Genomic DNA, 169,126 nt, shown 5'->3' with positions numbered 1-169,126 from the left:
CCGGGGGCGGGGGGCGGCGGGTGGGGGGGGGGGGCGGGGGGGGGGGGGGGGTGGGGGGGGGGGGGGGGGGGGGGGGGGGGGGGGGCCCCGGGGGGGGGGGGGGGGGGGGGGGGGGGGGGGGGGCGCCCCCGGGGGGGGGGGGGGGGGGGGGGGGGGCCCCCCAGTCCAGCAGAACTTTGCTCTCTGCGAGGCACTGCCCCACCCCCAACCCCTCCCCTGAAGGGGAGGGGCTAAGAAATTAGAGCCGCAACGCCACCGACCTGGCATGCGCCGGCAACCCCTCAGCCTCCGCCAGCGCCACAGCCGCCGGCCCGATCGCCGCCAACCCCTGCGCACCAAGCTCCAGAAAACTCGTCCGCTTCATGAAATCAAGCACCGACAACCCGCTCGAAAACCGCGCCCGCCGGCCAGTGGGAAGCACATGGTTCGGCCCAGCAACATAATCGCCGATCGCTTCGGGCGTATGCCGTCCCAGGAACACCGACCCGGCATGCCGCACCCGGTCGAACAACGCCTGCGGATCATCACACGCCAGTTCCAGATGCTCGGGCGCCAGCCGGTCCACCAGCGGCAGCGCTTCCTCTAGGCTCGCCGTCACGATGATCGCGCCATTCGCATCCCAAGCCGCCCGCGCGACCTTGGCGGTCGCGAGCGTCCCGATCTGCAGATCCACCTCCTCCGCCACCGCACGCGCGAAGGCGGCGTCGTCGGTAAACAGGATCGACTGGCTGGTCGGGTCATGCTCGCTCTGCGACAGCAGGTCGGCGGCGATCCAGTCCGCGCGGTTCTTGCCGTCCGCGACGACGACGATCTCGGATGGCCCCGCGACCATGTCGATCCCGACCACGCCGTACAATTGCCGCTTAGCCTCCGCGACCCAGGCGTTGCCCGGCCCCGTCACGACATCGACCGCGCCGATCCGCCCGGTGCCATAAGCGAGCGCCGCCACCGCCTGCGCGCCACCGATCCGCCACATCTCGTCGACGCCAGCGACATGCGCGGCAGCGAGCACCAGCGGGTTGACCTCGCCGTTGGGGGTCGGCGTGACCATCACCAGCCGGTCGACGCCAGCGACCTTGGCCGGAATCGCGTTCATCAGCACCGAAGACGGATAGGCCGCGCGCCCGCCGGGAACATACACCCCCGCCGCCGCGACCGCATTCCACCGCGCACCGAGCCGGACGCCCGCGTCGTCGGTCGTGTCGCTGTCGGCGGGCTTCTGCTTCTCGTGATAGCTCCGGATCCGCGCCGCCGCGAGATCGAGCGCATCGCGCAGTTCGGGCGTCAACGCCTCATAGGCGGCGAGCCATTCGGCGCGTTCGATCCGCCAGCCGGTCTCGTTGAGATCGTGGTGGTCGAACTTGCGCGTGAACGCGTGGAGCGCGGCATCGCCCTCGTCGCGCACGCTCGAGACGATCGTGCGGACGTCGCGCGCGACATCGGCGTCGGCCTCGCGGCGTGCGTTGACGAGAGTGTCGAACGCGCGGTCGAAGCCGGGTTCGGAGGTTGAAAGGCGGATCATATCTCACTCCCCTCCCCTTCAGGGGAGGGGTTGGGGGTGGGGCAGTGCAGCAGACATGCCATCGGTAACAGGCTCGGCCCCACCCCAACCCCTCCCCTGAAGGGGAGGGGCTTTAGGTTTAGAAGAACACTCACGCCGCCATCTCCCGCGAAACCGCCCGCCGAAACGCCTCGACCAGCGGCACGATCTGCCCGCGCGTCTTGAACGCGGCGCGATTGACGATCAGCCGGCTGGTGACCTCGCAGATCACCTCCACCTCGACCAACCCGTTCTCCTTAAGCGTCCGCCCCGACGACACCAGATCGACGATCCGCGGCGCCAGCCCCAGCAACGGCGCAAGCTCCATCGCCCCGTTCAACTTGACGCACTCCGCCGACACGCCCCGCGCCGCGAAATGCGCCTCGGTGACGTGCGGATATTTGGTCGCGATACGAACATGGCTCCACCCGCGCGGATCATCATGCGCCGCCAGATCGGCAGGCTCGGCGACTGACAGTCGGCAATGCCCGATCCCGAGATCGACCGGCGCGTACAGTTCGGAATAGTCGAACTCCGCCAGCACGTCCGACCCGACGATCCCCAATTGCGCCGCGCCATGCGCGACGAAGGTCGCGACGTCGAACGCGCGAACACGGATCAGGTCGATCCCCGGGTTGTTGGTGGTGAAACGCAAGGCGCGCGAATCCGGGTCGCTGAACGCGGCTTCGGGAACGATTCCAGCGCGTTCCAGCAAGGGAACCGCTTCGGACAGGATACGCCCCTTGGGGACGGCAATGATGATCGGATCGGCCATATGGTCGGGGCTTTACTTGGGCGGGGGGGTGGGCGCAACAACGCCCGAGAGAGCACCAAACGCCGCGCAAAAAGGATTGGTTCAATGGCTGACGAACAGACCAACCGCGGCGCCTTCCTGATCCAGCAGCATTATTGCGAACGCAACGCCGCGCCGATCTATGCGCGGATGTGCGCGGCGGTGGCGGCAGGCGTCACGCGGGACAGTGCGATCGGCGCGCGGGTGCTCGACTGGCCGGGGGAGCCGACGCGCGACGCGCTGCCGCTGCGGCTGTTCGGCGGGCTGCATGCGCTGGTGCTGGCGGGGCAGGATGCAGGGCTGGCCGAGGTCTATGCGGGGCGCGTCACCGATCCGGGCGCGATCAGCGCAACGCTGGAACGCGTGTTCGCCGACCATGCGGCGGCGTTGCTCCCCTGGCTCGACGGCCCGCCGCAGACCAACGAGCCGGGGCGGTCGGGCGCGCTGATGCTCGGGCTGATCGCTTTGGCGCAGCGACATGGACCGAAGATCGAGCTGATCGAGATCGGGTCGAGCGCGGGGCTCAACCTGTTGATCGACCGCTATCGCTTCGATCTCGGCGGGACGCTGTATGGCCCTGCGGACTCGCCAGTGACGATCCGGCCCGCGTGGACGGGGCCCCCTGCCCCGTCCGTGCCGCTCGACATCGTGTCGGTGCGTGGCTGCGACATCAACCCGATCGACGCGACCGACCCGGCGGTCGCAGCGCGGCTCGCGGCCTATGTCTGGCCCGACACGCCCGAACGGCTCGCGCGCGTGCGGACAGCGATCGCGATGCTCGGCGCGCGCGGAGTCGATCTGGTCCGCGCGGATGCCGCCGACTGGGTCGAGGCACGGCTCGCCGAACCGCAGGCGGCGGGGGTGACGCGGGTGCTGATGCATTCGGTCGTGTGGCAATATCTGCCCGAGCCGGTCGCCGAGCGAATCCGCGCGGCGATGGCGGCGGCGGGCGCGCGCGCGACGGCGGACCGTCCGCTCGGCTGGGTGATGATGGAGCCCGATCGTTCGGTCGGGCACCAGACGATTCGCGCGCGGAGCTGGCCGGGAGACGGCGCGTGGGAAACGCTCGCGACCGCGCATGCGCATGGCGCCTGGGTGGATAGCGGCGGGGGGAATGGAGATGCGCCGTTGGTGGCGTTGCCGGAGGCTGCGAGGGTCGCGGTTTGAGCCTTCCCTTCCTCTGCCTTCTCCCTTCCCCGGCGAAGGCCGGGGCCCAGTCGTGGAACAGCTGGAAGAGAGCGCTGCGCGCGGTAACGAAAACCTTCGCTACTGGGCCCCGGCCTTCGCCGGGGAAGCGTTTTTACTAAGCAAGCCCGCGCCGCCGATTCAGCTATCCCCCAACCACCCCCGGATCGCCGCAACCACAGCCGGCGCATTCTCCCACGGCACGAAATGCCCCGCATCGACCTGCCGCACCGTCAGATCGGGCACCAGCACGTCCAGCCCCTCGAGCTGGCTCGGCAACAACGCCACATCCTTCATCCCCCAGATCACCAGCGTCGGCTGCCGCACCGGCGGGAATGGCGCGTCGAGGAACGCGGGGCGCTCGGGGGTCTCGTCCATCTCAGGCACGATGATCGCGCTCGCGCGATACCAATTGAGCATCGCGGTCAGCGCGCCGGGCTGGCTCCACTGGTCGAGGTAGACCGGCTTCTCCTCCGCGATCTTCGCGGCATCAGCATGCTTGGCGAAACTGCCGTCGAAGAAGGCGGACAAGCCAATCCCCTCGACGTGCTTCTCGATTTCCGGATTGCGGAAGGCGCGGATGTACTGGCTCGCCGCGCGCTGCGCCATGTCGTCGAACAGCGTGCGCTGGAAGACGAACGGGTGCGGCGCGTTGATGATGACGAGGCGGGTGATCCGGTCGGGGTTCTGCAACGCCGCCATCCACGCGATCGCGCCGCCCCAGTCATGGCCCACCAGCGTGAACTGCGCGATCCCGAAATGGTCGGCGAGCGCGAGCAGATCGGCGACGATCTTGTCGGGGGTGTAGTCGCTGACCGCCGCCGGCTTGGACGACCGCGCGAACCCGCGCTGGTCGGGCGCGATGACGAAATGGTCGCGGGCGAGCTCGGGCATCACTTCGCGCCACGTACGGTGCGATTCGGGGAAGCCGTGGAGCAGGATGACCGGCGGCTTGGCCGGGTCGCCCGCGGTGGCGACGTCGAGCGTCACGCCGGTGGGCAGATCGATCCGGTGCAGGTCCTCAGCCACTGTCTCTCTCCCTTTTTTGTTCTTTCTAAGCCCCTCCCCTTCAGGGGAGGGGTTGGGGGTGGGGAAGTGCCTCGCAGAGAGCAAGGCGCTGCTGGACAGCCCCACCCCAACCCCTCCCCTGAAGGGGAGGGGCTTACGCCGTCATCACGGATAGCTAACCGTCTTCGGCACCGCCGGAATCGGGATCCACTCCTTCTCGTCCCCCGGCACCCGCGCGAACTCCCCCGCGGTCCACGCGCGCTTGGCTTCGTCGATCCGGTCGCGGCGCGAGGAAACGAAGTTCCACCACACATGCCGCGGCGTCGTGAACGCCTCGCCCCCGCACAAGGTCACGCGCCCGCCCGATGCCGACCGCAAGGTCGCCGCGATCCCCGGCCGCACCACGTACAGCGTCATCGGTTCGAGCGTCATCCCGTCGAGCGTCGCCTCCCCCATCGCGACATACAGCGCACGCTCGTCGGCGGCTGCGTCAATCGGGACCGAACCGCCTGGATCCAGCATGATATCGGCGTAAATCGTGCTGGCATAGGTCGTAGTCGGTGCCGAAACGCCCCACAAACTGCCCATAACGACGCGTGCTTTCGCCCCCGGCGTCTCAATGACCGGCAGCTTGTCGCGCGGGACGTGCTCGAACGCCGGGTCCATCTCCTCGTCCTTTTCCGGCAGCGCGATCCACGTCTGAATCCCCGACAATTCAGGCCCATGGGCCCGCTCGGCAGTCGGCGAGCGCTCGCTGTGGACGATCCCGCTGCCCGCGGTCATCAGATTGACCGCGCCGGGCTCGATCGTCGCCAGACTCCCGACCGAATCGCGATGGTCGATCGCCCCCGCGAACAGGTAAGTGACTGTAGCAAGGTTGATATGCGGATGCGGCCGGACGTCGATCCCCTCGCCCACGCTCAGCACCGCCGGCCCCATCTGGTCGAAAAAGATGAACGGCCCGACCATCGTCCGCGGCCGCGACGGCAGCGTGCGATGCACCTTGAACCCGCCAAGGTCGTGCGTCACCGGGGTGATCGTCTGGAGGATCAGATCGTCATTGGTCACAGGTCGGTCTCCAGTGCCGTAAGAATGTCGCTGAGATCGCTTGGAAAATAAGGCTCGTCCAGCGCGGCGAGTTCGTCGGCGGTAAACCACCGCCAGCGCGTCATCACCCGCTGTTCGAGCGCGGTGTGCCCGGCGGTATCGATCGCATCCGCGTCGGTCCGCACGTGGAAATAGCGCTCGTCCGCGCTGACCGGCACGCCCTCGATCGTGATGAACTCGACGTCGCGTTGCAGCACTTCCGGCCCCGGCTCGGCGTGGATCCCGGTTTCCTCGATCAGCTCGCGCCGCGCAGCGGTTGCGTAATCCTCGCCCGGATCAAGCGCGCCGCCCGGCGTGCACCAGAACGGCGGGCGGTCATCGGGATCGAAGCGGAATAGCAGCACCCGGTCGGCCGCATCGCGCAACAGGATGCGCGCCGCCGGGCGTAGGGCGCGCGGTCCAGCGGGATCGGTCATTCGCCGTCCAGTTCCGGATAGTGCCGAAAGATGCCCTCGGTCGTGAACGGCAAGCGCCGCTCGCTCTTGAGATAGGCGCGGATGCCGGGGAGGTCGGCCACCCGATCGTGGATTGCGATCACGTTGGGATAATCCTGCTCGATCGCCGCCATGCGTCGGGGGAACATATAGCGTAGCCCCTCAACCACCTGGAACAGCGAGGTATCGGCATAGGTCCAGCGATGATCGATCAGCCAGTCACCGCCATGCGACGTGGCTGCGCGTTCGAAATGGTCGAGGAACTTCGGCATCCGCTCGTCGCGGAATGAATCGGCGGCGGCCAAGGCTGCCGCCTTCTGATCTTCGTAATAGGTCGCCACGTCGACCGGATGGTGGACATTGTGGACCTCGGCCACCAGGTCGCACAGCGTCAACTGGAGCTGGTTGAGCCACAGCCGCTCGGCCATCGTCGACAGACCGATCTGATGGCGGTCGCCCAGATATTGCAGGATGTTGGCAACCTGGCCGATCACCATCCCGTCAAGTTCGAGGTAGGGCGGCGCGAACGATCCGCGCTTGGCGGCGTGCTGCGCCAAGTTGGCGACGAGCGCCTCGACTCCCTCTTCGCGCGCGCAATCGACATAGTCGATCCCCGCCGCCTCCAGCGGCAGGCGGATGAACTCGCCGCGCCCCTGGATACTTGGCCAATACCACAGCCCGTAGCGCACCGTCATTCTCCCGGCGCCGTTGCGCGGATCGCAAGGGCGTGGATGCGATCGCGCAGCAGATCCGCCAGCGCCTGATTGACCAGCCGCTGCCGCTGCACACGGGACACGCCGGCAAAGGCGAGCGCCTCGATCGTCACCGAAAAGTGCGACTCGCCCGTACCATCGTCCCCCATGTGCCCGGCATGCTGCGCGCTGTCATTGCTGACGTCGAGACGCGTCGGGGAAAGCGCTGAATTCAGTCGGTTCTCAATCTCGACGACGAGTGGGATGGCGGGGGCGGCTGTGCTGGAAGGTTCGATCATCGCGCCTATATAGGGCGCTTTTGCATCCTCAGGGAGCCTGCGTGGCGCGCGAATCCGAAAAGAAAGACCGACCCAATGCTCGTTTCCACGGCCGTGTGGAGGGGACCGGACGGCTGTGCTCCTACCCTGGCTGCCCCGAACCGGGCGAATTCCGCGCGCCGCCCGAAGAAGGCCCGGCGAACGGGTTCGAGGGACCGCGCCCCTATCGCTGGTTCTGCCTCGAACATGTCCGCGCGTTCAACGCGCGCTACAACTTCTTCTCCGGCATGAGCCCGGACGAAATTCAGCAACAGCAACGGCCCTTCTCCGGATGGGAGCGCGAAACGCGCGCGTTCGCGCATTCGGGCGCGGACGTGCCGCCGAAATGGGCCGACTTCCACGACCCGCTCGACGCGATCGGCGCGCGCTTCCGCCGCGCGGCGGAGCCACCGCGCAAGGATGGTCGCCCCTTGTCCGAAGCGGACCGGCGGTCGCTCAAGGTGCTCGGCCTCGCGACCGACGTCGACCGGCGCGCATTGCGCGAGCGCTATGCCGAGCTGGTGCGGCGCTATCATCCGGATCGCAACGGCGGCGACCGCAGTTTCGAATCCAAGCTGCAGGAGGTGATCGGCGCCTACACGCAGTTGAAGGGCGCGCCGGCGTTCGCGTGACCGTGGTGCCGGGTCATGCGATCCGCCGAGCTACGACTTCCAGCTGTTCGGCCACCTTGGACCAGCCGTCGGTAAACCCCATCGCCTCATGCTGCGCGCACGCCTCCTCGGTCCAGTGGCGGGCGCCAGCGGAGTAGCGTGTCTTCCCCGCTTCGTCGGCGAATTCCATGAAGCCGACGATGAACGGCCCCGCCGGGATCCACCCCTTGGTGAAGGCATCGGTGAAGACGATTCGCTCCATCGGCACGATCTCGAGGAAAACCCCCTCCTGCGGCATGACCTCGCCCTCGGGCCCGTGCATGATCACCGCAGAGCGACCACCCGGCCGCGCATCCTGCTCGACGATCTCCACGGTCCACGGCGCGGGGCACCACCATTCGGCAAGGTGATCGGTCCAGGCGCGCCAGACCGCCGCGCGCGGCGCGTCGATCAGGCGCGTGATCCGCAGTTCATGCACCGGGGTCGGGGGAAGGGCGCAACTCGACATGGATCATTCCTCATCCGCTCGGAAGTTTCAGTCGCGGTCCGGTGCGCCCAGCGGGAACAGCGCGCGATACGGCCGCGCGTCGTCGACGCACCGCTTGACCGACGCGCGCGCAAGCAGCCGTTCGCGATACCCGTGTACCGTCGGAAACCGCGGCTCGATCGGGTGAACCCAGTCGGCGTAGAACAGCGCCGGGGCACCGGCACAATCCGCCAGCGTAAAGCCATCCCCCGCCGCCCAGGCGCGGCCCGCCAGCCGTTCGTCGAGCCAGGCATAGATCGTGTCGAGCGCGGTGGACACCGCGCCCATGACATCGGGATCGCGCCGCTCACGCGGCAGCATCGCGTCGATCACCGCGCGCTGCATCACCCCCATCACATGATTGTCGAAGATCCGGTCGAGCATCCGCACCTCGATCGCCGTCACCGCGTCGGCGGGTATAAACCGCACGGCTCCGGGATGATGCACGTCGAGATATTCGATGATCGCCGAGGATTCGACCACGGGCACACCTGCATCGACCAATACGGGGAACTTGCCGACCGGCCACACCGCCTTGAGCGCGCGGCCGTTATCCCGCTGATCCGGCCCCAGCGGGCGGAACGTGAAGGCGTGGCATTTTCGTACAGCGGGATCAGCGCCTTCCATGTGTAGGACGAAAACGGGTGACCGTAGAGTTCCAGCGCCATCGCCTATCCCCGCACTGCGGCTTCGATCGCGGCGATGTCGATCTTGCGCATCGTCATCATCGCCTCCATCCCGCGCCGCGCCGCCGCTGGGTCGGGGTTTGCCATCGCCGTCATCAGCGCGCTCGGCGTGATTTGCCACGACAGGCCCCACCGGTCCTTGCACCAGCCACACATGCTCTCGCTGCCGCCGTTATCGACGATCGCGTGCCACAGCCGATCGGTCTCGGCCTGGTCATCGGTATAGACCTGGAACGACACCGCCTCGCTGTGCGGAAAACGCGGGCCGCCATTGAGCCCGAGGAACGCCATGCCGCACACGGTGAACGCCACAGTGATCACCTGCCCCGCCGCGCCATCGGGATAATCCGCGGGGCTGCGATGCACCGAACCGACGTGGCTGTCCGGGAAGGTCGCTGCGTAGAAGGTTGCAGCCTCCTCCGCCGCACCGTCATACCAGATGCAGGCGGCGATCTTCCCGGTCACGCCGGTGCGCCGGCCGCGACCACCCCGAAGACGACCCCGTGCGGATCGGTAGCGACGATGATGCGGTCCCCGTCCGGGACTTCGTGCGGCCCCAGCAGCACCGTCCCGCCGCCGTCGCGCACTGCAGCCGCCGAGGCTTCGATATCGGGTGCGCGAAAGTAGAATTGCCAGCCCAGTGGCTGATCCGGACTTTGACGCGGCATCGTCGCGCCAATCTCGCCGTCACCGGCATGGACGAAGACATAGTCGCCACGACCATCCGGCAGTACCATCTTGTTCGGGTAGCTCCAGCCGAACAACGTGGCGTAGAAGGCGTTGGCCGACGGCTGGTCCGACGTGACCAGTTCATTCCAGTGGCATTTGCCCATGTCGGTGCGGTCGAACGCGGTGCTCGCTTCATCGCTATCGCCGCGCATGATGTAGAAAGGGATTCCCTGCGGATCCGCGACCACCGCCATCCGACCGATGCCAGGAATGCTCCACGCTGGCATCAGGACGGCGCCGCCTGCAGCGGTGATCGCCGCGGCGGTCGCATCGACATCCTCGACTCCGATATAGAACAGCCATTTCGGCGTCGCGCCGCCCGCCGCCATTTCGTCGGTCAGCCGCATAACCCCGCCAACGTTGCCGTTGCCGGTCGCGATCATGCGATAATCCATCCCCGCCGGGGACTCGGCGTCTATCTCCCAGCCAAGCACCGCGTCATAAAAGGTGCGCGAGGCACCCGGATCGGGGCTGACCAGTTCATACCAGATCGGCGTGCCATAGGCGTTTGTCATCGTCGTTCCCCTCCCCAGGTCGATCAGCAGTCGAGCACCACCTGAAAGCCGCCGAAAATCATTCGCGCGCCATCGATCGGCATGTCGGCACTGGTCGGAACCATCCGCGGATCCGCGCGCACTTTTGCCATGCCGGCATCACGCGCCGCCTTGTCGGGCCATTCGATCCACGAGAACACGACCGTCTCGCCGTCGCTCGCCTGAACTGCGCGGCGAAAGTCGGTCTGCTTTCCGTCCGGCACGTCGTCCGCCCACCCTTCCACGACGCGCGTCGCGCCATGGTCCCGGAAGATCGGCGCGATCGCCTCGGCAAAGCGTGCATAGCCAGCGCTGTTGGTTCCCGCCCTGACGGGAATGACGAGGCCATCGACGTAGGTCATGCGATCCTCTCCTGATGCCAGTCGAGTCGAAGCGCGGGTCAGGCCAGTTCCATGGCAGCGTCCGTCGCCGCCTCATCCATCCATACCGGCCCGAAACCGTGGCCGTCGGGATCCTCGACCCCGCGTGAGTACATGAAGCCGTGGTCTTCCGCGCCGTGGACCTCCCGGCCACCAGCGGCGAGCGCACTTGCCGCGAAGGCATCGACCGCTTCACGCGTATCGCACGAGAGTGCAAACAGCGCGGCGCTGGTCGCGGCGACGTCGGCGATCGGTTTCGTGGTCAAAGTACCGTAGAAGTCGTGACGGGCGAGCATGAAGGTGATCGTATCCGACCAGACCATTGCCGCCGCCTGGTCGCCGGAAAAACGCGGATCGCGCGTGCAGCCGATCGCTTCGTAGAAAACGGTCGAACGCCCCACGTCCGCAACCGGAAGGCTGATGAAGATTCCCTTGGCCACGGCGCACTCTCCCCTTTGCGACTCGTCGTTTGCAAAGTCTGCTCCGACTGGGTAGCAAAAACAACCATGAAGTTAGAAAAGATAACCGACAAGCGCTGGTATGGCGACGCCTGCGGAACCGCGCTCGCGCTCGAGTTCCTCGGCGAACGCTGGGCGCTGCTGATCGTGCGGGAGCTCCTGCTCGGCCCGCGCCGTTTCGGCGAGATCCGCGACGGCTTGCCGGGCGTGAGTGCGAACGTCCTGACACAGCGGCTCCAAACGCTCGAAGCCACCGGGGTGCTGACGCGGAAAACCACACCGCCCCCCGCGAATATCCAGGTCTATGCGCTGACGCAGTGGGGCCGCGAAGCCGAACCGATCGTGATGGCACTCGGACGCTGGGCGCTGCGCTCCCCGGCGCATGATCCTTCGCTGCCGTTTTCGCCCGTCTCGCTGATGCTGGCGCTTCGCATGATGCTCCTGCCCGAGCGTACCCACGGCTTCGACGCTACGATCGGGTTTCGCATGGGCAATGACGCTTATGGCGCGCGTGTCGCGAACGGCATGGTGCTGATCGAACGCGGCACGCTCGACCACGCGGATGCCATGCTTTCGGGCAAGCCCAACGCGTTCCTGCCCGCGCTGTTCGGCACCACCCCCTTGCCGGAGGTCGTTGCGCAGGGGCGGGTTGCGGTCAGCGGCGATGTCGCGCTGGCCACGCGTTTCTGCACGTTTTTCGAACTTCCGCCAAAGATCGGATGCAACTGACGGCTCGACTTGGCGCGCCGCAAACGGCTAGGGAGGGCGGACCTTCTGTAAGAGCGCCCCCCTCATGACCGATATCCCCAACACCCAGCCAGACAGCCGCGAGACGACGATCCTCGATGCGCCCGATCGCATGGTGAAAGTCCGCGACCTGTTCGGGATCGATTCGGACATGGAAGTCCCCGCGTTCAGCGAAGCGGACGAGCGCGTTCCCGATCTCGACCCGGCCTATGTGTTCGATGCGCCGACCACGCTCGCGATCTGCGCTGGCTTCGCGCACAATCGCCGCGTGATGGTCCAGGGCTATCACGGCACCGGCAAGTCGACGCACATCGAACAGGTCGCGGCGCGCCTCAAATGGCCGTGCATCCGCATCAACCTCGACGCGCACATCAGCCGCATCGATCTGGTCGGCCGCGACGCGATCGTGCTGCGCGATGGCCAGCAGGTCACCGAATTCCGTGAAGGCCTGCTCCCCTGGGCGCTGCAGACCCCGACCGCGCTGGTGTTCGACGAATATGACGCGGGCCGCCCCGACGTGATGTTCGTGATCCAGCGCGTGCTCGAGACCGAGGGCAAGCTGACCCTGCTCGACCAGAATCGCGTGATCCGCCCCAACCCGTATTTCCGCCTGTTCGCGACCGCCAACACGGTCGGCCTCGGCGACACGTCGGGCCTGTATCATGGCACGCAGCAGATCAACCAGGGCCAGATGGACCGCTGGAACATCGTCGTGACGCTCAACTATCTGCCCGCCGCGGTCGAGGCGCGGATCGTGCTGGCCAAGTCGGGCGAATATGACAAGCCGACCGGCAAGGCCGAGGTCGAGAACATGGTCCGCGTCGCGGATCTCACCCGCCGCGGCTTCATGAACGGCGACATCTCGACCGTGATGAGCCCGCGCACCGTCATCACTTGGGCGCAGAACACGCTGATCTTCGGCGATGTCGGCTTCGCGTTCCGCCTGTCGTTCCTCAACAAGTGCGACGAGACCGAGCGGTCGCTGGTCGCGGAATATTATCAGCGCGTGTTCGGCAAGGACTTGCCCGAGAGCGTCGTCGGCGCGGGCGTGAAGTAAGCCATGCTGCTCGCCCTGCTCCTGCAAGTCGCCGCCACGCCCCCCGTGCCGTGGCTGGTGACGACCAAGGTGGGCGCGGCGAGCACGGCGACCTCGACCTCGGTCTGGTCAGAGGACGGCAAGGCGCGGCTGGTCGTGCGGTGCGATGCCGCCAAGGAAAAGATCGTCTCGATCCAGTTCATCCCGCGCGGCGGCTTCCCCGCGGCGCTACCGCGCCCGGTGTCGATGAACATCGATGACAATGGCTGGCTCGGCGCGAACTGGCAGTTCCCCGGGAGCGGCGCGTTCACCAGCCAGGACGCGATCGTTACCACGCTCGCCGCACAGATCGCGCACGGCAAGGCGATCAAGGTCCGCGTCATCAACCCCGACAATACGCCGGTCGACGCCACATTCGCGGGCCCCGCGACCGATGCGCCGGTCCGCCGGGTGCTCGGTGCCTGTGCGTATGAGATCGGGGTGGTCCCGGCGCGATCCGCGGTGCCTGCGGCCCTGCCCGACGCCAAGCCGACCCCGGCGTCTTCCGACGAGGAATAAGCGATGGAATTCGGCCGTCTCAACCATGTCGGCGTGGCCACGCCGTCGATCGAGAAATCGATTGCCGTCTATCGCGACCTGATGGGCGCGACACGGATCGGGGAACCGTTCGATCTTCCCGCGCAGGGCGTGAAGGTCTGTTTCATCGATACGCTCAACACCCAGATCGAGCTGATCGAACCGTATGACGACAGTTCGCCGATCGCCGGGTTCCTGCGCAAGAACCCCGCGGGCGGGCAGCATCACGTATGTTTCGAGGTTCCCGACATCCACGCCGCGGTCGCCGACCTGAAGGCCAAGGGCGCGACCATCCTTGGCGAACCGCGCATTGGTGCACACGGCACGCCGATCGTCTTCATCCACCCGCGCGACATAGGCGGCGTCCTGGTCGAGCTGATGGAAACGCCGCACGGCACCCACGACTGACGGCTTGTACCGCTTCTCCCCAGTTGGCCGTCCTCCCCATCCGTCATCCTGAACTCGTTTCAGGATCCAGCCCTGCGCGAGTCCCCACCGTGCCTGTCGCGTGATGGATGCTGAAACTAGTTCAGCATGACGGCAGCTGTGGGGGGGGTGGCGATCAAACCTTCGGACTGGAAGCATCATCTCCGCCCCCTCACCCCCACGCTTCCCTTTTGGCCCACCTTCGGCTAAGGGCCGCGCTCCCGTATTTCCGTAACATCGCTAGAGGTTTGTTTGGCCAAGGAAGAACTGCTCGAAATGCGTGGACAGGTGGTGGAGCTTCTCCCCAACGCCATGTTCCGCGTAAAGCTCGAAAACGACCACGAAATTCTCGGCCATACCGCCGGCAAGATGCGCAAGAACCGCATCCGCGTCCTCGTGGGCGACGAAGTGCTGGTTGAATTGACGCCGTACGATCTCACCAAGGGTCGCATCACCTATCGCTTCAAGTGATCGGTCCGCTTCCGCGGGCGCGATCCCCGGGGAAGACGCTGCAATGACCCTCGTTCTCGCCTCCGCCTCGCCGCGCCGCCGCGACCTGCTCGCGCGGCTCGGGGTGACGCCGGGTCGTGTCGCCGCGCCCGATATCGACGAGACCCCGCTCAAGGCGGAACCTGCCCGCATTTACGTCGAGCGGATCGCTGCTGCAAAGGCGCGCGCGGTGGAGCGTGCGCCGGGCGAGGTGATTCTCGCGGGCGACACCACCATTGCGCTCGGACGCCGGATCCTCGGCAAAGCCGACGACGATGCGACGGTACGCAAGATGCTCGCCGCTTTGTCCGGCCGCCGCCACCATTGCCTGACCGCGGTGTGCGTGATCGATTCGACCGGCAAAATGCGCGCCCGCCTGTCGGACACGATCGTGGCGTTCAAGCCGCTCTCCCCTGCCGAGATCGACGCTTATGTCGCGTGCGGCGAGGGGCTGGGCAAGGCGGGGGGCTATGCGATCCAGGGCCGCGCCGAGGCGTTCGTGCGCTTCCTGGCGGGGTCGCATTCGGGCGTGATCGGCCTGCCGCTGTTCGAGACCCGCGCGCTGCTGCTTGCGGCGGGTGTGCCGCTTGGCTGAGTGGCTCCACGAGGCCGGGATCGGCGAAACCCGTGCCGCACTGGTGGTGGACGGCGCGATCGTCGAAGCCCGGATCGAGCTCGATCGCCCCGGCCCGCGACTCGGCGCGGTCTTCCCTGCCCGTCTGATCGAAATCACCGTCAAAGGCCGCGAAGGCCGTGTCGCTTTCGACGGCGGCCAGGCGATGCTGGCGCCGCTTCCCCCCGGCATCACGCAGGGCGCCACGCTGACGGTCGAACTGACCCGCGAGGCGATCCCCGAGGGCAGGCGCACCAAGCTCCCGCGCGTCGCCCCCGCCGAAGGCCCCCCGCGCGACGGCCCCGACCTGCTCGCGCGGATCACCGCGAGCGGCATCCCCGTCCGCACGCTCCACGCGCACGAACCCGATGCGCTCGAGGCGGCGGGCTGGTCCGAGGTGCTCGAGGAAGCGATGACCGGCGACATCGTCTTCCACGGCGCGGTCGGCGGCGCGCTTCGCATGAGTCCGACGCCCGCGATGACGCTGTTCGACGTCGACGGTTACCCCCCACTCGAGCCGCTCGCACTTGCGGCGGCGAAGGCGGTCGCGGCGGCGATCGTTCGGATGGATATCGGCGGATCGATCGGGATCGACTTCCCGACGATCACCGGCAAGGCGGCGCGCGCCGCAGTCGATGCCGCGATCGACGCCGGCTTACCGCAACCGTTCGACCGCACCGCGATGAACGGCTTCGGTTTCGTCCAGATCATCCGCCGCCGCCCGCGCGCCTCACTTCCCGAGCTGCTCCGCGCCGATCCCGCCGCGGCCGAGGCGCGCGCGCTGCTCCGGCGAATCGAGCGCACCCCGCCCCCCGTTCCGGCGAATCACCGTGTCGGCGCGCGCGTTCATGCGGCGCTCGCCGCCAACCCCGACTGGTCCGCTGCGCTGGCGAGGCGCACCGGCGTCACCCCGCACTTCGAGGTCCCCTGATGGCGCGTAACAAACCCTGTCCGCTCTGCGGCAAACCCCTGTCGCAGGCGCACGCCCCCTTCTGCAGCCAGGGCTGTCGCGACCGCGACCTGCTGCAATGGCTGGGCGAAGGCTATGCGATTCCTGTGACGACTCCACCAGGAGATGAAGAAGACGGGCTAGACAGCACGAAATCAGCCGACTAAGAGGCCGCTTCCCAGACGGCCCCAGCGGGGTCGCCCGGTGTGCCCGAGTAGCTCAGTTGGTAGAGCATGCGACTGAAAATCGCAGTGTCGGTGGTTCGAATCCGCCCTCGGGCACCATTCTCCCCTTAGGGAGGCGGTAAGCCAGAAAATTTCCAGATCGCAGCGACTTTGTATGGGCGTGCCGCTCACTCAGAAGCGTGTTTGCGAGAATGAGCGCTGCATTGGATCATATGGAGCGGGACCCACAGACAGATCGCCTACCTTACGAGCGGGTGTACGCCTACGCACGGAAGCGAGCGAGTGCGCGAGCGCTGAGACCATCCCTGTATCGAAACGCGGCTCGTTACCACGGCTGTATTGAGATTATGGTCACGCTAAGAAACGATGCACCTTGGGAAAGGAGATCGGATCCTGCCGTTCTTGATTTGGCGATCGCGAACCAAAGCTTGCGGAGGGGGATAGGAAGAGGTGCACCGACAAACTCACGCCTTTGGATCCCTCCGGCCCGTTACCAGTCCCCAGTTAATTGCCGACTTGTAGCTTCCCTATCATACCGATGGGGGGGGGGGCGGCCTGACTTAGATGGTTGACGCCATCGTGTGCGGTTGCCTGGCGGCGGGGAGAGGAAACTCCAACCCCGCCGACATATTCGCGTTTAGAACCCCAAGTGAAGGCCTGCGGCATAATAGTGCGGACCAGCGTTCCCCTTCAAGCTTAGCTTGGGAGCCAGCGGGAAGGCTACGGTGCCATAAGGACGCACTTCATCGCTGATACGCACACCAGCGCCGAATGTGACACTGGCAGGAACCGTGTACGTCGCTTCGATTCGACCGTACGCCTTAACGGCCGTGTTGTTGCACTTGTCCGTGTCGGCGTACTGACCGTTGGCGCTGTCCCGGCACCGCGAACTTCCGCCGTTCGGGTCAGTAAAGTATCGATCGTTGTCGCCAGCATAAATAAGCGCACCGACAGCCGGCGTGATCTTGAAGCCGCCGAACCCGACCGCGTAACCCAAACCTAGCTCACCGCCCCAATGCCCGTCTGCCCGAGCGCCGTTGGCTTCAACGACCACCTTCGCAGCCGCTGGTGTCGCAACGGCAACCAGAAGCGTCGCGGCAAACGCCGACGTAAGAAACTTTTTCAATGTAACCCCCAGTTTGATGCCTGCCCGAAGGAACGGGCAGAGCGCGGCCACCTAGAGGCATAGTCAATGCATGACAATTGGTTAGGGCCAATGTCGCTCCCGCTATCGGCTAGAGCCTACGCATTGCCAATGTATCCGCACGCCCCGACCGCAACCTAGCGTATCCACAAGTGGCTAGTAGCTGGCGAGCGGAGTTTCCCAAAGTTACGCAGCAATTGCCGCTGCGTATCAACGCTAGACTGAAGGGCAAGGCCGCAAGGACGTAGCTGGCCTTACACCATGGACGGGGGAGAGACGATTTCGTCCTCTCACCATGATGAGAGCGACCTTGCCTCCCGTCCTGCGGGTCAGTAGAGGCGGTATACCGACACGGTACATCCGGTGCCTTGGGGGGTAGACGAAGCCACGGTTTTCTGGGGGTTTCAGGCTCAACATGCCAGTCCGCCCCCGGGCACCATTCTTTTACAGCGCGAATGGACCCCATCCATGACCGAGACCAAGCGAACCGCCTTCATCACCGGCGGGACCGCCGGGATCGGCGCAGCAGCCGTCCATGCTTTCGCCGCCGCCGGATGGCGCGTCGTCACCACCGGGCGTCGCGCGGATCGTCTCGTCAAGCTGACCGAAGCGCTCGGCGCGGACACCGTCCACACGCTTGCCTTCGACATTCGCGACAGGGCCGCGCTGGAAAAAGCGATCGCCGGATTGCCCGCCGATTTCGCCGACATCGACCTGCTCATCAACAACGCCGGTCTCGCGCTCGGTACGTCGCCCGCCAACGAGGCGAAGCTCGACGACTGGCAGACGATGATCGACACCAACATCACCGCGCTGGTCACCGTGACGCGGCTGCTGCTGCCGAGGATCGTCGCGCGCAAGGGTGCGATCATCAACCTGTCGTCGGTTGCGGCGACCTACCCCTATGCCGGCGGCAACGTGTACGGCGGGACCAAGGCGTTCGTGCGCCAGTTCAGCCTGGGTCTCCGCGCCGACCTGCACGGCAAGGGCGTCCGCGTCACCTCGATCGAGCCGGGGATGGTCGAGACCGAATTCACCACCGTCCGCACCGGCGGGGATCAGGCCGCGTCGGACAAGCTGTACGGCGGCGTCAACCCGATGACCGCCGAGGATATCGCCGCCACCATGCTGTGGGTCGCCGAGCAGCCCAAGCATCTCAACATCAACACGCTCGAACTGATGCCGGTCAACCAGTCGTTCGCAGGCTTCGCGGTCGCACGCGAAAGCTGACGCGTTACGCAGGCCGGTTGCGCGCGTCGATCCGGCCACGCGCGGACAGGCTGCGGAAGGTCACCGACCAGCGCGTTTCCGCGATCGGGGCGATGCTATGCTCCCAGTCCCACCGCGCCGCGCCCGACAAATGGTAGATGGATCGCGGCGCCAGCGCTTGCGCCTCGCGACGATAGGTCGCACAGCCATCCCGTTCGCCATCGCGCAGCCGGAACCGCATCGTCGCGGGCGCCCCCAGCGACAGGCCGACGACATGCTCGAACGTCGGGCGGTCGCGATGCCAGCCGATCCCCGCCCCCGGATCGTAGCGAATCAGCAGGGCCTGGACGAGCGCCTCCGGCTCGAGCCTCGCAAACGCCGCCGCGCGCGCTCGGATCGGCAGGAGCATATCGGGCATCGGGTCGGTCGGGGTGAAGCTGCCTTGCTCGAAATCATAATGCCAGCCGAACGACGCGGTCAGGCGCTTGCCGGTCCATTGCTGGAAGCGGAACGGCGTCAGGTCCGCGGCATCGACCATTGCGATCAGCGCCTGTTCCTCACCCGCCGAGAGGAAAGCATCCGCCGCGGTCAGTCCGGGCGGGGATGATTCCCCGAAGAGGTCGATCTGTTGCGGGGTCATGAACACGATATAGGCACCCGCGACTCCGCTCCCAACACGCGCCTGGCCTGTCGATATGCAGATCGTCCGACCGGCTTTGCGACGAACCGCCCAGGAGTCGGGACGGAAACTGCCCCAAGGCGGGATCGAACCGCCCCGATTAAGACATTGCGCCCCATTTATATGGTAAAGCAACGCTATCAACGATGAGGGACAAGTTCCAAACCGTGCAAGATCAATCACTTATGCTATCACGCCGGGCTTTTGCCGGTTCCGCACTGGCCATGCTCGGCGCTTCGACGATCGTTCCGGCGCGCGCACAGGCCCCTGTTTTCGCCGGTCCGCCGACCCCGGCAACGATCCAGCCGCTCGCTTCGACTCGCGTCGTGCGTCCCGAATTACTGCGCCACGCGCTTGCCGCGTTGCAGCGCCACGGGTCGCGAATCCCGCACCATGACCGGATCGCGATCGCCGATTTCTCGCTCTCCTCGGCGCAGCCGCGCTTCTACCTGGTCGACATGGCGAACGGCATGGCGACGACACTGCTCGTCACCCACGGCAGCGGCAGCGACCCGTCGCACACCGGCTATCTCCAGCGCTTCTCGAACAGCGAAGGCTCGAACGCCTCGAGCGAGGGCGCGTTCGTCGCATCGGACTATTATGTCGGCAAGCATGGCCGGTCGCAGCGGCTGATCGGGTTGGACGGCACCAACTACAATGCGTTGCAGCGTGCGCTGGTGGTTCATTCGGCATGGTATGCCGACCCCGACATGGTCCGCACGCACGGCCAACTCGGTCGCAGCCAGGGCTGCTTCGCGGTCAGCGAAGGCGATCTCGACCAGGTCTTCGCCCGGCTCGGCCAGGGCCGGATGATCTACTCCGCCAAAGTCTGAGGCTACGCCAATCGCAGGCATGACAGGAAGTTCATGCCCGCGATGCTGCGCCGTCATGCGCCCGGGCGCAGGGATGGGATCCACCCGTTGTAAAGGGATCCCATGACCAAGCTTATCGCGCCCGCACTCGCCGTCTTCGCTCTGGCGACCAGCACCATCGCCCTCGATACCGCCGCATCGGCCAAGGGCTGCATCCGCGGCGCAGTCGCGGGCGGCGTCGCCGGCCATTACGCACACCACCACGCAATCGCCGGCGCGGCGGCCGGCTGCGCCCTTGCGCACCACCATTACGCAAAGAAGGCCAAGGCCGCCGCAGCGCAACCCGCACGGTAACAGCACGGCCCCTACCGTTTTCCGGCGAAAGCCTGAATCCAGGATTTCGCGCACCGTCAGATGGTGTTCTGCCGGACCCTGGGTTCCGGCTTCCGCCGGAAAACACCGGTTGCAACGCCGTCGCGCGCACCACGCCATCCATCCGAAAGCCCTTCGCGATGCCTGCAACAGTCCCCCGTGTCGGCACGGCACTGCGAATCCTCGCTGCCGCGCTGCTGGCCGTCACGACCGCCCCCGCCATCGCCGCGCCAGCGCCCGGGGGAACCGTGGCGCTGACGTTCGACGATCTTCCCGTGTTCGGCCAGAAGACATCCCCCGCCGACGGTGCCGCGATGACGACGCGGTTGCTCGCCGGGCTCGAGCGCCAGCATTACACCGCCACCGGCTTCGTCAACGAAGCCCAACTCGCCGGTCCCGATCACGCCCAGCGGCTCCGATTGCTGCAACAGTGGCTCGACGCCGGGATGGACCTTGGCAACCACAGCTATTCGCACCTGTCGCTCAACGCGGTCCCGGTCGAGACGTACATCGCCGACGTCGCGCGCGGCGCGCACGACACCGGCGCGCTGCTCGCCGCACGCGGACGGCGTGAGCGCTGGTATCGGTATCCCTATCTTGAGACCGGCAAGACGATCGCGGTCCGCCACCGTTTCGAGAGCTGGCTCGCCGAGCATGGCTATCGCGTCGCCCCCGTGACGATGGAGAGTGCCGACTGGCGCTTCGCCGCCCCCTATGACGATGCAGTCGCGCGCGGCGACCACGCCGAGGCGCAGCGCATCCAATCCGCCTACTTCACTTTCACCCGCCAGATCGTCGCCTGGTATCGTCAGGCGGGGCGCGAACTGCTCGGTCGCGAGCCGGCGTTCGTCTTCCTGCTCCACGCCAGCCATCTCAACGCCGCCAGCATCGACGATCTCGCCGCGATCCTCCACGACCAGCATCTGCGCGTCGTCCCGCTCGACACCGCGATGCGCGACCCCGCCTACCGGATTGCCGATACCTATGTCGGCCCGAACGGCACCGGCTGGCTCGATCGCTGGTCGCTGACCCTCCACCGTTCCCTCCCCTATGCGTCGCTCCCGACCGTGCCCAAGGCGATCATCGCCTATGACGCCCGGCTGGAAGGCGCGACCGATCCTCGAGCCGCAGCGACCTCCTGACCCATGAAGCTCATCCTTCCTTGCCTCGCCCTCCTGCTGGGGGCGGTGTTGGCACCCATGCCTGTCCAGGCGTCATCCCCATGGCCCGCGGGCGTCGCGCTCCCCGCGGGCGAACCGATCGACGAAGCCTATCGCCAGGAATTCGGCACATGCGACCGCGCCGACCGCTTCCACGGTCACAAGGTCCACGGCTGTCGCGACGATCCCAATGCGGTCACCGCGCTCCGCCGCCTGCCGGGCGGTGCGATCGCCTATGTCGCCAAACTCGCGGTCGATCTCGACGGATCGCCGTTCGCGTGCAGCCCGGCGCATGGCGCGATGGACCAATGCCCGACGTCGCTGATGCTCCCCGACGTCAAGGGCCGCGAGACGCCGGTCGATGCCGACAAGATCCCTTATGTCGTCATCCCGTGGGAAGGCCCGCGCGACGAACAGGGCCGCTTCACCCGGATGACCGGGGTCGACGTCGGCGATTTCGGCGTGGTGATCGCGCACGGGCGAACGATTCCGGTGATCGTCGCGGACACCGGCCCGTTCGAGAAACTCGGTGAAGGCTCGCTCGCACTCCACCGCGCGCTCGGCCGCGAACTGTGCGTCGCGCGGAACAGTACGGGCACGTGCCGCCGCGTGATCGAACGGATGGAGAGCATCGGCGGCGACGTCACCACCGTGCTGTTCCCCCACACCGCGCGCAAGGGCCTGACCCCCGCGACGATCGCGCAGGTCGTCCGGACCGAGGCGCTGCGGCACTGGCAGGCGTTGTCGAACCGGGGGTAATGCACCCCGTCCGAAACAATTTCCGTTTTTGTAGTACAACAGCTTGCCGTACCGCACTTCTCATTTAGGATGCGGGCATGATCACGCGGCGCACCCTCATCGGATCTTCCATCGCAACATGGGCGGCAGCGGGAATTCCCGCCCCGTCCTTCGCGGCCCCTGCTACCGGCAGGCTGAAGCAGTCGGTCAGCCGCTGGTGCTACCAGAAGATCCCGCTCGACACGCTGTGCCAAGCCGCGGTGAAGATGGGGCTGCAGGGGATCGATCTGCTCGAACCCGCCGATTATGAGACGCCCCGCAAATACGGCCTGCGCTGTACGATGGGCTATGCCGCCGCCCCGATGACGATCCCCAACGGCCTCAACCGCCGCGAAAACCACGCCGCGATCGAGCAGGCGTTCCGCGTCGGCATCCCGCAGGCGGCCAAGGCAGGCGTCCCCAACGTCATCGCCTTCTCGGGCAATCGCAAGGGCATGTCGGACGAGGAAGGGGCGGCCAACGCGGTCATCGGACTCAACCGCGTCAAGAAGATCGCCGAGGACAATGACGTCACGATCTGCATCGAACTGCTCAACAGCAAGCGCGACCATGCCGATTACATGGCCGATCATACCGCCTGGGGCGTCAAGGTCTGTAAGGAAGTCAACTCGCCGCGGGTCAAGCTGCTGTACGACATCTACCATATGCAGATCATGGAAGGCGACCTGATCGCCACGATCCGCGAGAACATCCAGTGGCTCGGCCATTTCCACACCGGCGGCGTGCCGGGGCGCCACAACCTCGACGGGTCGCAGGAAGTGAACTGGCGCGCGGTCGCGACGAGCGTCGCGGACCTTGGCTTCAAGGGCTATTTCGCCCACGAGTTCATGCCCGAGGGCGATCCGCTGACCGCTTTGGCGGCAGCGGTCAAGACATGTACGGTCTGAGATAACGGGGAAACAACGTGGATTTCGACCGACGACAAGCGCTTACCGGCATCGGACTTACTGCTGCGGTTGTGGCCGTCGCCGGACCCGCCAAGGCCGAAGGATCGGTCGGCGTGCGTCATCAGGTTTTCTTCTGGCTCAAGCGTGCCGGCAATACGGAAGACCGAGCCAAATTGGTGGCCGGCCTGAAAACGCTGGCCGCGATACCGCAAGTGCGCGAACTGCACGTCGGCGTGCCGGCCGGGACCGAACAGCGCGACGTGGTCGATTCCAGTTTCGACGTTTCGGAAGTGATGCTGTTCGACACCATCGCCGATCAGAAAGCCTATCAGGAGCATCCGACGCATCTTGCCTTCGTCAAGGCGTGCTCTTCGCTGTGGCGCAAGGTCGTAGTCTACGACACCGTGCCGGTCTGACCGACGTTCGATCGGACGCAAGGCCATCTCACTCCCCTCCCTGGAAGGGAGGGGTTGGGGGTGGGTTGGCCAGCGGCGAGCGCCACGCTCTCCCCATACGAACCCACCCCCGCCCCCTCCCTTGCAGGGAGGGGAGACGGCAGGGGCCGTTCCAGCGGCAGCAACGGGCAGCCCTGAAGCGTGCCGGCGGAGCCCGTCCCGTGCTCCAGTGCGGGGCAGCAAGATGCCAGGTAGCGGACCTCCACACCGGCTTCTCAGCCCACGACCACCCGCCCCCGCACATCCTCGCGCTACCCCCTCACCATTCCACACCGATCTTCCCGAAATGCCCCGCGCCAACCTCATAGCGGAAGGCGTCCGCAAGCTGCTCCAGCGGGAAGCGGCGGTCGACCACCGGGCGCACGCCGCTCGCGTCGAGCGCTCGGACGAACTCCTGCTGCTCGCGGCGGCTGCCGACGATCAGCCCCTGCAACCGCGCCTGCTTTGACATCAGCGCCGCAGTCGGCACCTCGCCCGCGCCGCCGGTCAGCACGCCGATCAGCGAGATGTGCCCGCCGACGCGAACCGCCGTGATCGACTGCGCGAGCGTCCCCGGCCCGCCGACCTCGACGACGTGATCCACCCCGCGCCCGCCGGTCCAGTCCAGAATCGCGCTGCCCCACTCTGGCGTATCGCGGTAATTGACGCAGTGGTCCGCGCCCAACGTCTTGGCGCGCGCCAGTTTCTCGTCGGACGAAGAGGTGATCGCGACCGTCGCGCCCATCATCTTGGCGATCTGCAACGCCCAGATCGACACGCCGCCCGTGCCGAGCAACAACACGGTGTCCCCCGCCTTGAGCTTGCCGTCGACCACCAGCGCGCGCCACGCGGTCAGCCCCGCAGTGGTAATAGTCGCCGCCTCGACCGCGTCATAGCCCTTGGGGGCGTGCGTGAAGGCGGTCGCGGGCAGCACCACCAGCTCGCGCGCGAAGCCGTCGATCCCGTCGCCCGGCGTACGGCTGAAGTCGCCGATCGTCGGCGTCCCGTCCTGCCAGTCCGGGAAGAAGCAGGAGACGACCATGTCCCCAACCGCATATTCGGTGACACCCTCGCCGACTGCCTCGACCAGCCCCGCACCATCGGCGAGCGGAATCCTGCCCGACGCCTCGCCCATCCGCCCGGTCACGACGCCGAGGTCATGGAAGTTGAGCGAGCTGCCATGTAGCGCCACCCGAATCTCGCCCGCGCCCGGCTGGCCCGGGTCGGCCGTTTCACCCAGCGCCAGCGTATCCAGCGTCATCGGATTGCCCACTGTGATCGTCCGCATCGTAATCTCCTGTTCGGGCCCACTGCCCGGTCTCGCGCGCTCAACGCCCGGCGGCGGCGACCGGCCCCGAAGAAGGATGGCGCGAAAAAGCCCCTCCCCTTTAGGGGAGGGGTTGAGGGTGGGGCAGTCCAGCAGAACAGGTCTCTCTGCGAGGCACTGCCCCACCCCAACCCCTCCCCTAAGGGGGAGGGGCTTAGAAGCGGCAACCCTTAGCGCGGCGGAACATCGGGCGATCGACGGCACGGGCGGATGCGGTGCCCGGTTAAAAAGCGATGAACTCCCCACCTGGTAAGCCGTTGTGCTGCAAACCCCTGACCCGGAAAGCGAAACGCGCATGGCCTTCTCTCCCTCCCCCGTCTGGCTCGTCACCGGTTGCTCGACCGGCTTCGGGCGCGATCTCGCGCAATTGATCATCGATCGCGGCTGGCGGCTGATCGCGACCGCGCGCGATGCCGACCGCGTCGCCGACCTCGCCGCAGCCGCCCCCGACCGAGTCCTCGCGCTCGCGCTCGACGTGACCGATCAGGCGCAGATCGAGAGCGTCGTCGCGGCAGCAGCCGAGAAGTTCGGGCGGATCGACGTGCTCGTCAACAATGCCGGCTATGGCTATCAGAGCACGATCGAGGAAGGCGTGGACGCCGAGATCCGCCAGCAGTTCGATGCGAACGTGTTCGGCCTGTTCGCGATGACGCGCGCGGTGCTGCCGCACATGCGCGCGCAGAAGAGCGGGCATATCATCAACATCACCTCGGTCGCCGGGCTCGTCGGATTCATGGGATCAGGCTATTATGCGGCGTCGAAGCACGCGGTCGAGGGCTTCTCGGATGCGTTGCTCGCCGAGGTCAAGCCGCTCGGGATCGACGTCACCTGTGTCGAGCCGGGGCCGTTCCGCACCGACTGGGCAGGCCGTTCGCTCCAGCAGACGCAAAGCACCATCGCCGATTATGCCGACACCGCTGCCAAGCGCCTTGCCGACACGCGCGGCGGGAGCGGCAAGCAGGCGGGCGACCCCGTCCGCGCGGGCGAAGCGATGATCGCGCTGACGGTCGATCCCAATCCACCGCGCCATCTGGTGCTCGGCAAATGGGGCTATGACGCGGTGACCGACAAGCTCCGCGCGCGTTCTGCCGAGATCGAGGCGCACCGTGACGCCAGCCTCGCCGCGGACTATCCGGACGCCTGATCGCATCTGCATCCCTGCCGGTCCGGACAGGACCGGCGGGATGTAGCGGCGCTCACGCCGTCGTCAGAACGCCCTGGAACACCTGGTCGTCGAGCGCCTGCCCCGCCCCCGTCGCGACGCAGGTCAGCGCGTTCTCGGCCACGATGACGGGCAATCCGGTTGCCTCCGACAGCACCGTGTCGAGCCCGGCGAGCAAGCTGCCGCCGCCCGTCATCACAATTCCGCGATCGAAGATGTCGGCGGCCAGTTCCGGCTCGGTCTTCTCCAGCGCGGACAGCACCGCCTCGATCACCTGCCCGACCAGATCGGCGAGCGCCTGCGCGATCTCCGCCTGGTTGACGGTGATCTCGCTCGGCACGCCGTTGAGCAGGTCGCGCCCGCGGACGCGCATTTCCTGGCCGACGCCATCCTCGGGGATCAGCGCGGTACCGATCGCGAACTTGATCTGCTCGGCGGTGGCTTCACCGATCATCAGATTGTGCTTGCGCCGGATGCTGGAGGCGATCGCATCGTCCATCCGGTCCCCGCCGACGCGCACCGACGTGCTGTACGCCAACCCGCGCAGCGACAGGATCGCGACTTCGGTCGTCCCGCCGCCGATATCGACCACCATCGCGCCGATCGGCTCGGCGACGGGCAAGCCCGCTCCGATCGCGGCCGCCATCGATTCCTCGATCAGGTGAACCTTGCGCGCGCCCGCGTTCATCGTCGCCTGGCGGATCGCGCGGCGTTCGACCGGGGTTGCACCGGAAGGGATGCAGATCACGATCTCGGGGCCGCGCGACAGCCAGTTGCGCCCGCCGTTCACCTTCTCGATGAAATGCTTGATCATCTGTTCGGCGACATCGATGTCCGCGATCACGCCGTCGCGCATCGGGCGGATCGTGCGGATCGCATCGGGAGTCTTGCCCAGCATCAGCTTGGCCTCGGCGCCGATCGCACGGACACGCTGCACCCCGTCCAGCGTCTCGAGCGCGACGACCGAAGGTTCGTTGAGGACGATTCCCTTCTCGCGCAGATATATGACGGTGTTCACGGTGCCGAGATCGATCGCCAGGTCGCTGGAGGAAGGTGACAACAAGCGAGACAGGCGCATGGGCATACAATCTTCAAAAGTCGGGAAGTACAGGCCCCCCGGGGCGAACGGAATGCCTCTGGCCGTGGTCTTCCGCAATCGAGCGGTCAAGCCCGTCTGCGTCAAAACGACCGGTGATGACGCTCCGACGCCATGACCCGAGCACTGGCCGGGACAGACACCATGCTTCGACCACCGCCGCCTTTCATGCGGACGGGCGATCGCAATGCCGGACATCCGGCACGGTACGCCAAGTCTTGGGAGCGAATGCGACCCGCAATTAGCTCCAAACCATCAGGAAACTTGGAATTCAGGTGTGTTAGCATATTGGCACACTAATCGCATGGCGAAGGGGCGCGCCGAACAGGTCGGCGCTTTGATCGCCTGGAGTTTCGTCATGCCCCTGCTGTTTTTCATCGCGATCGCAAGCCTTGCGAGTGCACCACCGCCGCACGCTACCCCCTCCGGCGCCACGCCGTCCGCCATGATGCGGGATCTGCCCACGATCACCGATACCTACCGCGCGCGCTACCAGGCGCGCGGCAATGTCTATTGCATCCGGATCTTCGCGGATCCCGCACCGGCCGAGCCCTACCCGCGCGTCTCCGGCGATACGTGCCAGTCCCGCGCGAAATGGGCGAAGGAGGGTCTCACCATCCGCGATCCCCGGCGCGATGCGGTAGATACGGAAGCAAAGTCTTAAACTTGCCCGCATATCAACCGGCTGCCGCATCCAGCCTGGAAGACAGAGCCGTGCCCCGCCCGCTATCGATCACCGTGTTCGCCCTGATGTTCGGCTTTGCGGTAATCGTGTCGGGCGTCCTCGCGCTTTATGCCGGACGGACGCCGGATTTCGGCTTTCCGATCGCGCCCGAGGCCGCCGCGACGCTGGCGATGCGGATCAAGGCGATCCGCTTCATCGGGATCGCCTTCGCCGTGTCGATGATGCTGCTGGTGGTGTTCGGCAATTCCCCCGCCGCGCGCAACACGCTCGGCTTGCGGTGGATCCTCGGGCTCGGCACCAGCGTCGCCTTCCTGCGCGGCATCGGTGCGATCGCGCCGATGGGGGACGGCGACGTCGCCGCGATCGCGCTGTCGATCATTCAGCTTGGCGTCGAGGGGCTCGCCATCCTCCTCCTCTACGGCGACGATGCGGCCCCCTGGTTCGATCGCTACCGGAACCGCTGAACCGGCAGGACGGCGGCTACCCCTTCGCCGCCTGGATATACCGGCTGACATTCTGCGCGAGCACGTCGAGCGGAACGTTCCCGCCATCAACCACCGCCTGATCGAAGTCGCGCAAGTCGAACCGTCCGCCGAGCGCCGCCTTGGCACGATCGCGTTGCGCGACGATCTCGGTCCGGCCGAGCATGTAGCCGCACGCCTGCCCCGGCCACGCACAATAGCGCTCGACCTCGCTGACCGCGTTGCTGCGCGGCAATCCGGTCGCCGCGATGAATTCGGCGAGCGCCTGGTCGCGCGTCCAGCCCATCGCGTGGATCCCCGTGTCGAGCACCAGCCGCACCGCGCGCCACGACAACCCCATCAGATACCCCAGCCGCCCTGCCGGATCGTCCCGATACATCCCTAGCTCGTCGGCGAGCGTTTCGGCATAGAGCGCCCAGCCTTCGGTATAGGCGTTGAACGCGAGGATCGAGCGGATCAGCGGCAGCTTCTGCGCATATTCCCCCTGCCAGACATGGCCGGGGATCCCCTCGTGGAACACCAGATCGGGGATGGTGACCTTGTTGTGGATCGTCGGATCGCCGAGGTTCACCCAGACTTTCCCCGGGATCGACCCGTCGAGCGACCCCGGCCCGCCGTAAGCCGCGGGTGCGCCGGGTTCCTCCGCCAGCGGCATCCGCCGGATCTCGAGGTTCCCCTTGACCAGCGACCGGAACGCCTGCGGCAGACGCGGACGGATCGCGTCGATCTTGCCCTGCATGTACGCGACGATCTGCGCGCGCCCGGCGTTATCGTTCGAGAACGCGATGTCGGGTCGTTTCTGCAACTCCGCCGAGCGTTCCGCGACCGAGCCCTGCGTCAGACCGAAGTCCTTGAGGATCACGTCCATCTGCGCATGAAGCTCAATCAGCTGCGCCCGCCCGAGCGCATGGATATCGGCGGGCGTGCGCCGCGTCGTCGTGCCGGCGCGCAGTCCCCAAGCATACCACTCCGGGCCATGCGGCCGCGTGCCCAGCCCCGCGGCATCGGTCGCCACAGCACGCTGCGCGCGGATTTCGGCCAACTGGCGGTCGAGCGCCGGACCGATCGCTTCCCGCGCGATCGCGCTGGCGCGCGCAACCCAATCGCCCGGGATCGCACCGCTCTTGCGCGCGAGCGGGCCGATCAGCGGGCCGTCGGCGGCATCCACCGTCGCGCGCGTGCGGGTCAGCCCTGCGATCGTCTTGTCGAGCAGGAACGACGGCGGGACCAGTCCCTTGCCGCGCGCCGCCCGGATCCGGACCGTCTCGCCGTCCAGTTGCGCGGGCATCGCCGCGAGCCGCGCAAGATACGCCTCCGCATCGGCGGCGGTCCGCACCGGCTGATTCCCGTCGAGCAGTTGCGGTACGTCGAGCCAGCTGCCGACATTCTGGATCACGCCGTACGGCGTATTGCGCCAGTTGCCGATCGTGGCGACGCCGTAAGGCAGCGCCATCCCGTCGAGCGCGGTACGAAACGCGCTTTCGGTGACCGCAAGGCTCGTCAGGAGCGAGGCGTCGAGCCCCTGCCGCGACACCCGCGCCAGATCGCGCAGCGCATCCGACAGGAATCGCTGGCGCGCCGCGACGCCATCCGGGGAACGATCATCCAGGCGCCTGCGCAATCCCGCATGCGCGCCGGTGTCGACGCCAAGGCTGGTCGCCTGCGCCGGATCGATTTCGAGCAAACCCCACGCCAACCGATCGAGCAAAGCCGCTGCGGTGGGCGCAGCGGTCGCCCCGATCGCAGGCGCAGCGGCAAGCGCCGCGCCTCCGGCGAATGTGGCAAGCGTATCGCGGCGAGAAAACATGGGCGTGGTCATTCCCGACAGATGCCGGTTGCAACCCCGCAGGTCAAACCACCGACGACGCCCTTAGGCGCCGTCGGTGTCCGGCGTCATCAGAAGTTGGCGGTGAAGCCAATCGCGATGTTGCGGCCCAGGCTGTCATAGCGTGCCGGGATCGTGTTGCTGCGCGCGAGGCTGATGTTGTACGAGTTCGGCAGGATCGGCGGTGCCTTGTCGAGCAGGTTGTTCGAGATCAGCCGCAGGCTGTAGCGCTTCGCGATGTTGAAGGTCAGCGCGAGATCGAAGTAGCTGACCGGCGCGATCCGCGCGAAGGTCGTCTGCGCACGATCCGGCGTGCCGCCGATCGCGGCATCCCCCGAATTGTTCGCATTGGTCAGCGAGCCCACGTAGCGCCAGTTGAACGATGCGTTGAACAGCTGGTTACGCGTCACATAGGTCGTGCGCAGCGTATGGCTCCACTCGGGCAGCAACTGCCCGCACCCGTTGCCGAAATACCCGGCGCAATTACGCTGCGGCTGGACCGGCGAATCCTGACCACCGGCAAAGGTCGTCAGCGAGCCGTTGAAGCTGAAATCCAGCCGCCCGACGGTGCCGAGGCCAAGCGCATATTGCGACTGGAAGTCCCAACCGCGCGCGATCGACGTGTAATAGTTGGTCGTGCCCGCGCGGATGAAGCCGCTCGTCGCGTTCGAGTTGAGCGGCGCATACAGCGTGCCGTTGGCGGCGCGGACGATCCCCGAGCAGAAGAACGGGTCGCCGTTCGAGCGAAGGCAGCCATCGGTATAATAACTGTCGTCATTATAGCCGAGCGAGTTGTTGATCTTGATCCGATACCGATCGACCGAGAAGACCAGCCCCTTCACGAAGCGCGGCTTGAGGATGATCCCGTAGGTCTGGGTATAGGCCGTCTCGGGGTCCGCGGTGAACCCGCCCGAGCGCACCGTGCACTGGCTGTCCGGGCACAGCAGCAACGCGCTGCCATATTGTGCGTCGCTCAGACCCGTCGCGCGACACACTTCGCGTGAGGCAAGCGGCGCGGTCGTGGTGATCGTCCGCCCAGGATTGTTGGGATCGGAAACCTGCCGTGCGACCGGCGCGCAGAAGTCGTTCTGCGATCCGCCCTGGCGCGAATAGCTGATGTTGCTCGCCTGGAACGCCTCGACCACGGTCGGCGCACGCTGCGCCTTGTTGAACGATGCGCGCAGAACGATGTCGCGCACCGGCGAGTACAGCCCCTCGCCCTTCCACGTCGTGAACGTGTCCGGGTTGATGTTGTACTTGGACAAGCGCAGGCCGCCGTTAACCTGGATGAGTTCGGCGAACGGCTTGTGCTGGACGAGCGGGGCCTGGACCTCGACGTTGCCTTCCCAGACATGCTGGCTGCGATCGGAATCGGTCCCGCCGTAATCCGCGCGGAACGCGGCATTGGCGACCGAGAACTGCCGGTCTTCGCGATATTCGACACCCGCGGCGAAGGCGAGGCCGTCCTCGGCGAACGGCGACGCGATGCCGTATTTGCCGAGGTCACCCGTCACGTTCGCCTGCAGGTCGTACAGGATGCCGACGGTCCGCTGCTTCTCGGGATCGACGCCGCCGTAGATATAGTCGACCAGCGACTGGTTGCTGTTCCCGGCGCTGAACGCATCGAACGGAACGCATGCGGGATCGGTGCCGTTGACGGTCGCGGTGCAGGTCGGCGTGCCGTTGACGTTGACGACGTTGAGCGCGTTGTTGATCCGGCCGAAGTTCGGCAGCGTTGCGGGCATCCAGTCCTGCTGGTTGCGCGCATAGACGCCACCGACGTCATAGGTCCACGCTTCGCCGATCTTGCCGCGGACACCGCCGGTCGCCCGGATGCCGGTGTTGACGTAGGTATCGAGCAGATACGGCGCGTTGTCGAAGCGATAGCGGACGTCGATCGGCGCAGTCGCGCCGGTGCCAGCCGCCGCACCGCAGATCGCGGTCGCTTGCGATGCCGACAGGAACGGGTTGTTGCAATTCACCTGATAGGGCGTGGAGCCGTAATTGCTGAACGCGAAGACGCGGGTCGGGACGCGGTTGGTCGACTTGTCGCGGAACCACAAGGCCGAGCCGTAAAGCTCGACTTCAGGCGAAATCTTGAACGAGGTGAACCCGCCCGCATTCACGCGCTCGAACGCGCGCTGATAGGAATAGCCGTCATACGGGTTGGCGGCATTGCCAGCACCGACGCCATAGGGAACGAACGTACGACCGCCCGCCGGGTTGTTGACGAAGCCCTTGCCGCTGTTCACGCCGGACTGCGGCGCGATGTAGCCGCTGGGCGAATAGGTCGAGAGCGTGCAGCTGAGCGGACCGTCCTTCTCGCTCTGGAGCAACTGGCACGCCGAGGTCGAGCGCGAGGCGTATTCGACCAGATCGGCATGCTTGTAATTGACGAAGCCCGAGACCTTGAACCGGTCGTCGAACAGCGACGTACCCGCGGTCAGCGTGATGTCCGCGCGACCGCCGTCGTTGACCAGCCCGGTGTTGATCGGGAAGCCGTTGGCCTGCGCCGTCTGCGTGACGACGTTGGCGCGGTTCTGGTGGTTGTAGAAGTTATAGTTGCCGTCGATCCGCACGCCCTTGAAGTCGGGCTTGATCACGAAGTTGACGACACCCGCGACGGCATCGGACCCGTACACCGAAGATGCACCACCGGTCAGCACGTCGACCCGTTCGATCAGCGATACCGGAACGATACCAGCATCCTGTCCATTTTGCGTGCCGAGGCGCTTGCCGTCGATCAGCACCAGCGTGCGCTCGAACCCGAGACTGCGCAGCTTGATCCGCTGGCGACCGTCCGAGTCCTGGTAATTCTGCTGGCTGTCCGGCGCGATCTGCGGGAGGCGGTTGAGCACTTCCTCGATATTAGTCGGCGACTGCGCCTTGATATCCTGCGCGGTCACCGAGGTGATCGGCGCGGCGGAGGCGATGTTCGGGCGCGTGATCCGCGTGCCCGTGACCATGATGTCGCCATCGCCTGTGGTCGAAACAGGCTGACCGGAAAGGACATTTGCCTTGGTGGCGGTCGAGACGTCGGGATCCGTCGCAGGCTCAGCCGCAGCGGTTGTTGCGGTACCCACGGCAGGGTCGACTTGCTGCGCCCAGGCCGGAGCAGCACACCCAAGGGCGGCACTCATGGCAGTCAGCGAAACGGCATAACGAAACGACATAGATTTCCCCCAAATCAGACCGCCTCGCCCCTGCGAGACCGGATCCCCACTAAAGGTTCCGTCCAATCGTGAATTTGGTCAATACCTATACGATACCGCTACCATCCTTTTTTTGACATTTCGTTACAGTGTGGCATGATTACACCATTCGAATGGTACCGGGGGAATCCATGACAAGTCGACGTACCTTGCTCACCGCGACGACCGGCGCGATCGGCGCGCTGGTCGCGACCAAGGGACTTGCAGCCGCAACGCCCGCGACGTCCGGGGACGCGCTGATCCTGTCGACCTGGGATTTCGGCGCAGCGGCCAACGACGCCGCCTTCGCCAGACTCGCCAAGGGCGGATCGTTGCTCGATGCGGTCGAGGCGGGTGCGATGGTCCCCGAGGCGGACCCCAACAACCATTCGGTCGGCTATAGCGGCTATCCCGATCGCGACGGTCACGTGACGCTCGATGCGGTGATCATGGACGACGCCGGCAACGTCGGTGCGGTCGCAGCACTCGAAAACACGATGCACGCGATTTCAGTCGCGCGGCGCGTGATGGAAAAGACCCCGCACACGCTGCTGGTCGGCGAAGGCGCGACGCGGTTCGCGCAGGCCGAGGGGTTCCCGCAACAATCGCTGCTGACCCCGGAAGCCGAGAAGGCGTGGCGCGACTGGCTCAAGACCGCGAACTATAGCCCGCAAGCCAATAGCGAGAACCGCATCACGCCGACACCCGGCGGCGCGCTCGACCATGATACGATCGGTTTGCTCGCACGCGATCGCAGCGGACGGCTCGCGGGGGCCTGCACGACGTCGGGCATGGCGTTCAAGATGCGCGGTCGCGTCGGCGACTCCCCGCAGGTCGGCAGCGGCCTGTATGTCGAGGCCGGCGTCGGTGGCGCCACCTCGACCGGGCTTGGCGAGGAAGTGACGCGGATCGCGGGGACCGCGCGCGTCGTCGCGTCGATCCGCGCGGGCAAGTCCCCGCAAGCCGCCTGCGAAGAAGCAGTGCGGCACATCGCGCATCTGCGCGGGGACAAGATCCGTGGCGTTCAGGTCGGCTTCCTCGCGCTCGATCCGCGCGGCAACATCGGCGCGTTCTGCCTGTTGCCGGGCTTTACCTATGCAGTGACCGACACGGCGGGGCGCACCGTGGTCCACAAGGGAGCATCACTATTCAAGGCCTGAGCGCTCCCGCCGACTTTACGCGCCGCGCCGGTGCCGCGCTCGAGGTGTGTGTCGAATCCGTCGCCGGGTTGCACGCAGCGGTCGAGGGCGGCGCGGACCGGATCGAACTGTGCGCGGCGCTGTCGGTCGGCGGGCTGACCCCGCCCGCGTCGCTAATCCGTGCCGCCGCCGCCGCACCGCTCCCGGTGCACCTGCTTGCCCGGCCGAGTGCAGGCGGGTTCGTCTATAATGCGGCCGAACAGGCGCTGATCGCGGACGATATCCGAACCGCAGCCGAAGCGGGGCTCGCCGGCGTGGTGATCGGCGCAAGCACCGAGCGCCGCACGCTCGACATGGCACTGCTCGCGCGCTGGATCGCGCTTGCACGCACCCTCGGCGATGCGCGTGGGAAACCCTTGTCGCTCACCCTGCATCGCGCCTTCGATCTGGTCCCCAATCCGATCGACGCGCTCGAGGCGAGCATCGCGCTCGGGTTCGACCGGATCCTGACATCGGGCTGCACCCCGCGCGCGATCGACGGCGCGGCCACGCTCGCGATGCTCCATGCCCGTGCCGACGGCCGGATCATCATCCTGGCCGGGAGCGGGGTCAATGCGGTAACGGCCCCCGATATCCTCGCCACCGGGGTCCGCGAGCTTCATGCCTCGTGCCGAAGCGTTCGCCCCGTGGACGAAGCGTCGCCCGAGCGGCGCTTCGGGTTCGTCGGGCCAGACACCGGGATGACCGATCCGATCCGCGTGAACGACCTGGCGCGCATCACCCATTTGACCGCTTGAGTAGTACCAATATGTGACCTAGAACGGTCGGATATTGAATGGACGGGCCAATGCACGACACCAATCCAGATAAAACAACGCTGATGTTTCAGGAGGCGGCAGAGGCGAATGCCGCGGTCGAGCGCATGCTCGCGGCGAATGCTGCGGCGTTCGTGCAGCTTGGCGAGACGCTGCGGGCGTCGCCACCCTCGGTCGTCGTCACCTGCGCCCGCGGCTCGTCCGATCATGCGGCGACCTATGCCAAATATCTGATCGAAACGCGGATCGGCATCCTGGTCGCGTCCGCCGCGCCGTCGGTTGCCTCGGTCTATGCCGCGCCCGTCGCGCCCGGCAACGCGCTGTGCATCGCGATCTCGCAAAGCGGGCGCAGCCCCGACCTGCTCGCCACGGTCACCGCGCAGAAGACAGCGGGTGCGCATGTCGTCGCGATCGTCAACGACACCACATCCCCGCTCGCCGAGATGGCGGACACGCTGATCGCGCTTTCGGCCGGGGTCGAACGCTCGGTCGCCGCGACCAAGTCCTACATCACGTCGCTCGCCGCCATCGCGGCGCTGGTCGCGGAATGGTCGCAGGACGAATCGCTCGGCACCGCGGTCGCGGCCCTGCCCGCATTGCTCCGTCGATCCTGGGCGTTCGACTGGCAGCCGGTCGGTACCGCGTTGCAGAACGCGAACAACCTGTTCGTCATCGGCCGCGGGCTCGGCCTCGCCGTGGCGCAGGAGGCCGCGCTCAAGCTCAAGGAAACCTGCGGGCTCCATGCCGAGGCGTTCAGTTCGGCGGAAGTCCGGCACGGTCCGATGGCGATCGTCGGTGACGGCTTCCCGATCATCGCCTTCGCAACCTCCGACACTGTCGGCGACGACGTACGCGCGGTCGCCGCGGAATTCGCCGCGCGCGGTGCCCATGTCTGCCTCGCCGATGCCGCGGCTGACGGTGCGACCGCTTCCGCCACCGCAGTCCCTGCGGCAAAGGCGGATCCAGCGATCGAGCCGATCCTGATGATCCAGAGTTTCTACCGCATGGCGGATGCCCTATCGCGGGCGCGTGGCTACGATCCCGACGCACCGAGCCACCTCAGCAAGGTAACCCGCACATTATGACTTCGCTCAGCTTCGTGAACGGCCATATCGTCACCGCGCACGGCGTGCAGCCGGCGGTGACGATCGACGTCGAGAACGGCGGCATCGTTTCGCTCGACGGTCGCGCCGGCGCGAATGCGGTCGATCTCGATGGCGGCTGGCTGATGCCGGGGTTCGTCGACACGCAGGTCAACGGCGGCGGCGGCGTGCTGTTCAACGACGAACTGACCGTCGCGGGCATCGCCGCGATCGGCGACGCGCATCGTCCCTATGGCACGACCAGCTATCTCCCCACGCTGATCAGCGATTCGACCGATGCGATCGCCCGCGCGCTCGATGCCACCGATGCCGCGATCGCGGCGGGCGTGCCGGGCGTGGTCGGCGCGCATATCGAAGGCCCGGTCATCAACGTCGCGCGCAAGGGCATCCACGACCCCAGGCATTTCGGAACGCTCGACGACGCGCTGATGGAGGTGCTGCTCAAGCCGCGCCGCGGCCGCGTGATGGTGACGCTCGCCCCCGAAGTCGCCGCGCTAGACCGGATCTCGGCGCTCGCACGCGCGGGCGTGCTGGTCAGCCTCGGGCATAGCGACGCGACCTATGCGCAGGCGCGCGATGGCTTCGCCGCCGGGATCACCGGCGTCACGCATCTGTTCAACGCGATGTCGCCGCTGGTGCACCGCGCGCCCGGCGTGGTCGGCGCGGCGCTCGACGACCAGCACGTCTATTGCGGGCTGATCGTCGACGGCTTCCATGTCGACGATGCGGTGCTTCGTGTCGCACTGCGCGCGCGTCCGCTCGATCGGATGATGCTGGTGTCGGATGCGATGCCCTGCGTAAACGCGGCGGTGAAGGATTTCGTGCTCCAGGGCCGTCAGATCCTCGTCGAGGGCGGTCGCTGCGTCGGCACCGACGGGACACTGGCAGGCTCCGATCTCGACATGGCGCGTGCGGTCCGTAACACCGTCGCACAGCTCGGCGTTGCGCCGGAGCAAGCGGCGGCAATGGCGGCGACCAATCCGGCTGCCTTCCTTGGCCTGTCGCAAACGCACGGCAGTCTCGCCGTCGGGCAACGCGCGGACTGGGTCGTGCTGGACGCGGGCTTCCACCCGGTATCCACGACGATCGGCGGCACCCGGAGCGAAGGCACGCGGCACGACGCCGGTCCAGCCTGAACGCACGACCGCCCCTACCCACCCCTATTAAGGAGACATCATGGCGCCGATCATTCTGGCCGCACCCCTAGAAGGTTGGGTTACGCCGCTCGAGGCGGTGCCCGATCCGGTGTTCGCAGGTCGGATGATGGGCGACGGGATCGCGATCGACCCGACCGGCGATACGCTCCATGCCCCCTGCGCCGGGCGGATCGTCGGCCTGCAGGCGACGCGCCACGCGGTCACGATCGAGACGGAGAGCGGCGCGAAGATCCTGATCCATCTCGGGATCGATACGGTCGCGCTCGACGGCAAGGGTTTCACCACGCTGGTCGCGGTGGGTGACCAGGTAGCCGCGGGCGATCCGCTGATCCGTTTCGACCTCGATCTGCTCGTGCGCGAGGCGCGCGCCGTCGTCACGCCGATCCTGCTGACCGATGCCACGGGCTTCACGCTCACAGCGTTCGCGCCCCCCGGCGCGATAACCGTCGGCGCCCCGTTGATGACCCTGCACCGCACGGCCCCGCCCCAACAGAAGCAGCAGCAGCAGCAGCCGCAAGAGCCGGAACTCGAATTCGGACGCCATGACGACGACCCCACCATCGTCCGACGCACGCTCCGCATCGATCTGCCCCACGGCATTCACGCCCGCCCCGCCGCCCGGATTGCGGCACTTGCCCGCGAAACCCGCGCCGCCCTCTCGATCGAGAAAGACGGCCGCAGCGCCTCCGCGCGCAGCCTTACCGGTATGCTCGGGCTGGGCATCGCGCTCGGCGATGAGATTGCGGTTGTCGCGCGCGGCGGCGATGCCGATGGCGCGGTCGATGCGCTGGTCACGCTGTTGTCGACCGGGCTCGCCGAAGCGCCCGCCCCCGTCACCCGCGTCGCCGCCGTGGCGGATAGCGCGCCCCTGCCGCCGGGCGCACTTCGCGGTGTCCCCGCGGCCCCCGGGCTTGCGGTCGGACCCGTGCAGCATCACCGCAACAGCGACATCGACGTTCCGCGCGAAGGCCGTGGCATCGCGATCGAACGGGCCGCGTTCGGCGATGCACGCGCCGCGCTCCGCGCCGACCTCATCGAACAATCCGCAACCCAAAAGGGCGCTGCCCGCGAGATCCTCGTCGCACACGAGGGCTTGCTCGACGACCCCGACCTCCACGCCGCGACCGAGGCCGGGATCGCGCGCGGCGAAAGCGCGGCCTATGCGTGGCGCAGCGCGATCCGCGCGCAAGCCGATGCGCTGCGCTCGGGCGGCAACGCCCGCCTCGCCGAACGCGCGGGGGATCTGCTCGATCTCGAACGACGCCTGCTGGCCAAGCTGATTGGAGTAACGAACGAGCGGCATGCCTATCCCGCGGGGACGATCCTGGTCGCCGACGACCTGCTGCCGTCCGACCTGATCGCGATCGCCGACGGTCTTGCAGGGCTGTGCATCGCACGCGGTGGTCCCACGTCGCATGTCGCGATCCTCGCGGCGTCGATGGCCTTGCCCACGCTGGTCGCGGTCGGCGATGCCGCACTGGCGATCCCCGACGGCGCGCGCGTCGTGCTCGACGCCAGCAACGGGATGATCCTCCCTACGCCCGACACGCAACAGCTCGCGCAGGCGGAGGTGGAACAAGCCGTCACCGCACGCAAACGCGCCGACGCTTTGTCGCAGGCCGCGATCGCCTGCCACACTGCGGACGGCACCCGGATCGAAGTGTTCGCCAATCTCGGCGCCGCCGCCGAAGCCGGCCCCGCGGTCGCCAATGGTGCCGAGGGTTGTGGCTTGCTCCGCACCGAATTCCTGTTCCTCGAACGCGACACTGCGCCGACCGTCGCCGAACAGCATCAAGAGTATCAGGCGATCGCCGATGCGCTCGAAGGCCGCCCGCTGATCGTGCGGCTGCTCGATATCGGCGGGGACAAACCCGCACCATATCTTGCGATGGCGGCCGAGGAAAACCCCGCATTGGGGCTGCGCGGCATCCGCGTCGGGCTGGCGCACACCGGCTTGCTCGAGGATCAGCTGCGCGCGATCCTCGCGGTCAAGCCGATCGGCCAGTGCCGCATCATGCTGCCGATGATCTCGCGCGTCGAGGAAGTCCGCAGCGTCCGCCTCGTGCTCGACCGGCTGCGCGACGAACTTGGGATTTCCGCCGCGATCGAACTTGGCATCATGGTCGAGACCCCCGCCGCCGCAGTCACTGCGGACACGCTCGCGCGTGAGGCGGATTTCCTGTCGATCGGCACCAACGACCTGACGCAATATACGCTCGCGATGGATCGCGCCAATCCGGCGGTGGCAAGCGCGCTCGACGGGCTGCATCCCGCGGTGCTCCGCCTGATCGAGCAGACCTGCCGCGGCGGTGCGATGCGCGGTCGCTGGACCGGCGTCTGCGGCAGCCTCGCGTCGGACCCACTCGCGGTGCCGATCCTGCTCGGGCTCGGCGTCACCGAATTGTCCGCGGCCCCCGGTGTCGTGCCGACGATCAAGGCGCGCGTCCGCGAGGTTTCGCTCGATGCGTGCCGCGACCACGCGCGCGAAGCGCTGGCCTGCGCCTCCGCCACCGAAGTCCGTGCACTCGCCCGGCGCTTTGCCTCCAGGGAGATCCCGGCATGAAGACCCTCCTCGCCGGACTCCAGTCGCTTGGCCGCGCGCTGATGCTGCCGATCGCGGTGCTCCCGATCGCGGGGCTGCTGCTGCGGCTCGGCCAGCCCGACCTGCTCGGCATCCCGTTCATGGGCGCGGCGGGTCAGGCGATCTTCGACCATCTCGGGCTGCTGTTCGCGCTCGGCGTCGCGACCGGCTGCGCGCGCGACGGCAATGGCGCGGCGTGTCTCGCCGGGGTCACCTGTTTCCTCGTGACGACCGAGGCGGGCAAGACACTGCTCGTCGTGCCCCCATCCGAACTCTCGGGCTTCACCGGCCCCGCGGTCGACCTCGCCACCGCGGCGTGGAAGGCGAAGGTGATGGCGCGGCTCGACGTGCCGATCGGGATCCTATCGGGGCTCGTCGGTGGTCTTTTCTACAACCGCTTCTCCGCGATGAAGCTGCCCGAATATCTCGCCTTCTTCGGCGGGCGACGCTTCGTGCCGATCGTCAGCGGGCTCGCCGGACTGGTACTCGCCGCGATCATCGGCTTCGCGTTCCAGGGGATCAGCGCAGGGATCGACGCGATCAGCCTCGCCGCCACCGGCGCGGGCGCGACCGGCGTATTCATGTTCGGGCTGCTCAACCGGCTGCTGCTCGTCACCGGGCTGCACCATCTGCTCAACAACATCGCGTGGTTCGTGGTCGGCGACTATCACGGCACGACGGGCGATCTGCGGCGCTTCTTCGCGGGCGACCCGACCGCCGGAAGCTTCATGGCGGGGTTTTTCCCGGTGATGATGTTCGGCCTGCCCGCCGCCTGTCTCGCCATGTATCACGCCGCAAGGCCAGAGCGGCGCAAGGCGGTCGGCGGGATGCTGTTCAGCCTCGCGCTCACCTCGATGCTGACCGGCGTGACCGAGCCGATCGAGTTCAGCTTCATGTTCCTCGCGCCCGTGCTGTTCGGCATCCATGCGGTGCTGACCGGACTGTCGATGGCGGTAATGGACGTGCTCGGCGTCAAGATGGGCTTTGGCTTCTCGGCCGGGCTGTTCGATTACGTTCTCAACTTCGGCAAGGCGACCCGGCCGCTGCTGCTGTTGCCCGTAGGCGCAGTGTATTTCGCGCTCTATTACGGGCTGTTCCGCTTCTTCATCGCGCGGCTCGACCTGCAGACGCCGGGGCGCGAGCCGCTGACCGAGACGCCGGTGGCGGCGGCTCCTGTTGCGGCAGGCGGGCGCGGCCGGGCGTTTACCGATGCGCTCGGCGGCGCGGACAATCTCGCTTCGGTCGGCGCGTGCACGACGCGGTTGCGGCTGGTCGTGCGCGATCAGGCGCTGGTCGATGATGCGGCGCTCAAGGCGCTCGGCGCGCGCGGGATGATCCGCCCGTCGGCGACCGCGCTGCAAGTCGTGCTGGGTCCGGTCGCCGATATCGTCGCGGTCGAGATCCGCGATGCGATGGATGCCGGGGTTGCCGAACCGGTCGCCGCGGTCGCCGCCCCCGCCGTCGTGGAGGAAACACCCGTCGCGACGTTGACCCTGTCACCGGCGCTGGCATCGGCGTTGGGTGGTACGGACAATATCGCAGACAGCACGCAGCATCATGGTCGGCTGCGCGTCACCGTCCGCGATGGCGCGCGCGTGGACGATGCGGCACTGGATGCGCTCGGCGTGAACGACGTCGCACGTCCTGCGCCGGGCGTGCTGCACCTGCTCGGAGACGAGGCGGTGCTGGGTCGTCTGGTAAGCGCGTAACGCCAAACGCCCTCGCGTTGCGCTTGCGCGCGTGACCACGGTTTATCTCCGGCAACCGCAAACGGGGCGACGACGATCGCCGCGCTAGTTAGGCGACTTCATGGCTAACCCTGTCTGGATACCGGCGACGCTGTTGGCAGCGACCTTCCAGGTCGGTCGCAATGCCCTGCAACGCAGCGTGATGACGACATCCGGCCCGTGGGGAGCAACCCTCGTGCGCTTCCTGTTCGGCCTGCCCTTTTCGGTCGTTTTCGTACTGGTGGCGTTGCTGTTCGTGCCGAATGTCGACCTTCATTGGTCGGGTGCGTTCTGGCTTTCGGCATCGGTCGGGGCAGCAAGCCAGATTCTCGCGACCGCCGCGCTGTTGAACGCAATGCATCGTTCCGGCTTCGCGGTCGGCACGGCGCTCCAGCAAAGCTCGCTGCCGCTGGCGGCCCTGCTCGGGCTGGTCATCTATGACGATCGTATCAGCGGCATTGCGTGGCTGGGGGTGGGAATCACGACGGTCGGGCTTGCCGCGCTGAGCTGGCCTTCGCCCCGACAGCTTGGCGCCTCGCTTTCCGGGGCGGCGTTCGGTCTGGCGTCGGGCGTGTTCTTCGGTTTTTCGCTCAACGCTTTTCGACACGCCGCCCTCGCGCTTGACGCGCAGCATCCGATCTTTGCAGCGATCGTCTGCGTCGCGGTGGTGCAGGCGATGCAGACCGCGGCAATGGTCCTGTTCCTGGCATGGCGCGACCCGGCGACGCTTGCCAACGTGCTGCGCGCCTGGCGGCCGTCTTTGGCTGCCGGACTGTGCGGCGCCTGTGCGTCGGTCGGGTGGTTCGTGGCGCTTGCGCTCTCACCGGCTGCGCCCGTCCGCGCGCTCGGCATCATCGAGGCACCGATCGCCGCCATCGCCGGGCACAGGTTCTTCCGCGAGACGGTGAGCGCCCGGCAGATTGTCGCGGGCACCGCGATCATCCTTGGCGTGTTGCTCACCTCCCTTTTCTGAGGGTCGGGCTTGCGACGTTCGGCGGGGTGCGCGACTGAATGCCGGCCGCCTTTGTTTCAAGGCACGGGCAAAACCCGTGTCCCCTAAAGCGCCGACAGCGTCACTGGCCCCATCACTCCGGATGCCGAAGCCACATCCGCTTCCACCAGCAGCACGATCCGCCGTGTTCCCAAGCCGGGCGCGATCCGCGCGTCGATCGGCGCAGGCGCAGCACCCGGCTTGTCCGCAACCCGCACGCCATCGACCCACAGTTCCGCACGCCCGCCGACCGCCGCGAAGCGCAACCGCCCGCCACCAGCACCAACCGCCCGCCACGGCACGATCGACGACCGATAGACGCGCCAGCGCCCGCCCGACCCCGCCGGGGTCGCCGTGCCGCTCGCAACGAACGCCCAGCTGTTATTGTCGCCATCGCTCGGCGCGAGCTCGGGCGACGGACGCGTGTCGAACGGCATCGATCGCCGCCATTGCGCGATGCGTTGCTGCGCGGGCGTCACCGCCACCTGCGGCGGCGGCGCGACCGCAAGCTGGTCGATCGCAAGCCGCGCCGGGGCCAATCCGGGCGCGCGTGCTTCGATGGCGATCCGCCCACGCCCCTCCCCCGCGCGAACGATCACCTGCGCCAACCCGTTGAAAAGCGAACGAGCGCCCGACCCAGCTGCCGACTGTTCGGGCTCGTGGCTATTGGGGTCGCCATTCCCCAACCCGATGATCGCGGCCCCCGTCACTGTGAACTGCACCGGCAAGTTCGCGGTCGGCACATGCCGCCCGCGCGCGTCGACAGCATCGACCGTGGCCGGCTGCGCATCCTCGCCATCCCCCGCCATCACGCTTCGCGCAGGCGTCAGCCGAAGCGCCACCGCCGCGCCCACGGTCTCGTGTGCCGCCCGCGCGACGATCCGCCCGCCGCGGAGCGCGACGACCTCGATCCGCCCAGGCGCATAAGGCACCGTCCAGCTGTTCCCCATCCAGCGATCGACCGCCTGCGTCCCGAGATCGCGCCCGTTGAGCCGCAGCGTCACCTGCTCGGCATTGCTCATCACCAGCACCGTGATCGGCTGGCCCTCGCGACCCGGCCAGCTCCAGTGCGGCGCGAGGCTGACGACGGGTGCATCGTCAACCCAGTGCGCGCGGTGGACGTCGAAGGCGGTCTTGGGGAAACCGCACAGGTCGAGGATCCCGAAAAAGCTCGCGATCGTCGGCCAGGCATAAGGCGTCGGCTCGCCATGATAGTCGAACCCGGTCCACACGAACCCGCCCGCGACGAAGCTGCGCTCGGCGATCTTCTTCCACGTCGCGCGGTGCGTGTCGCCCCAGCTCGCATTCTCGACGTCATAGGAGGAGGCAATGTGCTTCGCCGGATCGCCCGCGAACGCCCCGCGCGTCTCATACGCGCTGGTATCCTCCGAACTCGTCATCGCGCGATTGGGGAACTGCGTGTGGAAGCGGTCGTAATCGTTCTGGTAGTAATTGAACCCGGTGACATCGACCACGTTGGCGACCGTCACCGGATCGAAGAACGACCCGTTGAGCGCGGCGGTGATCGGGCGGCTGTCGTCGAGCTTGCGCACCGCATGCGCCATCCGCCGAACCATCTCCACGCCCGCCTCGGTCGCCTGCATCGGTTCCTCGTTGAACACCGACCACAGGATGACGCTCGGATGGTTGCGGTCACGCCGGATCAGCCATTCGAGCTGCGCGAGATAATCGGGGGCCGGGTTGAACTGGCGGTTCTCGTCCATCACGACGAACCCCATCCGGTCCGCCAGATCGAGCAGTTCGGGCGCGGGCGCGCCGTGCGAACAGCGGATCGCATTGCACCCCATCGCCTTCAGCCGCTCGAGCCGCCAGCGCAGCAACGCATCGGGCACCGCGACGCCGACGCCCGCATGATCCTGATGCAGGCAGACGCCCTTGATCTTCACATGGCCGTCGTTGAGGAAGAACCCCTTCGCCGGATCGAACCGGATCGTGCGAAAACCGATCGCGACGCGGCGTTCGTCCACCACCGCACCATCGCGCCGCACCGTGGCGACGAGCGTGTAGAGCTGCGGCGTCTCGATCGACCACAGTCCGGGCGCCACCACGTCGAGCGTCAGCGTCGCGTCGGCATCCTCCAGCGGCACCACCGCGACAGAGACTTCGCCGCTCGCCACCGTTCGCCCCGCCGGGTCGTGTAAGACCGCCTCGACCGTGACCGAAACCGCCGCGCGATCGACGCTGGTCAGCGTCGCGACGACCGGAACGTGCCAGCGTCCGTCCGCCCCCTGACGCGGGTCGGCATGGAGCCCGTCGCTCGCGATCGCGACCGCCGCGCGCCGGACCAGCCACGCATGGCGGTAGATCCCGGCGCCTTCATACCACCAGCCTTCCATCGCCTGCGCATCGACGCGGATCGCGATGACATTGTCGGCATCACCAAAGCGCGCGAACGGGGTCAGGTCGACCACGACCCCGGTATAGCCTGACCAGCTGTGCGCGGCGATGCTGCCGTTGACCCAGATCGTCGCATTGGTCGCGACCCCGTCGAAGTGCAGCTCGATCTTCTTGGCGCGATCCGCCGGATCGAGCCGCAGCGTGCGCCGGTACCAGCCGATCCCGCGCGGCCGATAGCCTTGCGAGATGTTCGCGGTTTCGACGAACGGCTGCGCCGCCGCCCAGTCATGCGGCAACCGCACCGCCAGCCAGTCGGAATCGTCGAACGCCATCGCGGCGGCGCCCTGCGCATTGCCCGCCTTGACGCTCAGATAGGTCTGCTCGTGGTTGGCGGGCGGCGGCGGGACGACATCGCCCTCATGGAACCGCCAGCCGCGTTCGAGGCGGATGCGCGACGGATCGGTCTCGGGCAGCATCGGCGGCAGCACCCGCGTCGGTGCCGGCATCGGCAGCGCGCCCGCGTCCCCCGTTGCGATCTGCCGTGGGGCGGCGGCGAGACTGCCGCTCGCGGCTCCCGCCGCGCTCGCTGCGGAGGCGAGCAGGAGCTGACGACGGTTCATGATGACACTCCGGGGTAGGGACAGGCGCGCTGGCGATCAGAGATCGGACAGCTCCGCGACGAAATCATAGGCGTCGCCGCGATAATAGGACCGCGTGAATTCCGCCGCGCGCCCGTCTTTCAGGAACCCGCGCCGCTCGATCAGCAAGCCCGGATGCCCCGCGTCGACTCCGAGCATTCGCGCATGTTCCGCCCCGAACGGGATCGCACGGAGCCGCTGGAGCGCGCGAACTGGCCGACTGCCAGCCTTGTCGAGCGCGGTGTAGAGCGATTCCTCGACCGCGCCGATCGCGGGCAGGCAATAGCCCGCGATGGTCGAGAATTCGAGCGCCATCGGCTGTTCGTCGGCAAAGCGGATGCGGTGGAAGCGATACACCGGCGTGCCCGGCGACAGGCCCAGCGACATCGCTTCCTCGGGGTCGACCGTGCCCGTGGTCCGGCTGATCCAGCTGCTCGACGCGGTCTTGCCGCGCGCCGCCATGTCCTCGGAAAAGGACGACAGTTTGGAGAAGCTCTTTTCGACGCGCCCGGTCACGAAGGTCCCCGCGCCGCGCCGCCGCGTCAGCAACCCTTCCTCGACCAGCCCGCCGATCGCTTTCCGCACGGTGATGCGCGAAACATCGTAATCGGTCGCCAGGTCGCGCTCGGCCGGAATCGCGTCGCCCTGCGCGAGCACGTCCTGACCGATCGCATCGCGGATCAGTTGCTGCAGCTGAAGGTACAATGGCGCAGGATTTCCCTCGCGGAACGTCCCGATCTGATGTGTAAAAGCCACTGCCCACCCCTTGTCGAGCGCGCGATGCCCCGCGCCCGCGCGACGTTCGTTGGACGCGAGACTAGTCAATGTTCCGATGGTGATCAATCGGCATAGTCCGCAACCAAATTGGTATGCGGAAACGAGGGTGGCTGCCGGGACTGCCTGACGCACGATCTGCGACGGTCGCTTGCAAGTGGACCTATATTGGTTACACCTCTTAGCAAGACGCGGGAACACTCGACGGGGCGGAGGAATGGGCTTGGCAAGATTTGCGCAGACTATTGGCTGGATGCTGGGTGCGATCGGCGCGATCGGCGTCGCGCCAGTCGCCGAAGCGCAGTCGATGTCGCCGGCCAAGCCCTTGGCGGTGCTGCCTCTTCCCGCGAGTATGGCCGCTAAACCCGGCACGCTCGTCATTTCGTCGGGATCTGCAATCGCCACGCCGCCCGGTGATGCCGAGGCCGCTTCGGCCGCCCGCCTGTTGATCGCGCACGTCATGACGACCCGCGGGATCATGCTGCAAACGGGCAAGAACGATGCGCCGATCCGCTTCGTCCGGGACCGAACCATCACCGGACCGGAAGCGTATCGGCTCGACGTCGACGCGACTGGGATCCGCATCGCCGCCGCGTCCCGCAACGGGTTCGTGTACGGCGCGATGACGCTGGCGCAGATGCTCAGCCCCGATCAGGCGTTCGGCAAGCCAGTGACGGTCGCGGGCGTCACGATCACGGATGCCCCCCGCTTCGCCTGGCGCGGCCTGATGGTCGATGTCGCGCGGCACTTCCAGCCGATGCCGTCGCTGTACAAGATCGTCGACCAGATGGCGGCGGTGAAGCTCAATACGCTCCATCTGCATCTGACCGACGACCAGGGCTGGCGGTTCGAAGTCAAACGCTATCCCAAGCTGACCGAGATCGGCGCGTTCCGGTCGCCGCCGTCCACCGGCGGCCCCGCCCCGACGACCCGGGTCGGCGGTTTCTACACGCAGGTCGAACTCCGCGCGCTGGTGCGCTACGCCGCGGATCGCGGGATCACGATCGTTCCCGAAATCGACCTGCCCGGCCATGCGCAAGCGTTGGTCGCGGCCTATCCCGAACTCGGCGTGCTGGGGGACCGCCCCGCGGTCTCGCACGACTGGGGGATCAACCCGTATCTCCTCAACCCCGGCCCCAAGGGTGTCGCCTTCGTCAAGAACGTGCTCGACGAACTGATCGCCGTCTTCCCCGGCAGCTACGTCCATCTCGGTGGCGACGAGGCGATCAAGGATCAGTGGCAACGCTCGCCGCAGGTGCAGGCGCAAATGGCGTCGCTCGACATCAAGACCGAGAACGCACTGCAAAGCTGGCTGATCGACACGTTCGGCCGCTATCTCGCGAGCAAGGGTCGCCGGCTGATCGGCTGGGACGAGATCCTCGAGGGGGGATTGCCCTCGTCTGCGTCGGTCATGTCGTGGCGCGGCGAGCAGGGCGCGGTCGATGCGGCGAATGCGGGACACGACGTCGTCCTCTCGCCCGACCCGATGCTGTACCTCGACAATCTGCAAAGCGACCGTGCGGACGAGCCGCCGGGGCGGCTCAAAGTCCAGACGCTTGCCGCGATCTACGGCTATGATCCGATGCCCAAGGGGATCGACGCCGCGCACGCCCGACACGTGCTCGGCGCGCAGGCGAATGCGTGGAGCGAGTATCTCGTAACGCCGTACCAGATGCAGCACGCGCTGTTCCCCCGCGCGGCGGCGCTCGCCGAGACGACCTGGTCGCGTGCGCCGCGCGACTTCGCCAGTTTCGCGAACCGGCTGTCGCCGCAGGTCGCGCGCTGGCGGCGGGGCGGGATCGAAGTCGCGGACAGCGCCTTTGCGGTCGGCTACACGCTGCGAGGCACGCGCGGCGACGCACTCCGCACCGGCAAGGCGACGGTCGCGCTGGCGACGCAAGTGCCGGTCGGCACCATCCGCTACACGCTCGACGGTAGCGCGCCGACCCCGCGGTCCGCCGCTTATGCTACCCCGCTGACCGTCGCGCCCGGCGTCACGATCAAAGCCGCCGCGTTCGATGCCGACGGAATCGCCACCGCGAAGGTCCGGGACTTCGCCACGAGCCGCGCCGCCTTGCTATCACGCACGCCGTCCGATCTCGTCGCCTGCCCGGGGCGGTCGTTCGGGTTGCGGATGCCGATGACCGCGGATGCCGAGACCAACGGCCCCGCGGTCAACATCGGCGTGTTCGACACGTGCAGCGTCTATCCTGCCGCCCCGCTCGACGTCGCGGGCGGCTTCACCGTCGACGTCGCACGGATCGCGCGCAACTTCGGGCTCGCGCACGATACTGCGGACGTGCGCCAGCATTTCCGCGTCACGCCTTACGGCGAACTGCTCGTTTCGCTCGGGTGCCGCGACACGAGCGGTCGCGCGGCCGCCAAGGACGCGCCGCCGACCAAGGTGATCGCAAGCTTTCCGCTCCCCGATCCCGCGACCGCGCCGACACGCATGACCTTTTCCGCTACGCTTCCACGAATGACGGGTGACCACGACCTATGCTTCCAATTCACGTCGCCAGCCGAGGGGCCCAATTACGCGCCGCTGTCCGTCCAGCTGACCGAGCGCCGCTGATGCGCCGGGCTTTGCGCAGCACCTTCGTCCTGACGTTGCTCGCCTCGGTCGCCGCGCCGCTTGCTGCCGCGCCGCGTTCGGCGATCAAGCTCGACGACGGCTGGCAGGCGCGGATCGCGCCGTCGGACGGTGCTGCGATCGCCGCGCACCGCCCCGAGGCGCGCTGGTTTCCCGCGCGCGTTCCCGGCAGCATCCAGCAGGATCTGATCGCGCGCCACCGCGTGCCCGACCCGTTCCTCGCCACCAACGAAGCCGCGATCCAGTGGGTCGGGCGGACCGACTGGCAATATCGCCGCACACTCGCGGTGACGCCCGCGATGCTCGCACGCGACCATCTCGATCTGGTGTTCGACGGGCTCGACACCTTCGCGACCGTGACGATCAACGGGCATGCGGTGCTCACCGCCGACAACGCGCATCGTCGCTGGCGGATCGCCGCGAAACCGTTCCTCAAAATCGGCGCGAACGAGATCCTCGTCACCTTCGCCGCGCCGATCAAGACGTTGCAGCCGATGGTGATGGCGCAAAAGGCGTCGCTTCCGGGCGAATATGATTCCGCGTTCGGCGACGAGCCCAAGGGCCGCCAGACCTCGCCCTATATCCGCAAGCCCAAGTATAACTACAGCTGGGATTGGGGCCCGCGCATCCTCAACGTCGGACCGTGGCGCCCGGTGCGGCTCGAGGCGTGGGACAGCGCACGGATCGATACGCTGCGGGTCGAGCAGGATGCGCTGTCCGATGCCGAAGCGCGCTTGCTCGCGAAAACCACGATCCAGGCCGACCGCGCCGGCCCCGCGCAGATCCGCGTCACGCTGACCGGCCCCGGCGGCACCAACCAGACCGTCACGCAAGCCGTCACGCTCGCCGTCGGACCGAACGCGGTATCGCTGCCGATCACGGTCGCGCGCCCGCAACGCTGGCAACCCGTCGGTTACGGCGCGCAGGCCCTGTACCGCGTGTCCGCCGCGCTCGAACAAGACGGAGCCGCGACCGACACTGCGGACCGCCGCATCGGGCTGCGCACGGTCGAGCTGATCCGCGACAATGGCGCGATGGGGTTCCGCGTCAACGGTATCCCGATCTTCGCCAAGGGCGCGAACGTGATCCCGTTCGACAGCTTCCCGACCCGCGTCACGCCCGCGTCGATGCGCCTGCTGGTGACCGCCGCGCGCGACGCCAACATGAACATGCTGCGCATCTGGGGCGGCGGCTATTATCTCGACGACGCCTTTTACGACATGGCGGACGAGATGGGCCTGATGGTGTGGCAGGACTTCATGTTCGGCGGCTCGGTCACCCCGCCCGATGCCGCCTTCCGCAAGAACGTCCAGATCGAGGCGGAGGAACAGGTCGAGCGGCTCGGCACCCATCCCTCGATCGTCCTGTGGGCGGGCGGCAACGAAATTTTGTCGGGCTGGGAAAACTGGAGCGATCGCAAGGCGTTCAAGAAAATCGTCGGCGCGGACGAGCAGGAGCGGATCGGCGTCGGCATGGCGGTACTGTTCGATCGCGTGTTGCGCGATGCGGTGCTGACGCGTTCGCCGGGCACGCCCTATTGGCCGGGCTCGCCGTCGAACGACTATGACGGCCCGGCCGATACCGACAAAGCGGGCGACCGCCATTTCTGGGATGTCTGGTCGGGCTCCAAGCCGGTCGAACGCTATCTCGACGCCTGCCCGCGCTTCATGTCCGAATATGGCTTTCAGGCGATGCCCGACATGGCGACGGTGCGCGGCTTCGCGGGCAACGGCCCGCTCCAGCCGACCAGCCCGGTGCTCAAGGCGCACCAGAAGTTCCTCGCCGGCGAAGGCAATGACCGGCTGTTGCTCTACATGCGCGACCGGCTCGGCGAGCCCAAGGACATCGCCGACTTCGTCTATCTCAGCCAGGTCAACCAGGCCGAGGCGATTGCGCTCGCAGCACTTCACCACCGCTCGTGCCGCCCGGTGACGATGGGGTCGCTCTACTGGCAGCTCAATGACGTCTGGCCGTCGATCTCCTGGTCGAGCATCGATTACGACGGCCGGTGGAAGCTGCTCCATTATGCCGCGCGCCGCTTCTTCGCGCCGCAGGTGATCGTCGCCGAGCATAAGGACACGGCGACCCGGATCGCCTTGGTCTCGGATGCGACCACCCCGATCGCCGCGCGCTGGCGAGTCCGTGCGTTCGTTATGACGGGCAAGCCGCTCGCCGAGCAAGGCGCGGAAACCACGCTCCCCGCGCTCTCCGCAACCGACGTCGCCAAGCTCGACGATGCGACGCTGTTCGCAGGCGCCGACCCCGCGACGAGCTATGCGGTCGCCGAACTGATGATCGGCGATGCGGTCGTCAGCCGCACGATCATCGAACGCGGCGTGCCCAAGACGATGCGCTATCCCGACCCCGGCCTGACCGCGACCTGGTCGGGCGATACGGTGACGGTGCGCGCAACCGCCCTCGCGCGCGCGGTGATGCTCGATTTCGGCAGCATCGGCGCGCATCCGTCCGACGACGGGTTCGATCTGTTGCCCGGCGAGAGCCGCACGATCACCGTCACGTCCAAGGCCACGCCAAAGGCGCTTGCCGCCGCCCTCACCCTCCGTTCGCTGGGATCCCGCCGATGATCTGGTTGTTGCTCGCCGCCGAGGCCGCACAAGTCTCGCCCAACCTCGCCACGATGACCCCCGAACAGAAAGCGGCACAGCTCCAGAGCAGCGCGCCCGCCGACCCCGCCGCAGGTCTCCCCGCCTATGACTGGTGGAGCGAGGGCCTCCACGGCATCGCGCGCAACGGCTATGCGACGGTCTTCCCGCAAGCGATCGGCATGGCCGCGACGTGGGATGCGCCGCTGCTCAAGCGGATCGGCGACGTCGTCGCGACCGAGGCGCGCGCCAAGTTCAATGCGCAGCCGGTGAATGCGGATCGCAAGATCTACGAAGGGCTGACGATCTGGTCGCCCAACATCAACATCTTCCGCGATCCGCGCTGGGGCCGCGGGCAGGAAACCTATGGCGAGGATCCGTATCTGACCGGGCGGCTCGGCGTCGCCTTTGTCACAGGTCTGCAGGGTCCCGACCCCGCGCACCCCAAGGTCATCGCCACGCCCAAGCATTTCGCGGTCCACAGCGGCCCCGAGGCGGGCCGCGACAGCTTCGACGTCGATCCGTCGCCGCAGGATCTGGAAGCGACCTATCTCCCCGCGTTCCGCCTCGCAGTGACCGAGGGCAAGGCGCAGTCGCTGATGTGCGCGTACAACTCGATCCTCGGCGTCCCCGCATGCGCCAACGCGCCGTTGATGATCGATCGGCTGCGGCGCGACTGGGGCTTCAAGGGCTTTACCGTGTCCGATTGCGATGCGGTCGCCAACGTCCACATGTACCACCATTACCGGCTCGATGCCGCGGGTGCCGCCGCGGCTTCGCTCAAGGGCGGGACCGACCTCAACTGCGGCAACACCTATGCCGCGCTGCCCGAGGCCCTGAAGCGCGGGCTGGTCACGCAGCAGGAGATCGACACCGCGCTGCAACGCGCGCTCGACGCCCGCCGCGCGCTCGGCATCGCGTATGGCGCGACCAGCCCGTGGTCGAAGATTTCGCCCAAGGAGATCGGCACGCCCGACCATCACGCGGTCGCGCTGGAGGCGGCGCGCAAGGCGATCGTCCTGCTCAAGAACGACGCCAACCGCTTGCCGCTCAAAGCGGGTACGCGGATCGCGCTGATCGGTGCGGACGCCGATGACGTCGGCGTGCTCCAGGGCAATTACCACGGCACCGCGATCACGCCGGTCACGCCGCTGGAAGGGATCCGTCGCGAATTCGGCGCGGCCAACGTCCGTTATGCGCAAGGCTCGCTGCTCGCCGATGGTTCTGCCGTCCCGATCCCCGAGACCGCACTCCGCTCGAACGGCGCGCCGGGCTTGCAGGCCGAATATTTCGCCACCCCCGGCGCGACCGGCACCCCCGTCGCGACGCGGCGTGAACGCCACATCGACCATGACACCAACCGCGCCGCCCCCGCCCCCGGCTTGGGCGCGCAGTGGAGCGCACGCTGGACCGGCGAGCTCGTGCCGCCGGGGCCGGGTAATTATCGCCTGATCGTCGATGCCCCCGCCTGCTGGAAATATTGCAAGTCGCACGATGCCGCGCGGCTGTGGATCGACGGCAAGCCGCTCTCCGAAGGCGAGATCAAGAAGGGCCGGATCGACGTTCCGTTCACCAGCGATGGCCGCCCAGTCGCGTTCAAGCTAGAGTTCGACCATGTCAGCGACGACGAAGGCGTTCGCTTGCTGTGGCTCCCCCCCGCTGAGCCGCTGATCGCCGAGGCGGTCGCCGCGGCGAACGCGTCCGACGTCGTGGTCGTGTCGGTCGGCCTGTCGCCCGATCTCGAAGGCGAGGCGTTGTCGGTCAGCGTCCCCGGTTTCGTCGGTGGTGACCGCACCGACATCGCGCTGCCATTCGCGCAGCAACGCCTGATCGCGGCGCTCAAGGCTACGGGCAAGCCGCTCGTGCTGGTGCTCACCAGCGGCAGTGCGGTCGCGCTCGACCCCGCCAACGCCGACGCGATTCTCGCCGCCTGGTATCCGGGCGAATCGGGTGGCACCGCGATCGCCGACACGCTCGCCGGGCGCAACAACCCGTCGGGGCGCCTGCCGGTCACTTTCTACGCCAACACGACCGATCTGCCCGCCTTCGTCGATTACGGGATGAAGGAGCGGACCTATCGCTACTTCACCGGCACCCCGACCTGGGGCTTCGGCCACGGCCTGAGCTACACCAGCTACGGCTATACCGCGCCGGTCGCGCGCGTCAGCGTCGCCGCCGGGCAAAGCGCCACGGTGCAGGTCCGCGTCGCCAACACCGGCGGCCGCGATGGTGAGGAGGTCGTCCAGGCGTATCTCGTCCCGACCACCGCCGCCGCAGGGGGCGGGACCACCCCGGTGCTCCAGCGTCAGCTAGTTGGCTTCACCCGCCTCGCGGTGCCGCGCGGCAAGACCCGCACCGCCAGCTTCACGCTCGATCCACGCAGCCTTAGCCTCGTCGCGCGCGACGGCACGCGGACGGTCGAGCCGGGTGCGTATCGCGTCTTCGTCGGCGGCGGTCAGCCCGGCACCGCGCCGGGCACGTGGATCGACCTGACGATCACCGGCACCCGGCAGGAGCTCTCGAAATGATCGTGACACGCCGCGAAGCGATCCTCGGGGGCGTGGCTGGGGCCACGCTCGCCGCAACGCCCGCGCTCGGGGCGACCCCGCTGGCGAGCAAGCGCCCCGCGGTCGGCGCGCGCCGCTTCACCAGCCGCGCGGTCGAGCGCGAGATCGCGCGGGTCTCGGCGAAGATCGGCGATCCCAAGCTGCGCTGGATGTTCGCCAACTGCTATCCGAACACACTCGACACCACCGTTAGACTCAGCACGATCGACGGCGGCCCCGATGCGTTCGTCATCACCGGCGACATCCCGTGCCTGTGGCTGCGCGATTCCTCGGCGCAGATGACCCCCTATCTCCATCTTGCGCGCGCGGATGCGCCGCTGCGGCAGGTCTTCCACGGTCTGATCGCGCGCCAGGCGCGCTCGATCCTGATCGACCCCTATGCCAATGCGTTCATGGAAGATCCGACCGCCAAGACCGACCTGAGCTGGTCGCTGTCCGACAAGACCGACATGAAACCCGGCGTCGCCGAGCGCAAATGGGAGATCGATTCGCTCTGCTACCCGATGCGGCTCGCGCACGGCTATTGGCAGGCGACTCGTGACCGCGCGCCGTTCGATGCGCGCTGGGCCGAAGCCGCGCGGCTGAGCATCGCGACCTTCCGCGTGCAACAGCGCAAAGACGGTCCCGGCCCGTACAGCTTCCTGCGCAAATCGGATCGCAACATCGAGACGATGCCGCTCGACGGCTTTGGCAACCCGTCGCGACCGGTCGGGCTGATCCATTGCGGGTTCCGCCCGTCGGACGATGCGTGCCTCTATCCCTTCCTGATCCCGTCCAACCTGTTCGCGGTCACCGCCTTGCGCGAACTCGCGGTCGTCGCGCAGAGCGCGCGCGGGGACTCGGCGCTTGCGCAGGACGCCACCGCGCTCGCCGACGAAGTCGCGCGTGCGCTGGCCGAACATGGGCGGATGCGGCTGCGCGATGGCAGCGAGGTGTGGGCCTATGAGGTCGACGGCTTCGGCAATGCGATCTTCATGGACGACGCGAACGTCCCCTCGCTGTCGGGGCTCGGCTATCTCGGCTGCGTCCCCGCGAACGACCCGCTGTGGCTGCGCACCCAGGCCGCCGCATGGAGCCCCGCCAACCCCTATTTCTTCCGCGGGAAAGCGGTCGAAGGCATCGGCGGTCCGCATGTCGGCCTGCGTCAGATCTGGCCGATGTCGCTCATCATCCGCGGCCTGTCGAGCGACGACCCAGCGACGATCCGCGCCTGTCTCAAGACCCTGCGCGATACCGACGCGGGCACCGGCTTCATGCACGAAACCTTCGACCAGGACGATCCCGCGCAATTCACCCGCTCGTGGTTCGCCTGGGCCAACGGCCTGTTCGGCGAGCTGATCGTCCGTGTCGCCAATACCCGCCCCGCTTTGCTGGAAGGCACCTTGTGAGCATCGATCGTCGTACCCTGATCGGCAGTTCCGCCATCGCGCTGCTCGCCAGCGCAATGCCGTTGCGCGCCGCCACGCGCCCTGCCGCCACCGCGCCCAATTTGTTCGTCGGCACCGGCGGCGACGGGCATACCTACCCCGGCCCGACCTTGCCGTTCGGCATGGTCCAGCTCGGCCCCGATACCGACGTCACGCGCTGGGATACCTGCTCGGGCTACCACCACGGCGACGGCTCGATCATGGGGTTCAGCCACACCCATCTGTCGGGCACCGGCATCGGCGACATGCTCGACGTGCTGGTCGTGCCGACCACCGGCCCCGTGCAGTTGCTCCCCGGACCGATCGACAATCCCGACGCGGGCTACCGCCAGCGCTATTCGAACGAAGTCGCCGAGCCGGGCTCGTACCGTGTCCAGCTCGAATCGGGGGTGCGCGCCGAACTCACCACGACCGAGCGCACCGGCTGGCATCGCTACACCTTCCCGCGCGGTGCGGGGCATGTGCTGATTGACCTGTCGCACCTCGTCCACGACACCTCCGACAAGGCCCCGCTGATCGACGATGCGACGCTCGCGATCGACGCCGACGGGACGATCACCGGCGGACGCCGCGTGTTCCGCTGGGCGAAGGGCCGCCGCATCCACTTCGCGCTGCAATGCTCGCGCCGTCCCGACCGCGTCACCTTCTATGGCGACGACGATGTCGAGCAGCCCGCCGGCACCCGGCAAGTCGCGGGCAAGCGGCTCAAACTGGCGCTCCACTTCGACGACGCGGGATCGGCACCGCTCCTGCTGCGCTGTGGCATTTCGGGCGTCGACGTCGCGGGCGCACGCGCCAATCTTGCGGCGGAAGCATCGCATTGGGACTTTGACCGCACCTTGCGCGCCGCGCGCAAAAGCTGGGCGGACGCATTGGGCGCGGTGGAGGTCGAGGGCGGCACCACCGACCAGCGCACGATCCTCGCCTCGGCTTTGTATCACGCGCAGCTTGCCCCCACGCTCTTCTCGGACGTCGACGGGCGTTACGTCGGGCTCGACGGCAGGACGCACACAGTCCCGCGCGGCGGGGCCGCCTACAGCAGCTGGTCGCTGTGGGACACGTATCGCGCACTCCATCCGCTGCTCACGCTGATCGCCCCCGTTCGCACTAAGAGCCTGATCGACGACCTGATCCGCCAGACGCAGCAATCCCCTTATGGCCCTTTGGTGTGGCCGCTGCAGGGCAAGGAAACCGGAACGATGATCGGCTGGCACGGCGTCGTCCCGCTTGCCGAGGCCCGCGCCAAGGGCATTCCCGCCGACTACGCCGCCGCCTGGCCCGCAATCGCCAAGCGCAGCTTCGATTTCGCCGCCCCCGACAAGGACAACAGCCTTGGGCGCGACCTGTACGACCGGCTCGGCTATGTCCCTGCCGACAAAGTGTTCGAAAGCGTCAGCCGCACGCAGGAATATGCCTATGACGATTGGGCGTCTGCGCAGATCGCCCGCGCCGCCGGTGCGACGATGGACGCCGATCGCCTGCTCAAGCGCTCGGGCAACTGGCGCAATGTGATCGACCGCGAGACGGGCTTCGCGCGCCCCCGCTTCGCCGACGGCACATGGTGGACGCCCTACGATCCGATCCAGCTCGGCCACATGCCGCGCCCCGGCTGGCGTGACTATACCGAGGCGAACGGCTGGCAGGCGACCTTCCTCAACCAGCACGACATCTATGGCCGGATCGCGCATGTCGGCGGCGACGCGGCGTTCGCCACCAAGCTCGACGCGATGTTCTCCGCGCCCTCGACGCTCCCCGCCAATGCGCCGCCCGATATCTCGGGGATGCTCGGCCAATATGCCCACGGCAACGAACCCGACCAGCATGCCGCATACCTCTACGCCTATGCCGGCCAGCCGTGGAAGACGCAGGCGATGGTCCGGCGGCTGTGCACCGAGATGTATCGCAACGCGCCCGACGGAATCATCGGCAACGACGATTGCGGGCAGATGAGTGCTTGGTTCGTCTTCTCGGCGCTCGGCTTCTACCCGGTCGATCCGGTCGAGGCGGTCTATGTCTTCGGCTCACCTTTGTTCGAGCGCGCGGTCGTGCGCGTCGGCGACCGCCGCACGCTGACGATCCTCGCCCCCGGCAACCGCGCCGATACGCCCTATGTCACTGGGGTCACCTGGAACGGCAAACCCTGGACGAAGAGCTGGATCGACCACGCCACGCTCAGCGCCGGTGGCACGCTCCGCTTCACCATGTCGGCCAAGCCCAACCCCGGCTTCGGCGCGGCACGCGGCGATCGTCCGCCATCCTTCGGCCATTCGGCATGACCCTGGAGACTTCCATGACCAGCTTCTCACGCCGCTCGGTGATCGCTTCCGGCCTCGCTGCCACCGCCGTCCCAGCGATGACGGCCCCCGCGCTCGGCAAGTCCCCTGTCGGCGCGCCCAAGCCTTGGGGTGCGACCCCGTCGCCACGCCAGCTCGCGTGGCACAAGCGCCAGCAATATGCCTTCATCCATTTTTCGATCAACACCTTCACCGATAAGGAATGGGGCTACGGCGACGAGGACCCGAAGCTGTTCGACCCGACCGACTTCTCCCCCGACCAGATCGTCGCGGCGGCCAAGGCGGGCGGGATGACCGGGATCATCCTGACCGCCAAGCATCACGACGGTTTCTGCCTGTGGCCGACGCTGCTGACCGAACGCTGCATCCGCAACACGCCGTACAAGAACGGCAAGGGCGACATCGTCGGCGAGATGGCGGCGGCAACACGTCGCGCCGGGCTCGACTTCGGGCTCTATCTGTCGCCGTGGGACCGGCATCACCCCGACTATGGCCGCCCGGCCTATGTCGATTATTTCCGCAAGCAGATCGTCGAGCTCTGCACCCGCTACGGGACGCTGTTTGAATTCTGGTTCGACGGCGCGAATGGCGGCGACGGCTATTACGGCGGCGCGCGCGAGACGCGGAAGATCGATGCGCCGGCCTATTACGACTGGAAGACCACGATCGCGCTGGTCCACCAGCATCAGCCGATGGCGTGCACGTTCGATCCGCTCGGCGCGGATATCCGCTGGGTCGGGAATGAGGACGGCGTCGCGGGCGACCCGTGCTGGCCGACCATGCCCAACCACCCCTATGTCCAGGCCGAGGGCAATAGCGGCGTGCGCGGCGCGGAATTGTGGTGGCCAGCCGAAACCGACGTGTCGATCCGCCCCGGCTGGTTCTATCACGCGGACGAGGACGGCAAGGTCAAGCTGCCCGACCGGCTGCTCAAGCTGTACGACGAATCGGTCGGGCGCGGCACCAACCTCAATCTCAACCTGCCGCCCGACCGGCGTGGGCGCATTGCCGATACCGACGCGGCGGTGCTCGCCTCGTTCGGCGCGGCGCAGGCGGCGACCTATCGCACCGATCTCGCGCAGGGCGCGGTCGCGCACGCCAGCGCCGAACGCGGCGCGGCCTTCAGTGCGGCGCGCGTGCTCGACGGGCGCGACGACAGTTACTGGTCGACCCCCGATGCCGATCACAATTCCACGCTGACGCTCGACCTGCCGCCGGGGCGCAGCTTCGACCTGATCCGGTTGCGCGAATATCTGCCGCTCGGCCTCCGCGTCACGCGTTTCGCGGTGGATGCCGAAGTGGACGGCGCATGGACGACGCTCGCCGAGCATGAGGCGATCGGGGCACAGCGCATCATCCGCCTGCCGCAACCGATCACCGCGCGGCGGCTGCGCTTGCGCATCCTCGACGCGCCCGCTTGCCCCGCGATCAGCGAGATCGCGCTGTTCCGCCAGGTCGCGCCGGTCAAGGTCGCCCCCAGCACGCGCACCGACCCGACGATCCTGTCGACCGCAGGCTGGCGGATCGTAGCGGCCTCGTCGCCCGGCGCGGAAGCGTTGCTCGATGATGACGCCGCAACCCGCTGGACCATCCCCGCCCCGACGCCCGGCACCCCGTCCAGCGTCACCATCGACATGGGCAAGCTCGTCCGCCTCGCGGGCGTGAACATCACCCCGTCGCGCACGCTCGCCAAGGACGTCTCTCCGCCGCGTGGCTATCGCTGCGAAACCAGCGTCGACGGCAAACGGTGGGAGCCCGCGGGCGCGGGCGAACTCGCCAACATCGCTTATGCGCTGGCGACGCAGCGGCTGCCCTTCGCCAAGGCGCGCGATGCGCGATGGTTGCGGCTCTCGTTCGACGCGACCGCGCTTCCGGCGGCTTCGCTGGCGCTCGCGGGGATCGGCGGGTTCATCGCGGCGGGGTGAGGTGAATTTAGTGGGGGGGCGAGATCGTGACGCCCCCCCACCGTTCGTTTCGAGCGAAGTCGAGAAACCGGGCACAGCGCAGGTTTCTCGACTACGCTCGAAACGAAACGGAAGGTTTGGGGCACCCCCACCCCGTTCGGGCTGAGCGAAGTCGAAGCCCCCTCTCCCCATAGACCGCGGTCCGTTTGGCAAGGGCCCTTTGACTACGCTCAGGGCGAACGGTGGTGGGGGCGCACCGAGTGCAGTGCCCTCAGCGCCGCCCGCCCTTCCCCGGCATGAACGCAAACAGCTGCGTCTTCAGCGACGCCGGTGCACCCGGCTTGAACCAGTTGGTGTCCTGAATGTGGCTCGCGGTCACATAGATGCGCCCGTCCGGCCCTTCCGAAAACGTGTCCGGCCAGCGCAACCGCCGATCGCTCAGCACCGGCTCGACGTGATCGCCCGCCAGCCGCGTGATCGCATTGTCGGTCGGCGAGGTCAGGTACAGCGTCCCCGCCTTGCTCATCCACAGCCCGTCCGCGACATGCGTCTGCGCGACCGTCTTCACGCCCGCAGCCCGCGCCGTCTCCGCGACACCCTCACGCAGCAGCGCGGTGTCGATCGAATACAGCGTTTTTCCGGTCAGCGCCTGATAATAGAGCGTCTTGCCGTCGTTCGAAATCGCGATCCCGTCCGCCGAGAAAGCGGGCTGGCGACCATCGGGGCGCACCAGCGGCTTGCCGTCGGTGGTCACCTTGACGGTCTTGTCGATCTGCGTCGAGACATGTCCGTCGAGCGCACGGAAGCCCTTGCCGCTTTCGAGGTCGATCACGATAATCGCGCCGCGCGTCCCGCTGTCGGTGATATAGCCGGTCTTGCCGTCGGGCGAGAAGCGGATGTCGTTAAGATAGGTCCCCTGCAACGCGACGTCGCCCGGCACCAGGATCGTCTTCACGACGCGATTGGTGGCGAGGTCAATCTTGACCAGCTTGGGCGCGCCTTCGAGGATCTTCTCATTGCCCGGCGCGCCGGGGTCGAGCACCCAGAGATTGCCGTGGCCATCGGGCACGATCGACTGGACGCAGACGAAATATTCGCTGACCGGCAGCTCGGTCGCGCGCGCGTTGCGCCAGCTGTTCCACTTGGCGTCGGGATAGGGCTTGAGCGACCCGTCGGCCATCACTTCGGCGACCGAAATCGGCGCATCGTCGGTCCAGCGCGGGAAGTTGACGAAGCGGCGGCCGTCGGCGGTCACCGCGACGCCCGTCACCTGATGGTCGAACGTCGCCACTTCGCTCAGCGCGTTGGTCGCGGGGCGAGTTTGCGCTTGCGCCACGCCGAACGCGGCGGCGGCGATCAGGCCCGCGGCGGCGATGCCGGCGAGGAGGGGCTTGGTCTTGGACATATAAAAACTCCGGTCATGCGTGTCGGCGAGGGTCTGGGGGTCGCCAGTAAAAAGATGGATGAGGTGTCGCGCCACCGCTTGCGGGTGCTCGCGCTGCGGAAAATGGCCAACGCCTGAAATCCGGATATAGCCGAACGGTCCGGTAAACTTGTCCGGCACGCCCGCGCTGGCGGACGGCGGATTGACGCCATCGGCGTCGCCCTGGATGTAGATCGCGGGCAGTGCGAGCGAGCGCGTCGCCTTGACCTTGTCCTCGAGCCACTGGCTGCGCGGATCGGGCTCGGCCTCGTCCCAGCGCGCGCGATAGCTGTGGAGCGTCACGTCGACCCAGTCCGGATTCTCGAAGGACTGCGCGACGCGATCGAACGTCGCCTCGTCGAACCAGCCGCGCGGTGCCCAATTGACCCAGTGGATATGCGCGAAGCCCTTGGGATCGGCGCGAACCGCCACAGCCCCACGCGCGGTCGCCATGAACCAGTGATACCAGGTCCGCTGCGCCTGTTCGAACGGCGGGGTCGGTGCGCCGCCCATCCGCGGCATCGACGACAGCAGCGCGATCCGCTCGACCCGCTCGGGCCAGCCGATCGCGAGTGCCTCGGCGGTGGTCGATCCCCAGTCATGCCCCGCGACCATGAACCGCTCGATCCCGAGCCCGTCCATCAGCGCGATCGCGTCCATCGCGAGGATCGCGCTGTTGCCGGTGCGTGGCCCGTCGCCCAGCCGCGTTTCCCCGAACCCGCGCAGCGTCGGCACGATCACGCGCAAACCCGCCTCGGCCAGAGCGGGAGCGACCGCGTCCCAGGTCGAGGCGTCATCGGGCCAGCCGTGGATCAGCAGCACCGGCTGGCCGGCGGGGTCGCCGTGCTCGGTGTAGGCAATCGAAAGATGTTCAGTGACGAGGTGCGGCATTGGGCGGGGTGGCCTGTATCGTTGACCACCCCACAACCCGGTCAACCGCAGCGCGTTCCGCCGGGATGACCGAACCCGCGGTCCTCACGCAACCCGTGCCGTGCTCCTGCGCAGGCAGGAGCCCAGGGTCTCACACGCTACAAGCCGTTGTTTTGCTGAACTCTGGACTCCTGCTTTCGCAGGAGCACAGCCCACGCAACCGGCCCCGCGCCTTACGCCTTCGTCACCTGACTGTCCGCCACCAGCGCATCGACCACGCTCGGGTCCGCCAGCGTGGACGTATCCCCCAATGCCCCGGTATCGCCCTCGGCAATCTTGCGGAGGATGCGGCGCATGATCTTGCCCGAGCGCGTCTTGGGCAGGCCGGGTGCGAACTGGATCGCATCGGGCGTCGCGATCGGGCCGATCTCGTGCCGGACCCAGTCGCGCAACGCCTTGCGCAGCGTCTCGTCCGGCTCGACCCCGGCGTTGAGCGTGACATAGGCGTAAATGCCCTGCCCCTTAACGTCGTGCGGGAAGCCGACCACCGCGGCTTCGGCGACATCGGCGTGGAGCACCAGCGCGCTCTCGACCTCGGCGGTGCCCATGCGGTGCCCGGACACGTTGATGACGTCGTCGACTCGACCGGTGATCCACCAATAGCCGTCCGCATCCCTCCGCGCGCCGTCGCCGGTGGTATAGACCCCCGGATACAGGCTGAAATACGCCTCGAAGAAGCGCGCGGGATCACCCCAAAGCCCGCGCATCTGCCCCGGCCAGGACTTCGCGATCACCAGGTTGCCCTCGGCCGCGCCCTCCAGCCGCTGCCCCTCGGCGTCGAGCAACTGCGGATCGACCCCGTAGAACGGCAAGCTCGCCGACCCCGGCTTGGGCGGCGTGCCGGGGAGCGGGGTGATCATGTGGCCGCCGGTCTCGGTCTGCCACCATGTGTCCATCACCGGGCAGCGCCCCTCGCCGACGACGTCGTGATACCAGCGCCACGCCTCGGGGTTGATCGGCTCGCCGACCGACCCGAGCACCTTCAAGGACGCGCGGCTCGTACCGGTAACGAAGGAATCGCCCTCCTTCATCAACGCGCGCAATGCGGTGGGCGCGGTGTAGAGCGTCGTCACCTGATGGCGGTCGACCACTTCCCACATCCGCGCCGCGGTCGGCCAGGTCGGCACGCCCTCGAACATCAGCGTCGTCGCGCCATTGGCGAGCGGACCATAGACGATGTAGCTGTGCCCGGTGACCCAGCCGATGTCCGCAGCGCACCAATAGACCTCGGGCGCGGCATAATCGAACACGGTCGCATGCGTCATCGCCGCCCACAGCAGATAGCCGCCGGTGGTGTGGACGACGCCCTTTGGCTTGCCGGTCGATCCGCTGGTGTAGAGGATGAACAGCGGGTCCTCCGCCGCCATCGGCTCGGGCGGGTAATCGTCGCCGACCGTCGCGACCGCTTCGTCATACCAGACGTCGCGCCCCGCGGTCATCGCGACCTCGGCCCCGCTTGCGCGGACGACGAGGACATGGTCGACCTTGCCCGCGATCTTGAGCGCTTCGTCGACGCACGCCTTGAGCGGCACCGCGCGCCCGCCGCGACGGCCTTCGTCGGCGGTGATGACGATGTGGCTGTCGCAATCCTCGATCCGCCCGGCGAGCGCCTCGGCGGAGAAGCCTGCAAACACCACCGAATGCACCGCGCCGATCCGCGCGCACGCGAGCATCGCGAACGCTGCCTCGGGGATCATCGGCATGTACAGCGTGATCCGGTCGCCCTTCTTCGCGCCCAGCCCCTTCAGCACGTTGGCGAAGCGCGAGACCTCGCGGTGCAGCTCGGCGTAGGTGATCGCGCGCGGTTCGGTCGCGGGATCGTCGCCTTCCCACAGGATCGCGACCTGGTCGCCGCGCGCTTCGAGATGCCGGTCGATGCAATTGACCGAGACGTTGAGCACGCCATCCTCGAACCAGGTGATGCGGAAATCGTCCTTGTCGAACGACCAGTCGCCCGCGCGCGTTGGCGGCGTCATCCATTGCAGCTGTTCGGCGGCATCCAGCCAGAACCCGTCGGGATCGGCCAGAGACTGCGCATGCAGGGCTTCGCGCGCCGCGAGCAGATTGGTGTCGGACATGGGGAGACTCTCCTTTACGATTTTCAGCCGATCCCGTCGTGATCGGCAATATAGCGGTCGAGGGCGCTCGCCGCATTGAGCATGTGCGCGCGCATCCGTCGTGCGGCGGTCTCGCCGTCGCCCTCCGCAATCGCGGTCATCACGCCGTCATGCTCCTCGCGCGAACGGACGATGCGACGGCCCTGCCGCAATTGCGTCCGCCGGAAGGCGTTGAGCCGAGTCCGCGTGGCGATCGCCTGTTCGGCGAGGAAGGCGTTGTGCGTCGCATGATAGAGGGTCTCGTGGAACGCACGGTTGAACGCGTCATAAGCATCGACGTCGTTCGCCTCAACCATCGCCAGCGAGCTTTCGTGCAGCTGGATCAACCGGCTGCGCTCCAGCGGGGTCATCCGGTTGGTGGCGAGCCGAACACACATCGCCTCGATCTCGGCCATCGCCTCGAACATGTCCATGATCCGCTCGGGCGTCAGTCGCGTGACCACCACGCCACGGCGCGGTCGCATCTCCGCCAGCCCGCTCACCGCCAGTTGCCGCAGCGCTTCGCGCACCGGCGTCCGCGATGCGCCGAACCGGTCGGCGAGCTGCTGCTCGTCGAGCTGCGTCCCCGCCTTGAGCGTGCCGCTCGCGATTTCGTCGGTCAGCGCGTTGCGGATGCGCACCGACAGCAAGGTCCGCTCGTCGCTCAGATCCTCGGGCTCGATATCCGCCACGTCACCCTCCCACCGTCGCCCGCACCGCAAGGTACAGGATCGACGGCGCCACGAGACAGCCCAGACCCGTGTGGAAGGTCGCGGTCAAGGCCCCATAAGGCACCAGCCGCCGATCGGTCGCCGCAAGCCCGCCAGAAACCCCGCTCACCGTCCCCATCAACCCGCCGAACACCATCGCGCTGCGCGGATTGTTGAGCCCGATGAAGCGCGCGACCAGCGGCGTGCCGATCATCACCAGCACCGCTTTCAGCACCCCGGTCGCGATCGACAGCGCGATCACCGCCGAACTCGCGCCCAGCGCAGCGCCCGTCACCGGCCCGACGATATAGGTCACCGCGCCCGCGCCGATCGTCGTCATCGACACCGCATCGGTATAGCCGAACGCCGCTGCGACGAGCGCGCCGAACACGAACGGCACCACCGTCCCCAGCCCGAGCGCGATCGCGCCGATCAGCCCGGCTTTCTTCGCCTGCACCACGTCGACCTCAAACGCGGTCGCGACGATCGCGAAGTCGCGCAGCATCGCGCCGCCCATCAGCCCGATCCCGGCGAGCACGGGAATATCCGCGACGCCCTTCTCGCCCCCGGTCCACACGCCGCCGAAGAAGGCCGCGGCAAGCCCGATGATGATTGCGATCGCCGAGCCATGGACTCGCCCCCGCGTCAGATATTTGGAAATTGCGTTGGAGAGCCACATCACCAGCCCGACGACCGCGAAAGCGGTCAGCAAAGCGTTGGCGGTGAACACATGGGTGATCATCTCGCTCATGCCGGATCCCCCGCAGCGACCCGCGCCGCCTCGGCCGCGACCAGGCTTTTCGCCTCGATCTCGTCCATCGTCTCACTGGTGCCACCCAACCGGCTGAGCAACGCAACCAGACCGAAGCACAACAGCAGCGCGCCGACCGCGGCGATGACGACGACCGGGCCGCCTTCCATCGCGGCGACGACATTCTGCTGCGCCGCCATCGCGACGACGATCGGGATGTAAAGCGCGCCCCAGAATTCGACGCCCAGCTTCAGGCCGTGGCTCATCAATCCGCGCTTGCCGAGCCACAGCCGCGCCGCGATCAGCAGGATCATCGCGATCCCGACTCCGCCGACATTGGCCTTCACCCCCAACCCGACCCCGAGCAGATCGCCGAGGTAAACCCCCAGCAACGTGCAGATGGCGAGCAGCGCCACGCCGGAAATGGTCATGCCGCCCACCGCGGTACTCGAGCCGTGGGGCTCAGCGTATGCATCATCACGCGTTGCATCCTTCCGTGTACACCGATCTACCGTCGATACCCCTTACTGTATGCACAGGCTTGCATTAACCGCAATAGCCAATACAAGGATCGCATTCGAAGCAATGTTTGGATACGATCAGGCGATGCGCGACTGGAACAGCAAACAAGCCGCACGGACGGCGCGGATCGAAGCGGGCAGCCGCTTCGCGAAGGGCAAGCTCGTCGCCCCCGCCGACCTGACGTCTTTCCTCGAGGCGATCCTCAACCCCGGCGACCGCGTCTGCCTGGAAGGCGACAATCAGAAACAGGCCGATGTCCTCGCCCGCGCACTCGCGGCGGTCGATCCGGCGCAGGTGCATGACCTGCACATGGTGCAATCGGGCGTCGTCCTCCCCGAACATCTCGACCTGTTCGACAGCGGAATCGCGAAGCGACTCGATTTCTCGTATTCGGGTCCGCAGTCCGCGCGGATCGCCAAAATGCTGTTCGGCGGCAAGATCGAGCTTGGCGCGGTCCACACCTATCTCGAACTGTTCGCGCGATATTTCATCGATCTGACGCCGCAGGTCGCGCTGATCGCGGCGGTCAGCGCGGACCGCGACGGCAATCTCTACACCGGCCCCAATACCGAGGACACGCCGACCGTGGTCGAGGCGACCAGCTTCGGCAACGGCCTCGTCGTCGCGCAGGTCGGCGAGATCGTCGACAAGGTCCCGCGCGTCGACATCCCCGGCGATCAGGTCCATTTCCTCGTCGACGCGGCCAAGCCCTTCTATGTCGAACCGCTGTTCACGCGCGATCCCGCCGCGATCACCGAGACGCAGATCCTCACCGCGATGCTCGCGATCAAGGGGCTGTACCAGCCGTACGGGATCCGCCGACTCAACCACGGGATCGGCTTCAACACCGCGGCGATCGAGCTTCTCTTGCCGACCTACGGCGAACGGCTCGGGCTGAAGGGCAAGGTCTGCACCCATTGGGCGCTCAACCCGCATCCCACGCTGATTCCCGCGATCGAGGCGGGCTGGGTCGAGCAGGTCCATTGCTTCGGGTCGGAAGTCGGGATGGAGGACTACCTCCGCGCACGCCCCGACATCTTCTTCACTGGCCCCGACGGGTCGCTCCGCTCCAACCGCGCCTTCTGCCAGACCGCCGGGCTGTACGCGTGCGACATGTTCATCGGCTCGACGCTCCAGATCGATCTCGCCGGACATAGCTCGACCGTTACGACCAACCGCATCGCCGGGTTCGGCGGCGCGCCCAACATGGGGTCGGACGCACGCGGGCGACGTCATCCGAGCGAACCGTGGCTGCGTGCAGGGGCCGAGGCCGACCCCGACGGCCCCGCCCCGCTGCGCCGAGGCCGCAAGCTCGTCGTCCAGATCGGCGAGACCTTCGGCGACGGCAACACGCCAATGTTCGTCGAGCGGCTCGCCGCGCTCGACCTCGCCGAGAAGCTCGATCTCGATCTCGCGCCGGTGATGGTCTACGGCGACGACGTCACGCACATCGTCACCGAAGAAGGCATCGCCAACCTGTTGCTGTGCCGCACCAGGGACGAGCGCGAACAGGCGATCCGCGGGGTCGCGGGCTATACCGAGGTCGGTCGCGGGCGTGACAAGGCGATGGTCGAGACGCTTCGCGCGCGGAAGATCATCCAGCGCCCGCAGGATCTCGGGATCGATCCGCTCGATGCGGATCGAAGCCTGCTCGCCGCGCATTCGATCAAGGACCTGATGCTCGCATCGGGCGGATTGTACCGGCCACCGAGCCGCTTCCGGAACTGGTAAGGGACAGCGCCGATATGCAAACGCTTCGCTATGACATTGCCGCCCCGCGCGCGGCGGGCGGCACCCGGCCGATCGCGCTCGTGGGCGTCGTCGCCTCGGGCAATCTTGAGGTGCTGCTCGAACGCGGCGGCCCCGCCGACCGCTGCACGATCGAAATCGCGACCACCGCGCAGGGGTTCGACGACCTGTGGGCCGCCGTCACCGCCGATGTCGTCGCCGCGCGCGGCGGCGGGGGCTTGCGGATCGCGATCAACGACGGCGGCGCACGCCCCGACACCGTCGCGCTGCGGCTCGCGCAGGGCATTCGCCTGATCGAGGAGCCCGTCGCATGAGCAGCAATCCCATCCGCCAGAGCTGGTATGAAGCGAGCGCCCGCGCGCGGATCGCCGCGCTGGTCGATCCCGACAGCTTCGCCGAATTCATCGGCCCGGAAGCGCGCGAGACGAGCCCGCATCTCCCGATCTTCGACCTGCCCCGCCAGTTCGACGACGGCATTGCGGTCGGCGCAGCGACGATGGACGGCACGCCGGTGCTCGTCGCCGCACAGGAAGGCCGCTTCATGGGTGGCGCTTTCGGCGAAGTTCACGGCGCGAAACTGACCGGGCTGCTCCGCGCCGCCGCGACGCTGAAACGCGACGTGGTGATCGCCTTCGACACCGGTGGCGTGCGACTGCAGGAGGCCAATGCCGGCGAACTCGCGATTGCCGAGATCATGCGCGCGGTGCTCGACGCGCGCACCGCCGGGGTCCGCGTGATCGGGCTGATCGGCGGGCGCGCGGGATGTTACGGCGGCGGCAGCCTGATCGCGGGCTGCTGCTCGACGCTGGTCATCTCCGAACAGGGGCGATTGAGCGTCTCCGGCCCCGAAGTGATCGAGACCAATCGCGGCGTCGAGGAATTCGACTCCCGCGACCGCGCGCTGGTGTGGCGGACGATGGGGGGCAAGCACCGCTATCTGATCGGCGGGGTCGATGCCTATGTCGACGATGACGTTGCTGCCTTCCGTAGCGCCACGCTCGCCGCGATGACGCGTCCGGCGACGCTCGACCCGTCGGTTCTGGCGGCGGAACAGGCACGGCTCGAAACGCGCCTGGCGCGGTTCGGGGATGCGGTCGACGGGCGCGACGTCTGGACGACGCTCGGCATTACCGATGCCGCCTCGATCCCCGACCTCGCCACCGCCGATTTTCTTGCCGCCGCCACCCACCGGGAGAGCGCCGATGACGCCCGCTGATATCCTGACCTCGCTGTTCCCCGCGGGGCATGACGTAACCACCTCCGGCGCATTGCTCCGCGGCACCGCGCATCTGGACGGGGGCGGCGTGGTGCACGTTCTTGGCATCGTCGACGGCGCCTTTCCCGGCGTCGATGAAGCCGTCGAGGTCGCAGGCGATGTCCTCGCGATCGCCGCCCGCGACGACGCCAGCCCGATCCTGTTCCTGCTCGATTCGGGCAGCCAGCGGATGAGCCGTCGCGACGAGTTGCTGGGCTTGAGCGAAACGCTCGCGCATCTCGCCAAGGCGCTCCACCACGCAAGCAACAGCGGGCATCGCACGATCGCCCTGCTGTACGGTGGCACCGCCGCGGGCGCATTCATCGCGACCGCGCTGGCGTGCGACACGCTGGTCGCGCTCCCCGGCGCGCATCCGGCGGTGATGGACCTGCCCTCGATGGCACGCGTCACCAAGCTGCCGCTCGCGGTGCTCGAGGCCAAGGCGGAAACGACCCCGGTGTTCGCCCCCGGCCTCGACAATATCGTCGCGACCGGCGGCATCGCCGCGGTGTGGGATCCGGATCAGCCGCTGGCGGGTTCGTTCGCCGCTTTGCTCGCCGCGCCCCCCGCCGGGGATTTGCGCGCAACGCTGGGTGCGGAACGCGGCGGCCGCCCCAAGGCCGCCGCCATCGCTGCGGAGGTCGAGCGGCTGGGGCTCGCACATGGCTGATCTTGCGCGCCATACGCTCGTCTACCTCGCATCCGAGACATGGGCACCGCTGATCGCGCCCGATGAGCCTGCCCTCTTGCGCAACTGGGCCGCCGAGGGCCGCCCGACGATCGCGCGTCGCATCCTGTGCGACGATGGCGACGCGATTGCACTGGGCGTCCCGCTCCCGCCCGCGCTTGGCAAGCGCCGCGTTGCGCTGCGCTGCGCGCCCGACGCCGTTGTCCGCACCACGCCGCCGCCGCTACTCCGCGACGCCGCCGCCGCCGCACCGCGTGCATGGCAGATGACGATCGCCGCGCTGTTGCTCTGCGACCCCAAAATGCGCTGTTTCGGCAGTCTGGCGTGGCAGCACTTAACCGGTCTCGACTATCTCACCGACACCTCGGACATCGACTTGATCCTCGAATGTGCCGACCCCGCGACCGCCGATGCGCGAGCCGCGAAGATCGAAAGCGTCGATGCCGCCGCACCGATGCGGATCGATGCCGAACTCGTCGCGCCGGACGGAGCCGCCGTGCAGTGGCGCGAATGGCGGTCCGACGCCGATCAGCTCCTTGCCAAATCCCCCGCCGCCGCGCGGCTCGTGGATCGCACGGCGCTGTTCGCATGACCGCCGCTTGCGCCTCGCCTGCGCCGGATGACTCCGCCGAAGCGATCGGTGCGCTCGCCGCCGATTGCCTGATCCGCGAAGTCGAAACCTGGCCCAAGCCCGGCCTCGTCAGCCATGTCGACAGCGGCGCGCATGACGACATGGACGTCGACACGCTCCGCCGCAGCGCACGCGTGCTCGCTCCCTACTTCGCCGATCTTGCCGCAGCCGGGGCAAATGGCGCGGGGATGGACCGGCTCCGCGCAATCGGCATCGCGGCAGAGGCGTCCATGCGGCGCGAAACCGGCGGCGTGAACACCCACCGCGGCGCGATCTTTGGCCTTGGGTTGCTCGCCGCAGCGGCGGGATTTCGTGCGCGCTACGGCGTCGCCGCCGCGCTTGGCGGGATCGTCATGGCGCGCTGGGGCGCGGCGATCATCGGCGGCCCGGTCGACCTTCACAGCCACGGCAGCATGGTCGCGCGGCGCTACCAGGCGGGTGGCGCACGCGTAGAAGCCGCAGCGGGTTTTCCATCCATCTATGGCGTGGCGCTTCCCGCGCTCGCGGAAGGACGGCGGCTGGCACGCGACGAGGAAGCCGCGCGCGTCCACGCCTGCATGACGCTGATCGCGCAGGTCGAGGACAGCAACCTGCTCTATCGCGGCGGTCCGGCCGGGCTTGCCTACGCGCAACGTGAGGCGCGCGCGTTCCTCGCGGCGGGCGGTGTGGGCGCATCGGACTGGCGTGTGCGCGCGGCGGAAATGCACGACGGCTTCGTTGCCCGACGACTTAGCCCCGGCGGTTGCGCCGACCTGCTCGCGATGGCGCTGTTCGTCGAGGCGATCGGGGGGTGACCCTCGCCTTGCTCTGCTCGGGTCAGGGGCGGCAGGACTCCGCGCTGTTCCGGCTGTTCGAGGGCCGCGCCGCCCCGATCCTCGACGCCGCCTCGGTTACGCTCGGTACCGACATCCACGCCTTCGTCGCGCACGCATCGGAGGCGGACCTCTACGCCAATCGCGCCAGCCAGATCCTGTGCGTGGCGCGCGCGCTGGCGACCGCGGACGCGCTGTTTCCCGATGGCGCACCGCCCGCCACGCTGGTGGCGGGGTATAGCGTCGGCGAAGTCGCCGCCTGGGGGGTCGCGGGCGTCTGGTCCCCGGCGGATACGCTCGCGCTCGTCGATGCGCGCGCACGCGCGATGGACGCGGCGAGCGGTCCCGACGACGGCCTCGGCTATGTCCGCGGATTGTCGCGCGAAACCGTCGCCACGCTGGCTGCAGCGTTCGATTGCGCGGTCGCGATCGTCAACCCGGATCGGCTGATCGTGGTCGGCGGCACCCGCGCTGCGGTGGCTGCACTCTGCACTGCCGCACTCGCGCAGGGGGCGCTCCGTGCGGGCGCGATGCCGGTCCATGTCGCCTCGCACACCCCGCGCCTGACCGACGCCGTCGCGCCGTTCGCACACGCGCTGGCAGAGATCGACCCGCTTCGCCCAAAACTCCGGCTGGTCAGCGCGACCGATCAGGGCATCGTCGGCATCCCCGCACGCGCCACTGCCGGTCTTGCAGCACAGGTCGCGACGACGATCGACTGGGCGGCGCTGCTCGAGGCGCTGGCGGAACGCGATGTCACGCATGTCCTCGAACTCGGGCCGGGATCGGCGCTCGCCGAGATGGCGCGCCCCGTGCTCCCCAATGCGCAAGTCCGCGCGGTCGATGATTTCCGGACGCTGGAAGGCGTGCAGGACTGGCTAGCGCGCTAGCGCGCTTACTTCTTCGGCGTGATTTCCGCGATGACGTCCTTTGCGGTAAAGATCTGCGGGGCGGTCGTCTGGCCGCGCAGCAGCGTCTCGCGGTCCGCCGCCATCTGCACCAGCAACACCGTCTGGTTGACCTGCCGCGGCGTCCAGCGTTCGAGCATCTGATAGGGAACGTCGCCGCCACCGAACCCGCCCGTACTCGGACCGGTCGGGACCGACGGACTGCTCACCCCCGGTGTCCCGCCCGATTGATCCCCCTGACTGCCCGTTCCCGCCGACACCGACCCGCCCGTCAGATTGGGGCCGCCGCGCGACGAAAGGCTGCTCGTCCGGCTCGATTCGACCTGTCGGGTCTGTGTCTCGAGCACCGCGAACAACGGCTGCCCCGCCGCGACGGTCAGTTCCGCCGCGCGCAGGAAGGCGAAGCGCGCGACCTGTTCCGTCGACATGTTCTCGGCCCCGGTGTAGGTCACGCTCATCCGCCCGTCGGCGGCGGGCGCGGCATAATAGCCGACCGCGCCGGGTCCGGCGGCGGCCTGATAGGATGGGCCGGTGGTGGCACAGCCGGATACGCTGAGGGCTACGGCGAACAGGACAAACGCTTTCATCGCATGATCCTTTCTGGCCCGGGCCAAAGGCGGTTGGTCAGCGTATTGCCATGCCGGGCGGTGGCCGTTCCGCCCGGCATCGTGCGCTACATCTGGAAGATCGCGCCGATCACGACGCGGCGGTCGTTGAGGAAGCTGAAGCGGTCGTACATCTGGCCGCTCTGGTCGATATAGGCGCGCGCCTTGCTCTTGGTGTCGAGGATGTTGGCGATCGAGCTGCGGATCTGGACCCGCCCGAGCGTATATTTCAGCGACGCATCGAGGAAGCCCGCCGCGGAATTGTAGATCGGGTTGCCCGTCACATAGTCACGGTAGGTGGTCAGATATTCCGACCGCCAGTTATAGGCGAGACGCGCTTCGAGCCGCTTGTCCTGATAGATCGCGACCGCGTTGGCGATATGCTTGGACTGGCCGAGCAGATCGCTCACGCCCCAGCGGAACACCGTCGTCAGATCGTCGGGAACGCCGTCCCCGTCACTGTCCACGCCATTGCCAGGCGGCGTGGTCGAGGCGTCGATATACGTATAGTTGCCCTGCACGCCGAGATATTTGAGCGGCCCCGGCAGGAAATCGAAGAACTGCTGATAGCCGATCTCGATGCCCTTCACCTTGGCCTTGGCTTGGTTGACCGGGCCATTGTAGATGATCCGCGTCCGCGTCCCGTCCAGCGTCACATCGCCGAGCACGAGGTCGCCGTTGGTGATGATGTTCGACAGGTCCTTGTAGAAGCCCGCGACCGACAGATACCCGCCCTTGAAATACCATTCATACGACAAGTCGAAGCTGTTCGCGGTGGTCGGTTTGAGGAACGGGTTGCCGCGGCTGACCCGGACTTCGCCGACGCGGATACTCTGCGCGCCGCGATCGATGCCGCGGAGCGGATCGTTGATGTCGGTGATCGGCGGGAACGCCGTGCGTTCGGTCGTCACGACATATTCCTGCGACGCGCGCAGGTCCTGCACGTTCGGGCGGCTCAATCCCTTGCTGAAACCGAAGCGGATCAGCATCTCGCGGTTGAGGTTCCACTTGACGTTGAACGACGGCAACCACCGTTCGTCGACCAGATCGACCTTGGTCGGAATCGCCGCCTGCGCCGCATAGGCGATCGATTCCGGCAGGAAATCCGCCGGATCGTCGCGGCTTTCGGCATCGTCGGTACGCGTCCGAACGCCGGTCGTCGGGTCGATCGCCGGCGTCTGGATGTCCGCCACGAATGGCCGGAACGCCCGGAACCCCGATGATGTCAGGTCCGTCCGCACGTAGCGCAGGCCCACGTTGCCGTCGATCGACATGCCATTACCGAAGGCCTGTTTGAAATCGACGCGGAGATACGCGTTCTTGGTCTTCTCGGTGATGTCCGACGTGTCTTCGGGCCGGAACACCGCGCTGCCGAAGCTCGATCCGTCCGCCACCCCGCGCGGCACCCAGCCATAGCGATCGGCGAGTTGCGGCTCGCTGTTGATGTAGTTCCGGAACTTGGTGTAATCCGACAACAGCGATTCATTGACGAAGACGAACGAATTGTTCGTGCCGCCGACGACGCCGCCGCGGAAGAATTTGCTGAAATCGACCGACTGGAAACCGGCTGCCGGATCCTTGAACGTCCCCGCCACGGCGAAGCCGCCGCGACCATCCCATGCGGGCGCGATCGACCCCCAGTTGAGCGCCATTTCCGAATTGACCTGGCTCCGTTCCGAGAAGCGCGCACCGAACTTGATGCTGTCGAACCAGCTCGCCAGCCCGTCGCCGCCCGACACGTCATACGCCAGATCCCCGCGCAGCGCGTAGAGATCCCCTGTACCGACCTGGAAGCGGTCGGCGGCGAACTGCCAGTTGGCGCCGTTCAGATCGCCGCTGTTGGTCGGGTGCGGAATATACACCGCAGGGTTGCCGTTCGCCGCATCGGCGTCTCCGGTGAAGCGGGTCTGGCCCGGATTGAACCGATGCGCCGGGTCAATCACGAAATCGATCGTCGGATGGTCGAGGTTCTGCTTGATGTTCCAGTTGAGGTAGGTGTTCATCCCGCCCCAGATCTCACGCTGCTTCGCGCTGGCCTTGGTATATTGGCCGTCCAGCGTCAGGCTCAGCCGATTGCTCACCTTCCACTTGAAGTTGAGCGTGAAATCCTGCGTGCGCGAGCGCTCCTGCTTGCCGATGCCGAGCGACCCGACCGGTGCGCCGCGCGCCCCGGTCCAGGAATCGGCGTTGTTGGTGACGAACCCCGATTCCATCAGGCCGCCCTTGACCGGAATGAGCGTTTCGCAATCCCCCGGGTTGGCCGGGAAACCGCCCGGGCCGCTGCACATCGGAAGCCCTGCCGAACTGAAATTGGGGTTCAGCTTGATGTTGCTGACCCCCATGGTGGTGCCCGTGTCGTGCTCGGGGAACCATTCCAGCGTGCGCTCGACGCTGTCGATGTCGAGATCGACGCGAATGTACTTCGCGGTCAGCTGCATGCTGTCGTTCTTCCACTGACCGGCAAGGTAGTAGCTCTTGCGGTCGCGGTCGACGTCGTTGGTGCGCATCTGGAACCCCGGCGTCGCACCGATGATCTGCGAAGGATTGACCCCGGTGAACTCGCCCAGCTTGTTCGCGCCGGTCAGCGAGGTTTCGGGGATATTGCCGCTCGCGTCGAGAACGCGCGGCATCGGCGCATTCTGCTGCCACCCGTTGATCCGCGAGTTGAGAATGGACTGCGAGAAGGACCCGATGATGCCGAATTCGCCGATGCCCGTCTTCCAGCGGTTCCCGATGGTTACGCTACCAGCGGGAGACCATTTTTTACGAAGATCCGAATAGGTGGTGTCGAACGCGACGGCGAAGACGCCGGCCTTGCGATCGAACGGCTCGAGCGTGCGCAGGTTGATCGTGCCGCCGATGCCGCCTTCGATCAGATCGGCGCTCTGGTTCTTGTACACGTCGACGCCGCCGACCAGTTCGGGCGGGATGCTCGAGAAGTCGAGCGCACGTCCGCCGTTCGCGCTGAACGCATCGCGGCCGTTGAATTCCGACCGCACGAAGCCGAGACCGCGGACGAGGTTGCCGCGGCCTTCGGGCGACGGGAAATCGGGGCTGGCGCCGCCGGTCGGGAAGCGCGAGATGGTGACGCCCGGAATACGCCCGATCGCTTCCGCGACCGACAGATCCGGCAGCGTCGCGATATCCGACGCACTGATCGAGTCCACGAACGTGCTCGCGCGGCGCTTGATTTCCTTGGCCGAGTTGAGCGCGCCGCGAATACCCGTCACGACGATATCGCTATCACCCGCAGGCAAATTGTTGCGCGGGAGGGTGGCGGTCGGGCTCGCTGAGTCGATCTGCTTATTGTCCTGCAGCGGCACTTCGGTCTGTTCTGGTGGAACGATGTCGGTGCGCGGACGCGACGTCTGCGCCGACGCTACTGCCGGCAAGGAAAGCAGCGTAATTGCCGATGTGGCGAGCAGGATGCTCTTCGCCGAACATGGCATGGCCGTACGCGCAGAAAACCGCATGATGGTATCCCCTCCAAACCGGACTGCTCCGGCAACTCCCAGTTTCCACCCTGTCGGTCCGCTGGTTGTTGGTGCGTGGCCATTTTGGCCATCACACCGCGGATCCCGAGTGAATGGAACTTTTATACTCTGACTTAATCACGCCGCAATGGGGCTTTTGAAATAATTCCGAATCGGCCCGAAAACCGCTCAAAACTGCGCCTTTGACCGTATTCCGAGAACACCAATCATGACAAAATGTTACAGAAATTGAACTCTCGGTATTGGACACGCCCGTGGGCGATGCTACCCCGACTGGGGGAGTAGAGATGCCAGCCAAGCCGTCCGACGGTGCGCGCGCACGCGCATCCGAAATCACCAGCATCTGCATCGTCGGCGGCGGCACCGCCGGCTGGATGACCGCGGCCGCGCTGGCCAACAAGCTCAAGGGCTTGCCCGTCACGATCACGCTGATCGAATCCGCCGAGATCGGCACCGTCGGGGTCGGCGAGGCGACCTTGCCGCACATCCGCGCCTTCAACGTGGCGTTGGGCATCGACGAGGCGGAGTTGATGCGCGCGACCGAGGCGACGTTCAAGCTTGGCATCGAGTTCTGCGACTGGGGCCGAAACGGCGATCGCTACATCCATCCGTTCGGTGATTTCGGCCCGACGATCGATGGCGTTCCCTTCTACCACTATTGGCTGCGGTTGCAGGCGGCGGGTGCCGCCGGGCGGCTGGCCGACTATTCCTTTCCGATCGTCGCGGCCGAACACAGCCGTTTCCAACACCCCTCGCCCGACCTCGATCGCGTCGAGTCGACGTTTGGGTATGCTTATCAGTTCGATGCGTCGCTCTACGCCGCGTTTCTCCGTCGCTACGCCGAAAAGCACGGCGTCGAGCGCCATGAGGGCAAGGTCGTGGACACGGTTCTGGACGGTCAAACCGGCTTTATCGAAACGATCACGCTGGCCGACGAACGTGCCATCACGGCCGATCTGTTCGTTGATTGTTCCGGGTTCCGCGGTCTCCTGATCGAAGGCGCGCTTGCGTCGGGCTATGACGACTGGAGCAACTGGCTGCCGTGCAACCGCGCGGTCGCGGTGCCGACGCAAAGCCGTGGTCCGCTCGGGCCCTTCACCCGCGCGACCGCGCGGACCGCGGGATGGCAATGGCGGATCCCGCTCCAGCACCGCGTCGGCAACGGCCATGTCTATTGCAACAACTTCATCTCGGACGATGACGCCGAACGCCAGCTGGTCGAGAATCTCGACGCGCCGATGCAGGCGACCCCGCGGCGGCTGTCCTTCACCACCGGGCGTCGACGCGATTTCTGGAAACGCAACGTCGTCGCGATCGGGCTGGCGGGCGGCTTCCTCGAACCGCTCGAATCTACCTCGATCCACCTGATCCAGGACGGCATCACCGAATTGCTCGCGCTGTTCCCGGATCGCGGGTTCGATGCCCCGAGCATCGCCGAATACAACCGGCGGATGGGGCTGCACTATGAACGCGTCCGCGATTTCCTGCTGCTCCATTATGTCGCCACCCAGCGTGACGACAGCCCCTTCTGGCGCCATTTCCGTGCGCTGAAGCTGCCCGACAGCCTGCAGCAGAAGATCGACGCGTGGACGACGCGCGGCTACGTCATCCCCTATGAATTCGGCCTGTTCCTGCCACCCAGTTGGGTCGCGGTGATGATGGGACAGAATCTGATGCCGACAGGGCATGATCCGCGCGCCCATGCGATCGGCGAAGCAGCGCTCACCGCGCGCGCCGCCGCGATCCGCGATTCGGTCGCTGGCGCGGTCCGCGCGACCCCCGATCATGCCGACTATATCCGGCGGATGGGCGGCGCGGGCAGCCTCTCGCGCGCGGCGACGGCGGCGTAACCGCGATCGTGTCCGCTTCCGCCAACCGGTCGCCTTCACCGATCGCGCATATTCTCGTTTGCGGGGGCGGCCTTGCCGGCTGGATGACGGTCGCCAGCCTTGCGCGGCAACTTGCCGCGGCGATCCGTATCACCTTCGTCGATATCGGCGGTACGGCGGAGAGCGACCTGTTCTACGGCAACGTCACCGCACCGTCGGCCTATGCGTTCAACCTTGCCGCCGGCGTCGCCGAACCCGCGCTGACGCTCGACAGCGACACTGCCTTTTCGTGGGGGACTCGCTACGATCATTGGGCGGGTGGGAAGCGGTCGTGGACGCAATGTTTCGCGCTGCCGTTCCCGGTCGTCGACGGCGTTCTGCTGCATCAATATCTGGCGGCGGTCGGGATCGACCGGCTCGAGCCGTATCTCGTCGCGGCGATGGCGGCGAAGCGCGGTGCCTTCGCGCATCCGCCGCGCGACCCCGCCAAGGCGGCGCAGCATCCGCTGTCGCGCGCGGACTATGGCTATCAGTTCGATCCCGCCGCCTACGCACGGCTGTTCGAGACCGCAGTCACCGACGCACCAGGCCGGGTCGTTCGCATCGCAGACGCGCTGGCGTCGGTCGAGATCGACGTGGATGCGATCGCGGGGGTCCGGCTGAGCGACGGCCGCGTGCTGAGCGCCGACCTGTACGTCGACTGCAGCGGCCCCGCGGGCGTGCTGCTGTCGCACCTCGTCCCTGAAGGCGAGGCCGGGCGCCGGATCGGCATCGCCGCAAGCGACGCCCCCGCCGCCCGCCCGGGACGTCCGGTTCGTACCGTCACGCCGACGACCTACGGCTGGCGCAGCGACGTGCCCCTGCGCGGTCGAACCCGCCGCGTCACGGTGTACGACCCTGCGGATCGCGACGCGGGGGTCGCTGCGCACGGTCCCGCACCCACGCTTGCCGGCGAGGCCACGCTCCACCGGCGCGATCACGCGTGGGCGGGCAATTGCGTCGGGATCGGCCATGCGGCCTATGTCCTCGAACCGCTCACGCCCGCACCGATGATGCTGGTGGAACGCGATCTGGATCGCCTGTTGTCGCTCATTCCCAACACAGGCAGGATGACGGTCGAGCGCCGGGAATATAACAGTCGTTATCAAGAGGATACGCAGAATGCTGCGCTGTTCGCCTGTGCGATGTTCGCCACGAACGGACTCCCCGACACGCCCTATTGGCGCGCGGCGCAAGGGGAGCCACAGCCCGATGCACTGGCGCGCAAGCTCGAGATGTTCGAGACCCGCGGGCTGCTGGTCGCCTATGATCTCGAACCGTTCCATCCCGAGGACTGGACGATCCTGCATCTCGGCATGGGGCGTCGCCCGACGCGCCACGATCGGCTCGCGGACCGTGCGCAGCCTGCGCAAGTGACCGCATTCCTGGCCAATCTTGAGCGCAGCGTGGCGCAAAGCGTCTCAACCCTGCCCGATTGCGACACGTATCGGCTGCAACTCGAGCAATATCTGCTCCGAAACCGGCGATGATCATGCAGCAATATCTCAAGAATATCGTCATCGTCGGGGGCGGAACCGCAGGCTGGATGACCGCCGCCGCGCTCTCCAGCCTGCTCGAACCCCGCGACGTGACGATCACCGTGGTCGAATCCGACACGATCGGAACGGTCGGCGTCGGCGAGGCGACGATCCCGGATATCCTTGCTTTCAATCAGATGTTGGGGATCAACGAGGCCGAATTCATGGCCGCGACCGACGCGACCTTCAAACTCGGGATCGAATTCGTCGGCTGGGGGCGCGCCGACAGCCGCTATTTCCACCCCTTCGGCCAGCACGGCGCGGACATGCGCGGGATCGATTTCCACCAATATTGGATGCGCAGCCGCCTCGACGGAAACCCTGCGCTGATCGATGCTTACAGCCTGTGCGCGGTCGCCGCGCAGGCCGACCGCTTCGCCCTGCCCGACCCCAATCCGCGGTCGGTCCGGTCGCAACTGCGCTACGCCTATCATTTCGACGCGACCCGCTACGCGCGCTTCCTGCGCCACTATGCCGAGGCGCGCGGCGTGCGCCGGGTCGAAGGAATCGTCCGAAACGTGCGCCAGGCGACCGATGCCGAGGCGATTGCCGGTCTCGATCTGGTCGATGGCCGCGCCGTGGACGGGGACTTCTTCTTCGATTGCACCGGCTTCCGCGCGCTGTTGACCGCGAATACGCTCGGGGTCGGCTATGACGACTGGAGCCACTGGCTTCCCTGCGACCGCGCGCTCGCGGTGCCCAGCGCGCATACCGGCCCGCTTCCCCCTTACACCCGCTCCACCGCGCGCACCGCCGGATGGCAATGGCGGATCCCGACGCAGCGCCGCATCGGCAACGGCCATATCTATTCCAGCGCTTTCCTGTCGGATGATGCCGCGGCGGATATCCTGCTCGCCGGGCTCGAGGGACCGGCCCTTGGCGATCCGCGCCAGCTCCGCTTCACCGCCGGATGTCGGCAGCGGTTCTGGACGGGCAATTGCATCGCGATCGGGCTCGCCGCAGGGTTCCTCGAACCGCTCGAATCGACGTCGATCTATCTGATCCAGGAAGGCATCAGCCGCTTCATCTCGCTATTCCCCGCCGCCCCCATCCCAGACATCGTCCGCACCGAATACAACCGCCACATGCGCACCGAATTCGAACAGGTCCGCGACTTCATCATCCTGCATTATTGCGCGACCGAACGCGACGACAGCGCGTTCTGGAACCACTGCCGCACGATGCCGCTGCCCGACACGCTCAACCACAAGATCGCCCTGTTCCGCGAAACCGGGCGCATCTTCCGCTACGAAGAAGAGCTGTTCGCCCGGCCGAGCTGGGTCGCGGTTATGCTCGGCCAGGGGATCGTACCCTCGACCTGCGACCCGATCGTCGCGACCCTCCCGAGCGGCGACGTCGCGCACAGCCTGATGTCGATGCAGCGCGCGATCCACACGGCGGCAGAGCAGATGCCGACGCATCAACAGTTCGTCGCGCACTATTGCGCGGCGCAGGCGGCGTGACCGGGGTGGAGAACGCGCGCATCCGCAAGGTCGTGATCGTCGGCGGCGGCACCGCCGGATGGATGGCCGCCGCAGCGCTCTCGCGCGTGCTGGCGGGCGGCAACATCGACATCCGCGTGATCGAGTCCGAAGCGATCGGCACGGTCGGTGTCGGCGAGGCGACGATTCCGCATATCCAATATTTCAACCGACTGCTTGGGATCGATGAGAACGACTTCGTCCGGCGCACCGCGGCGACGTTCAAGCTCGGGATCGAATTCGTCGACTGGGGGCGGATCGGCCAGCGCTATATTCATCCCTTCGGCAGCTATGGCCAGGAGATGGAAGGCATTCACTTCCACCACTTCTGGTATCGGCAGTCGCAGGCGGGGGGCGCACTCCCGCTCGATCGCTACAGTATCGGGGTCGGCGCGGCGCGTGCGAGCAAGTTCCAGCGGCCCGATCCGTCGCTCGTCAACTCGCCACTCGCGACGATCGCTTATGCGTTCCAGTTCGATGCTGCGCTCTATGCGCGCTATCTGCGCGAACTGGCGGAAGCGGCGGGCGCGCAGCGGACCGAGGGCAGGATCGTCGATGTCCGGCTCGACGCCGAGACCGGGCATGTCGATACCTTGCTGCTGGAAGATGGAAGCGCCGTCGCAGGCGACCTGTTCATCGATTGCTCCGGCTTCCGGGGGCTGCTGATCGAGGGTGCGCTTGGCACCGGCTATGACGACTGGAGCCACTATCTGCCATGCGACCGTGCGGTGGCGCGCGCGTGCGAGCGCGTCGGCGACCCGCTGTCCTACACGCGCGCGACCGCCAAGGCGGCGGGGTGGCAATGGCGAATCCCGCTCCAGTCGCGGACCGGCAACGGCTACGTCTATTGCTCGGACCACATCGACGATGCGGAGGCGTTGCGCACGCTCGACGCAGGGCTCGACGGCAAGCCCGTCACCGATCCGAACTTCCTGCGGTTTACGGCGGGCGTCCGGCGCAAGGCCTGGAACAGAAACGTCGTTTCGCTGGGCCTTGCATCCGGGTTTCTCGAGCCGCTCGAGTCCACATCGATCCATCTGATCCAGTCGGGGATCGCACGGTTGCTCACCAACTTCCCCGACAGAAACTTCAACGCGCCCGACATTGATTACTACAACCGCCGCACGCGCCTGGAATACGAACAGATCCGCGACTTCCTGATCCTCCATTACAAGGCGACCGAGCGCGACGACACTGCGTTCTGGGATCGCTGCCGGACGATGCCGATCCCCGCCTCGCTGGAGGAGCGGATCGCTATTTTCCGGGAGAATGCGCGGCTGTACCGGCATGACAACGAATTGTTCAGCGAGACGAGTTGGCTTGCCGTGCTCCACGGCCAAAACATCGTGCCCAAAAGCCATCATCCGATCGCAGATTTCCTATCGGAAGACGAATTGGCCGCTCGGATGACGCGGATCGCTGCGGCGATGGACGGCAGCGTCGCGCGGATGCCGAGCCATCAGGCCTTCATCGACCATTATTGCGCGATCGACCGCCGGTAAGACTCTTCGTACCGCGTCAGCGGCGCAGTTCGTCCATCAGATACTGTTTGACCGCCGCAACCCGCTCGGGCGTCATGTCGCCAAGCGCGCCGCGCCCGCCTGCCGGAAGATGCGCAACCGCATCATGCGCTTGACCGAATACGTAGTGATCGAACCACGCGTGCCAGATATCACGCTCGCGTTTGGGCAGATCGCGGATCGTCATGATCGCATGCATCAGCGTCTTGAACGGCGAGCCCGGCCAGGCCCGCTCGCCGACGTTCCACCAGTAATTGACCAGCACATTCACCGCATCCAGCGCCTCGACCTGATGCCACCACATGTACGGCACATAGACCGCATCCCCCGGTTCCAGGTCGGCTTCCTCCGCCGTCGCCATCGCCTCGGCATAGCGTGGGTAACGCTCCAGATCGGGCGCGCGCAGATCGACCATGCTCACCGGCGGCCCCGCGAAGGTAAAGTCGAACGGGCCGACATACAGGTTGCGCACCTGCTCCGGCGGGAAGAACGTGAAGCAGCGCCGCCCGCCGACGACCACCGCGATGTTTTCCGACATGTCGAAATGCGTCGAGACCGTCGCGCGATTGCCGATCCATAGCCGCGGACTCGCGCCCTCCCCGACGATGTCGGTGGCGTTGTCGCGGGCAAAGGTGGGGCAGTTCTCCGCCACCGGGATCGCCCCCGCATAAAAGGCAGGCGGCTCCGCTTCCTCTCGCACGCTTAGCAACACGTCGAGCAGTTCGCCGATCGGCGCGATGCGTTGCTGATAGTTCAGGCCGCGCAAATCGTCGCGATACCAGAATCGCCCCTTGATCTGTGGCGGCCCAAGGAACGCGGGCACCGGTTTGCCAAGGTCCGCGGCCCGGATGTGGTCGCACAGTGCTTCCGGCGACTGCAGCGACGCCTGCACCGCCGGCCAGTCCTTCGCCAACCCGCGCAGGATCGCGGGCCGGCGCAACGGGACGATTTCCGACCGGAACCGTGCACGGTCGACACCGTGCCACTCTCGCACTTTGAAAAAGCCGTCTGTCATGCGCGCTCATGTTTCGAGCAAAAGCTGCAAAACATCAATCGCTACGGTGACGGGGCGGTCCGGACGTCGCAGCCTGTTCGATCCGCGCCCCCCCTGCGGTCAGGACGCCACCCGAATATCGTACACATTTCCCCGGATGCGTATTGCCAAGCCGTAAAAAGAATGAAACATTCCAGATCAAGCAACGGAGTAAGTAGATCTTTTAAACTATATAGATGTGGGCGTTATACACCTAGATGGCGATGACCATCGGGATGTGGAGACGATGTCTAGAGGGCAACCATAATGGGGGGCCATCTATGAGAATCTCGACAGGTATATCACGTATCGCTCTGGCGATTTCGTTGCCAATTGCTGCACAACCGGTTTTTGCGCAAGTTACCTTGCAACCCGTCTCTGCCGTCGCTCCAACCGACCCGGACGACGCCGGGCAAGCGGACGAGTCCATCATCGTTACTGGTACGCGCACGACGGGGATGCGTGCCGCCGACAGTCCGGCACCGATCCAGTTGCTCGGTTCGGAAGCGCTACAGCGCACGGGCTCGCCCGATCTGCTGACCAGCCTCGCGCAGAACCTTCCGTCGATCCAGGCGCAGGCTTTTGGCAGTGATCTTCAGGCGCACAACCTCCAGCTGAAGCTGCGCGGCCTCAGCCCGAACCATACGCTCATCCTGGTCAACGGAAAACGCCGCCACGGCACCGCAAACGTCTCGGTTGCTGGCGGTCCGTACGGCGGCAGCGCGGCGCCCGACATCAGCTTCATCGTGCCCGATTCGATCGATCACGTCGAAGTCCTGCAAGACGGCGCCGCCGCACAATATGGCACCGATGCGATCGCAGGCGTGATCAACTTCATCCAGAAAAAGACCGATCACGGGATCAGCGCCAACGCGACGGGCGGCCAATATTACGACGAGGGAGGGGAAACCTACGCCATCGGTGCCAACATCGGCCTGGCACCATTCGACGGTGCCTTTCTCAACATTTCCGCACAGAAAAAGCGCAAGGGGTTCAGCTTCCGCGGCGATATCAACCCGCAAGCGGTCAACCTGCTGCAGAAATACCCGGAGATCGGCAAATTGCCGGGGTACCCCTACACCAACCGGATCATCGGCGACCCGAAGATCGATCAGACTGTCGTCAACTACAATGCCGGATACGAGATCGGCGGCTTCGAACTCTACAGCTCTGGCAGCTATGGCCACAAGACGGCGACGGCTTACGAAAACACGCGTCCGCCGACGACCGTGGTCAGCGGCGCCGGCACCAAGGCCGCGGGCGGTGTTGCGGGCGTGCCCTTCTACCCCGGAGGCTTCCAACCGCAGGAGAATATCCAGGAAACGGATTATTCCTTTACCGGCGGCATCAAGGGCAGCATCGGCAAGATCGGCTTCGACCTCGCCTCCACCTACGGAAAGGATTTCGTCGAGGTCAACGTCCTCAATTCGGCGAACGCGCAGCTGTATCGCGATACCGGCTTCACGCCGACGAACTTCCACAATGGGGACTTCTTCGCAACGCAGTGGAGCAATACGCTCGACCTGACGCACGAACTCGACATCGGGCTGTCCGCCCCGGTCAATATCGCGGGCGGGTTGGAATTCCGGCACGAAACCTACGGCATCAAGGAGGGCGATCCGGCGTCTTATTATGGCGGCGGCGCGCAATCCTTCTTCGGCTACAGTCCAAACGACGCGGGCACGTACAAGCGCGACAACTTCTCCCAATATCTCGACGTCAGTGCCCGCCCGGTGGTCGACCTGCTGGTCGATGCGGCAGTCCGTCACGAACATTACAGCGACTTCGGCGACACCACGGTCTTCAAGCTGACCAGCCGCTACGATTTCTCCAAGGCGTTCGCGCTGCGCGGCACGGTCAGTACGGGGTTCCGCGCCCCGACTCTCGCCGAAGGCGGCTATTCGGGGATCAATGTCGGGCCAAGCTCGGTCAGCGGGGTTCTTCCACCGGCATCGGAGGCAGCCGGTGCATTAGGCTTTGGCGGCCTGAAGCCCGAAAAGTCGACCAACTTCAGCGTTGGCATGGTGTTCAATCCGGTTCGCCGCCTGACGCTGACGATCGATGCGTATCAAATCACGATCCGCGACCGCATCATGATCTCGTCGAGCTTCAGCGGCTTCACCGGCAACCGCTGCCCTGCGGGCTATGCCGGCAGCAACGCTGGCGCCTGTCTTCCGTACGACGACGATCGCTACAAGATCTACAATCAGTTGGCGGTGCTGGGAGCGGTCAACGGCGCGCTCGGGGGCAGTACCAGCATTGGGTCGCTCGCCGATGCCACGAGCATTCCCAGCTACGTCCTGTTCGATGGCGCAAACCGCGCCACCGACGGCAGCGTCGCAGTGCAGAGCTTCGTCAACGGCGTGAAGATGCGGACCCGCGGCGTCGATCTTATGGCCAATTACTCCGCTGGGCTGGGCAGCATGGGGGATGTCGACCTGACCTTCACCGCCAATTACAATGCGAACAAGGTATTGAGCATCAATGCCCTGCCCTCTGCCTTATACTCCAGCACGGCCAACCCGGGCCTGACTGGATTGATCGACACGGGTAGCGTCGTCGAACTGGAACATAGCACGCCGCGGTTCCGGGGGACGTTCAACGCCTTCTGGTCGTGGAACAAGTTCAGCATCAATGCGCGCGAAAGCTTCTACTCCGAGGTCTATTCGTTAGAGACAGCACGCAGCGGTCCGGACGCGGGCAAGTTGATCAAGGTACCGGTCAAGAGCGCATTCCTCACCGACCTCGAAATTGGCTACCAGATCTTTGCTCCGCTTAAGATATCGATCGGGGCGAACAATCTGTTCAACCAGTATCCGACGGAGCGGTCCAAGGAGTTCATCCGCAACGCGCAGTTGACCAACGGAGAGCGCGGATATTCTACCAGCAAGTATCCGACCATATCGCCTTACGGCATCAACGGCGGCTATTACTACGCACGCCTGAACTTCAAGCTTTGATCATGGCGGACAGGCGTCTGGGGCGACGCCTGTCCGCCTTTGTATGCGTCAACGACAATCAACAAGGGGTGTCTGATGAACGACTTGGATATGGGTATGGCGTTGAGTGGCCAGACCCGGCGTTATTTTCTTGAGAAGCTGGCAAAAGCCGGCGGTACGGCGATGTTGCTTGCGGGCATGGATGCACTTGGCTTCGGCATCGGCTCGGCCATGGCGGCCCCGCCGTCGCTCGCCGGAACGCCCAAAAAGAACCGAGTCATCGTGCTCGGGGCAGGCAATGCCGGCCTCGCCTCCGCGTATGAACTCACCAAGGCGGGCTATGCCGTGACCGTTGTGGAGGCGCGCGCCTTCGCGGGTGGCCGCGCACAGACCGCGCGCAAGGGATTTCAACTGACCGAACTCGGTGGCCAGCCGCAGACGTGCGACTTCGACGAAGGGCTGTACGTCAACATCGGCCCGTGGCGGATCCCCTATCATCACCATTCGACACTGCATTACACCAAACTGTTCAACGTGCCGCTCGAGCTGTTCAACAACGACAATGACGCCAGTTTCCTCTACATGGAGAAGGCGCCCGGGCCGCTGGGCGGCAAGCCGATCCGCAAGGGCCAGGTCGCGGCTGACTTGCTCGGCTACACGTCGGAAATTCTCGCCAAGCTGTCGCAACAGGGGGCTCTGGATGCGCAGATGAGCGGCGCCGACAAGGAACGCTTCATCGAGTTCCTGGTGAGCTTCGGGTATCTGTCCAAGAAGGACTTCAATTATACCGGCACGGCAGGGCGCGGCTTTCTCGTCGAGCCTGGCGCCGGGATCAATCCGGGCCCGGGCAAGCCCTCTTCGCCGTACGCCATCACCGATGTCCTTAACAGCGGCATGGGCAAGCTGCTTCACAGCGTCTCCGACTGGGAACAGCAACGCACGATGTTCCAGCCGGTGCAGGGGATGGAGCAGATCCCCAAGGCGATCGCACGCCACCTGCCCGACGGAATGATTCGTTTCTCGACCGAGGTGCAACGCATCCGGCAGAACGGCAACGGCGTCACGATCGACGTTGTCAAGGAAGGGCAGGCCGAAACGCTTACTGCCGACTGGTGTATCTGCACGATTCCCCTGTCGGTGCTGAAGACGATCGACCACGGCCTGTCCCCGCGCTTCAAGACCGCCATGGAAAAGAGCAGCTATGCGCTCGTCGGCAAGATGGGGTTGCAGATGAAACGGCGCTTCTGGGAAGAGGATCATTCGATCTACGGCGGCCATGTCTATTGCGACAATCCCGAGATCAACAGCATCTCGCTGCCCTCGACCGGCTGGCAGAGCCAGAAGGGCGTCCTGCTCGGCTATTACAATTTCGGCGCGGCTGCGGCGAAGGTGTCGGGTAGGTCCGCCGCCGATCGCGTGGCGACCGCGGTGGATTACGGGCAGAAGATTTTCCCGGCCTATAAGGAAAGCTTCGAGACCGGGTTTTCGGTCGCGTGGCACCGGGTGAAGTACAACCTTGGCGGTTGGGGCGTATGGAGCGAGGATGCACGCGCGACGGCCTATCCGGTCCTGACCGAACCGGATGACCGCATCTACCTTGCCGGCGAACATCTGAGCTATCTTGGCGGCTGGCAGGCGGGCGCATTCGAATCCGCATGGCAGCAGGTCGAGCGCCTCCATGCGCGCGCGATGAAGGGGTGAGCGCGATGCGGTACACGATCCCTGTCGCCTTTGCCGCCGCCACGCTGGCGGTGGCTGGCTTCGCCCAGACCACCCACACCCCGCCACTGGCGAGTGGGGCATCCCCGGCACCGTCCGCGCTGCAAACCTTCACCGACAATTGCGCCGCCTGTCACCAACCCGACGGCAAGGGAATCCGCGGGGCATTCCCGGCGCTTGCGGGCAGCACGCTGGTTACCGGCAAGCCTGCGGGCGCGATCCTTGTCGTCCTCAACGGTCGCGGCGGCATGCCCGCGTTCAAGGGGGATCTGACCAACGCACAGATCGCGACGGCGCTGACCTTCGTGCGGACGTCCTGGGGCAATGCGGCAACGCCAGTCACCCCTGCCCAGGTGGCTGCACTCCGCACGGGCGACGCACCGGACCCATCGAGCAAGAAACCGATCCAGGCCAATTGATCCGTTGAAGGAAACCATTCGTATGAAGCTCATCATCGCGACCGCAGTGGCGGCCCTCACCCTCGCCTCCACCGCCCACGCAGCCCCCGCGCAGGTCGATCGCATCGTCAGCCCCGGCCCCGACGGCAAGCCCGGCATGATCCTCAAGGGCGTGATCGTGCCGGCGGGACATGAGACTTTCTATCTGTCGGGCCAGCTGGCGGACCCGATCGACCCTGCGAAGAAAGCAGTGGTCGATGACTTCGGCGACACCAAGACCCAGACCGTCAGTGTCCTCACCAAGATCGAGGCGCTGCTCAAGTCCAAGGGCTATGCGATGGCCGACGTTATCAAGATGCAGGCGTTCCTCGCGGCCGACCCGAAACTCGGCAAGATCGATTTTGCGGGATTCAACGCAGGCTTCCAGACGTTCTTCGGCTCGGCCGCGAACCCCAACACGGTTGCGCGATCGACCTTCCAAGTCGCCAATCTCGTCGCCCCGATGTATCTGGTCGAACTGGAAGTGACCGCGGTCAAACTGCCGAAAAAGTAGCTCAGCGCAGGATCTGCATCAGCGTCGGCAAATCCAGGATCGGGGTGAACTGGAAACCGATGTCCCCATCGCGCGCCCACCGAACAAAGCCGGCGCGCGGTGCGATCCGGTCGATGATCAGCGACGCGGCGGTGTCGATCCGCGGTGCGCCCGCGCCACGCAACCGGGCGCCGCCTGCGCTGAGATCGACCAGTTCGACCGCGACCGTCGATCCACCGATCCGCAACTGCGCCAGCCGATCGGTCGCGAAGCGCGGCGCACGGGCACAATAGCCCTGACGTGTCCCGCGATCCGAGATCGCGGCAAGATCCTGCGGGCTATCGAACGCCAGCCCGACGAGATGCTCCCGATTCCACACCACACGCGCCGAGCACGGCCCGAGCCCGCGCATTTCGAAGACGAGCTGTTGCCCGATCACCGGCACCGTCAGCGTCTCGATCTTGGCCCCGCGTGTGGAAAGGTCGCGGACGAAGCAGAACATCTCGCAATCGCCAAGGATCAGCTTGCCGGTCGCCAGAACACGTCGGTAACGCTCATCCTCGCGGCGCTCGATCAACCGGTGCGGTGGGACGATGGGAGCCATGTAGGTCATCGGATCTTTACCCTGTAGCGGATCTGGAAGGAGCCGTTGGTTGTGAAGGTCGTAACCGGTTTGACCCGGATCGCACGGACCCGCGCGTCGTAGCCGTCGGCATCGGGGGTCGGCACGTAGGTCCAGCTCGTGCCGTCGAAGAAGTCGATGCAGTCGGTCGTGCTGGCATAGGACGTGAAACCGCACGTCAGCCCGCTGCCCAGCAATCCGAGCCCGAGCAGACTGCCGTCGAGGAACTCGACCGGCCCCTTCCCCGCCGCCGCAAGATCCGCGACCCGCAGCATGACGCGCGTCGGCAACACGTCCTCGACACTGATATTGCGCACCGGGGTCAGCAGATTACCGGTCGGGTTGGTAAACAGAACACGATAATCGACCGTCGCCCCCGGGAGCGCCTTAGGCGCGGCAAGGTTGACCTGATCCGCGACGACGAGCGCGTTCTTGGTCACGGTCAGTGGATCCGCCCTGCCCGCCTGCGGAAGCACCGTGATCCCCAGCCCCGCCACCACAAGGATTGCCCGCCACATCACTTCGCGCCCCCGAAGATCGTGCGGCCGGCACGCCCGAGCGACCATTGGTCGAACTTGAGCCGCGCGGTGACGTACGCGCCCGACCGGGTGTAGCGATCCGCCTCGAAGTCGCGGTCGCGATAACCCGTGATGTTGTAACCGACCGAGATCCACACGTTCTGCGCAGGCGATACGCCGGCGGACGGGCCGCCGCTGAACGCCACACTGCCGCGGCCCCAGGCGTGCTGCACCGAACCCTGCACTCCGATGTCGAACCGCCGACCGACATCGCGGCGCAGATCGAAGCCGATCACGTCGATATAGCCAGTGTAATCATCGTCGCCGAACGATCCCCGCACCCACTTTGCGCCATAATAGACCGTTGCCTCGAACCCATGACCCGCGCCTTCCGGCCCGGTGCGGTAATTGACCGCGACGTTGTTGATCAGCCGCAGCGTCGACTGAAAGCCGCCGCCAAACGCGGGCACGCCGATGACGTTGGTGCCGGTGATCCCGGCATCGGCCTGTTCGTTGCGAACCTGCAGACGTTCGAGCAGCGACCAGCGGCTGTCCTGCGGACGCAGCGCGAGCGCGAGGTCGGCGGTACCGAAGGCGGCGCGCGCGCCACGTGTGTCGGTCAGGTCCGAATAGCGCACGCTTGCCGCCAGCGTCCGACCCTGGCCGAGCGAGCGCAGCGCGTCGGTGTTGAGCGTCCAGCGATTGCTCTGGTCCGACCGGCGATATTCGACGCGGCCGTTCCACGACCAGCGCTCGGCGCGATATCCCGCACCGATCGTCGCCGCGACATAATCGCCGTCATTGCCGTACTGCCCGGCGATCGGGGTGTTTGCGGTGCTCGCGAAAGCGTTGACCAGAGCGCCGGTCGGCACCCGCCCACGCAGCGTGCTGTTAGCGTCGAGCGTCAGGTCCATGTTCCAGCGCTTGCCGAACTTGATCGACTGGTTGAGGCCATATTGCGCATAGGTCCGCTGGCCGTTCTCGCCGCCGGTCGACGCGGTGTTGCCGACCGGGAGCTCTGCCTGGCTTGCCGCTTGCTGGTTGAGCGTACTCATCAGCTTGGCACCCGACCAGGGGGCGACGTCAAACCCGACGCGTGCGGTGTTTGCGGTGAAATCGCGGCCTTGCGAAATCTCATAGCCCGCGAGCAGGCGAATGCCCTCGCGCAGGCGCAGCGCGGCGGTGAGTTGCTGGCGCAGCGGGAAGTCGACGCTTTCCTTGTCGCCGCCCGGGGCCACCTGCGCCTGCGCACCGATCACCAGCTTGCCGTCGAACAGGTCCTGCGTCCCGCCGAGCGTCAGCAGCCGCGAATGCCGTGCCTGCCCGTCGATCCCGCGGTCATCCGCATAGGTACCGCCGACGAACAGCGTGCCGTGCGTCCGGCGATATTCGAGCCGCGTCTCGGCAGCGGTGCGTGCGCCAGGGGCGTCGAGCTGCGCCGCGGTCCACGCGGTCAGCGTCATCGCAAGCTTGTCAGCGAGTGCGACGCGCCCGTCGATCCCGAACTTGCGTGTTCCCGCCTCGACGACGTTCTGCTGCCCCAGGCCGAACCTGCGATCCTGGCTGCGGCCGTAAACCAGCACGTCGGCGCGGCGGATATGCACTTCGCCCTCGGCGAGCCACGCGCGACCGCTGCCAATCCCGAGCCTGCCGCCGGTTGCGACTTCGCCGCGGATTTCGCTGTTGGCGGTCGGCTTGGCCTTGAGGTCGATCCCAGCGACGGTGCCATTGCCCGCGGTTTCGTCGCGGAGCACGCTCGCGCCGAGCTGCGCGCGGCCCTTGGCCAGCCGGATCGCCGCGCGGCCTCCGGTTGCGAGCTGGCGGGTGCGGCCTTCCGTCTCATAATCCACGACGATGAACACCGGGTTGTTCGCGCCGTCGCGCCCCAGCACGGGCTCACGGAAGCGGATCGTGCCCGCGCTCGCGTCGATGTCGTAATCGATGTGGCGGGTCATCTGCTTGGCCGACAGGATCAACTCGGGCCGGATCCGGTCGCGAGTCTCGAGCCGGAGCTTGTCGCTGTTGGGGACGATGTCGCGCCCCGACAGGCGGTACGGGCCGGACAGGCCGTTGCCCTGGATTTCGTCGCGCGCATACAGTTGATCGGTGTTCGCCGCGAACGCGCTGAACAGGATGCGATTGCCCTGATATTCGGCCTTCAGGCCGTTAAGCGTGCGGCTGTAGCGCGTGAGCTGCGTGTCGGTCAGCCCGGTCTCGAAATCGCCGAGCATTGCGTAGAGGTTGCGGCGTTCCAGTCGCAGGTACAGCTTGCGCTGGGTCGCGGCGTCATAGCCCTGCTGCGAGCCGTCGCCATAGACGGTGTAATAGCGATCCGGGTCGATCGTGCCGAGCAGTCCGCGGCTCCGGTCGATCGTGCGGTCGCTGTCATAGGCGATCGTCGCGAGCCACGAGCCCTTGATCCGCCCCTTGGCATAGAAAGCGAGCTGCCCGTCGCTGACGACCCCGCCGCGCATCCCGCGCGGAAGCGTGCGGCTGTGCGTCTTGAGCGTGTCGTAGCCGAGCGTCCCCGCCCCGAAGCCGACCACCATCCAGTCACGCGCCGCGCCCGCCAGCCAGGCGCGGATGTCACTGGTGTGGGTCTGCTCCTTTTCAGCCAGCGTAACCGAAACATGCACCGCCCCCGCCTGCGTCGTGGGTTCGAGCGCGATAAACGCCAGGCCGTCGTCGCCGGTCACGCGCGCGGTCGCGGCAGCGCGGCCACGGCCTTCGAGCGGGCGCTGCTGCGCGAGTTCAACGTCGATCGCGGCGCTATAGGGCTGGTCGACTGTGAACGGCACCAGTGTGCCGTCGCGCACCGGGCGGCCGTCGCGATCGGTCACGCGCACCGCGATCAGCGGCCGCGTGAGCCCGTCCGCAACCAGTCGGCTCTGCTCGGCGGCATAGGTCGCGCGGATCGCCGCAGTCGACGAATGGACCGTGCGCTCCAGCGTGGTGACGAGCCGCCCCGAGTCATCGAGCACGCGCGCCGCGATCCGGTTGTCGCCGTCCTTGAGCCCGATCCCCGACCAGCGCGACACCGCGACGGTCTTGTCGGGGCTGGTCTCGGTCGTGTCGAAATTAAGGACTTCGGCGAGCGTCCCGTTGACGCTCAGAGCGACGCGCTGGCCGGGCAGATGCTTGATCGCGACGCGCGTTACCGGCGCGCGCGGGTTGGTGTCCGCGGTCGGGAACAGGATCTCGGTCCCCGGGGTCTGGCCAGTCACCCAGTCGCGGTCGCCCGCCGCGACGCTGTCGCTCGCCACCGTGATCGGGAGCACATCGGCGGCGGCGGCCTTCGCGCCGGTCGGGCGGAGCTGGAAATCGACGCGCTTGAGCAATCCGCCCTCGGCCTCGACGAAGCGCGAGATCGCGCTCCCGGCGGTGCGCGTGTCGCTGTCGCAGGCGACGGGCTCGTGCGAGGCTGGCAGGCTGTTGGTGTCGATCTGGACGACATGCCTGCCCGGGCGGATGCCCTCGACGTGATAATAGCCGTCCTTGTCTGTGACGACGAAGGTGCCGTCCTCGAGTACCAGGCGGATGCCGCGAATGCCGATACGCCCGCTGTCGGGATCCCCGCATCCGCCCTCGGTCACGCGCCCGATCAACGTAAAGCCACTGGTAAACAGCAACGGCGTGATCCGCACCGAAGCGGCAGCCTCGTTGCTCGTCGCGCCGGCACTGCCGGACGCGAGGACCCGGTTGAGCGCCTCTCCGGTGGGTGCGCCCGGCGCGATCGAAACGACGTAGCGGATGTCGACGCGCTGCCCGACGGGGATCGGCGGGACCGTGAAGTCGAGCGTGCGACCATCGGCGGCAGGCACGGCCTCGCTTGCGCCGCGCGTCGACCCGCGTTCGTAGCGCAGGCCGGGGGGTAGGATATCAGTCAGGTGGACGTTGCGCGCGGTGTCGGTGCCACGGTTGGTCACGCTCACCAGATATTGCACGAAATCCCCCGGCGACGCCTCGCGCACCGAGGCGGTCTTGGCGAGCAGCAGCTTGCTAGCCCCGGCGCGGTCGAGCGGAATGTCGGAATAGAAGGGGTTGGGCGTGTCGATCGTAAAGCGTTTGCCGAACGAGGCGTCGTTGAGGATGAACGGCACGCCCGAGGGGTCGCGCAAGGCGGTCAGGTCTGTCAGCGACCGCGTCGTCGGCGCAGTATAATCGCCCGGGGGCACGATCCGCAGGTGGAACACGCCCGGCGCGACGAACGGGAAGCGATAATTCCCCTGCGGAAAATCATAGACACGCCCGCTGGCGTCGGTTGTCTGCCCACCGCTGATGACGGTCGACGGATACCGGCTGACCCCGTCGTCGCCAAACACCTCTGCAGGCTGGTTATTGTCGTCGAGCAGCGAGACGATCGCGCCATCGACCAGCGCACCCGTGCCCGAATCAAATACATAGCCTGCCGGGTCAACCAGGATCGACGCGGTGGACGGCAGGCTGAACTCATCCTCGGTGAACGACAGCGTGAAGTTTGCGCCGCGCCCGCGCGTCACGTCGCATGCCGCGGTTTCGTCGGTGCCGCCACCGCGTTCGGGGACCCCGCCCGCGAACACGCCGGTGTCGACGCCAGTCTCAAGCAGATCGATCTCGCCTCGCGTGGTCGATGTCGTAACCGCGATATGCGAAGTCTCGCGGACTTTGGGGTCGCGGTTCCCACCCACATTATCGAGCACCAGGATCAACGGCGAGGTCACGTCGATCGCAGCCACTTTCGGCGCACTCGCCAAGGTCGCAGCGTCGATTGATGCGGGCGTGAATTTGATTGGGTTCGTCTCGCACTTCAGCCCGGTCAACTGATACCCCACGGGCAACAGGCGGAAACTGAGCGTCGTCGGGCGCTTGGTGCGGGTGACGTCGAGCGTCACGGTATTGGAGGAAACCGATTGTCGGCCGCTCGAGGCATCGAAGCCGAGCGTCGCCGTATTGGCAATGCGCGCCACCTCCGCCGCAACGCCGGGGGCCGCCGTCATGGAGACGGCGGCGGCAAGCCCGACGAGGGCGCCAAGATGCGCGATATGCCTGAATCTGGACATGGCGGGGCGTTCCCCGGCGCGCGGGTTTCGCGCGCCGGAGGGACACTTCTCCTGTAGTGGTGGGCGCGAGGGCGGCTAGTTGATCGTCACCTTGAACGCGACCGCAGTCACCCCGCCGCCGCCGACGGTGCCGAGGATGGCGTTCATGTTGCGGTTGGTGCTGTTGAACGACGCGGTGACGCCGTCGGTCTCGGTCGCGTCGTCGGCATCGTCATCTTCGGTCGAGCCGAGCAGCACGCAACTTCCGCCCGGCGCGCCGATCGTGATCGAGCCGGGCACATAGGTGGTGTTCGCGGGGACCACGTCGTTCAGTTGGACGCCGTTTGCCGATGCAGTAAGCGTGGCGTTGCGGACGAGCAGGCAATATTGCACCGTCGCGCCGGGCAGCGACTTGGGGTTGAGCGTGTTCACGCCGTCCGACAGGACAAGCGCGGACTTCGTTACCGTCAGCGCGACGTTGCGCGTGCCGATCTCATACGATGCATAGGCACGACCCTGGCCGTTGCGCGGCAGATCGACGCCGATCCCGTCATTGTCATCGTCGGCGAAAACAATGTCGACCGTATTGTCGGCGTTGGCGAGATTGAGGTCGGTCGGCAACAGTATCTCACCACGCGTGTTGGCCTGTCCGCCCGCCGCCGCGATCACCTGCAGGTTGACGTTCGCCTGGCTCAGTGTTCCCGAACCGGGGACGTTGCCGACGATAAACACCGCAATCGACGCGTCCGGCGCGAGTTCATCGATATAGGCCCTGGTATCGACGCCAGGATCATAGACGCCATTGTTGTTCGAATCGACGAACACCCGAAGGTTGCCCATGTCGAAATCGTCGATTCCGGTCACCAGCCCGTCGGCGATCAACGACTGGCCCGGATCGAGGAAGAAATCCTGGATGCCGTTGGTCGTGTTGGTCACCTTGAACTTGGTGACGGCATCGGTCTGGCCAAGATTGACCTGCGTCTTGGTCCCGCCCTGATCGGCGATGACGGTGAAGTTGACCTTGCGATCGACCACGAAGGTCGCCGTCGTTGAATTGGTCGTCTGGGCGGTGCCGTTGACGGTATAGGTTACCGACGCGGTGTTGCTAATGCTTGTGCCCGCCGTCGTATTCTGCGCGGCGGTCTGCGCCTGTGCGGTCCCGATGCTGGCGACGGCGGCCGATCCCGTCAGCAGCAAGGTTCGAACCCTGTTCCGAAACATGTTATATACTCCCTGGTTACACGGTGTTTTCTGGTGATGGTCGATCATCGCAGGACGGCATCGAAGGCGAGTTGGCCCTGCGCACCGGCCGTGATCGGACGCTCGAGCCGCCACCGGACGTGGGTGACATCGTTCGGGGTCGCGGCGCGCGTCGTGCCGGTGGCGGTGGCGACGCGCAGGCTCGCAAGCGGCCCATAAGTCTTGCCGTCGACCGAGAGGTCGGGCGCGGCGGAGGTGGCGGCGGGCGCACGATATGCGATCCCCTTGGGAACCGGGTTATCGAGCACGACATTGCCGATCGGCTGCGTGCCGGTGTTGCGATAGGCCAGCACGAAGGTGACGCGATCGCCGGGGACGATCCGGCGCGCCGGCACGAGCGCGACGCGGACCGTGCCGTCTGCGGCGCGCGTCTTCTGTTCGGTCAGGACGCGCGATTCGACCTGCAACGGTCCCGCCGCGAGCGCGGGGGAAGCGTGGATCGCTGCGGCCACGACGACCACGCATAGGCATTTGTACATCGGTATGTTCCTCACTGTATTTTCACGCTGAACTGGATGCTGCGGCTGCCCGCTGTCGCGACGTCGCCGAGCGCGACGCGGATAGCAGTGGTGGTCGCGCTGCCGGCGTCGTCGTTGCTCGCGTCGGACAGCACTGCATCGTCGAGCCGCAAGCTGCCGGGGACATAAGCGGTGCCCGTCGGGACTGGGTCGTCGATCACCACGCCCCGCGTCGCACCGGGGAAGCTCGCGACGAGCCGGTACGTCACGATCGCGCCGGGGATGGCGCGCGCGCTGCCATCCGGCGCGAGTACGCTTTGCGTTTTGGCGAGCGTGGGGACGCCAGTGGTCAAGGCAAGCTGCGTCGTCGCAGTCGCGGTCGCCCCGGTTGAACCGACGACGGCATCGCCGCCCCCGTCGCCGCCATTCGGGTAAGCCGTTCCCGCGGCACCGCTGCCGGTGCGCGCGGTGGCAACTGCCGTGATGGCGGTCGCCGCCGTGACCTGCGCGCCGTCGAGCAGCGCGAACACGCGGATCGTCTGACCGAGCGCGAGCGGCACCGCAGCGCCCGGTGCAAGCGTCTGGTCGGTCGCGGCGGAATAGACTCCGTCGCCGTCGCTATCGATTGCGAGACGGTCGAGCGAGAGCCCGGCCGTGCCGCTGCCGATGGTGACGAGATAGTCTTCCTGCCCATTGCCGGTATTGGTCAGGACGAAGCCTATCGCCACGGTCTCGCCGTTCCGCGCCGTTGCCGTCGCCCGGTCGGCCGCGATCGTCACGTCGAGGATTTCGGCGGTGGTCAACGTGACGGTGTTGGACGCGAGCGCCTCCACACCGCCATCGGTGGTGCGGGTCATCGTGGCGGTGTTGGCGATCGGCGTGCCCGCCGGTGTCGCGGCGATCGCAGGCGACGCAGCGAACAAGGCGACAGCCGCGGTGATGCAACGCGACCCCTTGCGCCCAATCCCACCGTTGCTGCCATTCCCTGCTTGCACGCTTGTTACCCACCGTTGCGATGAAGCCACTCAAGCCGGGTGGGGTTAACGGGATGCTACTTGTGGATGATGGCCATATCGATCTGCGACCAAAGTCTAAGGGGTTGGAGTGGTTTGGTATTCCTTTCGATCACGATGCCGTGTCCGGACAGGCCCAAGCTTTCGTCAGCCGGTAAGGGTTTAATAAACGCCGCGCGCGTGCGCTGCCCGGGCGAGCGCGTAGATCGCGACGCGTGCTTCGCGACGCGCGGCCTCGCACATCGTCCCATCGCCTTCCGATACCGCCAGCCAACTTTGACCGAGGCGCGCGAACCCCAGGGTTCCGGCAATCCCGGCGACCCGATGCGCAGCACTTCGATCCAGGGCAGTATCCATCACGGCGACCGCATCCACCAGTTGCATCTGGAAGCGCCCGGCGAGTGCGTCGATCTCGCTCGCCCCGAACACCTCGGCAAGGCGGGTGATGCCCGCCAGCAATCCGACCGGGCTCCACGCCACGATCGCCGCCGTGACAGCGGCCAAATCAGCAAGGTCCGGCAACACAGCATCGATCAAGCTGTCGTGATCGGTCGTCATGGGTGCGGATGCCAATACAGGAACAAGCCTTGCCGGCGGAGACAACCTGCGGACGGCCTCGATGACCGGGGACGGGCTGCCCTGCAACGTCAGATCGACGACCACGAGATCGGGCAGGTGCCGTGCGTGCGCAAGCGCCTCCCCTATAGTGTCGGCACAGTATACGATATGTCCGAGCGTGGACAGTTCCGCCATGATCGACGTCAGCCCCGACATCGGTTCGAAGACGCCCAGAATAGTGAAACCGCGTTCGGAAATTTGCGAGGCTCCCGCTCGAAACCGTTGATCTTGATACAGGACTTTCATACGCATGTAGCCCCAGACGGCACAAGCTGCGCAGAAACGAGACATCATCCGGGAGGCGCGCTACAGAATGACGGCAGGACATGTACTGATCGCGGATGATCATCCACTGACGCGCGAAGGGCTGATCCTGGCGGTCAAGCTCGCGATCCCCGGTGTTGTGATCGATACGGCGGGTTCGATCGATGAAGCCGATCGCGTGATTGCACTTCGCCGCAAAGGCTACCGTCTCGTTCTGCTGGACTTCGTACTCCCCGATTCTCGCGGATTTTCGGGCCTTTTGCGATTACAGCACGTGCTCGGCCAGACCCCGATCGCCTTCGTTTCGTCCATCCGCGATCCGTCAGTGATCGAGGCAGCACAGGTGCTCGGCGCGGTCGGGTTTCTATCGAAGAGCTGGCCGCTCGATCAGCTTACCGCCGGCCTTCGCGACATCATCGTCGGCAAATCGGTCTTCCCGTCGATCGACAAGAGCCATTGGCCCACCCATTCGGCGCGCGACTTGCTCGCGACGCTGTCGGGGGCGCAACTGAAGGTCATGCTCGCACTAGCGGACGGACGGTTGAACAAGCAGATCGCAGGCGACCTCGGTATTACCGAAGCGACCGTGAAGGCCCACATGTCCGCGATCTTCCGCAAGCTCGGCGTCACTAACCGTGCGCAGGCATTGCTGGCGATGCAGCCACTGCTTGGCACGGCGGCGGCAGCGGACAAACCATGACCGCGCGGTGGCCTTCGTTGCTACGACAGGAGCCGGCGGTTGAGCGTTATTGTGTGTTCGAGAAGCGACGCCTCAGTTGCCTTGAGGAAATTTCACCAAGCGAATTTTTCGTGTGATAACGCACTTTACGCGTTTCCCGCAGTCTGCGTTTAGTCGCGCGCCTCGCGTATTGCCTCCAACTCTGCCAGGCGCTTGGGATCGTCAGCCGCCAGTTGTTCTTCGAGGTAGTAGTGATAGGGAATATCCCGCACCAAATGTTCCGCTACGCCTGAAAATTCAGGAGCGATGATCGCGAACGCATCAATCACTTCGCGCAAGAATGCCTTATCCAACGCTTGAAGGTCCGCGCCCAGCATTTCCATCATTTGGACAGCCTCGTCAGGATCGAGCGTGTCGTCATCCGTGAGGTCAAGAAAAAGTGAGAAATGAGCGATGATGCGCGCGACCTGAATAGCAATCATGGTTCCACCATCCTCGCCCTGATATTGCCGACCTTTAGTTTCTTCAGTAGCCTCCTGGCTGCGACTAGCTGCTTCTTGTCGGGAACCTCCCACACAGCATTAAGATTATGCTGTGATAAAACCTCGGACTGCCGAAATGTTTGCGCTTTCGCCCGCGGCATCGAACAGACGGACCGTTTCCTGTCGATCAGGGTATCGCCTTGCACACCGTCGAATTTGACTGATCGCTTCGAGCCGTCCAGAAGGGTTCGTGTCAACGTTGGTACTAGGCCGGGCCGTGCGCCCGTGGCGGTGGCGTTATAGGCTTTCCAAGGCTTTTCAGACACAAAGGTCTCCTTTACCTAGCCGATCTGCGACGGTTCCTAGGACACGAGCGCTTGAAGCGCGCGCAATTGGCGCAAGGTGGGAAATTTGTTGCGTTGCCACAAGTACCGCAGTCAACCCGATATTGCCCCTGATCGATCCGGCAGCACGCCCCAAGATCTCGCGGCGACGCTTGCTTAATCGCATCAACCCACCGCGATATAGATCAGTGTTAGCGTGTTTCTCCGTTGCAAGAACCGAGTTGATCGTTCCGGCAATCCGGCAATGGTGACGGTCGGCCATATCCCGGTCCGCAGCCAACTCAAAAAGCTCGTCGTCACTCGACATCGAATATGTGAATCCTGCCGCCCCCGCTTTTTGTGCGGCGAGGACAACTGTATATAGTTTGCCAAAAATCCAATATCTTCAAATGTTTACGGTTTGGATACAGTTACCACTTCAAGTATTTAAAGCTTTTATAAATAATATTACCTTACAGCAACGGTTATATGGCGATAATACTATTCATGGATGAGCATTTATTATGCCTAATCAACCAGCGTGTCATTATACATCAGTCCAGTACCCCGTCCTCAGGTGGCCAGGGTGGATAGACGATCGGCTTTTCGCCAAAACGCCGTTGAACCGCACGCGCGCGACGCTCGACGACATCCTCGTCGGGATCAATCTCTTCAGGATAGATATACACAACCTCAAACCTGCCGTCGCGATACAGATACTCCAACTCCATCCAACGTTCATCGCCCTCCTGGGCTTCCCACAGTTCAAGCAGCGCAAAAGGCAGTCGCCTGTTTATTGGCCGACGATACAGGATTTGATTGCCCAGTTCCTTGAAGATTGATTCTCCGACCATGTTGTCATCGAGCTGAGCATAAAGCAGTGTGGGTTCTAATGGATATGCGCGGTCTGCCGCCAACAATTGTCCAATCTCGTCGAGCAGAGCATTGACCTCATCATTTGCCACGATTTCTCTCCGATTGTCTGTTGGGGAATTTCGCACTCTTCTCTTTACCGTCGACTCTCCACCACACATCGATCACCGATGGGCGCACTGATCCGCCATCGAATTGCGGAACGATTCTGACCGTCACGGTTCGCCCGGTGCGCTTGTCTCTCGCCCATTCATCCTCGAGCACACGATAACCGCCGCGATTGAAATTGGCATTCTGCGCGAAGTGATTGAACGCCTCGGTTGGCCCATTGAATCGCGCAGCGACATAATGGCCACCATCATCCGTAGGCTTCCGTTCGACACCGCCCGCCTGCGCCTGCGCCGTGCGGGACCGCACCTGCTTGCCGGCCAGTACAAGTGCACCGGAAACGTTGCGCGTTCGCCCTTTGTCATCGATCTGATATTCGTAACCGTTGCGAACTTCGCTATGCATTTGCGGCGCGCTATTGGAAAAGCCGGACCGTTCTTCAAGGCGTGTCTTTGATTCTGCTGTTTGCTGCTTGCCGGCTGCTATGGTGCTGTCTGACACCTGCAGCTGTTTTTCAGGATCATTAATCCAGGGTTCGCGCGATGAAGCCCCGCCACCGCCGAAGCGACCGCCACCACCACCTGTGAATCCCGCACCAGTCGAGCCATTCTTGAGGTTGGGGTTTGGCTTGGCAGTTCTCGGCGATGTCGCCGCTGGACGTGAAATCTTGCTTTGGGAATTGGGCCCCGGAACTGCGCGTGGCTTATGGCGATCTTCCGGAGTTCGAGATTGCGGTGCCCCTGCCGATCGTGCCGCAAGACTGCCGCCGCTGCCGGACCTTCCGCCGCTAGAAGCCCCATTCCCATCGCTCCGCCCGTAAGCGCGCCCCGAACCCGCGAACGTAAAACGACCATCTGCCGGATCATGCCAAGGGTTGAATTTGACTTCCACGCCGCCGGAAGGGGTGACGGTCGGCCATCTCCCGGTCCGTAACCAAACCGAAAAAGCGCGTCGTCGCTCGGTATCTGATATCTGAATCATGCCGCCCCCGCTGTCTCTGCGGCGAGAACATCTGAGCAACATTTTCCAACAAGTCAAGACAGCAAAATGCCAGCATACATTGCGTGCTGAAGCTAGTGCCGTAGTCTAAAGACTGGCGTCCCATATTGGACAAATACAGGCACTTGGATCATTGGAATATTACTATATTACGCCGGACGATCAAAGAGCGTCTTTGTTGACAGGATAACACGGCGCGATTGATCGCAACTCCAGCTTTACGCTTCGTTTTGGAGTTTACGCCTTTGCATCCCGTATGGCCTCTAACTCGGCCAGCCTTGCCGGGTCATCAGAGGCAAGAGCTTCTTCAAGATAGAAGCCGTACGGCAAGTCCCGTACCAATTCCTGCGCTTTACCGCTGTATTCCACGGCAATTATCGGAAACGCGTCGACGAGTTTCCTCAGGAAGGGTTTGTCCATCGCTTCCAGCTGGCTACCAAGAACCTCCATCACCCCGCAGGCCTCGTCGGGATCAACGAGATCGTCGTCCGACAACTCACAAAAGATGACAAAATTAGCAATGATCCGCGCGACCTGAGCAGCTATCATAATTTTATTACCCTGACACCAATGTTCGTAACGTTCCTTTTCTTTAGAAGCTGGAGAGCTTTGACCCTTTGGACGGGTGTGGGAACTTCCCAAAATCCAATCATATTGTGTTGCGCCAAAACATCCGCTTGGCGCGACACCTGCGCTCGGGCACGTGGCATATTCCTGATACTTGACTTTCGATCGATAACATAATACTCAAATACTCCATCAAACTTAACTAATCTGATCGAGCCATCCGCCATCGTTCGGGCAAATGCCGGCGCATAGCCTACCTGCGCACCAGTTGCTGCGTCGTTGTATGCCTTCCAGGGCGCCACGCTATTAGAGTGTTCTTTAGCCCAATGTACTTTCAGTGGTTTATAAACAGTCTCCGACGCTATCGCACCTGCTGAGCGCAACGCGGAGACTTTGGATATCACCGCTCCGGGGACTGCTGCCACCACAACATTGCCAGCGACGAGACCCGTTGACCTCCCCCAATCGCGCACCGAGGCATTCGTAAGCGCAGTCGCTGCACGCGCGATGTGGACGGTCGTTGGCGTAGCATCGGCCACGAGCGCCGCGTCGATCGTACGCGCAACTGCGATCCCGACATTCTGGACAGTTGTGATAGGATTGGTCGTGAGTATGGAGTACACACCTGTTACTGTACCCGCGCCGACGCGGTACAGACCCTCGCCGACGCCTTCGGCGAATTCTGCAACCGGATTTGGCGGATCGATCCGTCGCGATGCCGCGGCTATCGACTCAGGCTCAGCCGTTGAGCGACTTTGCGGAGTTTCGCTAACTCGTGTCGGTTTTTCGGAAGATGGAGTTTCCCTGCGCGGCATCTTCGCGCCGCGCGATTCCGCACCAGACTGCCCGCGATGACCCGTGTTTGGTGAACGGTCGCTGGTGCGGCGCTTTGGTTTCTGCGCGGCACCGCCATGGTAATGCCCTGAACCAACAAAGGTGAACCGACCGTCGGTGGGATCATGCCAATGATTGAATTTGAACTCGACGACGTCCGGGTTCGAGATGCGTGGCAGTCTGCCTGTTCGCAACACCGAGAAAACGCTGTCTGTCGCTCGTGATTTGCAGACTGTATCATGCCGCCTCGCCCCATCGATACGACGAGAACATTTGAGCAACATTTTCCAACATGTCAAGATTAACGCCATGGCACCCCTATCGGATACCATAGATCGTCCTGTACGAGATGGAGTAGTCTAAAGACTGGTGCCCGGAAGAGGACTCGAACCTCCACGACCTTGCGATCGCCAGCACCTGAAGCTGGTGCGTCTACCAATTCCGCCATCCGGGCACTGGGTAGGTGGCGGGCCTTAGGGGAGCGTCGTTGGTCTTGTCAACACGCACGATGCTAGGCAGAGGACAGATCGACATTCGAGAAGGCGCTTTCGATGAACAACAAGCTGGTGACTTTGATCGGCGGCGGGGGTTTCCTCGGCCGCTATGTGGCGCAGGCGCTGCTGGAACGTGGTGCGCGCGTGCGGATTGCGCAGCGCGATCCGCGGCAGGCGTTTTTCCTCAAGACGCAGGGTGGGCTTGGCCAGACGCAATTCGTCGCAGTCGACATCACCAAGCCCGAATCGATCGCCCGCGCGGTTGCCGACGCGGATGCGGTGGTGAACCTCGTCGGGATCCTTGCCGGCGATTTTCAGAAAATTCAGGTCGATGGCGCGCGAATCGTCGCTGAGGCTGCGGCGCATGCCGGGGTGGCGACGCTCGTCCACATGTCCGCGATCGGCGCGGATAGCGCGTCTGATTCGGCTTATGGCCGCTCGAAGGGCGAAGGCGAGGCCACGGTCCGCGCAGCTTTCCCGGCTGCGACGATCCTGCGTCCCTCGATCGTGTTCGGGCGGGAGGACCAGTTCCTTAACCGCTTCGCCGCGATGATCGGCAGCGCACCGATCGTTCCGGTGCTGCGGACCGGCACCAAGTTCCAGCCGGTTTATGTCGGCGATGTCGCACAGGCCGTCGTGCAGGCGATCGACGAGCCCACGATCGCCGCGGGCAAAACGTTCGAACTCGGCGGACCCGACACGATCACGATGGGCGCGCTGGTGCGCTGGATTGCCAAGACGACCGGGCACAACCGTCGGATCGTCGATGTGCCGGATGTGATCGGCGCGGCGATCGCGGGGCTCGGGTTCCTGCCCGGCGCACCGATCACCAAGGACCAGTGGCGGATGCTGGCGCATGACAATGTCGTGGCCCACGGCGCGAATGGTCTTGAGGCGCTCAGCATCACGCCCACGCCGCTCGACGCGGTCGCACCGAACTGGCTCGTGCGGTATCGCAAGGGCGGTCGCTTCTCGACGCCCGCCGCGGCCTGAAGCACGCGCGGCGATCAGCGGAGGTCATCGCACTCAGGGGAACTGACCCGGGGAGCGGCAGAAGGGAACTTACGTGAACGAGATCATCAGCATCATCCTGCTCGGCATCGTCGAGGGGGTCACCGAGTTCTTGCCCGTCTCCTCGACCGGCCATCTCATTTTGGCGACCAAGCTGCTCGGTTATGACGCCGCGCGCTGGGGTGCGTTCAACGTCATCATCCAGCTGGGTGCCATCCTCGCGATCGTTGCGCTTTACTGGCGGACGTTCTGGGCGGTCGGCATGGGTGTCATCAAGCGCGAACCCAAGTCGCTGCTGTTCGTCCGCAACCTGCTGGTCGCCTTCATTCCCGCAGCCGTGATTGGCTTGACGATCCACAAGCAGATCGAGGCGTTGCTTGGCAATGCCGAGGTGGTGGCGATCGCGCTGATCGTCGGTGGGCTTGCGATCATCGCGGTCGAGCGTCTTGCGCCCAAAAGCGACATCGTCGGGGTCGCCGACATTCCACTGCCAAAGGTGATCGGGATCGGCTTCCTGCAGTGCCTGGCGATGGTCCCCGGCGTCAGTCGCTCGGGTGCCACGATCCTCGGCGCGCTCGCGCTCGGGGTCGAGCGGCGGACCGCGGCGGAATTTAGCTTCTTCCTCGCGATTCCGACGATGCTGGGGGCAACCGCGCTCGAGCTGGTCAAGAACCGCCATGAGATGATGAGCGGCGAGGGCGTCGGGCTTGGCGCGATCGCATTGGGGTTCGCAGTGTCGTTTGTCGTCGCCTTGCTCGTGGTGAAGTGGTTCATCGGCGTGGTGACGCGCTATGGATTCGTTCCCTTTGCGGTGTACCGTATCATCGCTGGCGCGATTGCCCTGGCTTGGCTCTCGACGCTATAGGTCCACATCGGTACCTTTAAGCGTCTAGTCCGTGCTTTCCAACCGACCCCGAACACCCACTACCGTTTTATAGGTCAATGTCGCTGCCATATATGCCACTTTTGCGGTGACAGCGACATAATAGTACGATATGCGCCGCCTTCTCGAAAGGATGGGTGCATGGCCGACTCTTTGCTGCTCAAGTTTGTAGATCGCGATCAGGCCTATCCGGCCAAGCGCGACCCTGAACTGCGTGCTGAGGATTTTCAGGAGATCGCGGATCGCTATGCGGTCCCCGATGCCGAGCAACAGGCCGGGCGCTGCTCGCAATGCGGCGTGCCCTATTGCTCGGTGCATTGCCCGCTTCACAATCACATCCCCGACTGGCTCCGCCTGACCGCCGAGGGGCGGCTGCGTGAAGCCTATGAGCTGAGCAACGCCACCTCGACCATGCCCGAGATCTGCGGCCGGATCTGCCCGCAGGACCGGCTGTGCGAAGGCAATTGCGTGATCGAATTCTCCGGCCACGGCGCGGTGACGATCGGCGCGGTCGAGAAGTTCATCACCGACACCGCCTGGGAAGAAGGCTGGGTCGAGCCGTTGGTGGTCGGCCCCGCACGCGGGCAGTCGGTCGGCGTGATCGGTGCTGGCCCCGCTGGCCTGTCCGCGGCGGAATATCTCCGCGGCAACGGCTATGAGGTCCACGTCTACGATCGCTACGACCGTGCGGGCGGATTGCTGACCTACGGCATCCCCGGCTTCAAGCTCGAGAAGCCCGTCGTCACGCGCCGCGTCGAGCGGCTCAAGGCGGGCGGGATCGTGTTCCACGAGAGCTTCGAGGTCGGTCGCGATGCGACGCTCGACGAGCTCCGCCAGCGTCATGACGCGCTGCTGATCGCGACCGGCGTCTACAAGGCGCGCGCGATCAAGGCCCCCGGCGTCGAGCGTGTCGGCGTGGTCGATGCGCTCGACTTCCTCACCGCCTCCAATCGCAAGAATTTCGGCGATGCCGTCCCCGCGTATGACGACGGCAGCCTCAACGCGGCGGGCAAGCATGTCGTCGTGATCGGCGGCGGCGATACCGCGATGGACTGCGTGCGCACCGCGATCCGTCAGGACGCCGCGTCGGTGAAGTGCCTCTACCGCCGCGACCGCGCCAACATGCCGGGCTCGCAACGCGAAGTGAGCAACGCCGAGGAAGAAGGCGTCGAGTTCGTCTGGCTCTCCGCGCCCGAAAGCTTCGTCGGCGAAGACCGCGTGTCTGGCGTCAAGGCGAGCGCGATGCGGCTCGGCGCGCCCGATGCGAGCGGTCGGCGCGCACCCGAGATCGATCCCGAGGGCGGGTTCGATCTGCAGGCCGATCTCGTCATCAAGGCGCTCGGCTTCGACGCCGAGGATCTGCCGCGGCTGTTCGATGCGCCCGAGCTTGGCGTGACGCGCTGGGGCACGGTGCTGGTCGACAACAAAACGCTGATGACCTCGCTCGACGGCGTGTTCGCGGCGGGCGACATCGTGCGCGGCGCGTCGCTGGTGGTGTGGGCGATCCGCGACGGAGGCGACGTTGCGGCGACCATGCATAACTTTCTGAAGGCGAAGGCGCGCACCGCGAAGGTTGCGGCGTGAGATACGTCTGTGTCGTCGCGGGCGCGCTGGCCCTGGTCGGGCCATCGGCCTTCGCACAGGGCGTGCCGACATCCGTTGCTCAAACTGCCGCACAACCCGGCGCGCCGACGGATCCCGCCCGGCTGGCAGTAGCGCGCCGCGTCGCTGCACGGCTCCTGCCCCCCGGCGTCTACAAGCAACTCATGTCAGGCTCGATGGACGCGATCATGGGAAGCGTGGGCGGTGCCATGAAAGCCATGCCGCTCGGCCAGATCGCGCAAATGGGCGGGATGAAGGTCGAGGATGCGCAGAAACTCGACAAGATCGATCTCACGCAGATCATGGCAATCTACGACCCGCGGTGGGAAGAGCGTCAGCAACTCATGATGCACGCGATGCTCGGGGCGATGGGCGACTTCTTCACGACGATGGAGCCCGAGCTTCGCGACGGGATGGCGCATGCCTATGCCAATCGTTTCTCGCTCGCCGAGTTGACCGATCTGGATCGTTATTTCGGAACGCCCACCGGGGCGAAATATGCGGCGACCGTCACAACGATCATGACCGATCCTGCGGTCATGAATACGATGAGGGACATGATGCCCAGGATGATGCAGCAAATGCCGCATTTCATGGAGGCGGCCACGAAAGCGACCGCCGCGCTGCCACCGCCGCGACGGATGGAAGACCTGACCCCGGCTGAGAAAGCGCGCCTTGCGAAGGCGATGGGTACCGAAGAGAACAAGCTGCAAGACCCCAAGGGCACATCATGACCAACATGGACTCCGAACGCCTCCGCCTCGCCGAACACGGCATGTATCGCCCCGAATTCGAGGGCGACGCGTGCGGCGTCGGTCTCGTCGCCGCGGCCGATGGCACGCCGTCGCGCCGCGTCGTGCAATCCGCGATCGATGCGCTGAAGGCGGTGTGGCACCGCGGCGCGGTCGATGCCGATGGCAAGACCGGCGATGGCGCGGGCCTGCACATCGATCTCCCGCTCAAGTTCTTCGACGATGCGGTCGCCGCCTCGGGCCATCGCCAGATGCCCAATCGCCTCGCCGTCGGCATGATCTTCCTGCCGCGCACCGATCTCGGCGCGCAGGAGGCGTGCCGCACGATCGTCGAAAGCGCGATCATCGAGGAAGGCTATACCATCTACGGCTGGCGCCAGGTGCCGGTCGACGTGTCGGTGATCGGCCAGAAGGCGCAGGCGACTCGCCCCGAGATCGAGCAGATCATGATCGCGGGCCCCCTGCCCGACCAACAGACCGCCGCCGAGTTCGAGAAGAACCTCTACCTCGTCCGCCGCCGGATCGAGAAGCGCGTGATCGCGGCGCAGATCCAGGGCTTCTACGTCTGCTCGCTGTCGTGCCGGTCGATCATCTACAAGGGTCTGTTCCTCGCGGAATCGCTGTCGGTATTCTACCCCGATCTGCGCGACCCGCGGTTCGAGAGCCGCGTCGCAATCTTCCATCAGCGCTATTCGACCAACACCTTCCCGCAATGGTGGCTGGCGCAGCCGTTCCGCTGCCTCGCGCACAATGGCGAGATCAACACGATCCGTGGCAACAAGAACTGGATGCTCAGCCACGAGATCAAGATGGCGAGCCTGTCGTTCGGCGATCAGTCGGAGGACATCAAGCCGGTGATCCCGGCGGGCGCATCCGACACCGCAGCACTCGACGCGGTGTTCGAGGCGATCTGCCGCTCGGGCCGCGATGCCCCCACCGCCAAGCTGATGCTGGTGCCCGAGGCGATGGCGGATTCGATCGACATGCCCGCCGATCATCTGTCGATGTACCAGTATCTCGCGTCGGTGATGGAGCCGTGGGACGGCCCCGCCGCGCTCGCGATGACCGATGGCCGCTGGGCGGTCGCGGGGATGGACCGCAATGCGCTCCGGCCGCTGCGCTATGTCCGCACGGTCGACGGGATCGTCATCGTCGGGTCTGAAAGCGGGATGGTCGTGGTGCCTGAATCGACGATCATCGAGAAGGGCCGGCTCGGGCCGGGCCAGATGCTCGCGATCGATCTCGACGAGGGCGTGCTGTACCATGACCGCGCGATCAAGGACCAGATCGCGGGCGAGGCGGATTACGCCGCGATGATCGGCGCGTTCAAGCGGATCGAGGCGCTGCCGCAGCCTGCCGAGGACGCGATCATGCGCTTCGATCGCGCCGACCTCACGCGCCGTCAGGTCGCGGCGGGGCAGACGCTCGAGGACATGGAGTTGATCCTGTCGCCGATGGTCGAGGGTGCGAAGGAAGCGATCGGCTCGATGGGCGACGATACGCCGCTCGCGGTCATCTCGGACAAGCCGCGACTGATCAGCCAGTTCTTCCGGCAGAATTTCAGCCAGGTCACCAACCCGCCGATCGACCCGTTGCGCGAACGCCATGTGATGTCGCTCAAGACGCGCTTCGGCAATCTCGCCAACATCCTCGATACCGAGGATCGGCGCGACGGCGTGCTGGTGCTCCAGTCGCCGGTGCTGGACGGCACCGCTTGGGCGCAGCTCAAGGCGCATTTCGGTGCCCAGGCGGCGGAGATCGACTGCACCTTCGAGGCAGGCGGCGGGCCGGAGACGCTTCGTGCCGCGATCGCCCGCATCCGTGCCGAAGCGGTGACGGCGGTGCGCCAGGGCAAGAGCGAACTGTTCCTGACCGACATGGCGATCGGCGTCGACCGGATCGGCATCGCGGGCGTGCTCGCGGCGGCGGCGGTGCATACGCACCTCGTCCGCATGGGGCTGCGCTCCTATGCCAGCATCAACATCCAGACCGCCGAATGCCTCGACACGCATTATTATGCGGTGCTGATCGGCGTCGGCGCGACCACCGTCCACGCCTATCTGGCCGAAGCGTCGATCGCGGATCGCCAGGCGCGCGGGCTGTTCGGCGAGCTGACCCTTGCCGAATGTCTCACACGGCACCGTACCGCGGTCGACGAAGGTTTGCTCAAGATCATGTCGAAGATGGGGATCGCGGTGATCTCCAGCTATCGCGGCGGCTATAACTTCGAGGCGGTCGGCCTCAGCCGTGCGCTCGTCAACGATCTGTTCCCGGGGATGCCCGCGAAGATCTCGGGCGAAGGCTATGCCTCGCTCCATCTCAACGCGCAGCTTCGCCACGACAAGGCGTTCGACGAGGGCGTCGCCACGCTCCCGATCGGCGGCTTCTATCGCCAGCGCCACACCGGGGAGACGCACGCTTACTCGGCGCAGCTGATGCATCTGCTGCAGAATTCGGTCGCGAACGACAGCTATTCGACCTACCTGCAATTCGCGCGCGGGGTGGAGGCGCTGCCCCCGGTCTATCTGCGTGATTTGCTTCAGTTCAAATATCCTGACGAGGGCATCCCGGTCGACCAGGTCGAGGCGATCACCGAGATTCGCAAGCGCTTCGTGACGCCGGGCATGTCGCTCGGCGCGCTCAGCCCCGAGGCGCATGAGACGCTCGCGATCGCGATGAACCGGATCGGCGCGAAGGCGGTGTCGGGCGAAGGCGGCGAAGATCGCACACGCTATCAACCCTACGCCAATGGCGACAATGCCAACTCAGGCGTGAAGCAGATCGCCAGCGGACGATTTGGCGTTACAGCAGAGTACCTTAACGCCTGCGAGGAGATCGAGATCAAGGTCGCGCAGGGGGCCAAGCCCGGCGAGGGCGGGCAGCTCCCCGGCTTCAAGGTGACCGAGTTCATCGCCAAGCTGCGCCATGCGACGCCGGGCGTGACGCTCATCTCGCCGCCGCCGCATCACGATATCTATTCGATCGAGGATCTTGCGCAGCTCATCTACGACTGCAAGCAGATCAACCCGACTGCGCGCGTGTGTGTCAAGCTCGTCTCGTCCGCCGGGATCGGCACGGTCGCGGCGGGCGTGGCCAAGGCGCATGCCGACGTCATCCTGATCGCAGGGCATGTCGGCGGCACCGGGGCCTCCCCGCAGACCAGCATCAAATATGCCGGCACGCCGTGGGAAATGGGGCTGTCCGAGGTCAACCAGACGCTGACGCTCAACGGCCTGCGCGGGCGGATCAAGCTGCGCACCGATGGCGGCCTCAAGACCGGGCGCGATATCGTCATCGCGGCGATCCTCGGCGCCGAGGAATTCGGGATCGGCACGCTGTCGCTCGTCGCAATGGGGTGCATCATGGTGCGGCAGTGCCATTCGAACACTTGCCCGGTCGGCGTCTGCACGCAGGACCAGAAGCTGCGCGACAAGTTCACCGGTACGCCGGAAAAGGTCATCAATCTCATGACCTTCATCGCCGAGGAAGTCCGCGACATCCTGGCACGGCTGGGGTTCCGCAGCCTCGACGAAGTGATCGGCCGGACCGAGCTTCTCCGCCAGGTCAGCCGTGGTGCGGAGCATCTCGACGATCTCGATCTCAACCCGATCCTCGCCAAGGTCGATGCGCCCGACGACCAGCGCCGCTTCAGCCTGACCGGTCGGCGCAACGAAGTCCCCGACAGCCTGGACGCGCAGATCATCAAGGATGCGGGCGCGGTGTTCAGCCGGCGCGAGAAGATGCAGTTGACCTATTCGGTCCGCAACACGCACCGCGCAGTCGGCACACGGTTGTCGAGCGAGATCACGCGGACCTTCGGCATGTCGGCGCTGGCGGACGGGCACGTCCATGTCCGGTTGCGCGGGTCTGCGGGGCAGAGCCTCGGTGCGTTCCTGTGCAAGGGGATCACACTCGAAGTATTTGGCGACGCAAACGATTATGTCGGCAAGGGTCTGTCGGGGGGCATCATCGCGGTGCGCCCGGTGGTGAGTTCGCCGCTCGCGTCGCAGGATAATACGATCGTCGGCAACACCGTGCTCTACGGCGCAACCTCGGGCAGCCTCTATGCGGCTGGCCAGGCGGGCGAACGCTTCGCCGTCCGCAACTCGGGCGCGAACGTCGTGGTCGAGGGCTGTGGGGCGAACGGGTGCGAGTATATGACCGGCGGGACCGCGGTGGTGCTCGGCCCGGTCGGCGCGAACTTCGGCGCTGGGATGACCGGCGGGATGGCGTTCATCTACGACGCCGACGGCAGCTTCGCGCGGCGTGCCAACCCGGACAGCATCACGTGGAACCGGCTGTCGTCGCTGCATTGGGAAGCGGTGTTGCTTGGCATGATCCGCGCGCATCATGCTGCAACCGATAGCAAATGGTCGGGTGCGCTGCTCGATGACTGGGGCCGCGTGGTGGATCGGTTCTGGCAGGTGGTGCCGAAGGAAATGCTGACTCGGCTTTCGCATCCACTCGACGATCGGGTGGAGCAGGTGGCGGCGGAGTAAGGCGGCTTCTTGCGTTGGTTCTGTCGTCCTCCCGCGAAAGCCGGAATCCAAGGTTTTGCAAAACAACGTCTGCTGACGTTTGCGACCCTGGACTCCCGCCTTCGCGGGAGCACGAGCCGGCCAACCAATCGACGCGCGCCCTAAAAGCTGCTATAAGCGCCGCCTGACCACACACCAAAAGGTACGCTATGCGCCTGTATCTCCTGGGTTTGTTCGCCCTCACCGCCGCCACCCCGGCGTTCGCGCGGGAGCCTGCTCCCCGCCCCGCGCCGCAGATCGATGCGGCACAGGTCGGCGCGCTGCTGTCGAATCCGCTGATCCAGGAAGGGCTTGCCGCGGTCGTCGACCAATATGCCGCGGCCTTGCTCCAGACTCGCGTGGGGCCGGTTGCGAAACTGGCAGGTCCGGACACAGGCATCCGTCAGGAGGACACGCTGGGTGACGTGATCGGGCGGCAGGACCCGCAGTATGCGGACCATATCCATAAGGGTGCAAAGGGCGCGATAGCCGCGACCGGGCAGGCCGCGAAGGATATTGCCAGCATGTCCGCCGAGCTCCAGCGCACCGCAGAACGGCTTCGTACTGTGCTGGGAAGCACCAATCTGGGTCTAGATTCGGCACGTAATTAGCGCGCGCGCGACGGGTTTTACGCCATTCGCGCCAAGTTTCGCGCTGCTTTTGCACCACGCTTTCCCGGCGAAGGCCGGGACCCAGTGGCGATGGCCGGAGTAACGTAGCGCAGCCGATTTTCTCCTCCGTTGCGCTCCTGAGCCCCGGCCTTTGCCGGGGAAGGTTGGAGGAGTGTTCAGGAGGCGGTCCAGCGCCGCATCATCCCGCTTCGTCGGTCGCCCGACCGATAATTCCTGCGCGCCATCTTCCCCCTGCGCCGCACACCTCCTACCACCACGGGCATGTGGCAACTTTACCAATTCCCGCTCTGCCCGTTCTCCCGCAAGGTCCGGCTCCTGCTCGGCGAAAAGGGCATCGGCTATGAACTCGTCCGCGAAAGCCCGTGGGATCGGCGGGACGAATTCCTCGACATGAACCCGGCGGGGCAAGTTCCTGTGCTGGCGGACCAGACGCGCGGGATCCTGCTGATGGATTCCATGGCGATCTGCGAATATCTCGAGGAAACGGTCGAGAAGGCCGCGATGATCAACGGAACCGCGACCAGCCGCGCGGAAATTCGCCGCCTCGTCGCGTGGTTCGACACGCAGTTCTTCGCCGATATCGTCGCGCCGCTGCTGCACGAGCGGATGGAAAAGCGCCTCGTGACGAAGGAGCCGCCCGATTCGAAGCGGCTTCGCGACGCGATGAAGGCGGCGGTCCGCCATCTCGATTACACCGATTATCTGCTCGACCATCACAACTGGATGGCGGGCGCGACGATGAGCCTTGCCGATCTTGCCGCCGCGGCGCAGATTTCGGTCGCGGACTATCTCGGCGGGATCGACTGGAAGAATCACGAACAGACCGCGAAATGGTATCGCGGGTTCAAGAGCCGCCCGAGCTTCCGCCCGTTGCTGTCCGAACGGATGGAGGGAATCATGGCGCCGAAACATTATGACGATGTCGACTTCTGAGCCTTCTCCCCGGATCGACTTCGGGGATTTCCTGAAGGTCGACATTCGCGTCGGCACGATCGTCGAGGCGCTCCCCTTCCCGCAAGCGCGCAAGCCCGCCTACCGGCTGGTGATCGACTTCGGGCCCGAGATCGGCACCCGCCGCTCCTCGGCGCAGATCACGGTGCATTATACGCTGGACGAGCTGGTCGGGCGGCAGGTCGCGGCGGTCGTCAATTTCCCGCCGCGCCAGATCGGGCCGGTGATGTCCGAAGTGCTGACGCTCGGCTTCCCGGACGAAGCGGGCGAAGTCGTGTTGATCGCGCCGGACCAGCCCGTCCCGAACGGCAGTCGTCTATTCTGACAGCCTGCGTTCCGCACGCTGCGTCTGCCACACGATCAACCCGAGCAGCGGCAGCGCGATGTCGAGATAGAACGCGAAGCCGAACCACGCATTCCAGCCCCAGAACAGATTGGGGAGCGTCTCGAGCTTGCCGGTCAGGAACAGGTCGAGGAAGTTCCGCGTCCACACCGGCACCGCCATCGTCTCCGCCGCGAAGATGTCGGTGCTGGCGATGATCAGGTTGATGACGATCGACACCGCCAGCAGTGCAGCCGCCGCATACCGCGCCCGATCGCTGGAAAGCGATGCCCAGAACGGTGCGAGCCCGAGGCCAAGGAACGCGATCGCCGGAACCGAATGCCGAGGCCCCACCGAGGCCCCACCGTCCCAGTAGAAATAGGACGCATTGACCGACACGACGATCGCGACCACCGCCACCGCGAGCCAGCCGAGATCGCGCGTAGCGGGACGGCGGATCATGCGGGCCAACCCGACGCCGCCGACGATTAGCACGGGCGACACCCACAACAGTCCGCGTCGCAACCCGAACACGATCCCCCACATCGCTACCGGCTTGGGATAGGTCAGTCCGAACAGCCCCTGGTTCATCCCGTCGAAACCGACGACACCCTGATATCCCAGCATGAACGGCGTGCCGAAGGCGATCATGTTATACGCCACTACCGGCACGATCGCCGCCCCCGCACAGATCACCGTAATGCCATAGATCCGGCCACGAACCCGCGCCACGGCACTGCGCGTGCGCCACAGCGCCCAAACGCCGATCGCGATGCCGCTGAGCGCCGCCTGAAACTCGACCGCCACCGCCCAGCCGAGCGCAAGCCCCGCCAGTACCGGATAGCGCCAACGCGTGAACGCGCGTGGCCCCGACGTCCCGCGCCAGATCGCCCAGGTCGCAATCACCAGCAGCGCCGCCACCGGCGCATGACCGAACAGGCTGGTCGACCAGCCCCACACGATCGACCCCAGTGCATATCCCAGCGCGGCGAACAGCCCCGCCGCGGGACTGCCGGTAATCCCCGTCCCGAGATCGAGCAACAGCACGGCCGCACATGCAGTGAGCAGCGCGACGCTGGACGCAACGACTGCGGCAAGGCGGATACCAAGGAACTTCATCAGTCGTGGATTGGCGATGTCGATGACCTGATCGCTAGCCTTCGCACCGGACAAGCGGTCGGCTGCCCAGACGGCGGGGACCGCCATCAGCGTCATGCCGGGGGCCTTGTCCATATAGTAATGGCGTGCGCTACCCTCGCCGAACTGCGCCTTGTCGATCGTCAGCGACTGGTAGCGATCGATCCGCGCGTCGCCCTGCTCGACCAGCGCAAGCGCCGCGAACAACCGCGTCGCGTTATTGGGGTTGAACGCATAGGAGCCGAACCAGACGCACGACAGCCAGACCAGCGCGAACAGCATGGCAGCGACCGCAGGCGGGCCGAGGACCGCATCTGGCCGCGACATTCGGTTGTCTGCGGTCATCCTAAAACGCGGGTCAGCACCGATCCGCTTTCGCTACGCTATTCGAGCGCCCGGTCGACCGCGCGCTGGTCCTTCTTGGCGGCCTGCCGCTCGCGCTTATACTGTTGCCCGCGCTGCGCCAGGCACCCCATCGAGCCACCCGCACCGACCGTCGAGCAACTGCCAATACCCTCGACTCCGACCTTGTCGTTCGCTTCTGCCTTGGCCGCCCAGCTCTGATTCTCGGGCGTCACTTCCAGTTCGCGCAATTCCTTGGGGATGCGGAACTGCTCGCCCGGGGCACGCCGCACGCACACGACGATCTCGTTGCCGTTGGTGTCGGTCGGGCATTTCTGGTTGCCGTAGATCGTCATCGTCGGGGTCGGCACGTTCTGCGCGGCAAGCGGTGCCGACACGAACAAGCCGGAAGCTGCCGCCGCCAGTGCAGCGGCAGTGATCGTCAGCCGGGGGAACAAGGAACGGGTCATCAAGTCTCTCCGTCAAATACGCTTGGCTGTCGCGATCGCGACCTTGCAGCCGAGCCGGATCAGCCCGCTCAACACCGGATAGCCGACTGCGCTTTCGGCACCCGCGGCCAGCGCGGTTTCGCGGTGCTCGACCTCTTCGGCCTGGAAGTCGCGAATCGCGTCGGTCAGCTCTGGATCGCTGTCGCCCAAGGCGACGAGCTGATCCTCATAATGCTTGTCGATCTCGGTTTCGACCGCAGCGGTACACGCCATCGCAGCTTCGGGGCTGATCGCCGCGGTCACCGCACCCAGCGCGAAGCCCGCGACGTTCCAGATCGGCTCGAGCAAAGTCGGGCGAACCCCGCGCCGCGCCATCATCGCATCGAAGAACGCGCGGTGGCGCTCCTCCTGATTGGCCATGCCCGCAATCGCACGCGCCGCCGGGCTGCGATCGCCGAGCACCGCCAATTGCCCTGCGTAGATCCGCGTCGCGCCGAATTCCCCGGCCTGATCGACCCGGATCATCGATCGGCTCGCGCGGCGCGCATCGCCCGGTTTCCAGCTCATGCTCATTTCCTCCGCAATGCCCAGAAGATGGCGATTGCCCCGGCGATCGAAAAGACCGCGTTGAACCCGGCGAGCGAAATGCCGCCCAACGTCCATTGCGCGACGTCACACCGCACGATCGGCGCCTTCATGATCGATTCAAGCGTGACGGGGCCGGTCATCGTCGAGGTGCATTCGGTGAAACCCTGCCACCAGTGATATTCGACGCCGGCATGAAACACGCCGATCGCGCCGCTGACCAGCACCGCGACCGCGGCGAGCGCGACGAGCAGGCGCTGCGTCCCCCGCCCCGGCACGACGAACGCGAGCACCGCGAGGACGAGCGCGACGATATGCGGATAGCGCTGGAACCAGCACAATTCGCACGGATACAGCCCGCCGATATATTGCGACGCGAGCGCGCCGCCGAGCAGTGCCCCGGGCACGATCAGCGCCAGCAGGCGCGCGAGCGGAAAGCGATCGGTTGTCATGTTATTTGGAGGCCGTCGCCGACCGCGGCGCCACGGTGCCGAGACGACCGATCGTCTGGAGCGCGTAGCTCATCTGGAAATCCTCGATGCCCTTGGCCTTCAGCTGTTCGGGCGTTGCCGCGAAGCGTGGGTCGGTCTTGGTGTCTTCCTCGATCGCGGCATTGTCCGCCTTGACCTCATTGATCAGATGGCGGCGCAAATCGTCCTCGCGGAATACGGGGCGCGACTTGTAGTCGGGATCGGAAATCTGTGGCACCGCGATGTCGGGTTCGATCCCGCCTTCCTGCACAGATCGACCCGACGGCGTATAATAACGCGAGGTCGTCAGCCGCAGCGCGGCGTTCGCGCCGAGGTCGATCACGGTCTGCACCGAGCCCTTGCCGAACGAGCGTTCGCCCATGACGAGCGCGCGGTGATGATCCTGCAACGCACCCGCGACGATTTCCGATGCCGAGGCCGTGCCCGCGTTGGTCAGCACGACGATCGGTACCCCGTGCGTAAGGTCGCCCTTCACATAGCTTTCGGCATAGAAGGGTTCGATATCCGCCTTGTCGCGGCCGCGCTGCGACACAATCTCGCCGCTGCTCAGGAAATTGTCGGCAACCGCGATCGATTCGTCGCGCAAGCCGCCGCCATTGTCGCGCAAGTCGATGATATAGCCGAGCGGATCACGCCCGAGCTGCTTCTGGATGCCCTTGATCGCGGCGGTGACCGCGTCGCCGGTATGTTCGGAGAACGTGTTGATGTTGATGACGCCGACGCCGTCCTTGACGCTCCACTTGACCGGCTTCTGCACGATCTTCTCGCGGATCAGCGCGACCACCATCGGCTTGTCGCGGCCCGGACGCAGCAGGGTGAGGCTCACCTTCGACCCCGGCGGCCCACGCATTTGCGTGATCGCCTCGTCGAGCGACTGGCCGAAGATCAGCTTGCCGTCGATATGCGTGATGTAATCGCCCGACTTGATCCCGGCACGCCCGCCCGGCGTGTCTTCCTGCGGCGCGATGACCTTGATTGCGCCATCCTGCATCGTCACCGTCAGACCAAGCCCGCCGTAGCTGCCGAGCGTCTGGATCCGCAGATTGTCGTAATCGAGCCCGGTTTCATAGGCGCTATGCGGATCGAGCGCCGCGAGCATCCCGTCGATCGCGCCCTTCACCAGCGTCTTGTCGTCGACCTTGTCGACATATTCTGCCTTCACGCGATTGTAGACGTCGAGAAACACCGACATCTCGCGGTAGGTGCCGGTATCGATTGCAGCCATCGCACTGGTCCCCACCGGCACGATCGCCAGCACTGCCGCGATCGCGGTAGCTTGCAGCAGGGACGTTGAGAAACGCGACATTGGCGGAATACTCGAGCGGCAGGAGGGCAGATCGTACCCTAGCCGGGTTTATGGGTTCATCAAAGCACATGGCGCATGAACGCAAGCGGAACAAGGCGGTGCGGTGATCATCCCAGCAGCGGGGTGAAATCGATCGCGCGGTCGCGCCGCCGCAGCTCCACCGTGACGCGCGGCGACTCCGCCGCGGGGCCCGCCTCGGGGGTTGTCCCGATCGGGCTTCCCTGGCCTATGCGCTGCCCGACCGAGAGCGGCGTCGCCCCCAGCCCGAAGACAAGCGAGGTCCATCCCCCGCCATGATCGAGGATGACGATCGTGCCATAGCCGCGAAACGGACCCGCGAACGCGACGCGCCCGGCCGCCGGGGCGACGACCGCGGCACCGCTGCCGGGTGCGAACGTCATCCCGCGCGACCGTACGCCCGCGTCAGAGAGTTCGCCGAAGCCGGTCACGAGTTTGCCCGTCGTCGGCAAGCGATATGGCGCGCCGTCCGGCCAGCGGGGTATGGCCGTCGTTCCGGTGATCCCCGCGCGCGCCGGACGAGGATCAGGCGCCGGCAGGGCTGCCAACGCCCGTTCCGTGGCAGACTGGGAGTCGGCCTGATCCATCAAGTCGACGATCTCGCGTGCGGATTCCCCCAGCGCAATCGCGCGATCCGATTCGAACAATGCATCGCGTCCCAGCGACCGCGCGCGCAGACGGTGTGCCAGTTCGAGACGGTTGAGCGCGAGGCGCTGTCCCTCCAGCCGCGACCGGCTCTCGGCGAGCGCCCGCCCCGCCAGTGCGCTCTGCGCTTGAAGGTGCCGCGCGCGCGCTAGCTCCTTGCGGACGCGTTGGGTTCGCGCCCGCAGCACCGGCAATGCTCCAGCAAGCACCGCGCGAACATGGACCAGATCGTCGAGCGATCCGGGCTGCACCACACTCAGCACCGCAGGGCGGCGCGCCAGCGACTGCAACGCCGCAAGCAGACGCGCGACGGGACGTTGCTGCGCGGCCAGTTGGGCGCGTTGCGCTGCCATCAAACCGGCGACGATCGAAACCTGCGCCTGGCTCGCAACGATATCGGCTTCCGCCTGCTCGATCCGCGCGGCCACCGCCGCTTCACGCGCGAGCGCCTGTCGCGCCTGATCCCGCTCCACGTTCGCACGCTGCTCAAGCGCCGCCGACCGTTCGGCCGCCGCGCGCGAGTCCGCCCTAGCCCGTGACAATTGCGTGCGCCGATCAAGCGACGGTTGCGCAGGCGCCATGCTCGTCGCGCACAACGATCCTGCCGCGACCAGCGTCAGCAGCGTGCGTGCGCGCATTCAGCCTTCACGGTGGTACGGATGGTTGGCGAGGATACTGGTTGCGCGCCACAATTGCTCCGCGAGCATCGCGCGTGCGAGCAAGTGCGGCCAGGTCGCCCGGCCGAAACTCAACAGCAGGTCCGCCTCCGCCCGCGCGGCATCGTCGAAACCGTCCGCCGCCCCGATCAGGAAGCGGACTTCGCGTACGCCGGAATCACGCCATTTCTCGAGCGTGCCGGCAATCTCGCGCGAAGGGAGCACAACACCTGTCTCGTCGAGCAGCACGATCCGCGTGCCCGGATCGACCACGGGCATCTTGCCCCCGGTGTCGGGCAACTCGGTCAGCTTGTACGGCCAGTTCAGTCGTTTGACATAGCGATCGACCAGTTCGGACTCGGGCCCACGCCCGATCCGCCCGCGCGCAACGATATGCAGCAGCATTGGTCCCCACCTGTCCGTCCGCCCGCGCCGGGGCGCGGACGGATCGCCTTATGCTTCGCCGCCGAACGGGTCGGGCGTGGCGGGCGGGGTCGGCGCATCGCCAAAGGCCCACATCCGCTCGAGATTGTAGAAGCTGCGAACCTCGGGGCGGAACAGATGGACGATCACGTCGCCTGCATCGATCAACACCCAATCAGCGGTCGGCAGGCCCTCGATCCGGGTCGACCGGCGGAGTTCGCCCTTGATCTTCTCGGACAGTTTCTGCGCCATCGACGCGACCTGACGAGTCGAGCGACCGCTTGCGATCACCATATAGTCCGCGATCGTCGATTTGCCCGCGAGCGGAATCGAGATGGTATCGACCGCCTGATCGTCGTCGAGCGACGCGAGCACGAGCCGATGCAGCGCCTCGACCTCATCGGGTTCGGACGCGCGATACACAGGAGAAGATGAAGCCAAGGCGATTCCTATTCTATAGGGGAAGTGACAGCATCTGGCAGGAAATGCCGCTGCCAGGCGGGGTCTGCAGCACGAAGCTGCGTCGCGGAGCGCGGGTCGGGGCGGAAGCGCAACAGCACGAGGGCCGGCAATCTCCACTGCGTCCAGTTCTTCGCCTGGTGTGCGGGCCGACGAGCGCGCCGCAACCAACCCATCGCGGGAGCCGCGAGAGCATCGCTGTCATACCCCGGACGCGCGATTACCGCAATCGGAACCTCACGCGCGATTCTGCGCCACCCTTTCCACTGGTCGAACTGCGCGAGATTGTCCGCCCCCATCAGCCAGATGAAGTGCTTCTTGGGGTAAAGGCGGCGCAATTTGGTGACGGTATCGACGGTGTAGCGTGTTCCCAGGCGCTGTTCGATCGTGCTGACGCGGATCGGTGCGCGGCGGGCCATCCGCGTCGCAGACGCAACGCGCGCGGCGAACGGTGCCATGTCGCTGCGGGTCTGCTTGAGCGGGTTGCCCGGCGAGACCAGCCACCATACTTCGTCCAGGCCAAGCGCCTTGATCGCGGCAAGGCTGATCGCGCGGTGCCCAGCATGCGCGGGATTGAAAGACCCGCCGAGGATGCCGATGCGAGTCATTCGAACGTCCAGTTCTCGCGTCCATGACGGATGCGAAGGATCTGGATCCGGTCATCAAGCACCCGGTAGATCAGGATATAGGGCGACGCGGGGATCCGCCATTTTCGCGCGTCCTCGCGCCGCAGGACGGGTCCTGCGCGCGGCATGGTTCCAAGGAAGGCCGCAGCCGCCTGAATCCGATCCGCCATGCGCTCGGCTGCGTCATTCGAATATGCCGACCAGTAATCGTCGATATCGTACAGATCCGCGATGGCGGTTCCGGTCCACTCGATCCTGTTCACCGCAGGATCAAGCGACGCCGCGCTGTTGCCTGCGCGTCTTGAGATCCTCGAAGACCTGATCCTGGCCGGTCAATTCGCCACGATCCGCCGAATCGATGCCAGCCTGAACGAACGCCTCAAATTCCGCTTCCGCTTCGACCGTCCGCCGAATGGCCTCCGCCGCAAACCAGGCGCGGCTACGCCCCTGCGCCGCGGCGATACGGTCGACAGATGCGAGTGTCTCCGCGTCGAGCCGCGTCGTGATGACCGATGTCTTGCTCATGCATCAAATGTATACAAGCGGTGCAGACGGTCAACCCCGCACCTGGCCGGTGCCGTAGCCAACCCATTTGTACGTCGTCAGTCCTTCCAGTGCGACCGGACCACGGGCGTGCAGCCGCCCGGTCGCGATGCCGATCTCCGCGCCGAGCCCGAACTCGCCGCCATCGGCGAATTGAGTCGAGGCGTTCCACAGCACGATCGCACTGTCGACCCGTGTAAGGAAACGGTCGGCAATCGCCGAGTCCGAGGCGATGATTGCGTCAGTATGGTGCGACCCGTGACGCGCAATGTGGGCGATCGCGCCGTCCACCCCGTCGACCAGCGCGGCCGAGGCGATGGCATCGAGATATTCCGTATCCCAATCGGCGTCGCTCGCGTGCGGCAAATCGGGAAAGTGCCGCGCCAATGTGGCATCGACGCGGACCTCGCACCCGGCGTCGGACAAGGCTGCGACCAGCGCCGAAGCCTGCGGATAATCGCGGTCGATCAGCAGCGTCTCCATCGCGCCACACACACCGGTGCGGCGAAGCTTCGCGTCGCGGACGATCGCCTGTGCCATCGCCGGATCGGCGGAGGCATCGACATAGACGTGGTTGATCCCGTCAAGATGCGCGAGCACCGGTACGCGCGCCTCCGCCTGGACGCGCGCGACGAGGCCCTTGCCGCCGCGCGGGATGATCAGATCGATCGCCGCGCCGCCGCTCGATCCGTCCGCAGTGAGCATCGCGCCGACCGCAGCGCGATCGATGGTCGGCACGAGTTGGGCTGCGTCGGCGGGGACACCGTGCGCGACGAAGCCATCGATCAGCGCGGCGTGGATCGCGCGGTTGCTCTCGATCGCCTCCGACCCGCCGCGCAGGATCACGGCGTTGCCCGCCATCACGCCGAGCGCCGCCGCGTCGGCGGTGACGTTGGGCCGGCTTTCGTAGATGATCCCGATCACCCCGATGGGCACGCGAACACGGCGCAGCACCAGCCCGTTGGGGCGCACCCGCTCATCGATCAACGCGCCGACGGGGTCGGACAGGCTTGCGACCGCGGCAACGCCGTCTGCCATCGCACGCACGCGCGCGCCGTCGAGCCGCAGACGATCGAGCAACGCGCCGGAAAGCCCGGCGGCGGTTGCCTTGGCCATATCCACCGCATTGGCGGCGACGATCGCCCCTTCGGCCGCGCGCAACGCATCCGCCGCGGCGCGCAGCGCACTCGCCTTCGTCGCGGTCGGCAAGGTGGCCAGCGTTCGTGCGGCGGCGCGCGCGGTCTGCGTCAGGTCGGCAACAAGGGCGGTTGCATCGGTCATTACGGGCTCGCTATCATGACCCCGGGGATTGCGGCAAAGCCTATCTGCGCCGCGCATCGGGGGAAAAGCGCATGAGCGAGCTGTCGGCGGCGGGGGATGCAGCGACGGGGGTACTCGTGGCGCAGGCGATCGACCCCTATGGGGATCGGGCGGCTCAAGGGCATACGACCGCCGGCTTGTGTCTGAATTGCGGGACGCGGCTTTCGGGCGATTTCTGTTACCGATGCGGCCAGGCAGCGCATGTCCATCGCACGCTGGCCTCGATCGGGCATGACCTGTTGCACGGCGTCTTCCATTTCGAGGGCAAGATCTGGCGAACGCTCCCCATGCTGTTCACCCGCCCCGGCGCGCTGACCCGGCGCTATATTGCGGGCGAACGCGTACGGTTCGTGTCGCCGCTGGCGCTGTTCCTGTTCTCGGTGTTCCTGATGGTCGCGACGTTCGAAACGGTGGGCGGCCCGATTGGCGGCACCAGTGTGGCCGAACGTCAGGGCGCGAAAATGACGCCTGCAAAGCTGCAATCCGAAATCGACGACACCCAGGTCCGGATCGCCGCGCTCGAGCAACGCCGCAATCAGGCGGGTAACACCGCCGAAATCGCAATCGAACTGAAGGCATTGCGCAAGACCGCGGAGGGGCTGCAATCGGCCAAGGCGCTGACCCGCGGCGATTTCAGCAAACCGATCACCGTGGGCGACATCAACACCGGCAGCGCGGTGCTGGATGAACGGATCGCGCACGCCTTCGCCGAACCCAAGCTGTTCCTCTACAAGCTGCAATCGACCGCATATAAGTTCAGCTGGGCGCTGATTCCGATCTCGCTGCCGTTCATCTGGCTGCTGTTCGCGTTCCGACGCGATGTCGGACCGTATGATCACGCGATTTTCGCGATCTACTCGTTGTCGGCGATGACGATGGGGACGGTGTTCCTCACGATCCTGCTCGCGATTGGGGTTCCCGGCAAACTGATCGCGACGATCTTCGTGCTGGGACCACCGCTGCACATGTATCGTCAGCTCAAGGGCGCGTATCGGCTCAGCCGGTTGGGCGCAGCGTGGCGGACGGTGGCGCTGGTGTGCTCGGCGTATCTGGCGGGCTTGCTGTTCTTCGTCGGGGTGCTGGGGATGATCGCCGAATAGGCGCGACAGCTATCGGTAAAATGTTGGCCACAGGATGGTCAGCGGGGACGTGAGAATAGTCGCGTCGCGTCAACAGCAAGCCATCTCATGACGGTGCCCGACACGAAAAAGGCGCCGTCCCGGTCGGGACGACGCCTTGTTCCGAACTCCTGTGCGGGTCAGGCCCCGGCTGGTGCCGGGCTACCGAACGGGCCACCACCCTTGGGGCGGCGCGTCTTGGGGATCGACGTGCCCGCGCCGGGAACGGTCGGGCTTTTCGGCCCATCATCCCGCGACATGCTGCCGTCCGCGATCAGCGACTTGATCTCGTCGCCCGAGAGCGTCTCATATTCGAGCAACGCCCCTGCGAGCAGGTGCAACTGATCGATATGATGCGTCAGCAGATGCTTGGCGCGGTCGAGGCCACCCTGGACGATCGTTTTGATCTCGTCGTCGATCAGTTGCGCGGTCTGGTTCGACATGCGAACCGGCTGCGAACTGGAATAGCCGAGGAACGACTCGCCTTCCGGCTGGGCATATTCGACCGGACCGACCTTGTCCGACATGCCCCATTTGGTGACCATGTCGCGAGCCAGACCCGTCGCATATTGGATGTCCGAAGACGCCCCTGACGAAACCTTGTCGTACCCGAAGATCACTTCCTCGGCGACACGACCGCCCATGGCGACCGCAAGGTTCGCGTACATCTTGTCGCGGTGATAGCTGTAGGAGTCCCGCTCCGGCAGACGCATCACCATACCCAGCGCGCGGCCGCGCGGGATGATCGTCGCCTTGTGGATCGGGTCCGATGCCGCCTCGTGGATCGAAACAATCGCATGGCCGGCCTCGTGATAGGCGGTCATCCGCTTCTCGTCCTCGGTCATCACCATCGAGCGCCGTTCGGCACCCATCATGACCTTGTCCTTGGCTTCCTCGAACTCGGCCATGGCAACCAGACGCTTGCCCTTGCGTGCAGCCGTCAGCGCCGCCTCGTTGACGAGGTTTGCGAGATCGGCACCCGAGAAGCCTGGCGTACCGCGCGCAATGACGCGTGCGTCGACGTCGGGGGCCAGCGGCACCTTCTTCATATGCACTTCGACGATCTTGATGCGACCCTCGATGTCGGGCCGAGGCACAACGACCTGACGATCGAACCGGCCCGGACGCAGCAGCGCAGGGTCGAGCACGTCGGGACGGTTGGTCGCGGCGATGATGATGATGCCTTCGTTCGCCTCGAACCCATCCATTTCAACCAGCAGCTGGTTGAGCGTCTGCTCGCGCTCGTCATTGCCGTTGCCGAGTCCGGCACCGCGATGGCGGCCGACAGCATCGATTTCGTCGATGAAGACGATGCACGGCGCGGACTTCTTGGCCTGCTCGAACATGTCGCGGACACGGCTTGCACCGACACCGACGAACATTTCGACAAAGTCCGAACCCGAGATGGTGAAGAACGGAACACCTGCTTCACCGGCAATCGCACGGGCAAGCAACGTCTTGCCGGTACCGGGTGAGCCAACCAGCAACGCGCCCTTGGGGATCTTGCCGCCGAGACGCGCGAACTTGGTCGGGTCCTTGAGGAACTCGACGATCTCCTCCAGTTCCTCACGGGCCTCGTCAATGCCAGCGACATCGGCGAAGGTGACCTTGCCTTCCTTCTGCGTGAGCATCTTTGCGCGGCTCTTGCCAAAACCCATCGCGCCCGAGCCACTGTTCTTCTGCATCTGGCGAAGCACGAAGTAGCCAAGCCCCAGGAACAGGAAGAACGGCAGCGACTGCATCAACAGGATCTGCCAGATCGGCGCGCCATCTTCAGGCTTGGCGCTGATCACTACGCCCTTTTCGCGCAGGCGGTCGGTCAGACGCGGGTCCTGCGGGGCAAAGGTGCGGAATTTGGTGTTGTCGGTATAGGTGCCGGTAACGACCTCGCCCGCGATATTGACGTCGCGCACCGTGCCGCCCTCGACCTTGTCGAGGAAGGCAGAGTAGGCGATCTGATTCGCACCGGTCGTCGCGGTCCGCGTGTCGATCAACGTTACGAAGAGCGCGAGTGCTACCAGGATACCGACCCAGATAAGCAGCGACTTCATCCAGGGGTTCGGCCCTTCGGGCGGCTTTTCGTTATCGTTCATGGGTGGGTCGTACCTTTCTCGAACCCTGAAGATAAGCACAGAAGGATTAATGGCAATGGAACGTCACAGGGGAATCGTCGATCAGCGTGATCGGCGCGGCGGTTCTGTGTCGAATCGCCACATTCCGGCGTCTGAAGACCCCATCACGCCGCCTTGCGTTGCCGAAATGCCGGCCTGAAGCGCGGTCAGCAATGGCTCGATGTTGCTCGAATGATCGAACGCGGGCCGGGTGATTCGCGCGGACTGGCGAATATCGAGAATGGCCTTGCGCACCAGCATCCGCTGCACCGCGCGCGGCAAGTCCGCGATGCGCAGCTTGATACCCTCCGAACCGACCGGGACGAGCCGCTCGCTCCACAGCCATTCGGCGATCTCTTCGAGCGCCGCATGGGCTTCGCCTACGTGCTGCGCAGTGCGGGCAAGCCCCACCGGGTCGAGCCACGGCGTTTCCGCAAGCAAGCGCCGAACCCGGACGCGTTCGAACTGCTGGTCGGCGTTGCTCGGGTCATCGACGAACGGCACGTCGGCGGAAACCACCACCGCGCGAAGATCGGCGCGTCGCCATCCGAGCAGGGGCCGAACGATCGCAAACCCAATGGGGGTCTCTTCCCCTTGAAACGCAATTCGGTGAGACCGAATACCGGCCAGCCCCGCCGGACCGCTCCCGCGGACCGCACGCATCAGCACCGTCTCGGCCTGATCCTCGACATGATGCGCAGTCGCCAGCGCAACCGCCCCCATCTCGGCGACCCAGCGTCCGAGCAGATCGTAGCGCAGCGTGCGCGCCGTCTCCTGAATTCTGCTGCGGCCGATCGCATCGCGCAACACCAGTGTTTGGTGCGGCACGCCCGCGGCGGCACACCAGCGTGCCACCATCACCGCTTCGTCGACCGCCGCCGGGCGCAAGCCATGATCGACCGTCGCGGCACGGATCTGTCCCGGAAACGCGGCCGTCGCCAACGCAAGCATCGCCATGCTGTCGGGTCCGCCCGACACGGCGAGCGCGAGCGATGCGCCTTGCGGCAACCGCTCGCCCAACGTCTGCGTGAGATCCACGCCGAACCGCGCAATCAGCGCGGGATCAAGCCCCGGAACGGGGCGCGTCATCTCACGAACAGTTCGATGCCGCGCGCCCCTTGGCGACGCCGGCCTTCATGCGCGCGTCGGCGTCGACCTTGGCGCCATAGGTCCGTTGAAGCTCGGTATAGACCTTGCACACCTGCGCCGCGGGTTTGTCGAGTTTCACCAGCGCCTGCGCGAGGTAGAACAGGCTCTCGGGTGCGCGGTCGCCGTCCGGCCAGTTCTTGTAGCTATCGTAAAAGGCGAGGCTGGCGAGCGATGGCTTGTCGTCATCGAGATACGACCGGCCCAGCAGGTTTTGCGCGTAGCTTGCGCGCTTGTGCTTAGGGTATTTGCTGACGACGGTTTTGAACTGCGTCTCGGCCTGAGCATATTGCTTGGCCGTCCACAGCCGGTAACCGTAGAGATAGGTATCCTCGACGGGATCGCCGGTCTCGGGCCGCTCGACGCTGGTCGTGGCTGGGGCGTTCGTTACTGCAGGCGCTCCGCGCGTGGGATCGCCCATCGTCGGGGCCTCCAGCGTACCGCCGCCACGCCCCGGCCCGACACCGCCCGATGCCGACCGCGCCGGAGCGGGCCGATCGGCGGGACGCTCCATCGCCGGCTGATCGGCGGGCGAATCGCCGAATCCGTCGGACGAGGTGGTCGGGGGCGGGGCGGCGGCGCGTGCCGCGGCTGCGTCCGCTTCCAGCGTCTTCAGACGCCCCTCGAGCACATCGACCCGGTGCTGATTGGTTTCGATCTCGCCCGTCATCTGGCGAAGCTGCGATTCGAGTGAGTCGACGCGCGCAGTGAGGTCCGCCACCGGGCTTGCGGCAGGCGTCCCGGGGATCACGGTCTGCGGCTGTGCCGCGACATTGTCGGGTTCGACATAGGCGTTGCCACCCGGGAACACCTTGCGCTGGACTGCGCGCATTTCGCTCTCGAGCCGCCCGACGCGGCCTTCAACGTTGGACTGGGCAACCGCGGGTGTGCTGCCAAGCGCGGACGCCGCGAGCAGGATCGGAACGATTGGAAAACGGCGCATCATGCACCCCCCGGTGCGAGGTAAGGACAAATCACGGCGATCGCTTCAGGCATCACGGCGTGGGACGATTGCTGCCGCCAGCGGCGCCAGGTTCAGGCGAGGTCGGCGCGGCGATATTGAGCGCATTAGCTGTAGCGGGGGCCGGACGCTGATCGCCTTGCGATGTCGCGGCGGCATCGGTGGGGGTGGCCGCAGGCTGTCCACGCGCGATCAGCGCAGCGGGGTCGACCTTGACGTCCTTGATTGCACGCTTGCCGTCGCCCAGCGGTGCAATCGGCTGCCCGCCGACCGTGACGCGCAGCTTGTCGGGACGTCCCACGTTGATCATCGGGCCGACCGCATCCTCGGGAACGGTGTACGCCTCACCCGGCGCGAGAGTCCCGATGTAGAGCGTCTTGTTCGCCGAATCGTACACCTTCAGCCACACCTCGTCGGTTGCGGTCAGCACGACCGGGCCGTCCTTCGGCGTCGGGATCGGTGCGCTCGCGGGCGGGGCAACCGGAACCGTGCTGGCCACCGGCGCCGTACCGGCGGGGATAGTTTCCTCGCTCCGGAACAGGCCAGTGCCATACCACAATCCGGCACCGATCAGCAGGATCACCGCCGCAAGCATGGCGCCGAACGCGAGCCCGCGGGTCGGGCCACGCGATGGCTCGACGATTTCATACGCCTGATATTCGACCCGGCGCGGGGTGCTTGGTTTGTCGACCGCCCCGCGAATGTCGCGTCCGATCGACACTTCGTCGACGCCGACCGCGCGGGCATAGGCCTTCGCAAAACCGACCGAATAGGTGATCGACGGCAAGGCCGCGAAATTGGATTCCTCGATCGCCTCGAGCTGACGCACGGGAATACGCGTCCGCGCAGCCACTTCGGCGAGCGAAAGCCCCATTGCGTCGCGCGCGTCGCGCAGCCGCTCCCCTGCTGTCTTTGGGAACAGCGTCGCCTCTTCAGGCGGTGTCGGATCGGTCATGCAGTCCTCCGGTCGAACGGTTGCGCCCCAGGTGCGTCCGGCCCTCGCCCCCGTGTCTCACAAAGCGAGCGGGACAAGTCAACGCCTTGCGCGTCCGCTACGCGTGCTTCACGCCAGTTCGACGCCGTGTTGCCGTGCCCATTCCGCCAGCGCGCCGCGCATGTCGCGCGGGGGCGCCTTGAGCAATGTCGCCATATATTCCGTCAGCGCCGCACGATCGAGCGTGCGAACCATCGCCTTGATCGGACCCACCGCGGCGGGAGTGATCGACAGCCGTTCGATCCCCAGCCCGATCAGCGCCATCGCCTCCAGTGGCCGTCCGCCCATCTCGCCGCACACGGTCAACTGCACCCCGGCCGCACGGGTCGGTTCGACCAGCTTGACGAGAAAGCGCAGGATCGCCCCGCTCAGCCAATCGTAGCGCTCGGCAAGCTTCGGGTTTGCACGATCGGCGGCGAACAGGAATTGGGTCAGGTCGTTGGTGCCGACCGACAGGAACGATATGTTGGGGAGCAACAGATCAAGCTGTTCCGCAAGCGCCGGGACCTCGAGCATCGCGCCGTAGCGGATTTCGGACGGCAGCTTCTTGTTGCGCGCAGACAGCCAGTCACGCTGCGCCTCGAACAAGGCGCGCGCCTCGTCGAACTCCCACGGCTCGCTCACCATCGGGAACATCACGTTGAGCGTCCGCCCCGCCGCCGCCTCGAGCAAGGCGCGTGCCTGGGCCTTCATCAGCCCGCCGCGTTCGAGCGCGAGCCGGAGCGCACGCCAGCCCATCGCCGGGTTTTCTTCATCGGCGTCGGTCTTGTTGAGATAGGGCAGCGCCTTGTCCCCGCCGATATCGACGGTGCGGAACACCACCGGACGGTCTCCGGCGGCCTCCAGCACATCGCGGTACAGGCGCTGCTGGCGTTCGCGGGATGGCAGCGTCGCCGAAACGAGGAACTGGAATTCGGTGCGGAACAACCCGATCCCGTCCGCGCCGGTCATGTCGAGCGCGGCGACATCGTCGCGTAGCCCGGCGTTGACCATCAGCGTCAAGCGGTGGCCGTCCTTTGTGACCGGGGCAACATTCTTGAGTGACGCAAACACCGCGCGGCGTTTCTGGCGGACTTGAAGCGCCGTATCGAACGCTTCCTCCATCGCGGACGACGGCCGCGCGAAGACGTTGCCTGCGGTTACGTCGAGCAAAAGCATGTCCCCTTCCCCGACCAGCCGCCGGATATCACGCACCCGGCCGAGCACCGGAACCCCCATCGCCCGCGCGACGATCGTGACATGCGCGGTGAGTGAGCCCTCCTCGAGGATCACGCCCTTCAGCCGGCGACGGTCATATTCGAGCAGTTCGGCTGGCCCCAAGTTGCGCGCGATCAGGATCGTGTCCTGCCGCAGCCCCATTTGCGCGGCGGTGCCCATCTGCCCCGACACGATCCGCAGCAGCCGGTTCGACAGATCCTCGAGATCGTGCATCCGGTCCGCGAGCAACGGGTCGTCGATCTGCCGCATCCGCATCCGCGTGCGTTGCTGGACGCGCTCGATCGCAGCCTCGGCGGTCAGGCCGCTGTCGATCGCCTCGTTGATGCGACGGCTCCAGCCCTCGTCATAGGCAAACATCTTGTAGGTCTCGAGCACTTCCTCATGCTCGCCGCCGCCACCGAATTCGGCCTGACTGGCGAGCCGCTCGATCTGGTCGCGCATCTTGTCGAATGCGGCATAGACGCGGTGGCGCTCGGCCTCGGCATCCTCGGCGACAGTGTGCTCGACGTGGACGCGTGGCTGGTGGAACACCGCGCACCCGCTCGCCATGCCGTCGACGAGCTTCAGCCCGGCAATCCGCATCGGCGCGGTCGATTGCGGACGCATCGTCGCGGCACCGCTTGCGTCGACCAGCTCAGCATTGGCGATCAGTTCGCTTAGCACCATCGCGACGGTCTGCAGCGCCTCGATCTCGACATCGGCGTAACGGCGTGATTCGACATGCTGGACGCACAACACCCCGACCGCGCGTTCGCGCCGGATGATCGGCACGCCCGCGAAGCTATGGAAGCGATCCTCGCCTGTTTCGGGGCGATAGGCGAAATCAGGATGCGACGCGGCTTCGTCGAGATTGAGCGTCTCGACCTGTTCGGCGATCGTCCCGACCAGCCCCTCGCCCAGCGCCATCTTGGTAACATGCACCGCTTCCTGCGCGAGACCGCGGGTCGCGAACAGTTCGAGCACGCCTTCGCGCAACAGGTAGATCGAGCAGACCTCGCTCGCCATCGCTTCGCCGACGATCCCGACGACCGCGTTGAGCTTTGATTGCGCAGGCGTTCGCGACGCCATCACATCATGAAGACGGACGAGAATTTCGCGGGCGGAGGCGGCAGCAGATGGCATGCTATGGCGCTAACAGATTGCTTGGCTGCGTTCCATCTTGCGGCGCACAACGAAATGTTGCCGGCAACTCAGCTTTCGAACAGGCTTTCCTGGCTTCCGGCGGGCGGATTGAGTCCGAGATGTTTCCACCCGCCTGCATTCAGGCACCGCCCGCGCGCGGTGCGCGCGATCAACCCGAGCTGGATCAGATATGGCTCGATCACTTCCTCGACCGTATCGCGCGGTTCGCTGAGGCCAGCCGCGAGCGTTTCGACACCGACCGGTCCACCGCGATAAATGTCCGCGATCATCATCAGGTAGCGCCGGTCCATCGCGTCGAGCCCGAGCTTGTCGACCTCGAGCCGGTTGAGCGCACGGTCGGCCTCGGTCGCATCGACGCTTTCCCGTCCGGCGGCATGCGCGAAATCGCGAACGCGGCGAAGGAGACGACCGGCGATCCGTGGCGTCCCGCGCGAGCGGCGCGCGACTTCGGTCGCACCCTCGGGCGTAATCGCCAGCCCGAGCAGCCCCGCCGCGCGCGTCACGACCCGCGTCAATTCCTCGACCGTGTAGAAGGACAGCCGCACCGGGATGCCGAAACGGTCGCGCAGTGGCGTAGTGAGCAGCCCCTGCCGCGTCGTCGCGCCAACCAAAGTAAAGCGCGGAAGGTCGATCCGGACGCTGCGCGCACTCGGCCCCTCGCCGATCATCAGGTCGAGCGCGCGGTCCTCCATTGCAGGATACAGCACTTCCTCGACCGCAGGCTGCAAGCGGTGGATCTCGTCGATGAACAGCACGTCGCCATCCTCGAGATTGGTGAGCAATGCCGCGAGATCGCCGGACTTGGCGATCACCGGCCCCGATGTCGCGCGGAAGCCGACGCCCATTTCACGCGCGATGATCTGCGCGAGCGTGGTCTTGCCGAGCCCCGGCGGCCCGAAGAACAGCACATGGTCGAGCGCATCACCCCGCGCACGCGCCGCCGCGATGAAGACGCGCAGATTCTCGCGCGCGGCCTTTTGCCCGACGAAATCGTCGAGCGACTTGGGGCGCAGCGCGGCATCGACGTCCTCGGGCGTGCGGGTAGCATTGAGGATGCGGTCTTCGGTCATCGTGTCGCGATAGCGCGCGGTGGCTGGGCGGGGCAAGGCGCAGCGGGTAAGGTGTGACGATGGCTGACCTTCCCGATCTGTATCTCATCGCCGACATGGCCCCCGATCTGGTTGCGGCGCTTGAGCAGCGCTTCACGGTGCATCGAGGCGATCCGCCCGCCACGACGCGCGCGATCTGCGGCGGCGGGAGCAGTGTCGTCGACGCCGCGCTGATCGAGCGGTTGCCGGCGTTGGAGATCATCGCGATCAACGGCGTTGGTTATGACGGGGTTGATCTCGACGCCGCAAAGGCACGTGGAATTCGCGTGACCAACACCCCCGACGTGCTGACCGATGACGTCGCCGATCTTGCGATCGGTCTGTGGCTCGCGGTCGAGCGGCGGATCGCCGCGAACGACACCATAGTGCGCGGCGGCGGCTGGAATGTCCCACTCGCCCGCCGCGCGAGCGGGCGGAAGATCGGGATTTTCGGGCTGGGCCGGATCGGGCAGGCGATCGCACGCCGCGCAGAATCCTTTGGCGGCGACGTGCTCTACACTGCGCGGAGCGAGAAGCCGGTCGCGTGGCCGTTCGTGCCCGATATCGCAGCGTTGGCGGACGTGTGCGACGTGCTGATCCTCGCCGCCCCCGGTGGCGCGGACACGCGCGAGATCGTCGATGCTGCAGTGCTCAAGAAGCTTGGTCCGGGCGGTGTGTTGATCAACGTCGCACGCGGCAGCCTGGTCGATCAGCTCGCTCTGGTCGCCGCGCTTGTTTCGGGCGACATTGCTGGTGCCGGGATCGATGTCTTCGCCGACGAGCCGGAGGTGCCCGATCTCCTCAAGACCATGTCGCAAGTGGTATTATCGCCGCATCAGGGCAGCGCCACGGTCGAGACGCGCGGCGCGATGGCGGCGCTGGTGCTCGCCAATCTCGACGCGCATCTTGCCGGTAAGCCGTTGCCGAGTGCTGTGCTTTAGCCAGGGGCAGTCATGGCAACAGTAACGCCTTGGCGTTTTGGGCATGGTGAATAACCCGCACGATCAGCACCCGGTCGCCATTCACCTGGTACAAGATTTTGTGCCGACGGTGCAGCAGACACCGGACGCCTTTTGGCAGATCGGATCGCTGAGCACCCGCGAACGGCCTCTCGCGCAACAGCGCAAAGGCACCCTTGAAACCGCGGAAATAGATATCGGCGACGTTCCCGCCAAATTCGACGATACTGTAGCGACGGATCTCGACGAGATCGGCACGCGCTGCGGCGGTCAGCCGCAGGTCAGCCATTGCTGGCGGGATGCTCGCCGATAATCTGTTCGATCACATCCTCGGGCTCAGCATCGACAATGCCAGACGCTAACCCCTCCTCGACAAGTGCCCGCAGCCAGTGCGTATCGTCGCCAGCCTGCTCCTGATCGCGGCGTACGAGATCGCGCAGATAGTCCCCTGCATCAGCGTAGCGACCCTCGGCCAGTCGCGTTTCGACCCACTGGCTCAGCGCCGGGGGCATTGCGAGAGAGATGGAGTTCATATCGGAAAGATACGCCTTCGCTGCGTCGAGTCCAGCCGTGCCGCTACTTCGCCGCCTTGCGCAGCGCCAGCCGGACCAGCGCGTCGAGCGTGGCACCCGGGCCGAGTTCCTCCTCCGCCGCCGCGACTGCGCTGCTCGCCTCCGCGGGACGGAAGCCGAGATTGAGCAGCGCCGATACCGCGTCCGCGCCTGCGCCGACCGGGGCGACCATCCCGCTCCCGCCGCTGCCGAGCGCGATGCCGCCGGTCTTGTCCTTGAGTTCGCGGACGATCCGTTCGGCGAGCTTGGGGCCGACGCCGTTGGCGCGCGCGACCATCGCCTTGTCCTGGGCGGCGATCGCGCGGACGAGGTCGGTCGGTTCGAGCGCCGACAGGATCGCGAGCGCAACCCGCGCGCCGACGCCCTGGACGCCGGTCAGCAGGCGAAACCAGTCGCGTTCCGAGGCACTTGCGAAGCCGACGAGGCGGATGAAATCCTCGGCGACGAGCATCTCGGTGTGGAGCATCACCGGCTCGCCGACCGGGCCGATTGCCGAGAGCGTGCGCGAGGAGGCCCCGACGAGGTAGCCGACCCCGCCGACGTCGATCACCGCATGATCGAAATCGGTCGCGCTGAGGACGCCGCGTAAGTGAGCAATCATCGCACTGGCGCCAAACGAGGCATTAGCGTAAGTCCTTGTAAACAGTGCAATTAATCAGCCGGCTCGATATCCACCAATCGCGTGGCGGCGGGTACGGATGCGTACCCGGAACGGGCGGCGCTGGGAAAGCGAAATCAGGGAATGCGCCGCGCGCTCGCCATATGGTGCGCGTGGCAGATTGCGACCGCGAGCGCATCCGCCGCATCCGCGCCGTGGATCTTCACGCCCGGAAGGAGCCGCGAAACCATCGCATGAACCTGCGCTTTGTCCGCGTTTCCGACACCGACGACCGCCTTTTTGACCAGGGTTGCGGCATATTCTCCCACTTCCAGCCCGACTCGTGCACCCGCGCACAGCACGACGCCGCGCGCCTGGCCGAGTTTGAGCGTGCTTTGCGGGTTGGAATTGACGAACACTTCCTCGACCGCGCAGGCGTCGGGCTGGTGATCGACGATCAGCGCGGCGAGCATTGCGTCGAGATGCGCGAGCCGGCGTGGGAGCGGGGCGGCGGTGTCGGTCTTGAGGCGGCCATTGGCGACGTGGCTCAGGCGGTTGCCTTCGGCTCGGATCAGGCCCCAGCCGGTGGTGCCTAGGCCTGGGTCCAGGCCGAGGATCAGCATTTCTGGCTGGGCGAAGGGGGTTTCACGCAAAGGCGCGAAGCCGCGAAGGAAGAAGGTGTTAAGACTGTCATTGGTTTGGCCGGGTTGAGGAAGGGGTTCTCGCACGAAGGCACGAAGGCACGAAGATTGAAGGCAGGGAGGTGATTTGCCCGGCGTGCCGGGAGACATAAACTTCTTCTCTTCGTGGCTTTGCGGCTTTGCGTGATGACTCCTTACTTGAGCCCTTCTCGGTGAGACACTGCCCCACCCCAACCCCTCCCCTGAAGGGGAGGGGCTTTTAGGGAAGGGTTAGCCGAGCTTTTCGAGGATCGCGTCGGACACTTCGTAATTGCCCCAGACCGTCTGCACGTCGTCATCATCGTCGAGCACGTCGATCAGCTTGAACAGCGTCGCGGCATCGTCCTCGCCTACTTCGACCATCGTCTGCGGACGCCACGCGAGCTTCGCACCCTCGGGCTCGCCGAGCACCGGGGTCAGCGCGGTCACGACTTCGTGGAGCGATTCGTTCGAGGTCCAGATCTCGTGACCCTCGTCGCTCGACTGGACGTCCTCGGCCCCTGCTTCCAGCGCCGCCTCGAACACCTTCTCGGAATCGCCAGCCGACGCCGGATAGGAAATCAGCCCCATCCGGTCGAACGCATGGCTGACCGAGCCCGACGCGCCGAGATTGCCGCCGTTCTTGGCCATGCCGGTGCGGACGTTGGTCGCGGTGCGGTTGCGGTTGTCGGTGAGCGCTTCGATGATCAGCGAGACACCGCCGGGACCGAAGCCCTCATAGCGGATTTCCTCGTAATTCTCGGTATCGCCCTTCGATGCCTTGTCGACCGCGCGCTGGATGTTGTCCTTGGGCATCGACTGCGCCTTGGCGGCGTTGATCGCCATGCGCAGGCGCGGGTTCATGTCCGGATCGGGCAGGCCCATCTTCGCCGCGACGGTGATTTCGCGGCTGAGCTTGGAGAACATGCCCGAGCGCTTCTTATCCTGCGCGCCCTTGCGGTACATGATGTTCTTGTATTTGGAATGGCCTGCCATGGGTCTCTCTGCTTTGCCTGCGCGTCATCCCGGCGCTTGGCCGGGATCCGTCCTCTGCCCCGTCGCATACCGTCCGGGGCGAAGTGGATGCTGGAACAAGTCCGGCATGACGGCAAGAGTGTAGGTCGGTCGGCGCTTACGCCAGGCCGAGCGCCTGCTTGTAGGTCTCGAGCAGCATTTCCGCCTCGTCGCGGTGATGCTTTTCCATCTTGCGCAGGCGCACGATGGTGCGGATCGTCTTGACGTCGAACCCGGTCGACTTGGCTTCGCCGTAGACATCCTTGATGTCGTCAGCGATGCCCTTTTTCTCTTCCTCGAGCCGCTCGATGCGCTCGATAAGAAGGCGTAGCTGGTCGGCGGCGATGGTCTCGCTCATGAAAAGTCCCCTGCAAACAGATCGTGGACCATCCGTCCCGAACAGGGGCCGGGCGGCGTCGAAGCGTATCGGGGGTGCCGCGCCATATCAGCGGGCACTTTGCGATACGCCGGGTCGACACGCTCGGTGGCGGTTCAGGGCGAATGGCGGTGGACGCGGGCCTTACCCATCCGCGCGCCCCGCGTCACCCCCCTAGCCCGCCACGGCTCATGCATTCTTGGCGACGCTGTCCTTCATCCGCTGCAATTGCTCAGGCGTCGCGTCGCCCTGGTGGTGCGTCTTCCACTCGGAATACGGCATGCCGTAGATCGTCTCGCGTGCCGCATCCTTGTCGAGCGTGCCGTGCGATGCTTCCTGCACCCAATCCGACAGGCAGTTGCGGCAGAAGCCGGCCAGACCCATCAGGTCGACGTTCTGGGCATCGTCGCGGTGGCGCAGATGCCGTACAAGCCGGCGGAACGCATCGGCCGCCACCGAATCGTCTAGGTCATTCAAATCGGTCATCGATGCGCTCCAAAGGTTGATCGTGCGGAGATAGGGGTTAGAGCGGCACGCGCAACGCCACTCCCCAGGGCAAGGACATTCCATGACAAAGGCCATCAGCCCCCGCGCGCGCAAAGTCCGCATTCTCGCGACGCTCGGTCCCGCAAGCAATTCTCCCGAAATGATCGCCACGCTGTTCGAGGCGGGCGCCGACGCCTTCCGCGTCAACATGAGCCACGGCGACCAGCAGTCGAAGGTCGCGGTGATCCAGGCGATCCGCGCGCTTGAGAAGACCTACAACCGGCCCTCGACGATCCTGGCGGATCTGCAGGGGCCGAAACTGCGCGTCGGCAAGTTCGAGGGCGGACGCGTCGAACTCGTCACCGGCAGCAGCTTCACGCTCGACCGCGATTCGACACCCGGCGACGCGACTCGCGTCGAGCTGCCCCACCGCGAGATCTTCGAGGCGATCGAGCCCGGCGCGCGCCTGCTGCTCGACGACGGCAAGCTCGTGCTGCGCGTGACCAGCCACACCGAGACGACGATCGTCACCGACGTCATCGTCGGCGGCGCGCTGTCGAACAACAAGGGGCTCAACGTCCCCGACGTCGTGCTGCCGATGGCCGCACTGACCGAGAAGGATCGCAGCGATCTCGCCTTCGCGGTCGACCAGGGCGTCGACTGGATCGCGCTCAGCTTCGTCCAGCGGCCCGAGGATCTGGCCGAGGCGCGCAAGCTGATCGGCGGCAAGACCGCGCTGCTTGCCAAGATCGAGAAGCCCTCGGCGATCGATCGGCTCGAGGAAATCGTCGAGGCATGTGACGGCGTGATGGTCGCGCGCGGCGATCTCGGCGTCGAACTGCCGCCGGAGAGCGTCCCGCCGCTTCAGAAGCGAATCATCGAAGTCTCGCGCCGGCTCGGCCGTCCGGTGGTGGTCGCGACGCAGATGCTCGAGTCGATGATTTCGTCGCCATCGCCGACTCGCGCCGAAGTGTCCGACGTCGCGACCGCGATCTATGACGGTGCGGATGCGATCATGCTGTCGGCGGAAAGCGCCGCGGGCGCATGGCCGACCGAATCGGTCGCGATGATGAATGCGATCGGCGAAGCGGTCGAAAAGGACCCCACGCATGGCGACCGGATCCACTTCACGCAGATCCATTCGGACCCGACCACGGCGGACGCCTTGTCGGAAGCCGCCAAGAACATCGCGCATACCGTCGATGCCGCGGCGATCATCTGCTTCACCGCCTCGGGTTCGACCGCGCGTCGTGTCGCACGCGAGCGGCCGGGCGTGCCGCTGATGGTGCTCACCCCCAACATCGAGACCGCACGGCGTGCGGGTCTGTTGTGGGGCGCCTATGCGGTCCACACCAAGGACGTCGATTCGTTCGAGGCGATGGTCGCCAAGGCCAAGCGGATGGCGCTGCGCCACCGGATCGCCAAGGCGGGGGACCGCCTGATCATCATCGCGGGCGTACCGTTCAAGACGCCGGGATCGACCAACGTGCTCCACGTGGTGCGGATCGTCGGCGACGAGCTGAAGGATTACGGCTGATTTTGGTAACCCCGGGCTTGTCCCGGGGTTCACCCTTGAGCGCGCTGATTCGCCGCGCTCGTGCTCCTGCGCAGGCAGGAGCCCAGAGTTGCGACGCGCCACGCCTGTAACCCTGGGCTCCTGCATGCGCAGGAGCACGACGTTTCAGATCAACTGAGAATTCCGTGGTTCACCAGATCGGCGCGTAGCGTCTCGGCATCGGTGAACAGCACAGCGGGCATACCGACGCTTTGCGCACCGGCGACATTGTCTTCGCGATCGTCGACGAACAATGCGTCCTCTGCCGCCAGTCCGAACCGATCGAGCGCGAGGCGGTAGATTGCGGCATCGGGCTTGGTCAGCAACTCGTCGCCCGACACCACGATATCGGCAAAGCGATCGAACAGCTCCGCCTCGCGATCGCGGAACGGCGGCCAGAACTCGGCGGAAAAGTTGGTGATCGCGTACAGCGGCACCCCCGCCGCCTCGATGTCGAGGACAAGCGCGTGCATCCCCGGAAGCATGCCCCCGAGTTGCTCGACGAACCTTGGACCCCATGCAGCGATCAGATGGGCATGATCCGGATGCGCGGCTGCAAGCTCCGCCGAGGTTTCGGCGAAGGGGCGGCCAGCGTCATGCTGGAAGTGCCAGTCCTTGGTCGCGACATCCCGCAGAAACGCATCGAGCGCCCGATCATCATCGATCAGGCGCTCATAGAGGAACCGCGGGTTCCAGTCGTACAGGACGTTGCCGACGTCGAAGACGACGGCACGCGTCCGGGCACGCATCGGGTGATTAACCCTGGCGCGCCTTGAAGCGACGGTTGGTCTTGTTGATGACGTACGTGCGCCCACGACGACGGATCACGCGGTTATCGCGATGACGACCCTTGAGCGACTTCAGGGAATTGCGGATCTTCATGATCGATTCGCTTTGCAAATTCTGGAATGTGGAAAAGAGGCGCTCGCATATGGGCCGCGGGAAGCTTAGTCAAGATCGGGTTGCCGCGGAACCCCAACCGGGCATCGAAGCGTTACCTCATCGCAACAAGTTCTCTTAAAGGCGCAAGCGCATGAAAATCGGTTTGGGATTGGCATTGGTGGCGGCCTCTTCGCTCACGGCGTGCGCAACGACGCCGCGGAGTGGCCCGGTGGAAGTGACCCGCTTCCATCTCGGCGCTCCGCTCGAGACGGGGACGATTGCGGTCGAGCCGATGCAGCGCGGGACGGTCGGGCGCTATGGCACCTATGGCTCCAACGTCGGCGTCGAACCATCGCCGCAGAACCCGCAGCAGCGGGTCCCGATCGAGACCGGGCTCGAGTTCCAGAATTACGCGAATGCGGTGCAGGACGAAGCGCTGCGGCATGGCTTCACGACCGCCAGCACGCCGATGTCGTCGCAATATCTCGCGGTCGTCGGCTATAGCCGGCAGTTCCGCGAGACCACGCCACAGAGCAGCGGCGTACAGGTCGGCCTTGGCGGCGGCGGCGGTGGTGGCGGGTATCGCGGCGGCGGGCTGGGGCTCGGCGGCGGGATCTCCTTCCCGATCGGACGACCCAAGTATCGCGCCATTGCGCTGACCGACATGCAGGTACAGATCCGCCGCCGCAGCGACCAGACGATCATCTGGGAAGGCCGCGCGCAGACCAGCGCGGACGAGCGGGCACGCGATGCACAGCCCGACGCGGTCGCGCGGAAATTGGCGGCGGCGCTGTTCCAGGGCTTCCCCGGGGAATCGGGGCGCACTATCACGGTGAAATGATCGCCCTCACCAACACCATCGCCATCAACGCCGCATTCGATAGCGGCAACATCCAGCTGGTCGGGATCGAAGCGGGGGGCAGCCATGCCGCCCGCATCGATCTCAACATCGAGCATGACCGCCAGTCGGATTTCTACCAGTGGTTCCACTTCCGCGCCTCGGGCGTGAAGGGCACAACCTGTACCTTCCGCATCCTCAATGCCGGCGGCTCGGCCTATCCGTTCGGCTGGCCGGGCTACAAGGTGCGCGTCAGCACCGACCGGATCCACTGGCGGATGATCCCGACGCGCTATGTCGACGGGGTGCTCGAATTCGAATGGACCGGGACCGGCGACCTTGCGTGGTTCGCTTATTTCCAGCCCTATACGATGGAGCGCCACGACGATCTGGTCGCGCGCATCGCGCTCGCGCCGGGGGTGACGCATCACGAACTCGGGCAGACGCTGGATGGGCGCGCGATCGACTGCCTTGCGATCGGCACGGGGGCGAAGCCGGTGTGGTTCTATGCGCGGCAGCATCCGGGTGAGAGCATGGCCGAATGGTTCATGGAGGGGCTACTCGAACGGCTGACCGACCCGGCTGCCCAGGGCGTGGCTGCGCTGCTGGAGCAGGCGACCTTCTACTGCGTGCCCAACATGAACCCCGACGGGTCGTTCCGCGGGCATCTGCGCACCAACGCGGCGGGGGTGAACCTCAACCGCGAGTGGCTCACCCCGACGGCGGAGAAGAGCCCCGAGGTGCTGTGCGTGCTGGCGGCGATGGACCGCACCGGCGTGGACTTCGCGATGGACGTGCACGGCGACGAGGCGATCCCGGCGAACTTCTTCGCCGGGTTCGAGGGGATCCCGTCGTGGACCGAGACGCAGGGTGCGAAATATACCGATTTCGGGAAGCGGCTCGAGGCGGTGACGCCCGATTTCCAGACCGCCAAGGGCTATGACAAGGCGGCACCGGGCCGCGCGAACCTGTCGATGTCGACCAACCAGGTGGCGGAGCGGTTTGGCGCCGTATCGATGACGCTCGAGATGCCGTTCAAGGATCATGATCCCAACCCCGACGCCGAATTCGGCTGGTCGGGCGAGCGGTCCAAGACATTGGCGCATGCGTGCCTCGACGTGCTGGCCGGGATGATCGACGAGATCTGAGCCACGCTCTCCCCGTTCGTTTTGAGCGACGTCGAGAAACAGCCCTCGCGCCCGCGGTCGATCAGCCCGTTGCCGGAAGCAAGGCGGCGGCGGTCGGCTGTTCGGGCGTTGCGAACGGACCATGAGCGACGGGCAGCAGCGTGCTGCGCGCATCATCCTTGAAATCGCGCACGATCAGTTCCTTGCCGAGCCTCAGCCGTGGACCCGGCGCGGCAGGGGAGGACTGAACGACTTTGTACAGCCCACCGACGGCAAGGTCCGAGGCTTGCGCCCCGGCGACGGCAAAGCTGTTGTAATAAGCGATCAGCGGAAGAATGCCGTCCGGATCCAGACGGTTGGCCCTGGCGATGAACCGCCTGGCCTCCTCAAGCCGAAGCGGACGCTCTCCGGCGGGCGCACGCCCGGCCAATCCGGCAAGCGCCGTGCCCTTCCACACGAGCGCGCGCGTATCGGTCGGGGCCTGCGCGATCACGCGGTCGGCGGCGGCGAGACATGGATCCGGATTGTCACTGCGGCATTCGGCTTCGGCCAGCAGCAACTGGTTTTCGATCAGGTCGGGAAATCGGGTCGCATTGCCGCGCAGCCGCGCGAGCCAGGCTGCACGCCGGGCAAGCGCCGTCGAACGGTCGCGGCCTTCCTCCTCAGGGACTTCGATCCGCGCGCCCAGTTCGAGCCGGCCCCGGATGAGCCCCGCCTCCGCGCGCGTCAGCCGGAGGACGGTCGGGGCCGGCGTGCGCGCGACCGGGAAGGTCATCCGCTCGGCCTGCACCGCGCGGCCCCGGTAGGCGTTGACGGCGCGCTGGAGCTCGACCGGACTGCCCAGGGCATCGGCGGCGGTTTTCAAGTCTGCACCCCCCGCCAGGGCGCTGAGGTACTTTTGCAACCGCGGCTTCCACGTGTCCGAGAAATACAGCAGGTGCACCAGCCGCCACGCCTGATAGGGCGTCCAGATGCGTCCCTTGCCTGAGAGATAGCGGCCATCCAGGATATTCCTCACCGGATAGTCGCCGTACTGCTTCATCACCTGGAAAAAGCCGGTCGGAAGCTGGCCATATTCGACGAAATCCTTGTCGGCGACCATCGTCGCGAACATCTCCCCGAACCCCTGCAGGAACCAGCGCGGGTAGGCCGCGGGGAAATAGGTCATCAGGTAATTCTGGGCAAAGCCTGCGTAGAGGCGCGAGTCGGCCGACTGGCAGAAGGCGATCTCGTTAACCGGAAGAAGGGCAACGATCCCGCCCCAGCTCTCCGATCCATCGGGATTGGATGTGGGCGCAAAGCTTACGCTCACCAACCCCGTATCGCCGTCGCTTTGACAATCCCGGCGCGACGGACGGCCGATGGACGGCTGAAGGACCAGGTTCGAGCCCGCTTGCGTCGCCGCGAGAACTGGCCCCTCCTCCCGGGGGTCGTAGTAAATGGTTTTGGAGAAAGGCGTCGGAAAGGGGCCATATTGCCAGCGCAGGTCGGTCAGCCGAAGCTGCTCGAACTCTGCGGCAGCCCCGATCATCGTCACCGCGATCTTGATCGTTTCGTCGGGCTTATCCACCCGCCCGGTCAGGGCCGACAGCAGGAAGTGCAGCTTCTCGAGGTTGTGCGCGGTATCCCGCAAAGCCTTCTCGTCGTCCTGGCTGAACACCACGACGTGCGGCGTTTCCGCCATGCGCCAGTTGCTCATCTCGACTTTGGTCTTGGGAATTCGGGTACCCGTGACCGTGATGGTCAGATCCCCATTCTTCACCGGCGCAGTCAGTTGCGCCTGCGCCGGGAGGCTAAAGATCATACCGACGATGACAAGCCACCACCGCATCCTGTGAAGCTCCACGTTCCGCAAAGGCCTTCAAGGCAACATTAAGCGCCCGATTGGGCCAAAAATCGAGTCCTTAATGGTATACCCTCGTTGCAGACTGGCTGATGGCGACATTCACTTGGAAGCGCAGCCTGTATAGTAGCTAGTTTTAGTTACCGTGTGGCACAGTTTGCGGCAGCAAGGCGGCCGCGGTTGGCTGTTCCGGCGTGGCGAACGGACCATAAGCGACGGGCAACAGCGTGCTGCGAGCATCATCCTTGAAATCGCGCCCGATCAGTTCTTGCCCGAGCTTCAGCCGTGGACCGGGCGCGGCGGGGGATGACTGAACGACCTTGTAGAGCCCGCCCACGGCAAGGTCCGACGCTTGCCCTCCGTCAGCGGCGAAGCTGTTGTAATAAGCGATAAGCGGAAGGATTCCCTCCGAATCCGCGCGGTTGGCTTTGGCGATCAAACCTCTGGCTTGCTCCAGCCGAGGCTGACGCTCGACGATGGGCGCGCGCCCAGCCAATGCGGCAAGCGCCGTGCCCTTCCAAACGAGCGCGCGCGTGTCCGTTGGTGCCTGTGCCATCACCCGATCGGCGGCGGCGAGACAGTCTTCGGGATTGCCGCTGCGACATTCGGCCTCGGCCAACAGCAACTGGTTTTCGATCAGGTCGGGGAAGCGGCTCGCATTGCCGCGAAGCCGGGTAATCCAGGCCGAGCGTCGGGCAAGCGCCGTCGAACGGTCGCGGCCCTCTTCGGCAGGCACATCGATCCGCGCGCCAAGCTCGAGCCGCCCCCGGATCAGACCCGCCTCCGCCCGCGTCAGACGGCGGACGGTCGGGGCCGGGGTGCGCGCGACCGGAAAGGTCATCCGCTCGGCCTGCACCGCGCGGCCCCGGTAGGCGTTGACGGCGCGCTGGAGCTCGGCCGGACTGCCCAACGCGCTTGCGGCGCTTTCCGGGTAGGCCCCGTTCGCCACGGCGTCGAGATAGGTCCGCAAACGCGGCTTCAACGTGTCCGAAAAATACAGGAGATGGACCAGCCGCCACGCGTGATAGGGGGTCCAGGCCCGCCCCTCGCCCGAGAGATAGCGGCCGCTCAGGATATCCGTTACCGGATAATCGCCGTAATGCTCCATGACTTTGAAAAAACCGGGTGGGAGCTGGCCGTATTCCACATAGTCGTCGCTAGCGACCATCGTGGCGAATATTTCCCCAAAGCCCTGCAGGAACCAGCGCGGGTATGCCGCGGGGGAATAGGTCATCAGGTAATTCTGCGCGAAGCCGGCGTAGAGCCGGGAATCGGCGGTCTGGCAGAAGGCAATCTCGTTCTTCGTAAGCTGAGGGGCGATGTCTGCTGTTGTTGGATCGAGGCTGGGGACACGACCGGGAACGGTGCTACCACCCGTGAAGCTGAATACGACGAATTGATCGGCGGGATAGCCGCCGTCATCGCGAAAGCAATTGCGGTTCGTTGGACGGCCGTCCGATGGCTGGAGAACGACATTTACCCCGATCCCGGTGGTTGCAAGCACCGACCCTTCTTCGCGCGGATCGTAATAGACTGTCTTTGCGAACGCCTGCGGAAACGGCCCATATTGCCAGCGGAGGTCGGTCAACCGAAGCTGCTCGAACGTCGCCACATCGCCAATCATCGTGACGGCGAGCTTGATCGTCTCGTCCGGCGCGTCCACCCGTCCGGTCAGCGCCGAGAGCAGGAAGTGGAGCTTTTCGAGATTGTGCGCGGTACGGCGCAAATCCTTCTCGTCGTTTCCGCTGAACACGACGACATGCGGCGTTTCCGCCATGCGCCAGTTGCTCATCTCGACCTTGGTCTTGGGGATACGGGTGCCCGTGACCGTGATGGACAGATCCCCATTCTTCACCGGCGCGGTCAGTTGCGCGTGGGCCGGGAGGGTGACGACCATGCCGACGACGAAAAGCCACCACCGCATCATTTGAAGCCCTCCCATCAGCCAAAGCCTTCGGGTCGACATCAAGCGCGCGATCGCGCCCGAAATCGAGTCATTTCGACGCAAAGGTCGTCGCTCCAGACCCACCGAAGGCGACGTTTGCACACACCGAAACCGTCCGCACCCCCAACCCCGAGGTTGATCGCGCCCGCCCCAGACGATACCCCGGCGCGCAACTGGGTCCCCGGCCGTCCGTCGGGGAAGGAGACCATCGCACATGCCAACGCTCGTCCTGATCCGCCACGGCCAGTCCAGCTGGAACCTCGAGAATCGTTTCACCGGCTGGTGGGACGTCGACGTCACCGAAAAGGGAATCGAGGAAGCCCGCGCGGCAGGGCGATTGATGGCGGAGAAGGGGCTCGATTTCGACCAGTGCTTCACCTCGCTCCAGACCCGCGCGATCAAGACGCTCAATCTGGCTCTTGAGGAAATGCACCGGCTGTGGCTGCCGGTGGAGAAGGACTGGCGGCTCAACGAGCGGCATTATGGCGGGCTGACCGGGCTCAACAAGGCGGAGACCGCGGAGAAGCACGGCGAGGCGCAGGTGCATATCTGGCGGCGCAGCTTCGACGTGCCGCCGCCGCCGATGGAGGCAGGCAGCGCCTATGACATGACGCAGGACCGGCGCTACGCGGGGATCGAAATCCCCGCGACCGAAAGCCTCAAGGATACGATCGCGCGTGTGCTGCCGTATTGGGAGTCGCGGATCGTGCCGGCGTTGAAGGACGGGCAGCGCGTGCTGATCTCTGCGCACGGCAATTCGCTGCGCGCTTTGGTCAAGCATCTGTCGAATATTCCCGACGACGAGATCACCACGCTCGAGATCCCGACCGGCCAGCCGATCGTCTATGAGCTCGACGATGCGCTGAACGCGACCGACCGCTATTATCTGAACGAACGCTAAGGCGGGAGCCGTCACCCTGGCACGAGGCTGGGTGACGGCGGTACGCGATACTCGGTACGCTTTACTGTGGAACACATTCTGTCGTCCGGGCACGAAGCCCAAATCCACCAGCAGCATTACGCCAACGCTACTATTACCCGCCGATGGTGGATGCCCGGGGGGGAGGCAGCCGTCACGACGTGTTACGCGGAATGTATTCGGTACAAACTCGCCAACGACGCGGCAGAGCCTCGTGCCGTCAATACGCGCCATACACTCCCAACGGGTGAGAGGACCGGCGATACATTCGACCGGAGGCTTTGACGGACGCCGCTACTAAACACGTATCGGCTGAGTAATGGCGTAACTCGCGTGACCGCGAGTGGTTCCCTCGCGCTATCCGCTGACGGACGATACGGACGGTTGCTCTTCGCGCAGGCCGCCGCTACCTCCGGGCGATGGAACCCTCGGTCGGCATCATCATGGGCAGCACCTCCGATTGGGAGACGATGCACCACGCGGCGGATCTCCTTGAGGAACTGGGCATTTCGCACGAGGCCAAGGTCGTCTCGGCACATCGTACCCCCAAGCGGCTGTACGATTATGCCGACAGTGCGGCAGGCCGCGGGATCAAGATCATCATTGCGGGCGCAGGCGGTGCGGCGCATCTTCCGGGCATGGCGGCGGCGCTGACGCATCTGCCGGTGCTCGGCGTGCCGGTCGAGAGCAAGGCGCTCAAGGGCGTCGACAGCCTCTACTCGATCGTCCAGATGCCCGCGGGAATCCCTGTGGGCACGCTCGCGATCGGCAAGGCGGGCGCAAAGAACGCGGCATTGCTCGCGGCGGCGATCCTGGCGCTGTCGGACGCGGATTTGAGCGTTCGATTGCAGGCGTGGCGCGCGGCGCAGACCGATGGCGTGGCGACCGACCCTGCATGAAGCACGACGGGCAGCCCCTCACTCCTTCCCTCCCGGAAAGGGAGGGGTTGGGGGTGGGTCGGCCTAGGGCAGGCGTCCGGCCGAACAACGGACCCACCCACCCCCGGCCCCTCTCTTCCAGGGCGGGGAGACCCGCTACTATGCCCCCCCCTCACCCGACGGACCCACGCGCATGACCCCCCTCCCCCCCGGATCGACCATCGGCATCCTCGGCGGCGGGCAGCTCGGGCGGATGCTCGCGGTGGCCGCGGCGCAACTCGGCTATCACGTCCGCATCCTCGCGCCCGACGAGGAAGCGGTCGCCGCACAGACCGCGTCGAGCTTTACCCGCGCGGATTATCACAGCCGGATCGTGCTCGATGAATTCGCTGCCGCGGCGGATGTCGTGACCTATGAATTCGAGAATATCGCGCTCGATCCGGTGCGCTATCTTGCGGCGAAGGTGCCGGTCCACCCCGCGCCCGCCGCGCTTGGCATCGCGCAGGATCGTGCCGCGGAAAAGGCGTTCGTCGGCGAAATCGGCGGCCGCACTGCGCCCTGGGCCAAGGTCGAGACGCTCGCCGAGCTGGAAGCCGCGGTCGCGGAGATCGGTTGCCCCGCGATCCTCAAGACGCTGCGCATGGGCTATGACGGCAAGGGGCAGGTGCGGATCGCCAGCCCCGATGCGGTTGCCGACGCGTGGGACGCGATCGGCGGACGGCCCGCGGTGCTCGAAGGGTTCGTGACGTTCAGCCACGAATTCTCGATCCTGCTGGTGCGCCGCGCCGACGGGCAGATGGTCAGCTATCCGCCGCCGTGGAACGAGCATGTCGACGGCATCCTCGCGCGCTCGACATTGCCTGCGCCACCAGAGATCGCTTCGCAATGGGGCGAGGCGGCGGCGCTGGCGGGGCGGATCGCGGACCGGCTCGACTATGTCGGCGTGCTCGCGTGCGAGTTCTTCGCCTCACCCGATGGCCCGGTATTCAACGAAATGGCGCCGCGCGTGCACAATTCGGGACATTGGACGATCGAGGGCGCGGTGTGTTCGCAGTTCGAGAACCACATCCGCGCGATCTGCGGGCTGCCGCTGGGGGATACCGCGCTGACTGCGCCGAGCGTGGCGATGGAGAATCTGATCGGGCATGACGCCGATCGCTGGGCGGAAATCCTCGCCGAGCCGGGGGCGCATCTGCACCTGTACGGCAAGGAAACGCGGCCCGGGCGCAAGATGGGGCATGTGACCCGGCTGGGGCGGTAAACTTTTTCTCCCTCTCCCCGCAAGCGGGGAGAGGGAGAAGAAGAAACGGCCCGCGCTCCCGAAGGAGCGCAGGCCGTCATTCGTACCGAAAAACGAAAGGCGTTACGCCTGGCGCGTGCCCGTCATCGGGAAGCTGCCGAACGCACCTGCGCCGACCGAACCCGTCAGCGTGTCGCCTTCGGCGGTCGCGCTGCAGTCGAGGCTCATCGGCATCGGGACGGTGATCGACATCGTCCACTTGATCGTGTCGCCCTCGACCGTGCCGTCCTTGATGTCGACCGCGCCCATCGCGCCGACCTGGCTTCCGGTCCAGCTGTTGCCGTCGGTCTTGACGGTCAGCACTGCCTTCTGGTCGCCCAGCGGCGACTTGACGATCGTATCCCAGCTTCCATCGACAGCAGCCATCGTATCTCTCCTGAATCAGCTCAACGCACGTCCGCTACGGACGCCGCGGGGACCACCTCGACCGGTAGCCCGATGCTGTCAAGCTGGCCGCGGACCTTGCTGGCATCGCCCACCACGACCCAGATGAACTTCGACGGGTCGAGCGCCTTGCGTGCCGCAGCGTCAAGTTCGGCTGCGGTCATCGCGCGATATTTTTGCGGGAGGGTCGCGAAATAGTCGTCCGGGCGGCGATAGAGCTCGTTCGACTGCATTGCCCCCAGCACCGCGCCCGAGGTCTCGAAATTGCCGGGGAGCGAACGGACGGAGTCGGTGATCGTCCGGTCGAACTCGGCCGGGGTGATCCCCTTGGTGGTGAGGAACGCCTTGATGTCGCCCTGCAGCGCCTTGATCGAATCCCCGGTGCGGTCCGCCTGGACGGGGGCCGACAGGACATACGGTGTTTGATACTCCGCACGCCGGAAGCCGCCGTTGACGCCGTAGGACCAGTGCTTGTCCTCGCGCAGATCCATGTTGATCCGCGACGTGAAGTCGCCGCCGAGCGTATCGTTCGCGGTGGTGACACCCAGCAGATCATCCGTCCCGACCAGCGCGGTCGGGGCCGCACCGACGATCAGCGACTGCGGCGAATCCGGACGATCGATCAGGACGATCCGCGGCGTTGCAGGCGCGGCGGCGACGGTGAAGTCCTTGGTCCCGCGCGTACCCGTCGGCGTCCAGTCGCCGAAGCGTGCGTCGAGCGCAGCCTTGATCTCGGCGAGCGGTCGATCGCTGACGACGAAGATCTTCGCCGTATCGGGGCGGATCCAGCGGTGCTGGAACGCGATCAGGTCGTCGCGGCCAAGCGTTGCCACGGCCTTTGCGTCGCCACTGCCGATCGCCTTGGCATAAGGCGAGGCGGCACCGTAGATCAGCTTTGGATAGACCCGCGCCGCGAGCCCTTGCGGGCTCGTCAGTTCCGCCGCGATCCGCGACAGTTGCTGGTTCTTGAGACGTGCGACTTCGGCGGGATCGAACTTCGGGTTGCGGACGATGTCGGCGAACAGCTCGGTCGAAGCGGCAAGGTTCGCGCTCGGCGTGAACATCGAGAGGAAGGTGCGATCCGCGCTCGACCCGGCGGAAACGTTCGCGCCCAGCCGCTCCTTCGCCTCGGCCAGCGCGATCGAGTCGCGCGTGGTCGTGCCTTCGCTCATCATCGCGAGCGTCAGTTGCTGCGTGCCGAGCTTGCCCGGCACGTCCGCCGCGACGCCCGCATCGAAGCTCATCACCGCCTGGGTGATCGGCACCGCGTTGCGATAGGCATAGATCAGCTCGATCCCGTTGCGCAGCTTGGCGCGCTCGATCTTCGGGTAGACCAGCTCGCCGAGCGTGCCGACCGCGGGCAGGCCGCCGCGCGTGCCCTTGACCACCGGTTCGGGCGCGGTGACGACCTTGGCGGGCGGTGTCGATTCGACATAGGCATCGCGCGCACCGGGAACGACCGTGAGGCCGTACACCGGACGCGACAGCCACTTGGCGGTTGCCGCCTTGACCTTGGCGGGCGTTTCCGCGGCGAGCGTGGCGAGTTGTTTCTTGTAAAACCCAGGATCGTCCGAATAGAGCGCGCCCTGCGCGAGCGCGACCGCCTTGCCGCCGAAGCCGCCGGTCGATTCAAGCCCGGCAATCGTGCGCGCGGCGTCGCGCGTCGCGACCCGCTGCACCTCGTCCGCGGTCGGCCCTTTGGCGATGAACTCGGCGATGATCTCGTCGAGCCGCTTGGCGACCAGCGCGGGATCGACACCGGGGCGGACGTCCGCGCTGATCGTGAACATGCCGACCTGCGAGAAGGACTCATTGCTCGCCGACACCGAGACCGCGAGCTTTTCCTTGCGGACCAGCGCATTGTCGAGCCGGCTGCTCGACAAGCCGCCGAGCGCCCCCGCCGCGACATCGAGCGCGACCGAGTCGGTGTCGTTCAACCCCGGCACCGCCCACATCCGGTGGATCCGCGTGTTGGCGACGCGGTCCTTCATCGTCTCGAACTTGGCGACCGGGAGCGACGGCACGGGTGCGGCGGGCGCATCACTCTGCGGGCCCCGCGGGATCGCACCGAAATATTTCGTGACGAGCGTCTTGGCTTTCGCCGCATCCACATCGCCCGACAGCACCAGCACCGCATTGTTGGGGCCATAATGCCCGCGGAACCAATTCTTGACGTCCTCGACGCTGGCGGAGTCGAGATCGGCCATCGAGCCGATCGTCGAATGGCCATAGGGGTGCGACGCGGGGAACAGCGTCTCGACCTGCTTGTACTCGACCAGACCGTAGGGCTGATTGTCGCCCTGCCGTTTCTCGTTCTGGACGACGCCGCGCTGCTCATCGACCACTGCGGGGGTCAGCGCGCCGAGCAGATAGCCCATGCGGTCGCTCTCCAGAAACAGCGTGCGCTCGAGCGCGGCGGCGGGGACGGTCTCGAAATAGTTGGTGCGATCAAAATAGGTCGTGCCGTTGAGGTCGGTCGCGCCGATCGCCTTGGTGTAATCGAAATAATCGCCCGGCGCATTTTCACTGCCGTTGAACATGAGATGTTCGAACAGATGCGCGAAGCCGGTCTTGCCCTTTGGCTCGAACTTGGAGCCGACATTGTACCACACACTGACCGCCACGACCGGCGCCTTGCGGTCGGTGTTGACGATGACGCGCAGGCCGTTGGGGAGGCGGAACTCGCTGTAGGGAATGTCGACCTGGCGGACGAGATCCGCGACCGGGGCGGGCTTGGGAAGAGTGGTCTGCGCGAAAGCGGGCGTGGCGAACGTCGCCAGCGCAACGCCGGAGAGCGCGATAAGCTTGACGGTCATGCTGATGTGTTCCCCGGAATAAACGGTCTGGGCAGACCACTGTGCTATCCGGGTATAGCAATGGGGTTTGGCGTTGCAATCGGCCTTGCGCAGGGTCGGCATCGGCGATGCCTGATCGCCGAACGGATCAGTCCAGCGCGAAGCGGCCGATTGCAGGCATGTCATTCCGCACCTCGGCCGAGGCGTCCTTCGAGTCGACCAGCGATACGGCCACCTTGGGAAACAAGATCCGCGCCGGATTGCCGACTGCGGTCGCGCCCTAGCGCCGCGACACCATACTGTCGGCATAAACGTTGAACTATGTCGACGGCTTATGGCCGATACACCCGCTCCACGTTGCGCCGCAGATCCTCGCGCCAGAACAACACCGGTTTCAGCCGATGCGCCGCGAACAACGGCGCCTGGTCCGCATAATGCGGTGACTCCGGTCGTGTCGTCGCAGCACCGAACGGCTGGATCGAGCGCGATTCTACCCGACCCGCCTTGTCCCACGTCATCAGCATGATGAAGCTGTCGCCATGATTGACGACGAGCCGGCCATCGGGGGCTTCGGTCCACGTCGACGCCGCGCGCAGCACGTCGGGCGCGCCGTCGAGCGGTAGGTCGACTTTGCCATGCCGCAGCCGCAACACTGTGCCGAGCGGGGGATCGAGCGTGCCAAAATGCGTCTGGAGATACGCCGCCGCCTTCGCCAGCGCATCGCGCGGATCGAGTTCGGGGCGGCGCTGGTAATGCCATTTCTGCCCGGTCCGCAGCAGGATCGCGGCGAGCGCCTGCCCGCCGTGATGGCCGTCAAAATTCCAGTTCCAGCCGCGTAGCACGTCCAGTGCGGCGCGCAGTTGCGGATCGCCGCGCGGGTCGATCGCGGCGATGTCGCGATACCACCGCGCTGCCCAGCTGTAGTGGCTGATCCCGGTGTCGAACTTGATCCTGAGCAGGTCCGCTTCGCCAATCCGCGGGGTCTGACCCATCAGTTCGAGCGCGCGGGTGCCGCGGTTGGTGGTGTCGGTTTCGATCCCGAGCAGCGGGCTGTAATCCTGCGGGCGCAGTTCCGACCCCTGCCCCGCCGCCTGATACGGCGTGTTGTTAGCGTTGATGAGGAATCCCGACGCGGGGTTCACGTTGCGCGGCACCTGCGCGAATGGCACCGTCCCCGGCATCAGCGCGCGCGACGTGTCGCCGGGCAGCAGATGCTGGTAATCATAGCCTGGCCGCCGGTTGGGGAAGCTCGCGTTATAGACATAGGCGATGGTCCCGCGCGCATCGCCGTAGAGGAAGTTGGTCGCTGGAACCCCCTGGATCGCGAGCGCCTGCTGCCATTCGCCGAAATTGCGCGCGCGCGTCAGGCGATAATATTCCTCGATCATGCGGAGCTGGTCCGCGCCCGCATAGCGGATCGCAAAGGCACCGCTCTTGTTAACGATCACCGGCCCCTGCACGGCCCGGTACACCATCTTGGGGATCGGCAGCACGAACGGCCCGACCCGCACGCCGAGCCATACGCGTTGCGCCTCCAGCGGCCGCCACGCGCCGTCGAAGCGATAGCGGGTATGGTCGGCATCGGTGACGAGTTTGTAGACATCGGTCAGGTCGGGGCGGTTGACCGTGTTGGTCCAGCCGAGATGCTCGTTATGCCCCATCACCGGGAACGGCACGCCGGGGAAGGTCGCGCCCGAGAAGTGCCAGCCGGTCCCTGATTGGACCGACAGCTCGTACCAGGCGACTGGCCCCTTCCACGGCTGGTGCGCATTAGAGAGCACGCGCGTTGCGCCGTCGGTCGATCGCCCGGGCGCAACGACGAACGCGTTCGAGCCGTTGGGCATCCGCTCGCCGGTTGCGGGCAGCGTGGCAGGATCGGGCGCGTCGGGGGTAGCCCCGGCGCTTTCGCGCGGAAGCGGCCGGTCGCCTGACAATGCGCCCAGCACGGCATCCAGCCCGAAGAAGAAGGGCGTGCGCAGGACGAAGCCGGTCGCGATGTCCTCGCCGTTTACCGGGAACAGCCGCGCCAGTCGCACCTCCCCCGGATGCCGTCGCGCAAAGGCGTTGAGCCCGGTCGCATAGGCATCGAGCAAGGCGCGGACATCGGCGGGTTGCTTGCGATAATCGCGATGTGCCGTCGCCCGCGCGCCGAGCAGCGCGAGCGTGTAATCGACCTTCGCCCCGTCCGCCCCGGTCATCGCGCCGAGCCGCCCGCGCGCCATCGCCACGGCTTCCTGCAGCGTCGCGAAATCGTCCTCGGCATGCGCATAGGCGACGCCATACGCGACGTCCGGGTCGGTCTTGCCGAAGATGTGCGGTACACCGAACCGGTCGCGTGCGATGACGCTGTCATAGCGGTGTGCGGTTGGAGGCGTGCCGCTGGTCGCCGCGATCGGTTCCCACAGTGCAAGGCCAGCGGCAGTGACGACCAGCAGCCCGGCGAGCCCAAGCCCGAGTGTTCGCAGCATCCATTCCCCCTGTGGCTCTGGTCTTGGCCAGCTCCAACGCTATCTTGGCCTACGGGGCGGATTTGTCACGCAATCCGTAGTCTCACGACTTGTGTTGTATATTTGCAACACCATATCGGCGCGAAAGCAACTGTGAGGGTGGTGAATGAACATCGAGAAATTTACCGATCGCGCCAAGGGTTTCCTGCAATCGGCCCAGACCGTCGCGATCCGCATGAGCCATCAGCGGATCGCGCCCGAGCATATCCTGAAAGCGCTGCTCGAGGACGAGCAGGGCATGGCGTCCGGGCTGATCAGCGCGGCGGGCGGCGATGCGAAGCGCGCGGCGAGCGAGACCGATCTGCTGCTGGCGAAGATCCCGGCGGTATCGGGCAGCGGCGCGCAACAAACGCCGGGGCTCGACAATGACGCGGTGCGCGCGCTCGATCAGGCCGAGCAGATCGCGACCAAATCGGGCGACAGCTTCGTCACGGTCGAGCGGCTGCTCGTCGCGCTCGCTTTGTCGCTCAATACGGCAGCGGGCAAGGCGCTCAAGACCGCGGGCGTCGCGCCCGAGGCGCTCAACGCCGCGATCGAAAAGGTGCGCAACGGCCGCGTCGCAGACAGTGCGGGCGCAGAGGACAAGTTCGACGCCTTGAAGAAGTTCGCGCGCGACCTGACGCAGGCGGCGCGCGACGGCAAGCTCGACCCCGTCATCGGCCGCGACGAGGAGATCCGCCGCACGATCCAGATCCTTGCGCGCCGCACCAAGAACAACCCTGTGCTGATCGGCGAACCCGGCGTCGGCAAGACCGCGATCGCCGAGGGGCTCGCGTTGCGCATCGCCAATGGCGATGTCCCGGACACGCTCAAGGACCGCAAGCTGATGTCGCTCGACATGGGCTCGCTGATCGCGGGTGCCAAATATCGCGGCGAGTTCGAGGAGCGGTTGAAAGGCGTGCTCGACGAGGTGAAGGCCGCCGAGGGCGACATCGTCCTGTTCATCGACGAGATGCACCAGCTGATCGGCGCGGGCAAATCCGAGGGCGCGATGGATGCGGGAAACCTGCTGAAACCGGCGCTCGCGCGCGGCGAGTTGCACTGCGTCGGCGCGACCACACTCGATGAATATCGCAAATATGTCGAGAAGGACGCAGCGCTCCAGCGCCGCTTTCAGCCGGTGTTCGTGGGGGAGCCGACCGTCCCCGACACGATCTCGATCCTGCGCGGACTGAAGGAGAAGTACGAGCTCCACCACGGCGTGCGGATCACCGATGCGGCAATCGTCGCGGCGGCGACCTTGTCCAACCGCTACATCACCGACCGCTTCCTCCCCGACAAGGCGATCGACCTGATGGACGAGGCCGCGTCGCGCATCCGCATGGAGGTCGAGAGCAAGCCCGAGGAAATCGAGATCCTCGACCGGCGGATCATCCAGCTCAAGATCGAGCGCGAGGCGTTGAAGCGCGAGAGCGACGAAGCCTCGCGCGACCGGTTGGTCAAGCTCGACGGCGAACTCGCCAATCTCGAGCAGCAGTCGAGCGAGCTGACGACGCGCTGGCAGGGCGAGAAGGACAAGATCTCCGCCGAGGCGAAGCTCAAAGAGCAGATCGACGCCGCGCGGCTCGAACTCGAGCAGGCGCAGCGTGCGGGTGATCTGGCGAAGGCGGGCGAGCTGTCCTACGGGCGCATCCCCGACCTCCAGCGCCAGTTGGATGCCGCGGCGGGCGCGACCAAGGGCGCGATGCTGCGCGAGGAAGTGACGGGCGAGGACATCGCAGGCGTCGTCGCGCGCTGGACCGGGATTCCGGTCGAGCGGATGCTCGAGGGCGAGCGCGACAAGCTGCTCGCAATGGAAGCGACGATCGGCAAGCGCGTGATCGGCCAGCAGAACGCGATCCGCGCCGTCTCGACCGCGGTCCGGCGCGCGCGTGCGGGCCTACAGGATCCCAACCGGCCGCTGGGGTCGTTCCTGTTCCTCGGGCCGACGGGCGTGGGCAAGACCGAGCTGACCAAGGCGCTCGCGGAATTCCTGTTCGACGATCCAACCGCAATGGTCCGCATCGACATGAGCGAGTTCATGGAAAAGCACGCGGTCGCCCGGCTGATCGGCGCGCCTCCGGGCTATGTCGGCTATGAGGAAGGCGGCGTGCTGACCGAGGCGGTGCGGCGGCGGCCGTATCAGGTCGTGCTGTTCGACGAGGTCGAGAAGGCGCATGGCGACGTCTTCAACATCCTGTTGCAAGTGCTCGACGACGGGCGGCTGACCGACGGCCAGGGCCGCACGGTCGACTTTACCAACACGATCATCGTGCTGACCTCCAACCTCGGCAGCCAGGTGCTGACGACGTTGGGCGAAGGCGAGGACGTTGCTTCGGTCGAGCCGCAGGTGATGGAGATCGTGCGCGGGCATTTCCGGCCCGAGTTCCTCAACCGGCTCGACGAGATCGTGCTGTTCCACCGGCTCGGCCAGGCGGAGATGGCGCCGATCGTCGACATCCAGGTCAAGCGGATCGCGACGCTGCTCGGCGAACGCAAGGTGACGCTCGACCTGACCGATGCGGCGCGGCTGTGGCTCGGGCGGGTCGGTTATGATCCGGTGTACGGCGCGCGACCGTTGAAGCGCGCGGTGCAGCGCTATCTCCAGGATCCGCTCGCCGACCTGATCCTGCGCGGGAGCGTCAAGGATGGCGCGACGGTGCGGGTCGATGAGGGCGACGGGAAGCTGGAGCTGGTGGTGGAGTGATTGGCTCCCCCGCCTGAGGGGGCGGATTGGTGTCGACGGTGTCTCTACCTCATACCGACCCACCCCCGGCCCCTCCCTTCCAGGGAGGGGAGGAGGCTGCGGCACCCATTCGGCTTAGTCCGCCAATACCGTGAGGGTGCGAGCCAGTGCTGGCAGACCAGCGTAACGGGCTCCCCTTCCTGGAAGGGAGGGGTTGGGGGTGGGTTGGCCCGTTGTCGAACGCTGCGCCAGCCTCATACTCCCCCACCCCTCCCACGCAGGGGAGGCACACACAAAAAGGGGGCGGTTCCTGCGCAGGAACCGCCCCCTTTTCGATACCCCAGCCTTACAGCTTGAACTTCGCCCCTGCCAGGAAGCGACGGCCGTAGATGCCCTCGCCGGTCTGGACCGGGTTGTAGAGATACGCACCATAGGTGACCGGATCGATCGGCGGCAGGCGATCGAACAGGTTGATCGCATTGACGTAGAAGGTCAGCCCGTCGGTGACCCGCACGCTCGTGTTGAGATCGAACGTGATGTAGCTCTTCACGCGGCAACCGGTGTACGCCGGCGACGGTGCCAGGCCGCAATCGCGGTAGCCCGTGCCCTGGTCCTCGGCCGACAGATCGTAGCCCGAGACGTAATTGACCGTCCCCGTCAGCGACATCGGCCCCTTCTGGAAGGTGTTCTGCCAGTTGCCGCGCCAGCGGTAGGTGCCCGAGCCGGCGGTCAGGTTGAAGTTGCCGAGCGTGTCGACATACGTCTCCTTGTGGCCGTCCGGGAAGCTCGTGCTGAGTTCGAGCTGCAACGTCGCGTCGAGGTTGCTGGTCCACGTCACGCCGGCGATGTTGACCCGGCTGTTGATGCCGAAGTCGATGCCCGACGACTGGATCGTGTTCGCATTGACCAGTGCCGAGGCGACATACAGCACCCGCGGCGTCGCATTGGGGAAGGCAGCGTCGGGGGCGTCCGGGGTGATCGCGAAGCCGTTGGGGATCGCCGCGCCCGAATAATAAGCGTTGAGCGCGTCGCCCGACGTCAGCGAGGTGATCGCGTTGGTCTTCTTGATGTTGAAGTAATCGACCGTGAACGCGACGTTGCGGATCGGTTCGAACACCACACCACCGGTAAAGCTGCGCGACCGCTCAGGCTTGAGGTTGGGCGAAGCGAGCGTCGTCGCGCCGTAGCTTCCCGAGCGGAGATAGGTCGGGCAAGCGGTGCTGAACGTTGCGACCGAGCAGCCATATTGCGCAAGATACGTATCGTTGAACAGGCCGGCGGAATTGGTGACATAGCCCGTCGTTGGCAACGCATTGGCTTCGGCGAAGCTCGGGATGCGATAGCCGCGCGACCAGGTGCCGCGGATCGTCAGTTCCTTGATCGGCGAGAACTTCGCGCCGACCTTGGGCGAGAACGCGCCCTGCCCGGTCGAATAATGATCGTAGCGGCCCGACGCATTGACAGACAGCTGGTCGATGATCGGCGCGTTCAATTCGCCGAACGCCGAAGTGACGGTACGGTGCCCACTGGTGCCGAAGGCGTTGATCGTGAAGTAACGCTGCGTCGCGCCATTAATGTCCGAATTCGCGCTCGGCGAGTCGATCCCTTCATAATAGACCGATGCGCCCGCACCGAGCTGAAGCGGGCCGCCCGGCAGCTGGAACAGCGATTTGCTGACGGTCGCCTGTGCCTGGTACAGATCCGAGCTCGAGTCCGTGATGTTCTCAGGCGTCAGATAGTTCATCGTCGCCGCACTGGTCGCCGACGGGTTGACGAAATTGTACGAACCGTCCGCGATCACATCGAGCAGATGCTGGATGTAGACATAGCCGTTCTGCTGGCGACGCAGATCGGTGTGCATCGCGGTCAAGTCGACGCGATAATCCCAATCGCCCAGGAACGTACCGTTGATCCCGGCGGCCGCACGATAGACGCGGTAGCGGGTTTCGTCGCGCGTGACCGAATTGGGCAACGTGCCGACGATCTGCGCGGTCTGGCCTGCTGCGGCATACGGGTTGTTGGGGTTGAGCGTCCCGTTGGTCGCGTTGCAGTTCGCGCGCGCGGCGCAGACATAGACCGGGAGCGTCAACGCCCCCGAACCGGGCGCGTAGGACGCGGCATTCGACCGCGTCGAATACGGCTGGAAGTAGATGCCCGCCGGGGCGTTCGCGTAGATCCCCGAGGGATCGCCGGTGTAGCTGCTGCGCGTCTGGAGGAAGTTGAACTGCGCATAGGCTTCCGAACTGTCACCGATCTTCGCGGTGAACTTGGCGGTGCCGCCGAACCGCTCGATCGTGGGAGCAACGACGCCGTAGCGGTTGACCGAATCCTGCGAGCATACGACCGACGGGACGACGCCGCCTGCGGTGTTGGTGGTCGGTTGGCCGTTGACGCACCCGCCGTTGAGCAGCGAATATTGCGTGCCGCCGGTCGGCCGCGCGTAGATGTTGGCACCCGCATTGGTCGCGCCGAAATTGTCGCCGCTGAGGATGTTGTTGGGTCCGCCGATCCCGCTCTGATCCGACGAATTGTACGGCGCGGGCAGATCGTTGTTGGTGACCCCGCCCGAGCGATAATAGAAGCCGCTGATATAGGCGTTATAGCCCTTCTCATCCAAGCTGCCGGTACCCGCGGTCAGCGTCAGACGCTGGCTCGGTGCGATGCCGCCCTCCGAGATGCCGGCTTCGGCGCGACCCGAAACGCCCTGGATGCTGCGCTTGGTGATGATGTTGACCACGCCACCGATCGCGTCTGCGCCGTAGCTCGACGATGCGCCGTCCTTGAGGACTTCGATCCGGTCGACGACGTCGTCGGGAATGGTGTTGAGATCGACGAAGTTGCGCGTCGCGTCATCGGCGAGCGGGTAATAGGCCGCGCGCAGGCCGTCGATCAGGACGAGGGTCGAGCTGCTCGACAGGCCGCGCAGCGACACCGCCGAGGCACCACCCGCGAACGCGCCGTTCGCGCTGAACGAGTTGGTCAGTGCCGCGCCGTTGTTCGACGAAAGCCGCTGGATGCCTTCCTGCACCGTCGGAATACCGCGGCGGTCGAGCGATTCGGTCGACAGCGTCGTCACCGGCGACGGGGTGACGGTCGCGCGGAACAGCGAGCCGGTGACGACGATGTCCTGGCCTTGTTCGGCGGTCTGCGGGACGGGGGCGGCAGCGGGCGCATCGACAGGAGCTGCCGGAGCGATCTGGTCTTGTGCGAATGCGGGCAGTGCGACGAGCGAGAGGGCTGCCGACGTCGTCAGGAGCCAAGGCTTCGAGATGAGGGAGGAATTCCGGGGCACGACTGGTTCCTTACAAAACGCGCACCCGAAACGGGGTGCCGGAGTTGGGTGATGATGAGCAAACCAGCGGACGTCTCCGCTTGATGGCGCCAAAGATCACGTGCCGACCGTGTCTGTAAAGCGCGACGCAGCAACGCCGTGTTGGATTTGAGAAACGCCGTAGCAAAATTGCAACACCACACGTGCTTGGGGCCGGATCGGCCAAGTATCAGCGTCGTAACGCTGTGTTACCCTTTGCTACTGACCTTTGCTCTGGAGCAACATTATCATCATATTACTTCGGTCCGATCCGGCCTTAACCAACAGCTAGCTATCGGATACTTGAGTACAACAAAGAATAGATTTGCTTCTTGCAAGTGCCGCGGAGGAATCCCGCAAGACGAGGCACAAAAAAGGGGGCGGTGGATCGCATGATCCACCGCCCCCAGATGCTTCGATTAAGAAGCCGTATTTTACATGTCGATCGTCAGACCCACGAACAGATACCGACCGTTGGCATCGAAGATGCCCGGGTAGGTGTTGCCGTTGCCGAGCGAGCCGATCGGCGATGCCGCCTGGCTGAGGATCGGCGGCTGGCGGTCGAGCAGGTTGTTGGCACCGATGCGGAACGTGAACTTGTCCGCCGCACGAACCGTTGCTGCCAGATCGAAGTAGCTCTGGACCGGGATGCGGGCGTCCAGCGGCGAGAACGAACCCGCGAGATCGGCATCGCCGCTCGTGCGCTCATACTTGGTCGCCGACAGGTAGCGCCAGCGTGCCGACAGACCGATGCCCTGCGGCGAGGTGTAGGTCACGCGTGCCGAATGCCGCCACTTGGACTGCGGGTACCCGCACTGTGCCCCATAGAAGCCTGCGCAATCGAACTCGGCGCCGACCTTGTTCGACGTGAATTCGTCGACATAGGTGCCGTTGAACGACAAAGCGAAGGTCCCGACCGAACGCGTGCGCAGCGTGTAGCCAGCCGCAACGTCGATGCCGCGCGTCTTAAGCGAGCCTGCATTGACGTTGGTGTCGACGATGTAGCCGGTGTTGCCCTGGAACAGTGTGCCGTTGGCGTCACGGTTGATGGCACCGCACAGCGCGGGGTCGGCGGTCGCGATGCACTGCGCGATGATCGTGTCGGCGCCGATGACGCCGATCCGGTCCTGCAGCTTGATCGAGAAGGCGTCGACCGACAGGTTGAAGCCGCGCAGGAAGCTCGGCTGGAGCAGGACGCCAACCGTGAACGTGTCCGCCTTTTCAGGGCGAAGGTTCGGGTTGCCGCCGAGCAGGCCGTTATACTGCTCCGACGGGTTCGCTGCGATCAGGCCGAAGCGGTTGGCCGGAACGCCCGCACGGGCGCAGGCTGCGGCATTGTTGCCGTTGACCAGGCCGTTGACGGCCGGACCCGCGCACGGATCGGTCGCGCCGTCGAGCTGAACCGACTGCTGTGCGAACAGCTCCTGCGTGTTCGGCGCACGAACCGCACGGTTGTAACCGCCACGGAAGCGGATGTCCGAAACCGGTGCCCAGACGATCTCGCCCTTGTACGACGAAACGCCGCCCGAGGTGCTGTAGTCCGAATAACGGAAGCCGCCGTTGATCGTCAGTTCCTTGAAGAAGCGACGGTCGGTTACCAGCGGAACCTGGACTTCGGTGAACACTTCCTTGACGTTGAACGAGCCGTCGATCGGCAGCGTCGCGCCGCCCTGCCCGGCGAGATCGCCGGTGAGGAAGCCGTTGTCGACTTCGAGCGTCAGCGATTCCTCGCGATACTCGCCGCCGATGTTGATGCCGATGCCCTGCGTCGAGAACGGCGACTGGAAGCCGTACTTGCCGCCTTCGAACGTGACCGAGCCGCTGACGACCTTTTCCTGAGTGGTGCCCGTCTGGAAGCCCGGGGTCTGGACGTAGTTCAGTGCACCCGCCGAAATGTTGCCCGCACCGAAGATGTTGAGCGGGACGCAGTTCGGATCGGTACCGTCGACGACCGAGCGGCAAACGGTCTGCCCCTGGGTTGCCGAACCAGCGCGCGTATCGGTGATCGCATCGAGCGCGCGCGTGGTGCGCGAGACCGAGAATTCATTGCGATAGACCTGGTTGAAGATCGTCGTGCCGTACTGGCCATAGACGTCGTACGAAACGCCATCGGCGATGTCGCCACGGGCGCCCGCAACGAAGCGGTATGCGGTGTGACGAAGATCGGCCTGACGACCGCCGCCCTCGACGTTACGACGCCCGATCTGGACCATGCCCTGCTGGTACTGCGACCCATCCGGGTTGGTCAGGTTGACGACGTTGCCGTTTCCGTCACGAACGAGGTTCGTGTTGCGGAAGAAGACATCGCGCTGTGCCTGCGACAGGAACGGGTTGTTGCTGTTCAGCACCGTGGTGTTGCTGAAGTCACCCGACGGCGCGATCTGTGCGACCGAGCGATCGTCCATGAACATGAACTCGGCGTACGGCTTGAAGCTGTCGCTCACGTCGTAATGCGCGAGGAAGCCGGCCGTGTAGCGCGTGTCGGGGCGCTGGTAATAGTTGAGCGGGTTGGCGTTGTAGAGCGTCCGGCCGGGGACCAGAGCGCCCGCGCCGTTCAGCGTGTAGAGCTGCTGAAGATTGGTCGCCGCGCCGTTGAAGACGGCGTCGCTCGTGGTGAAGTTCGCCGGGAATGCCGTAGCCGAACCGCCGCAGACATATTCCGCGCCGCTCGCCGGAGCATTCAGGCCGCACGACGAATAGTCGCGATCGCCCTGGAGGATCGCGCCGATCTTGCGATAGCCCATGTAGCCGACGACATGGCCGCGGCCGTCGCTGGTGCCAGCACCCATCTTCAGGTTGACGTCGAACTGCGTGCCGTCGAACGCCTGGCCGTCGCGGGCGGGATAGCCAGCGCGTGCCGAGATGTCCTGGAACCGCTGGCTGCGGTTGTCGTGGTTGTAGATGCCGCCAGATGCATCGAGGCTGACGCCTTCGTAGTTGGTGTCGAGCACGAAGTTGACGACGCCGGCAACCGCGTCCGAACCATAGACCGAGCCTGCGCCGCCCGTGAGGACGTCGACGCGCTTGATCAGCGCCTGCGGGATTACGTTGAGATCGCCAGCCGCGGGTGCGGTGCTGCTCGACGACGGGTTGCCCGGCATCAGGCGACGGCCGTTGACGAGGACGAGCGTACGCGACTCACCGAGGTTGCGCAGGTTGGCGGTCGCGGTCCCGTTCGACCCGTTCGACACCGACGAGCTCTGCGCCGCAAACGACTGCGGCAGGCTGTTGAGCACGTCCTCGATGCGGGTCGCGCCCTGGAGCTTGATCTCGGCTGCGTTGACGACCGTGATCGGGCTTGCCGAGGTCAGGTTCGGGTTCGAGATACGCGAGCCCGTGACGACGATGTCGCCTGCGTCCGCGCCAGGGGTGTTCGACGCAGCGGGCGTGGTGCCGGCGATGCTGTCGTCACCCGGGGTGGCGCTGGTCGGGGCCTGCTCCTGCGGTGCGGCGGGCGCGGCTGCATCCTGCGCGAGCGCGGGGAACGCGCCGAACACACCGGCGATCATCGTGGACGCGCGCAAGGAGTCGCGCAAAACTCGGTTCTGCATGTAGGATTGGTCCCTTTGGTACGCACCGCTTTTGGAACGGCGTCATGTCAAAGACAGTCATTATCTGGCTGCCGATGCGGCGGTTCTTTACTGTGGGGCCACGCTTCCAAAAGTAAAAAAACATGAACGTACGCAATTGGCGTCATATTGTTCCAAGGATGTAGCCAAATTGACACACTCGACATGTGACGCGCTTGCCGCTGCGAGAACGCCACCGTATCGCGCGACCGAGCCCCGAACCGAGGACCGCCCGTTGCGCCACAATCCGACCATTTCGACCCTTATCGCGATCGTCTCGGCCGTGGCCGCGACCATCCTGCCGACCGCAATCACCGCCGCCGAACCCCGCACGGAGGCGCGATCCAAGGCGCTGAGCGACGTCGTGCGCTGCCGTCAGATCCAGGACACGACGGCGCGGCTGGCGTGTTTCGACGCCTCGGTCGCGGTGCTCGATTCGGCGGAGCAGCGACGCGACGTCGTCGTGGTCGATTCGCAGCAAGTACGGCAGGCGCGGCGCTCGCTGTTCGGGATCGGGGTTCCGAGCCTGTCGATCTTCAGCGGATCGCCCGAGATCGATTCGATCGACACGACCGTGACCGATGCGCAGGTTGATGGTGCCGGACGCTGGACCGTGCGAATGGCGGACGGTGCCCGCTGGGCGCAGACCGACGACAATGTCCTCGGCCGCAGCCCGCGCGCGGGCGACAAGGTCCGCATCAAGCGCGCCGCGCTTGGCAGTTTCCAGATGATCATCGGCGGGCAGCCCGGCGTGAAGGCACGGCGCCTCAACTGAAGCCCGCGCAAACCCATATCGTCCATGCGCCCGGCACGATAAGAGACGGCATGCCGCAGGACCGCCAGGCGTTGCACTTACTGACCACCGCGGCGTCGCATCTCCGCGCGGGCGACATGGCGCAGGCCATCGCCGCGTTCGAAGCAAGCCTCGCGATCGATCCGCATCAGCCTGACGCGTGGTTCAACCTCGGTTGGGCCCAACGGGCCATGCGGCAATTCGACGCGGCGTTGCAGTCCTATGCCCGCGCGATCGCGGAAGGCGATCCGCACCCCGAACAGGCGCTGCTCAACCGCGCGACGATCCTGTCGGACCATCTGTTTCGCCCCGACGCGGCCAGGGCAGAGCTCGAACAGGCGTTGCGCGCCAACCCCGGTTTTCTTACAGCGTGGCTCAACCTCGGCAATCTCCACGAGGACCTTGGCGATCCCACGTCGGCGCGATTTGCCTATGAAGAGGTCCTGTCCCGCGCGCCCGACAATGCCCGCGCCCATGCGCGGCTCGCGGCGATCGATGTCGCAACCGGTGCGGCAGGGTCGGCGATCGCACGGCTCAAGGCGGTGGTTCCGCAGGCGGCCGACGTCACCAGTCGCGCGGAGCTGCTGTTCGCGCTCGGCAATGCGCTGGATGCGGTGGGGGAGACGACCGATGCGTTCCAGGCGATCGAGGCGGCAAACTGGATCGCACGTTCGATCGCGCCGCGCCGCTACGACGCGGCTGCACAGGAGCGGCTCGTGGACGCACTGATCGCGGGCTACCCGGTGCGCGGCGAGACACGCGCTGCGACGGGTCCGGTAGCGGCCAAGACGCCGATCTTCATTTGCGGGATGTTCCGATCGGGATCGACGCTGGCGGAGACGGTCCTCGGGCGGCACCGCGAGATCACCCCCGGGGGCGAACTGGAGACGATCCCCGCGATCGTGCAGGCGTTGCGCCCCTACCCCGCCGCCGCGCTCGCGCTGTCGCCCGATGCGATTGCGCAGCTCCGCGTGCGCTATCTCGCGGACCTGCCCGGCGACGGGTGGGTCACCGACAAGCGCTGCGACAATTTCCTCCACATCGGGCTGATCAAGACGCTGTTTCCCGACGCGCGGATCATCCACACCCGGCGCAACGCGGCTGACACATTATTGTCGACCTATTTCCTCCAGTTCGGCGACGGCGTCGTTTACGGCAGCGATCTGCTCGAGGCGGCGCATTACTATGTCCAATATGCGCGGCTGATGGCGCATTGGCGGGCGCTGTACGGGGCGGACATCATCGACCTCGATTACGACACGCTGGTGGTCGATCCGCATGCGGCAGTGTCCGCAGCCCTGGATGGGCTCGGGTTGCCGTGGGACGCAGCGTGCCTTGGCGAGCCGAACGCTCCGCTGGCTGTCCGCACCGCAAGCGCATGGCAAGTCCGCCGTCCGATCCACCGCCGCTCGCTTCACCGCTGGCAAGGGTATCGCGCGCAGCTTGGCGATGCGATTGCCTTGCTCGAACGGCACGGGATCGGCGTTACGCCCTAGGCGCGGTCAGCCCCCGGTCAGTCACCGCGAACAACCGCGCAAGATCCTTCTGTTCGCCATGCGTCAGATGCGGATTCCATACGTCGAAGATCAGCACGATCCGCACCTGGTCGCTGTGGTTCCACGCCTCATGCTCGATCGTGTCGTCGAACGCGAACGCCTCGCCTTCGCGCCACGCGCGCGTTTCGCCGCCCACCCGGAAACCGCATCCCTCGGGCACCACCAGCGGGAGGTGGATGATCGCGCGAGTGTTGGTAACGCCGGTGTGCGGCGGGATCGCCGCGCCACCCTTGAGGATTGAGAAGAAGGCGGACGGTGCCTTCCCCGGCAAGTGCGTCTGCGGCACCCGCGCGAGCGCGGCGGCGGTTTCGGGGCAGAGGTCGCAAACCGCAGCGTTGCGCTGGCCATATTCCCACAGGAAACACGCGCTCCAGTCGCGCGAATCGTCGAGCTTGCTCCACGGCGTATCGGGCGTGCCCTTGTCGAGCCGGACATAGGGGCGGATCGCAGCGCCACCCCCCGCCAGCATCGCGAGCGCCTCCGCGCGGATCGCCGGCGTCGCGGCTTCGAGCTCGGCAAACCAGGGGAAGAGCGCACGATCGAAGAATTCGTCCGCGGGGAGGAACGGGAAATGCACGCCCGCACACTGATTGGTGTAGATCCGCCGCCGCCCGAGCAACGTATCCGCGCACGCCTGGAACCGCCGCGATGCCGTGGCGACCTGCCCCGCCTTGTCGAACTCCTGCGACAATGCGTCGGCAAAGGCGGCGTTATGCGCCTCCAGAAACGCGCGCGCGCGCGCTTCCGCATCAATCAGCGCGGGGGGCCGGTCCGTCGCATTGCCCGCAAGCTGGACCACCGCACTCCAATGCGGCGCCGCCTCGGACAGAAGCCCCTGGCGTTGCAGCAATTCGCCCATCCGCAAATGCGCGAGGAAATGCAGCTGGTCGAGGTCGAGCACCGACTGGAGCGCCTGCCGTTCGCCCGCGTCGTCGCCCGCCGCGCGGTGGGCCGCTGCGAGATTGAGCCGCAACGCGGGCTCGCCCGGATCGAGCGCGATCGCGCGCGCGAAGCTCGTCGTTGCAGTCGGGAAATCTCGATCCGCCAGCGCACGCATTCCTCGCGCGTTGAATGCCTCGGGTCGCGGCGGGACGATCGCGATCGCGCGGTCGAGGACCTTGCGCTCGCCCTCGCCGTCGCCGCGTTGGCGCAGCGCCGCCGCTTCGCGCAGCAACGTTCCAACGGCACCGGCAGGATCGACCATGGCCTGAGAAAGCATAGTCCCCCGCGCCATGCAAGCGACCGGGGGACGACGCGTTCCTTAGCGAGCCAGACGGTCGGATTAGGATCGCCCGACGCGACGATTCACAAGCTAAAGTTGCTTCCCCGGCGAAGGCCGGGGCCCAGTAGCGCGCCGGACGGAATCGGTCGCTGCGCGCCATTGCGGCCACCATCTCTACTGGGCCCCGGCCTTCGCCGGGGAAGTGCTCGCGAATTTGAGGGCGCTGGCGGCATCGGATA

Annotated in this window: 144 protein-coding genes and 2 tRNA genes; 69 read left to right on the top strand and 77 right to left on the bottom strand. The window is 65.9% G+C overall.

All coding sequences use genetic code 11. The features are described 5' to 3' along the window. Positions 1 to 238 precede the first annotated feature (238 nt). Complete coding sequence (gene hisD, locus ABIC17_RS04240) at positions 239 to 1,522, bottom strand: histidinol dehydrogenase (RefSeq protein ID WP_354279381.1); 1,284 nt, start codon at positions 1,520 to 1,522, stop codon at positions 239 to 241. A 130-nt stretch (positions 1,523 to 1,652) separates the two neighbouring features. Beyond that, a complete protein-coding gene (gene hisG, locus ABIC17_RS04235) occupies positions 1,653 to 2,315 on the bottom strand; it encodes an ATP phosphoribosyltransferase (protein WP_354279380.1) in 663 nt (220 codons plus the stop codon). 84 nt (positions 2,316 to 2,399) lie between these two features. Here hisG and ABIC17_RS04230 point away from each other — a divergent pair, with 84 nt between their 5' ends. Continuing rightward, positions 2,400 to 3,500 (top strand): DUF2332 domain-containing protein, encoded by a 1,101-nt coding sequence (locus ABIC17_RS04230; RefSeq protein WP_354279379.1) that lies wholly within the window; start codon positions 2,400 to 2,402, stop codon positions 3,498 to 3,500. 159 nt (positions 3,501 to 3,659) lie between these two features. Here ABIC17_RS04230 and ABIC17_RS04225 read toward each other — a convergent pair whose 3' ends face one another. From ABIC17_RS04225 to ABIC17_RS04205, 5 genes are all read right to left on the bottom strand, one after another. Next, complete coding sequence (locus tag ABIC17_RS04225; RefSeq protein WP_354279378.1) at positions 3,660 to 4,547, bottom strand: alpha/beta fold hydrolase; 888 nt, start codon at positions 4,545 to 4,547, stop codon at positions 3,660 to 3,662. A 144-nt stretch (positions 4,548 to 4,691) separates the two neighbouring features. Beyond that, positions 4,692 to 5,594: a pirin family protein gene (locus ABIC17_RS04220; RefSeq protein ID WP_354279377.1), complete on the bottom strand. Its 903-nt coding sequence runs from the start codon at positions 5,592 to 5,594 to the stop codon at positions 4,692 to 4,694. Then, positions 5,591 to 6,049 (bottom strand): NUDIX hydrolase, encoded by a 459-nt coding sequence (locus tag ABIC17_RS04215; protein ID WP_354279376.1) that lies wholly within the window; start codon positions 6,047 to 6,049, stop codon positions 5,591 to 5,593. Before ABIC17_RS04215 ends, ABIC17_RS04220 begins: the two co-directional genes overlap by 4 nt. After that, entirely contained in the window at positions 6,046 to 6,762 is a 717-nt protein-coding gene (locus tag ABIC17_RS04210; RefSeq protein ID WP_354279375.1) for a glutathione S-transferase, read from the bottom strand. The genes ABIC17_RS04215 and ABIC17_RS04210 overlap by 4 nt, the downstream gene beginning before the upstream one ends. Further along, entirely contained in the window at positions 6,759 to 7,058 is a 300-nt protein-coding gene (locus tag ABIC17_RS04205; protein WP_354279374.1) for a BolA family protein, read from the bottom strand. The genes ABIC17_RS04210 and ABIC17_RS04205 overlap by 4 nt, the downstream gene beginning before the upstream one ends. A gap of 41 nt (positions 7,059 to 7,099) precedes the next feature. Here ABIC17_RS04205 and ABIC17_RS04200 point away from each other — a divergent pair, with 41 nt between their 5' ends. Continuing rightward, positions 7,100 to 7,708: a J domain-containing protein gene (locus tag ABIC17_RS04200; protein ID WP_354279373.1), complete on the top strand. Its 609-nt coding sequence runs from the start codon at positions 7,100 to 7,102 to the stop codon at positions 7,706 to 7,708. Positions 7,709 to 7,721: 13 nt separating this feature from the next. Here the strand turns inward: ABIC17_RS04200 and ABIC17_RS04195 are convergent, their stop codons facing one another. The 6 genes from ABIC17_RS04195 to ABIC17_RS04170 are packed head-to-tail and all read right to left on the bottom strand — an operon-like array spanning position 7,722 to position 10,981. Then, the gene (locus ABIC17_RS04195; protein ID WP_354279372.1) at positions 7,722 to 8,195 is read right to left on the bottom strand and encodes an SRPBCC family protein; all 474 of its coding nucleotides are present in this window, start codon (positions 8,193 to 8,195) and stop codon (positions 7,722 to 7,724) included. A gap of 27 nt (positions 8,196 to 8,222) precedes the next feature. After that, positions 8,223 to 8,840 carry a glutathione S-transferase family protein gene (locus ABIC17_RS04190; protein ID WP_354279371.1) on the bottom strand — a complete coding sequence of 206 codons (618 nt, stop codon included), beginning with the start codon at positions 8,838 to 8,840 and terminating at the stop codon, positions 8,223 to 8,225. Positions 8,841 to 8,884: 44 nt separating this feature from the next. Then, positions 8,885 to 9,364: a VOC family protein gene (locus ABIC17_RS04185; RefSeq protein ID WP_354279370.1), complete on the bottom strand. Its 480-nt coding sequence runs from the start codon at positions 9,362 to 9,364 to the stop codon at positions 8,885 to 8,887. Further along, positions 9,361 to 10,143 (bottom strand): VOC family protein, encoded by a 783-nt coding sequence (locus tag ABIC17_RS04180; RefSeq protein WP_354279369.1) that lies wholly within the window; start codon positions 10,141 to 10,143, stop codon positions 9,361 to 9,363. Before ABIC17_RS04180 ends, ABIC17_RS04185 begins: the two co-directional genes overlap by 4 nt. Before the next feature lie 23 nt (positions 10,144 to 10,166). Next, positions 10,167 to 10,523, bottom strand: a complete 357-nt coding sequence (locus tag ABIC17_RS04175; protein WP_354279368.1) for a DUF1428 domain-containing protein — start codon at positions 10,521 to 10,523, stop codon at positions 10,167 to 10,169. Between the two features lie 38 nt (positions 10,524 to 10,561). Continuing rightward, positions 10,562 to 10,981, bottom strand: a complete 420-nt coding sequence (locus ABIC17_RS04170; protein ID WP_354279367.1) for a VOC family protein — start codon at positions 10,979 to 10,981, stop codon at positions 10,562 to 10,564. Between the two features lie 66 nt (positions 10,982 to 11,047). Here ABIC17_RS04170 and ABIC17_RS04165 point away from each other — a divergent pair, with 66 nt between their 5' ends. From ABIC17_RS04165 to ABIC17_RS04125, 9 genes are all read left to right on the top strand, one after another. Next, on the top strand, positions 11,048 to 11,728 hold the full coding sequence (locus tag ABIC17_RS04165) for a winged helix-turn-helix transcriptional regulator (RefSeq protein WP_354279366.1): 681 nt from the start codon (positions 11,048 to 11,050) through the stop codon (positions 11,726 to 11,728). 64 nt (positions 11,729 to 11,792) lie between these two features. After that, entirely contained in the window at positions 11,793 to 12,803 is a 1,011-nt protein-coding gene (gene cobS / locus ABIC17_RS04160; protein WP_010162485.1) for a cobaltochelatase subunit CobS, read from the top strand. A gap of 3 nt (positions 12,804 to 12,806) precedes the next feature. Then, a complete protein-coding gene (locus tag ABIC17_RS04155; protein WP_354279365.1) occupies positions 12,807 to 13,340 on the top strand; it encodes a hypothetical protein in 534 nt (177 codons plus the stop codon). A 3-nt stretch (positions 13,341 to 13,343) separates the two neighbouring features. Continuing rightward, the gene (gene mce, locus ABIC17_RS04150; protein ID WP_354279364.1) at positions 13,344 to 13,766 is read left to right on the top strand and encodes a methylmalonyl-CoA epimerase; all 423 of its coding nucleotides are present in this window, start codon (positions 13,344 to 13,346) and stop codon (positions 13,764 to 13,766) included. A 270-nt stretch (positions 13,767 to 14,036) separates the two neighbouring features. Continuing rightward, a complete protein-coding gene (gene infA / locus ABIC17_RS04145; RefSeq protein ID WP_010162480.1) occupies positions 14,037 to 14,255 on the top strand; it encodes a translation initiation factor IF-1 in 219 nt (72 codons plus the stop codon). A 43-nt stretch (positions 14,256 to 14,298) separates the two neighbouring features. Then, the gene (locus tag ABIC17_RS04140; RefSeq protein WP_354279363.1) at positions 14,299 to 14,868 is read left to right on the top strand and encodes a Maf family protein; all 570 of its coding nucleotides are present in this window, start codon (positions 14,299 to 14,301) and stop codon (positions 14,866 to 14,868) included. After that, on the top strand, positions 14,861 to 15,817 hold the full coding sequence (locus tag ABIC17_RS04135) for a ribonuclease (protein ID WP_354279362.1): 957 nt from the start codon (positions 14,861 to 14,863) through the stop codon (positions 15,815 to 15,817). The genes ABIC17_RS04140 and ABIC17_RS04135 overlap by 8 nt, the downstream gene beginning before the upstream one ends. Next, entirely contained in the window at positions 15,817 to 16,002 is a 186-nt protein-coding gene (locus tag ABIC17_RS04130; RefSeq protein ID WP_354279361.1) for a DNA gyrase inhibitor YacG, read from the top strand. The genes ABIC17_RS04135 and ABIC17_RS04130 overlap by 1 nt, the downstream gene beginning before the upstream one ends. A 41-nt stretch (positions 16,003 to 16,043) precedes the next feature. Then, a tRNA-Phe gene (locus ABIC17_RS04125) sits at positions 16,044 to 16,119 on the top strand. A 538-nt stretch (positions 16,120 to 16,657) separates the two neighbouring features. On the opposite strand, the gene ABIC17_RS04120 is transcribed toward ABIC17_RS04125, so the two are convergent. Then, positions 16,658 to 17,197, bottom strand: coding sequence for a hypothetical protein (locus tag ABIC17_RS04120; RefSeq protein ID WP_354279360.1), 540 nt, complete (start codon positions 17,195 to 17,197; stop codon positions 16,658 to 16,660). A 435-nt stretch (positions 17,198 to 17,632) separates the two neighbouring features. Between ABIC17_RS04120 and ABIC17_RS04115 the strand changes: the two genes are divergently transcribed. Further along, positions 17,633 to 18,394, top strand: coding sequence for an SDR family NAD(P)-dependent oxidoreductase (locus ABIC17_RS04115; protein ID WP_354279359.1), 762 nt, complete (start codon positions 17,633 to 17,635; stop codon positions 18,392 to 18,394). A 4-nt stretch (positions 18,395 to 18,398) separates the two neighbouring features. Here ABIC17_RS04115 and ABIC17_RS04110 read toward each other — a convergent pair whose 3' ends face one another. Then, positions 18,399 to 19,013, bottom strand: a complete 615-nt coding sequence (locus tag ABIC17_RS04110) for an alpha-ketoglutarate-dependent dioxygenase AlkB (protein WP_354279358.1) — start codon at positions 19,011 to 19,013, stop codon at positions 18,399 to 18,401. 224 nt (positions 19,014 to 19,237) lie between these two features. Here ABIC17_RS04110 and ABIC17_RS04105 point away from each other — a divergent pair, with 224 nt between their 5' ends. From ABIC17_RS04105 to ABIC17_RS04080, 6 genes are all read left to right on the top strand, one after another. Next, complete coding sequence (locus tag ABIC17_RS04105) at positions 19,238 to 19,885, top strand: murein L,D-transpeptidase catalytic domain family protein (RefSeq protein WP_354279357.1); 648 nt, start codon at positions 19,238 to 19,240, stop codon at positions 19,883 to 19,885. 102 nt (positions 19,886 to 19,987) lie between these two features. Then, entirely contained in the window at positions 19,988 to 20,218 is a 231-nt protein-coding gene (locus ABIC17_RS04100; RefSeq protein WP_354279356.1) for a hypothetical protein, read from the top strand. A 158-nt stretch (positions 20,219 to 20,376) separates the two neighbouring features. Continuing rightward, positions 20,377 to 21,378, top strand: coding sequence for a polysaccharide deacetylase family protein (locus ABIC17_RS04095; RefSeq protein ID WP_354279355.1), 1,002 nt, complete (start codon positions 20,377 to 20,379; stop codon positions 21,376 to 21,378). A 57-nt stretch (positions 21,379 to 21,435) separates the two neighbouring features. Then, positions 21,436 to 22,155 (top strand): glycoside hydrolase family 75 protein, encoded by a 720-nt coding sequence (locus ABIC17_RS04090; RefSeq protein ID WP_354279354.1) that lies wholly within the window; start codon positions 21,436 to 21,438, stop codon positions 22,153 to 22,155. 77 nt (positions 22,156 to 22,232) lie between these two features. Then, positions 22,233 to 23,081: a hydroxypyruvate isomerase family protein gene (locus ABIC17_RS04085; protein WP_354279353.1), complete on the top strand. Its 849-nt coding sequence runs from the start codon at positions 22,233 to 22,235 to the stop codon at positions 23,079 to 23,081. 17 nt (positions 23,082 to 23,098) lie between these two features. After that, complete coding sequence (locus ABIC17_RS04080; RefSeq protein WP_354279352.1) at positions 23,099 to 23,497, top strand: Dabb family protein; 399 nt, start codon at positions 23,099 to 23,101, stop codon at positions 23,495 to 23,497. 298 nt (positions 23,498 to 23,795) lie between these two features. Here the strand turns inward: ABIC17_RS04080 and ABIC17_RS04075 are convergent, their stop codons facing one another. Continuing rightward, positions 23,796 to 24,803: a zinc-dependent alcohol dehydrogenase family protein gene (locus ABIC17_RS04075; protein WP_354279351.1), complete on the bottom strand. Its 1,008-nt coding sequence runs from the start codon at positions 24,801 to 24,803 to the stop codon at positions 23,796 to 23,798. A 334-nt stretch (positions 24,804 to 25,137) separates the two neighbouring features. Between ABIC17_RS04075 and ABIC17_RS04070 the strand changes: the two genes are divergently transcribed. Continuing rightward, positions 25,138 to 25,986: an oxidoreductase gene (locus ABIC17_RS04070; RefSeq protein WP_354279350.1), complete on the top strand. Its 849-nt coding sequence runs from the start codon at positions 25,138 to 25,140 to the stop codon at positions 25,984 to 25,986. Between the two features lie 52 nt (positions 25,987 to 26,038). Here ABIC17_RS04070 and ABIC17_RS04065 read toward each other — a convergent pair whose 3' ends face one another. Continuing rightward, positions 26,039 to 27,082 (bottom strand): rod shape-determining protein, encoded by a 1,044-nt coding sequence (locus ABIC17_RS04065; protein ID WP_354279349.1) that lies wholly within the window; start codon positions 27,080 to 27,082, stop codon positions 26,039 to 26,041. Positions 27,083 to 27,404: 322 nt separating this feature from the next. Here ABIC17_RS04065 and ABIC17_RS04060 point away from each other — a divergent pair, with 322 nt between their 5' ends. Together ABIC17_RS04060 and ABIC17_RS04055 are read left to right on the top strand one after the other, a co-directional pair. Further along, the gene (locus tag ABIC17_RS04060) at positions 27,405 to 27,764 is read left to right on the top strand and encodes a hypothetical protein (protein ID WP_354279348.1); all 360 of its coding nucleotides are present in this window, start codon (positions 27,405 to 27,407) and stop codon (positions 27,762 to 27,764) included. Positions 27,765 to 27,814: 50 nt separating this feature from the next. Beyond that, the gene (locus tag ABIC17_RS04055) at positions 27,815 to 28,249 is read left to right on the top strand and encodes a hypothetical protein (protein WP_354279347.1); all 435 of its coding nucleotides are present in this window, start codon (positions 27,815 to 27,817) and stop codon (positions 28,247 to 28,249) included. Between the two features lie 16 nt (positions 28,250 to 28,265). On the opposite strand, the gene ABIC17_RS04050 is transcribed toward ABIC17_RS04055, so the two are convergent. After that, positions 28,266 to 30,086, bottom strand: coding sequence for a DUF885 domain-containing protein (locus ABIC17_RS04050; protein ID WP_354279346.1), 1,821 nt, complete (start codon positions 30,084 to 30,086; stop codon positions 28,266 to 28,268). A gap of 77 nt (positions 30,087 to 30,163) precedes the next feature. Continuing rightward, on the bottom strand, positions 30,164 to 33,232 hold the full coding sequence (locus ABIC17_RS04045; protein WP_354279345.1) for a TonB-dependent receptor plug domain-containing protein: 3,069 nt from the start codon (positions 33,230 to 33,232) through the stop codon (positions 30,164 to 30,166). Positions 33,233 to 33,435: 203 nt separating this feature from the next. On the opposite strand from ABIC17_RS04045, the gene ABIC17_RS04040 reads away from it, so the two are divergent. From ABIC17_RS04040 to ABIC17_RS04010, 7 genes are all read left to right on the top strand, one after another. Then, entirely contained in the window at positions 33,436 to 34,443 is a 1,008-nt protein-coding gene (locus ABIC17_RS04040) for a glycosylasparaginase (protein ID WP_354279344.1), read from the top strand. Positions 34,444 to 34,487: 44 nt separating this feature from the next. Then, the gene (locus ABIC17_RS04035; protein ID WP_354279343.1) at positions 34,488 to 35,219 is read left to right on the top strand and encodes a copper homeostasis protein CutC; all 732 of its coding nucleotides are present in this window, start codon (positions 34,488 to 34,490) and stop codon (positions 35,217 to 35,219) included. Between the two features lie 50 nt (positions 35,220 to 35,269). Then, positions 35,270 to 36,322 carry an SIS domain-containing protein gene (locus ABIC17_RS04030; protein ID WP_354279342.1) on the top strand — a complete coding sequence of 351 codons (1,053 nt, stop codon included), beginning with the start codon at positions 35,270 to 35,272 and terminating at the stop codon, positions 36,320 to 36,322. Then, complete coding sequence (gene nagA / locus ABIC17_RS04025) at positions 36,319 to 37,476, top strand: N-acetylglucosamine-6-phosphate deacetylase (protein WP_354279341.1); 1,158 nt, start codon at positions 36,319 to 36,321, stop codon at positions 37,474 to 37,476. The genes ABIC17_RS04030 and nagA overlap by 4 nt, the downstream gene beginning before the upstream one ends. Before the next feature lie 40 nt (positions 37,477 to 37,516). After that, positions 37,517 to 40,060 (top strand): phosphoenolpyruvate--protein phosphotransferase, encoded by a 2,544-nt coding sequence (gene ptsP / locus ABIC17_RS04020; RefSeq protein ID WP_354279340.1) that lies wholly within the window; start codon positions 37,517 to 37,519, stop codon positions 40,058 to 40,060. Next, positions 40,057 to 41,787, top strand: a complete 1,731-nt coding sequence (nagE, locus tag ABIC17_RS04015) for an N-acetylglucosamine-specific PTS transporter subunit IIBC (RefSeq protein ID WP_354279339.1) — start codon at positions 40,057 to 40,059, stop codon at positions 41,785 to 41,787. Before ptsP (ABIC17_RS04020) ends, nagE begins: the two co-directional genes overlap by 4 nt. A gap of 100 nt (positions 41,788 to 41,887) precedes the next feature. After that, the gene (locus tag ABIC17_RS04010; RefSeq protein ID WP_354279338.1) at positions 41,888 to 42,778 is read left to right on the top strand and encodes a DMT family transporter; all 891 of its coding nucleotides are present in this window, start codon (positions 41,888 to 41,890) and stop codon (positions 42,776 to 42,778) included. 83 nt (positions 42,779 to 42,861) lie between these two features. Here ABIC17_RS04010 and galA read toward each other — a convergent pair whose 3' ends face one another. After that, complete coding sequence (galA, locus tag ABIC17_RS04005; RefSeq protein ID WP_354279337.1) at positions 42,862 to 45,774, bottom strand: beta-galactosidase GalA; 2,913 nt, start codon at positions 45,772 to 45,774, stop codon at positions 42,862 to 42,864. A 36-nt stretch (positions 45,775 to 45,810) separates the two neighbouring features. Further along, positions 45,811 to 46,548: a GntR family transcriptional regulator gene (locus ABIC17_RS04000; RefSeq protein ID WP_354279336.1), complete on the bottom strand. Its 738-nt coding sequence runs from the start codon at positions 46,546 to 46,548 to the stop codon at positions 45,811 to 45,813. A gap of 241 nt (positions 46,549 to 46,789) precedes the next feature. On the opposite strand from ABIC17_RS04000, the gene ABIC17_RS03995 reads away from it, so the two are divergent. Genes ABIC17_RS03995 through ABIC17_RS03970 form a run of 6 tightly spaced genes read left to right on the top strand, consistent with a single transcriptional unit; the run spans position 46,790 to position 59,975 of the window. Then, positions 46,790 to 49,141: a beta-N-acetylhexosaminidase gene (locus ABIC17_RS03995; RefSeq protein ID WP_354279335.1), complete on the top strand. Its 2,352-nt coding sequence runs from the start codon at positions 46,790 to 46,792 to the stop codon at positions 49,139 to 49,141. Continuing rightward, positions 49,141 to 51,744 carry a beta-mannosidase gene (locus ABIC17_RS03990; RefSeq protein WP_354279334.1) on the top strand — a complete coding sequence of 868 codons (2,604 nt, stop codon included), beginning with the start codon at positions 49,141 to 49,143 and terminating at the stop codon, positions 51,742 to 51,744. The genes ABIC17_RS03995 and ABIC17_RS03990 overlap by 1 nt, the downstream gene beginning before the upstream one ends. After that, the gene (locus ABIC17_RS03985) at positions 51,741 to 54,290 is read left to right on the top strand and encodes a glycoside hydrolase family 3 C-terminal domain-containing protein (RefSeq protein ID WP_354279333.1); all 2,550 of its coding nucleotides are present in this window, start codon (positions 51,741 to 51,743) and stop codon (positions 54,288 to 54,290) included. Before ABIC17_RS03990 ends, ABIC17_RS03985 begins: the two co-directional genes overlap by 4 nt. Beyond that, positions 54,287 to 55,717, top strand: coding sequence for a glycoside hydrolase family 125 protein (locus ABIC17_RS03980; protein ID WP_354279332.1), 1,431 nt, complete (start codon positions 54,287 to 54,289; stop codon positions 55,715 to 55,717). Before ABIC17_RS03985 ends, ABIC17_RS03980 begins: the two co-directional genes overlap by 4 nt. After that, entirely contained in the window at positions 55,714 to 58,032 is a 2,319-nt protein-coding gene (locus tag ABIC17_RS03975) for a GH92 family glycosyl hydrolase (protein WP_354279331.1), read from the top strand. Before ABIC17_RS03980 ends, ABIC17_RS03975 begins: the two co-directional genes overlap by 4 nt. Positions 58,033 to 58,046: 14 nt before the next feature. Beyond that, the gene (locus ABIC17_RS03970) at positions 58,047 to 59,975 is read left to right on the top strand and encodes an alpha-L-fucosidase (RefSeq protein WP_354279330.1); all 1,929 of its coding nucleotides are present in this window, start codon (positions 58,047 to 58,049) and stop codon (positions 59,973 to 59,975) included. A 250-nt stretch (positions 59,976 to 60,225) separates the two neighbouring features. On the opposite strand, the gene ABIC17_RS03965 is transcribed toward ABIC17_RS03970, so the two are convergent. The 5 genes from ABIC17_RS03965 to madL form a co-directional block, all read right to left on the bottom strand. Beyond that, positions 60,226 to 62,268, bottom strand: coding sequence for an L-dopachrome tautomerase-related protein (locus ABIC17_RS03965; RefSeq protein WP_354279329.1), 2,043 nt, complete (start codon positions 62,266 to 62,268; stop codon positions 60,226 to 60,228). Positions 62,269 to 62,480: 212 nt separating this feature from the next. Beyond that, positions 62,481 to 64,385, bottom strand: coding sequence for an acetate--CoA ligase (acs, locus tag ABIC17_RS03960; RefSeq protein WP_354279328.1), 1,905 nt, complete (start codon positions 64,383 to 64,385; stop codon positions 62,481 to 62,483). A 23-nt stretch (positions 64,386 to 64,408) separates the two neighbouring features. Next, positions 64,409 to 65,095 carry a GntR family transcriptional regulator gene (locus ABIC17_RS03955; RefSeq protein ID WP_354279327.1) on the bottom strand — a complete coding sequence of 229 codons (687 nt, stop codon included), beginning with the start codon at positions 65,093 to 65,095 and terminating at the stop codon, positions 64,409 to 64,411. Position 65,096: 1 nt separating this feature from the next. Beyond that, entirely contained in the window at positions 65,097 to 65,864 is a 768-nt protein-coding gene (madM, locus tag ABIC17_RS03950) for a malonate transporter subunit MadM (protein WP_131526642.1), read from the bottom strand. Then, positions 65,861 to 66,295: a malonate transporter subunit MadL gene (gene madL / locus ABIC17_RS03945; protein ID WP_354279326.1), complete on the bottom strand. Its 435-nt coding sequence runs from the start codon at positions 66,293 to 66,295 to the stop codon at positions 65,861 to 65,863. Before madL ends, madM begins: the two co-directional genes overlap by 4 nt. A gap of 154 nt (positions 66,296 to 66,449) precedes the next feature. Here madL and mdcA point away from each other — a divergent pair, with 154 nt between their 5' ends. The 7 genes from mdcA to ABIC17_RS03910 are packed head-to-tail and all read left to right on the top strand — an operon-like array spanning position 66,450 to position 72,411. Then, entirely contained in the window at positions 66,450 to 68,117 is a 1,668-nt protein-coding gene (gene mdcA / locus ABIC17_RS03940) for a malonate decarboxylase subunit alpha (RefSeq protein WP_354279325.1), read from the top strand. Positions 68,118 to 68,131: 14 nt separating this feature from the next. Then, positions 68,132 to 68,449, top strand: coding sequence for a malonate decarboxylase acyl carrier protein (mdcC, locus tag ABIC17_RS03935; RefSeq protein ID WP_354279324.1), 318 nt, complete (start codon positions 68,132 to 68,134; stop codon positions 68,447 to 68,449). Beyond that, a complete protein-coding gene (locus ABIC17_RS03930) occupies positions 68,446 to 69,351 on the top strand; it encodes a biotin-independent malonate decarboxylase subunit beta (protein ID WP_354279323.1) in 906 nt (301 codons plus the stop codon). Before mdcC ends, ABIC17_RS03930 begins: the two co-directional genes overlap by 4 nt. Next, positions 69,338 to 70,060, top strand: coding sequence for a biotin-independent malonate decarboxylase subunit gamma (locus ABIC17_RS03925; protein ID WP_354279322.1), 723 nt, complete (start codon positions 69,338 to 69,340; stop codon positions 70,058 to 70,060). The genes ABIC17_RS03930 and ABIC17_RS03925 overlap by 14 nt, the downstream gene beginning before the upstream one ends. Beyond that, the gene (gene mdcG, locus ABIC17_RS03920) at positions 70,053 to 70,670 is read left to right on the top strand and encodes a malonate decarboxylase holo-[acyl-carrier-protein] synthase (protein ID WP_354279321.1); all 618 of its coding nucleotides are present in this window, start codon (positions 70,053 to 70,055) and stop codon (positions 70,668 to 70,670) included. Before ABIC17_RS03925 ends, mdcG begins: the two co-directional genes overlap by 8 nt. Next, a complete protein-coding gene (gene mdcB / locus ABIC17_RS03915) occupies positions 70,667 to 71,503 on the top strand; it encodes a triphosphoribosyl-dephospho-CoA synthase MdcB (protein WP_354279320.1) in 837 nt (278 codons plus the stop codon). The genes mdcG and mdcB overlap by 4 nt, the downstream gene beginning before the upstream one ends. After that, on the top strand, positions 71,500 to 72,411 hold the full coding sequence (locus tag ABIC17_RS03910; RefSeq protein ID WP_354279319.1) for an ACP S-malonyltransferase: 912 nt from the start codon (positions 71,500 to 71,502) through the stop codon (positions 72,409 to 72,411). The genes mdcB and ABIC17_RS03910 overlap by 4 nt, the downstream gene beginning before the upstream one ends. Positions 72,412 to 72,416: 5 nt before the next feature. Here ABIC17_RS03910 and ABIC17_RS03905 read toward each other — a convergent pair whose 3' ends face one another. Both ABIC17_RS03905 and ABIC17_RS03900 read right to left on the bottom strand, forming a co-directional pair. Next, a complete protein-coding gene (locus ABIC17_RS03905; RefSeq protein ID WP_354279318.1) occupies positions 72,417 to 73,016 on the bottom strand; it encodes a CC0125/CC1285 family lipoprotein in 600 nt (199 codons plus the stop codon). A gap of 86 nt (positions 73,017 to 73,102) precedes the next feature. Next, on the bottom strand, positions 73,103 to 76,507 hold the full coding sequence (locus ABIC17_RS03900; RefSeq protein ID WP_354279317.1) for a TonB-dependent receptor: 3,405 nt from the start codon (positions 76,505 to 76,507) through the stop codon (positions 73,103 to 73,105). A 308-nt stretch (positions 76,508 to 76,815) separates the two neighbouring features. On the opposite strand from ABIC17_RS03900, the gene ABIC17_RS03895 reads away from it, so the two are divergent. The 4 genes from ABIC17_RS03895 to ABIC17_RS03880 are packed head-to-tail and all read left to right on the top strand — an operon-like array spanning position 76,816 to position 82,917. Further along, the gene (locus ABIC17_RS03895; protein WP_354279316.1) at positions 76,816 to 78,378 is read left to right on the top strand and encodes a tryptophan halogenase family protein; all 1,563 of its coding nucleotides are present in this window, start codon (positions 76,816 to 76,818) and stop codon (positions 78,376 to 78,378) included. Between the two features lie 8 nt (positions 78,379 to 78,386). After that, positions 78,387 to 79,886: a tryptophan 7-halogenase gene (locus ABIC17_RS03890; protein ID WP_354279315.1), complete on the top strand. Its 1,500-nt coding sequence runs from the start codon at positions 78,387 to 78,389 to the stop codon at positions 79,884 to 79,886. Then, complete coding sequence (locus ABIC17_RS03885) at positions 79,883 to 81,397, top strand: tryptophan halogenase family protein (protein ID WP_354279314.1); 1,515 nt, start codon at positions 79,883 to 79,885, stop codon at positions 81,395 to 81,397. The genes ABIC17_RS03890 and ABIC17_RS03885 overlap by 4 nt, the downstream gene beginning before the upstream one ends. Next, positions 81,394 to 82,917 carry a tryptophan halogenase family protein gene (locus ABIC17_RS03880; RefSeq protein WP_354279313.1) on the top strand — a complete coding sequence of 508 codons (1,524 nt, stop codon included), beginning with the start codon at positions 81,394 to 81,396 and terminating at the stop codon, positions 82,915 to 82,917. The genes ABIC17_RS03885 and ABIC17_RS03880 overlap by 4 nt, the downstream gene beginning before the upstream one ends. 16 nt (positions 82,918 to 82,933) lie before the next feature. On the opposite strand, the gene ABIC17_RS03875 is transcribed toward ABIC17_RS03880, so the two are convergent. Then, positions 82,934 to 83,950 carry a cupin-like domain-containing protein gene (locus tag ABIC17_RS03875; RefSeq protein WP_354279312.1) on the bottom strand — a complete coding sequence of 339 codons (1,017 nt, stop codon included), beginning with the start codon at positions 83,948 to 83,950 and terminating at the stop codon, positions 82,934 to 82,936. Between the two features lie 383 nt (positions 83,951 to 84,333). On the opposite strand from ABIC17_RS03875, the gene ABIC17_RS03870 reads away from it, so the two are divergent. The 4 genes from ABIC17_RS03870 (at position 84,334) to ABIC17_RS03855 (ending at position 89,577) form a co-directional block, all read left to right on the top strand. Next, on the top strand, positions 84,334 to 86,928 hold the full coding sequence (locus ABIC17_RS03870) for a TonB-dependent receptor plug domain-containing protein (protein WP_354279311.1): 2,595 nt from the start codon (positions 84,334 to 84,336) through the stop codon (positions 86,926 to 86,928). Positions 86,929 to 87,003: 75 nt separating this feature from the next. Next, on the top strand, positions 87,004 to 88,608 hold the full coding sequence (locus tag ABIC17_RS03865) for a flavin monoamine oxidase family protein (RefSeq protein ID WP_354279310.1): 1,605 nt from the start codon (positions 87,004 to 87,006) through the stop codon (positions 88,606 to 88,608). Positions 88,609 to 88,613: 5 nt separating this feature from the next. Next, complete coding sequence (locus ABIC17_RS03860) at positions 88,614 to 89,045, top strand: c-type cytochrome (RefSeq protein WP_354279309.1); 432 nt, start codon at positions 88,614 to 88,616, stop codon at positions 89,043 to 89,045. 22 nt (positions 89,046 to 89,067) lie between these two features. Beyond that, positions 89,068 to 89,577, top strand: a complete 510-nt coding sequence (locus ABIC17_RS03855) for a RidA family protein (RefSeq protein WP_354279308.1) — start codon at positions 89,068 to 89,070, stop codon at positions 89,575 to 89,577. 1 nt (position 89,578) lies between these two features. Here the strand turns inward: ABIC17_RS03855 and ABIC17_RS03850 are convergent, their stop codons facing one another. The 7 genes from ABIC17_RS03850 to ABIC17_RS03820 all read right to left on the bottom strand — a co-directional run bounded on the left by ABIC17_RS03850 (position 89,579) and on the right by ABIC17_RS03820 (position 99,315). Further along, positions 89,579 to 90,160 (bottom strand): PilZ domain-containing protein, encoded by a 582-nt coding sequence (locus tag ABIC17_RS03850; RefSeq protein ID WP_354279307.1) that lies wholly within the window; start codon positions 90,158 to 90,160, stop codon positions 89,579 to 89,581. Positions 90,161 to 90,165: 5 nt separating this feature from the next. Then, positions 90,166 to 90,696, bottom strand: a complete 531-nt coding sequence (locus tag ABIC17_RS03845; protein WP_354279306.1) for a hypothetical protein — start codon at positions 90,694 to 90,696, stop codon at positions 90,166 to 90,168. After that, positions 90,696 to 95,735, bottom strand: coding sequence for a hypothetical protein (locus ABIC17_RS03840; RefSeq protein ID WP_354279305.1), 5,040 nt, complete (start codon positions 95,733 to 95,735; stop codon positions 90,696 to 90,698). Before ABIC17_RS03840 ends, ABIC17_RS03845 begins: the two co-directional genes overlap by 1 nt. Before the next feature lie 75 nt (positions 95,736 to 95,810). Next, complete coding sequence (locus ABIC17_RS03835; protein ID WP_354279304.1) at positions 95,811 to 96,935, bottom strand: hypothetical protein; 1,125 nt, start codon at positions 96,933 to 96,935, stop codon at positions 95,811 to 95,813. 44 nt (positions 96,936 to 96,979) lie between these two features. Next, positions 96,980 to 97,453 (bottom strand): hypothetical protein, encoded by a 474-nt coding sequence (locus ABIC17_RS03830; RefSeq protein WP_354279303.1) that lies wholly within the window; start codon positions 97,451 to 97,453, stop codon positions 96,980 to 96,982. Between the two features lie 11 nt (positions 97,454 to 97,464). Further along, positions 97,465 to 98,427 (bottom strand): hypothetical protein, encoded by a 963-nt coding sequence (locus ABIC17_RS03825; protein WP_354279302.1) that lies wholly within the window; start codon positions 98,425 to 98,427, stop codon positions 97,465 to 97,467. A gap of 180 nt (positions 98,428 to 98,607) precedes the next feature. Next, entirely contained in the window at positions 98,608 to 99,315 is a 708-nt protein-coding gene (locus tag ABIC17_RS03820) for a response regulator (RefSeq protein ID WP_354279301.1), read from the bottom strand. 61 nt (positions 99,316 to 99,376) lie between these two features. Here ABIC17_RS03820 and ABIC17_RS03815 point away from each other — a divergent pair, with 61 nt between their 5' ends. Continuing rightward, positions 99,377 to 100,027 (top strand): response regulator transcription factor, encoded by a 651-nt coding sequence (locus tag ABIC17_RS03815; RefSeq protein ID WP_354279300.1) that lies wholly within the window; start codon positions 99,377 to 99,379, stop codon positions 100,025 to 100,027. A gap of 149 nt (positions 100,028 to 100,176) precedes the next feature. Here the strand turns inward: ABIC17_RS03815 and ABIC17_RS03810 are convergent, their stop codons facing one another. The 6 genes from ABIC17_RS03810 to ABIC17_RS03785 all read right to left on the bottom strand — a co-directional run bounded on the left by ABIC17_RS03810 (position 100,177) and on the right by ABIC17_RS03785 (position 104,646). Beyond that, positions 100,177 to 100,488, bottom strand: a complete 312-nt coding sequence (locus tag ABIC17_RS03810; RefSeq protein ID WP_354279299.1) for a hypothetical protein — start codon at positions 100,486 to 100,488, stop codon at positions 100,177 to 100,179. An 877-nt stretch (positions 100,489 to 101,365) separates the two neighbouring features. Beyond that, complete coding sequence (locus ABIC17_RS03805; protein WP_354279298.1) at positions 101,366 to 101,776, bottom strand: hypothetical protein; 411 nt, start codon at positions 101,774 to 101,776, stop codon at positions 101,366 to 101,368. Then, positions 101,766 to 102,773, bottom strand: a complete 1,008-nt coding sequence (locus ABIC17_RS03800; RefSeq protein WP_354279297.1) for a DNA/RNA non-specific endonuclease — start codon at positions 102,771 to 102,773, stop codon at positions 101,766 to 101,768. Before ABIC17_RS03800 ends, ABIC17_RS03805 begins: the two co-directional genes overlap by 11 nt. Before the next feature lie 255 nt (positions 102,774 to 103,028). Continuing rightward, positions 103,029 to 103,340, bottom strand: coding sequence for a hypothetical protein (locus ABIC17_RS03795; RefSeq protein ID WP_354279296.1), 312 nt, complete (start codon positions 103,338 to 103,340; stop codon positions 103,029 to 103,031). Further along, positions 103,337 to 104,503, bottom strand: coding sequence for a hypothetical protein (locus ABIC17_RS03790; protein WP_354279295.1), 1,167 nt, complete (start codon positions 104,501 to 104,503; stop codon positions 103,337 to 103,339). Before ABIC17_RS03790 ends, ABIC17_RS03795 begins: the two co-directional genes overlap by 4 nt. Before the next feature lie 56 nt (positions 104,504 to 104,559). After that, positions 104,560 to 104,646 (bottom strand) — tRNA-Leu (locus tag ABIC17_RS03785). Between the two features lie 97 nt (positions 104,647 to 104,743). Here ABIC17_RS03785 and ABIC17_RS03780 point away from each other — a divergent pair. The 8 genes from ABIC17_RS03780 (at position 104,744) to ABIC17_RS03745 (ending at position 115,359) form a co-directional block, all read left to right on the top strand. Beyond that, complete coding sequence (locus ABIC17_RS03780; RefSeq protein WP_354279294.1) at positions 104,744 to 105,679, top strand: complex I NDUFA9 subunit family protein; 936 nt, start codon at positions 104,744 to 104,746, stop codon at positions 105,677 to 105,679. Between the two features lie 73 nt (positions 105,680 to 105,752). Next, positions 105,753 to 106,562 (top strand): undecaprenyl-diphosphate phosphatase, encoded by an 810-nt coding sequence (locus ABIC17_RS03775; protein WP_354279293.1) that lies wholly within the window; start codon positions 105,753 to 105,755, stop codon positions 106,560 to 106,562. A gap of 159 nt (positions 106,563 to 106,721) precedes the next feature. Beyond that, positions 106,722 to 108,164: an NAD(P)-dependent oxidoreductase gene (locus tag ABIC17_RS03770; RefSeq protein ID WP_354279292.1), complete on the top strand. Its 1,443-nt coding sequence runs from the start codon at positions 106,722 to 106,724 to the stop codon at positions 108,162 to 108,164. Beyond that, the gene (locus ABIC17_RS03765) at positions 108,161 to 108,916 is read left to right on the top strand and encodes a DUF2059 domain-containing protein (protein ID WP_354279291.1); all 756 of its coding nucleotides are present in this window, start codon (positions 108,161 to 108,163) and stop codon (positions 108,914 to 108,916) included. The genes ABIC17_RS03770 and ABIC17_RS03765 overlap by 4 nt, the downstream gene beginning before the upstream one ends. After that, entirely contained in the window at positions 108,913 to 113,433 is a 4,521-nt protein-coding gene (gltB, locus tag ABIC17_RS03760) for a glutamate synthase large subunit (protein ID WP_354279290.1), read from the top strand. Before ABIC17_RS03765 ends, gltB begins: the two co-directional genes overlap by 4 nt. A gap of 188 nt (positions 113,434 to 113,621) precedes the next feature. Continuing rightward, entirely contained in the window at positions 113,622 to 114,062 is a 441-nt protein-coding gene (locus ABIC17_RS03755) for a hypothetical protein (protein ID WP_354279289.1), read from the top strand. 282 nt (positions 114,063 to 114,344) lie between these two features. Then, entirely contained in the window at positions 114,345 to 115,016 is a 672-nt protein-coding gene (locus ABIC17_RS03750; protein WP_131526591.1) for a glutathione S-transferase family protein, read from the top strand. Further along, positions 114,997 to 115,359 carry a tRNA-binding protein gene (locus ABIC17_RS03745; RefSeq protein ID WP_502958400.1) on the top strand — a complete coding sequence of 121 codons (363 nt, stop codon included), beginning with the start codon at positions 114,997 to 114,999 and terminating at the stop codon, positions 115,357 to 115,359. The genes ABIC17_RS03750 and ABIC17_RS03745 overlap by 20 nt, the downstream gene beginning before the upstream one ends. Here ABIC17_RS03745 and ABIC17_RS03740 read toward each other — a convergent pair. The 12 genes from ABIC17_RS03740 to ABIC17_RS03685 form a co-directional block, all read right to left on the bottom strand. After that, positions 115,351 to 116,838: a hypothetical protein gene (locus ABIC17_RS03740; protein ID WP_354279288.1), complete on the bottom strand. Its 1,488-nt coding sequence runs from the start codon at positions 116,836 to 116,838 to the stop codon at positions 115,351 to 115,353. The genes ABIC17_RS03745 and ABIC17_RS03740 overlap by 9 nt on opposite strands. A gap of 38 nt (positions 116,839 to 116,876) precedes the next feature. Next, positions 116,877 to 117,305 carry a hypothetical protein gene (locus ABIC17_RS03735; protein WP_354279287.1) on the bottom strand — a complete coding sequence of 143 codons (429 nt, stop codon included), beginning with the start codon at positions 117,303 to 117,305 and terminating at the stop codon, positions 116,877 to 116,879. A gap of 12 nt (positions 117,306 to 117,317) precedes the next feature. Next, positions 117,318 to 117,851 (bottom strand): demethoxyubiquinone hydroxylase family protein, encoded by a 534-nt coding sequence (locus tag ABIC17_RS03730; protein WP_354279286.1) that lies wholly within the window; start codon positions 117,849 to 117,851, stop codon positions 117,318 to 117,320. 2 nt (positions 117,852 to 117,853) lie between these two features. Next, positions 117,854 to 118,321, bottom strand: a complete 468-nt coding sequence (locus ABIC17_RS03725) for a disulfide bond formation protein B (protein WP_354279285.1) — start codon at positions 118,319 to 118,321, stop codon at positions 117,854 to 117,856. A 1-nt stretch (position 118,322) separates the two neighbouring features. Then, positions 118,323 to 119,666, bottom strand: a complete 1,344-nt coding sequence (locus ABIC17_RS03720) for a S41 family peptidase (protein ID WP_354279284.1) — start codon at positions 119,664 to 119,666, stop codon at positions 118,323 to 118,325. Between the two features lie 107 nt (positions 119,667 to 119,773). Continuing rightward, positions 119,774 to 120,967, bottom strand: a complete 1,194-nt coding sequence (locus tag ABIC17_RS03715; protein WP_354279283.1) for a murein hydrolase activator EnvC family protein — start codon at positions 120,965 to 120,967, stop codon at positions 119,774 to 119,776. Next, positions 120,968 to 121,390: a 23S rRNA (pseudouridine(1915)-N(3))-methyltransferase RlmH gene (locus ABIC17_RS03710; protein ID WP_354279282.1), complete on the bottom strand. Its 423-nt coding sequence runs from the start codon at positions 121,388 to 121,390 to the stop codon at positions 120,968 to 120,970. Between the two features lie 48 nt (positions 121,391 to 121,438). Further along, entirely contained in the window at positions 121,439 to 121,849 is a 411-nt protein-coding gene (gene rsfS / locus ABIC17_RS03705) for a ribosome silencing factor (RefSeq protein ID WP_238542218.1), read from the bottom strand. A gap of 8 nt (positions 121,850 to 121,857) precedes the next feature. Next, positions 121,858 to 122,475 (bottom strand): nicotinate-nucleotide adenylyltransferase, encoded by a 618-nt coding sequence (locus ABIC17_RS03700; RefSeq protein ID WP_354279281.1) that lies wholly within the window; start codon positions 122,473 to 122,475, stop codon positions 121,858 to 121,860. Continuing rightward, positions 122,472 to 122,756, bottom strand: a complete 285-nt coding sequence (locus ABIC17_RS03695) for a type II toxin-antitoxin system RelE/ParE family toxin (RefSeq protein ID WP_354279280.1) — start codon at positions 122,754 to 122,756, stop codon at positions 122,472 to 122,474. The genes ABIC17_RS03700 and ABIC17_RS03695 overlap by 4 nt, the downstream gene beginning before the upstream one ends. A 7-nt stretch (positions 122,757 to 122,763) precedes the next feature. Then, positions 122,764 to 123,018 (bottom strand): CopG family ribbon-helix-helix protein, encoded by a 255-nt coding sequence (locus tag ABIC17_RS03690; RefSeq protein WP_354279279.1) that lies wholly within the window; start codon positions 123,016 to 123,018, stop codon positions 122,764 to 122,766. 30 nt (positions 123,019 to 123,048) lie between these two features. After that, complete coding sequence (locus ABIC17_RS03685; RefSeq protein WP_354279278.1) at positions 123,049 to 124,317, bottom strand: glutamate-5-semialdehyde dehydrogenase; 1,269 nt, start codon at positions 124,315 to 124,317, stop codon at positions 123,049 to 123,051. A gap of 71 nt (positions 124,318 to 124,388) precedes the next feature. Here ABIC17_RS03685 and ABIC17_RS03680 point away from each other — a divergent pair, with 71 nt between their 5' ends. Next, the gene (locus tag ABIC17_RS03680) at positions 124,389 to 125,456 is read left to right on the top strand and encodes a DUF3667 domain-containing protein (RefSeq protein ID WP_354279277.1); all 1,068 of its coding nucleotides are present in this window, start codon (positions 124,389 to 124,391) and stop codon (positions 125,454 to 125,456) included. 158 nt (positions 125,457 to 125,614) lie between these two features. Here ABIC17_RS03680 and ftsH read toward each other — a convergent pair whose 3' ends face one another. From ftsH to ruvB, 6 genes are all read right to left on the bottom strand, one after another. Next, on the bottom strand, positions 125,615 to 127,567 hold the full coding sequence (gene ftsH, locus ABIC17_RS03675; protein WP_354279276.1) for an ATP-dependent zinc metalloprotease FtsH: 1,953 nt from the start codon (positions 127,565 to 127,567) through the stop codon (positions 125,615 to 125,617). Between the two features lie 81 nt (positions 127,568 to 127,648). Continuing rightward, positions 127,649 to 128,674 (bottom strand): tRNA lysidine(34) synthetase TilS, encoded by a 1,026-nt coding sequence (gene tilS, locus ABIC17_RS03670; RefSeq protein ID WP_354279275.1) that lies wholly within the window; start codon positions 128,672 to 128,674, stop codon positions 127,649 to 127,651. Between the two features lies 1 nt (position 128,675). After that, a complete protein-coding gene (locus tag ABIC17_RS03665; protein ID WP_354279478.1) occupies positions 128,676 to 129,674 on the bottom strand; it encodes a tetratricopeptide repeat protein in 999 nt (332 codons plus the stop codon). Positions 129,675 to 129,726: 52 nt separating this feature from the next. After that, the gene (locus ABIC17_RS03660) at positions 129,727 to 130,647 is read right to left on the bottom strand and encodes a helix-turn-helix domain-containing protein (RefSeq protein WP_354279274.1); all 921 of its coding nucleotides are present in this window, start codon (positions 130,645 to 130,647) and stop codon (positions 129,727 to 129,729) included. A 108-nt stretch (positions 130,648 to 130,755) separates the two neighbouring features. Then, positions 130,756 to 133,026, bottom strand: a complete 2,271-nt coding sequence (ptsP, locus tag ABIC17_RS03655) for a phosphoenolpyruvate--protein phosphotransferase (RefSeq protein WP_354279273.1) — start codon at positions 133,024 to 133,026, stop codon at positions 130,756 to 130,758. A gap of 68 nt (positions 133,027 to 133,094) precedes the next feature. After that, entirely contained in the window at positions 133,095 to 134,117 is a 1,023-nt protein-coding gene (ruvB, locus tag ABIC17_RS03650; RefSeq protein WP_354279272.1) for a Holliday junction branch migration DNA helicase RuvB, read from the bottom strand. Positions 134,118 to 134,176: 59 nt separating this feature from the next. Here ruvB and ABIC17_RS03645 point away from each other — a divergent pair, with 59 nt between their 5' ends. After that, a complete protein-coding gene (locus ABIC17_RS03645; RefSeq protein ID WP_354279271.1) occupies positions 134,177 to 135,076 on the top strand; it encodes a 2-hydroxyacid dehydrogenase in 900 nt (299 codons plus the stop codon). A gap of 10 nt (positions 135,077 to 135,086) precedes the next feature. On the opposite strand, the gene ABIC17_RS03640 is transcribed toward ABIC17_RS03645, so the two are convergent. The 7 genes from ABIC17_RS03640 to ABIC17_RS03610 form a co-directional block, all read right to left on the bottom strand. Continuing rightward, positions 135,087 to 135,383 (bottom strand): type II toxin-antitoxin system RelE/ParE family toxin, encoded by a 297-nt coding sequence (locus ABIC17_RS03640; RefSeq protein WP_354279270.1) that lies wholly within the window; start codon positions 135,381 to 135,383, stop codon positions 135,087 to 135,089. Then, positions 135,376 to 135,627, bottom strand: coding sequence for a ribbon-helix-helix domain-containing protein (locus tag ABIC17_RS03635; protein ID WP_354279269.1), 252 nt, complete (start codon positions 135,625 to 135,627; stop codon positions 135,376 to 135,378). Before ABIC17_RS03635 ends, ABIC17_RS03640 begins: the two co-directional genes overlap by 8 nt. A gap of 43 nt (positions 135,628 to 135,670) precedes the next feature. Next, the gene (ruvA, locus tag ABIC17_RS03630; protein WP_354279268.1) at positions 135,671 to 136,267 is read right to left on the bottom strand and encodes a Holliday junction branch migration protein RuvA; all 597 of its coding nucleotides are present in this window, start codon (positions 136,265 to 136,267) and stop codon (positions 135,671 to 135,673) included. A gap of 134 nt (positions 136,268 to 136,401) precedes the next feature. Continuing rightward, the gene (gene ruvC / locus ABIC17_RS03625; protein ID WP_354279267.1) at positions 136,402 to 136,887 is read right to left on the bottom strand and encodes a crossover junction endodeoxyribonuclease RuvC; all 486 of its coding nucleotides are present in this window, start codon (positions 136,885 to 136,887) and stop codon (positions 136,402 to 136,404) included. A 288-nt stretch (positions 136,888 to 137,175) separates the two neighbouring features. Further along, a complete protein-coding gene (locus ABIC17_RS03620) occupies positions 137,176 to 137,919 on the bottom strand; it encodes a YebC/PmpR family DNA-binding transcriptional regulator (protein WP_277968114.1) in 744 nt (247 codons plus the stop codon). A gap of 136 nt (positions 137,920 to 138,055) precedes the next feature. After that, positions 138,056 to 138,295: a DUF2312 domain-containing protein gene (locus ABIC17_RS03615; protein WP_010160912.1), complete on the bottom strand. Its 240-nt coding sequence runs from the start codon at positions 138,293 to 138,295 to the stop codon at positions 138,056 to 138,058. A gap of 207 nt (positions 138,296 to 138,502) precedes the next feature. Then, a complete protein-coding gene (locus tag ABIC17_RS03610; RefSeq protein ID WP_354279266.1) occupies positions 138,503 to 138,799 on the bottom strand; it encodes a DUF1244 domain-containing protein in 297 nt (98 codons plus the stop codon). A gap of 82 nt (positions 138,800 to 138,881) precedes the next feature. Here ABIC17_RS03610 and pyk point away from each other — a divergent pair, with 82 nt between their 5' ends. After that, a complete protein-coding gene (gene pyk, locus ABIC17_RS03605) occupies positions 138,882 to 140,336 on the top strand; it encodes a pyruvate kinase (protein ID WP_354279265.1) in 1,455 nt (484 codons plus the stop codon). A 149-nt stretch (positions 140,337 to 140,485) separates the two neighbouring features. On the opposite strand, the gene ABIC17_RS03600 is transcribed toward pyk, so the two are convergent. Further along, positions 140,486 to 141,103: an HAD family hydrolase gene (locus tag ABIC17_RS03600; RefSeq protein ID WP_354279264.1), complete on the bottom strand. Its 618-nt coding sequence runs from the start codon at positions 141,101 to 141,103 to the stop codon at positions 140,486 to 140,488. Between the two features lie 7 nt (positions 141,104 to 141,110). Next, positions 141,111 to 141,236 (bottom strand): type B 50S ribosomal protein L36, encoded by a 126-nt coding sequence (gene ykgO, locus ABIC17_RS03595; protein WP_004210176.1) that lies wholly within the window; start codon positions 141,234 to 141,236, stop codon positions 141,111 to 141,113. A gap of 151 nt (positions 141,237 to 141,387) precedes the next feature. Here ykgO and ABIC17_RS03590 point away from each other — a divergent pair, with 151 nt between their 5' ends. After that, positions 141,388 to 142,077 carry a DUF4136 domain-containing protein gene (locus ABIC17_RS03590; protein WP_354279263.1) on the top strand — a complete coding sequence of 230 codons (690 nt, stop codon included), beginning with the start codon at positions 141,388 to 141,390 and terminating at the stop codon, positions 142,075 to 142,077. Continuing rightward, positions 142,074 to 143,222, top strand: coding sequence for a M14 family metallopeptidase (locus tag ABIC17_RS03585; RefSeq protein WP_354279262.1), 1,149 nt, complete (start codon positions 142,074 to 142,076; stop codon positions 143,220 to 143,222). Before ABIC17_RS03590 ends, ABIC17_RS03585 begins: the two co-directional genes overlap by 4 nt. 61 nt (positions 143,223 to 143,283) lie before the next feature. Here ABIC17_RS03585 and ABIC17_RS03580 read toward each other — a convergent pair whose 3' ends face one another. Then, positions 143,284 to 145,005, bottom strand: coding sequence for a tetratricopeptide repeat protein (locus ABIC17_RS03580; RefSeq protein WP_354279261.1), 1,722 nt, complete (start codon positions 145,003 to 145,005; stop codon positions 143,284 to 143,286). 175 nt (positions 145,006 to 145,180) lie between these two features. Then, positions 145,181 to 146,971, bottom strand: a complete 1,791-nt coding sequence (locus ABIC17_RS03575) for a tetratricopeptide repeat protein (protein WP_354279260.1) — start codon at positions 146,969 to 146,971, stop codon at positions 145,181 to 145,183. A 232-nt stretch (positions 146,972 to 147,203) separates the two neighbouring features. Here ABIC17_RS03575 and gpmA point away from each other — a divergent pair, with 232 nt between their 5' ends. From gpmA to ABIC17_RS03560, 3 genes are all read left to right on the top strand, one after another. Then, positions 147,204 to 147,890 (top strand): 2,3-diphosphoglycerate-dependent phosphoglycerate mutase, encoded by a 687-nt coding sequence (gpmA, locus tag ABIC17_RS03570; protein WP_354279259.1) that lies wholly within the window; start codon positions 147,204 to 147,206, stop codon positions 147,888 to 147,890. Between the two features lie 437 nt (positions 147,891 to 148,327). Next, the gene (gene purE, locus ABIC17_RS03565; protein WP_354279258.1) at positions 148,328 to 148,807 is read left to right on the top strand and encodes a 5-(carboxyamino)imidazole ribonucleotide mutase; all 480 of its coding nucleotides are present in this window, start codon (positions 148,328 to 148,330) and stop codon (positions 148,805 to 148,807) included. Between the two features lie 172 nt (positions 148,808 to 148,979). Further along, positions 148,980 to 150,047 (top strand): 5-(carboxyamino)imidazole ribonucleotide synthase, encoded by a 1,068-nt coding sequence (locus ABIC17_RS03560; RefSeq protein WP_354279257.1) that lies wholly within the window; start codon positions 148,980 to 148,982, stop codon positions 150,045 to 150,047. A 102-nt stretch (positions 150,048 to 150,149) separates the two neighbouring features. Here ABIC17_RS03560 and ABIC17_RS03555 read toward each other — a convergent pair whose 3' ends face one another. The 3 genes from ABIC17_RS03555 to ABIC17_RS03545 form a co-directional block, all read right to left on the bottom strand. After that, positions 150,150 to 150,452 (bottom strand): hypothetical protein, encoded by a 303-nt coding sequence (locus ABIC17_RS03555; protein WP_354279256.1) that lies wholly within the window; start codon positions 150,450 to 150,452, stop codon positions 150,150 to 150,152. A gap of 20 nt (positions 150,453 to 150,472) precedes the next feature. Next, complete coding sequence (locus ABIC17_RS03550; RefSeq protein ID WP_354279255.1) at positions 150,473 to 153,286, bottom strand: M16 family metallopeptidase; 2,814 nt, start codon at positions 153,284 to 153,286, stop codon at positions 150,473 to 150,475. Between the two features lie 311 nt (positions 153,287 to 153,597). Further along, entirely contained in the window at positions 153,598 to 155,733 is a 2,136-nt protein-coding gene (locus tag ABIC17_RS03545; protein WP_354279254.1) for a penicillin acylase family protein, read from the bottom strand. A gap of 145 nt (positions 155,734 to 155,878) precedes the next feature. Here ABIC17_RS03545 and clpB point away from each other — a divergent pair, with 145 nt between their 5' ends. Then, positions 155,879 to 158,458, top strand: a complete 2,580-nt coding sequence (gene clpB / locus ABIC17_RS03540; RefSeq protein WP_354279253.1) for an ATP-dependent chaperone ClpB — start codon at positions 155,879 to 155,881, stop codon at positions 158,456 to 158,458. Between the two features lie 325 nt (positions 158,459 to 158,783). Here clpB and ABIC17_RS03535 read toward each other — a convergent pair whose 3' ends face one another. Further along, complete coding sequence (locus ABIC17_RS03535) at positions 158,784 to 161,729, bottom strand: TonB-dependent receptor domain-containing protein (protein ID WP_354279252.1); 2,946 nt, start codon at positions 161,727 to 161,729, stop codon at positions 158,784 to 158,786. A gap of 452 nt (positions 161,730 to 162,181) precedes the next feature. Then, positions 162,182 to 165,298 carry a TonB-dependent receptor domain-containing protein gene (locus tag ABIC17_RS03530; RefSeq protein ID WP_354279251.1) on the bottom strand — a complete coding sequence of 1,039 codons (3,117 nt, stop codon included), beginning with the start codon at positions 165,296 to 165,298 and terminating at the stop codon, positions 162,182 to 162,184. 169 nt (positions 165,299 to 165,467) lie between these two features. Between ABIC17_RS03530 and ABIC17_RS03525 the strand changes: the two genes are divergently transcribed. Then, positions 165,468 to 166,091 (top strand): hypothetical protein, encoded by a 624-nt coding sequence (locus tag ABIC17_RS03525; protein ID WP_354279250.1) that lies wholly within the window; start codon positions 165,468 to 165,470, stop codon positions 166,089 to 166,091. A gap of 50 nt (positions 166,092 to 166,141) precedes the next feature. Next, complete coding sequence (locus ABIC17_RS03520) at positions 166,142 to 167,605, top strand: tetratricopeptide repeat-containing sulfotransferase family protein (RefSeq protein ID WP_354279249.1); 1,464 nt, start codon at positions 166,142 to 166,144, stop codon at positions 167,603 to 167,605. Here the strand turns inward: ABIC17_RS03520 and ABIC17_RS03515 are convergent. Continuing rightward, complete coding sequence (locus ABIC17_RS03515; protein WP_502958407.1) at positions 167,595 to 168,869, bottom strand: aspartyl/asparaginyl beta-hydroxylase domain-containing protein; 1,275 nt, start codon at positions 168,867 to 168,869, stop codon at positions 167,595 to 167,597. The genes ABIC17_RS03520 and ABIC17_RS03515 overlap by 11 nt on opposite strands. Positions 168,870 to 169,126 lie beyond the last annotated feature (257 nt).

The organism is Sphingomonas sp. PvP056 (genome assembly GCF_040549155.1).
GTDB lineage: Bacteria > Pseudomonadota > Alphaproteobacteria > Sphingomonadales > Sphingomonadaceae > Sphingomonas.
The sequence above is the reverse complement of the archived record's forward strand: the minus strand, read 5'-3'. Positions and strand labels throughout refer to the sequence as shown.

Excerpts from the sequence above, each read along its gene's own strand:
- hisD (WP_354279381.1), bottom strand. The coding sequence starts at position 1,522 with ATGATCCGCCTTTCAACCTCCGAACCCGGCTTCGACCGCGCGTTCGAC.
- hisG (WP_354279380.1), bottom strand. The coding sequence starts at position 2,315 with ATGGCCGATCCGATCATCATTGCCGTCCCCAAGGGGCGTATCCTGTCC.
- ABIC17_RS04230 (WP_354279379.1), top strand. The coding sequence starts at position 2,400 with ATGGCTGACGAACAGACCAACCGCGGCGCCTTCCTGATCCAGCAGCAT.
- ABIC17_RS04215 (WP_354279376.1), bottom strand. The coding sequence starts at position 6,049 with ATGACCGATCCCGCTGGACCGCGCGCCCTACGCCCGGCGGCGCGCATC.
- ABIC17_RS04210 (WP_354279375.1), bottom strand. The coding sequence starts at position 6,762 with ATGACGGTGCGCTACGGGCTGTGGTATTGGCCAAGTATCCAGGGGCGC.
- ABIC17_RS04205 (WP_354279374.1), bottom strand. The coding sequence starts at position 7,058 with ATGATCGAACCTTCCAGCACAGCCGCCCCCGCCATCCCACTCGTCGTC.
- ABIC17_RS04195 (WP_354279372.1), bottom strand. The coding sequence starts at position 8,195 with ATGTCGAGTTGCGCCCTTCCCCCGACCCCGGTGCATGAACTGCGGATC.
- ABIC17_RS04190 (WP_354279371.1), bottom strand. The coding sequence starts at position 8,840 with ATGGAAGGCGCTGATCCCGCTGTACGAAAATGCCACGCCTTCACGTTC.
- ABIC17_RS04180 (WP_354279369.1), bottom strand. The coding sequence starts at position 10,143 with ATGACAAACGCCTATGGCACGCCGATCTGGTATGAACTGGTCAGCCCC.
- ABIC17_RS04175 (WP_354279368.1), bottom strand. The coding sequence starts at position 10,523 with ATGACCTACGTCGATGGCCTCGTCATTCCCGTCAGGGCGGGAACCAAC.
- ABIC17_RS04165 (WP_354279366.1), top strand. The coding sequence starts at position 11,048 with ATGAAGTTAGAAAAGATAACCGACAAGCGCTGGTATGGCGACGCCTGC.
- cobS (WP_010162485.1), top strand. The coding sequence starts at position 11,793 with ATGACCGATATCCCCAACACCCAGCCAGACAGCCGCGAGACGACGATC.
- ABIC17_RS04155 (WP_354279365.1), top strand. The coding sequence starts at position 12,807 with ATGCTGCTCGCCCTGCTCCTGCAAGTCGCCGCCACGCCCCCCGTGCCG.
- mce (WP_354279364.1), top strand. The coding sequence starts at position 13,344 with ATGGAATTCGGCCGTCTCAACCATGTCGGCGTGGCCACGCCGTCGATC.
- ABIC17_RS04140 (WP_354279363.1), top strand. The coding sequence starts at position 14,299 with ATGACCCTCGTTCTCGCCTCCGCCTCGCCGCGCCGCCGCGACCTGCTC.
- ABIC17_RS04130 (WP_354279361.1), top strand. The coding sequence starts at position 15,817 with ATGGCGCGTAACAAACCCTGTCCGCTCTGCGGCAAACCCCTGTCGCAG.
- ABIC17_RS04115 (WP_354279359.1), top strand. The coding sequence starts at position 17,633 with ATGACCGAGACCAAGCGAACCGCCTTCATCACCGGCGGGACCGCCGGG.
- ABIC17_RS04110 (WP_354279358.1), bottom strand. The coding sequence starts at position 19,013 with ATGACCCCGCAACAGATCGACCTCTTCGGGGAATCATCCCCGCCCGGA.
- ABIC17_RS04105 (WP_354279357.1), top strand. The coding sequence starts at position 19,238 with ATGCTATCACGCCGGGCTTTTGCCGGTTCCGCACTGGCCATGCTCGGC.
- ABIC17_RS04100 (WP_354279356.1), top strand. The coding sequence starts at position 19,988 with ATGACCAAGCTTATCGCGCCCGCACTCGCCGTCTTCGCTCTGGCGACC.
- ABIC17_RS04095 (WP_354279355.1), top strand. The coding sequence starts at position 20,377 with ATGCCTGCAACAGTCCCCCGTGTCGGCACGGCACTGCGAATCCTCGCT.
- ABIC17_RS04090 (WP_354279354.1), top strand. The coding sequence starts at position 21,436 with ATGCCTGTCCAGGCGTCATCCCCATGGCCCGCGGGCGTCGCGCTCCCC.
- ABIC17_RS04085 (WP_354279353.1), top strand. The coding sequence starts at position 22,233 with ATGATCACGCGGCGCACCCTCATCGGATCTTCCATCGCAACATGGGCG.
- ABIC17_RS04075 (WP_354279351.1), bottom strand. The coding sequence starts at position 24,803 with ATGCGGACGATCACAGTGGGCAATCCGATGACGCTGGATACGCTGGCG.
- ABIC17_RS04070 (WP_354279350.1), top strand. The coding sequence starts at position 25,138 with ATGGCCTTCTCTCCCTCCCCCGTCTGGCTCGTCACCGGTTGCTCGACC.
- ABIC17_RS04065 (WP_354279349.1), bottom strand. The coding sequence starts at position 27,082 with ATGCGCCTGTCTCGCTTGTTGTCACCTTCCTCCAGCGACCTGGCGATC.
- ABIC17_RS04060 (WP_354279348.1), top strand. The coding sequence starts at position 27,405 with ATGGCGAAGGGGCGCGCCGAACAGGTCGGCGCTTTGATCGCCTGGAGT.
- ABIC17_RS04050 (WP_354279346.1), bottom strand. The coding sequence starts at position 30,086 with ATGACCACGCCCATGTTTTCTCGCCGCGATACGCTTGCCACATTCGCC.
- ABIC17_RS04045 (WP_354279345.1), bottom strand. The coding sequence starts at position 33,232 with ATGAGTGCCGCCCTTGGGTGTGCTGCTCCGGCCTGGGCGCAGCAAGTC.
- ABIC17_RS04040 (WP_354279344.1), top strand. The coding sequence starts at position 33,436 with ATGACAAGTCGACGTACCTTGCTCACCGCGACGACCGGCGCGATCGGC.
- ABIC17_RS04030 (WP_354279342.1), top strand. The coding sequence starts at position 35,270 with ATGCACGACACCAATCCAGATAAAACAACGCTGATGTTTCAGGAGGCG.
- nagA (WP_354279341.1), top strand. The coding sequence starts at position 36,319 with ATGACTTCGCTCAGCTTCGTGAACGGCCATATCGTCACCGCGCACGGC.
- ptsP (WP_354279340.1), top strand. The coding sequence starts at position 37,517 with ATGGCGCCGATCATTCTGGCCGCACCCCTAGAAGGTTGGGTTACGCCG.
- nagE (WP_354279339.1), top strand. The coding sequence starts at position 40,057 with ATGAAGACCCTCCTCGCCGGACTCCAGTCGCTTGGCCGCGCGCTGATG.
- ABIC17_RS04010 (WP_354279338.1), top strand. The coding sequence starts at position 41,888 with ATGGCTAACCCTGTCTGGATACCGGCGACGCTGTTGGCAGCGACCTTC.
- galA (WP_354279337.1), bottom strand. The coding sequence starts at position 45,774 with ATGAACCGTCGTCAGCTCCTGCTCGCCTCCGCAGCGAGCGCGGCGGGA.
- ABIC17_RS03990 (WP_354279334.1), top strand. The coding sequence starts at position 49,141 with ATGCGCCGGGCTTTGCGCAGCACCTTCGTCCTGACGTTGCTCGCCTCG.
- ABIC17_RS03985 (WP_354279333.1), top strand. The coding sequence starts at position 51,741 with ATGATCTGGTTGTTGCTCGCCGCCGAGGCCGCACAAGTCTCGCCCAAC.
- ABIC17_RS03980 (WP_354279332.1), top strand. The coding sequence starts at position 54,287 with ATGATCGTGACACGCCGCGAAGCGATCCTCGGGGGCGTGGCTGGGGCC.
- ABIC17_RS03970 (WP_354279330.1), top strand. The coding sequence starts at position 58,047 with ATGACCAGCTTCTCACGCCGCTCGGTGATCGCTTCCGGCCTCGCTGCC.
- ABIC17_RS03965 (WP_354279329.1), bottom strand. The coding sequence starts at position 62,268 with ATGCCGCACCTCGTCACTGAACATCTTTCGATTGCCTACACCGAGCAC.
- acs (WP_354279328.1), bottom strand. The coding sequence starts at position 64,385 with ATGTCCGACACCAATCTGCTCGCGGCGCGCGAAGCCCTGCATGCGCAG.
- madM (WP_131526642.1), bottom strand. The coding sequence starts at position 65,864 with ATGAGCGAGATGATCACCCATGTGTTCACCGCCAACGCTTTGCTGACC.
- madL (WP_354279326.1), bottom strand. The coding sequence starts at position 66,295 with ATGACCATTTCCGGCGTGGCGCTGCTCGCCATCTGCACGTTGCTGGGG.
- mdcA (WP_354279325.1), top strand. The coding sequence starts at position 66,450 with ATGTTTGGATACGATCAGGCGATGCGCGACTGGAACAGCAAACAAGCC.
- mdcC (WP_354279324.1), top strand. The coding sequence starts at position 68,132 with ATGCAAACGCTTCGCTATGACATTGCCGCCCCGCGCGCGGCGGGCGGC.
- ABIC17_RS03930 (WP_354279323.1), top strand. The coding sequence starts at position 68,446 with ATGAGCAGCAATCCCATCCGCCAGAGCTGGTATGAAGCGAGCGCCCGC.
- ABIC17_RS03925 (WP_354279322.1), top strand. The coding sequence starts at position 69,338 with ATGACGCCCGCTGATATCCTGACCTCGCTGTTCCCCGCGGGGCATGAC.
- mdcG (WP_354279321.1), top strand. The coding sequence starts at position 70,053 with ATGGCTGATCTTGCGCGCCATACGCTCGTCTACCTCGCATCCGAGACA.
- mdcB (WP_354279320.1), top strand. The coding sequence starts at position 70,667 with ATGACCGCCGCTTGCGCCTCGCCTGCGCCGGATGACTCCGCCGAAGCG.
- ABIC17_RS03905 (WP_354279318.1), bottom strand. The coding sequence starts at position 73,016 with ATGAAAGCGTTTGTCCTGTTCGCCGTAGCCCTCAGCGTATCCGGCTGT.
- ABIC17_RS03900 (WP_354279317.1), bottom strand. The coding sequence starts at position 76,507 with ATGCGGTTTTCTGCGCGTACGGCCATGCCATGTTCGGCGAAGAGCATC.
- ABIC17_RS03895 (WP_354279316.1), top strand. The coding sequence starts at position 76,816 with ATGCCAGCCAAGCCGTCCGACGGTGCGCGCGCACGCGCATCCGAAATC.
- ABIC17_RS03885 (WP_354279314.1), top strand. The coding sequence starts at position 79,883 with ATGATCATGCAGCAATATCTCAAGAATATCGTCATCGTCGGGGGCGGA.
- ABIC17_RS03875 (WP_354279312.1), bottom strand. The coding sequence starts at position 83,950 with ATGACAGACGGCTTTTTCAAAGTGCGAGAGTGGCACGGTGTCGACCGT.
- ABIC17_RS03865 (WP_354279310.1), top strand. The coding sequence starts at position 87,004 with ATGAACGACTTGGATATGGGTATGGCGTTGAGTGGCCAGACCCGGCGT.
- ABIC17_RS03860 (WP_354279309.1), top strand. The coding sequence starts at position 88,614 with ATGCGGTACACGATCCCTGTCGCCTTTGCCGCCGCCACGCTGGCGGTG.
- ABIC17_RS03855 (WP_354279308.1), top strand. The coding sequence starts at position 89,068 with ATGAAGCTCATCATCGCGACCGCAGTGGCGGCCCTCACCCTCGCCTCC.
- ABIC17_RS03850 (WP_354279307.1), bottom strand. The coding sequence starts at position 90,160 with ATGGCTCCCATCGTCCCACCGCACCGGTTGATCGAGCGCCGCGAGGAT.
- ABIC17_RS03845 (WP_354279306.1), bottom strand. The coding sequence starts at position 90,696 with ATGTGGCGGGCAATCCTTGTGGTGGCGGGGCTGGGGATCACGGTGCTT.
- ABIC17_RS03840 (WP_354279305.1), bottom strand. The coding sequence starts at position 95,735 with ATGTCCAGATTCAGGCATATCGCGCATCTTGGCGCCCTCGTCGGGCTT.
- ABIC17_RS03835 (WP_354279304.1), bottom strand. The coding sequence starts at position 96,935 with ATGTTTCGGAACAGGGTTCGAACCTTGCTGCTGACGGGATCGGCCGCC.
- ABIC17_RS03830 (WP_354279303.1), bottom strand. The coding sequence starts at position 97,453 with ATGTACAAATGCCTATGCGTGGTCGTCGTGGCCGCAGCGATCCACGCT.
- ABIC17_RS03820 (WP_354279301.1), bottom strand. The coding sequence starts at position 99,315 with ATGCGTATGAAAGTCCTGTATCAAGATCAACGGTTTCGAGCGGGAGCC.
- ABIC17_RS03815 (WP_354279300.1), top strand. The coding sequence starts at position 99,377 with ATGACGGCAGGACATGTACTGATCGCGGATGATCATCCACTGACGCGC.
- ABIC17_RS03810 (WP_354279299.1), bottom strand. The coding sequence starts at position 100,488 with ATGATTGCTATTCAGGTCGCGCGCATCATCGCTCATTTCTCACTTTTT.
- ABIC17_RS03800 (WP_354279297.1), bottom strand. The coding sequence starts at position 102,773 with ATGATTCAGATATCAGATACCGAGCGACGACGCGCTTTTTCGGTTTGG.
- ABIC17_RS03795 (WP_354279296.1), bottom strand. The coding sequence starts at position 103,340 with ATGATAGCTGCTCAGGTCGCGCGGATCATTGCTAATTTTGTCATCTTT.
- ABIC17_RS03790 (WP_354279295.1), bottom strand. The coding sequence starts at position 104,503 with ATGGCGTTAATCTTGACATGTTGGAAAATGTTGCTCAAATGTTCTCGT.
- ABIC17_RS03780 (WP_354279294.1), top strand. The coding sequence starts at position 104,744 with ATGAACAACAAGCTGGTGACTTTGATCGGCGGCGGGGGTTTCCTCGGC.
- ABIC17_RS03770 (WP_354279292.1), top strand. The coding sequence starts at position 106,722 with ATGGCCGACTCTTTGCTGCTCAAGTTTGTAGATCGCGATCAGGCCTAT.
- gltB (WP_354279290.1), top strand. The coding sequence starts at position 108,913 with ATGACCAACATGGACTCCGAACGCCTCCGCCTCGCCGAACACGGCATG.
- ABIC17_RS03755 (WP_354279289.1), top strand. The coding sequence starts at position 113,622 with ATGCGCCTGTATCTCCTGGGTTTGTTCGCCCTCACCGCCGCCACCCCG.
- ABIC17_RS03750 (WP_131526591.1), top strand. The coding sequence starts at position 114,345 with ATGTGGCAACTTTACCAATTCCCGCTCTGCCCGTTCTCCCGCAAGGTC.
- ABIC17_RS03745 (WP_502958400.1), top strand. The coding sequence starts at position 114,997 with ATGACGATGTCGACTTCTGAGCCTTCTCCCCGGATCGACTTCGGGGAT.
- ABIC17_RS03740 (WP_354279288.1), bottom strand. The coding sequence starts at position 116,838 with ATGACCGCAGACAACCGAATGTCGCGGCCAGATGCGGTCCTCGGCCCG.
- ABIC17_RS03735 (WP_354279287.1), bottom strand. The coding sequence starts at position 117,305 with ATGACCCGTTCCTTGTTCCCCCGGCTGACGATCACTGCCGCTGCACTG.
- ABIC17_RS03730 (WP_354279286.1), bottom strand. The coding sequence starts at position 117,851 with ATGAGCTGGAAACCGGGCGATGCGCGCCGCGCGAGCCGATCGATGATC.
- ABIC17_RS03725 (WP_354279285.1), bottom strand. The coding sequence starts at position 118,321 with ATGACAACCGATCGCTTTCCGCTCGCGCGCCTGCTGGCGCTGATCGTG.
- ABIC17_RS03720 (WP_354279284.1), bottom strand. The coding sequence starts at position 119,666 with ATGTCGCGTTTCTCAACGTCCCTGCTGCAAGCTACCGCGATCGCGGCA.
- ABIC17_RS03715 (WP_354279283.1), bottom strand. The coding sequence starts at position 120,967 with ATGCGCGCACGCACGCTGCTGACGCTGGTCGCGGCAGGATCGTTGTGC.
- ABIC17_RS03710 (WP_354279282.1), bottom strand. The coding sequence starts at position 121,390 with ATGCTGCTGCATATCGTTGCGCGCGGGCGGATCGGGCGTGGGCCCGAG.
- ABIC17_RS03700 (WP_354279281.1), bottom strand. The coding sequence starts at position 122,475 with ATGACTCGCATCGGCATCCTCGGCGGGTCTTTCAATCCCGCGCATGCT.
- ABIC17_RS03690 (WP_354279279.1), bottom strand. The coding sequence starts at position 123,018 with ATGAGCAAGACATCGGTCATCACGACGCGGCTCGACGCGGAGACACTC.
- ABIC17_RS03685 (WP_354279278.1), bottom strand. The coding sequence starts at position 124,317 with ATGACCGATGCAACCGCCCTTGTTGCCGACCTGACGCAGACCGCGCGC.
- ABIC17_RS03680 (WP_354279277.1), top strand. The coding sequence starts at position 124,389 with ATGAGCGAGCTGTCGGCGGCGGGGGATGCAGCGACGGGGGTACTCGTG.
- ftsH (WP_354279276.1), bottom strand. The coding sequence starts at position 127,567 with ATGAACGATAACGAAAAGCCGCCCGAAGGGCCGAACCCCTGGATGAAG.
- tilS (WP_354279275.1), bottom strand. The coding sequence starts at position 128,674 with ATGACGCGCCCCGTTCCGGGGCTTGATCCCGCGCTGATTGCGCGGTTC.
- ABIC17_RS03665 (WP_354279478.1), bottom strand. The coding sequence starts at position 129,674 with ATGCGCCGTTTTCCAATCGTTCCGATCCTGCTCGCGGCGTCCGCGCTT.
- ABIC17_RS03660 (WP_354279274.1), bottom strand. The coding sequence starts at position 130,647 with ATGACCGATCCGACACCGCCTGAAGAGGCGACGCTGTTCCCAAAGACA.
- ptsP (WP_354279273.1), bottom strand. The coding sequence starts at position 133,026 with ATGCCATCTGCTGCCGCCTCCGCCCGCGAAATTCTCGTCCGTCTTCAT.
- ruvB (WP_354279272.1), bottom strand. The coding sequence starts at position 134,117 with ATGACCGAAGACCGCATCCTCAATGCTACCCGCACGCCCGAGGACGTC.
- ABIC17_RS03645 (WP_354279271.1), top strand. The coding sequence starts at position 134,177 with ATGGCTGACCTTCCCGATCTGTATCTCATCGCCGACATGGCCCCCGAT.
- ABIC17_RS03640 (WP_354279270.1), bottom strand. The coding sequence starts at position 135,383 with ATGGCTGACCTGCGGCTGACCGCCGCAGCGCGTGCCGATCTCGTCGAG.
- ABIC17_RS03635 (WP_354279269.1), bottom strand. The coding sequence starts at position 135,627 with ATGAACTCCATCTCTCTCGCAATGCCCCCGGCGCTGAGCCAGTGGGTC.
- ruvA (WP_354279268.1), bottom strand. The coding sequence starts at position 136,267 with ATGATTGCTCACTTACGCGGCGTCCTCAGCGCGACCGATTTCGATCAT.
- ruvC (WP_354279267.1), bottom strand. The coding sequence starts at position 136,887 with ATGCTGATCCTCGGCCTGGACCCAGGCCTAGGCACCACCGGCTGGGGC.
- ABIC17_RS03620 (WP_277968114.1), bottom strand. The coding sequence starts at position 137,919 with ATGGCAGGCCATTCCAAATACAAGAACATCATGTACCGCAAGGGCGCG.
- ABIC17_RS03615 (WP_010160912.1), bottom strand. The coding sequence starts at position 138,295 with ATGAGCGAGACCATCGCCGCCGACCAGCTACGCCTTCTTATCGAGCGC.
- ABIC17_RS03610 (WP_354279266.1), bottom strand. The coding sequence starts at position 138,799 with ATGACCGATTTGAATGACCTAGACGATTCGGTGGCGGCCGATGCGTTC.
- pyk (WP_354279265.1), top strand. The coding sequence starts at position 138,882 with ATGACAAAGGCCATCAGCCCCCGCGCGCGCAAAGTCCGCATTCTCGCG.
- ABIC17_RS03600 (WP_354279264.1), bottom strand. The coding sequence starts at position 141,103 with ATGCGTGCCCGGACGCGTGCCGTCGTCTTCGACGTCGGCAACGTCCTG.
- ykgO (WP_004210176.1), bottom strand. The coding sequence starts at position 141,236 with ATGAAGATCCGCAATTCCCTGAAGTCGCTCAAGGGTCGTCATCGCGAT.
- ABIC17_RS03590 (WP_354279263.1), top strand. The coding sequence starts at position 141,388 with ATGAAAATCGGTTTGGGATTGGCATTGGTGGCGGCCTCTTCGCTCACG.
- ABIC17_RS03585 (WP_354279262.1), top strand. The coding sequence starts at position 142,074 with ATGATCGCCCTCACCAACACCATCGCCATCAACGCCGCATTCGATAGC.
- ABIC17_RS03580 (WP_354279261.1), bottom strand. The coding sequence starts at position 145,005 with ATGATCTTTAGCCTCCCGGCGCAGGCGCAACTGACTGCGCCGGTGAAG.
- ABIC17_RS03575 (WP_354279260.1), bottom strand. The coding sequence starts at position 146,971 with ATGATGCGGTGGTGGCTTTTCGTCGTCGGCATGGTCGTCACCCTCCCG.
- gpmA (WP_354279259.1), top strand. The coding sequence starts at position 147,204 with ATGCCAACGCTCGTCCTGATCCGCCACGGCCAGTCCAGCTGGAACCTC.
- purE (WP_354279258.1), top strand. The coding sequence starts at position 148,328 with ATGGAACCCTCGGTCGGCATCATCATGGGCAGCACCTCCGATTGGGAG.
- ABIC17_RS03560 (WP_354279257.1), top strand. The coding sequence starts at position 148,980 with ATGACCCCCCTCCCCCCCGGATCGACCATCGGCATCCTCGGCGGCGGG.
- ABIC17_RS03555 (WP_354279256.1), bottom strand. The coding sequence starts at position 150,452 with ATGGCTGCTGTCGATGGAAGCTGGGATACGATCGTCAAGTCGCCGCTG.
- ABIC17_RS03550 (WP_354279255.1), bottom strand. The coding sequence starts at position 153,286 with ATGACCGTCAAGCTTATCGCGCTCTCCGGCGTTGCGCTGGCGACGTTC.
- ABIC17_RS03545 (WP_354279254.1), bottom strand. The coding sequence starts at position 155,733 with ATGCTGCGAACACTCGGGCTTGGGCTCGCCGGGCTGCTGGTCGTCACT.
- clpB (WP_354279253.1), top strand. The coding sequence starts at position 155,879 with ATGAACATCGAGAAATTTACCGATCGCGCCAAGGGTTTCCTGCAATCG.
- ABIC17_RS03530 (WP_354279251.1), bottom strand. The coding sequence starts at position 165,298 with ATGCAGAACCGAGTTTTGCGCGACTCCTTGCGCGCGTCCACGATGATC.
- ABIC17_RS03520 (WP_354279249.1), top strand. The coding sequence starts at position 166,142 with ATGCCGCAGGACCGCCAGGCGTTGCACTTACTGACCACCGCGGCGTCG.
- ABIC17_RS03515 (WP_502958407.1), bottom strand. The coding sequence starts at position 168,869 with ATGGTCGATCCTGCCGGTGCCGTTGGAACGTTGCTGCGCGAAGCGGCG.